The 230,686-nt window shown below is 38.5% G+C and carries 218 protein-coding genes, 17 tRNA genes, 6 rRNA genes, 2 riboswitches and 1 other annotated feature (1 of these 244 only partly in view); of the genes, 223 read left to right on the forward strand and 18 right to left on the reverse strand.

The window, feature by feature from the left end; genetic code table 11:
- Window positions 1-699, reverse strand: partial view of an MBL fold metallo-hydrolase RNA specificity domain-containing protein gene (locus tag AC4PID_RS10565; protein ID WP_492131976.1) — the beginning only. Its footprint begins 705 nt before the window's first position; the window shows 699 of its 1,404 coding nt (coding positions 1-699); it begins with the start codon at window positions 697-699; its stop codon lies off the left edge, out of view.
- 146 nt (window positions 700-845) lie between these two features.
- On the opposite strand from AC4PID_RS10565, the gene AC4PID_RS10570 reads away from it, so the two are divergent.
- From AC4PID_RS10570 to AC4PID_RS10600, 7 genes are all read left to right on the forward strand, one after another.
- On the forward strand, window positions 846-2,396 hold the full coding sequence (locus AC4PID_RS10570; protein ID WP_492131977.1) for a putative glycoside hydrolase: 1,551 nt from the start codon (window positions 846-848) through the stop codon (window positions 2,394-2,396).
- Between the two features lie 55 nt (window positions 2,397-2,451).
- The gene (pyrE, locus tag AC4PID_RS10575) at window positions 2,452-3,081 is read left to right on the forward strand and encodes an orotate phosphoribosyltransferase (protein ID WP_492131978.1); all 630 of its coding nucleotides are present in this window, start codon (window positions 2,452-2,454) and stop codon (window positions 3,079-3,081) included.
- 14 nt (window positions 3,082-3,095) lie between these two features.
- The gene (gene trmB / locus AC4PID_RS10580) at window positions 3,096-3,734 is read left to right on the forward strand and encodes a tRNA (guanosine(46)-N7)-methyltransferase TrmB (RefSeq protein WP_492131979.1); all 639 of its coding nucleotides are present in this window, start codon (window positions 3,096-3,098) and stop codon (window positions 3,732-3,734) included.
- A gap of 57 nt (window positions 3,735-3,791) precedes the next feature.
- The gene (gene cls, locus AC4PID_RS10585; RefSeq protein WP_492131980.1) at window positions 3,792-5,294 is read left to right on the forward strand and encodes a cardiolipin synthase; all 1,503 of its coding nucleotides are present in this window, start codon (window positions 3,792-3,794) and stop codon (window positions 5,292-5,294) included.
- Window positions 5,295-5,303: 9 nt separating this feature from the next.
- A complete protein-coding gene (lspA, locus tag AC4PID_RS10590; RefSeq protein WP_492131981.1) occupies window positions 5,304-5,756 on the forward strand; it encodes a signal peptidase II in 453 nt (150 codons plus the stop codon).
- 20 nt (window positions 5,757-5,776) lie between these two features.
- Window positions 5,777-6,616 (forward strand): 3-hydroxybutyryl-CoA dehydrogenase, encoded by an 840-nt coding sequence (locus tag AC4PID_RS10595; protein ID WP_492131982.1) that lies wholly within the window; start codon window positions 5,777-5,779, stop codon window positions 6,614-6,616.
- A 97-nt stretch (window positions 6,617-6,713) separates the two neighbouring features.
- Window positions 6,714-7,739, forward strand: a complete 1,026-nt coding sequence (locus AC4PID_RS10600) for an LCP family protein (protein WP_492131983.1) — start codon at window positions 6,714-6,716, stop codon at window positions 7,737-7,739.
- Between the two features lie 76 nt (window positions 7,740-7,815).
- Here AC4PID_RS10600 and murC read toward each other — a convergent pair whose 3' ends face one another.
- Window positions 7,816-9,204 (reverse strand): UDP-N-acetylmuramate--L-alanine ligase, encoded by a 1,389-nt coding sequence (gene murC, locus AC4PID_RS10605; protein ID WP_492131984.1) that lies wholly within the window; start codon window positions 9,202-9,204, stop codon window positions 7,816-7,818.
- Window positions 9,205-9,396: 192 nt separating this feature from the next.
- Here murC and purR point away from each other — a divergent pair, with 192 nt between their 5' ends.
- From purR to rrf (AC4PID_RS10800), 39 genes are all read left to right on the forward strand, one after another.
- Complete coding sequence (purR, locus tag AC4PID_RS10610) at window positions 9,397-10,218, forward strand: pur operon repressor (protein WP_492131985.1); 822 nt, start codon at window positions 9,397-9,399, stop codon at window positions 10,216-10,218.
- Window positions 10,219-10,325: 107 nt separating this feature from the next.
- A complete protein-coding gene (spoVG, locus tag AC4PID_RS10615; RefSeq protein WP_492131986.1) occupies window positions 10,326-10,610 on the forward strand; it encodes a septation regulator SpoVG in 285 nt (94 codons plus the stop codon).
- A gap of 180 nt (window positions 10,611-10,790) precedes the next feature.
- A complete protein-coding gene (glmU, locus tag AC4PID_RS10620) occupies window positions 10,791-12,161 on the forward strand; it encodes a bifunctional UDP-N-acetylglucosamine diphosphorylase/glucosamine-1-phosphate N-acetyltransferase GlmU (protein WP_492131987.1) in 1,371 nt (456 codons plus the stop codon).
- Between the two features lie 9 nt (window positions 12,162-12,170).
- A complete protein-coding gene (locus tag AC4PID_RS10625) occupies window positions 12,171-13,127 on the forward strand; it encodes a ribose-phosphate diphosphokinase (RefSeq protein WP_492131988.1) in 957 nt (318 codons plus the stop codon).
- A 98-nt stretch (window positions 13,128-13,225) separates the two neighbouring features.
- On the forward strand, window positions 13,226-13,783 hold the full coding sequence (gene pth, locus AC4PID_RS10630) for an aminoacyl-tRNA hydrolase (RefSeq protein ID WP_492131989.1): 558 nt from the start codon (window positions 13,226-13,228) through the stop codon (window positions 13,781-13,783).
- Window positions 13,784-13,792: 9 nt separating this feature from the next.
- Window positions 13,793-17,263: a transcription-repair coupling factor gene (gene mfd / locus AC4PID_RS10635; protein ID WP_492131990.1), complete on the forward strand. Its 3,471-nt coding sequence runs from the start codon at window positions 13,793-13,795 to the stop codon at window positions 17,261-17,263.
- A 58-nt stretch (window positions 17,264-17,321) separates the two neighbouring features.
- A complete protein-coding gene (locus tag AC4PID_RS10640) occupies window positions 17,322-18,329 on the forward strand; it encodes a peptidylprolyl isomerase (RefSeq protein WP_492131991.1) in 1,008 nt (335 codons plus the stop codon).
- 199 nt (window positions 18,330-18,528) lie between these two features.
- Complete coding sequence (locus tag AC4PID_RS10645; RefSeq protein WP_492131992.1) at window positions 18,529-20,145, forward strand: putative polysaccharide biosynthesis protein; 1,617 nt, start codon at window positions 18,529-18,531, stop codon at window positions 20,143-20,145.
- 9 nt (window positions 20,146-20,154) lie between these two features.
- Window positions 20,155-21,597: a bifunctional methyltransferase/pyrophosphohydrolase YabN gene (gene yabN / locus AC4PID_RS10650; RefSeq protein WP_492131993.1), complete on the forward strand. Its 1,443-nt coding sequence runs from the start codon at window positions 20,155-20,157 to the stop codon at window positions 21,595-21,597.
- Between the two features lie 96 nt (window positions 21,598-21,693).
- Window positions 21,694-21,972, forward strand: coding sequence for an HU family DNA-binding protein (locus AC4PID_RS10655; protein ID WP_492131994.1), 279 nt, complete (start codon window positions 21,694-21,696; stop codon window positions 21,970-21,972).
- Window positions 21,973-22,133: 161 nt separating this feature from the next.
- Window positions 22,134-22,385 carry an RNA-binding S4 domain-containing protein gene (locus AC4PID_RS10660; RefSeq protein ID WP_492131995.1) on the forward strand — a complete coding sequence of 84 codons (252 nt, stop codon included), beginning with the start codon at window positions 22,134-22,136 and terminating at the stop codon, window positions 22,383-22,385.
- A gap of 9 nt (window positions 22,386-22,394) precedes the next feature.
- On the forward strand, window positions 22,395-22,721 hold the full coding sequence (locus AC4PID_RS10665; protein ID WP_492131996.1) for an FtsB family cell division protein: 327 nt from the start codon (window positions 22,395-22,397) through the stop codon (window positions 22,719-22,721).
- A gap of 10 nt (window positions 22,722-22,731) precedes the next feature.
- Complete coding sequence (locus AC4PID_RS10670; protein ID WP_492131997.1) at window positions 22,732-23,655, forward strand: Ppx/GppA phosphatase family protein; 924 nt, start codon at window positions 22,732-22,734, stop codon at window positions 23,653-23,655.
- A gap of 114 nt (window positions 23,656-23,769) precedes the next feature.
- Window positions 23,770-23,846, forward strand: a tRNA-Asp gene (locus tag AC4PID_RS10675).
- 55 nt (window positions 23,847-23,901) lie between these two features.
- Window positions 23,902-23,977: transfer RNA gene (locus AC4PID_RS10680), tRNA-Thr, on the forward strand.
- Between the two features lie 126 nt (window positions 23,978-24,103).
- Entirely contained in the window at window positions 24,104-25,492 is a 1,389-nt protein-coding gene (locus AC4PID_RS10685; protein WP_492131998.1) for a TldD/PmbA family protein, read from the forward strand.
- On the forward strand, window positions 25,492-26,841 hold the full coding sequence (locus AC4PID_RS10690; RefSeq protein WP_492131999.1) for a TldD/PmbA family protein: 1,350 nt from the start codon (window positions 25,492-25,494) through the stop codon (window positions 26,839-26,841). Before AC4PID_RS10685 ends, AC4PID_RS10690 begins: the two co-directional genes overlap by 1 nt.
- Window positions 26,842-26,931: 90 nt before the next feature.
- Window positions 26,932-28,266, forward strand: a complete 1,335-nt coding sequence (tilS, locus tag AC4PID_RS10695) for a tRNA lysidine(34) synthetase TilS (RefSeq protein ID WP_492132000.1) — start codon at window positions 26,932-26,934, stop codon at window positions 28,264-28,266.
- A 62-nt stretch (window positions 28,267-28,328) separates the two neighbouring features.
- Complete coding sequence (gene ftsH / locus AC4PID_RS10700; RefSeq protein ID WP_492132001.1) at window positions 28,329-30,314, forward strand: ATP-dependent zinc metalloprotease FtsH; 1,986 nt, start codon at window positions 28,329-28,331, stop codon at window positions 30,312-30,314.
- A gap of 154 nt (window positions 30,315-30,468) precedes the next feature.
- Window positions 30,469-30,867, forward strand: coding sequence for a thioesterase family protein (locus tag AC4PID_RS10705; protein WP_492132002.1), 399 nt, complete (start codon window positions 30,469-30,471; stop codon window positions 30,865-30,867).
- Between the two features lie 11 nt (window positions 30,868-30,878).
- Window positions 30,879-31,721: a fumarate hydratase gene (locus AC4PID_RS10710; protein WP_492132003.1), complete on the forward strand. Its 843-nt coding sequence runs from the start codon at window positions 30,879-30,881 to the stop codon at window positions 31,719-31,721.
- Between the two features lie 9 nt (window positions 31,722-31,730).
- On the forward strand, window positions 31,731-32,282 hold the full coding sequence (locus AC4PID_RS10715) for a Fe-S-containing hydro-lyase (protein ID WP_492132004.1): 552 nt from the start codon (window positions 31,731-31,733) through the stop codon (window positions 32,280-32,282).
- A 62-nt stretch (window positions 32,283-32,344) separates the two neighbouring features.
- Window positions 32,345-32,926: a class I SAM-dependent methyltransferase gene (locus AC4PID_RS10720; protein ID WP_492132005.1), complete on the forward strand. Its 582-nt coding sequence runs from the start codon at window positions 32,345-32,347 to the stop codon at window positions 32,924-32,926.
- A gap of 347 nt (window positions 32,927-33,273) precedes the next feature.
- Complete coding sequence (locus AC4PID_RS10725) at window positions 33,274-34,950, forward strand: acyl-CoA mutase large subunit family protein (RefSeq protein ID WP_492132006.1); 1,677 nt, start codon at window positions 33,274-33,276, stop codon at window positions 34,948-34,950.
- Between the two features lie 27 nt (window positions 34,951-34,977).
- The gene (locus AC4PID_RS10730) at window positions 34,978-35,373 is read left to right on the forward strand and encodes a cobalamin B12-binding domain-containing protein (RefSeq protein WP_492132007.1); all 396 of its coding nucleotides are present in this window, start codon (window positions 34,978-34,980) and stop codon (window positions 35,371-35,373) included.
- A gap of 141 nt (window positions 35,374-35,514) precedes the next feature.
- Window positions 35,515-36,462, forward strand: a complete 948-nt coding sequence (meaB, locus tag AC4PID_RS10735) for a methylmalonyl Co-A mutase-associated GTPase MeaB (RefSeq protein ID WP_492132008.1) — start codon at window positions 35,515-35,517, stop codon at window positions 36,460-36,462.
- 156 nt (window positions 36,463-36,618) lie between these two features.
- Window positions 36,619-37,020, forward strand: a complete 402-nt coding sequence (gene mce / locus AC4PID_RS10740) for a methylmalonyl-CoA epimerase (RefSeq protein ID WP_492132009.1) — start codon at window positions 36,619-36,621, stop codon at window positions 37,018-37,020.
- A gap of 23 nt (window positions 37,021-37,043) precedes the next feature.
- Window positions 37,044-38,591, forward strand: a complete 1,548-nt coding sequence (gene mmdA, locus AC4PID_RS10745) for a methylmalonyl-CoA decarboxylase subunit alpha (protein ID WP_492132010.1) — start codon at window positions 37,044-37,046, stop codon at window positions 38,589-38,591.
- Window positions 38,592-38,604: 13 nt separating this feature from the next.
- Window positions 38,605-39,018: an OadG family protein gene (locus tag AC4PID_RS10750; protein ID WP_492132011.1), complete on the forward strand. Its 414-nt coding sequence runs from the start codon at window positions 38,605-38,607 to the stop codon at window positions 39,016-39,018.
- A gap of 27 nt (window positions 39,019-39,045) precedes the next feature.
- The gene (locus AC4PID_RS10755) at window positions 39,046-39,441 is read left to right on the forward strand and encodes a biotin/lipoyl-containing protein (protein WP_492132012.1); all 396 of its coding nucleotides are present in this window, start codon (window positions 39,046-39,048) and stop codon (window positions 39,439-39,441) included.
- A gap of 34 nt (window positions 39,442-39,475) precedes the next feature.
- The gene (locus tag AC4PID_RS10760; protein ID WP_492132013.1) at window positions 39,476-40,633 is read left to right on the forward strand and encodes a sodium ion-translocating decarboxylase subunit beta; all 1,158 of its coding nucleotides are present in this window, start codon (window positions 39,476-39,478) and stop codon (window positions 40,631-40,633) included.
- A gap of 147 nt (window positions 40,634-40,780) precedes the next feature.
- Entirely contained in the window at window positions 40,781-41,755 is a 975-nt protein-coding gene (locus tag AC4PID_RS10765) for a biotin--[acetyl-CoA-carboxylase] ligase (RefSeq protein WP_492132014.1), read from the forward strand.
- 12 nt (window positions 41,756-41,767) lie between these two features.
- Entirely contained in the window at window positions 41,768-42,550 is a 783-nt protein-coding gene (locus AC4PID_RS10770; RefSeq protein ID WP_492132015.1) for a type III pantothenate kinase, read from the forward strand.
- A gap of 35 nt (window positions 42,551-42,585) precedes the next feature.
- Window positions 42,586-43,539 (forward strand): tRNA dihydrouridine synthase DusB, encoded by a 954-nt coding sequence (dusB, locus tag AC4PID_RS10775; RefSeq protein ID WP_492132016.1) that lies wholly within the window; start codon window positions 42,586-42,588, stop codon window positions 43,537-43,539.
- 143 nt (window positions 43,540-43,682) lie between these two features.
- Window positions 43,683-45,149 (forward strand): lysine--tRNA ligase, encoded by a 1,467-nt coding sequence (lysS, locus tag AC4PID_RS10780; RefSeq protein ID WP_492132017.1) that lies wholly within the window; start codon window positions 43,683-43,685, stop codon window positions 45,147-45,149.
- A gap of 648 nt (window positions 45,150-45,797) precedes the next feature.
- Window positions 45,798-45,932 carry a hypothetical protein gene (locus AC4PID_RS10785; protein ID WP_492132018.1) on the forward strand — a complete coding sequence of 45 codons (135 nt, stop codon included), beginning with the start codon at window positions 45,798-45,800 and terminating at the stop codon, window positions 45,930-45,932.
- A gap of 33 nt (window positions 45,933-45,965) precedes the next feature.
- Window positions 45,966-47,497 (forward strand): 16S ribosomal RNA (locus tag AC4PID_RS10790).
- A 294-nt stretch (window positions 47,498-47,791) separates the two neighbouring features.
- Window positions 47,792-50,710: ribosomal RNA gene (locus AC4PID_RS10795) — 23S ribosomal RNA — on the forward strand.
- Window positions 50,711-50,864: 154 nt separating this feature from the next.
- Window positions 50,865-50,981: ribosomal RNA gene (gene rrf / locus AC4PID_RS10800) — 5S ribosomal RNA — on the forward strand.
- Together the 16S, 23S and 5S rRNA genes form the textbook arrangement of a ribosomal RNA operon.
- Before the next feature lie 199 nt (window positions 50,982-51,180).
- Here rrf (AC4PID_RS10800) and AC4PID_RS10805 read toward each other — a convergent pair.
- Window positions 51,181-52,260 carry a DNA polymerase IV gene (locus tag AC4PID_RS10805; protein WP_492132019.1) on the reverse strand — a complete coding sequence of 360 codons (1,080 nt, stop codon included), beginning with the start codon at window positions 52,258-52,260 and terminating at the stop codon, window positions 51,181-51,183.
- Window positions 52,261-52,433: 173 nt separating this feature from the next.
- Here AC4PID_RS10805 and AC4PID_RS10810 point away from each other — a divergent pair, with 173 nt between their 5' ends.
- The 9 genes from AC4PID_RS10810 to radA all read left to right on the forward strand — a co-directional run bounded on the left by AC4PID_RS10810 (window position 52,434) and on the right by radA (window position 69,301).
- Window positions 52,434-53,450 carry a LacI family DNA-binding transcriptional regulator gene (locus tag AC4PID_RS10810; RefSeq protein WP_492132020.1) on the forward strand — a complete coding sequence of 339 codons (1,017 nt, stop codon included), beginning with the start codon at window positions 52,434-52,436 and terminating at the stop codon, window positions 53,448-53,450.
- 23 nt (window positions 53,451-53,473) lie between these two features.
- The gene (locus AC4PID_RS10815) at window positions 53,474-55,651 is read left to right on the forward strand and encodes a TIM-barrel domain-containing protein (RefSeq protein WP_492132021.1); all 2,178 of its coding nucleotides are present in this window, start codon (window positions 53,474-53,476) and stop codon (window positions 55,649-55,651) included.
- 53 nt (window positions 55,652-55,704) lie between these two features.
- Window positions 55,705-58,071 (forward strand): glycogen/starch/alpha-glucan phosphorylase, encoded by a 2,367-nt coding sequence (locus AC4PID_RS10820; RefSeq protein WP_492132022.1) that lies wholly within the window; start codon window positions 55,705-55,707, stop codon window positions 58,069-58,071.
- A 32-nt stretch (window positions 58,072-58,103) separates the two neighbouring features.
- Window positions 58,104-59,051 carry an ROK family protein gene (locus AC4PID_RS10825; RefSeq protein ID WP_492132023.1) on the forward strand — a complete coding sequence of 316 codons (948 nt, stop codon included), beginning with the start codon at window positions 58,104-58,106 and terminating at the stop codon, window positions 59,049-59,051.
- Between the two features lie 22 nt (window positions 59,052-59,073).
- Entirely contained in the window at window positions 59,074-60,375 is a 1,302-nt protein-coding gene (locus AC4PID_RS10830) for a glucose-6-phosphate isomerase (RefSeq protein ID WP_492132024.1), read from the forward strand.
- Window positions 60,376-60,634: 259 nt separating this feature from the next.
- Window positions 60,635-62,986, forward strand: a complete 2,352-nt coding sequence (gene nrdJ, locus AC4PID_RS10835; protein WP_492132025.1) for a ribonucleoside-triphosphate reductase, adenosylcobalamin-dependent — start codon at window positions 60,635-60,637, stop codon at window positions 62,984-62,986.
- A gap of 294 nt (window positions 62,987-63,280) precedes the next feature.
- Window positions 63,281-65,362 carry an elongation factor G gene (fusA, locus tag AC4PID_RS10840; protein WP_492132026.1) on the forward strand — a complete coding sequence of 694 codons (2,082 nt, stop codon included), beginning with the start codon at window positions 63,281-63,283 and terminating at the stop codon, window positions 65,360-65,362.
- A 134-nt stretch (window positions 65,363-65,496) separates the two neighbouring features.
- The gene (locus AC4PID_RS10845; RefSeq protein ID WP_492132027.1) at window positions 65,497-67,947 is read left to right on the forward strand and encodes an ATP-dependent Clp protease ATP-binding subunit; all 2,451 of its coding nucleotides are present in this window, start codon (window positions 65,497-65,499) and stop codon (window positions 67,945-67,947) included.
- On the forward strand, window positions 67,940-69,301 hold the full coding sequence (gene radA, locus AC4PID_RS10850; RefSeq protein ID WP_492132028.1) for a DNA repair protein RadA: 1,362 nt from the start codon (window positions 67,940-67,942) through the stop codon (window positions 69,299-69,301). The genes AC4PID_RS10845 and radA overlap by 8 nt, the downstream gene beginning before the upstream one ends.
- Window positions 69,302-69,500: 199 nt before the next feature.
- Here the strand turns inward: radA and AC4PID_RS10855 are convergent, their stop codons facing one another.
- The gene (locus tag AC4PID_RS10855) at window positions 69,501-69,896 is read right to left on the reverse strand and encodes a nucleoside triphosphate pyrophosphohydrolase family protein (RefSeq protein ID WP_492132029.1); all 396 of its coding nucleotides are present in this window, start codon (window positions 69,894-69,896) and stop codon (window positions 69,501-69,503) included.
- A 204-nt stretch (window positions 69,897-70,100) separates the two neighbouring features.
- On the opposite strand from AC4PID_RS10855, the gene AC4PID_RS10860 reads away from it, so the two are divergent.
- The 64 genes from AC4PID_RS10860 (at window position 70,101) to rpsI (ending at window position 115,381) form a co-directional block, all read left to right on the forward strand.
- Complete coding sequence (locus tag AC4PID_RS10860; protein WP_492132030.1) at window positions 70,101-70,583, forward strand: CarD family transcriptional regulator; 483 nt, start codon at window positions 70,101-70,103, stop codon at window positions 70,581-70,583.
- Between the two features lie 95 nt (window positions 70,584-70,678).
- Window positions 70,679-71,788: a PIN/TRAM domain-containing protein gene (locus AC4PID_RS10865; protein WP_492132031.1), complete on the forward strand. Its 1,110-nt coding sequence runs from the start codon at window positions 70,679-70,681 to the stop codon at window positions 71,786-71,788.
- Window positions 71,789-71,948: 160 nt separating this feature from the next.
- Window positions 71,949-72,665, forward strand: a complete 717-nt coding sequence (gene ispD, locus AC4PID_RS10870) for a 2-C-methyl-D-erythritol 4-phosphate cytidylyltransferase (protein ID WP_492132032.1) — start codon at window positions 71,949-71,951, stop codon at window positions 72,663-72,665.
- Window positions 72,662-73,144, forward strand: coding sequence for a 2-C-methyl-D-erythritol 2,4-cyclodiphosphate synthase (gene ispF, locus AC4PID_RS10875; protein ID WP_492132033.1), 483 nt, complete (start codon window positions 72,662-72,664; stop codon window positions 73,142-73,144). Before ispD ends, ispF begins: the two co-directional genes overlap by 4 nt.
- On the forward strand, window positions 73,141-73,398 hold the full coding sequence (locus tag AC4PID_RS10880) for a cysteine-rich small domain-containing protein (RefSeq protein WP_492132034.1): 258 nt from the start codon (window positions 73,141-73,143) through the stop codon (window positions 73,396-73,398). Before ispF ends, AC4PID_RS10880 begins: the two co-directional genes overlap by 4 nt.
- 32 nt (window positions 73,399-73,430) lie before the next feature.
- Window positions 73,431-74,912, forward strand: coding sequence for a glutamate--tRNA ligase (gene gltX, locus AC4PID_RS10885; RefSeq protein WP_492132035.1), 1,482 nt, complete (start codon window positions 73,431-73,433; stop codon window positions 74,910-74,912).
- Window positions 74,913-74,979: 67 nt separating this feature from the next.
- The gene (locus tag AC4PID_RS10890) at window positions 74,980-75,462 is read left to right on the forward strand and encodes a Mini-ribonuclease 3 (RefSeq protein WP_492132036.1); all 483 of its coding nucleotides are present in this window, start codon (window positions 74,980-74,982) and stop codon (window positions 75,460-75,462) included.
- Window positions 75,449-75,754 (forward strand): hypothetical protein, encoded by a 306-nt coding sequence (locus AC4PID_RS10895; protein WP_492132037.1) that lies wholly within the window; start codon window positions 75,449-75,451, stop codon window positions 75,752-75,754. Before AC4PID_RS10890 ends, AC4PID_RS10895 begins: the two co-directional genes overlap by 14 nt.
- 5 nt (window positions 75,755-75,759) lie before the next feature.
- Window positions 75,760-76,533 (forward strand): FAD-dependent thymidylate synthase, encoded by a 774-nt coding sequence (gene thyX, locus AC4PID_RS10900; RefSeq protein ID WP_492132038.1) that lies wholly within the window; start codon window positions 75,760-75,762, stop codon window positions 76,531-76,533.
- Window positions 76,534-76,542: 9 nt separating this feature from the next.
- Window positions 76,543-77,283, forward strand: coding sequence for a 23S rRNA (guanosine(2251)-2'-O)-methyltransferase RlmB (gene rlmB, locus AC4PID_RS10905; RefSeq protein WP_492132039.1), 741 nt, complete (start codon window positions 76,543-76,545; stop codon window positions 77,281-77,283).
- A gap of 119 nt (window positions 77,284-77,402) precedes the next feature.
- Window positions 77,403-78,035 carry an RNA polymerase sporulation sigma factor SigH gene (gene sigH, locus AC4PID_RS10910; protein WP_492132040.1) on the forward strand — a complete coding sequence of 211 codons (633 nt, stop codon included), beginning with the start codon at window positions 77,403-77,405 and terminating at the stop codon, window positions 78,033-78,035.
- Between the two features lie 66 nt (window positions 78,036-78,101).
- On the forward strand, window positions 78,102-79,292 hold the full coding sequence (gene tuf, locus AC4PID_RS10915; RefSeq protein ID WP_492132041.1) for an elongation factor Tu: 1,191 nt from the start codon (window positions 78,102-78,104) through the stop codon (window positions 79,290-79,292).
- A gap of 296 nt (window positions 79,293-79,588) precedes the next feature.
- Entirely contained in the window at window positions 79,589-79,738 is a 150-nt protein-coding gene (gene rpmG / locus AC4PID_RS10920; protein ID WP_492132042.1) for a 50S ribosomal protein L33, read from the forward strand.
- Window positions 79,739-79,768: 30 nt separating this feature from the next.
- Entirely contained in the window at window positions 79,769-79,975 is a 207-nt protein-coding gene (secE, locus tag AC4PID_RS10925) for a preprotein translocase subunit SecE (RefSeq protein WP_492132043.1), read from the forward strand.
- A gap of 41 nt (window positions 79,976-80,016) precedes the next feature.
- Window positions 80,017-80,544: a transcription termination/antitermination protein NusG gene (gene nusG, locus AC4PID_RS10930; protein ID WP_492132044.1), complete on the forward strand. Its 528-nt coding sequence runs from the start codon at window positions 80,017-80,019 to the stop codon at window positions 80,542-80,544.
- A gap of 14 nt (window positions 80,545-80,558) precedes the next feature.
- A complete protein-coding gene (rplK, locus tag AC4PID_RS10935) occupies window positions 80,559-80,984 on the forward strand; it encodes a 50S ribosomal protein L11 (RefSeq protein WP_492132045.1) in 426 nt (141 codons plus the stop codon).
- A 60-nt stretch (window positions 80,985-81,044) separates the two neighbouring features.
- On the forward strand, window positions 81,045-81,737 hold the full coding sequence (gene rplA / locus AC4PID_RS10940; RefSeq protein ID WP_492132046.1) for a 50S ribosomal protein L1: 693 nt from the start codon (window positions 81,045-81,047) through the stop codon (window positions 81,735-81,737).
- A gap of 38 nt (window positions 81,738-81,775) precedes the next feature.
- Window positions 81,776-81,906, forward strand: a sequence feature (ribosomal protein L10 leader region).
- 12 nt (window positions 81,907-81,918) lie between these two features.
- Window positions 81,919-82,419 (forward strand): 50S ribosomal protein L10, encoded by a 501-nt coding sequence (gene rplJ / locus AC4PID_RS10945; protein WP_492132047.1) that lies wholly within the window; start codon window positions 81,919-81,921, stop codon window positions 82,417-82,419.
- Window positions 82,420-82,458: 39 nt separating this feature from the next.
- Window positions 82,459-82,824 carry a 50S ribosomal protein L7/L12 gene (gene rplL / locus AC4PID_RS10950; protein ID WP_492132048.1) on the forward strand — a complete coding sequence of 122 codons (366 nt, stop codon included), beginning with the start codon at window positions 82,459-82,461 and terminating at the stop codon, window positions 82,822-82,824.
- Between the two features lie 253 nt (window positions 82,825-83,077).
- The gene (rpoB, locus tag AC4PID_RS10955) at window positions 83,078-86,767 is read left to right on the forward strand and encodes a DNA-directed RNA polymerase subunit beta (protein ID WP_492132049.1); all 3,690 of its coding nucleotides are present in this window, start codon (window positions 83,078-83,080) and stop codon (window positions 86,765-86,767) included.
- A gap of 31 nt (window positions 86,768-86,798) precedes the next feature.
- Entirely contained in the window at window positions 86,799-90,323 is a 3,525-nt protein-coding gene (gene rpoC / locus AC4PID_RS10960; RefSeq protein ID WP_492132050.1) for a DNA-directed RNA polymerase subunit beta', read from the forward strand.
- 79 nt (window positions 90,324-90,402) lie between these two features.
- Window positions 90,403-90,651 carry a ribosomal L7Ae/L30e/S12e/Gadd45 family protein gene (locus AC4PID_RS10965; RefSeq protein WP_492132051.1) on the forward strand — a complete coding sequence of 83 codons (249 nt, stop codon included), beginning with the start codon at window positions 90,403-90,405 and terminating at the stop codon, window positions 90,649-90,651.
- Between the two features lie 31 nt (window positions 90,652-90,682).
- Window positions 90,683-91,099, forward strand: a complete 417-nt coding sequence (gene rpsL, locus AC4PID_RS10970) for a 30S ribosomal protein S12 (protein WP_492132052.1) — start codon at window positions 90,683-90,685, stop codon at window positions 91,097-91,099.
- Between the two features lie 131 nt (window positions 91,100-91,230).
- Entirely contained in the window at window positions 91,231-91,701 is a 471-nt protein-coding gene (rpsG, locus tag AC4PID_RS10975) for a 30S ribosomal protein S7 (protein ID WP_492132053.1), read from the forward strand.
- Between the two features lie 65 nt (window positions 91,702-91,766).
- Complete coding sequence (gene fusA, locus AC4PID_RS10980; protein WP_492132054.1) at window positions 91,767-93,833, forward strand: elongation factor G; 2,067 nt, start codon at window positions 91,767-91,769, stop codon at window positions 93,831-93,833.
- 22 nt (window positions 93,834-93,855) lie between these two features.
- On the forward strand, window positions 93,856-95,046 hold the full coding sequence (tuf, locus tag AC4PID_RS10985) for an elongation factor Tu (RefSeq protein ID WP_492132041.1): 1,191 nt from the start codon (window positions 93,856-93,858) through the stop codon (window positions 95,044-95,046).
- A 285-nt stretch (window positions 95,047-95,331) separates the two neighbouring features.
- Entirely contained in the window at window positions 95,332-95,643 is a 312-nt protein-coding gene (gene rpsJ, locus AC4PID_RS10990; protein ID WP_492132055.1) for a 30S ribosomal protein S10, read from the forward strand.
- Between the two features lie 104 nt (window positions 95,644-95,747).
- Entirely contained in the window at window positions 95,748-96,380 is a 633-nt protein-coding gene (rplC, locus tag AC4PID_RS10995; RefSeq protein ID WP_492132056.1) for a 50S ribosomal protein L3, read from the forward strand.
- Between the two features lie 24 nt (window positions 96,381-96,404).
- On the forward strand, window positions 96,405-97,031 hold the full coding sequence (rplD, locus tag AC4PID_RS11000; RefSeq protein ID WP_492132057.1) for a 50S ribosomal protein L4: 627 nt from the start codon (window positions 96,405-96,407) through the stop codon (window positions 97,029-97,031).
- Complete coding sequence (rplW, locus tag AC4PID_RS11005) at window positions 97,031-97,321, forward strand: 50S ribosomal protein L23 (RefSeq protein WP_492132058.1); 291 nt, start codon at window positions 97,031-97,033, stop codon at window positions 97,319-97,321. Before rplD ends, rplW begins: the two co-directional genes overlap by 1 nt.
- Before the next feature lie 29 nt (window positions 97,322-97,350).
- Window positions 97,351-98,181: a 50S ribosomal protein L2 gene (gene rplB / locus AC4PID_RS11010; RefSeq protein ID WP_492132059.1), complete on the forward strand. Its 831-nt coding sequence runs from the start codon at window positions 97,351-97,353 to the stop codon at window positions 98,179-98,181.
- Between the two features lie 29 nt (window positions 98,182-98,210).
- Window positions 98,211-98,483, forward strand: a complete 273-nt coding sequence (gene rpsS / locus AC4PID_RS11015) for a 30S ribosomal protein S19 (protein WP_492132060.1) — start codon at window positions 98,211-98,213, stop codon at window positions 98,481-98,483.
- Window positions 98,484-98,513: 30 nt separating this feature from the next.
- Entirely contained in the window at window positions 98,514-98,849 is a 336-nt protein-coding gene (rplV, locus tag AC4PID_RS11020) for a 50S ribosomal protein L22 (protein WP_492132061.1), read from the forward strand.
- A 16-nt stretch (window positions 98,850-98,865) separates the two neighbouring features.
- Entirely contained in the window at window positions 98,866-99,627 is a 762-nt protein-coding gene (gene rpsC, locus AC4PID_RS11025) for a 30S ribosomal protein S3 (protein WP_492132062.1), read from the forward strand.
- Window positions 99,628-99,656: 29 nt separating this feature from the next.
- Window positions 99,657-100,088 carry a 50S ribosomal protein L16 gene (gene rplP / locus AC4PID_RS11030; protein WP_492132063.1) on the forward strand — a complete coding sequence of 144 codons (432 nt, stop codon included), beginning with the start codon at window positions 99,657-99,659 and terminating at the stop codon, window positions 100,086-100,088.
- Window positions 100,089-100,090: 2 nt separating this feature from the next.
- Window positions 100,091-100,285 carry a 50S ribosomal protein L29 gene (gene rpmC / locus AC4PID_RS11035; RefSeq protein WP_492132064.1) on the forward strand — a complete coding sequence of 65 codons (195 nt, stop codon included), beginning with the start codon at window positions 100,091-100,093 and terminating at the stop codon, window positions 100,283-100,285.
- Window positions 100,286-100,302: 17 nt separating this feature from the next.
- Window positions 100,303-100,557 (forward strand): 30S ribosomal protein S17, encoded by a 255-nt coding sequence (gene rpsQ, locus AC4PID_RS11040; protein WP_492132065.1) that lies wholly within the window; start codon window positions 100,303-100,305, stop codon window positions 100,555-100,557.
- A 23-nt stretch (window positions 100,558-100,580) separates the two neighbouring features.
- Window positions 100,581-100,949 carry a 50S ribosomal protein L14 gene (rplN, locus tag AC4PID_RS11045; protein WP_492132066.1) on the forward strand — a complete coding sequence of 123 codons (369 nt, stop codon included), beginning with the start codon at window positions 100,581-100,583 and terminating at the stop codon, window positions 100,947-100,949.
- A 17-nt stretch (window positions 100,950-100,966) separates the two neighbouring features.
- Window positions 100,967-101,278, forward strand: coding sequence for a 50S ribosomal protein L24 (rplX, locus tag AC4PID_RS11050; RefSeq protein ID WP_492132067.1), 312 nt, complete (start codon window positions 100,967-100,969; stop codon window positions 101,276-101,278).
- Window positions 101,279-101,304: 26 nt separating this feature from the next.
- A complete protein-coding gene (gene rplE, locus AC4PID_RS11055) occupies window positions 101,305-101,844 on the forward strand; it encodes a 50S ribosomal protein L5 (RefSeq protein WP_492132068.1) in 540 nt (179 codons plus the stop codon).
- 13 nt (window positions 101,845-101,857) lie between these two features.
- Complete coding sequence (locus AC4PID_RS11060) at window positions 101,858-102,043, forward strand: type Z 30S ribosomal protein S14 (RefSeq protein ID WP_492132069.1); 186 nt, start codon at window positions 101,858-101,860, stop codon at window positions 102,041-102,043.
- A 24-nt stretch (window positions 102,044-102,067) separates the two neighbouring features.
- Window positions 102,068-102,466 carry a 30S ribosomal protein S8 gene (rpsH, locus tag AC4PID_RS11065; protein WP_492132070.1) on the forward strand — a complete coding sequence of 133 codons (399 nt, stop codon included), beginning with the start codon at window positions 102,068-102,070 and terminating at the stop codon, window positions 102,464-102,466.
- A 25-nt stretch (window positions 102,467-102,491) separates the two neighbouring features.
- Window positions 102,492-103,037, forward strand: coding sequence for a 50S ribosomal protein L6 (gene rplF, locus AC4PID_RS11070; protein ID WP_492132071.1), 546 nt, complete (start codon window positions 102,492-102,494; stop codon window positions 103,035-103,037).
- Window positions 103,038-103,054: 17 nt separating this feature from the next.
- Entirely contained in the window at window positions 103,055-103,423 is a 369-nt protein-coding gene (rplR, locus tag AC4PID_RS11075) for a 50S ribosomal protein L18 (RefSeq protein ID WP_492132072.1), read from the forward strand.
- A 16-nt stretch (window positions 103,424-103,439) separates the two neighbouring features.
- Window positions 103,440-103,946, forward strand: coding sequence for a 30S ribosomal protein S5 (gene rpsE, locus AC4PID_RS11080; RefSeq protein ID WP_492132073.1), 507 nt, complete (start codon window positions 103,440-103,442; stop codon window positions 103,944-103,946).
- A 12-nt stretch (window positions 103,947-103,958) separates the two neighbouring features.
- Entirely contained in the window at window positions 103,959-104,135 is a 177-nt protein-coding gene (gene rpmD / locus AC4PID_RS11085; RefSeq protein WP_492132074.1) for a 50S ribosomal protein L30, read from the forward strand.
- Between the two features lie 24 nt (window positions 104,136-104,159).
- The gene (gene rplO, locus AC4PID_RS11090; protein WP_492132075.1) at window positions 104,160-104,600 is read left to right on the forward strand and encodes a 50S ribosomal protein L15; all 441 of its coding nucleotides are present in this window, start codon (window positions 104,160-104,162) and stop codon (window positions 104,598-104,600) included.
- A 39-nt stretch (window positions 104,601-104,639) separates the two neighbouring features.
- The gene (secY, locus tag AC4PID_RS11095) at window positions 104,640-105,866 is read left to right on the forward strand and encodes a preprotein translocase subunit SecY (protein WP_492132076.1); all 1,227 of its coding nucleotides are present in this window, start codon (window positions 104,640-104,642) and stop codon (window positions 105,864-105,866) included.
- Between the two features lie 10 nt (window positions 105,867-105,876).
- On the forward strand, window positions 105,877-106,521 hold the full coding sequence (locus tag AC4PID_RS11100) for an adenylate kinase (protein WP_492132077.1): 645 nt from the start codon (window positions 105,877-105,879) through the stop codon (window positions 106,519-106,521).
- A 3-nt stretch (window positions 106,522-106,524) separates the two neighbouring features.
- Window positions 106,525-107,286 carry a type I methionyl aminopeptidase gene (gene map, locus AC4PID_RS11105; RefSeq protein ID WP_492132078.1) on the forward strand — a complete coding sequence of 254 codons (762 nt, stop codon included), beginning with the start codon at window positions 106,525-106,527 and terminating at the stop codon, window positions 107,284-107,286.
- The gene (locus AC4PID_RS11110) at window positions 107,286-107,576 is read left to right on the forward strand and encodes an RNA-binding protein (RefSeq protein ID WP_492132079.1); all 291 of its coding nucleotides are present in this window, start codon (window positions 107,286-107,288) and stop codon (window positions 107,574-107,576) included. Before map ends, AC4PID_RS11110 begins: the two co-directional genes overlap by 1 nt.
- Before the next feature lie 5 nt (window positions 107,577-107,581).
- The gene (gene infA / locus AC4PID_RS11115) at window positions 107,582-107,803 is read left to right on the forward strand and encodes a translation initiation factor IF-1 (RefSeq protein ID WP_492132080.1); all 222 of its coding nucleotides are present in this window, start codon (window positions 107,582-107,584) and stop codon (window positions 107,801-107,803) included.
- Between the two features lie 12 nt (window positions 107,804-107,815).
- Entirely contained in the window at window positions 107,816-107,929 is a 114-nt protein-coding gene (rpmJ, locus tag AC4PID_RS11120; protein ID WP_492132081.1) for a 50S ribosomal protein L36, read from the forward strand.
- Between the two features lie 110 nt (window positions 107,930-108,039).
- A complete protein-coding gene (gene rpsM / locus AC4PID_RS11125) occupies window positions 108,040-108,411 on the forward strand; it encodes a 30S ribosomal protein S13 (protein WP_492132082.1) in 372 nt (123 codons plus the stop codon).
- Between the two features lie 21 nt (window positions 108,412-108,432).
- Window positions 108,433-108,831, forward strand: coding sequence for a 30S ribosomal protein S11 (gene rpsK / locus AC4PID_RS11130; protein ID WP_492132083.1), 399 nt, complete (start codon window positions 108,433-108,435; stop codon window positions 108,829-108,831).
- 27 nt (window positions 108,832-108,858) lie between these two features.
- Window positions 108,859-109,479 carry a 30S ribosomal protein S4 gene (gene rpsD / locus AC4PID_RS11135; protein WP_492132084.1) on the forward strand — a complete coding sequence of 207 codons (621 nt, stop codon included), beginning with the start codon at window positions 108,859-108,861 and terminating at the stop codon, window positions 109,477-109,479.
- Window positions 109,480-109,543: 64 nt separating this feature from the next.
- Complete coding sequence (locus AC4PID_RS11140) at window positions 109,544-110,494, forward strand: DNA-directed RNA polymerase subunit alpha (RefSeq protein ID WP_492132085.1); 951 nt, start codon at window positions 109,544-109,546, stop codon at window positions 110,492-110,494.
- 18 nt (window positions 110,495-110,512) lie between these two features.
- Complete coding sequence (gene rplQ / locus AC4PID_RS11145; RefSeq protein WP_492132086.1) at window positions 110,513-110,854, forward strand: 50S ribosomal protein L17; 342 nt, start codon at window positions 110,513-110,515, stop codon at window positions 110,852-110,854.
- A gap of 228 nt (window positions 110,855-111,082) precedes the next feature.
- Window positions 111,083-111,913 (forward strand): energy-coupling factor transporter ATPase, encoded by an 831-nt coding sequence (locus AC4PID_RS11150; protein ID WP_492132087.1) that lies wholly within the window; start codon window positions 111,083-111,085, stop codon window positions 111,911-111,913.
- On the forward strand, window positions 111,898-112,803 hold the full coding sequence (locus AC4PID_RS11155; RefSeq protein ID WP_492132088.1) for an energy-coupling factor transporter ATPase: 906 nt from the start codon (window positions 111,898-111,900) through the stop codon (window positions 112,801-112,803). Before AC4PID_RS11150 ends, AC4PID_RS11155 begins: the two co-directional genes overlap by 16 nt.
- A gap of 9 nt (window positions 112,804-112,812) precedes the next feature.
- Entirely contained in the window at window positions 112,813-113,607 is a 795-nt protein-coding gene (locus AC4PID_RS11160) for an energy-coupling factor transporter transmembrane component T family protein (RefSeq protein WP_492132089.1), read from the forward strand.
- 7 nt (window positions 113,608-113,614) lie between these two features.
- The gene (gene truA / locus AC4PID_RS11165) at window positions 113,615-114,388 is read left to right on the forward strand and encodes a tRNA pseudouridine(38-40) synthase TruA (RefSeq protein ID WP_492132090.1); all 774 of its coding nucleotides are present in this window, start codon (window positions 113,615-113,617) and stop codon (window positions 114,386-114,388) included.
- 148 nt (window positions 114,389-114,536) lie between these two features.
- Window positions 114,537-114,971, forward strand: a complete 435-nt coding sequence (gene rplM / locus AC4PID_RS11170) for a 50S ribosomal protein L13 (protein ID WP_492132091.1) — start codon at window positions 114,537-114,539, stop codon at window positions 114,969-114,971.
- Between the two features lie 14 nt (window positions 114,972-114,985).
- On the forward strand, window positions 114,986-115,381 hold the full coding sequence (gene rpsI, locus AC4PID_RS11175; protein WP_492132092.1) for a 30S ribosomal protein S9: 396 nt from the start codon (window positions 114,986-114,988) through the stop codon (window positions 115,379-115,381).
- Between the two features lie 71 nt (window positions 115,382-115,452).
- Here rpsI and AC4PID_RS11180 read toward each other — a convergent pair whose 3' ends face one another.
- The gene (locus AC4PID_RS11180) at window positions 115,453-116,121 is read right to left on the reverse strand and encodes a DsbA family oxidoreductase (RefSeq protein WP_492132093.1); all 669 of its coding nucleotides are present in this window, start codon (window positions 116,119-116,121) and stop codon (window positions 115,453-115,455) included.
- Window positions 116,118-116,516 (reverse strand): pyridoxamine 5'-phosphate oxidase family protein, encoded by a 399-nt coding sequence (locus AC4PID_RS11185; protein ID WP_492132094.1) that lies wholly within the window; start codon window positions 116,514-116,516, stop codon window positions 116,118-116,120. The genes AC4PID_RS11180 and AC4PID_RS11185 overlap by 4 nt, the downstream gene beginning before the upstream one ends.
- A 146-nt stretch (window positions 116,517-116,662) precedes the next feature.
- Between AC4PID_RS11185 and AC4PID_RS11190 the strand changes: the two genes are divergently transcribed.
- The 7 genes from AC4PID_RS11190 to AC4PID_RS11220 all read left to right on the forward strand — a co-directional run bounded on the left by AC4PID_RS11190 (window position 116,663) and on the right by AC4PID_RS11220 (window position 125,545).
- The gene (locus tag AC4PID_RS11190; protein WP_492132095.1) at window positions 116,663-117,199 is read left to right on the forward strand and encodes a TetR/AcrR family transcriptional regulator; all 537 of its coding nucleotides are present in this window, start codon (window positions 116,663-116,665) and stop codon (window positions 117,197-117,199) included.
- A gap of 302 nt (window positions 117,200-117,501) precedes the next feature.
- Window positions 117,502-118,947: an AmmeMemoRadiSam system protein A gene (amrA, locus tag AC4PID_RS11195; protein WP_492132096.1), complete on the forward strand. Its 1,446-nt coding sequence runs from the start codon at window positions 117,502-117,504 to the stop codon at window positions 118,945-118,947.
- A gap of 161 nt (window positions 118,948-119,108) precedes the next feature.
- Window positions 119,109-120,899, forward strand: coding sequence for a glycosyl hydrolase family 18 protein (locus AC4PID_RS11200; RefSeq protein ID WP_492132097.1), 1,791 nt, complete (start codon window positions 119,109-119,111; stop codon window positions 120,897-120,899).
- A gap of 11 nt (window positions 120,900-120,910) precedes the next feature.
- On the forward strand, window positions 120,911-121,171 hold the full coding sequence (locus AC4PID_RS11205; protein WP_492132098.1) for a hypothetical protein: 261 nt from the start codon (window positions 120,911-120,913) through the stop codon (window positions 121,169-121,171).
- Window positions 121,172-122,830: an NAD(P)/FAD-dependent oxidoreductase gene (locus AC4PID_RS11210; RefSeq protein WP_492132099.1), complete on the forward strand. Its 1,659-nt coding sequence runs from the start codon at window positions 121,172-121,174 to the stop codon at window positions 122,828-122,830.
- Between the two features lie 298 nt (window positions 122,831-123,128).
- Window positions 123,129-124,712, forward strand: a complete 1,584-nt coding sequence (locus AC4PID_RS11215; protein WP_492132100.1) for a sodium:neurotransmitter symporter family protein — start codon at window positions 123,129-123,131, stop codon at window positions 124,710-124,712.
- 158 nt (window positions 124,713-124,870) lie between these two features.
- Window positions 124,871-125,545: a hypothetical protein gene (locus AC4PID_RS11220; protein ID WP_492132101.1), complete on the forward strand. Its 675-nt coding sequence runs from the start codon at window positions 124,871-124,873 to the stop codon at window positions 125,543-125,545.
- Between the two features lie 92 nt (window positions 125,546-125,637).
- On the opposite strand, the gene AC4PID_RS11225 is transcribed toward AC4PID_RS11220, so the two are convergent.
- Together AC4PID_RS11225 and pyrB are read right to left on the reverse strand one after the other, a co-directional pair.
- Window positions 125,638-126,066, reverse strand: coding sequence for an aspartate carbamoyltransferase regulatory subunit (locus tag AC4PID_RS11225; RefSeq protein WP_492132102.1), 429 nt, complete (start codon window positions 126,064-126,066; stop codon window positions 125,638-125,640).
- Window positions 126,053-126,982 carry an aspartate carbamoyltransferase gene (pyrB, locus tag AC4PID_RS11230; protein ID WP_492132103.1) on the reverse strand — a complete coding sequence of 310 codons (930 nt, stop codon included), beginning with the start codon at window positions 126,980-126,982 and terminating at the stop codon, window positions 126,053-126,055. The genes AC4PID_RS11225 and pyrB overlap by 14 nt, the downstream gene beginning before the upstream one ends.
- Before the next feature lie 546 nt (window positions 126,983-127,528).
- Between pyrB and AC4PID_RS11235 the strand changes: the two genes are divergently transcribed.
- Genes AC4PID_RS11235 through AC4PID_RS11250 form a run of 4 tightly spaced genes read left to right on the forward strand, consistent with a single transcriptional unit; the run spans window position 127,529 to window position 131,452 of the window.
- On the forward strand, window positions 127,529-128,785 hold the full coding sequence (locus AC4PID_RS11235; RefSeq protein ID WP_492132104.1) for a dihydroorotase: 1,257 nt from the start codon (window positions 127,529-127,531) through the stop codon (window positions 128,783-128,785).
- Window positions 128,786-128,819: 34 nt separating this feature from the next.
- Window positions 128,820-129,755: an orotidine-5'-phosphate decarboxylase gene (pyrF, locus tag AC4PID_RS11240; protein ID WP_492132105.1), complete on the forward strand. Its 936-nt coding sequence runs from the start codon at window positions 128,820-128,822 to the stop codon at window positions 129,753-129,755.
- A gap of 10 nt (window positions 129,756-129,765) precedes the next feature.
- On the forward strand, window positions 129,766-130,539 hold the full coding sequence (locus AC4PID_RS11245; RefSeq protein WP_492132106.1) for a dihydroorotate dehydrogenase electron transfer subunit: 774 nt from the start codon (window positions 129,766-129,768) through the stop codon (window positions 130,537-130,539).
- Window positions 130,532-131,452: a dihydroorotate dehydrogenase gene (locus AC4PID_RS11250; protein ID WP_492132107.1), complete on the forward strand. Its 921-nt coding sequence runs from the start codon at window positions 130,532-130,534 to the stop codon at window positions 131,450-131,452. Before AC4PID_RS11245 ends, AC4PID_RS11250 begins: the two co-directional genes overlap by 8 nt.
- A gap of 163 nt (window positions 131,453-131,615) precedes the next feature.
- Here the strand turns inward: AC4PID_RS11250 and AC4PID_RS11255 are convergent, their stop codons facing one another.
- Entirely contained in the window at window positions 131,616-132,275 is a 660-nt protein-coding gene (locus tag AC4PID_RS11255) for a YczE/YyaS/YitT family protein (RefSeq protein WP_492132108.1), read from the reverse strand.
- A 537-nt stretch (window positions 132,276-132,812) separates the two neighbouring features.
- On the opposite strand from AC4PID_RS11255, the gene AC4PID_RS11260 reads away from it, so the two are divergent.
- The 31 genes from AC4PID_RS11260 to glmM all read left to right on the forward strand — a co-directional run bounded on the left by AC4PID_RS11260 (window position 132,813) and on the right by glmM (window position 153,231).
- Window positions 132,813-134,344, forward strand: a 16S ribosomal RNA gene (locus AC4PID_RS11260).
- 205 nt (window positions 134,345-134,549) lie between these two features.
- Window positions 134,550-134,625 (forward strand) — tRNA-Ala (locus AC4PID_RS11265).
- A 138-nt stretch (window positions 134,626-134,763) separates the two neighbouring features.
- A 23S ribosomal RNA gene (locus AC4PID_RS11270) occupies window positions 134,764-137,681 on the forward strand.
- Between the two features lie 156 nt (window positions 137,682-137,837).
- Window positions 137,838-137,954 (forward strand): 5S ribosomal RNA (rrf, locus tag AC4PID_RS11275).
- Between the two features lie 25 nt (window positions 137,955-137,979).
- Window positions 137,980-138,054, forward strand: a tRNA-Asn gene (locus AC4PID_RS11280).
- Between the two features lie 15 nt (window positions 138,055-138,069).
- Window positions 138,070-138,156, forward strand: a tRNA-Leu gene (locus tag AC4PID_RS11285).
- Window positions 138,157-138,164: 8 nt separating this feature from the next.
- Window positions 138,165-138,239, forward strand: a tRNA-Met gene (locus AC4PID_RS11290).
- A gap of 17 nt (window positions 138,240-138,256) precedes the next feature.
- Window positions 138,257-138,331 (forward strand) — tRNA-Glu (locus AC4PID_RS11295).
- A 3-nt stretch (window positions 138,332-138,334) separates the two neighbouring features.
- Window positions 138,335-138,410, forward strand: a tRNA-Val gene (locus AC4PID_RS11300).
- A 28-nt stretch (window positions 138,411-138,438) separates the two neighbouring features.
- Window positions 138,439-138,515, forward strand: a tRNA-Asp gene (locus AC4PID_RS11305).
- Between the two features lie 7 nt (window positions 138,516-138,522).
- A tRNA-Thr gene (locus tag AC4PID_RS11310) sits at window positions 138,523-138,598 on the forward strand.
- A gap of 11 nt (window positions 138,599-138,609) precedes the next feature.
- Window positions 138,610-138,694 (forward strand) — tRNA-Tyr (locus AC4PID_RS11315).
- A gap of 7 nt (window positions 138,695-138,701) precedes the next feature.
- Window positions 138,702-138,776 (forward strand) — tRNA-Gly (locus AC4PID_RS11320).
- 9 nt (window positions 138,777-138,785) lie between these two features.
- Window positions 138,786-138,862, forward strand: a tRNA-Arg gene (locus AC4PID_RS11325).
- Between the two features lie 5 nt (window positions 138,863-138,867).
- A tRNA-Ser gene (locus AC4PID_RS11330) sits at window positions 138,868-138,956 on the forward strand.
- A 13-nt stretch (window positions 138,957-138,969) separates the two neighbouring features.
- Window positions 138,970-139,046: transfer RNA gene (locus AC4PID_RS11335), tRNA-Ile, on the forward strand.
- Between the two features lie 7 nt (window positions 139,047-139,053).
- Window positions 139,054-139,129, forward strand: a tRNA-Phe gene (locus tag AC4PID_RS11340).
- A 145-nt stretch (window positions 139,130-139,274) separates the two neighbouring features.
- The gene (locus AC4PID_RS11345) at window positions 139,275-139,640 is read left to right on the forward strand and encodes a chorismate mutase (RefSeq protein ID WP_492132109.1); all 366 of its coding nucleotides are present in this window, start codon (window positions 139,275-139,277) and stop codon (window positions 139,638-139,640) included.
- Window positions 139,641-139,740: 100 nt separating this feature from the next.
- Window positions 139,741-140,571 (forward strand): diadenylate cyclase CdaA, encoded by an 831-nt coding sequence (gene cdaA / locus AC4PID_RS11350; protein WP_492132110.1) that lies wholly within the window; start codon window positions 139,741-139,743, stop codon window positions 140,569-140,571.
- Window positions 140,555-141,883 (forward strand): CdaR family protein, encoded by a 1,329-nt coding sequence (locus AC4PID_RS11355; RefSeq protein WP_492132111.1) that lies wholly within the window; start codon window positions 140,555-140,557, stop codon window positions 141,881-141,883. The genes cdaA and AC4PID_RS11355 overlap by 17 nt, the downstream gene beginning before the upstream one ends.
- 299 nt (window positions 141,884-142,182) lie before the next feature.
- Window positions 142,183-143,901, forward strand: a complete 1,719-nt coding sequence (locus AC4PID_RS11360; RefSeq protein WP_492132112.1) for a sigma-54 interaction domain-containing protein — start codon at window positions 142,183-142,185, stop codon at window positions 143,899-143,901.
- A gap of 180 nt (window positions 143,902-144,081) precedes the next feature.
- On the forward strand, window positions 144,082-145,173 hold the full coding sequence (gene buk, locus AC4PID_RS11365) for a butyrate kinase (RefSeq protein WP_492132113.1): 1,092 nt from the start codon (window positions 144,082-144,084) through the stop codon (window positions 145,171-145,173).
- Window positions 145,166-146,068: a phosphate butyryltransferase gene (locus tag AC4PID_RS11370; protein ID WP_492132114.1), complete on the forward strand. Its 903-nt coding sequence runs from the start codon at window positions 145,166-145,168 to the stop codon at window positions 146,066-146,068. Before buk (AC4PID_RS11365) ends, AC4PID_RS11370 begins: the two co-directional genes overlap by 8 nt.
- Window positions 146,069-146,178: 110 nt before the next feature.
- Complete coding sequence (buk, locus tag AC4PID_RS11375) at window positions 146,179-147,252, forward strand: butyrate kinase (RefSeq protein ID WP_492132115.1); 1,074 nt, start codon at window positions 146,179-146,181, stop codon at window positions 147,250-147,252.
- 163 nt (window positions 147,253-147,415) lie between these two features.
- On the forward strand, window positions 147,416-148,102 hold the full coding sequence (locus tag AC4PID_RS11380; protein WP_492132116.1) for an ATP-binding protein: 687 nt from the start codon (window positions 147,416-147,418) through the stop codon (window positions 148,100-148,102).
- A 41-nt stretch (window positions 148,103-148,143) separates the two neighbouring features.
- Window positions 148,144-148,359, forward strand: a complete 216-nt coding sequence (locus tag AC4PID_RS11385) for a 4Fe-4S dicluster domain-containing protein (RefSeq protein ID WP_492132117.1) — start codon at window positions 148,144-148,146, stop codon at window positions 148,357-148,359.
- Between the two features lie 12 nt (window positions 148,360-148,371).
- Window positions 148,372-149,436, forward strand: a complete 1,065-nt coding sequence (locus tag AC4PID_RS11390) for a 3-methyl-2-oxobutanoate dehydrogenase subunit VorB (RefSeq protein WP_492132118.1) — start codon at window positions 148,372-148,374, stop codon at window positions 149,434-149,436.
- Window positions 149,436-150,182, forward strand: a complete 747-nt coding sequence (locus tag AC4PID_RS11395) for a thiamine pyrophosphate-dependent enzyme (protein WP_492132119.1) — start codon at window positions 149,436-149,438, stop codon at window positions 150,180-150,182. The genes AC4PID_RS11390 and AC4PID_RS11395 overlap by 1 nt, the downstream gene beginning before the upstream one ends.
- Window positions 150,183-150,728 (forward strand): 2-oxoacid:ferredoxin oxidoreductase subunit gamma family protein, encoded by a 546-nt coding sequence (locus AC4PID_RS11400; RefSeq protein ID WP_492132120.1) that lies wholly within the window; start codon window positions 150,183-150,185, stop codon window positions 150,726-150,728.
- A gap of 120 nt (window positions 150,729-150,848) precedes the next feature.
- Window positions 150,849-151,871 carry a TMEM165/GDT1 family protein gene (locus AC4PID_RS11405; RefSeq protein WP_492132121.1) on the forward strand — a complete coding sequence of 341 codons (1,023 nt, stop codon included), beginning with the start codon at window positions 150,849-150,851 and terminating at the stop codon, window positions 151,869-151,871.
- A gap of 13 nt (window positions 151,872-151,884) precedes the next feature.
- Complete coding sequence (gene glmM, locus AC4PID_RS11410) at window positions 151,885-153,231, forward strand: phosphoglucosamine mutase (protein WP_492132122.1); 1,347 nt, start codon at window positions 151,885-151,887, stop codon at window positions 153,229-153,231.
- A 148-nt stretch (window positions 153,232-153,379) separates the two neighbouring features.
- Here glmM and mnmH read toward each other — a convergent pair whose 3' ends face one another.
- The gene (mnmH, locus tag AC4PID_RS11415) at window positions 153,380-154,408 is read right to left on the reverse strand and encodes a tRNA 2-selenouridine(34) synthase MnmH (RefSeq protein ID WP_492132123.1); all 1,029 of its coding nucleotides are present in this window, start codon (window positions 154,406-154,408) and stop codon (window positions 153,380-153,382) included.
- 82 nt (window positions 154,409-154,490) lie between these two features.
- Between mnmH and AC4PID_RS11420 the strand changes: the two genes are divergently transcribed.
- The 20 genes from AC4PID_RS11420 to AC4PID_RS11515 all read left to right on the forward strand — a co-directional run bounded on the left by AC4PID_RS11420 (window position 154,491) and on the right by AC4PID_RS11515 (window position 177,681).
- Window positions 154,491-155,561 (forward strand): HD-GYP domain-containing protein, encoded by a 1,071-nt coding sequence (locus tag AC4PID_RS11420; RefSeq protein ID WP_492132124.1) that lies wholly within the window; start codon window positions 154,491-154,493, stop codon window positions 155,559-155,561.
- 55 nt (window positions 155,562-155,616) lie between these two features.
- Window positions 155,617-157,113: a glycerol kinase GlpK gene (glpK, locus tag AC4PID_RS11425; RefSeq protein ID WP_492132125.1), complete on the forward strand. Its 1,497-nt coding sequence runs from the start codon at window positions 155,617-155,619 to the stop codon at window positions 157,111-157,113.
- A gap of 15 nt (window positions 157,114-157,128) precedes the next feature.
- Window positions 157,129-158,577, forward strand: coding sequence for an NAD(P)/FAD-dependent oxidoreductase (locus AC4PID_RS11430; protein WP_492132126.1), 1,449 nt, complete (start codon window positions 157,129-157,131; stop codon window positions 158,575-158,577).
- Complete coding sequence (locus tag AC4PID_RS11435; protein ID WP_492132127.1) at window positions 158,561-159,814, forward strand: NAD(P)/FAD-dependent oxidoreductase; 1,254 nt, start codon at window positions 158,561-158,563, stop codon at window positions 159,812-159,814. Before AC4PID_RS11430 ends, AC4PID_RS11435 begins: the two co-directional genes overlap by 17 nt.
- 14 nt (window positions 159,815-159,828) lie before the next feature.
- Window positions 159,829-160,194, forward strand: a complete 366-nt coding sequence (locus AC4PID_RS11440; protein WP_492132128.1) for a DUF1667 domain-containing protein — start codon at window positions 159,829-159,831, stop codon at window positions 160,192-160,194.
- 318 nt (window positions 160,195-160,512) lie between these two features.
- Entirely contained in the window at window positions 160,513-162,339 is a 1,827-nt protein-coding gene (glmS, locus tag AC4PID_RS11445) for a glutamine--fructose-6-phosphate transaminase (isomerizing) (RefSeq protein ID WP_492132129.1), read from the forward strand.
- A gap of 46 nt (window positions 162,340-162,385) precedes the next feature.
- A complete protein-coding gene (locus AC4PID_RS11450) occupies window positions 162,386-162,568 on the forward strand; it encodes a DUF6199 family natural product biosynthesis protein (protein ID WP_492132130.1) in 183 nt (60 codons plus the stop codon).
- A gap of 771 nt (window positions 162,569-163,339) precedes the next feature.
- Window positions 163,340-165,085, forward strand: coding sequence for an ABC transporter substrate-binding protein (locus tag AC4PID_RS11455; RefSeq protein ID WP_492132131.1), 1,746 nt, complete (start codon window positions 163,340-163,342; stop codon window positions 165,083-165,085).
- A 118-nt stretch (window positions 165,086-165,203) separates the two neighbouring features.
- Window positions 165,204-166,184, forward strand: a complete 981-nt coding sequence (locus tag AC4PID_RS11460; protein WP_492132132.1) for an ABC transporter permease — start codon at window positions 165,204-165,206, stop codon at window positions 166,182-166,184.
- Window positions 166,185-166,211: 27 nt separating this feature from the next.
- Window positions 166,212-167,117 carry an oligopeptide ABC transporter permease gene (gene opp4C / locus AC4PID_RS11465; protein ID WP_492132133.1) on the forward strand — a complete coding sequence of 302 codons (906 nt, stop codon included), beginning with the start codon at window positions 166,212-166,214 and terminating at the stop codon, window positions 167,115-167,117.
- Between the two features lie 7 nt (window positions 167,118-167,124).
- Window positions 167,125-168,099, forward strand: coding sequence for an ABC transporter ATP-binding protein (locus AC4PID_RS11470; protein ID WP_492132134.1), 975 nt, complete (start codon window positions 167,125-167,127; stop codon window positions 168,097-168,099).
- A gap of 2 nt (window positions 168,100-168,101) precedes the next feature.
- Window positions 168,102-169,079 carry an ABC transporter ATP-binding protein gene (locus AC4PID_RS11475; RefSeq protein WP_492132135.1) on the forward strand — a complete coding sequence of 326 codons (978 nt, stop codon included), beginning with the start codon at window positions 168,102-168,104 and terminating at the stop codon, window positions 169,077-169,079.
- Between the two features lie 132 nt (window positions 169,080-169,211).
- Complete coding sequence (locus AC4PID_RS11480; RefSeq protein ID WP_492132136.1) at window positions 169,212-170,030, forward strand: histidinol-phosphatase HisJ family protein; 819 nt, start codon at window positions 169,212-169,214, stop codon at window positions 170,028-170,030.
- Between the two features lie 94 nt (window positions 170,031-170,124).
- Window positions 170,125-170,928, forward strand: a complete 804-nt coding sequence (locus AC4PID_RS11485; RefSeq protein WP_492132137.1) for a mechanosensitive ion channel family protein — start codon at window positions 170,125-170,127, stop codon at window positions 170,926-170,928.
- Window positions 170,929-171,781: 853 nt separating this feature from the next.
- Complete coding sequence (locus AC4PID_RS11490) at window positions 171,782-173,524, forward strand: ABC transporter substrate-binding protein (RefSeq protein WP_492132138.1); 1,743 nt, start codon at window positions 171,782-171,784, stop codon at window positions 173,522-173,524.
- Between the two features lie 81 nt (window positions 173,525-173,605).
- Complete coding sequence (locus tag AC4PID_RS11495; RefSeq protein ID WP_492132139.1) at window positions 173,606-174,586, forward strand: ABC transporter permease; 981 nt, start codon at window positions 173,606-173,608, stop codon at window positions 174,584-174,586.
- A 27-nt stretch (window positions 174,587-174,613) separates the two neighbouring features.
- Window positions 174,614-175,519 carry an oligopeptide ABC transporter permease gene (gene opp4C, locus AC4PID_RS11500; RefSeq protein ID WP_492132140.1) on the forward strand — a complete coding sequence of 302 codons (906 nt, stop codon included), beginning with the start codon at window positions 174,614-174,616 and terminating at the stop codon, window positions 175,517-175,519.
- A 7-nt stretch (window positions 175,520-175,526) separates the two neighbouring features.
- Complete coding sequence (locus AC4PID_RS11505) at window positions 175,527-176,501, forward strand: ABC transporter ATP-binding protein (RefSeq protein ID WP_492132141.1); 975 nt, start codon at window positions 175,527-175,529, stop codon at window positions 176,499-176,501.
- Between the two features lie 2 nt (window positions 176,502-176,503).
- Window positions 176,504-177,481: an ABC transporter ATP-binding protein gene (locus AC4PID_RS11510; RefSeq protein WP_492132142.1), complete on the forward strand. Its 978-nt coding sequence runs from the start codon at window positions 176,504-176,506 to the stop codon at window positions 177,479-177,481.
- 20 nt (window positions 177,482-177,501) lie between these two features.
- Window positions 177,502-177,681 carry a hypothetical protein gene (locus AC4PID_RS11515; RefSeq protein WP_492132143.1) on the forward strand — a complete coding sequence of 60 codons (180 nt, stop codon included), beginning with the start codon at window positions 177,502-177,504 and terminating at the stop codon, window positions 177,679-177,681.
- A 310-nt stretch (window positions 177,682-177,991) separates the two neighbouring features.
- On the opposite strand, the gene AC4PID_RS11520 is transcribed toward AC4PID_RS11515, so the two are convergent.
- Window positions 177,992-178,067: transfer RNA gene (locus AC4PID_RS11520), tRNA-Thr, on the reverse strand.
- Between the two features lie 166 nt (window positions 178,068-178,233).
- Between AC4PID_RS11520 and AC4PID_RS11525 the strand changes: the two genes are divergently transcribed.
- Window positions 178,234-179,985: a hypothetical protein gene (locus AC4PID_RS11525; RefSeq protein ID WP_492132144.1), complete on the forward strand. Its 1,752-nt coding sequence runs from the start codon at window positions 178,234-178,236 to the stop codon at window positions 179,983-179,985.
- A 174-nt stretch (window positions 179,986-180,159) separates the two neighbouring features.
- Here the strand turns inward: AC4PID_RS11525 and AC4PID_RS11530 are convergent, their stop codons facing one another.
- The gene (locus tag AC4PID_RS11530; protein WP_492132145.1) at window positions 180,160-180,999 is read right to left on the reverse strand and encodes a YitT family protein; all 840 of its coding nucleotides are present in this window, start codon (window positions 180,997-180,999) and stop codon (window positions 180,160-180,162) included.
- 72 nt (window positions 181,000-181,071) lie between these two features.
- Here AC4PID_RS11530 and AC4PID_RS11535 point away from each other — a divergent pair, with 72 nt between their 5' ends.
- Together AC4PID_RS11535 and AC4PID_RS11540 are read left to right on the forward strand one after the other, a co-directional pair.
- A complete protein-coding gene (locus tag AC4PID_RS11535; protein ID WP_492132146.1) occupies window positions 181,072-182,013 on the forward strand; it encodes a prenyltransferase in 942 nt (313 codons plus the stop codon).
- Window positions 182,014-182,033: 20 nt separating this feature from the next.
- Window positions 182,034-183,635: a GGDEF domain-containing protein gene (locus AC4PID_RS11540; RefSeq protein ID WP_492132147.1), complete on the forward strand. Its 1,602-nt coding sequence runs from the start codon at window positions 182,034-182,036 to the stop codon at window positions 183,633-183,635.
- Between the two features lie 26 nt (window positions 183,636-183,661).
- Here AC4PID_RS11540 and AC4PID_RS11545 read toward each other — a convergent pair whose 3' ends face one another.
- Window positions 183,662-184,996: a Na+/H+ antiporter NhaC family protein gene (locus AC4PID_RS11545; RefSeq protein ID WP_492132148.1), complete on the reverse strand. Its 1,335-nt coding sequence runs from the start codon at window positions 184,994-184,996 to the stop codon at window positions 183,662-183,664.
- 96 nt (window positions 184,997-185,092) lie between these two features.
- Here AC4PID_RS11545 and AC4PID_RS11550 point away from each other — a divergent pair, with 96 nt between their 5' ends.
- The 6 genes from AC4PID_RS11550 to AC4PID_RS11575 all read left to right on the forward strand — a co-directional run bounded on the left by AC4PID_RS11550 (window position 185,093) and on the right by AC4PID_RS11575 (window position 189,621).
- The gene (locus AC4PID_RS11550) at window positions 185,093-185,671 is read left to right on the forward strand and encodes a GNAT family N-acetyltransferase (RefSeq protein WP_492132149.1); all 579 of its coding nucleotides are present in this window, start codon (window positions 185,093-185,095) and stop codon (window positions 185,669-185,671) included.
- A complete protein-coding gene (locus AC4PID_RS11555; protein ID WP_492132150.1) occupies window positions 185,668-186,351 on the forward strand; it encodes a B3/B4 domain-containing protein in 684 nt (227 codons plus the stop codon). The genes AC4PID_RS11550 and AC4PID_RS11555 overlap by 4 nt, the downstream gene beginning before the upstream one ends.
- Window positions 186,352-186,377: 26 nt before the next feature.
- Window positions 186,378-186,546, forward strand: a riboswitch (cobalamin riboswitch).
- 132 nt (window positions 186,547-186,678) lie between these two features.
- Window positions 186,679-187,074: a DUF4430 domain-containing protein gene (locus tag AC4PID_RS11560; RefSeq protein ID WP_492132151.1), complete on the forward strand. Its 396-nt coding sequence runs from the start codon at window positions 186,679-186,681 to the stop codon at window positions 187,072-187,074.
- Window positions 187,074-187,577, forward strand: a complete 504-nt coding sequence (locus AC4PID_RS11565) for a hypothetical protein (RefSeq protein ID WP_492132152.1) — start codon at window positions 187,074-187,076, stop codon at window positions 187,575-187,577. The genes AC4PID_RS11560 and AC4PID_RS11565 overlap by 1 nt, the downstream gene beginning before the upstream one ends.
- A gap of 169 nt (window positions 187,578-187,746) precedes the next feature.
- Window positions 187,747-188,808: a putative ABC transporter permease gene (locus tag AC4PID_RS11570; RefSeq protein WP_492132153.1), complete on the forward strand. Its 1,062-nt coding sequence runs from the start codon at window positions 187,747-187,749 to the stop codon at window positions 188,806-188,808.
- A 15-nt stretch (window positions 188,809-188,823) separates the two neighbouring features.
- Entirely contained in the window at window positions 188,824-189,621 is a 798-nt protein-coding gene (locus tag AC4PID_RS11575; RefSeq protein WP_492132154.1) for a M55 family metallopeptidase, read from the forward strand.
- Here the strand turns inward: AC4PID_RS11575 and AC4PID_RS11580 are convergent.
- The gene (locus AC4PID_RS11580; protein ID WP_492132155.1) at window positions 189,618-190,412 is read right to left on the reverse strand and encodes a cysteine peptidase family C39 domain-containing protein; all 795 of its coding nucleotides are present in this window, start codon (window positions 190,410-190,412) and stop codon (window positions 189,618-189,620) included. The two genes, AC4PID_RS11575 and AC4PID_RS11580, sit on opposite strands and share 4 nt — an antisense overlap.
- A gap of 99 nt (window positions 190,413-190,511) precedes the next feature.
- Between AC4PID_RS11580 and AC4PID_RS11585 the strand changes: the two genes are divergently transcribed.
- The 7 genes from AC4PID_RS11585 (at window position 190,512) to AC4PID_RS11615 (ending at window position 197,588) form a co-directional block, all read left to right on the forward strand.
- Complete coding sequence (locus tag AC4PID_RS11585; RefSeq protein ID WP_492132156.1) at window positions 190,512-191,459, forward strand: toast rack family protein; 948 nt, start codon at window positions 190,512-190,514, stop codon at window positions 191,457-191,459.
- 238 nt (window positions 191,460-191,697) lie between these two features.
- Window positions 191,698-192,549, forward strand: a complete 852-nt coding sequence (locus AC4PID_RS11590) for a PRD domain-containing protein (protein ID WP_492132157.1) — start codon at window positions 191,698-191,700, stop codon at window positions 192,547-192,549.
- Between the two features lie 148 nt (window positions 192,550-192,697).
- Window positions 192,698-194,095, forward strand: coding sequence for an N-acetylglucosamine-specific PTS transporter subunit IIBC (gene nagE / locus AC4PID_RS11595; protein WP_492132158.1), 1,398 nt, complete (start codon window positions 192,698-192,700; stop codon window positions 194,093-194,095).
- Between the two features lie 259 nt (window positions 194,096-194,354).
- Entirely contained in the window at window positions 194,355-194,840 is a 486-nt protein-coding gene (locus tag AC4PID_RS11600) for a PTS sugar transporter subunit IIA (protein ID WP_492132159.1), read from the forward strand.
- A gap of 9 nt (window positions 194,841-194,849) precedes the next feature.
- The gene (locus AC4PID_RS11605; RefSeq protein WP_492132160.1) at window positions 194,850-195,104 is read left to right on the forward strand and encodes an HPr family phosphocarrier protein; all 255 of its coding nucleotides are present in this window, start codon (window positions 194,850-194,852) and stop codon (window positions 195,102-195,104) included.
- 153 nt (window positions 195,105-195,257) lie between these two features.
- Window positions 195,258-195,875 carry a copper homeostasis protein CutC gene (locus AC4PID_RS11610; RefSeq protein WP_492132161.1) on the forward strand — a complete coding sequence of 206 codons (618 nt, stop codon included), beginning with the start codon at window positions 195,258-195,260 and terminating at the stop codon, window positions 195,873-195,875.
- Between the two features lie 120 nt (window positions 195,876-195,995).
- Complete coding sequence (locus tag AC4PID_RS11615; RefSeq protein WP_492132162.1) at window positions 195,996-197,588, forward strand: MutS-related protein; 1,593 nt, start codon at window positions 195,996-195,998, stop codon at window positions 197,586-197,588.
- A gap of 87 nt (window positions 197,589-197,675) precedes the next feature.
- Here AC4PID_RS11615 and AC4PID_RS11620 read toward each other — a convergent pair whose 3' ends face one another.
- A complete protein-coding gene (locus tag AC4PID_RS11620; RefSeq protein WP_492132163.1) occupies window positions 197,676-198,737 on the reverse strand; it encodes a M42 family metallopeptidase in 1,062 nt (353 codons plus the stop codon).
- Between the two features lie 120 nt (window positions 198,738-198,857).
- Here AC4PID_RS11620 and AC4PID_RS11625 point away from each other — a divergent pair, with 120 nt between their 5' ends.
- From AC4PID_RS11625 to AC4PID_RS11640, 4 genes are all read left to right on the forward strand, one after another.
- The gene (locus AC4PID_RS11625; RefSeq protein ID WP_492132164.1) at window positions 198,858-199,370 is read left to right on the forward strand and encodes a GNAT family N-acetyltransferase; all 513 of its coding nucleotides are present in this window, start codon (window positions 198,858-198,860) and stop codon (window positions 199,368-199,370) included.
- Between the two features lie 7 nt (window positions 199,371-199,377).
- Window positions 199,378-200,655 (forward strand): DUF3810 domain-containing protein, encoded by a 1,278-nt coding sequence (locus AC4PID_RS11630; protein WP_492132165.1) that lies wholly within the window; start codon window positions 199,378-199,380, stop codon window positions 200,653-200,655.
- A gap of 65 nt (window positions 200,656-200,720) precedes the next feature.
- The gene (locus AC4PID_RS11635) at window positions 200,721-201,920 is read left to right on the forward strand and encodes an MFS transporter (RefSeq protein WP_492132166.1); all 1,200 of its coding nucleotides are present in this window, start codon (window positions 200,721-200,723) and stop codon (window positions 201,918-201,920) included.
- 37 nt (window positions 201,921-201,957) lie between these two features.
- A complete protein-coding gene (locus AC4PID_RS11640; protein ID WP_492132167.1) occupies window positions 201,958-202,773 on the forward strand; it encodes an alpha/beta fold hydrolase in 816 nt (271 codons plus the stop codon).
- 87 nt (window positions 202,774-202,860) lie between these two features.
- Here AC4PID_RS11640 and namA read toward each other — a convergent pair whose 3' ends face one another.
- Window positions 202,861-203,892: an NADPH dehydrogenase NamA gene (gene namA, locus AC4PID_RS11645; RefSeq protein WP_492132168.1), complete on the reverse strand. Its 1,032-nt coding sequence runs from the start codon at window positions 203,890-203,892 to the stop codon at window positions 202,861-202,863.
- Window positions 203,893-204,111: 219 nt separating this feature from the next.
- Between namA and AC4PID_RS11650 the strand changes: the two genes are divergently transcribed.
- The 22 genes from AC4PID_RS11650 (at window position 204,112) to AC4PID_RS11755 (ending at window position 228,477) form a co-directional block, all read left to right on the forward strand.
- On the forward strand, window positions 204,112-207,552 hold the full coding sequence (locus AC4PID_RS11650; RefSeq protein ID WP_492132169.1) for a pyruvate carboxylase: 3,441 nt from the start codon (window positions 204,112-204,114) through the stop codon (window positions 207,550-207,552).
- Window positions 207,553-207,734: 182 nt separating this feature from the next.
- On the forward strand, window positions 207,735-208,439 hold the full coding sequence (locus AC4PID_RS11655; RefSeq protein WP_492132170.1) for an SDR family NAD(P)-dependent oxidoreductase: 705 nt from the start codon (window positions 207,735-207,737) through the stop codon (window positions 208,437-208,439).
- A 6-nt stretch (window positions 208,440-208,445) separates the two neighbouring features.
- The gene (locus AC4PID_RS11660) at window positions 208,446-209,288 is read left to right on the forward strand and encodes a mechanosensitive ion channel domain-containing protein (protein WP_492132171.1); all 843 of its coding nucleotides are present in this window, start codon (window positions 208,446-208,448) and stop codon (window positions 209,286-209,288) included.
- A gap of 64 nt (window positions 209,289-209,352) precedes the next feature.
- Window positions 209,353-209,528: riboswitch (cobalamin riboswitch) on the forward strand.
- A 137-nt stretch (window positions 209,529-209,665) separates the two neighbouring features.
- The gene (locus AC4PID_RS11665) at window positions 209,666-210,022 is read left to right on the forward strand and encodes a sirohydrochlorin chelatase (RefSeq protein WP_492132172.1); all 357 of its coding nucleotides are present in this window, start codon (window positions 209,666-209,668) and stop codon (window positions 210,020-210,022) included.
- A 1-nt stretch (window position 210,023) separates the two neighbouring features.
- On the forward strand, window positions 210,024-210,671 hold the full coding sequence (locus AC4PID_RS11670) for a precorrin-8X methylmutase (RefSeq protein ID WP_492132173.1): 648 nt from the start codon (window positions 210,024-210,026) through the stop codon (window positions 210,669-210,671).
- A complete protein-coding gene (cbiD, locus tag AC4PID_RS11675; RefSeq protein ID WP_492132174.1) occupies window positions 210,671-211,792 on the forward strand; it encodes a cobalt-precorrin-5B (C(1))-methyltransferase CbiD in 1,122 nt (373 codons plus the stop codon). Before AC4PID_RS11670 ends, cbiD begins: the two co-directional genes overlap by 1 nt.
- The gene (gene cbiE / locus AC4PID_RS11680) at window positions 211,789-212,397 is read left to right on the forward strand and encodes a precorrin-6y C5,15-methyltransferase (decarboxylating) subunit CbiE (RefSeq protein ID WP_492132175.1); all 609 of its coding nucleotides are present in this window, start codon (window positions 211,789-211,791) and stop codon (window positions 212,395-212,397) included. The genes cbiD and cbiE overlap by 4 nt, the downstream gene beginning before the upstream one ends.
- Before the next feature lie 25 nt (window positions 212,398-212,422).
- Window positions 212,423-212,962 carry a precorrin-6Y C5,15-methyltransferase (decarboxylating) subunit CbiT gene (gene cbiT / locus AC4PID_RS11685; RefSeq protein ID WP_492132176.1) on the forward strand — a complete coding sequence of 180 codons (540 nt, stop codon included), beginning with the start codon at window positions 212,423-212,425 and terminating at the stop codon, window positions 212,960-212,962.
- 48 nt (window positions 212,963-213,010) lie between these two features.
- The gene (cobI, locus tag AC4PID_RS11690; RefSeq protein WP_492132177.1) at window positions 213,011-213,706 is read left to right on the forward strand and encodes a precorrin-2 C(20)-methyltransferase; all 696 of its coding nucleotides are present in this window, start codon (window positions 213,011-213,013) and stop codon (window positions 213,704-213,706) included.
- Between the two features lie 94 nt (window positions 213,707-213,800).
- Complete coding sequence (gene cobM / locus AC4PID_RS11695; protein WP_492132178.1) at window positions 213,801-214,550, forward strand: precorrin-4 C(11)-methyltransferase; 750 nt, start codon at window positions 213,801-213,803, stop codon at window positions 214,548-214,550.
- Complete coding sequence (locus AC4PID_RS11700; protein ID WP_492132179.1) at window positions 214,534-215,580, forward strand: cobalamin biosynthesis protein; 1,047 nt, start codon at window positions 214,534-214,536, stop codon at window positions 215,578-215,580. The genes cobM and AC4PID_RS11700 overlap by 17 nt, the downstream gene beginning before the upstream one ends.
- On the forward strand, window positions 215,577-216,293 hold the full coding sequence (gene cobJ / locus AC4PID_RS11705; RefSeq protein ID WP_492132180.1) for a precorrin-3B C(17)-methyltransferase: 717 nt from the start codon (window positions 215,577-215,579) through the stop codon (window positions 216,291-216,293). Before AC4PID_RS11700 ends, cobJ begins: the two co-directional genes overlap by 4 nt.
- Window positions 216,290-217,117, forward strand: coding sequence for a precorrin-6A/cobalt-precorrin-6A reductase (locus AC4PID_RS11710; protein WP_492132181.1), 828 nt, complete (start codon window positions 216,290-216,292; stop codon window positions 217,115-217,117). The genes cobJ and AC4PID_RS11710 overlap by 4 nt, the downstream gene beginning before the upstream one ends.
- 93 nt (window positions 217,118-217,210) lie before the next feature.
- Window positions 217,211-218,443, forward strand: coding sequence for a glutamyl-tRNA reductase (gene hemA / locus AC4PID_RS11715; protein WP_492132182.1), 1,233 nt, complete (start codon window positions 217,211-217,213; stop codon window positions 218,441-218,443).
- Window positions 218,436-218,918, forward strand: a complete 483-nt coding sequence (locus AC4PID_RS11720; RefSeq protein ID WP_492132183.1) for a precorrin-2 dehydrogenase/sirohydrochlorin ferrochelatase family protein — start codon at window positions 218,436-218,438, stop codon at window positions 218,916-218,918. The genes hemA and AC4PID_RS11720 overlap by 8 nt, the downstream gene beginning before the upstream one ends.
- Window positions 218,915-221,332 (forward strand): hydroxymethylbilane synthase, encoded by a 2,418-nt coding sequence (hemC, locus tag AC4PID_RS11725; protein ID WP_492132184.1) that lies wholly within the window; start codon window positions 218,915-218,917, stop codon window positions 221,330-221,332. The genes AC4PID_RS11720 and hemC overlap by 4 nt, the downstream gene beginning before the upstream one ends.
- Window positions 221,319-222,284: a porphobilinogen synthase gene (hemB, locus tag AC4PID_RS11730; protein ID WP_492132185.1), complete on the forward strand. Its 966-nt coding sequence runs from the start codon at window positions 221,319-221,321 to the stop codon at window positions 222,282-222,284. Before hemC ends, hemB begins: the two co-directional genes overlap by 14 nt.
- A 22-nt stretch (window positions 222,285-222,306) precedes the next feature.
- Window positions 222,307-223,605, forward strand: a complete 1,299-nt coding sequence (gene hemL / locus AC4PID_RS11735) for a glutamate-1-semialdehyde 2,1-aminomutase (RefSeq protein ID WP_492132186.1) — start codon at window positions 222,307-222,309, stop codon at window positions 223,603-223,605.
- Window positions 223,606-223,964: 359 nt separating this feature from the next.
- On the forward strand, window positions 223,965-224,309 hold the full coding sequence (locus AC4PID_RS11740) for a helix-turn-helix domain-containing protein (protein ID WP_492132187.1): 345 nt from the start codon (window positions 223,965-223,967) through the stop codon (window positions 224,307-224,309).
- On the forward strand, window positions 224,306-225,601 hold the full coding sequence (locus AC4PID_RS11745) for a type II toxin-antitoxin system HipA family toxin (protein ID WP_492132188.1): 1,296 nt from the start codon (window positions 224,306-224,308) through the stop codon (window positions 225,599-225,601). The genes AC4PID_RS11740 and AC4PID_RS11745 overlap by 4 nt, the downstream gene beginning before the upstream one ends.
- 308 nt (window positions 225,602-225,909) lie before the next feature.
- Window positions 225,910-227,244, forward strand: a complete 1,335-nt coding sequence (locus AC4PID_RS11750; RefSeq protein ID WP_492132189.1) for a TldD/PmbA family protein — start codon at window positions 225,910-225,912, stop codon at window positions 227,242-227,244.
- A gap of 9 nt (window positions 227,245-227,253) precedes the next feature.
- Complete coding sequence (locus AC4PID_RS11755) at window positions 227,254-228,477, forward strand: metallopeptidase TldD-related protein (RefSeq protein WP_492132190.1); 1,224 nt, start codon at window positions 227,254-227,256, stop codon at window positions 228,475-228,477.
- Between the two features lie 201 nt (window positions 228,478-228,678).
- Here the strand turns inward: AC4PID_RS11755 and AC4PID_RS11760 are convergent, their stop codons facing one another.
- Together AC4PID_RS11760 and AC4PID_RS11765 are read right to left on the reverse strand one after the other, a co-directional pair.
- Window positions 228,679-230,019, reverse strand: coding sequence for an MATE family efflux transporter (locus AC4PID_RS11760; RefSeq protein ID WP_492132191.1), 1,341 nt, complete (start codon window positions 230,017-230,019; stop codon window positions 228,679-228,681).
- A gap of 40 nt (window positions 230,020-230,059) precedes the next feature.
- Window positions 230,060-230,557: a MarR family winged helix-turn-helix transcriptional regulator gene (locus AC4PID_RS11765; protein ID WP_492132192.1), complete on the reverse strand. Its 498-nt coding sequence runs from the start codon at window positions 230,555-230,557 to the stop codon at window positions 230,060-230,062.
- Window positions 230,558-230,686: the final 129 nt, after the last annotated feature.

The raw sequence follows: 230,686 nt of genomic DNA on the forward strand, positions 1-230,686 counted from the left end.
GTCCACCATGTTTTGGATGCGAGTTGTAACGCCGGTATGATGCTTGCCACCATAGGTCGCTTCCATGATGACGGTATCTGCTGAGGTCGGTGGTTCATATGGCGGTTCTAGTGGGTTTGTGCCACCTCCCAAATCGCCTGAGAACACAACGGTTTTGTAATGTTGGTCTTTTTCATCTTTATAGCGCATGACGATAGAAGCTGAGCCGAGTAAGTGACCCGCTCTTGTAAAGTAAAACTCTAGGTCTTCGTCAAGCACCTTCTTTTGCCCATAATCCATCTGGTAGAGGTATGGGAGCGCATTGATTGCGTCCTCTTCTGTATAGAGGGCTTCTACTGGGTCAAGTCCAGCGCGTTTTCTCTTCTTGTTTTCCCAAGCAGTTTCGGTTTCGTGGATCTTGCCGGAGTCTCTTAATAGGATTTCTGATAGCCGACTGGTAGGTGCGGTACAGAAGATTTTTTGAGTAAAACCACGTTTGACCAGTAGCGGAACGCGACCTGAGTGATCGATGTGTGCGTGTGTTAGGATGATTGCGTCGAGATCGGTTGCATTAAAGGGGAGACTTTCGTAATTCAGAGATTCTTCCTTTAATGTGCCTTGGAATTGCCCACAATCGATGAGAAGTTTGAGATGCTTGTAAGTGAGATAAATCATAGAACCAGTTACTTGACCTGCAGCGCCTAAGAATTGAATGTTCATGTGGCCTCCTTGTAAGTGAAATTTAATGAACGTTTTCCCATGAAGCTTTAATTGTCTCAAGAACTTAAATAGAATTTTAATATATTTATGTGGTGATGTTTGTTAAAATGGTTATGTATGAATCTATTTTATCAGAGGAGTTAACAATGTTAAATAAGAAAAACAGGGTCTGGCTAGTTGGTGCCCTGATTATGGTGGTATTGGTCGCTGGTTTCGGCGTTAAGATGATTGGTGAAGCTCAGGAGAGCAATGCGATAAAGAAGGCTGAGGCTGAGCGCCTTGCAGAGATCAAGAGACAGGAAGAGGCCGAGCGATTAAAGCAGGAAGAAGAAGCGAAAAGAATAGAGGAAGAACGTCTTCGCCTTGAAGAAGAAGCGAGAATAAAAGAAGCAGAAGAAAAGGCGAGACTTGAAAACATAAAGGCAAATACGATCTTTACCAGTGCCTCGGGCGCGACACTTTATAAAAGTGCAGAGGAAGGGGCTGAGGTCGTCGAAAAGCTGGCTAAGAAAATGGCGATTTACGCCTCAAATCAGATTAAAAATGATGCCGGCGAGGTTCAGTTTTATGAAGTGAAGGCGGACATCGACTCTGAGGTGCTTGGCTTTGTGAAAGCGGGAGATACGGTTCGTACGCTTGAGGACTATATCGTTAAGAAATACGACGATGTGGACTACTCTTATATCGAAAAAACGACGGGCTATGAAAGCAACCCGAAAATCCCAGTAAAGGCAATCTACGTTACGGGTAAGACTGCGTCGGGTGCTAGACTGGATGAAATGATAAAGATGATTGATGAGACAGAGCTCAATGCCATCGTAGTGGACGTTAAGGACGATGAAGGGTATCTGCTGTTCCACTCTGCAACGGCAGCGACTTTAAATCCTGAGGCCAATGAAAAGGTGTATATCTCAGATATAGATGCGTTTGTAAAAAAAATGAAGGAACATAATATTTATCTCATCGCGAGAATCGTAACGTTTAAGTCGCCGATATATGCGAAAACGCATCCTGAACGTGCCATCGTCTATAAGAGCTCGGGCGAGCTTTATAGCGACTCGGATAAGCTGATCTGGGCATCTGCGCACGATAGGACGCTTTGGCAGTACAATGTGGGCATCGCAAAGGAAGCGGCAGCACTTGGCTTCAATGAAATTCAGTTCGATTATGTGCGTTTTCCGGCGATCGCAAGACAGGACGATATGGACTATCGCAATGATACAGGAGAGTCTAAAACGGCAGCGATTCAGAACTTTTTAAAGTTTGCCTATGAGAACTTAAGCGAGGATGAGGTTTATATCTCTGCTGACGTGTTTGGTTGGGCGGCTTCTGCTCTGGATGATGTGGGGATAGGACAACACTGGGAGTCAGTTGCCAATGCAGTGGACTACATCTGTCCGATGATGTATCCGAGTCATTATGGCCCTGGTAATTACGGCTTATCCGTTCCAGATGCGTTCCCTTATGAGACGATCAATCGCTCGCTAAGAGATGCGATGGCGAGAAATGCGAACCTACAAAGCGCGGCTGGGATCAGACCGTGGATTCAAGATTTTACTGCGACGTGGGTAGAGGGCTATATCCCATATCGCACAAAGGAAGTACATGCGCAGATTCAAGCGCTGAAAGACAACGGGATCGATGAGTATCTCGTTTGGAATGCAGGGAATTATTATCATGAAAATGCGTTCAAATAAGGGCGTGTTTGTGTTAATATAGGTAAGAATAATTATGAATAAAATGGAGGCGTTTATGCTAGCGAAAGAGATTGCAGAATCTTTATTAAAGATTAAAGCTGTAACAATCGTTGATGAAAACAACCTATTTACATGGGTGTCGGGAATCAAATCCCCGGTTTATTGTGACAACCGTATGACCATCAGTTATCCAGAGGTGAGAGATCAAATCGCAGAAGGGTTTGCTCAAATCATTAAGGATAAATATCCGGATGTAGATGTGATCGCAGGTACTGCGACAGCGGGAATTCCGCATGCTGCATGGGTTGCACAAAAATTGAATTTGCCAATGGTTTACGTTAGAAGCAGTGCGAAGGAACACGGTCGTGGTAGACAGACTGAAGGGGTTTTACCTGAAGGCGCTAAGGTCGTTTTAATCGAAGACTTACTTTCTACAGGTGGGAGTTCACTTAAAGCGTGTGAAGCGATTAATGCAGAGGGTGGAAACGTCATTGCAACGCTTGCTATTTTTAGTTATAACTTTAATGAAGTAACAGAGAAATTCAATCAAGCTGAAATTCCGTTTCAAACTTTGACAGACTATCAGACCTTACTACCGATCGCGGTGGAGATGGGCTATATTCCTGAGTCTGCAAAAGAAACGATGTTGGCTTGGAGTCAAAATCCAAGGTTATTTACCAAGTAATTTAGAGGTGTTAATTGAGAGTTAGAAGAGTTCCAGGTGCATTTGAGGCACTAACAGAGTTAAAAACCTATTTTATTGAAAAGCCAGAAGAAAACAAGGGCAAATGGCGTGAAGTCTTTGGCAATGATCATCCGATTCACGCTGAGTTCGGCGGTGGAAAGGGTAAGTTCATCATCGAGATGGCGATGAAGTATCCTGAGATTAACTTTATCATGGTGGATGCAGTGACTGAGGTGGTGCTAAAAGCGGCACAACGTGCTGAAAATCACCAGTTACACAACCTGAAAATCGTCATGTTGGATTTGAGATTTGCGGAGAATTACTTTGCTGAGCACGAGCTAGATCGTATCTATCTCAATTTTTCTGATCCATGGCCAAAGAAGCGTCATTATAAGAGAAGATTGACGCACAGAGAGTTTCTTGAAATCTATAAGAGAATACTGAAAACAGATGGCTGGATTCACTTTAAGACGGATAACAGAGGTCTATTTGAGTTCTCTTTAAATGAGTTTGCAGAAACTGATATGATTATGCGAAACATTACGCTGGATCTCCATGCGCTTGGGTGGGAGGACAACGTAATGACAGAATATGAATCCAAGTTCTCTTCAATGGGACATCCGATTTATCGTATAGAGGTTACCTACAGATAACTAGGGGGTGAGCTTATCGCTAAGAAGACCTTTTATATCATCGTAGCATTATTTGTTTTGTTGCTGACAGTGGCTTATATAGGTGGCGTATTTAATGGCCTTAGCTTTGAGTCGCCTGTTTTGAACACAGTCTATAGCGGATTAACGCTTCTATTTCGAGTGAACATATTATGGATTGGGTTGGTCATCTTTTTAGAAAATGACAATCCTTCAAGAACAGTGGCTTGGCTACTTGTGCTCGTTTTGATACCAGTAGTTGGGTTCTTTCTTTATGTGTTATTTGGAAGAAGCTATAGAAAGCAAAAGAAAGCTGAAGCTAAAATTCTTAGCGATTCTGATCGTATGTCGCATGCGGCAGAGGTTCAGGCAAGTCTTTTAGAGTATATTGAGTTACCCAATACTGAAAATCCAGCAAATCGACGATTGATGCAGCTGTTGTTAAACAATGCAAAGGCACCTTTCTCTATGACCAATGAGGTGACGGTTTTGACCAACGGTCTTAGTAAGTTCAATCGTCTATTTGGTGCCATTCGAAGAGCGACTGATCACATTCATCTGGAGTACTTTATCATAAAAGATGACCGTATCGGCAATGAGCTAAGAGAACTACTGATCGAAAAAGCAAATGAAGGCGTTAAAGTCAGACTGATGTTTGACGATGTTGGCTCGTTGACTTTAGGAAAATCCTATATCAACTCTTTAAAGGATGCTGGTGTGGAGGTTTACTCTTTCTTTAAAGTGCCACTTCCTATTTTTTCTAGAGATTTGAATTATAGAAACCATAGAAAAATCGTCGTCATTGATGGTGTTATCGGTTTCGTAGGTGGTTTAAATGTAGGTGATGAGTATATTTCCAATTCAGATAAGTTTGAGTTCTGGAGAGATACGCATTTAGAAATTAAAGGCGAGGCAGTTTACGCACTTCAAACGATCTTTTTAAATGACTGGAATTATGTTTCAGGGCAGATGGTACAAGGTGCAATTTATTATCCTGAGGTGAATACCACTAAAAATTCACTGGTTCAAATAGCCGCTTCTGGTCCTGATTCTGACTGGAAATGTATTTTACAGGCTTACTATAAAATGATTGCAAATGCAGTGGATAAGATATGGCTTACAACGCCTTATCTCGTACCAGAAGAGAGTATCATGATGGGACTTAAAGCGGCTGCATTAAGTGGTGTAGATGTAAAGATCATCATTCCTTCTCAGCCAGATCATTTTTTTGTCTACTGGGCTTCGCAAGCAAATATACAGCAGCTTCTTGAAGCCGGTGTAAAAATCTATCGTTACAAGAATGGCTTTATTCACTCGAAGATCATGATCGTCGATCGACTGGCAGCGACCGTAGGTACTGCTAATTTAGATATCAGATCTATGGAGATAAATTTTGAAGTCAATGCGTTTTTATATGATGTGGACGTGATCCACAGGTTGGAAGAGGATTTTGTAAAAGATTTAGAAGAGAGTGTTGCTTACGATCTTGAAACCTATAAAGAACGTGGGCTGCATAGAAAGTTTTTAGAAGCGATGGGAAGATTGGTCTCACCATTGCAATAGGAGGGTAATGTGTTATATTTTGTTGGCGTCATCGTTTTAATAGTACTGGATCAAATTACAAAGCAACTAGCAGTGAGTCAGCTGATCGGTAAGGGCCAAGTGGATTTTATTCCAAATTTACTTGGGTTTAGATATACAGAGAATACCGGAGCGGCATTTTCCATTCTAAGAGAAAAGCAACTATTGTTAATTTTACTTACTTCAGTGGTGATTGTTGCATTGATTGGGTATTTTATTAAGGCTTTACGTACGGATGTACACATGGTTGTAAGAATTTCCTACATGATGGTTATCGCAGGTGCGATTGGCAATCTAATCGATCGTGTTCGATTAAACTTTGTTATCGACTTTTTAGAATTTAGATTTATGAGTTTTCCGATTTTTAACATCGCTGATGTTTGTGTGGTTGTAGGGGTCATACTTTTAGCGATTGCTGCATTGTTTTTAAAATATGAATTTTAAATAAATCAATGGAGGGAAAAATGATAGTAGGGATTATTGGTTCAGGAACCATGGGCGCTGGCATCGCTCAAACAATGGCTTTAGGCGGGCATCGAGTTGTGCTTCGAGATTTGAGTGAAGAACAGCTGAACAAAGGTAAAGCGAGTATCGAGAAAAGCTTGATGAGATTGAGAGAGAAAGAGAAAATATCTCAGGAAGCACTTGATAACGCTGTGGAATGTCTGGCTTATACCACTGAAATTGCCGCACTTTCAGACTGTGATATGATTATAGAGGCAGCTTCTGAAAATTTAAAGGTGAAGGGTCTTATCTTTGAAGAACTGGATCGAATTGCAAAACCAGAAGCGATACTGGCTTCAAACACATCATCTTTATCCATTACTGAAATCGCAGCTTTTACTAAACGACCTGATAGGGTCATTGGCATGCATTTTTTCAATCCAGTTCCAGTGATGCAGCTGATTGAGATTATTAAAGGTATTACCACATCGGAAGAAACATTTAATACAGTGTTTCAGCTTTCAGAACAAATCGGTAAGCAACCGATTCGTGTGGAAGAAGCACCGGGTTTTGTGGTGAACCGAATTTTGATTCCAATGATTAATGAAGCAATCTCAATTAAGGCGGAGGGCATTGCATCTGCTGAGGACATCGATAAAGCAATGGTTTTGGGTGCCAATCATCCTATAGGACCATTGGCGTTAGCCGATCTTATCGGTAACGATGTCGTATTAGCAATTATGGAAACGCTTTATAAGGATTTCAGTGATTCCAAGTATCGTCCGCATCCTTTATTAAAGAAGATGGTAGTTGCGGGCTATATGGGTAGAAAAACAGGAAAAGGTTTTTATAATTATTAGTTATTTTTAATAAAATTTTAAATGTTTGAATTTCCAAATTATGATAAAATAGTAGTCTAAGTGTGGTCAATAGGCCTTGAAGTAGGAAGGATATAAGATGAAGTTTTATTTAAAGGTGTTTTTAATATCGTTTATCGGATTTTTGTTGTTGTTTACAGGCATATTGTTTGCTTTTGATGCATTCTACGATAAACCCAATAATCAAAATCAAACAGAGGCGACAACTGAGACCTCAACAGAAGCAGGCGAGCAACCTACGACCGATCTTGTAGGTGAAGACGATGAAAGAACTGAACTTCAAAAAATCGCTGATGCGTCAAATCGTATTAACGTTATCGCATTTGGTCTAAACGACTCACTTGCAGATACGATTATGCTTGTTAGCTATGATCCAGATATTAATCATTTGGATATCCTTTCAATTCCAAGAGACACGTATCACATCATGGAAGGCTTTAATGATCCTGCTCAAAAGAAAATCAATGCCACTTACGGCTTCCCAGAAGTGGGCGGCGTCAATGGTATGAAAAGTGTTCTTTCTGACTTTTTAGGTATTCCTATAGATTATTATGTAAAAGTGGAGTTTAGTACTGTAAAAGCGGTCGTTGATACGCTTGGTGGCTATGAAGTTACGATTCCATACGATATGGACTATGATGATAACTATGATACACCGCCACTTCACATTCACTTAACCAAAGGCTATCAAGTGTTAAACGGGCAACAAACGGTTGAGTTTTTAAGATTTAGAAAAAGTAATGATGGCAAAATTCAAGAAGGCGATGTTCATAGGATTCCAAGACAGCAAGAATTCGTAAAATCGATGATCAACAAGGCGGTAAGCTCAAAGCTTCCATCTGTAATCAACACCATTATCGGCGGCAAATACGTTCAAACGGATATGACGCTTGAAGAAGCGCTTAGTCTAGCGATCCAAGGTGCTACATTAGATCCTGATAATATCACTTTCTATACTCTTGAAGGTGAAGCGAAAATGATGAACGGCTTGTCTTATTGGATTCATGATCCGGCTGCTCTTGAAAAAATGCTTTATAAAATATATGGCTTCGACATCGGAACAGATGAAGAGGAGACAACTGAGGAACCAACGACATCAAACTAATTTAGTATTCGAATTAAAAAAATAATCCTGAACACTTCAATTATGAAGCGGTTCAGGATTTTTATTTTATAATTTGCTACTCTGTCTTTTTAAGCGCTTCAAGTATTTTAGGTGCAAGCTTGTAGACGTCACCTGCGCCAACTGTGAGAATCAAGTCACCAGGAACTGCGTAGTTCACAACGTATTTGACGATTTCATCAAAATCGCTAAAGTGAATAGCTGAGACATTTTCTTTTTTAAGAGCCTTTAATAAATCCAGTGAACTAACCTCGCCATGATCCACTTCTCTAGCAGCATAGATATCGCAAAGAATAACTTCTTCAGCCAAACCAAATGAACTTGCGAACTCATTGAGTAACTCCTTAGTTCTCGAGTAAGTATGTGGCTGAAAAATACAAAGGATACGATTGACATCTTCCATACGCGTTGCCGCTTCTAAAGTCACCTTAATTGCACTTGGATGGTGTGCATAATCATCGATGACGAGTATATCGTTTTGTTTACCAATCCATTCAAAACGACGGTTGGCATTTTTAAAGCTAGAGAGTCTATTCGCTATGACCTGTGTGTCTTTAATATAGATACGGCTAGCTGCAAATGCTGCTAAAGCGTTGTATATATTGTGTTGACCAGGAACCGATAGCGATAATTTGCAAAGTTTTTCATCTTTATTATAGATTTCAAAGGTTGGATAACCGAGACCATTGTAAGTGACATTTCTTGCGATGATATCGCAGTGGTCAGCCAAACCAAAGGTAATGACCTTGCCTTTATAGTATGGGATGATTTTTCTTGAATTGTAATCATCACCATTGAGTACAAGTGTACCATCATCATCTATGTTGTGTGCAAACTTTACGAAAGCACTGACGATCTGATCCAAATTATGAAAATAATCCAAATGATCTTCATCAATGTTAAGTATAATGCCTACTTTAGGATAGAAGGATAAAAAGCTTTCTTTGTATTCACAGGCTTCTGTAATGAAGTAATCACTTTTGCCGATTTTGACATTGCTTTTAATGTCTGTAAAATAACCACCCACAAGTGCAGTCGGATCGAGTGTCGGGTCGTTAAAAATGCGTGTAAGCATTGAAGTTGTGGTTGTTTTACCATGTGTACCAGAAATCGCAATCGACTTACCATAGCCGGCCATAATTTGACCTAACATCTCAGCACGGCTAATACACGGGATGCCAATTCGGCTTGCTTCGATGAGTTCAGGATTATCTTCAGCTACTGCAGCTGTATAAACAACTAATTCCGAACCTTCGACATTTTCAGCCAAGTGAGCATAGGTGATTTTAACCCCTTTTTCAACCAAATGATCGGTGATACTTGTTCGATTTAAATCAGAACCTGATACCTGATATCCTTGCTCAAGAAGGATTTCAGCGATTGCACTATTGCTAATCCCGCCAATACCAACAATGTGTATGTGTTTAACTTGCGATAGGTCTATCATAAAAACTCCTAAATTTGAATTTGACTCATGTTACTAAATTGATAAATCATAATGATTATACCCTATTTTACAAGTGGTTGAAAGCATTTCGTTTTTAAAAAGCTGAAACAAAATCGTTAAAAAGTATTGAAGTCAACCAAAAAAACGAATAAAATTAAAGGAGTATAATAAGAATATTCGGAGTGTGATGTCGTGAGCAAATTAAAACGTAATGAAAGAATCGGCGCAATAGTTAAAATATTATGTGATTCACCTAATAAGGTGTTCACACTCAATTACTTTACGAATCGTTTTGATTCGGCGAAATCGACCATAAGCGAAGATTTGGTCATCGTAAAGAAAATCATGGAAGAAATGTCCTTAGGTAAAGTCGTGACGATTGCCGGTGCATCTGGTGGCGCAAAGTACGTACCGCAAATGGGCAGAGAAGAGAAGCAAGCATTAATCGAACGAATCTGCGAGGACATTAGAAAACCAGAACGCGTAATGCCTGGAAAATACTTATACATGGCAGACATACTCTATAACCCAACATATACAAAAGGCATAGGCGATATTTTTGCAGAGAAGTTTTCTGAAGACCATACGAAAGTAGACTACGTTTTAACGATTGAAACCAAAGGGATTCCTATCGCTATGATGACTGCAAGAGGGCTCAATGTACCCCTAGTAATCGCAAGACATGAAAATAAAGTAACTGAAGGCTCAAAGATTAGCATCAACTATATATCGGGTACCACAGGTAATTTACAAACGATGTACATCTCAAAAAATGCTTTTAAAAAGGATTCGAATGTTTTGATTGTGGATGACTTTATGAAGGCTGGTGGCTCAGCTAAAGGGATGACTCAGCTCGTTCATGAGATGGACTGTCATGTAGCAGGGGTTTGCGTGTTATTTGATACGACGATTCCGTCTCAAAAGCTCGTAGATAAATATATATCTTTGATTAAATACGAGGGAATTGACGCAAATGATGCCATTTTAGTTCATCCCAATTACGAATATCTGTAGTTTTTCCTAGAATGTTAAAAAAAATTAAAATTTTTAATAAAAAAAGAAGGAAAATTAACAAAGATATCGAATATACACTCTTAACAGCATAAGTTAGGGGGATAAAGATGAACATAACAGATGTCAGAATTAGAAAACTTCGTGAAGACGGTAAGATGAAGGCAGTGGTATCATTAACTTTTGATGATGCATTTGTCGTTCACGACATTAAAGTCATCGAAGGACAGAATGGGTTATTTGTTGCAATGCCAAGTCGTAAAGTGGGGGAAGCGGACTATAGAGATATCGCGCATCCAATAAACCAAGAAACAAGAAATATGATTCAAGATATTATCTTTGAAGAATATGAAAAGGCAAAAAATGCCACGGGTGATGAATATTACGAAGAATAAGCATTGTTTTCTTGAGCACGGTGACGTGCTCTTTTTTTTATGTTCAGGGATTGGACAAAAGTTGTTTCCTTTTAGGTACAATTTACGAACTTTTCTCAAATTTTCTTAATAGATGTTTAGTTTTATGTGTAAAAGTGATATAATTTTGCGTGGTGAAATGATAGAGAAAGAGGAAAATCTATGAACCGATTGACGACTGTTATTTTAGCGGCAGGCTATGGAAAGAGAATGAAATCTGAACTCCCAAAGGTGCTCCACAAAGTAAGTGGTGAGCCAATGGTTAGACACGTAGTTGATTTGGCAAATGAAGTTGAGAGCGATCAAGTGGTTTGTGTCGTAGGACACGGTAAAGAACTGGTTGAAAAAGCACTCATGGACAAAAAAGTGAATTTTGCAATACAAGAAGTACAACTTGGCACCGGACATGCAGTAAAATCCGCAAGTGACTATATAAAAGAAGGCGAAGTATTGGTTTTGTTTGGAGATGCTCCGCTGCTCAGTTACAAAACGCTCTCAGAATTTATTGCTTTTCATAGAGCGAACCATTATACCGCAAGCTTAATTTCTACTCTATTTGAAGATCCATCAGGCTATGGCAGAATCGTAAGAGATGCACAGGGTGATTTTTTAAGAATAGTAGAGCACAAGGATGCAACCGCTGAAGAGCTAAGTATAAAAGAAATTAATTCAGGAATTGGTATATTTGAAGCAGAAGTACTAATCAAAGCACTCGATTCGCTTAAGAACGACAACAAACAGGGTGAATATTACTTAACCGATGTTTTTGAATGGGTTAAGCTTTCAGGGAAGCCTGTTGGGGCATTTGTTACATCAGATTCTTATGAAGTAATGGGGATCAATGATCGACTGGCTCTTGCAGAGGCTGAAAAATATCACCAAACTCAAATAAAAAAACAAATCATGCTCAGCGGCGTTACTTTAGTGATGCCAGAGACGATTTTTATAGAAAAAAATGTTCAGATTGGCCAAGATACCATCATAGAACCAGGGACGATTTTAAGAGGTACGACGCAAATCGGCAGTCAATGTGTGATTGGTCCAAACTCTGAAATCGTTGATTCAACCATCCAAAACAAGGTCAAAGTAATGCACTCAAAAGTAACTGAGTCCAGTATCGACGATGCATCAGCTATTGGCCCATTCGCATATTTAAGACCTAAATCAAAAATTGGCAAGAACTGCAAAATCGGCGATTTCGTAGAAGTTAAAAACTGTGAAATTGGCGACGATACCAAGGTTTCTCACCTGACCTATGTGGGAGATGGCGTGGTTGGTAAAAATGTTAATTTGGGCTGTGGTGTGGTTTTCGTTAATTACGATGGCTCAAAAAAGCATTTGACAGAAATTGAGGATAACGTGTTTGTAGGATGCAACACCAATCTCATTGCACCGGTTAAAGTAGGTAAGGGTGCATATATCGCAGCAGGTTCCACTATTACAGACGATGTCCCAGAAAACGCACTTGCGATAGCAAGAGAAAGACAAGTCAATAAGACCAATTGGTCTAATAAATATCAAAAGAACAAGTAGGAGGAAATGATGCAATCAACTGACAGGAGGATTAAGGTTTTTACGGGCAATGCGAATCCTGATTTAACCAGAGCAATCTGCAAAGAGTTAGGATTGCCACTTGGTGACAGCGTAGTTAAAACCTTTAGCGATGGCGAAATCTCAGTAAACATCAACGAGACAGTAAGAGGGATCGATGTTTACGTGGTGCAATCCTTTTCATTGCCAAAAGTAAACGATTATTTAATGGAGCTGTTAATCATGATCGATGCACTGAAACGTGCTTCGGCGGGTAGAATTACAGCAGTAATCCCTTACTACGGTTATGCAAGACAAGACCGTAAAGCTAAGGCGAGAGATCCGATTACGGCAAAATTGGTTGCAAATATCATCGTATCAGCTGGTGCTGACCGCGTATTGACGATGGATTTACATGCGGCTCAGATCCAAGGCTATTTTGATATTCCTCTTGATCACTTAAAAGGTGTTCCGATTTTAGCAGACTACTTCAAAAAGAAAAATCTTGAAGATTTAGTGGTTGTATCACCTGACCTCGGTAGCGTTACGAGAACAAGAGATTTAGCAACTAAGCTTGATGCGCCTATCGCAATCGTTGACAAGAGAAGACCTGAACCAAATGTTTCTGAAATTATGAACATTATCGGTGATGTTAAAGGTAAAAACGTTATCCTAATCGATGATATGATCGATACAGCTGGAACGATTGTCAATGCGGCAAAAGCACTTAAAGAAATGGGTGCAAAGGATGTTTATGCTTGTTGTACACATGGTGTTTTCTCAGGTCCTGCGATCTCAAGAATTAGAGATTCTGCAATTTCAGAACTCGTCGTTCTAGATACGATCAACGTTGCACCAGAAATGAGAGAGCTAGAAAATGTAACGATGCTTTCAGTTGCACCAGCATTTTCTGAAGCCATCAGAAGAATCTTCAACAACGATTCAGTCAGTACGATGTTTGAAGACTAAAATGAATCAACCTTTGAAACGAGAAACGCTTGGCAGATTGTTGTCGAGCGTTTTTTTTGATATAATCGTAAGGTCCATTAAATGAAGAGGTGACAAAAGTGACTATAATTGTTGGCCTAGGAAATCCAGGCAAAAAATACGAACTAACACGACACAATGTCGGGTTTGAAGCAATCGATTTACTTGCTTCAAAGCATAATATCGCAGTCAATAAAGTTAAATATAAAGCATTGATTGGCGAAGGACAAATCGCCGGAGAAAAAGTGATTTTGGTAAAACCACAAACTTATATGAACCTTAGTGGTGAAACGGTAAAAGCGATTTGTCAGTTTTATCAGCTGCCTATAGAAAAGCTCATCGTCATTTATGACGATATTGATACTGATTTTGGTAAGCTGAGAATTAGAATGAAAGGTAGTGCCGGTACACATAACGGTATGCGACATATTATCTATTTAATGCAAAAAGATGAGTTTCCTAGAATTCGCATAGGGATTGGCAAGTCAGATAAAATGGATTTAAAGGACTATGTCCTTCAAAGGTTTAATAAAGCAGAGATGGCGACGTTGGGCGAGGTGCTTGATCGAACTGTTCTAGCTGCAGAGAGTATTATCAGTGAAGGTGTAGAAAAGGCGATGAACCGTTATAACGGTTAGGAGATTAAGATGAATACATTTTTAAGCAACCTTTTTGAACATTCGGTTGAGATCAAAACATTAATCAAAAGTATAGATGAAGGCATTAGTCCGATACTGGTTCATGGAAGTGAACCACAGGTGGTCAAGTGGGTTGCTGCCAAGGTCAATCAATCATTAGAAAGACCTGTTATCGTCTTCTTTGAGGACGAGCACAAGGCGAGAACTGCTGCTGAAGCTTACGAAGAGGCGGTTTATTTACCGAGCCGAGAACTGGTTTGGTTTGATACATTTGCACATTCTAATCAAGTGGCCATCGATCGCGTTGAGGCATTAGCAACTGCTTTGAGCACCAAAGCGCCAATTATTTTTGCTTCTGTGAACAGCTTGGTCTATCGATATCCAACGAAGCTTTCAGAGCGTCTTCTAATTGATCTGTCTACTGAGATTCCTATGGGAGAGCTACAGAAGAAGCTGTATATGTACGGCTATGAACGCGTAGAAATCGTTGAATCCAAAGGGCAATACAGCTTAAGAGGTGGTATCTTTGATGTCTTTTCACCTCTGTATGAGCGACCATTTAGAATAGAGTTCTTTGGAGATGAAGTCGATTCTATTAGAGATTTCGACATTGAGACACAGAAGTCTGTGGATAAATTTGAAAGTGTCTGGCTTTATCCAGCGCGCGAAATGGTACTTTCTGATGAACGGATAGAAACGGCGATAGAAGCGCTTAAAGCAATCAAAGGCAAATATAAGAAGGAAAAAAGAGAGCGTATCGAAGAGATGATCGAGCATCTGACGGAACGCGTTTTTGTCGATGGCATCGAACGCTATTTTCCGTTTTTCTTTGAACACAGCATGTCACTCCTTGATTGGTTTGAAGAGCCTGTAGTTTTCTTAATTGGCAACAATCAATGCGTCAGCAGAATGAATCAGTTTTTACAGGATTATAGAAAACAATTCTCCGATTACTTAGAGCGTGGCGAAGTAATTTCCGAGCAGTATAAGCGCGTTTTTGAGTTTGAAGAAATTAAATCTGAGCTTTCCTTAAGACAGCTTGTCAGCTCAGAGCTTTTAATCAAACATACTGATGGCTTTGAACCTAGCCAAATCATAAAACTGACTTCCCGAGAAATGAACAAATACTTCGGTAAGTTTGATCAAATTGCACTTGATTTGAGAAAGTGGAAGATCAAGGGGTATCACATTCTAATTGCATTTACTAATGAGGACCGTATGACGCGATTCATCGATGCGATGAACAGCTTTGAAGTAACGGTAAATCAAGCCGGGGATGCAGATCGAGTCATGAGTGGTCAAGCCATTGCCATTATGAAGCCTTTTTCTAGTGGCTTCTATTTCGATACGTTTAAAGGCCTACTTTTAACTGAGGCTGAGCTCTATGGTGAAGGCAAGAAGATTTCAAGAAAAAAACCGGCACAGGGAAAAGTTATTAAAGCCTTTAGTGAGCTTTCAGTGGGAGATTATGTCGTTCATGAAAGCCACGGGGTGGGACAGTACCTTGGCATCGAACAGATGAAAATCGATCAAACGCGAAAAGACTTCCTTAAACTGAGATATGCGCAGGATGATTATTTATATATTCCAGTTGAAAGTGCTGGGTTGGTTCAAAAGTATATGGGGACTGACGTTGAAAAGCTGAAGCTCAACCGCTTAGGTGGACAGGAGTGGAAGAAAACCAAGTCGAGAGCCAAAAAGGCCATAGAAGATATGACCGATGAACTGATTGCGCTTTATGCCAGTCGTCGTGAGAAAAAAGGATATGCTTTTTCTGCGGATAATGATTGGCAGCGAGAGTTTGAAGCTTTGTTCCCGTATCAAGAAACCAGAGATCAGCTTAAGTGTATCGATGAAATAAAGGTTGATATGGAAAAGGCAGAGCCTATGGAACGCCTTTTATGTGGCGATGTTGGATACGGTAAAACTGAGGTTGCTATTAGAGCGGCATTTAAAGCCGTTTTAGATTCTAAGCAGGTTGCGATCCTAGTGCCGACCACTATATTGGCACAACAGCACTTTAAAAATATTTCAGAGCGTTTTTCTAAGTACCCAGCCAACATCCAGATGATTTCTAGATTTAGAACCAAGGCAGAGCAAGCTAAAATCATTAAGGATCTAAAAAGTGGCGTTGTAGATGTGGTCGTTGGAACGCATCGTATCCTTTCAAACGATGTGGTATTTAAGGACTTAGGATTACTCGTTATAGATGAAGAACAAAGATTTGGCGTTAAGCACAAAGAGAAGATCAAACAGATGAAAGAAAACATTGACGTATTGACCTTGACGGCGACACCGATACCTAGAACGCTTCATATGTCTATGATCGGTATCAGAGACATGAGTGTAATTGAAGATCCACCAGAAGACAGATACCCAATACAGACGTATGTGGTTGAATTTGATGAAAATTTAGTACGTGAAGCGATAGCGAGAGAGCTTGAACGCGGTGGACAAGTTTACTTTGTTCACAACCGTATCGAGGATATCGATCGCGTTGCGGCTAAGATACAAGAGCTAGTACCAGAGGCGCTCGTGCATTATGCACACGGTCAGATGAACGAGCATCAACTGGAACGACTAATGGTTGACTTTATGAATAACGAGTTTAATGTACTGGTATCGACTACTATCATTGAAACAGGCTTAGATATTTCTAACGTTAACACCATCATTATTAACGATGGCGATCGATTTGGCTTATCTCAGCTATATCAGTTAAGAGGACGTGTTGGCAGAAGCAATCGTCTTGCTTATTGCTATATCTTCTATCAAGAGAACAAAGTTTTAAGTGAAATCGCTGAAAAGCGACTTAAAGCGATTAAGGAATTCACTGAGCTTGGAGCAGGCTTTAAGATTGCCATGCGCGATCTTGAGATCAGAGGTGCAGGTAATGTGTTAGGCACTGAACAGCACGGCTATATGGAAGCCATCGGATACGATCTTTATTGCAAATTACTTGAAGAGAGTGTCTTGCATAAAAAAGGCGAGGTGGTTAAAGAAAAGCCGCAAGCTAAAATTGACTTTGCGGTCAATGCTTTCATTCCAGAAAACTACATCAGTAATCATCAGCTTAAAATTGAGATTTATAAGAAAATTGCTGCGATTGAATCCAGAAAAGATCTTGAACTGGTGTATGAAGAGATTGAGGACCGATTTGGTACCGTTCCAACTTCGGTTGACAATTTGATTAAAATTGCATTCATAAAAGCACTTTGCGAAGCAATCGGTATCGAAGAGGTGACAGAGGATGGCAAAGCATTTACGCTTAAGTTTGCGTCGAACTATGCCATTAGCCCATTATTTATCAGTCAGGTACTCGACTATGATAACAAGAATGTTAGCTTCTTTGGAGGTAATCCAGCCCTTCTAAAGGTCAAAATTACAAACAGATTAAGAAAAAAAGAAGAACAATTAACAATGCTTGAAATGTATCTTGAAAAAATATATAGTTTTCATAGTGAATATTTGAATATATAATTATAATTGATATGAAATTAAGCTAATATCACATTAGCAGAAATTGAGGAGAGGTCTTATGCCAAATTTAAAAAGAGTGACAGCATTGCTATTAGTGGTGTTGATGATTGCCCTAACTGGGTGTAGTACAAAAAGTGGAGATTCTACGACTGAGGGAACGACTGGTGTTTCTAAAGAAAACGCAGTAGCAATCGTTGGTGAAGACGTCGTGGATGTTGATACCTTCAATATTTATTATGCAATGTATGAAACTGCCTACAAACAATACTATGGCGAAGATATTTTGACTCAAGAGGTAGATGGTGTTAAATTTGCTGATGTTTTAAGAGAAGATATCTTACAAATGTTAGTTAATGATTCTTTAATCCGTTCTTATGTGTATTCAACTGGATATACCATTTCAGATGATCTTTTTAAAGAAAAATTTGATGAACTAAAAGGCTTACTTGAAGAAGATGCTGAAACGAAAGCGATGTATGATTCAATTGGCGTAACAGATGCCTTTTTAGAAAAACAAGTTCAAGGCTCAATTCTTATGGATGAGTTCACTAAAGTTGTGAATGGTATGATTGATGCTGAGACTGCTAGACTTGAAGACCTTTATGCAAATGAACCAGTGCAAGTTAGCGCTAGACATATTCTTGTAGATGACGAAGCAACTGCACTTGAAGTGAAAGCTAAATTAGATGCAGGCGAAGATTTCTCTGAACTCGTTACAGCATACTCTAAAGACACAGGCTCAGTAAGCACTGGTGGTGACCTTGGTTACTTCTCAAGAGGACAAATGGTAACAGAATTTGAAAATGCTGCATTTTCTCAACCGATAGGTGAAATTGGTGAACCGGTTCAAACTTCTTACGGTTACCACATCATTAAAGTTGAAGATCGATTAACGGTTAATCAATTGATTGAAAATGGTGAAGAAGAAGCAGTGATCAACGATTTCAAACAACAGCTTAAAGACAGCTTATACAATGAGTTCTATCAAAAGAAATTGGATGAACTTAAAGCGGCTGCAAGTATTGAAACCTTTATAGAAAAAGTAACCCCTAAAACTGAAGGTTAATAATTGAATAAATGCCCAGATAGTGGCTTGAAATCCTGCATTTGTGTATTGCGTAAAATACCCATATGCAGGGTTTTTCTATTTGATTTTTAATTAAAAATAGCATTACTAATGTGTTATAATGAATCGATTAGCATTTTAACTGTGGTTGTGTTAATGAAAAATTCATCTTAAGTGTATGTAAATATAGGAGTATATAATGGAGAAGAAAACGCAGCACCCTGCCAGTGATTCATTTGTAAAAGGGGCTTTCATTTTAGGTATTACAGGTGTATTTGTTAAAATACTTGGCGCATTTTTTAAAATTCCTCTAGCCAATCTGCTTGGTCCTGAGGGGATGAGCTATTATTCAAGTGCTTATCCGATATACAATTTCTTCATCGTTCTAGCAACCGCTGGACTTCCTACCGCGATCGGTAAAATGATCTCAGAGCAGCGTGCACTAGGTGAATACGATAACATCGATCGTACGTTTAAGTCAGGTATGATGCTGATGACTGCAGTCGGTTTATTTGGTACTTTATTTATGTACTTTGGTGCTGACATGATCGTCGAAGGCATTAAAAATCCAAATGCAGCTCTAGCGTTTAAAGCTCTAGCACCTGCAATCGTTATCGTTTCTTTAATGGCAGTGTTTAGAGGCTATTTTCAAGGTTTCCAAAACATGAAACCATTTGCTATGTCTCAAGTATTTGAACAACTTGGTCGAGTCATCGTCGGATATGGATTGGCGATTTATTTTCTAGATCAAAGTTTGGAATTGGCTGCTGCGGGTGCAACATTTGGTGCAACCACAGGCGCAATCGCAGGACTTGGTATTATCTTTCTTACTTATATTAAGTTTAAAAAGAAGCATGCGAAGGAAATTGCGCATCAGTTGACTGGGAAGATTCTTTCTCACAGTGCTTTGATTAAACGCATCAGTATCATCGCAGTTCCTATTACGTTAGGTGCAGCAGTTATGCCTTTGATGAATACGATAGATGTTATGCTGGTTATGAATCGTTTAACAGATATCGGTATGGGAGAAAATGCGAATGATCTTTATGGTATGCTAAGTGGCTATGCTGCAACGTTGGTGAATCTACCTCAAGTTATAACCTCTGCTATTCAGATCAGCATCGTTCCTGCAGTAGCGGCATTATATGTAAGAAATGAAGCAAAGAACTTGAGTAGAACCATTCAAAACGGGATTCGAATGACTTTAATCATCAGTATGCCTGCGACCGCTGGTCTGGTTCTTTTATCACAACCAATTATGGAGCTGTTATATCCAAATCAGATTCAATACGCACAAACAACGGGACAAATTCTATCAATACTTGGATTTGGTGTTATCTTTTTAGGTATGTTCCAAGTAACCACAGGTGTTTTACAAGGAATTAGCATGCAAAATCGTCCAGCGATGAACCTTATGGTAGGTGCGATTATTAAAATCATTTTAACGTATGTTTTAGTTGGGATTCCAAGCATTAATATATATGGTGCGGCGATTTCCACTCTTGCTGCGTACGGAACTGCAACCACACTGAACTTAATCACAATGAAGCGCCATGCTAATATTACCTTTGATCCAAAGGTAGTCGTGCTTAAGCCTTTGATTGCAGTTTTGGTGATGAGCGTCGTCGTCGTTCTCGTTCATATGGGTTCACTTCTGATAATGCCATCTAAGCTTGCGACAGTAGCAGCAATTGGTATTGGAGTGATGGTTTACTTTATTATGCTATTCAAGACAAAGACCATCACAGAAGAAGATTACGCAATGATGCCGGGTGGTAGAAGACTTAAGAAAATCAATGATAAATTTTTTAAATAGAGGTGAGATATGTATCCGATAAAAATAGTAGGTATGGGACCGGGTGGAAAGGATTATTTAACACTTGCAGCGATGTCGGCGTTGACTGGTCAAGGAAAAGTCTATTTGAGAACGGATCGTCATCCAGTAGTAGAAGATTTGGTTCAAAGTGGAATGGTGTATACTTCGTTTGATGATTATTATGATCAGTTTGAAACCTTTGAAGAGGTTTACAGAGCGATTGCAGACGAAGTTAAACGACTCTCAGAGACTGAACCAGTCACATATGCAGTTCCAGGGAATCCCTTTGTTGCAGAAAAAACGGTCAGCTATCTTATGAACGAGGTTGCTGACCAAATCGAAATTGTACATGGTGCTAGTTTCATAGATGCAATCGTCACCGCATTACATTATGACCCTGTAGGGGGACTGGTAATAGCGGATGCCTTAAATATTGAAAACGAACGTATCGACACTTCGAAGGATCATTTATTTATTCAAGTTTATGATCAAACGACTGCGTCTATGCTTAAGCTTGAACTTATGAATTTTTGGCCAGATGAAAAAGGTGTCACTATTATCAAAGGTGCGGGTATTCCCAATGTAGAGATGATAAAAAAAGTGCCTTTATATGAGTTGGACCATCAGCCAGATGATTTTAATCATTTGACGAGCTTGTTTGTCTCTGGTGGTGAAGGCGTTAAGCATGAGCTTTTTGAACTTGAAAGCATAATGAGAAAGTTAAGAGCAGAAGACGGTTGCCCGTGGGATCGTGAGCAAACTCATGAGAGTTTGACACCTTACTTAATTGAAGAAGCGTATGAGGTAAAAGAAGCCATAGATGAGCAAGATGATGAAGCACTCGTCGATGAACTGGGAGATGTGCTTTTGCAAATTGTCTTTCACGCGACGATAGCGTCTGAAGACGGTTACTTTGAGATGAGTGATATCATCAAAGCGGTTTGTGACAAGATGATCAGAAGACATCCACATGTATTTTCGAATGTTGTGGTAAAGGATTCTGATGAGGTTTTGACCAATTGGCAGGCGATTAAAAATCAAGAAAAAGACTCGAAGAACGTCACAGATTCTATGTTGGCGGTTTCCAAAAGCTTACCGGGTCATATCCGCTCTCAAAAGGTTCAGAAAAAAGCTGCAGATGTCGGTTTTGATTGGAAATCCGCAAGTGATGCCGTTTCTAAGATAGAAGAAGAATTAAATGAAGTTAAGGAAGCACTTGTAAATGGCGATGAGGCGGCACTCCATGAAGAAATGGGAGATTTATTACTTATTATAGGTAATGTAGCAAGATTATCGGGCATAGATGCTGAGCAAGCACTAGTGGATGCTACTGAAAAGTTCATTAAAAGGTTCTCCTTTATAGAGGCAGAATTGGAAAAAGAAGGGTTAAGTCCTAGTCCTCAGTTACTAGAACGGATGGAGGCACTTTGGACACTCTCTAAAAAATGGTAGATTTTATAAAAAAATAAACGAAAACTCTTGTAAAAGTTGAAATTTCAACGTATACTAATAATAGTTAAAACAACTTAATATTTTAGGAGGTTTATTGTGAATAAAGCTGAATTAGTAGCTAGCATGGCTGAAAAATCTGGTTTAACAAAAAAAGATGCTGAATTAGCATTAAATGCTTTCATGAAGAGTGTTGAAGAAGAACTTGCTAAAAGCGGTAAAGTTCAATTAGTTGGCTTTGGTACTTTTGATGTTAGAGAAAGAAAAGAAAGAACTGGTAGAAATCCTAGAAATCCTAAAGAAACAATCAACATTCCTGCTTCAAAAGCTCCAGTTTTCAAAGCTGGTAAAGCATTAAAAGAAACTGTAAACGGATAATAAAACTTTTAAGAAAAAGCAGCCTAGCTGCTTTTTCTTGATTTTATAATACTATTTTTTATTTAACTGATTTTAAGACGTAATAATGTTTGAAACAGATACATAAAACGACATTTTATATGATAAAATAGAGTCAATAAATCTATAAAGTAGGTGACATCATGAGAATAGATAAATATTTAAAAAATGCAAGATTGATTAAGAGAAGAACTGTTGCAAAAGAAGCTTGTGACCAAGGTCGTGTACTAGTTGAAGGAAAAGAAGCAAAGCCTGGTACTGAAGTGAAAATCGGCGATCGAGTTGATTTGAAGCTAGGTCAAAAGACCATTTCTATACGGATTACTGCGATGGAAGAACACGTTACAAAAGAAACATCAAAACTGCTTTACGAGGTTATATCACAGGAAGAGTAGGTGACTGACTTGAAAAAAAAGCGTGGTAAGTTTATAAGACGTAATAGATTGACGTTGGTATTGCTGATATTGGTTGGCATCTATTTCGTTTACAATATGGTTCAAGCGGATCAGAAGCTTAAAGAACTAGAAGTTGCAAAAGCAGAATTAAATGAAGATATTACGGTGCTTGAGCATGAAATTAATCGTTTAGAGGATGAATACGCTTACTCAAAGACACCAGAGGCAGTTGAGAAAATAGCAAGAGAAAAGCTCAAAATGGTAAAACCAGATGAAATCATTTATTTGATAAAAGCATTGGAAGATGAAAAGAAGAACCAGGAAAATGGTGATTAAAAGGAGTTTTATGCGAATTGGATGTATTGACATAGGGACTAACTCAATTAGATTACTTTTGGCGAAGTTTGATGAAGGTAAGTTTAGTGAGGTGCATCGTGAGCTTGAGATGACTCGTCTCGGTTATAAAGTAAACGAAACGCGATTGCTAGACTCTGAAAGAATGAGAGCTTCAGTAGAGGTAATCGATGCTTATTATAAAAAGGCACTAGCATTTGGATCAGAATCCATTTTTATGATGGCGACGAGTGCGGTTAGAGATTCAAAAAACGCCAATATGTTTGATGCGATGGTTAAGAACAGAACGGGTCAAAATATTGATATTATACCGGGCGCACTGGAAGCAGAGGTTGGCTTTAAAGGCGTTCTGTTAGGGAGTGAAACGGATGGCAACTTGTTAATCATCGATATCGGTGGCGGTTCTACTGAACTTATTTTGGGTGATAGAACTGGTATAAAGTATGCAATAAGCCTCAATATCGGTGCCGTTCGATTAACGGGTGCTTATGTTTCTCATGATCCGATTACCTGTCAAGAAGTGCAAAAACTAAGAGAAATTGTGTCAGATAACATATCTCAGTCGATAGAAGAATTGCTTAAATTTCCAATTGATAAAGTCGTTGGGATTGGTGGTACAGCAACGACATATGCAACGATGGTGCATGCTGTAGCTGAATACACAAGAGAAAAGGTACACGGCTTGTACGTTGGATTAGATACACTTGCCCTTCAGAATAGCAAGCTGGAGAAAATGAATAATGAAGACAAACTTCATATTACTGGTTTAGACCCTAAACGTGCTGATATTATCTACGCAGGCGGCATCATTCTTGAAGAATTATTGACTACTTTAAAATTAGAAGGGTACTTTGTCAGTGATTACGATAATTTAGAAGGCTATACTGCTTATAAAATCGACCAAATGAAGCCTTAAAAACAACCCAATAAAGATAGTAAAATTTGATTAAATAAAGTGCTTTTAATATAAAAAAATCGGTTGACACACATTGAATTATCGTGTAATATTTAACTTGTCGCATCACACTGCGGTCCAGTAGTTCAGTTGGTTAGAACGCTAGCCTGTCACGCTAGAGGTCGAGGGTTCGAGTCCCTTCTGGATCGCCATTTAATTTTTTGTGACACAAAATATGCCCGATATGATTTGAGGGTATACACATATGCCGGTGTAGCTCAATTGGTAGAGCAACTGACTTGTAATCAGTAGGTCGCGGGTTCGAGTCCCATCACCGGCTCCATTAACAGCATTTGATAATCAAATGCTGTTTTATTTTTACCAAAATTAATGAAAAGTTTACATTGATGCCTTATATTGGCTATCATTAATGCTTAAGATAGATTAAGTAGAAAAAATGGAGGTGCACATGCTCAATAAACAAGTCGTAAAAGATGTATTAGCTGCAGCGATGTCTACAGGTGGCGATTTTGCTGAAGTATACGTTGAAGATCGCTATAACAACGCAATTGAAATGGTAAGTGGTAAAGTTGAGAAGTCACTGTCCGGTAGAGATTATGGCGTTGGTATTCGAATTTTCCAAGGCTTAAATAGTGTTTATACCTATACTTGTGAAAATGGTTCTTCACATTTAATTAGTGTGGCTAAAAAGGCAGCGGCAGCAATAAGTGGTATTCCAAAGTTTGCTGGCGTTGATTTTGCGATTACACAAAATGCAACGAATCATACGGTAAAGATTCTGCCAAGTAAAGTGGCTAAGAAAAATAAGATAGATCTCATGAGAGTTGGCTTTAATGCAGCTAAATCATCAAGTGAGTTGATTGATCAAGTGGTTGTCAATTATATGGATTACACTCAAAACGTTCTTGTGGCAAATACAGAGGGTGTATTCGCAGAGGATCAAAGAACGAGAACGCGATATACGGTGAGTGCAATTGCAAATCACGAAGGTAAAATGCAAGGCGGTAGTATCAATAAAGGTTCTGGTAAAGGCTTTGAGCTTTATGACGAGATTGATGTGGCGTGGATCGGTAAAGAGTCTGCCCGTATCGCGCTCACTATGCTAGATGCAAAGTCATCACCAAGTGGTAAGTTTCCAGTGGTGATGGATAACAAATTTGGCGGTGTTATTTTCCACGAAGCATGTGGACATGGTTTGGAAGCAACCTCTGTTGCAAAGGGGAACAGTGTATTTGCAGATAAGCTCGGACAAAAGATTGCGTCAGAGGTGGTTAATGCTGTGGATGACGGTACCGTTCCAAACGAGTGGGGCTCTGCAAACATCGATGACGAAGGAACGCCAACTCGACGTAATGTGTTGATTGAAAATGGTATATTGAAAGGCTACATGGTCGATCGTTTAAATGCAAGACGAATGAATCACGATGTAACGGGCTCGTCACGTAGACAATCCTACAAGTATGCGCCTACCTCTAGAATGACAAACACATATATCTTAAATGGTAAGGATAAATTTGAAGATATGATTCGTTCCATCGAGTACGGATTATACGCTAAGTATTTAGGTGGTGGTTCTGTAAACACTGCTACTGGAGAGTTTAACTTTGCGGTTGAAGAAGCCTACATCATCAAAAATGGTGAAATTCAAGAACCGGTTAAAGGCGCTACACTGATTGGTACTGGTGCTGAAATTTTAAATAAAATTGAAATGATTAGTGATAATTTTGATTCTGCAGAAGGCATGTGCGGTTCTGTGAGTGGATCGATTCCTGCTGGTCTTGGACAACCGGCGCTTAAAGTATCAGAAATTACTGTTGGCGGAAGGGAGGAGATCTAATGAACGAGAAGTGGATTGACCAATTATTTGAACTAGGTTCTAAAAAGGGATTTTCAGACCAAGAAGTCTATTATATGAAGAACAAAAGCACGGATATCTCCGTCTTTCAAGGCGAGATTGAAAAATTCAATCTGTCAGAGGATGGTGGTTTAAGCTATAGAGCGATTTTGAATGGTAAAGTAGGCTATGCTTATACAGAACTTTTTGATGAAACCTCTATAGAAATGCTTGTTAATGAAGCGTATCAAAATGCTGAAATTATCGAAACTGAGGATGAAATTTATTTCCATGATGGCTCAGGTGTTTATACGGAAATAGATAACTATAATGAAGCAATTGAAAAATCAAGCATCGAATCTAAAATTAATTTCATGAAAAATCTTGAAAAAGAGATTTTAACTAAAGATGAAAGAGTAAAACGATTGGCGCAAAACGGCTATGATGAGGTTTCTGGATCTCGTGTTATAAAAAATACCAGAGGACTGAACGTAACCGATCAATACAATTATTGTTTGGCGTATGCAATGTCGGTTGTTTCTGATGGCACGGATACAAGAACGGGGATTGGTTACGATGTTTCTGATGATTTTGAACAGTTATCAGCAAGTAAGATTGCAGATGAAACGACTTCAGAGGCATTGGCGATGCTGGGAGCAAGCTCAATGCCGTCAGGCATCTATCCGGTTGTTATAAAAAATGAAACCTTTGCGCAACTCATTAGTGCATACATGGGAATTTTCAATGCTGAGCGTGTTCAAAAGAACATGTCAAAATTAAAGGGGCATCTAGGTGAGACGATTGCATCAAAAGCTTTTACTTTGATTGATCATCCGCATCTTCAAGGCGCATTATCATCATCCTCGTTTGATGCTGAAGGCGTTGCGACGATTAAAAAAGCCATCGTAGAAGAAGGTAAATTAAATACGTTTCTCCACAACTTAAAAACAGCTAAAAAAGAGGGCATCACTTCAACAGGTAATGCTAGTAAAGGCTCTTATAAAGGGACGATAGGGATTGCGCCTAGTAACTTGATCATTGAATCTGGCGAACAAAGCTTTGATGAAGTGATTGAGGGGATTGATTCTGGTGTATATATTATTTCATTACAAGGGCTACACGCAGGTATTGACACGATTTCAGGTGATTTTTCACTCCAGTGCTATGGATTTGAAATTCAGTCTGGAAAATTAGGACGACCTGTGAGTCAAATTACACTTTCGGGCAATTTCTTTGATCTGTTAAAAGACATTGAATGCTTTGCAAATGATTTTAGATTTTCTATTTTATCAGGGTACTATACGGGTTCAGCATCAGTAAAAATCAATAATTTAACCATTTCTGGTGAATAGATTCTAATTTGTAACTCCAAACAGCTGATACAATATTTCAAATCAAATGACGTATTCATATTTTAAATAATAAATCATATGGGGCATATAATGGTAGCTAAAGTACTTGAAACAATTAAAACCTATAATATGATTCAAGAGGGTGAAACCTTAATCGTTGGTCTTTCTGGCGGTCCGGATTCATTGGCCTTAATAAATGTCCTTTATGATCTGAAAGATCAGTTGAAGGTAGAACTGGTCGCAGTGCACATTAACCATCTTTTAAGAGGTCATGACGCAGATGAAGATGAAAGGTTTGTAAAAACCTACTGTGATGAGAAGTCTATACCATTGCATATTTTTAGAAAAAACATCACGAAAATTGCTGAGGATCAGAAAAAATCGTTTGAAGAGGCGGGACGAAATGCAAGATATGAAGCCTTTGATTTGGTTGCAAGATCTTTTGACCATTATAAAATAGCGGTGGCGCATAATAAAAATGATATTTCAGAAACTTTTTTCATAAATCTTATGCGCGGTGCTGGCATCGATGGTTTAGCTTCTATTGACTATTGTCGCGAAGGACAGATCATTAGACCATTACTAAGCTGCTCTAGAAATGAAATAGAAGCTTATTGTGCTGCTTGTGAATTGACACCTAGAATTGATTGTACCAACATGGAAAATCACTATTTAAGGAATAAAATTAGAAATCAATTGATGCCAATGCTCAATGATGTTTTCGAACTGGATGCGGTAGAATCTATTTTTCGATCTACTGAGATTCTTAAAAATGAAAAGTCGTTTATTCAAAAGCATATTGAGGCAGTCTTCAATCGGATTGCTGTAAAGGAAACAGATACGATTATTTTAGAACTCTTGCCCTTTAATCAGTTGACGGATGCAGAGAAGTATCATCTTATTCGGATGTGTATTAAAAACTTAAGAGGACATCTTACCAATATTTCATATGATAAAATCTTAAGAATAGCCAACCTTAAAAGAGTTGGGGCAATGATCGAAATTGATTCTTGCTTTTCAGTAAGACTCGGCTCAAATCAACTTTATTTTTATAAGGATTCAAAGCTAAAAAAAGAGAACGAGTTCGAAGAAATTGAAACATTAAGAATAAAAAAAATCGACTTAGAAATGCTCAGCTCATATCAACTGAGTTCGACTCAAGTCGCAATAGATGCTGATAAAATTGTCGGCAATCTATCTGTTAGAAATAGGCAACCTGGCGATGCTTTTATCCCTCTTGGAATGAAGGGGAAAAAGAAGGTGAAATCGTTTTTTATTGATGAAAAGGTGCCATATATAAAACGAGATCAATTAAGGCTTGTATGTGATGAAGAGAAAATCATTTGGATTGAGAATATGCGGATTAGTGATCTTGTAAGGATTACTCCGGATACTAAAAACATCTGTATCTTGTCATTTCAATAACTTGTTGAACTCGATTAATTATGATAAAATAATATGATGTATACTCGATGAAGGAGGATGCTATGAAGAAAGGTTTGAAAGGTGCCTCGATTTATATCATGATTTTCATCGCAATTCTAGTTTTTGTAACAGTTAACGGTGTTAATGCACAAAAAACGGTCGAATTGACGTATGATGAATTTATGCTAAAATTGGGAAACGATCAAATTAAAGAAGTTCAAATAGACGGTAATAAGGTGACCGGTGCATTATTAGACGGTAGCGAATTCTCGACTTATGTTCCAAGCATGTTGGCACTTAAGACGGGAGATGTTATCGTTCAGTACATGGCTGATAATGATAACTTTGAACTCAATGGGATACCACCAGCAACGACACCGTTTCTGCTTGATATCCTACCGACTATTATTATGATTTTACTCCTTGTGGTTTTTTGGTTTGTATTTATGCAAAACTCTCAAGGTGGCGGATCAAAGGTTATGTCCTTTGGCAAAAGCCGTGCTAAAGTTGTAAAGGATAGTGGTAAAAAAATCACTTTTGCAGATGTAGCAGGACTTAAAGAAGAAAAAGAAGAAATGCAAGAAATCGTTGATTTCTTAAAAAATCCAAGAAAATACCTTTCGTTGGGTGCACGTATTCCTAAAGGCATACTTATGGTAGGCCCTCCAGGAACTGGTAAGACGTACTTATCAAAAGCTTGCGCAGGAGAAGCTGGCGTACCATTTTATACAATTTCAGGTTCTGATTTCGTTGAAATGTTTGTCGGTGTTGGTGCATCGCGTGTAAGAGATTTATTTGAAGAAGCTAAAAAGAATTCTCCTTGTATCGTCTTCATAGATGAGATTGATGCAGTAGGTAGAAGAAGAGGCGCTGGTCTTGGTGGTGGTCACGATGAAAGAGAACAAACCTTGAATCAATTGTTAGTTGAAATGGATGGTTTCGGCGACAATCAAGGCGTTATCGTTATAGCGGCTACAAACCGACCTGACATATTAGACCCTGCTTTGCTTAGACCTGGTCGTTTTGACAGACAAGTAATGGTAGGCGTTCCAGATGTTAGAGAGCGTGAACAAATTATAAAAATTCACTCTAAAAATAAACCAGTGGCAAATGATGTTGATTTTGCTAAGCTTGCTCAATCAACGCCAGGTTTTACACCCGCAGATTTAGAGAATGTCATGAATGAAGCAGCATTATTGTCAGCACGTAAAGATGACAAAGTGATTCGTATGGAATCTATTAAAGAAGCAATTACTAAAGTAATTGCTGGTGTTGAGAAGAAAAGCCGAATTGTTAGTGATAAAGAGAGAAAATTAACTGCTTATCACGAAGCAGGTCATGCTGTATTGGCTCAGGTACTTCCAGAATCAGATCCAGTTCATCAAGTGACGATTATTCCAAGGGGAAGAGCAGGTGGATTCACGATGCAGCTTCCTGAAGAGGATAGAAGCTATGCAACTAAAAAGGGAATGGAAAGAGAGTTAATCATTCTTTTAGGTGGTCGTGTGGCAGAAAGCTTGGTGCTCGGTGATATCAGTACTGGCGCGCAAAACGATTTAAGTAGAGTTACTAAAATTGCTAAGGCTATGGTTATGAAATATGCAATGAGTGACAATCTTGGCTCTATGAGCTATGATTCAGAAGATGAGGTGTTCTTAGGTAGAGACTTTACTTCTATGAAAAACTACTCAGAGCATGTTGCAGCTGAAATTGATAGAGAAGTAAGAAACATCGTAGATACAGCTTATGATAAAGCGAAATCTTTATTAGAAGAAAATCTTGATAAACTTCATGTTATAGCTGAAGCGCTTCTTAAATTTGAAACGATTAGTGGTGAAGAATTCTTGTTGGCGTTTAATGAAGGCATTGATGTCCTTGCTGACAAAATCGATACGGTTAAGAGTCAAGTAGAAGAAGAAAGACGTCAAGCACGTGAGCAAGAGGAACTTGAAAGAATTGCTTATGAAAAATTAAAAGCTCAAAAAGAGAAAGAAGAGATGGAACGTAAAAATGACAATCCTTTCTCAGATGTGCCAACAAATTCATAGGAAAGTTAATTGTAAACCCCACACTTTTTTAAAGGTGTGGGGTTTTTAATATCAATACAACATTTTACAAGAAAAGTCTTTTAATGCCATAGCCTGTAATGGTATGATAGTCATAATAATGAGGAAAAAAGGGCTAGCAAAAGAGGAGGGTATTATGCATCAATTAAAAGTAGGTGATCGTTTTACTTCTGAGTTAATAGTAGAAGAAAAACACACTGCAGCAGCATTTGGGAGTGGCAGTATTTTTGTGTTTTCAACACCAATGATGATTGGACTTATGGAAAATGCAGCACTTAATTGTGCGGGTGAAGGTCTATCAGAAGGCTATAGTACTGTCGGTACTTTTGTTAATGTTAAACACAATGCAGCAACACCAATGGGTATGAAAGTAACCGCAACTGCTGAGCTATTAGAAATTGAAGGCAAAAAATTGCTTTTTAAAGTTGAAGCGTTTGATGAGATGGATAAAATAGGCGAAGGGACTCACGGTAGATATATTATTGAGTCAAAACCGTTCCTTGAGAGAGTGAACCAAAAGGCACAATCAAAATAGGGAGGTATAGGATGAGAGGCATAGAAGCAAAAGAGGTAACTCAAAAAGTTAAAGAAGCCTGCATAACGATCAACTATGAAATAGATCCTTTGGTTAGGGGTGCGTTTGAATCTGCTAAAACAGTTGAAGCATCGCAAATTGGGCTGAATATCATCAATGATTTAATAGAGAATTCAGAGATTGCCAAAACCTATAAAGCGCCTATCTGCCAAGATACTGGTATGATTGTGGCATTTGTAAAGCTTGGTCAAGAGATTCAAATAAAAGGTGGCTCCCTTGAACAAGCGATTCATCAAGGTATCCGAGAAGGATATGATGAGGGCTATCTGAGAAAATCAGTTGTGTCAGATCCTTTGCTACGTAAAAATTCGAGTGATAATACGCCAGGCGTTATCTATTATGAAGTGGTTGAAGGAGATGTGTTTGAAATAGAGCTTGCTGCTAAAGGTTTTGGTAGCGAGAATATGTCTAGATCAAAGATGTTAAAGCCTTCAGATGGTATTGAAGGGGTTAAGGCTTTTGTAATTGAGACCGTTGAACAAGCTGGATCAAATCCTTGTCCACCTATTGTCGTCGGTATTGGTATAGGTGGTACTTTGGATAAGGCCGCTTATATCGCTAAAAAAGCTTTACTTAGACCTCTTGGTAGCCATCACAGAGATGAACATATAAAGCAACTAGAAATTGAACTACTAGATAAAATCAACAATTTGGGAATTGGTCCTCAGGGATTAGGTGGAACGACGACTGCGCTTGCAGTACACGCAGACACTTTCCCTACTCATATTGCTGGATTACCTGTCGTTGTTAATATCAATTGTCATGCCTCAAGGCATCAAAAAGTTGTTTTATAGAAGGTGAATATGGATAAAATTAGAATAAACACACCGCTTACTGAAGAGGTTGTAAAATCATTAAAATCAGGAGATCAAGTACTCATAACTGGAGAAATTTTCACTGCAAGAGATGCGGCACATTTGAGACTGGTTAATCTTCTAAATGAAGGTAAAGAATTACCAATGGATTTTAACGGTCAGATTGTTTACTATGCTGGTCCATCACCTGCTAGACCGGGCGAGGTTATCGGGGCATGTGGCCCAACCACTAGCTATAGAATGGACGATTTGACACTACCACTTTTAGAAAAAGGCTTAAAAGGGATGGTAGGAAAAGGAAAGAGAAATAACGTTGTCATCGAGGGTATGAAAAGACATAAAGCGGTTTATTTTGCCGCTATCGGCGGTGCAGGTGCTTTAATTGCAAATAGCATTAAAAGCAATACTGTTGTCGCATTTGAAGATCTAGGTCCAGAAGCGCTTCGATGCTTAAAGGTAGAAGATTTCCCAGCTATAGTCGTAATAGATACAGAAGGTAACAACTTATACGACAGCGAACCTGAGAAATTTAGAAAATAACCTAGCGTCAGGTTGTATGGATGCGATCGCCCTAAAAGAGATAAAAGATCAAGGGGGAAATTATGATAAGAGAATATTATAATGCTAATGCATCAGGTATGATTGAACACACTTTGAAATTAGATCTACAGCCCATTTATGAGAAATTCGAAAAACACCTTAAACCAGGAGCGAAACTTTTAGACGTCGGATTTGGCTCTGGAAGAGATAGCTTGCATTTTGATGCAAAGGGTTACGAGGTGGTTTCTATCGATTTTGCAGCTGAAGTCTATAATAGAGGGAAAATTCTTCTAAATACAGAAGTACTTCTCGTCGATGTTAAAGACATCAAATACAAAAATGAGTTTGATGCTATTTGGGCGAGTGCGGTATTTTTCCATTTTAAAGAAGATGAGCTGAAGGATGTTTTAAAACGATGCTACGAAGCGTTGTTACCTAATGGCGTGATTTATTTATCTTTTAAATATGGTAAAGATGAATTAATCAGACATGGTCGATTCTTTAATGATTTTGATGAGACTAAGTTCAGAGCGCTCTATGATCAATTGGAAGGTTTTGAGTTGACTGAAATGTGGCAAACGCAAGATGCAAGACGTGATCATATTGAACAATATTGGCTAAATGTGATTTTAACTAAAAAGTAAGCAAATGGTACGTATAATATTATTCCCTTTACACATTTTATTCATCATGTGTAGAGGGAATTTTTTATTTAGCCACAATCTCGCTTGTGGTAAAATCTGCTATCAAGTACATGATAAAAATCTGAAGGGTGGATAACTGACGATTTTTACAATTAAAATGAAAGTATAATTGCATGCAAGTTTTCTTGCAAGGGGATTTTAGTAATAAAATCTTCATTTTTTTATAAAAAAGTAATAAAAGTATACAATTATACTTTGTCAAAAACAATGTAATTTGACTGGATTTATGATATTCTAGTAGAGGTAAAACCCCGATGCGGAGAAAAAATGGTGAAGGAGGATTTAGAATGTTTGATAAAGATCAAATTTCTATTCTTAAAGCAGCTGTAGATAAAGAGAATGCTAAAACGCAAGAAAAATTGCAAAAAAGACCAGAACGTAAAAAAGAATTCACAACAGGTTCAGGCGCACCAGTTAACAGATACTACACACCAGTAGATATCGCAGATATCGATTATATGAACGATATCGGCTTGCCAGGACAATATCCATTTACACGTGGTGTACAACCAACGATGTACAGAGGACAATTCTGGACGATGAGAATGTACGCAGGCTTTGCAACAGCAGAAGAGTCAAACAAGCGTTACAAGTTCTTAGTTGAGCAAGGATCAAGCGGATTATCAGTAGCATTCGACTTACCAACCCAAATCGGATATGACTCAGATCATCCACTTTCAGAAGGTGAAGTAGGAAAAGTAGGCGTTGCCATCGACTCATTAGCAGATATGGAAATCCTATTTGACGGTATTCCACTCGATAAAGTAAGTACATCTATGACAATCAACGCACCAGCATCTGTTTTACTTGCAATGTACATCGCAGTAGCAGAAAAACAAGGTGTGTCATCAGAAAAATTAAGAGGAACGATCCAAAACGATATCTTAAAAGAGTACATCGCAAGAGGAACGTACATTTTCCCAACAGAGCCATCTATGCGTTTGATCACAGATATCTTTGAATTCTGTTCAAAAGACGTACCACTTTGGAATACGATCTCAATCTCAGGTTACCACATTAGAGAAGCGGGCTCAACTGCAGCACAAGAAGTGGGCTTTACACTAGCAGATGGTATCGCATACGTAGAAGCAGCAGTAAAAGCAGGCTTAAACGTAGATGACTTTGCACCGAGATTATCGTTCTTCTTCAACGCACACAACGATTTATTAGAAGAAGTATCAAAATATAGAGCAGCAAGAAGATTATGGGCACGCATCATGAAAGACAGATTTGGTGCAACTAACCCAAAATCAATGCAACTTAAATTCCACACACAAACTGGTGGCTCGACATTAACGGCGCAACAACCAGAAAACAACATCGTAAGGGTAGCAATCCAAACGCTTGCAGCTGTACTTGGCGGAACGCAAAGCTTACACACTAACTCAAAAGATGAGGCGCTTGCATTACCAACAGAAGATTCAGTAAGAGTAGCGCTTAGAACACAACAAATCGTCGCAAATGAGAGCGGTGTTGCAGAAGTTGTCGATCCATTAGCAGGTTCGTACTACATTGAAGCAAAAACAAAAGAAATCGAAGATGCAGCAATGGCATATATCCAAAAAATCGATGAAATCGGTGGCGCAACAAAAGCGATTGATATGGGCTATATCCAACAAGAAATCATGGATGCATCATATGATTATCAAAAGAAAGTAGAGTCAGGTGAAATCATCGTCGTAGGTATGAACAAATACCAAATCGAAGAAGAAGCACCAAAAGGTTTATTACGTGTTGACCCATCAGTAGGCCAAATGCAAAAGAATAAGCTGGTTGAACTTAGAAGCAAACGTGACAACGGACAAGTAGAAGCAACACTCAGTGCATTAAGAGCAGCATGTAATGGTACAGACAACGTAATGCCATACATCTTAAATGCAGTAAGAGCATATGCAACACTTGGCGAGATCTGTGGCGTCATGAGAGAAGAGTTTGGCGAATACCAACAATCAGTGAATTTATAAGAGCCGAGAGAATGAGGAGGAACGGACATGGAAAGACCAATTAGAGTATTAGTAGCAAAGCCGGGATTAGACGGTCATGATAGAGGCGCGAAAGTTATCGCAAGAGCACTCAGAGATGCAGGGATGGAAGTTATCTACACAGGTTTAAGACAAACACCAGAGCAAATCGTAAGTGCAGCGATCCAAGAAGACGTAGATTGTGTAGCGATGAGTATCTTATCAGGCGCACACAACACTTTATTACCAAAAGTAGTAGAGCAGTTAAAAGCAGAAGGTGCAGATGATATCTTAGTCATCGGTGGCGGCGTAATTCCACAAGACGATATCCCATTCTTAAAAGAGAATGGCATTAAAGAAATCTTCACACCAGGCACACCAACACAAGTGACAATCGACTTCATCAAAGCAAACGTTAATTTATAGAAGTCTTTAGCGAATGCTTGGTGCAAATGACATCATAAATTAAGATAACCAAATTAATAAGCCTGCTATGTAATACATAGCAGGCTTAGAATAAATAAGCACGTTCAATCAAGAAAAACGGTTGACGAGAAAGAGGTTGAAATGGATATTAAGCAAAAAATTCTCAGCCATGATAAACGTGCAGCAGCAAGACTTATTTCTATGGTAGAGAATAAAGATCCAGAAGGACTCGCAATATTAAAGGACCTTTATTCGCATAGCGGAAACGCATATGTCGTCGGCATAACAGGCCCCCCTGGTGCCGGAAAAAGTACCTTAACCGATAAGCTCACTAAGTTGTTGCGTAAACAGGGAAAAACAGTAGCCATCGTAGCGGTGGATCCGACATCTCCATTTACTGGAGGTGCCATTTTGGGCGATAGAGTCCGAATGAATGACCTTAGTACAGACAAGGGCGTCTTTATTAGAAGCATGGGTGCTCGCGGCCACTTAGGTGGTATTTCAGAGGCAACTTCAGCAGCGATTAAGATCTTAGATATTTATGGCGTAGATGTCATATTTGTTGAGACCGTTGGTGTTGGACAATCTGAAATTGATATTGTTAAAAACTGTGATACAACGTTAATGGTAATGGTTCCAGGTTTAGGTGATGACATTCAAGCCATAAAAGCAGGTGTAATGGAAATCGGTGATGTTTTTGCAGTCAACAAGGCAGATCGTGATGGTGCAAAAAGAACGGCTCGTGAAATCGATATGATGCTCGATTTTAACAAAGGAATCGATTGGCGTCCTCCTGTCAATTTAGTTGTTGCCTATGAAAACCAAGGTGTAGACGTTTTGTTAGAATCGATTATGTCACATCGCGACTACCTCATGAGTTCTGGTAAGTTTATCGAAAGAAGAACGAATAATGCAAAGAGCGAAATTGTCGAAATGATCAAAGAGCGTATCGAAAGATCAATCCTTGATAATTCTAGAAATGAAGAAAAGCTCGACGATTTGTCTCAGCAAATAGTAGAGAGAACCGTAGATCCTTTTAGTGTTGTTGATCAGCTGTTTGAAGCGTACAAAGCAGCACTTGGCGAGTAATTTTAGGACGTCAACTTTATAGACAAAGGGTTTATTAATATTAATCAAAAGTAAAGGAACACTTAATTTATGAAAGTCAACAAGGCTATCAGTTAATTTGTTCCGTTTACAGTTTTTTTTAAGACTGTTAGAATTTAATAGAATTGGAGAGTGTATATGAAAGCGTTAAAAGTAGATCATATTGGTATTGCAGTGAAAGATCTAAATGAAACATTAAGCTTTTACCAAGATGTGCTTGGTCTTGAACTCGCTGGCACAGAAGTTGTAGAAGACCAAAAAGTAAAAGTTGCATTTTTACCTGTAGGAGATACAGAAATTGAGCTTTTAGAGTCAACTTCTGAGGATGGTCCAATTGCAAAGTTTATCGAAAAAAATGGTGAAGGTATTCAGCATATCGCTTTTAAGGTAGATGATATCGAGGAAGCGATCGCTTACATGAAATCCAAAGGGATGATGATGATCGATGAAGTCCCACGCTATGGCGCTGGTGGCGCAAAGATTGCGTTTGTTCATCCTAAGAGCTCAAAAAGAGTTCTTGTAGAATTAAGTCAAAGATAAGAAAAGGGATTTGGAGGTTTAAGATGTCTGTTAACAAACTTGATGATTTGAGACAGAAGAAAGCTAAAATCCTCGCAGGAGGCGGTACAAAGCGTATCGAGAAACAACATGCGAGTGGCAAATTAACGGCTAGAGAGAGACTTGATATTCTCTTTGACGAAGGTTCGTTTGTCGAACTCGATGCTTTCGTAAAACACAGATGTACTAATTTTGGTATGGAAGAAGTGGATGCGCCTGCAGAAGGTGTAGTAATCGGTTATGGTAAAGTTGATGGCAGATTGGTTTATGCTTATTCTCAAGACTTTACAGTAGTTGGTGGTTCTCTTGGTGAGATGCATGCCGCTAAAATAGTGAAAGCTATGGACAATGCACTTAAGATGGGCGCGCCAATCGTTGGTCTCAATGACTCTGGTGGTGCACGTATTCAAGAAGCAGTGGATGCATTATCTGGTTATGGTAAGATCTTTTACAGAAACACTTTAGCATCAGGTGTTATTCCACAAATCACAGCAATCATGGGACCATGTGCTGGTGGTGCGGTTTATTCGCCTGCATTAACTGACTTTATCTTCATGGTGAATCAGACTTCTCAAATGTTTATCACAGGACCACAGGTTATTAAAACGGTTACTGGTGAAGAAGTTACGGCTGAGGCACTTGGTGGTGCTATGACGCACAACTCAGTGAGTGGTGTCGCTCAATTCATGTCAGATAATGATGAAGCGTGTATCCTTGAAATTAGAAGACTTCTTAGCTTCTTACCTTCAAACAATATGGAAACAGCACCTGAATACCTTTGTGAAGGTGATTTAAGTGCACTAGATGAAACACTTAATACGATTATTCCTGAGAATCCTAACAAACCTTATGACATGTTCGATGTTATTAGAGCGTTGGTTGACGAAGGCGATTATATGGAATATCAGCCACATTTTGCTAAGAACATTATTACTTGTCTTGCAAGATTAAATGGCAAAACAGTTGGTATCATTGCAAATCAACCTAAGGTAAACGCAGGTTGTTTAGATGTAAATGCATCTGATAAGTCAGCAAGATTCATCAGAACTTGTGATGCTTTTAATATTCCACTATTAAATCTAGTTGACGTTCCTGGGTTCTTACCTGGTACGACTCAAGAGTACGGTGGTATTATCCGTCACGGCGCGAAAATGCTTTACGCATACAGTGAAGCAACTGTACCTAAGTTAACGATGATTACTCGTAAAGCTTACGGTGGTGCATATCTTGCTATGTGTTCAAAAGACCTTGGTGCAGATATGGTTCTTGCTTGGCCTTCTGCTGAGATCGCAGTAATGGGACCTCAAGGCGCTGCAAACATTATTTTCAGAGGTGAAATTCAATCTTCTGAGAACCCTGTTGAGACAAGAGCTAGAGTGATTCAAGAATATACTGATGAGTTCGCAACGCCATATAAAGCGGCTGAACGCGGATTTGTTGACGATGTTATAGAGCCTGCTCAAACAAGAGCTAGATTAATTGACGCGTTTGATATGTTAGCATCAAAACGTGAAATTAGACCTTCTAAAAAGCACGGCAATATCCCATTATAAGAGAGGTAAATAGATGAGTGCGTTAGAACAATTTAAGCATGCTGATTCCTTTGCGCAAATGTCATTAGGAGATAAGCTTGCTGCAACTGGGCAAGTCATCCTCTTAGGTATGGGCATCACTTTTATCGCTTTAATTTTAATTTGGTTTTTAACAGTTTTAATGTCAAAAGCGATTAGAAGCATTGAAAAAAGCAGCGAAGTAAAGAATGTTAAACAACCGGTAGTTGTAACACAAAAACAACCAGAAGTAGTGATGACTTCAAATGAAGACGATGAAGAGTTGATCGCCGTTATATCCGCAGCGATTGCGGCTAGTTTAAACACTTCAGTTCAAACGATCAGAGTCACCAACATTAGACGTATCCAAGATACGACACCGACTTGGGGACAGTTGGGACGTAGTGATGTCATGAAAGCAAGATTTTAATAATCATTAGATTGGATGGAGGATAACATGAAGAAGTTTAATATAACGGTAAACGGCAAATCATATGAAGTTGAAGTAGAAGAATTAGGTGGCGTAGCATCTGCACCAGTTAGCAGACCAGCTGCACCAGTAGCATCTGCACCAAAAGCAGCTCCAGCACCTGCAGCAGCGCCTAAAGCTGCACCAGCACCAGCTCCAGTAGCAGGCGATGGCGAAGTAGTGGCATCTCCAATGCCTGGAACTATCCTTGATATTAAAGTGAACGTTGGCGATACTGTAGCGAGTGGTGCGGTATTACTCATCCTAGAAGCGATGAAAATGGAAAATGAAATCATGGCACCAGTAGCAGGTACAGTTAAATCAATCACAGTATCAAAAGGTGCATCAGTAAATTCAGGAGACGTTTTAGTTGTAATCGGTTAATCGATCACAGACTAAAATCGAAAGGAGATACAAGATGCTACAAACAATAAATGATTTTTACCTGTCAACTGGTATTGCCAATATGACAGTTGGAAACGGCATCATGATCCTCATCGCGTTTATTCTGATGTTCCTAGCGATTAAGAAGGGTTTTGAACCGTTATTGTTAATCCCAATCTCATTTGGTATGTTCCTTACGAACTTACCACTGGCTGGCCTAATGGCTGAACCTGTAATGGGTGCAGATGGTCACGTCGCTGAGATTGGTGGTTTATTATACTATTTATATCAAGGGGACCACTTGGGCATCTTCCCACCACTTATCTTCTTAGGGGTTGGCGCGATGACAGACTTTGGTCCATTGATTGCAAATCCAAAGTCACTTTTACTAGGTGCAGCAGCACAGTTTGGTATCTTCATAACGTTCTTAGGTGCAATCGCATCAGGTCTGTTTACACCAACTGAGGCAGCATCTATTGGTATCATAGGTGGTGCAGATGGTCCAACAGCGATCTTCTTATCATCGAAATTAGCACCGCACTTACTAGGATCAATCGCAGTAGCGGCATATTCATATATGGCACTGGTACCTGTTATTCAGCCGCCAATTATGAAAGCACTAACAACAAAGGAAGAAAGAAAAATCGTTATGAAACAGCTTAGACCTGTTTCTAAACTTGAGAAAATTGTCTTCCCAATTATGACAACACTGATCGTATCTCTTATCGTACCACCGGCAGCAGCGCTAGTAGGGATGTTGATGCTGGGTAACCTCTTTAAGGAGTCGGGTGCGGTAACACGTTTAAGTGATACAGCGCAAAATGCACTCATGAACATCGTAACGATTTTCCTTGGTGTAACCGTAGGTGCCACTGCTTCAGCAGAAGCATTCTTAAATATAAAGACGATTGCAATCATGGCGTTAGGCGTTATCGCGTTTGCATTTGGTACAGCAGCAGGTGTTATCTTAGCGAAGATTATGAATAAGGTGACAAAAGATCCGGTTAATCCACTCATCGGTTCAGCGGGTGTATCTGCAGTACCAATGGCAGCACGTGTTTCGCAAGTTGTCGGTCAAAAGGAAAATCCAGGGAACTTCCTACTCATGCATGCCATGGGTCCGAACGTTGCTGGTGTAATTGGATCAGCCGTATCAGCAGGTGTGTTGTTATCTCTGTTCCAAGGTTTCTAATAAGGTATACATGCGGATTAAATGATAACTGCCAAAATCTAGACTTAATTTTTTTAAGTCTAGATTTTTTACGTTTACGCCATTTTGTTTTTATTTTTGACAGGTTTTATGTTATGCTATAGGTTGAGTAATTATTAGAAGGTGAATATGAAAACTCAAATTTTAAATTTGTTAAAATCAAATCCAGACAGCTACGTCTCAGGGGAGCAAATCAGTGAACAATTAGGTGTTTCAAGAACTGCGGTTTGGAAACACATTAAAACACTGAAAGCGGAAGGCTATGCGATTGATTCGGTAAACAATAAAGGTTACCGTTTGATTTCTGATACAGATGAAATCAATCGTTCTTCATTAGAGAGTGTTATCAATCAATATTCATTTTTAGATTTTGGAAGATACCATAGTTCAATAGACTCTACTAATTCAGAAGCAAAAAGACTTGCGATTGATGGCGATACTCAAGGGATCGTCGTAGCAGGTGAACAGACAAAAGGCAAGGGACGACTTGGTCGTGATTGGGCATCAGAAAACGGTACAGGATTGTGGATGAGCTTGCTGCTAAGACCAAATCTAAATCCAGAGGTTGTATCGGCAATCACACTTGTTGCCGCTGCAGCGATGACAGAGGCGATTGAATCTCTGGCAGAAGTTAAGGTCGGTATTAAATGGCCCAATGATCTTGTAGTTAATGGGAAAAAAGTTTGTGGTATTTTAACTGAAATGAGTGCTGAAATTAATAGGCTTCATTATATTGTCATCGGTATAGGGGTAAATGTCGCTCAGTTGCATTTTCCTGAAGAGCTATCTGCTAAAGCGACTTCTTTGAAGTTGGAAGGCGTAAGCCTATCACCCAAAAACCTACTTGAAAGATTTTTGGAAACCTTTGCAAGATGCTATGGCGAATTTTTAAATAGTGAGATGTCGCGTATTATCGAGTTCCATAAGAGTCACTCAGTAACTTTGGGAAAAGATGTCAAACTGGTCACCCCAACGAATGAGCGAATGGCATACGCGGTGGATATCAATGAAGATGGTAGTTTAACGGTTCAAAATGAAACCGGGCATTTAGAAAAGATTTTTACGGGCGAAGTTTCAGTCCGAGGAATAGATCAATATGTTTAATTGGGAGGCTTTATGTTATTAACCTTCGACGTAGGTAACTCAAATATAGTAATGGGTGTATTTGAAAATGATCAGTTGATTACAAATTGGCGGATGGCGACGGATTACTCGAAATCTGCTGATGAAATCGGCATTTTTATTCATCAGCTTTTTGCACATGAGAAGCTCGATGTCAATGCGGTGGAAGATATCATTATTTCTTCTGTAGTACCTCATGTTATGTATTCGCTTCAACACATGACTCAAAAGTATTTTAATAGAGAAGCAATCGTAATCGGTCCTGGTATTAAAACAGGTATGAACATTAAGTACGACAATCCTAGACAAGTAGGTGCGGATCGTATCGTTAATGCGGTGGCTGGATTTAAAAAATATGGCGGACCATTGGTCATCGTTGATTTTGGAACCGCAACGACTTTTTGTGCAATCAGTGATAAATGTGAGTATCTCGGTGGCGCAATCCTACCAGGTATTAAGATCTCTGCAGATGCATTGTTTGAAAGAGCGGCGAAATTGACGAGAGTTGAGCTGATTAAGCCGGATCATATTATCTGTAAAAATACGACTCAAAGTATTCAAGCGGGTATGATCTATGGTTATGTAGGTAGTGTCGATTATATCGTTAAGAAAATGGTTGAAGAGCTTGGTGGTGGCGAGGTGAAAGTTATCGCTACTGGTGGTTTGTCTACTTTGATTGCATCTGAGTCAGAACAAATTGAAGTTGTAGATAAATTCTTAACGCTTGATGGTTTGAATTATATTTACCATATGAATCGTCCTAAAAAGACAGTCTAGATCAAATGGTATCATTGAATTGAAGTAGGTAATGAATGAATTTAAGTAAAATGATGGAAGTGGTCGTTGCACCAATGGCTGGTGTAACGGATCTTCCTTATAGAAAAATCATGCGCAAGTTTCACGATGGCCTTATGGTGAGTGAGATGGTGAGCGTAAGTGCTCTCTATTATAAGGATAAGAAAACAGCACAGCTTATGAACTTTGATAGTAGTGAACATCCGGTTGCACTTCAGGTTTTTACCGCTGATGTAGATAAACTCGAAGCAATTATGCCGATTTTAAATGCACATTCAAATGAGATTCTTGATTTTAATATGGGATGCCCTGCTCAGAAAATCGTCAGCAATGGTGAGGGGTCAGCACTTATGAAAACGCCAGATATTGCAGAGGGGATTTTGCGTAAAGCAGTACAGCTATCAACCAAACCGGTTACAGTTAAGTTTAGAAAAGGCTGGGATGATAAGAGCATTAATGCGGTTGAATTTGCACAAATGGCTGAATCCGCAGGTGTTAGTGCGATTGCCTTACATGGTAGAACGCGAGAACAGATGTACAATGGTCATGCGGATTGGGAAATTATTAAACGTGTTAAAGAAGCGGTAAAGATTCCGGTAATCGGGAATGGTGATATTTTTTCAGCTGACGATGCAAAAAGAATGAAGGACACAACTGGTTGTGATGGTGTCATGATTGGTCGAGGTTTACAAGGGAATCCATGGCTATTGAAAGAAGTAGCCACATATCTGGAAACCGGTGAGAAAATCGAACATCCAAGTCGTGATGAAAAAAAGGAAATTGCTATTGAACATTTTAATTTGCTAATTGCTTACAAAGGGCTTCATATTGCTGTACTTGAAATGAGAAAGCATGCAGCATGGTATTTTAAAGGTATTAATCATGCAGCAATTTTCAAGAATGAAATAAATAAAGCCAATACACCTGAGCAAGTGATTCGTATTTTGACGAATGCTTTCTCACAAGAGTAGTTGTCTCGGGCAACTTTAATTAAGATAAAATGCGGCGTTTATGCAGATTGACTTTAAAAGTTGCAACGCATATAATATCACCAACGAGTATTTTTATAAAGTTCGGATGAATAGCCGCTTAAAATAAAGTATGGAGGGAAAGTATGGAGAATTTAAGTGAAGTTTTACAAGTTAGACGTGATAAACTCGCACATTTAAGAGAAATAGGTCAAGATCCATTTAAGATAGAAAAATATGACCGAACAAACTTTACAACTGATATTTTAAACGATTTTGAAGGTTATGAAGGCAAAGCTGTTAGAATAGCAGGTCGTATCATGGCTAAGAGAGATATGGGAAAAGCTTCTTTTATTGATATCCAAGATAGTGAAGGTAAAATTCAATCTTATGTAAGAAAAGATGCTATTGGAGAAGAAGTATACGATATATTTAAAACATATGACATCGGTGACATCATCGGTTTATCTGGTACTGTATTTAGAACTCAAAAAGAAGAAATTTCAATTAAAGCAGATGGCGTAATTTTATTATCTAAGTCTTTACAAGTTCTACCTGAAAAATGGCATGGACTTAAAGACCAAGAAATTAGATATAGACAAAGATACGTTGACTTAATTGTTAATCCAGAAGTAAAAGAAAAATTCTTAATGCGTTCAAAAATCATTAAAACTATGAAAGCTTACTTTGATGAAGAGGGTTTCTTAGAAGTGGATACACCAGTTTTAAGTACTATCGCTGGTGGTGCTTCAGCTAGACCATTTATTACACATCATAATACACTAGATATCGATATGTATATGCGTATCGCAAATGAGCTTTATCTAAAGAGATTAATCGTTGGTGGCTTTGATAGAGTTTATGAAATGGGTAAAATGTTCCGCAATGAAGGTATGAGCATGAAACACAATCCAGAGTATACTGCGGTTGAGTTATACGCTGCATATGAAGATTATGATTATATGATGCGTCTTACTGAAACAGTTGTTGCTAGATGCTGTGAAGCGGTACACGGCACTACTGAAATAGAATTCCAAGGCACAAAGTTAGACTTTACACCACCTTGGAGACGTGCTTCAATGCATGATCTTGTTGAGCAAAAGACAGGTGTTAATTTCTATGCGTTTGAAACAGATGAAGAAGCTAAGAAAGTAGCAAAAGAGAAGTTACATTTAGAGGTAGAAAAACACTATACTAAAGGTCATTTGGTTAACCTTGCGTTTGAAGAGTTCTGTGAAAGTGACTTGGTTCAACCGACATTTGTTTTACACCATCCAGTAGAAGTTTCGCCACTTGCTAAACGTAATCCGGATAATCCAGCGATTACGAACCGCTTCGAAGCTTTCGTTAATACTTGGGAAATTGCAAACGCGTTCTCTGAGTTAAATGACCCTATCGATCAAAAACAAAGATTTGAAGATCAATTAAAGCAACGTGAAGCGGGTGACGATGAAGCTCACATGATGGATGATGACTTCGTAAACGCACTTGAAGTAGGTTTACCTCCAACAGGTGGTTTAGGAATCGGTGTAGATCGACTCATTATGCTCCTTACAGATAGCGTTTCAATTAGAGATGTTATTTTATTCCCGACGATGAAACCAATTAAATAATTAAATATAATTAAGAAATTCATTTTATGATGAGTTTTGATATTAATAGTATCGTAAAAGCTGCTTGGTTTTAATTCCTAAGCAGCTTTTTTTATTAAACTTCGATTGAACTAGTAGTAAAATCTGAAGGAGTGATGTCTAAAGATTTATATTAGGCTAGTGGGTTTAAGTTAAAAAAATGATTTTTTGGAGTGATAAGTGTTAAACTTGAGAAATTTCATAGTTGAGAAAAAAGTAATTAAACTCGAGAACTGACAAAAAGATTGGTTCAGTATCATCTTAATTTATGACAAATAGAGTGCTCAAAAGGTGACATATATTGTTTAAATAATATGTGAATGGGTATATTAATGATTGTCGCCAAATCTTTCTTCATATTATGTGATACTAAAATGAAAATGTTGCATCTTCTTAACAAAATAAATGAGAATTAGTGTTGACTCGTATGATGCTTATGGTGTAAGATAATCAAGTCGCTAAGCGATGGCAACATTAAAAAACGAAAAGTTAAAAATAAGTGTTGACAAAGCTTGTGAGATTTGATAAAGTATAAAAGCTGTCACGTTGAGTTAGTAATAGCGATGATATGTGAAAGCATTTATAAAGATGAAAGCCGAAAGGCCTGAATCAAAACCAGGACCTTGAAAATTGAATAGCGCAAATGAAAAAAACCAAAAAGAATTGAAAAATTCTCGTCAACCTTTTGAGGCTCTAGTAGCAACAAAAGAAGTGATAAAAAACGGAAACGCTTCTTGGGAAATTGAGAAGCAAAAAGCAAGTTAGCTCGTTTTGAGATAACAGGCAAAACTTAAAATTAATTTTAAGAGTTTGATCCTGGCTCAGGATGAACGCTGGCGGCGTGCCTAACACATGCAAGTCGAGCGTGATTAAGTGGAGTGGAGACTTCGGTCAAAGCGAAGCTTATGAAAGCGGCGGACGGGTGAGTAACGCGTGGGCAACCTGCCTCATACAAAGGGATAGCCACTGGAAACGGTGATTAATACCTTATAAGTCGGTAGCATCGCATGATGTAGCCGACAAAGATTTATCGGTATGAGATGGGCCCGCGTCTGATTAGCTAGTTGGTAAGGTAACGGCTTACCAAGGCGACGATCAGTAGCCGACCTGAGAGGGTGATCGGCCACACTGGAACTGAGACACGGTCCAGACTCCTACGGGAGGCAGCAGTGGGGAATATTGCACAATGGGCGCAAGCCTGATGCAGCAACGCCGCGTGAGTGATGAAGGCCTTCGGGTTGTAAAACTCTGTCCTATGGGAAGAAACAAATGACGGTACCATAGGAGGAAGCCCCGGCTAACTACGTGCCAGCAGCCGCGGTAATACGTAGGGGGCAAGCGTTATCCGGAATCACTGGGCGTAAAGGGTGCGTAGGCGGCTTATCAAGCCAGGGGTGAAAGGCATTGGCTCAACCAATGTAAGCCTTTGGAACTGATAGGCTTGAGTGCAGGAGAGGTAAGTGGAATTCCTAGTGTAGAGGTGAAATTCGTAGATATTAGGAGGAACACCAGTGGCGAAGGCGACTTACTGGACTGTAACTGACGCTGAGGCACGAAAGCGTGGGTAGCGAACAGGATTAGATACCCTGGTAGTCCACGCCGTAAACGATGAATACTAGGTGTCGGGCGTCAAAACTCGGTGCCGCAGCAAACGCATTAAGTATTCCGCCTGGGGAGTACGCACGCAAGTGTGAAACTCAAAGGAATTGACGGGGACCCGCACAAGCAGCGGAGCATGTGGTTTAATTCGAAGCAACGCGAAGAACCTTACCAGGTCTTGACATCCCTCTGAAGTAGCCTTAGCCGGCTATGTCTTTCGGGACAGAGGAGACAGGTGGTGCATGGTTGTCGTCAGCTCGTGTCGTGAGATGTTGGGTTAAGTCCCGCAACGAGCGCAACCCTTATGTTTAGTTGTCATCAGGTAATGCTGGACCCTCTAGACAGACTGCCGTGGATAACACGGAGGAAGGTGGGGATGACGTCAAATCATCATGCCCCTTATGATCTGGGCTACACACGTGCTACAATGGTCGGTACAACGGGCAGCGAAGTCGTAAGATGGAGCGAATCCTAAAAAGCCGATCCCAGTTCGGATTGTGGGCTGAAACTCGCCCACATGAAGTTGGAGTTGCTAGTAATCGCGAATCAGAATGTCGCGGTGAATGCGTTCCCGGGTCTTGTACACACCGCCCGTCACACCATGGAAGTTGGGGGCGCCCGAAGCCAGTGGCCTAACCGCAAGGAGGGAGCTGTCGAAGGTGAAACCAATGACTGGGGTGAAGTCGTAACAAGGTAGCCGTATCGGAAGGTGCGGCTGGATCACCTCCTTTCTAAGGAGAAATAGACATTTGCGCTGTTCAATTTTGAGGGTCTTGCAAAAGAACCTTGAAAGAAGAATAGGAACTGAAACGACTCGATAGAGTGTAGATGATTAAGATATTAATCTTAGACAGATACCCTCCTAAGAAAATTCTTTGGATTTCCTCACGTCGGTCGAAAAACATCCTGTTTTTCGTGTGTACCTTGAAAACTGCATATAGAGAAGACATTAAAAAGTGTAGATTTAGATGAGAGTCTAAATCGAAAGAAGTAAAAAACCCGATATTAGTAAAATAATATCAAATGGTCAAGATAATAAGAGCATAGGGCGGATGCCTTGGCACTAGGAGCCGAAGAAGGACGTGGTAAGCTGCGAAAAGCTACGGGGAGCTGCAAGCAAGTGTAGATCCGTAGATATCCGAATGGGGCAACCCGGCTGGAGTAATGTCCAGTCATCCATAACTGAATTCATAGGTTATAGGAAGGGAACTCAGGGAACTGAAACATCTAAGTACCTGAAGGAAGAGAAAACAAAAGTGATTTCCTAAGTAGTGGCGAGCGAACGGGAAATAGCCCAAACCTAAGTCTTCGGACGAAGGGGTGTGGACAGTCGATAAAGTGAAAATGTATCTTAGCAGAACTGCTTGGGAAAGCAGGCCGAAGAGTGTGAGAGCCACGTAAGCGAAAAGAGAAGTATAGCGAGACTGATCCGGAGTACCACGGAGCACGTGAAACTTTGTGGGAAGCAGGCAGGACCATCTGCCAAGGCTAAATACTACCTAGTGACCGATAGTGAATAGTACCGTGAGGGAAAGGTGAAAAGAACCCCGAGAGGGGAGTGAAAAGAACCTGAAACCCTATGTTTACAAGCAATGGAAGTTCGTTAAAGAACGACCATGTACTTTTTGTAGAACGGGCCAACGAGTTACGTTATGCAGCAAGGTTAAGTGCTTCAGGCACGGAGCCGCAGCGAAAGCGAGTCTGAAAAGGGCGAATGAGTTGTATGGCGTAGACCCGAAACCGGGTGACCTATCCATGTGCAGGGTGAAGCGAGGGTAAAACCTCTTGGAGGCCCGAACCCATATCTGTTGAAAAAGGTTGGGATGACATGTGGATAGCGGAGAAATTCCAATCGAACCCGGAGATAGCTGGTTCTCCTCGAAATAGCTTTAGGGCTAGCCTTGAGGTAAAGAGATACGGGGGTAGAGCACTGAATGTCCTAGGGGCTTTCACCGGCTACCGAAGACTATCAAACTCCGAATACCGATATCTTATACTCAGGAGTCAGACTATGTGTGATAAGATTCATAGTCAAAAGGGAAACAGCCCAGACCATCAGCTAAGGTCCCAAAATGTAAGTTAAGTGGAAAAGGATGTGGGATTGCCCAGACAACTAGGATGTTGGCTTAGAAGCAGCCATACATTTAAAGAGTGCGTAATAGCTCACTAGTCGAGTGATCCTGCGCCGAAGATTACCGGGGCTCAAACTTACTACCGAAGCTATGGAATTAGAGTAATCTAATTGGTAGAGGAGCATTGTATACGGGGTGAAGCACGATCGTAAGGACGTGTGGACTGTATAGAAGAGAGAATGTTGGCATGAGTAACGAGAGACGGGTGAGAATCCCGTCCGCCGAAAACCTAAGGTTTCCTGAGGAAGGTTCGTCCGCTCAGGGTAAGTCAGGACCTAAGCCGAGGACGAAAGTCGTAGGCGATGGACAACAGGTAAAGATTCCTGTACCACCGAGAACCGTTTGAGAGAGGGAATGACACAGGAGGTTATGCTAAGCGCACGATTGGTTGAGTGCGTCCAAGCAGCGAGTCTGAGAGGTAGGCAAATCCGCCTCTTATAAAGGGTGAGCTGTGATGGGGAGTGAAAATAGTAGCGAAGTAGCAGATATCACACTGTCGAGAAAAGTTTCTATCGAGGGAGCAGGTGCCTGTACCGTAAACCGACACAGGTAGGAGAGTAGAGAATACTAAGGCGAGCGAGAAAACTATTGTTAAGGAACTCGGCAAAATGACCCCGTAACTTCGGGAGAAGGGGTGCCATCACAGGTTCAGAGCTAGTGGTGGCCGCAGAGGATAGGTCCAAGCGACTGTTTACCAAAAACACAGGTCTCTGCTAAATCGAAAGATGATGTATAGGGGCTGACGCCTGCCCGGTGCTGGAAGGTTAAGGGGAAGTGTTAGAGCAATCGAAGCATAGAACCGAAGCCCCAGTAAACGGCGGCCGTAACTATAACGGTCCTAAGGTAGCGAAATTCCTTGTCGGGTAAGTTCCGACCCGCACGAAAGGCGTAACGATTTGGACGCTGTCTCAACAATAGACTCGGTGAAATTGTAGTACCGGTAAAGATGCCGGTTACCCGCAGCTAGACGGAAAGACCCCGTGGAGCTTTACTGTAGCTTGGCACTGGATAATGGTATATCATGTACAGGATAGGTGGGAGACTTAGAAGTTAGGACGCCAGTCTTAATGGAGTCACCGTTGGGATACCACTCTTGATATAACGTTATTCTAACTGTAATCAGTTACCCTGATTCAGGACAATGTCAGGTGGGCAGTTTGACTGGGGCGGTCGCCTCCTAAAGAGTAACGGAGGCGCCTAAAGGTTCCCTCAGCGCGGTTGGAAATCGCGCGAAGAGTGTAAAGGCAAAAGGGAGCTTGACTGCGAGAGAGACATTTCGAGCAGGTACGAAAGTAGAGCTTAGTGATCCGGTGGCACCGCATGGAAGGGCCATCGCTCAACGGATAAAAGCTACCCCGGGGATAACAGGCTTATCTCCCCCAAGAGTCCACATCGACGGGGAGGTTTGGCACCTCGATGTCGGCTCGTCTCATCCTGGGGCTGAAGTAGGTCCCAAGGGTTGGGCTGTTCGCCCATTAAAGAGGCACGCGAGCTGGGTTCAGAACGTCGTGAGACAGTTCGGTCCCTATCTGCTGTGGGCGTAGGAAATTTGAGAGGAGCTGTCCTTAGTACGAGAGGACCGGGATGGACAAACCTCTGGTGGATCAGTTGTCTTGCCAAAGGCACAGCTGAGTAGCTAAGTTTGGACGGGATAAGCGCTGAAGGCATCTAAGCGCGAAGCCCCCCTTAAGATGAGATTTCCCATCCAGAAATGGAGTAAGACCCCATGAAGATAATGTGGTAATAGGCCTGAGGTGTAAGTGCAGTAATGCATTCAGCTGACAGGTACTAATAGGTCGAGGTCTTGACCAAATTTTACTAAAACTTTTAATGAATGATCTGTATGTAGTTTTTAGGGTATATACCTTAAACTGTTGAAACCATCATTTTATGATGTTTTAATAGAAAGCCTAGTCTATTTACTTTGTAAACAGACCCACGGCTGAATTTGCAAAGCAAATTCATATCTAGTGACGATGGCGGAGGGGCAACACCTGTTCCCATACCGAACACAGAAGTAAAGTCCTCCAGCGTCGATGGTACTTAGCGGGCAGCTGCTTGGGAGAGTAGAACGTTGCTAGTTAGAAAAACTCAGTCTTTTGACTGAGTTTTTTTAGTGTATTCAATATGTTAATTATTAAATCTATAATTATTAAATCTATAATTATTAAACCTATAATTATTAGCATCGCTTTGACTCTAAATCTATTTTAAGCATAAATGGTTATTCAACTTAAAAATCATTTGAAATCACAAAAAACTCGGTCATTAGACCGAGTTTTTTATTTATGCATGCTAGTCGAATACGTTCCTAATCCTTCAAGTATATTAAACTGCTTATAATCGGCATCCTCAAGATTCGAAAAGCTCAGCCCAATCAGACGTACAGGTTTTTCTAGCTTTAATCCTTCAAACATATTAATTAGAGTTGCTTCAAGAATGTTAAAATCATTTGTGTTGTACTCTAAACTATGACTTTTAGTAAACTGCTCAAAGTCATGATATTTAATTTTAATCGTCAGCGTTCGAGGCATTAAACTTTTTTCATCTAAGCGATGTTGTATTTTAACGAGATATTTATAGAGGATTGCGTATAATAACTCGCGATCGTCGCTGTCCTCTTCAAGTGTGGTTTCACGGCCATAGGATTTTCGTTCTGCATATTCCTTGACAGGTCGATCATCAATGCCGTGAATACGATCGATGATTTCTTTAGCCCAAGCCTCACCTAAAATATCATTTAAAAGCTCACTTGGATAAGAGTAAAGATCATCGATCGTAAAAATACCGATTCTATTGAGCTTTTCACATGATTTTTTCCCAAGACCATGGATTTTAATAATAGGTAACGGACGCAATAAATCGGGAATCTGAGAAGGAACAATTTCAAAAATACCATTAGGTTTGTTCCAGTCTGAAGCCAATTTTGCCAAGAATTTATTATACGAAATACCAACGGAAATCGTTAGTCCGGTCAGTTCGTTCACTTCTTTTTTTATACGTTTTGCTATTTCGATAGGATTCTCAAGACCGGTTACATCAATGTAAGCTTCATCAATAGAAACCCTTTGAACAGTATCAAACTCTGACTCTATCAAATCAAAGATTTGACTTGATATATCGGAGTATCGCTGCATGTTTCCATAGACATAAATGCCATTTGGACATAGTTTCTTTGCAACGACGATGCTCATCGCACTGTGGACACCATACGCACGTGCTTCGTATGAACATGTAGATACAACACTTCTATCAGAGTCGCCACCAACGATAAGTGGTTTTCCTCTGTATTCAGGATGGTCTAACTGTTCTACTGACGCAAAAAAAGCATCTATATCAAAATGAATAATTTGTCGATTCATAACGCACTCCAATTCAGAACATATGTACTGTTTTTAGTATACATGATTTTAACTCAGATAGCAATCAGTGTGTCAAATTTCTCTTTTTGATACCAAGAGGATATGATATAATCAATTTATGAAAACGTTACCAGTAACGTTACCATAAACTGCGATTCATTTAGGAGGATAAAGTGAGAAACCTAAATATTAAAGATATTGCCAAGCTTGCAGGGGTTGGTGTAAGTACCGTATCGCGAGTGATCAATCAGCATTCAGACGTCAAAGATGAAACGAGAGAACGCGTACTTGAAGTAATCGCGAAATATAACTATATTCCAAATAATAGCGCTAGAAATCTTAAGAGATCTGAAACGATGGATGTGGGGATTTTGATAAAAGGGATGTACAATCCTTTTTTTGCGCATATGATCGAATCGATAGAAAAGAAACTTTCTTATGCTGGTTACTCTGCAGTGATTCACTATAATATTGAAGCAACAAAGGATATTGATGCAGCATTCGAGTTTATCATGGAAAAAAAGCTAAAGGGAATTATCTGTTTAGGTGGTGATTTTGATCAGCTTACAGATAAGGAAATTGAACGTTTAGGAGTCCCATTGATAATGGCTTCAACAGAAATTCCTGAATTACTGAATAAAAACCTCTTTTCAAGCGTAATAATTGATAATGAAGAGGCTGCAAAGTCAGCTACAGAATTTTTAATCGAGAGTGGACATCGAAAAATAGGTATTATCACTTCTGGTGATCAGGATATGTCCGTCGGCACTATAAGAACAAGGGGCTATATTAAAGCACTTGAAGAAAATAAAATAGAAAAAAACGACAATTACTTTGAAGTTGGCGCATATACATTTGAAACAGGCTATGAAGCGATGAAAAGGTTACTTGAGAAAGCCGACGACCTTACAGCAGTATTTGCAATCTCAGATGTCATGGCCATCGGTGCTGCTAAGGCAATTGGTGAAAAAGGGCTCAATATTCCAAATGACATCAGCATCATTGGATTTGATGATATCGACTATGCTGCTTTTTTTAATCCAGCACTTACGACAATTCATCAACCGGTTGAAGAAATTGCGTTTGCCACTGCAGAAATTATGGTAGGTATATTAGATGAAAGACAATCACATCAACATATGGTCTTTCCAACTGAAATTATTGAAAGGTCTTCTTGTAAAACAATTTAATTAAGCAGCAGAAGGGAGCTAGTATGAAATCCTATATGAATGAGCTTGGAATTAAGAAGTTTTCGTTTGGACATATGATTCCAACGGATACGATTTTAGAAACAACTTTCTCGGAAGTAAAGTCAACTTATAACGGCATTATCAGAAGAGAAAACAATGAGACACTCATTGAACTACCACTTGAAAAAAACGATATTGTCTATGGACTAGGACAAAACGTTCATGGCATCAACAAACGTGGACATATCTATGAAGCATTTTGTTCAGACGACCCTAACCATACTCCAGATAAAAAATCACTTTATGGTGCGCATAATTTCTTTATTATAGCAGGGGTAAGTTCAACAGGCTGGTATATCGATTTCGCAGGAAAAATCACTTATGATATAGGATTTACCTATAGAGATAAGCTCGTGATCACGTTAAGCGGTAGCGATTTTGATCTTTATGAAATAACGGGAACACCTAGTGAAATCGTCAATCAATTTCGCAAGCTCATAGGTCTTAGCTATGTCCCACCTAAATGGGCATTTGGCTATCAGCAGTGCCGATGGAGCTATGAAACAGATGAAAGAGTTAGAGAAATTGCCAAAGGCTTTGAAGAAAATGATATCCCTATTGATGCGATCTACTTAGACATCGATTACATGGAAAGATATAAGGATTTTACTGTAGATGAGGAACGTTTCCCTAATTTTGAAACGTTTGTAAAAGAACTAAAATCAGAAGACATTAAGCTTGTACCTATAATAGATGCAGGTGTGAAAATAGAAGATGGATACGATGTTTATGAAGAAGGCGTTAAAAATGATTTCTTTGTTAGAGATGAAGCAGGTCAACCTTTTGTCGCAGCAGTTTGGCCGGGAAAAGTGCATTTCCCTGATGTCCTCAATGCACCAACACGTCAGTGGTTTGGCGCATACTATCACAAGTTCTTAGAGATGGGAATCGAAGGCTTTTGGAACGATATGAATGAGCCTGCTATTTTTTATTCTGAAAAGGGTTTAAATGAAGGAATCGCCTTTGTAAAAGAACAAGAAGGTAAAAATTTAGATATTGGCACTTTCTTTGCACTTAAGGATAGCATAATGAATCTGTCTAATGCTGAGAAGGATTATAGAAGTATGTACCATAAAATGAATATCGATGGTGGAGAGAAGATCGTTAATCATTATGATGTGCACAACCTTTACGGCTACAACGTTACAAGAGCAGCAGCAGAAGGGTTTGAAAGCTATGATGTCAATCGTAGATTTTTCTTATTAACACGCGCGTCACATATCGGTATGGCAAAACACTCTGGCATTTGGACAGGGGACAATCATTCTTGGTGGGAGCATATCAAGCTCAATATTCAAATGATGCCGTCTTTAAGTATGGCTGGGTTCTTATATGCAGGTGCTGATACGGGTGGTTTTGGACATCATTCAAGTGGGGAACTCCTCTCAAGATGGATGCAATTCAGTTTATTTACACCGCTTCTCAGAAATCATAGTGCTATGGGCACACGACAACAAGAGCCGTGGCAGTTTGATTCAGAAGTCACCAATCATATTAGAAATTTAATTCGTATGCGTTATGCTTTGGTGCCTTATCTGTACTCAGAGTATATGAAAGCGAACTTAAATCAAAGCTTACTTTTTGCACCGCTTGGGTTTACGTATTTAGATGAGCGCTCTAAAGGCGTGGAGGATCAGCTTTTATTTGGTGATGAACTCATGCTTGCACCTATATATGAGTCAAATGCAAGAGGGAGACATGTTTATCTACCAGAGGAAATGGTCAAAATCAACTTAAGTCAGTACGAGAATATCGGTGAGCAAGGTTTTGAATGGCTAAGTAAGGGTGATCACTATATCCCGCAAGAAGTAGATGCGCTTTATGCCTACTTGAGACCAAATCGTTTATTGGTTTTAACTGAACCTAAAAATAGAGTTTCTCAACTCAACTACAATCAGTTAACAGTAATCGGTTTTGTTAAGGATACAGCAACCTATACTCTTTACGATGACGATGGCATCACGCAAAGTTTTAAAGAAGGTGTGTCTACTCAAACCGTATTTACAGTAACAAAATCAGATCAAGGTTTTAAAATTAGCGTTGATACAAATGTACATCCAATAGGTGATGTGACATTTTATCTAATAGATGAATCTGGCAAAACGCATGTCATCAAACAGTCAGGTTCTAAAATGGTATAGATGCAATATACCATTTTAAACACAATTTTGGTAACGTTTCCAAGGAGGATATAATGAAAAAATATACGGATGAAATTAAAGTGTTTTTAAAGTCTGAGTTTGGTAAAACACTTGATAATGCCACTGAGCAAGAAATCTATTTTGCACTTTCTAAAACGATTATGTCAGAAGTTGCTGATAATTGGGAAAACAGCAAAGCCGCTTATGGCAAAGGAAAACAAGCATACTATTTTTCAGCTGAGTTTTTAATGGGTCGTGCACTTGGCAATAACTTAATCAACCTTGGTTTGTATCAAGAGATCAAGGATGAGCTTAAAACACTAGGTGTTAATCTCAATAAGTTAGAAGAGCTTGAAGAAGATGCAGGTTTAGGAAATGGTGGTTTAGGCAGACTTGCAGCATGCTTTTTAGATTCTGCAGCGACTGTAGAAGTGCCACTACACGGTTATGGCATTCGTTATGACTATGGAATTTTTAAACAATATTTCGAAGATGGCTTCCAAAAGGAAACTGCTGATAACTGGTTAAAAAATGGTGATCCATGGTCGATCAGAAGAAGCAGTGAAGCTGTTACGGTTCATTTCGAAGATGGCGATGTTTTAGCGGTACCATATGATACACCTGTTATTGGATATGGCACAAATAACATCAATACACTTAGACTTTGGAAGGCTGAGCCCGTTCAACCATTTGATTTCGATCTTTTTAATGAGCAAGATTACGACGCGTCTGTAAAAGAAAAAAATAGAGCAGAAGACATTTCTAGAGTCCTTTATCCAAATGATTCTACAAATGATGGTAAAATTCTTAGATTAAAACAACAGTACTTCTTCGTGTCTGCATCTTTACAAGAACTTGTTAGAAAGTTCAAAGAGCAACATGGTAAGCACTTTGAGAAGTTCCCAGAGTTCATTGCAGTACAACTCAACGATACACATCCAGTTGTGGCGATTCCTGAGTTAATCCGTATCCTTGTGGATGAAGAGCATGTTTCATTTAAGAAAGCATGGCACATTGCAAATGAAACGTTTGCTTATACCAACCATACCATATTAAACGAAGCGCTTGAAAAATGGTGGGTCGGATTTTACAAAGAATTATTGCCTAGAATTTATGAGATCATCGAAAAATTAGACAAACAATTTGTTCATGATTTAAAAGAATTTGGCGTTGATAAAGAGCACATCAAAAAGATGCGAATCATTCAAGACAATATGATTCACATGGCTTACATGGCAATCTATGGCACAAAAGCGACCAATGGTGTTGCAGCGCTTCATACTGAAATCCTAAAGGACCAAGAATTAAATGATTTTTATAAAATCTATCCAGAAAGATTTCAAAACAAGACAAATGGTATTACGCAAAGAAGATGGATTGCATTAGCAAATCCACAACTAACAAGCTATATTACTGAACTTTTAGGAACGGATTCGTGGATCAAGCAGCTGGATCTCTTAAGAGGACTTGAAAAGTTTTCAAATGATGAAGCGGTATTAAAAGCGCTTATGGCGATTAAAAAAGAAAAGAAAACAGAGCTTGCTGCATTTATTAAAGAAACTGAAGGCATTGAAATTGATCCGAACTCAATCTTTGACATTCAGATTAAAAGACTTCACGAATACAAACGTCAACTTTTGAATGCGTTCCAAATTCTCAACCTCTATTTTGATATTAAAGAAAATCCAAGCATCGACATCGTGCCTAGAACCTTTATATTTGGTGCTAAAGCTGCTCCTGGTTACTTTAGAGCAAAGGGTATTATTAAGTACATCAACGAAATCGCAAAATTAGTCAATGAAGATAAAGATGTCGCTGGTAGAATTAAGGTTGTATTTGTACAAAACTACCGTGTTTCTTATGCGGAAAAATTATTCCCAGCAGCTGACTTATCTGAACAGATTTCAACGGCAGGTAAAGAGGCGTCAGGAACTGGTAATATGAAATTCATGTTAAATGGTACGCCGACTATAGGTACGCTGGATGGCGCAAACGTAGAAATCGTAGAAGAAGCTGGCGTTGAAAACAACTATATCTTTGGCGCAAAAGTAGAAGAAATTGAAGCGATTAAAGACACTTATGACCCAGTTTTAATCTACAAATCACATCCAAGACTTAAGAAAATTATCGATACACTCATCGATGGTACCTTTGACGATGGTGAAACGGGTATGTTTGAAGAACTTTATAATTCTCTATTAAAAGGTGCTTCATGGCATAAGGCAGATAATTATTTCATTCTTAAAGATTTTGACGATTATGTTAAAGCGCAAAAGAGAGTGGATCAGGACTTCAGAAACGAGCTTGAGTGGGCTAAAAAATGTCTCGCTAATATCGCTGGAGCCGGCAAATTTAGTAGTGATAGAACGATTTTAGAATATGCGAAAGATATTTGGAATATTAAGCGCATTGATGTATAATAATGGATGAATTAATCTATTAGGAGGCAGCAATGTACATTGGTATCGATTTGGGTGGTACAAATATAGCTGGCGGTTTAGTCAACGACTTGGGTGAGATTTTGGAAAAGTACTCTGTTCCAACTGACCGTGACAGAGGTAGCGATGCTGTAATTGAAGACATTTATAAGGTTATCGTTCATTTAATAGAAAGTAACCGCACAGGCAAAGCAGTAAAAGGTGTGGGAATAGGTATTCCTGGAATTGCTGATCCGCACACGGGTGAAGTATTAGTAGCAGTTAATTTACTTTGGTATAACGTGCCACTAAAAGAAAAACTTGCAGCGAAAATTGATTTGCCGATTTTTATCGACAATGATGCGACGGTTGCAGGGGTAGCTGAATTTCAGGTTGCGCAAAAAGGGCAATACAAGGATGCTGTTATTTTAACCTTAGGAACCGGTGTTGGCGGTGGTGTTTTAGTAGATGGCAAAGTTGTTTCAGGTCACCATGGTATCGGTTCCGAACTTGGGCATATGCTCATTGGAGAAGGGCTATACACTTGTAACTGTGGTAGAAATGGTTGTTTAGAAACATTTGCATCATCAACTGCAATTATCCACTATGCAAAACACCTGATCGCTGAAGGAAAAGCAACCAGTATGCTAGATGTCGTAAAAGGTGATATGAGTAAAATTTCAGGAGAAATTATTTTTGATGCAGCAAAAGCTGGAGATGCAGTTGCCAATGAGGTAGTCAATCGTTTGGTTAAATATCTCAGCATCGGTATTATGAATATCGTTTGTGCAATCGATCCTGAAGTGATTTTCTTAGGTGGTGGTATCTCTATGGCGGGTGATTTCTTACTCGATAGAATCAATGCGCAATTAGAGGACTTGAAGTATTTTAAAGCATCGCCATGTGCAAAGGTTGAAATTGCTAAGTTTAAAAATGATGCTGGTATTATCGGTGCAGCAATGTACGCGATGATTCAAGGTTAATTGGACTAGAAAGGAACGAATAATGGGTAAATTAGAATTTAATTACGATAGTGCGATGATCAAATCACACGAATATGAAAATCTTAAACCAATGGTACTTGCTGCTCATGAACAACTTCATGCAGGCACAGGTGCTGGAAATGACTATATTGGCTGGTTAGACTATGCAACTACTTATGATAGAGAAGAGTTTGCTAGAATTAAATCGGCAGCAGCGAAAATCAATGAAATGGCAGATGTGTTAATCGTTATCGGTATCGGTGGCTCTTATTTGGGCGCTAAAACGGTCATCGATGCGTTGTCACACAGTTTTTATAATGAACTTCCTAAAGAAAGAAGAAAAACAGCGCGTATTTATTTTGCTGGTCATCAAATCAGTGGCACTTATTTAACGGACTTGCTTGAAATGATTGAGCATGAATCTGTTTGCTTAAACGTCATCTCTAAATCAGGTACAACTACTGAGCCAGCGATTGCGTTTAGAGTGCTTAAAAATGCGCTTGAAAAGAAATACGGTAAGGAAGAGGCCGTTAAGCGTATCTTCGCAACAACAGACGCAAAGAATGGCGCACTAAGACAACTTGCTACTGCAAATGGCTATGAAACGTTTGTTATTCCTGCTAATGTTGGTGGTCGCTATTCAGTAATTACACCTGTTGGTTTACTACCGATCGCAACAGCTGGTATCGACATCGATGCATTTATGGCAGGTGTAACTGAAGGGCAAGCAGAGTATTCAAATCCAAATATCGACGAGAATATTTGTTATCAATATGCACTTCTTAGAAATGTAATGTACAACAAAGGCAAAGCGATCGAAGTGCTCGTTAACTATGAACCATCTATGGCTTTCTTAGCAGAATGGTGGATGCAGTTATACGGAGAGAGCGAAGGTAAAGATGGCAAGGGCTTATTCCCAACGAAGATGAATAACACAACGGATTTACATTCTATGGGTCAAATGATTCAAGATGGTCCAAGACACGTGTTTGAAACGGTTGTCAGAGTTGCATCTGTAGAAAAGGATATTGTTCTTGAGATTGAAGACAACGACTTAGATGGCCTTAATTATTTGGCAGGAAAAACAATGAGTTATGTCAATGAGAATGCCTTTAAAGGTACTTTAGAGGCACACGTGGATGGTAATGTACCAAATCTAGTTGTAACGATGCCTACGAAGGATGCTTTTCATTTAGGTAAGCTCATGTATTTCTTCATGAAGGCATGTGGTGTTAGTGGTTATGTATTAGGCGTTAATCCATTTGATCAACCAGGTGTTGAAGCTTATAAGAAGAACATGTTCAGATTACTAGGCAAAAAATAGTCAATCTCAGGTAGTTCTATATCTTGTAGGACTTCATACCCAACGAAACTAGATGTAGTATCGATAAGTCCAAAATTGGAGAAAAATCAATAGTTTTTCTCCAATTTTTTTATTGTTTTTTTTCTGTATTTTAATAGACACCCTATAAATACGGTGATAAAATATGTCTTGTAACTCTACCATATGTAGACTTTGTTAAAACTATGAACACTAAATATAGTATCATATATAACTACAACGCTAAATGAGGGGTGTGAACATGAAAGTAGTAAAAAGAGACGGTGCTGTCGTAGATTTCGAAGTGAGCAAGATCGTCAGAGCGATTGAAAAAGCAATGCAGGAAACAACACTTGGAATCGATCGTCCACTTAGTCAAGCAATCGGAGAGCAAATTATTGAAATTGCTACAGGGAGAGAAGTCCCTATCTCAGTTGATGAGATTCAAGATCTCGTTGAAGAGATGTTAATGGAAAGTCCAAGAAAGGACGCGGCTAAGAAATACATCATCTACAGAAATGAAAAAGACAGTACGCGTATTGTTAGAAAAAAAGAAGATCATAGACTTTTGACCGATGAATTCATCAGCAAATACAAGCATATGAATTCACCAATGCAACAGTTAGGTGATTTTGTTTACTATAGAACGTATTCTAGATGGTTACCTGAAGAAAAAAGACGTGAATACTGGTGGGAAACGGTAAGACGTGCGGTTGAATACAACTGTGAAATCGTAAAAACCAATCGTTCAGAGGCTGAAGAATTATTTGATAGTATCTTTAACTTAAGACAGTTTTTATCTGGAAGAACTTTCTGGGTAGGCGGTACTTCTGTAGCGAAACACTATCCGATGGCAAACTATAACTGTAGTTTCCAAGTTGTTGATAATTTCAGTGCATTTAAAGATATCTTCTACTTATTAATGATTGGCTCAGGGGTTGGCGTTAGAATCCTTAAAAACGATGTTGCTCAACTTCCAAAAGTTAGAACTGATTTCGAGGTAGTTCATAAAGATTATTCGCCACTCCCTAGAAGTGAAAGAGAAGACAACACTAGCTTAGAGTTCTTCTATAATAATACAGTTAAAATTACAATTGGGGATTCTAAAGAAGGTTGGGTTCAATCGTTAGATTTCTTTATGCAACTCATCCATAGTAACGAGTACAGAAATATTAAAACGATTATTATTGATTATGATCATGTCAGACCAAAAGGTGAGAAATTAAAAACCTTTGGTGGTACAGCAAGTGGCCATACATCACTTAAAAACATGTTCTATAAAATCGACCGAGTTATTAAAAAAGCGGGTATCTTAGCTGAGGCAAAACAAGTTAAGTTAAGACCAATTGATTGTCTTGATATCGCAAACATTATCGGAGAAAACGTTGTCGTTGGTGGCGTTCGTAGAACCGCTGAAATCGTACTCGTTGATGCAGATGACCAAGAATGTATCGAAGCAAAATCAAAACTATATACGATGGAAGATGGCAAATGGGTTGTAAATGAAGACATTTTACACCGTCAAATGAGTAATAACTCTATTTACTATAAAGAAAAACCATCTAGAGAAAAGTTAAGATGGCAATTAGAGCGTATGCGTTATTCAGGAGAACCGGGCTGGGTAAATGAAGTAGCTGGCTCAAAAAGAAGACCAAACTTCAATGGCGTTAATCCATGTGGTGAGATTCTTCTAGATAATAAAGGTTTATGTAACTTAACAACCATTAACGTATTTGCTTTTGTTGATAGCAACAATAAACTGGATGTACAAGGCTTACTAAAAGCACAACGTTTATCTGCAAGAGCAAGCTACCGTATGACCTGTGTTGAGCTTGAGTTACCACTTTGGAATAACGTTCAACAAAGAGACAAGTTGTTGGGTTGCTCGTTAACCGGTTGGATGGATATGATCAATGCGACTAAGATGTCGAAAGACGAGCAAGCAAGCTTACTTAGACTACTTAGAGATGCTGCTAAAAAAGAAGCCGAAATGTATTCTGCTGAACTTGGTGGTAGAGTGCCTGTACTCGTTACAACTGTTAAACCAGAAGGTACATTATCACAGCTTCCTGTTGTATCAAGTGGTGTTCACCATTCACATTCGCCATACTACATTAGACGTGTTCGTATTAATTCACACGATCCATTGGTTAAAGTATGTGAAGAATTAGGCTACCCAGTACTTCCAGAGGTTGGTCAAGAAATGGAAACTTGTACAACCAAAGTTGTTGAGTTCCCAGTTAAAGCGCCAGAAGGCATCACTAAATACGATGTTTCTGCGGTTGAGCAGCTAGAAACTTACAAGATGTTCATGGAAAATTATGTGGATCACAACTGTTCTATTACTGTGTCAGTAAGACCTGATGAATGGGAATTGGTTGAAGAATGGGTATATGAAAACTGGGATGATACGGTTGCGTTATCTTTCTTACCGCTTGAAGACAGCTTCTATCAGTTGATGCCTTATGAAGCAATTGATGAAGAAGAGTATACAAGACGTGCTGCAGAGATGAAGCCTTTCAGACCATCTTTAATTACGAAATACGAAAAAGAAGAGATCACAATTGATATCGGAACTGAAGGCTGTGAAACTGGTGCTTGTCCAGTTAGATAATTTATAAGTATAATGATTAAGACCGAATGAAAGCAAAATTTTCATTCGGTCTTTTTTATTAAGCAGCAAGGAACTTGATGCAAAATCTGAGGACTCGATGTCCGAGGATTTTTATTAAGCTACAATCCCGCTTGTGGTAAAATCTGAAAGCTCGATGCCTGAAGATTTTTATTGTGTCAACACACTGTTTTTTCTTGTTTTTTTAAAAAACAAGAAGGAAAAAGTAAAAGTGTATAGAATATTACAAATAATGCAAATATTCAAATAAATCCAACTTGAGAGGAGAGCTTTCGAATGAAAAACTATGCAGTTGACAAAATTAGGAACGTCGCATTCTTAGGACATGGAGGTAGCGGAAAAACAACTTTAACTGAGGCTTTATTGTATACGACAGGTATTACGACACGTATGGGTCGTGTTGATGATGGGAATACAGTGTCGGATTATGATAAAGAAGAAATCAATAGAAAATTTAGTATAGGAACTTCTCTAATTCCAATCGAGTGGCATGAACATAAATATAATTTTTTAGATACTCCAGGATATTTTGACTTTGTAGGTGATACATTAAGCGCACTAAAAGTAGTTGGTGGTGCTGTAATAATGGTTGACGCTTCATCAGGAATCGAAGTAGGAACTGAGAAAGCTTGGAATTTCACTGAAAAAAGAAATCTCTCCAAAATCATTTTCATAAACAAAATGGATAAAGAAAACGTAAATTACGTGAAATTGATTAAGGATTTAAAAGATACATTTGGCAAAAAAATTGCTCCTTTCTGTATACCAATAGGTGAAGGCGCAGATTTTAAAGGTTTTATCAATGTTGTTGATGAAATCGGTAGGGTATTTGATGGCAAGGAATGCGTGGATGCTCCAGTTCCTGGTGATATGGAAGCGAGAGTTAAGCCGATTCGCGACATGCTGATAGAAGCAGTTGCGGAGAGCGATGAAGAACTCATGATGAAATACTTTGAAGGAGAAATATTCACAAACGAAGAGATTCACGAAGGTCTTAGAAAAGGCGTAATTTCAGGCGAAATCGTTCCAGTACTCGTAGGTGCAGTTGAAAAAAGAATTGGTATTCACACGCTTATGAGCATGATTTACGATTATTTCCCAACACCTAAAGAAATTAATGAGGGGATCTACAAAGGCGTAAATCCAGATACAGATGCGGAGGTAGAACGTAAATCTGATGAAGCAGAGCCTTTTTCAGCTTACATTTTCAAAACAATCGTCGACCCATTTGTGGGTAAAATTTCGATGTTTAAAGTATATTCTGGTACTGCTAAGAAAGATATGGAAATACTCAATGCAAACAAAGATGAGAAGGAAAGAATTTCTTCACTATTCTTATTAAGAGGTAAAGAGCAAATTCAAGTCGATAAAGTAATCGCAGGTGACATCGGTGCAACTGCAAAACTTCAATACACAGAAACAGGTGACACGATCTGTGATAAAGAACATCCAATCCGATTTGAAAGTGTTAATCTACCAAGACCAGCTCTTTTTATGGCGATTGAACCAAAATCAAAGGGCGATGAAGAAAAAATATTCTCTTCATTACATCGTTTAACAGAAGAAGATCCTTCGTTTACAATTGAAAGAAATAAAGAAACCAAACAAACCCTATTGGGTGGTCAAGGCTCGATGCAAGTTCAAGTCATTACTTCTAAGCTCAAAAATTTATTTGGGGTTGAAGTTGTTCTTGAAGATCCTAAAATTGCTTATAGAGAAACGATTAAAGGCGTCGCTACCGTACAAGGCAAGCATAAGAAACAATCTGGTGGTGCGGGACAATACGGCGATGTTCATATTAAGTTTGAACCATCAAATGAGCCATTTATTTTTGAAGAAAAAATATTTGGTGGTTCAGTACCAAGACAGTACATTCCAGCAGTTGAAAAAGGACTTATGGAATCACTCGATCATGGTGTTTTAGCGGGATGTCCTGTTGTAAACTTAAAAGCAACGCTTTTAGATGGTTCATATCATGATGTTGACTCGTCTGAAATGGCATTTAAACTTGCTGCACACCTTGCATTTAAAAAAGGTTTAGAGCAAGCTCAACCAATTCTTCTAGAACCAATTGCACATGTTGAAATTTATATACCAGATGAGTATATGGGCGATATTATGGGCGATATGAATAGACGTCGTGGTAGAATTTTAGGTATGGAACCAAATGAAGAGGGCTATCAAAAGGTAATTGCTGAAGCACCACAAGCTGAAATGTTCACTTATGCAACTGATTTAAGATCAATGACGCAAGCACGCGGTTGGTTTAACATGAGTGTTGAAAGATATGATGAAGTACCTATGCAAATCGCTTTGAAAATTATCGAACAAGTGAAACGCGATAATGAAAATAAGTAGTATATTCACTTTACAGTCGTTTATAGAGAGAACAACTGTGAAATAAGAGGATAGGGGGGAGACCTAGCGTAAACGCTGGGTCTTTTCTTTCGTTGGATATCTTGATACACTATAAGAAAAGTAGTGGAGGGCTTATGCAAGAATATAATTATAGCGAGATCGCAAATGATGTAATTAATTACGCTTTTTCTGAAGCGCGTGATTTAGGACATCAGTTCGTGGGCACAGAACATATCTTATTAGGCCTTTCTTTAATAAAAGGAAGTAAGGTTAGTAATACCTTTTTATATCATCGTATATCTGCCAAAGCCATCCGCCAAGAGATTATAAAGCTAATAGGTGAAACAGGAAGTTCAGAGGGAATCGTTGATTATACCATTAGAGCTAAGGAATGCTTGCAAAGAAGCCATCAATACGCTCTTAAGTCAAATAACGGTGAAATATTACCAGAGCATATGTTTATGTCGATTATAAGTGACAAGCAATCTATCGGTTATAAGGTACTTTCCAAACTAAGCTTCGATTTAAGCCACATTTTAAATGAATACGCTGCCATTGATCAAGAGTTACCAAAACTCATTAAAGCGGACATGAGTGATCAGGTAGATGTGAAATTAGTGACCTTTGAAAATGACTATTCAGATCAGCCGCAGGGTATTTTGGAGCAGTTGGCAGTCAATTTGGTTGAAGCTGTGAAAGATCAAGCAGATGAAATTACTGTAGGTCGAAACGATGAAATAGAGCGTTTGATTCAAATTCTAACACGTAAGCAGAAGAACAATCCATGCCTTATCGGTGAGGCTGGCGTTGGTAAAACACAAATTGTTAGAGGACTAGCACGTAAAATTGCAGTTGGAGATGTGCCGCTTGTGCTTAGAGAGGTTTCTATATATGAGTTAATCGTTAGTCAGCTTATTGCAGGCACCATGTACAGGGGACAGTTTGAAGAACGTGTAAACGAGCTCATTAAATCCCTGCTTAAGAAAAAGAATGCAATACTATTTATAGATGAGCTACACACCCTTGTTGGCATGGGGGCTACAGGAGAAAAATCCTATGATGCACTCAGCTTACTTAAGCCGTATCTATCCAGTGGTCAAATTAGGATTATTGGTGCGACCACTTATCAAGATTATCAGAAATATCTAGAACCAGATGCTGCAATTAGTAGACGGTTAACCACGATTTCAGTGGATGAACCATCGGCAGAAACCACTGTGCTTATTTTGATGCAGATTAGACAGTTTTACGAGCAACATCATCACGTAATTATTACTGAAGAGGCGGTTAAATCTATAGTAGAGCTGTCTGTTAGATATATTAGAGACCGTAAGTTGCCGGACAAGGCAATTGACATATTAGATGAAGCTTGTGCCCGTAAGAGAACGGATAACTTAAAGACCATGGAAATTATTGATGAAATCAAGTATCGATTAAATCAACTTAGAGATGAAAAGGAAGCTTTAATACTTGAAATGAAGTTTGATGCTGCAGCGAGGATACAAAAGGAAGAGATGCGTATTTTAGCAAAAATTGAAAGCAATCAGCAAGCGAAGCAGCTTTTATCCAATCAACCTCTCGTAGTGGATGTTTCAGACGTCGAAAAGGTCGTATCAGATTGGGCAAGAGTACCTATCTCAAAACTTTCTACACATGATAAAATTAGATTAAGACAGCTGGAAGAGCTGCTTGGAGAGCAGATTATAGGACAAGCTGACGCCATTCGCCACGTATCGAGTGCACTCAAACGATTTAGAATGGGAATAAAAGAGGAAAATAAACCTCTGGGGGCTTTCCTGTTTGTTGGACCGACAGGCGTTGGAAAGACAGAACTGTCTAAAGCAATAGCAGACGTTTATTTTGGGAGTGAAAATAATTTAATTAAATTAGATATGTCTGAGTTTATGGAAAGATATTCTGTTTCAAAGTTAATCGGTTCACCTCCAGGCTATGAAGGCACAAAGGAAGGTGGACTGTTAACCAATGCTATAGAAAAACAACCCTATTCTGTTATTTTATTTGACGAGGTCGAAAAAGCACATATAGATGTTCTGAACTTATTACTTCAGTTGATGGACGAAGGGGTTCTAACCGATGCGAGAGGGAAGAAGCACGATTTTAGAAACGCTTTAATTATTATGACCTCAAATATTGGAACTGATGAACCAGATATTAAGCAGGTAGGTTTTGGTAAGAAATCAGAACAGCTTGCGAATGAAACGAAGATTAGAGAAGCGTGTAAGAAGTATTTTAAACCAGAGTTTATCAATCGAATTGATGAAATAATTGTATTTAACAATTTATCTATTGAATCGATTGAAATGATTACAAAGCAACATTTAGAGGCTTTCGCAGCACTTATGAACGGTAAAGGGATACGCATATACTTTGATAATGCTGTAGTCAGTGTTATTGCTAGCGAGAGTTTTTCAACTGAATATGGGGCAAGGCCAATTAAGAGAAGTATAGATCGTCTTATTAAAGATCCTGTCGCGAGTTGGCTGATTGATCATGAGTCACAAATTGAAATTGGCTTAACAGTAGAAAATAATGAAATAAAAGTAAATGGGAGAACGTATGTCTAAACTGAAGACAAAATTTGTCTGTCAAGAATGTGGTGCAGTATCGCCTAAATGGTTAGGTAAATGCTTAGAATGTGGTGCTTGGAACTCTTTTGTGGAGGAGTTAGAACCTAAAATAGAGAAAACAAACACCTTAAACATAGGTGGGGGCGAAGGAAAGCCTAAGAAAATTAAGGAAGTGACATTTGATCTTGAGGAGCGCTATAGTACAAAAATGTCAGAACTTGACATCGTATTAGGAGGTGGACTTGTAAAGGGATCTTTGATATTAGTTGGTGGTGATCCTGGTATTGGCAAGTCCACACTTTTATTACAGGTTGCTTCACATTTGGCGGAACAAGATAAAATCGTTCTCTATGTGTCAGGTGAAGAATCTATAAAGCAAACCAAACTTAGAGCACAGAGGGTTGGTGCTGCAAGTGAAGAGCTTTATGTGATTTCTGAAAATAATATAGAACGCATTAAGCACCATGTAGAGTCTTTAAAACCAGATATATTAATTGTAGATTCCATTCAGACGGTTTATAACTCTGAAGTAACCTCTGCACCAGGAAGCGTCAGTCAGGTTAGAGAAGCGACCAATCAGTTTATGAACATCGCAAAAAAGTTTGGTGTAAGTACATTTTTAGTAGGGCATGTTACCAAACAAGGCGCGATAGCGGGTCCAAAGATTCTAGAACATATGGTAGATACTGTTTTGTATTTTGAAGGTGAAAATCACAATTTATATCGAATCTTGAGAGCAGTCAAAAATCGTTTTGGTTCAACCAATGAAATTGGTGTCTTTGAAATGACCAGCTCTGGCCTTAAAGAAGTAGAAAATCCATCAAAAATCTTCTTATCAGGAAGCTCAAATCAAATGCCTGGCTCTATTATCGTTCCTGCTTTAGAAGGCACTAGGACAGTGCTGGTTGAAATGCAATGTCTGGTTTCTCAGACCAATTATAATATTCCAAGGCGCATGGCGATGGGAATTGACTATAACAAACTCATACTACTAACAGCGGTATTAGAGAAAAAGGTAGGAATGAGTTTGTATCAGCAGGACATTTACCTAAATATCGTTGGAGGCGTTAGTATTGATGAACCCTCTGCGGATTTGGCGATTGTAATGGCAATTGCGTCTAGTCATAGAGATGTGGTTGTGCCAAGCGATATGATTATCTTTGGAGAAGTTGGGTTAACTGGCGAAATAAGAGCGGTTAACCAGGTACAACAGAGAGTTAATGAAGCAGCAAAAATGGGCTTTAAAAAGGCGATTATACCACACAGTAATTTAGAAGGGCTTACCCGTCCCGAAGGATTTACAGTTATAGGGTTAAAGCATATCGATGATATGCTGAAGTATTTTATGTAGTCTAAATCGGATGATCATGATTTGGTGATAAAGATTAGCAGCTTTAGAGCGGTATAGTGAAGTACCGGAGAAGGGTTACAAACCATAGATCAGCTTATATAAAAGCTTTGGGGTTATATACGAAAAATAGGTTATTTAAATAATAAAAAAAGGTTCTGGCATCCAGAACCTTTTTATGCTTTATTATTTGTTCGTAGATTTAGTAGAGACTAAATCTACCTAATGTAGAAATGTTTTTATATTCTTTCAAAATGACATCGTAAAGATTAATGTCCAAAGAATTACAGAGTGCAGCGATATAAAATTCAAGCTTGCCCAGCTCCTCTTCCACTTTTTCTCTACATGTTGGGCAAAGACTACCATTAATGTGCTCAGATTTGAAGTCTTTTAGCGCTTCATAATTTGAGTCATTTGGAACATCTGATTTTGAAACATTTAATTCCAAACAGCCACAGCTAGTAATAGATTTTACGACCGCACGATTGGTTCTTGAGGCAGCGTCTCCCATTTTACTAAGTATATCTAAAAGGTTAGCGTGTCGTATAAGGACTTCGTCTACTTTATTTTGGAATTCATCATAAATAACGTCTTTCATATTGCCTCCTAAACAAGTTATGCTAATATGTGAATTTATATTCACATTCTACCACAAAAGCCTTTAAACGGAAAGTGTTTGCTCTTTATTTAGATTGTGTAAAATATTGTTGACAAGAAATTTAACAAATAGTATAATTTTAAGTTTGTTGAACAAGTTGCAAAATTAAGGTATAATAGTAAAAAAGGCTGCATGGAGGTCAGAATGTTTAAAGTTGGAGATAAAATCGTATACCCTATGCATGGTGCTGGGGTCATAGAATCCATCGAGCACAAGGAATTGTTAGGTACAGACAAAGAGTTTTATATTCTAAAATTACCGATAAAAAACATGAAAGTAATGATTCCTATTGAAAATGCTGAGGAACTAGGGGTACGTAAAGTTGTTGATCAGAAGATGTTTAAGGATGTAATGGATCTTCTCGCTCAACACAAAGAAGTTATGCCAGATAATTGGAATCGAAGATATCGTGCAAATCTTGAGAAAGTTAAATCAGGTGATATTTTTGAGGTGGCAGCTGTAGTTAGAAATTTGGAAATTCTAGACAGAGAGAAAGGTCTTTCCACAGGTGAACGTAAAATGCTCAACAATTCTAAGCAAATTTTAATTAGTGAGCTGACCTTAGTAAGAGATTTAAAAGAGGATGACGTGGTTTCATTGGTCAATGCGACGATTGGAAGTCATTGACAAAAGCTTTATCTTAACGCGATAATGTGCTAAAATCAGTATTAAGTTCATGAGCATCTTTTGGATGCTCAATTTTATGTGAAGGGAGGGGTATGATGGTAGAAAAACTAATCAAGTATATCATCACGTTCATCGGACTCAGCTCTGGGGTTGCCTTAGGTATACGGTTAGCAGATCCGCTACACGATTTACACCTAATCAACTTTGATCGTATTGTTTACTTGGTAGTAACGCCAACCGTGCTAGGTCTTTTAGGCGCATTTGTTTTGTATTTTGCTTCTAAGATTCTCATTAAACTTGGCAAACGACTGGCTCAAATTGTTCAAAATGAATTAGAGAAAATTCCGCAACAAGATTTTTTATTTGGACTTATAGGATTAGTTTTTGGACTAATCATCGCTTTTTTAATTAGTGGCTTGTATGATATTATTCCGATACCAATGGTAGCAAGCGCACTTCAAATTCTTACTTTTATCTTTTTCGGTTATTTGGGAATTTCACTGGCTCAAAAGAACATCAAAGATCAGCCCAAGTTAACAGATTGGGCAAAAAAAATGACACCAGCTAAAACGATCAAAACAGGAGCTGCATCTGTACAATCAAAGCCTAAAATCTTAGACACAAGTGTTATTATTGACGGACGTATCGCCGATATTTGCAAGACTGGATTTATCGAAGGTGAAGTAATCATTCCAGAGTTTGTTCTCAGTGAATTAAGACATATTGCAGATTCTTCTGATGCTTTAAAGAGAAATAGAGGGAGAAGAGGTCTTGATATTTTAAAAATCATTCAAAGAGATTTACCTATTGTGGTAAAGATTGTTGATCAGGATTTTGAAGATGTTGCTGAAGTTGATGTCAAATTAATTAAGTTAGCCCAAAAGATGAATGGCTGTATCGTTACGAATGACTATAATCTCAATAAAGTAGCTTCATTACAGGATATACTTATTCTAAATATCAATGAACTTGCAAATGCTGTAAAACCAGTTGTTTTACCAGGCGAAGAGATGTTTGTTCAGATCATTAAAGAAGGCAAGGAAGCAAATCAAGGTGTATCGTATTTGGATGATGGCACTATGATCGTCGTTGAAGATGGTAGAAAGTTTATGAACGATCATATCACCGTTATCGTTACCAGTGTCCTTCAAACAGCTGCTGGTAAAATGATATTTGCAAAATCAAAACCTAATCAATCGTATTAAAGTCTTTTAAACCAAGGTGGTAAGTTCACCTTGGTTTTTGTTTATTATTATTAGTAAAAAAATGAATCTGTTTAAACTTAAAAGTAATATTTGAATTAATGATAAGGAACCTTTTTCATATGTTATAATGATAACGAAGTAAACAGATGAGGTTAATAAAATGACTGATATGAGAATTAGTGCAATCATTCCTGCTGCTGGATCGGGCACGAGAATTGGCGGTTCTATTAAAAAGCAATTTTTAGAGCTTCAAGGAAAAGAAGTACTTAATTGGACGATTGAAGCATTGTTAGAGATGTATACCTTTGTGGAACTCATTATTGTTGTGCCTCAAAACGAAGTGGATGAAGTTTTAAAGAAAGTTACAAAGTGGTTTCCTTTTGAGAAAAGTATTAAAGTTGTTTGTGGTGGCGCAACACGCCAAGCATCTGTATATAATGGACTCAGTCATCTTGAAAGCATTGTTGATTTGATTTTGATACACGATGGTGTAAGACCTTTTATTCCAAAGTCATCAACCGTCAAGGCCATTTCTGATTTATCTCTTTCCATAGATTTAGAAGGATTAATTGCAGGGATGAAAGTGACCGATACACTTAAAAAGGTAGAGAGTAACCTTACAATTATTGAAACTGTTGACCGAGAAACGATATGGGCAGTGCAGACACCTCAGATTTTTAAGTTTGAAACACTTTTAGAGGCACATAAGTTTGCATTACAAACCCAATTAAGTGCAACAGATGATGCTATGCTGTTAGAAAAGCTTGGTAAGAAGGTTGGTATTTTTGAAGGTTCAGCAGATAATATAAAAATTACAAAACCATTTGATATTAAGTTAGCTGAATGGATGATTGCTTCAAAGGAAGGTGAGTTATGAGGATTGGGATTGGCTATGATGTTCACCAGCTCGTAGAGGAAAGGGATTTAATTCTAGGAGGGGTAAAGATAGAGCACTATTTAGGATTGTTGGGGCATTCGGATGCGGATGTTTTAACACATGCAATAATGGACGCAATGCTCGGCGCATTGGGCAAGGGTGATATTGGGAAGCATTTTCCTGACACTGCTCAAACCTATAAAGATATTTCAAGTCTCATATTACTTGAAAAAGTAACTGAGCTCATGCATTCGGAAGGATATGTCATTGGTAATATTGATGCGACAATAGTGGCTCAAAAGCCCAAATTAGCACCCTATCTTGATGAGATGATTCAAAATTTATCAAGCTGTATTGGATGCGATAAGGCACGCATCAATATTAAAGCAACTACTACAGAAAGACTGGGATTTGAAGGCCTTGAACAAGGTATATCAAGCCAAGCAGTCGTATTATTAGAAAAGAGGGCGTCCATATGAGTGAAAACTATAAATTTAATCAACATAAAGCATGTGAATTTTTTCCTTGTCATAAGGGTGTAGAAAACGAAAAATTTAATTGTTTGTTTTGCTATTGCCCGCTCTATATGTTAAAGGATGAATGCGGCGGTGATTTTAAAATGAATCACGGAATTAAAGATTGCAGCGATTGTACAAAACCACATGATGAAAACAGCTATGCTTATATTATGGCTAGAATGAAGGTCGTCATTGAAAGAGGTTCTGATTTTTAGTATAATGAGTCGAATAGTAGGAGGACGGTATAATGAAACCTAGATTAAGATTTGCGCCAAGTCCAACAGGATATGTTCATATCGGTGGTCTTAGAACGGCGTTATATAATTATTTATATGCAAAGCAAAACGATGGACAATATTTACTTAGAATAGAAGATACAGATCAGACACGTTTGGTAGAGGATGCAGTTGAAGGTATCATCCGCTCTTTATCATGGGCAGGTGTAGTACATGATGAAGGTCCTGTACTAGATGCATCTGGACATATTACACAAACTGGCGATTGTGGCCCATATATTCAATCACAGAGATTAGAGATCTACAAAAAGCATGCTTTAGAATTAGTGGAAAAAGATCATGCTTATTACTGTTTTTGCTCTAAGGAAAGATTGGATGCTGTAAGGGAACATCAAAAATCTGAAGGCTTAACACCGAAATACGATGGTCACTGTAAGCATCTTTCAAAAGAAGAAGTTGATGAAAAGCTTGCAAGTGGTCAAGATCACGTTATAAGATTAAAATTACCAGAAAATCGCGTCATTGAGTTCAACGATGCGATTAAGGGGACTGTAACGGTTAATACAAATGATCTAGATGATCAGGTTCTTATGAAAACAGACGGTTTTCCTACGTATCATATGGCAGTTGTCGTAGATGATCACTACATGGGAATCACCCATGTCGTTCGTGGAGATGAGTGGTTAATATCTACACCAAAGCACGTATTTACTTATGAAGCTTTTGGTTGGGACGCGCCTGAATTCGTTCATTTACCAGTAATACTAAGCCAAAGTAAAAAGAAATTAAGCAAAAGAGAAGGTAGCGTAGCGGTTGAAGACTTTAGATCGAAAGGCTATTTACCAGAGGCTTTAATCAATTACGTTGCATTGGTTGGATGGTCACCTGAGGATGGCCAGGAAATTCTAAGTATGAGTGAAATGATCGAAAAGTTTTCATTTGAAAGAGTGTCTAAATCAGGCGGCGTCTTTGATTTAGACAAACTTAACTGGATGAATAACCACTATATTAAATCAGCTGATCTTGATCGTTTGACTGAACTTAGTAAGGCTTATTTAGTTGAGGCTGGGTTTACAACTGAAGCTACTTTTGAAGCTGATTATAACTGGCTAAAGAGAATGATTGAAGTATTAAGAGAGCGTTTTAATAAACTTGAAGACATAAAAGATTATTATGCCTTTTTCACTAGAAAAGATGTCGTATTAGAAGATGATGAAGCTGGTGAAATGATTAAACTTGAGCATGTACCTGAAATGATGCAAATTTTTGCTGATAAGATGATGGCAACTGAAGTTTTAAATGCGGATGCAGTTAAAACAATCTTAAAAGAAATTCAAAAAGAGACAGGTCATAAAGGAAAGAACTTGTTTATGCCTGTGAGGGTTGCAATTACTGGACAAGTACATGGACCCGACATTGCAATTGTCATTGAACTTTTAGGTAAAGAGTTGACAAAAGAAAGAATCGATTATTGCTTAAAAAATTTATGCTAGCCAATTTAAAACTCGAAGGGTAAACCTTTCGAGTTTTAAGTGTATCTATGCCTGAGGAGAGTAAAGATTGGATAAAATAAGTTTGATGGAGTTATTACAGGTAAAAAAATTAGATAAAACTGATGTAAGAATGTTAAATCCTTTAAAGCTTGCTTATGTTGGAGATGCTGTTTACGAAGTTTATATTAGGCAGTATTTAATTAATTCTATCAACAATTCACCAAGTGAAATGTCAAAAAAAGCGATTAAATACGTTAAAGCATCTGCACAAGCAGAATTGGTTAAAGGCTTACAAAGCTATTTCACTGAAGAAGAGTGGACATTTGTAAAACGAGGCCGCAATCAAAAGTCAAATACGGTTCCTAAAAACGCGGTTTTAAGTGACTATAAATACGCAACCGGATTTGAAACGTTAATTGGCTTTCTTTATTTAATAGGAGAAGAAAATAGAATAGTAGAAATAATTGCAGAAGGGATCTTATATTTAGAAAATCTAAATCAAGTCCAGAAAACTGTTGTTTCTAGCGAGGTAAATGATGAAGAAGAATAAAAGAAAATTAACATTAAAGGAAAAAGTGCTTTTAAGTGTAACTTTGATTTTATTATTGGTTTTGGTAGGTAAATCAGTTTTTTTTGACCCTTATCAGTTTGCAGATGACGCAGAACAAATGAGAGCAGAAGCATTTGTCAGTGATACTTTTGATGGTAAACTATATGAGTTGGGCTTGTTAAAGGCAAAAATTGTTAATATTGAATATAAGGACAATCAAGTCAGATATCATAGTCGTAAATATGTTTTTGGACTTTTGCCTTTTGGGGACGATTTTTCTGAATTTCAATAAGGGGGATGAATATGAATGTAGAGTTGATTGCGCACTCACCAGATCCTGAAAGGGTTGTTGCTGCTGCTGCAAAATTGTGTTATTCAGCAACGGGTGCAAAAGGGTTAATGGATGATTTGACAACAGAAAAGAGTGCTGCTTTTTTAGATAAGTTATTGGATTTTGGGCACTATTCACCACTTGAACATATTAGCTTTACATTTTCTATTGAAGGGGTAAGTCGTGTTTTGACGCATCAATTGGTTAGACATAGAATTGCATCTTATTCTCAACAATCACAAAGATATGTTAAACTCACCCAGTTTGAATACATTGTACCACCAGCAATTGAGAACAATCCTGAGGCAAAAGCAATTTTTATCAGCACAATGAATCAAGATCAAAAAGCATATGAGACAATCGTAGATTTACTAGAAAAAGATTATTTTGAAAGATTTACTAATGATGGCATGAGTGAAGCTTCTGCAAAGAGATCTGCAGAAAAGTCAGCGATTGAGGATGCGCGTTTTGTTTTTCCTAATGCTTGTGAAACAAAAATCGTAGTTACGATGAATGCGAGAAGCTTAATCAACTTTTTCAACCACAGATGCTGTATGCGTGCACAATGGGAAATAAGAAATTTAGCCGATGAGATGCTCAAGCTGGTAACTAATGAAGCGCCGACCTTGTTTAAAGGTATTGGTCCTAAGTGTCTTACAGGACCTTGTCCAGAAGGTAAAATGACTTGTGGTAACATTGTTAATGTTCGCGAGAAGTATAGAAATTTGTTAAATGTATAGAGGTATATTATGGAAGATATGATATATGGAAGAAATCCTGTGTTAGAAGCTGTAGAAGCGGGACATGAGATCAATAAAGCACTTGTATTAGAGGGCTCAAGAGATAAAAATCTTCAAAAGGTAATTGATGCATTAAAGAATAAGAAGATTCAGATCCAGTTTACTGATCGAAAACAACTGGATAAGCTTTCTAATGGTGAAAATCATCAAGGGGTTATCGTTTACGTGGCACCTTATAAATATTACGAAGTCGAAGAGTTGCTAGAAAGAGCGGCTGTGAAAGAAGAAGCGCCATTTTTAATTCTCCTCGATGAAATTACCGATCCACATAATTTAGGAAGTGTAATCCGTACGGCGAATGCCGTCGGTGCACATGGTGTTATCATTCCTAAAAGAAGAAGTGCAGCTGTGAATCAAACTGTGGTTAAAACATCATGTGGTGCAGTAGAATACGTACCTGTTGCAAGAGTTACGAATATGACTCAGACGATTAAAAAACTACAAGATGCTGGTGTTTGGATTGTTGGGACAGATATGGGAGCGCCAACTTATTATGAGACCAATCTTACAGGTGGGATCGGAATCGTTATTGGAAATGAGGGTGACGGCATCAGTAGATTGGTAAAAGAAAGTTGTGATTTGATGGTTTCACTACCCATGAAAGGGGAAGTGAGTTCCTTGAATGCAGCAGTTGCTGGTAGCGTTATCATGTACGAAGTTCTCAGACAGAGAAATACGGCTAAAAAATAATTTGAAGGTTGTAATTTAAAGGGTTTAACGGTACTTGCGTTAAATTTATGAATCATATATAATGTTTTTATGAATTGGCATAGTGATGATTCTTTTCACGCGAACTAGGAGGCAGCTTGATGGCAGTACTTGAAAGATTAGATGATGAACAACTCGATGAAGAGTTAATTGTCGAACGAGCGCGAAAAGGTGACCCAAGAGCACAAGAAATATTGATTAAGCGGTATAAGAACTTCGTCAGATCTAAAGCGAGGTCGTATTTCCTAATTGGTGCAGATCGTGAAGATATAGTTCAGGAAGGTATGATTGGCTTGTTTAAAGCCATGCGTGACTACCAACCGGACAAAGTTACTTCTTTTAGATCGTTTGCTGAACTTTGTATAAAACGGCAAATCATTACAGCTATTAAAACGGCGACACGACAAAAGCACATACCGTTAAATTCATATGTTTCGCTAAACAAACCAATGTTTGATGACGAATCCGATAGGACGCTATTTGATGTCATGTCGACGAGTAGCAAAGAGCTTAATCCGGAGCACTTAATTATCAAACGAGAAGAACTGAGTAATATTGAAGAAAAAATGGGTGAAGTTTTAAGTGATCTTGAATGGAAAGTCCTTAATGCATATCTCGAAGGCAAATCGTATCAAGAAATTTCAGTTGAAATGAACAAACACGTAAAATCCGTTGACAATGCACTTCAACGTGTTAAAAAGAAACTTGAAAAATACTTGATCAATTTAAATTAGTTAATTAACAGTGCGGCAGCGCATCTGTTAAAGTGATATTAATAATCCAAGGGAGGAATTTTATCAATGGCAAAGCAAAAGTTTGAAAGAACGAAACCACATTGTAATATCGGAACAATCGGTCACGTTGACCACGGTAAAACAACTTTAACAGCTGCAATTACGAAAGTATTGTACGAAAAATACGGTTTAGGTCAAAAAGTAGATTTCGAAAACATCGATAAAGCACCAGAAGAGAGAGAAAGAGGTATCACAATCTCTACTGCTCACGTTGAATACGAAACACCAAACAGACACTACGCTCACGTAGACTGTCCAGGCCATGCTGACTACGTTAAAAACATGATCACTGGTGCAGCACAAATGGACGGATCAATCTTAGTTGTATCTGCAGCAGATGGTCCAATGCCACAAACTAGAGAGCACATCCTTCTTTCAAGACAAGTAGGCGTTCCATACATCGTTGTTTTCTTAAACAAATGTGATATGGTAGACGACGAAGAACTTCTTGAGTTAGTAGAAATGGAAGTAAGAGATCTTCTTTCACAATACGAGTTCCCAGGCGATGATACACCAATCATCAGAGGATCTGCATTAAAAGCACTTGAAGGCGATGCAGCATGGGCAGAAAAAATCGTAGAAATGTTCGAAATCATCGACGATTACATTCCACAACCAGAAAGAGCAACAGATAAACCTTTCTTAATGCCAGTAGAAGACGTATTCTCGATCACAGGTCGTGGTACAGTTGCAACAGGTAGAATTGAAAGAGGTATCGTAAAAGTACAAGAAGAAGTAGAAATCGTTGGTTTAGCAGAAGCGCCAAGAAAAGTAGTAGTAACAGGCGTAGAAATGTTCAAAAAGCTTCTTGATGAAGGTCAAGCAGGCGACAACGTAGGTTTATTACTTCGTGGTGTACAAAGAACAGAAATCGAAAGAGGACAAGTTCTTGCGAAACCAGGCACAATCAAACCACACACAAAATTCGATGCACAAGTATACGTTCTTACAAAAGAAGAGGGCGGAAGACATACACCATTCTTCAAAGGTTATAGACCACAGTTCTTCTTCAGAACAACAGACGTAACAGGTTCAATCGAGTTCGAACCAGGTGTTGAAATGTGTATGCCTGGCGATAACATCGAAATGCACATCGAATTGATCTCGCCAATCGCGATCGAAGAGAGCTTAAGATTCTCTATCCGTGAAGGTGGTAGAACAGTTGGTGCTGGTAACGTAATCAAAATTACTGAATAATCCCAAAAAACATTATTGTAATTTTTGATAAGCTGTTATAAAATACTATAGGTAATTAATTTAAGATATAAAATACTGTATTTTCTAATGTTACTTTAGAAGATAAGGACTAGTGGCAACTAGTCCTTATTTAACTTGCTTTGTAAGATGAATAATTGTTAATATTATTACGCGTGTAAACTCACGTGGTTTTGTTGACATGCCTTTTATTTTATGGTAGGTTAGATTAGTAATGTTATAGTGGAGTATAGTGTGCATTGCCAGGCACGGACATTATGGATTTAGGAGGTGTCGAGATGAGAGTTAACATCACGTTAGCATGTACTGAGTGTAAGAACAGAAATTACAACACTACGAAAAACAAGAAGAACAACCCAGACAGAATTGAAATGAAAAAATATTGCAAGTTTTGTAAGAAACACACAGAACATAAAGAAACTAAATAGTTTCAAATATTAGATAAGGGGTTGAGATAAATGGCTTCTAGTAATGTAAAAGAAAACAAGTTTAGTGCAGGCAAGTTTTACAGAAGTGTGAAAAGTGAAATTAAGAAAGTAACTTGGCCAACTCGACAAGATGTATGGAATTACACATTGGTTGTACTAGCTATGTGTGCTTTTTCAGCAATTGTCATTGGTATACTAGATACAATCTTTAAATTTCTCTTCAACTTACTTGCTTAAAACTGATCCGGTAACTATTGGGAGGAGGTTGAATCAGAAACATGGCAGATGCAAACAATGCGAAGTGGTATGTGGTTCATACGTACTCTGGTCATGAAAACAAAGTAAAGGCAAATATCGAGAAAATCGTTGAAAACAGAGGCATGGAAGACGTTATTCTACAAGTTGTAGTGCCGACGGAAACGGTCGTTGAGATCAAAGCCGGTAAGAGAAAAGACAAGTCGAAAAAAATCTTCCCAGGTTATGCATTAGTTAAAATGATTATGACAGATGAGTCTTGGTATGTCGTACGCAACACACGAGGAGTAACAGGATTCGTTGGTCCCGGCTCAAAGCCTATTCCACTAACTGATGAAGAAGTTGAAAATATGGGTCTAGAAAAACGTATGATCCAAGTCGATTTCGAGGTCGGTGACACAATTACTGTTATATCTGGTCCATTTGAGAACTTTATTGGAACAGTAGAGGAAATCCACATGGAAAGACAATCGGTCAAAGCGATGATTTCGATGTTTGGTCGAGAAACCCCAGTGGAACTCGAGTTCGATCAAGTTAAAAAGAATTTTTAAGGAGGTGAATGTCAATGGCTAAAAAAGTAACTGGTTTAGTAAAATTACAAATTCCAGCAGGTAAAGCAACTCCAGCTCCACCAGTTGGTCCAGCATTAGGTCAACAAGGTGTTAACATCATGCAATTCGTTAAAGAATTTAACGCTAAAACTGCTGATCAAGAGGGTATGATTATCCCTGTTGTTATCACTGTTTACCAAGATAGATCTTATACTTTCATCACTAAAACGCCACCAGCTGCAAACTTGTTAATTAAAGCTGCAGGTATCGCAGGCGGTTCAGGTGAACCTAACAAAAAGAAAGTAGCTACAGTTAAAAGATCTAAAGTTAGAGAAATCGCTGAAATCAAAATGCCAGACTTAAATGCTGCAAACATCGAATCTGCAATGAGCATGATCGAAGGTACTGCAAGAAGTATGGGTATTGTAATCGAAGACTAATAAAAGTCTCATGAACTATGTGGGAGGAAAATTTCCGCGTAACCACTAAGGAGGTAAGAAATGCCAAAAAGAGGTAAAGCTTATCAAGAAGCAGAAAAGTTAGTTGAAAGAAACAGACTTTATGATGTTGATGAAGCAATAAAATTAGTTAAGCAAACTGCTAAAGCTAAATTTGATGAGACAGTTGAACTTCACATCAAATTAGGCGTTGACGGTAGACATGCTGACCAACAAGTTAGAGGCGCTATCGTTTTACCACACGGTACTGGTAAAACTAAAAGAGTTCTTGTTATCGCTAAAGGCGAAAAAGCTGCTGAAGCTGAAAAAGCTGGCGCTGATTTCGTAGGCGCAGAGGACATTATTACTAAAATCCAAAACGAAAACTGGTTTGACTATGATGTTATCGTTTCTACACCTGACATGATGGGACAATTAGGTCGTTTAGGTAGAGTTTTAGGTCCTAAAGGTTTGATGCCAAACCCTAAATCTGGTACCGTAACATTCGATCTTGAAAGAGCAGTTAACGAAATCAAAGCTGGTAAAGTAGAGTACAGACTTGACAAAACAAATATTGTACACGTATCTATCGGTAAAGCTTCTTTTGATGAAGTTAAATTGTCTGAAAACTTAAGCGCATTGATTGACGCAGTAGTAAAAGCGAAACCAGCTGCTGCTAAAGGAACTTATTTAAGAAGCGTAACGCTTTCTAGTACAATGGGTCCTGGAATTAAACTCAATGCTGCAAAATTATAATTGACAAGTTATTCAATCTCTGATAGAATTGCTTTGTCTTAAAAAATGCATATAAACCGTAGACAGTAGGTGCTAAGGCTTAATTTCCTACCGAGGTAAGAATAAATAGTTTATGTAACGTAAATTATAACCTCTCTTGTCTACGGAAGAGAGGTTTTATTTTATACAAGGAGGTGGACAAATGTCAAATAATTTTGATGCTAAAAAAGTAGCAGTTGAAGAAATTAAAGAAAAGTTCGCAAGTGCTAAGTCTGCTGTTCTCGTAGATTACAGAGGTTTAACTGTTGAGGAAGTAACTGAACTTAGAACTAAGTTTAGACAAGCTGGCGTTGAGTACAAAGTTTACAAAAATAACTTAGTAAAAATCGCTATTAAAGATACACCTTTTGAGTCATTATCTCAAGATTTGACTGGTCCAAATGCGATCGCTTTCGGTATCGAAGACGCGGTTGTTCCAGCTAAAATCATTAAAGATTTTGCTAAAGGTCACAAAAAGCTTGAACTTAAAGCAGGCGTTGTTGAAGGCGCTTACTGTAATCTTGAACAAATCACAGAAATTGCAGATCTACCATCAAAAGAAGTGTTAATTGGAAGATTCCTTGGAAGTGTCAAGGCTCCAGTTTCAAATTTCGCTTATTTCTTATCAAATCTTATCAAAGAAAAAGAGGGTGCAAATGCTTAATTGCATTGCATAACTGAAAAATAACCGGAGGTGTTTAAAATGACTAAAGAACAAATTATTGAAGCTATCAAAGGCATGAGCATTTTAGAAGTAAAAGAATTAGTAGAAGCATGTGAAGCTGAATTCGGCGTATCTGCATCTGCTCCTGTAGTTGCTGTAGCTGGCGGTGCTGCTGCTGAAGCTGCTGAAGAAAAATCTGAATTTGACGTAGTTTTAGCTAACGCTGGCGCTAAGAAAATTGGCGTTATCAAAGTTGTTAGAGAGTTAACTGGTCTTGGCTTAAAAGAAGCTAAAGATTTAGTTGATGGTGCTCCACAAGTATTAAAAGCTGGTGTATCTAAAGATGAAGCTGACAAAATGAAAGCTGCTTTAGAAGAAGCTGGCGCTGCTATCGAATTAAAATAATTTCGATTAAAATGAATAGCCACCAGAAATGGTGGCTTTTTGCTTCAAATGCTACAAAAATGAAAACTCTATTCTAAACATTCTTTTAAAATGATGTTGACACCCATAGACAAGTGTGATATTATTTTATAATGCTATAAGTATGTTTAGAATGGAGTTTTCTGCGTTTCTAAATGCTAAGCATTGATGGTTAGAAAAGGATTTGTTCCTTTTATAATACAACGACTTTTATTACACAAGGGGTGAAAATTTAATGCCACAACCTGTAATGCTCGGAAAAACAGAAAGAATGAGTTTTGCTAGAATCAATGAGCTACTTGAGAAACCAAACTTAATTGAGATCCAAAGAAAATCCTATGAGTGGTTTCTTGAAGAAGGTCTAAAAGAGGCCTTTAAGGACATTTCGCCAATCGAAGATTACACAGGAAATCTTAGCTTGGAATTCATTGATTATGAACTCGATGAAGAACCAAAGTATGATGTTGAAGAGTGTAAAGAACGAGATGTTAACTTCGCCGTTCCTTTAAGAGTGCAAGTGCGCTTCATTAATAAGGAAACAAGCGAAATCAAAGAACAAAAAGTATTTATGGGTGACTTCCCATTGATGACAGACAAGGGTACTTTTATCATCAATGGTGCTGAGAGAGTTATCGTCAGCCAGTTAGTAAGATCACCAGGGCCATACTACGATGTAAAAATCGATAAAGTTGGTACCAGATTATTTTCAAGTACAATTATACCAAACAGAGGCGCATGGCTTGAATATGAAACTGATTCAAACGATGTTGTATCAGTGAGAATTGACAGAACACGTAAATTGCCTGCTACGACATTAATCAGAGCTTTAGGCTATCACACTAATCAAGAAATCCTATCAATGTTCGGTGAAGATGAAAAATTGATTAAGACATTAGATAAGGATAGCACCGTTAATCAAGAAGAAGGTCTTATTGAAATTTATAAGAAGTTAAGACCAGGTGAACCGCCGACTGTAGAAAGTGCAAGAAACCTAATCTATTCTTTATTCTTTGATGAAAAGCGTTATGACCTTGCAAAAGTGGGTCGTTATAAATTCAATAGAAAACTTGGTGTTTCTAACCGAATTGAAGAGCGTGTTTCTGCAGAGAATATTATCAATCCGCAGACAGGTGAAATCCTTGTTGAAAAAGATACAAAAATTTCAATTGATATGGCAACAGTTATTGAAAACGCAGGTGTTAAACAAGTTGACATCTATGGTGATGATGAGAAAATTATTCGTGTAATCGGTAACCATTTCGTTGATATTAACACTTATATTCAATCTGAAAAACTTAAAATCAAGGAAAAAGTATATTATCCAGTTCTTAAAGAAATCATGGATACACATGATTCTTTAGAAGATCAAGTTAATGCTGTTGAAGAAAGAATGTCTGAACTTATTCCTAGACACATTATTCCGGCAGATATGATCGCATCTTTCAGTTATATTCTTAACTTAAACTGGGGTGTCGGTAATGTGGATGATATCGACCATTTGGGTAACAGAAGAATACGTTCCGTAGGCGAGCTTCTTCAGAATCAATTTAGAATTGGTCTTTCAAGAATGGAAAGAGTTGTTCGTGAACGCATGACGATCCAAGATATGGAAGCGATTACACCACAGGCACTTATAAATATTAAACCTGTTGTATCTGCAATCAAAGAGTTCTTTGGTAGTTCTCAGTTGTCTCAGTTCATGGATCAAACGAATCCACTTGCTGAGTTAACGCATAAGAGAAGACTTTCAGCACTCGGACCTGGCGGTCTTTCAAGAGAAAGAGCAGGCTTCGAGGTTCGAGACGTACATCATTCTCACTATGGTAGAATGTGTCCAATTGAGACACCTGAAGGTCCAAATATCGGTCTTATTGGTTCTTTAAGTACATTTGCTAGAATCAATGAGTATGGCTTTATTGAATCACCTTATAGAAAAGTAGATAAGAAAACTGGTGTTATTACAGATGAAATTATCTATATTACTGCAGATTATGAAGATAAATATACAGTTGCACCAGCAAATGAACCGATATCAGATGACAATCGATTTGTCAGTGATAGGATCGTTGCTCGTCGTAGAGCAGACATTAAAGAATTCCCATCTACTGACATTGATTTAGTAGAGGTTTCAGCTCAACAAATGGTTTCAGTTGCAACTGCAATGATTCCGTTCCTTGAAAATGATGATGCTAACCGTGCCCTAATGGGATCGAACATGCAACGTCAGGCAGTTCCACTCGTAAGAGCAGAAGCGCCAATCATAGGTACAGGAATTGAGCATATAGCAGCAAAAGATTCAGGTTCAGTTGTTAAGTCACCAGTTGACGGCGTAATTGAATATGTTTCAGCTGAAGAAATCGTTGTAAGAGGCGATGCAGATAAGAAAAAATATAGATTTAAGCTATTAAAATTCAAGCGATCAAATCAAGGTACATGTATCAATCAAAAGCCATTGGTTAAAAAAGGTCAACGCGTGATTGCAGATGAAATCATTGCTGATGGTCCTTCTACTGATAATGGTGAAATTGCATTGGGTACAAACCTATTAATCGGTTTCATGACATGGGAAGGCTATAACTATGAGGATGCGATCCTTATTAGCGAAGAACTTGTCATGGAAGATAAACTTTCTTCTATTCATATTGAAGAGTATGAATCAGAAGCAAGAGATACTAAACTTGGACCAGAAGAAATCACAAGAGATATTCCAAACGTCGGTGAAGATGCTCTTAAAAATCTCGATGCTGAAGGTATTATCAGAATCGGTGCTGAAGTTAACTCTGGTGACATTTTAGTAGGTAAAGTTACTCCGAAAGGTGAAACTGAATTAACTGCTGAAGAAAGATTGCTTCGAGCAATTTTCGGCGAAAAAGCTCGTGAAGTTAGAGATACTTCATTAAGAGTACCTCACGGCGAGTCAGGTATAATAGTTGATGTTAAAAAATTCGAAAGAGAAAACGGGGATGAATTGTCTCCTGGCGTTAACAAACTCATTCGTGTATACATCGCTAAGAAAAGAAAGATCAGTATCGGTGATAAAATGGCCGGTCGTCATGGTAATAAAGGGGTTATCTCCAGAATTTCACCAGTAGAAGACATGCCTTTCCTTGAAGACGGAACACCACTACAAATCGTTCTTAACCCACTTGGGGTACCTTCTCGTATGAATATCGGTCAGGTACTTGAAGTCCATCTTGGTTTAGCAGCTAAGAAAAAAGGATGGAAAGTCGCAACCCCAGTATTCGACGGTGCTAGAGAGACTCAAATCAGAGAAATCTTACAAGATGCAGGTTACCCAGGTAACGGTAGACTTTTAATTAGAGATGGTAGAACTGGCGAAGCGTTTGATAACCACGTAACTGTTGGTTACATGTACATGCTGAAACTTCACCATTTGGTTGATGATAAAATCCATGCTAGAAGTACTGGACCTTACTCACTCGTAACGCAACAACCACTTGGTGGTAAAGCTCAATTTGGTGGGCAGCGTTTTGGTGAGATGGAGGTTTGGGCACTTGAAGCATATGGTGCAGCTCATACACTACAAGAGATTTTGACTGTTAAATCAGACGACGTCGTAGGTAGAGTAAAAGCTTATGAAGCAATCGTTAAAGGTGAAAACATTCCTGAACCAGGTATTCCAGAATCATTTAAAGTATTAATCAAAGAACTTCAAGCACTTGCGCTTGACGTAAAAGTTCTTAGAGATGATGCCGGCGAAATCGAAATCGAAGTTGACACTGATGACGATGATGGTTTGGATTACAATACTGCTCTTAGAGAAAATAAGATAACAAATGATATTGAGCGTGGCGGATTTATTGATGATTTATCAGATGAAGAGTCAAATCAAGAAGTTGAGGATGACAATTTTGATTCAGATGATGATTTTTTAATGGAAGACGATGAAGATTTTGATGAGTAACTAACTTTAATAGAGAAGGGAGAGGTAGCCCTTGATCGAATTCAACAATTTTGATTCTATAAGAATTGGATTAGCATCACCAGATAAAATAAGATCGTGGTCAAAAGGTGAAGTTAAAAAACCAGAAACGATCAATTATAGAACTTTAAAACCTGAAAAAGAAGGTCTTTTCTGTGAAAAGATCTTCGGACCTACAAAAGACTGGGAATGTCATTGTGGGAAGTATAAAAAAGTAAGATATAAAGGTGTTGTTTGTGACCGATGTGGCGTTGAAGTCACAAAGTCAAAAGTTCGTCGTGAACGTATGGGTCATATCGAACTCGCAGCACCAGTGTCTCATATTTGGTATTTCAAAGGAATTCCATCTAAGATGGGTATTCTTCTTGATTTATCACCTAGGTCGCTTGAGAAAGTTTTATATTTTGCTTCTTATATTGTGATTGAGCCAGGTGAAACAAGCTTAGAGTATAAGCAACTTCTTACTGAAAGTGAATACGCTCAGTACAGGGAAAAATATGGCAATACATTTAGAGCAATGATGGGTGCTGAAGCGGTAAAAGAAATTTTACAACAAGTCGACTTAGAAGGTCTTGCAGAAGAGCTTAAAACACAGTTAAAAGACAGTTCTGGTCAAAGAAAAATTAGAATTGTAAGAAGACTTGAAGTTGTTGAAGCATTTAGACAATCTGGCAATGATCCTGAATGGATGATTTTGGATGTAGTTCCAGTAATCCCGCCAGATTTAAGACCAATGGTTCAATTAGATGGTGGTCGTTTTGCTACAGCAGATTTAAATGACCTTTATAGAAGAGTTATTAATAGAAACAATCGTCTAAAAAGACTTTTAGAACTTGGTGCACCAGATATTATCGTTAGAAATGAAAAGCGTATGCTTCAAGAAGCGGTTGATGCTTTAATTGATAATGGTAGAAGGGGTCGTCCGGTTACTGGTCCTGGTAACAGACCACTTAAATCACTTTCTGATTTATTAAAAGGTAAACAAGGTCGATTTAGACAAAACTTACTTGGTAAACGTGTTGACTACTCTGGTCGTTCTGTTATCGTAGTAGGTCCTGAACTTAAATTCTATCAATGTGGTCTTCCTAAGAAGATGGCGTTAGAATTATTCAAACCTTTCGTAATGAAACGTTTGGTAAACGATGGTTACGTGCATAATATTAAAAGTGCAAAACGTATGGTTGAAAGAGTGAAGCCAGAAGTTTGGAGTATCGTGGAAGAGGTTATCGCAGAACATCCAGTTCTTCTTAACCGTGCACCGACGCTTCATAGGCTTGGTATTCAAGCTTTTGAACCGGTGTTGGTTGAAGGTAAAGCGATTAGACTACATCCACTTGTATGTACTGCATACAATGCCGATTTCGATGGTGACCAGATGGCGGTCCACGTACCACTTTCAGTCGAAGCACAAGCAGAAGCTAGATTTTTGATGCTTTCTGTTAATAATATTTTAGCACCAAAAGATGGTAGACCGATTACGACACCTACACAGGATATGGTTCTAGGTGCGTACTACTTGACCTACCAAAATGAAGCGCAGCCAACTGAAAAACGTATTTTCAAAGATATGGACGAGTTGAACCTTGCGTACTATAATGAAGCGATTAGTCTTCATGAAAGAGTTCAAATGAGAAGATATCTGCCAGACGAGGATAGAACTATCCTAGTTGAAAGTACAGTTGGTAGATTTATCTTCAATGAAAAAATTCCTCAAAATCTTGGTTTTGTTGATAGAACTGAAAGCCCATATACTCTAGAGATCGATTTCTTATGTAAGAAAAAAGACCTTGAAGAAATCATTGCAAAATGTTTTGCTGAGTATGGCAATACAATCACAGCAGAACTACTTGATCATATGAAAAATATTGGTTTTAGATATTCTACAAGAGCTGCAATTACAGTTGCTGTATCTGATATGGATATTCCTGAAGCTAAAAAAGATCTTATTGCTGGTGCTCGAAATACGGTTGATCAGTATCAAAAAGCATTTAGACGTGGTCTTATTTCTGAAGAAGAAAGATATGAAAAAGTCATCCAAACTTGGACTAAAACAACAGAAGAAGTTACAGATGCACTTATGAAAAATCTTTCTAACTTAAACAACATTAAAATCATGGCGGACTCAGGTGCCCGTGGTTCTAAAAACCAGATTAGACAGTTAGCAGGTATGCGTGGTCTGATGGCCAATGCACTTGGTAAAACAGTTGAGATCCCAATCGTTTCAAACTTCCGTGAAGGCTTATCAGTTCTCGAATATTTTATTTCGACAACAGGTGCTCGTAAAGGTCTTGCCGATACAGCGTTACGTACAGCCGATTCAGGTTATTTAACAAGAAGACTTGTTGACGTCAGCCAGGAAGTAATCGTTCGTGAAATTGATTGTCAAACAACTTCAGGAATTGATGTTGTTGAATTTAGAGAAGGTAATGAATTAATTGAGCCTTTAGCAGAAAGAATTTTGGGTAGATATCCAGTTGAAGACATTTTACATCCAACAACTGGTGAAGTACTTTGTACAGTCAACCAAATTATTTCTGAGAAAATTGCAGATAAAATCATTGCTGCAGGTTTTAAAACTTTAAGAATTAGATCGGTTCTTACTTGTGATACACAATATGGGGTTTGCTCTAAATGTTATGGACTTAACCTTGCAACTGGAAAACCAGTTCACGTCGGTGAAGCAGTTGGTATTATCGCTGCACAATCTATCGGTGAACCAGGTACACAGCTTACAATGAGAACGTTCCATACCGGAGGTGTTGCCGGCGGCGATATCACACAAGGTCTACCTCGTGTTGAGGAACTTTTTGAAGCTAGAAAACCGAAAGGTCTCGCAGTAATCGCTGAAATCGATGGTGTTGTTTCATTTAAAGAAACAAAGAAGAAGAAAGAAGTTGTTATTACTAATGAAGAAACTGGTGAACAACATACTTCGTTAATCGTATTCGGAGCAAGACTTAAAGTTAAAGAAGGCGATCGCGTTATTAAAGGACAATCTATTACAGAAGGTTCAATCAATCCACATGATTTGCTTAGAGTTGTTGGCGTATATGGTGTTAGAGAATACATCATCAAAGAAGTTCAAAAGGTTTATAGACTTCAAGGTGTTGATATCAATGATAAGCATATCGAAATCATCGTTAAGCAAATGCTTTCTAAGATAAAAATTGACGAATCTGGAGATTCATTACTACTTCCAGGTACTGTAATTAGTTTAAAAGAGTTCAATCGTATTAATGAAGCACTTCAAACTGAAGGTGGCGAATTTGCTGAAGGTACTAGAACATTACTAGGTATTACCAAAGCATCGTTAGCTACAGAATCGTTCTTGTCAGCTGCTTCTTTCCAAGAGACGACTCGTGTCTTAACAGAAGCTGCTATTAATGGTAAAGAAGATAGACTCCTTGGTCTTAAAGAAAATGTTATCATTGGTAAACTGATTCCAGCTGGTACAGGTATGCGTTATTACAAAGAAATGTCAGTAAAATCAGACAATGATTTTGATCTTGGAGACGTTGAAACCTTTAATAGTATTTAACATAAAATTTATTGACAGTAAATTTTGATGGTGTTAAAATGATGAAGTGCATATTGGCGACTTCAAGGAGGGACACAGTATGCAACTAAGCGACCTTGCAAAACATTCAAAAATCAACGTTGGCATAAAGCAGTCAATTAAGTCTTTAAGTTTAGATCGAGCTCTTAGCGTATTTGTTGCTGAAGATGCAGATCAAGTGATGATTCAAAAAGTCATCGAACTTGCAAACTCAAAAGCGGTTGAAGTTGTTTATGTCAAGACTATGAAAGAGCTTGGGCGTGCGTGTAATATTGACGTTGGTGCTGCGACAGCGGTTATTGAAAAATAGATATTAAAAGGAAAGGAGGTGCTGAACAGGAATGCCTACTATTAATCAGTTAGTGAGAAAAGGAAGACTTGAAATCGAAGAGAAGTCAACTTCACCTGCATTACAAAGAAGTTTAAATACACTTAAGAGAAAACAAGTTAAAATGAGCTCGCCACAAAAAAGAGGTGTGTGTACTAGTGTTAAGACAGTGACACCTAAGAAACCTAACTCAGCTTTAAGAAAAGTTGCCAGAGTTAGATTAACAAACGGTTTTGAGGTGACTGCATATATCCCAGGTGTTGGCCACAACCTTCAAGAGCACAGTGTTGTTCTTATCAGAGGTGGTAGAGTTAAAGACTTACCAGGTTGTAGATACCACATCGTAAGAGGTGTGCTTGACTCTTCTGGCGTTAACAACAGAATGCAAGCAAGATCTAAATACGGTGCTAAGAGACCAAAGAAAAAATAATGATTTAGCCGGCCTCTTCCGAAAGGAAGGGGCTTTATATAGTAATTTAAATTCAATAGCAAGTTCCGCACAGCGACATTAAATGTCGAGTACCGATGAATGACCAAAACATGTTATAAGGAGGGAAGAAAGTGCCTAGAAAAGGGAATGTTCCTAAAAGAGATGTGTTACCTGATCCGATGTACGGAAGCAAAGTGGTAACAAAATTAATCAATGCCGTTATGTATGACGGTAAAAAAGGCGTTGCTCAAAGCATCGTTTACGGTGCGTTTGACATGATCAAAGAAAAAACTGGTAAAGATCCTGCTGAAGTTTTCGAAACAGCAATGAACAACATTATGCCAGTTCTTGAAGTCAAAGCTCGTAGAGTTGGTGGTTCTAACTACCAAGTACCTATCGAAGTAAGACCAGAAAGAAGACAAACTCTTGGTCTTAGATGGTTAATCACTTACTCTCGCAAAAGAGGCGAGAGAACGATGCAAGAAAAACTTGCTAAAGAGATTATGGATGCTGCTAACAACACTGGTGCATCAGTTAAGAAGAGAGAAGATACTCACAAAATGGCTGATGCGAACAAAGCGTTTGCACATTACAGATTCTAATTTTATCATGTGTGGTATGAGCTTAGCATGCTAAGCTTATGCCTTTTAGCGAAAGGAGGATAAAGATGAGTAGGGGTTATTCACTTGAGAATACCAGAAACATCGGCATCATGGCGCATATCGACGCCGGAAAGACGACTACTACCGAAAGAATCCTCTATTATACAGGTATCAACTATAAGATCGGTGAAGTGCACGACGGTGGCGCGACAATGGACTGGATGGAGCAAGAGCAAGAGAGAGGTATCACAATTACTTCTGCTGCGACTACTTGTGTCTGGAAAGGCAAAAGAATCAACATTATCGACACGCCAGGTCACGTTGACTTTACTGTAGAAGTTGAAAGATCACTACGTGTATTAGATGGTTCCGTAGCAGTTTTCTGTGCTAAGGGTGGGGTTGAGCCTCAATCTGAAGCAGTATGGAGACAAGCAAATAAATATGGCGTACCAAGAATGGCATTTGTAAATAAAATGGACATTACTGGTGCAGATTTCTTCAGAGTTGTTAAAATGATGAAGGACAGATTAAAAGCAAATGCAGTACCAGTTCAATTACCAATTGGTGCTGAAGATAAATTCCAAGGTATTATCGATTTATTAGCTATGAAAGCTTACTTTTATAGAGATGATCTTGGAGAAAATATCGAAGAAACAGAAATTCCAGCAGATATGGTTGAACTTTGCGAAGAGTACAGACATAACATGATGGAATCTATCGCTGAATCAGATGAAACCTTAATGGAAAAATATCTTGAAGGCGAAGAACTTACTGTTGAAGAGTTAAAAGTTGCATTAAGAAAAGCAACTATTGACAACGTAATTGTACCAGTTCTTTGTGGTTCTGCTTATAAAAACAAAGGCGTTCAAAAAATGCTTGACGCTGTATTGGATTATATGCCAGCACCTACAGATGTAGCTGCAATTCAAGGTGTTGATGAAGATGGTAACGAAGTAGCTAGACCTGCTAGTGATGAACTTCCATTCTCTTCTTTAGCTTTCAAAATCATGACTGACCCTTATGTAGGTAAGTTAACATTCTTTAGAGTTTACTCAGGAACATTAGAATCAGGTTCTTATGTTCACAACTCAACTAAAGATAAAAAAGAAAGAGTTGGTCGTATCCTTCAAATGCATGCAAACAAAAGAGAAGAACTTGATAAAGTTTACTCTGGCGATATCGCTGCTGCTGTAGGTTTAAAATATACGACTACTGGAGATACACTATGTGACCCAGATCATATTATTGTTCTTGAGTCAATGGAATTCCCAGAGCCTGTTATTCGCGTAGCTATCGAGCCTAAAACTCGTGCAGGACAAGAAAAAATGGGTATCGCTCTTGCAAAACTTGCAGAAGAAGATCCAACATTCAGAACTTATACAGATGAAGAAACTGGACAGGTAATCATCGCTGGTATGGGTGAACTTCACCTTGAAATCATCGTTGACCGTCTGCTTAGAGAATTCAAAGTAGAAGCGAACATTGGTGCTCCTCAAGTTGCTTACAAAGAAACGATTACTAAACCAGTTGACATTGACTACAAATACTCTAAACAATCAGGTGGTAGAGGACAATACGGTCATGTTAAAATTAAATTTGCTCCAAATGAATCTGGTAAAGGCTACGCGTTTGAATCATCAGTTACTGGTGGTACAGTTCCAAGAGAATACTGGAACGCTATCGATGATGGGGTTCAAGGCGCACTTAAAGCTGGTATCTTAGGCGGCTTCGAAGTTGTCGACGTAACAGCAAATCTTTACGATGGTTCTTACCATGAAGTTGACTCTAATGAAATGGCATTTAAACTTGCTGCATCTATGGCTTTAAAAGAAGCTATGAGAAAAGGTGACGCTGTATTACTAGAGCCTTTCATGAAAGTTGAAGTAACAGTACCTGAAGAGTATTTCGGTGACGTTATGGGTGATATCAACTCAAGACGTGGTAAGCTTGAAGGTATGGAAATGGTTCATGGCGCTCAAATTATTAAAGCACACGTACCATTAGCTGAAATGTTTGGTTATGCTACAGACCTTAGATCTAGTTCTCAAGGTCGTGGTACTTATACAATGATCTTCAGTCATTATGAACCAGTCCCAAGAAGCATCGCTGAAGCGGTTCTTGGTAAAAAATAATCGTGTAGGAGGATAATTAACAATGGCAAAGCAAAAGTTTGAAAGAACGAAACCACATTGTAATATCGGAACAATCGGTCACGTTGACCACGGTAAAACAACTTTAACAGCTGCAATCACAAAAGTATTATACGAAAAATACGGTTTAGGTCAAAAAGTAGATTTCGAAAACATCGATAAAGCACCAGAAGAGAGAGAAAGAGGTATCACAATCTCTACTGCTCACGTTGAATACGAAACACCAAACAGACACTACGCTCACGTAGACTGTCCAGGCCATGCTGACTACGTTAAAAACATGATCACTGGTGCAGCACAAATGGACGGATCAATCTTAGTTGTATCTGCAGCAGATGGTCCAATGCCACAAACTAGAGAGCACATCCTTCTTTCAAGACAAGTAGGCGTTCCATACATCGTTGTTTTCTTAAACAAATGTGATATGGTAGACGACGAAGAACTTCTTGAGTTAGTAGAAATGGAAGTAAGAGATCTTCTTTCACAATACGAGTTCCCAGGCGATGATACACCAATCATCAGAGGATCTGCATTAAAAGCACTTGAAGGCGATGCAGCATGGGCAGAAAAAATCGTAGAAATGTTCGAAATCATCGACGATTACATTCCACAACCAGAAAGAGCAACAGATAAACCTTTCTTAATGCCAGTAGAAGACGTATTCTCGATCACAGGTCGTGGTACAGTTGCAACAGGTAGAATTGAAAGAGGTATCGTAAAAGTACAAGAAGAAGTAGAAATCGTTGGTTTAGCAGAAGCGCCAAGAAAAGTAGTAGTAACAGGCGTAGAAATGTTCAAAAAGCTTCTTGATGAAGGTCAAGCAGGCGACAACGTAGGTTTATTACTTCGTGGTGTACAAAGAACAGAAATCGAAAGAGGACAAGTTCTTGCGAAACCAGGCACAATCAAACCACACACAAAATTCGATGCACAAGTATACGTTCTTACAAAAGAAGAGGGCGGAAGACATACACCATTCTTCAAAGGTTATAGACCACAGTTCTTCTTCAGAACAACAGACGTAACAGGTTCAATCGAGTTCGAACCAGGTGTTGAAATGTGTATGCCTGGCGATAACATCGAAATGCACATCGAATTGATCTCGCCAATCGCGATCGAAGAGAGCTTAAGATTCTCTATCCGTGAAGGTGGTAGAACAGTTGGTGCTGGTAACGTAATCAAAATTACTGAGTAATCATTAATTAGATCTGTTATCACAAAATATTTCGAAAAAGAAATATAAATTCACACAAATAACCCCTTGATAAACTCAAGGGGTTATTATATAATGTTATGGTGCACTAATGCGATGATGCGAAAAGTTACTTAGCTGTGAGAGAATTTTCGCTGAGAATTGTTCATACAAGATATGAGCGACGAGTTTTTGTGCGTATCTAATCGTGAAACACCCGGCAGGGTGGACATTAAAAACTCGATTGCATGATCACGGTAAACATGCGATAAAAAAGGAGGTTTAGCAATGGCTAACAAACAAAAAATCAGAATTAGATTAAAATCATTTGATCACAAAATCCTCGACAATACTGCACTTAAAATTGTCGAAGTGGCAAAAACTACTGGCGCAGATGTAGCTGGTCCAATTCCGTTGCCAACAAAGAAAGAAGTAGTTACAATCTTAAGAGCGGTACACAAGTACAAAGACTCTAGAGAGCAATTTGAAATCAGAACGCACAAAAGATTAATTGACATCTTAAATCCAGGTCAAAAAACGGTTGATGCGCTCATGAAGCTTGAATTACCTGCTGGTGTAGATGTAGAAATCAAGCTTTAATCATTAAGTTAGTCTAAGATTTCGGTTTAAATAGATAAACCTGATTTTTTAGGATGATTGCCCTTGGGCAATCCGCTGTAAGAATATTAGGAGGTGCGAGACGCATGGTAGGAATTATCGGTAAAAAAATCGGTATGACCCAAGTATTCAATGAAGACGGCATCGTTACTGCAGTTACAGTTGTTGAAGTTCAACCTATGGTTGTATCTCAAATCAAAACTGTTGCTACTGACGGTTACAATGCAATCCAAGTTGCTACTGGTGACGTGAAAGACAAACACGTAAACAAACCTATGAAAGGCCACTTTAACAAAGCGGGTATCCCTTTCAAAAAATTATTAAAAGAATTCAGAGTTGAAAATACTGCTGAGTTCACAATCGGCCAAACAATTGGTGCTGATATCTTCGAAAACGGAACAAAAATCGACGTTATCGGTACTTCAAAAGGTAAAGGTACAACTGGTCCGATCAGAAGACACAATCAATCAAGAGGACCAGAAACACACGGTTCTAAATACCACAGAGGTGGCGGATCGATTGGTGCAGCTTCTTACCCAGCAAGAGTATTTAAAGGCATGCCAATGGCTGGAAGAATGGGTAACGAGCAAGTTACTGTACAAAATCTTGAAGTAGTTAAAGTTGATGCTGAAAGAAACCTTATGTTAATTAAGGGTGCAGTGCCAGGACCTAAAAATGGTCGAATCGTAATTAAAAAAGCTATTAAGGCTTCAAAGTAATAGCTGGGGAAAGGAGGAAGCACAGTGCCTAAATTAGAAATATTAAACGTTTCAGGACAAAAAGTAAGCGAAATCGAATTAAACGATAATGTTTTCGGTATAGAGCCAAATATTCCTGTAATGCACGAAGTAGTAAAAAACTACTTGGCTAACCAAAGACAGGGAACACAATCTGCTAAAACAAGAGCAGAAGTAACTGGTGGTGGTAGAAAACCATTCAGACAAAAAGGAACTGGTAATGCGAGACAAGGTTCCATTACAGCGCCTAACCACGTTGGTGGTGGTGTGGTATTCGCACCAAAACCAAGAAGCTATAGATACACATTGCCTAAAAAGGTAAGAAGATTAGCACTTAGATCTGCTTTCAGTGCTAAAGTTATGGAAAACGAAATGATCGTTCTTGATGAATTGACATTAGCGGCTCCAAAAACTAAAGAAATGGTATCTATCTTAAACAACATTAAAGTAGCTGGTAAGAAAGTGCTTATCGTTACGGAAGGTGTTGAGAAAAATGTTGTAAGTGCTACAAACAACATCGAAGGTGTTAAGACTACTTTCGTTGGTGAAATCAACGTATACGACATCTTAAACCACGATTATTTCGTAGTAACTAAAGAAGCCGTTAAGAAATTTGAGGAGGTGTATGCATAATGAGAACCTCTTATGATGTAATCGTTAGACCAATCGTCACTGAGAATTCAATGATGCAAACTTCAGAACGTAAATACACTTTCGAAGTTTTAAAAGATGCTAATAAAACCGAAATCAGAAAAGCTGTTGAAGAAGTATTTGGTGTAAAAGTTGAACAAGTCAACACACTTCATGTACGTGGCAAGCTTAAAAGACAAGGTAGAACTCAAGGATACACAAGAAGCTGGAAAAAAGCGATTGTTAAATTAACTGCTGATAGCAAAACAATCGAGTTCTTTGAAGGCATGTAATCATTTAAGATTCGAAGGAGGTATAAACAATGGGTATCAAAAAATTTAAACCGACTTCACCTGCTATTAGACAGATGACTGTGTCTACTTTCGAAGAAATTACAAAGAAACAACCAGAGAAATCTTTAGTTGTTGCTTTGAAAAAACATTCAGGTAGAAACAACCAAGGTAAAATCACAGTTCGTCATAGAGGTGGCGGTACCACTGTAAAATATAGAATTATCGATTTCAAAAGATTGAAAGATAACGTTCCTGCAAAAGTATCTGCAGTTGAATATGATCCAAACAGAAGCGCAAACATCGCATTATTAGTTTATGCTGATGGTGAAAAAAGATATATCATTCATCCAAATGGCTTAAAAGTAGGCGATACTGTTATTTCTGGTGAACAACAAGATATTAAAGTTGGTAATGCAATGCCGCTTATGAATATGCCTGTTGGTACAATTGTTCACAATATCGAACTTAAACCTGGTAAAGGCGCTCAATTAGTTAGATCTGCAGGTAACTCAGCTCAATTAATGGCAAAAGAAGGCAAATACGCACTTCTTAGATTACCATCTGGCGAAACTAGATATGTAAGAAAAGAATGTAGAGCGACAATCGGTCAAGTTGGTAACATCGATCACGAAAATATCACAATCGGTAAAGCAGGTAGAAAGAGACACATGGGCATCAGACCTACAGTAAGAGGTTCTGTAATGAACCCTAACGATCACCCTCACGGTGGTGGTGAAGGTAGATCGCCAATCGGTAGACCAACACCTGTTACGCCATGGGGTAAACCAGCTCTTGGCTACAAAACTAGAAAGAAAAGCAATCCTAACGATAAATATATCGTTTCTCGTAGAAAGAAATAATTTTCTAAACTGAAAGGAGGACATAAACCATGAGTAGATCTCTTAAAAAAGGTCCTTTTATCCACAAAGGTCTGTTAAGAAAAATCGAAGAGATGAACGCAGCTGGGGAGAAAAAAGTTCTTAAAGTATGGTCTAGATCATCTACAATTTTCCCTCAAATGGTTGGTCACACAATCGCAGTACACGATGGTAAAAAACACGTTCCTGTATATATCACTGAAGACATGATTGGTCACAAACTCGGCGAGTTTGCTCCAACTAGAACTTTCAGAGGACACGCAGGCGATAAGAAAAGCAAATAAGTTCAATAATCCGAAAGGAGGTACTAATTAATGCAAGCAAGAGCAGAAGCTAAGCACATTAGAATTTCTCCTCGTAAAATGAAAGCTATCGCTGATTTAGTAAGAGGAAGAAATGTTAAGGATGCACAAGCAATTCTTAAATTTACACCTAGAAAAGGTGCTGAAATATTCTTGAAAGTTTTAAATTCAGCAGTTGCTAATGCTGAAAACAACCACCATATGGACGTAGATTCTCTGATCGTTAAAGAAATCTATGCAAACCAAGGTCCGACACTTAAGAGATGGAACGCTGGTTCAATGGGTAGAGCTAATCCTGTATTGAGAAGAAGCAGCCATGTCGGCGTTGTCGTAGCTGAAAAAGAGTAGAAGGAGGGTATACTAAATGGGTCAAAAAGTTAGCCCACACGGACTTCGAGTTGGAGTCATTAAAGATTGGGACTCAAAATGGTATGCAAATAAAAAGAACTTCGCTGATCTTTTAATTGAAGATCATGAAATTCGTAAATATGTTAAAAAGAGACTTTTTACTGCTGGTGTTTCTAGAGTGTACATCGATAGAACAGCAAATGATAAAGTCCATGTAAACATCTTTACTGCTAAACCAGGTATGGTTGTAGGTAAAGGTGGCGAAAACATTAAAGTTCTTAGAGAAGAACTTGAAAAAATCACTAAGAAATCTATTCAACTTGATATCTCAGAAGTAGATAACGTTGATGTCGATGCGCAACTCGTTGCTGAAAACGTTGCGTTCTCTCTAGAGAAAAGGGTTTCTTTCAGAAGAGCGATGAAACAAGTTATCGGTAGAGCACTTAAATCTGGCGCTGAAGGTATCAAAGTTCAAACTTCTGGTCGTTTAGGCGGAGCTGAAATGGCAAGAACAGAAGGCTATTCAGAAGGTAACGTGCCACTCTCTACTTTAAGAGCGGATATCGATTACGGATTTGCTGAGGCAGACACAACTTATGGTAAAATTGGTGTTAAAGTTTGGATCAACAAAGGCGAAGTACTTCCTAGCGTAAGCGAAGAAACTAGACTTAGAAGAAAAGAAGCTAGAAAAGTTTCTGATAAACGCCCTCAAAAGCAAAGAAACGCTAGTGCTGGTGCAAACAGAGGCCCAAGAAAGCCTAGAAATAACAATAATTAATTCAGTTTTGTGAAAGGAGGCTATTAACCATGTTGATGCCGAAAAGAGTAAAACGCCGTAGAGTTCATAGAGGAAGAATGAGTGGTTCTGCTCAAAAAGGGAACGCAATCACTTACGGAGATTACGGATTAGTTGCACTTGAGCCAGTATGGCTTACTGCAAATCAAATAGAAGCAGCCAGAATTGCAATCAATAGAAGAATCAAAAGAGGCGGTAAAGTGTGGATCAAAGTTTTCCCACATAAACCAGTTACTCAAAAACCTGCTGAAACTCGTATGGGTGCCGGTAAAGGTTCTCCAGAATATTGGGTTGCAGTTGTTAAACCAGGTAGAGTATTATTTGAACTCGCTGGTGTTGATGAAGAGTTAGCAAGAGAAGCGATGAGACTTGCTGCGAACAAATTACCAATCAAGTGTAAATTTGTTAAAAAGGACGACGCTATCGAAAAGGGTGGTGAATAAAGTTGAAAGCAAATAAAATTAAAGAATTAACTCCACAAGAGTTAAACGAAAAAATGATCGAGTTGAAAAACGAGCTTTTCAACTTAAGATTCCAATTAGCTACAGGGCAATTAGATAACCCAATGAAGATTAAAGCCATTAAAAAGGATATTGCTCGTGTTAATACGATCTTAAGACAAAAAGAGATCCAAGCATAAGCAAAGGAGGTTACGCTGTGGAAAGAGGCAGTAGAAAAGTTAGAGTTGGATTCGTAACTAGTGATAAAATGGACAAGACAATCGTTGTTTCTGTAGAAGAGTTTATCCGTCATCCACTCTACGGTAAAAGAGTAAAAAGAACAAAAAAATTCAAAGCGCATGATGAAGAAAATGCATGTGGCATTGGTGATAGAGTAAGAATTATGGAAACTAGACCACTTAGTAGAGACAAAAGATGGAGACTAGTTGAAATCGTGGAAAAAGCTAAGTAATTTAGCGAGAGGAGGAAAAAAGCATGATCCAAAACGAGACTCGTTTAAAAGTTGCTGATAACTCTGGTGCGAAAGAAATACTTTGTATCCGCGTTTTAGGTGGTTCAAAGAGAAAATATGGCAATATCGGAGATGTTATAGTAGCAAGTGTTAAAAATGCAACACCTGGCGGAGTTGTCAAGAAAGGCGACGTTGTTAAAGCCGTTGTCGTAAGAAGTGTATTCGGTATCAGAAGACCAGATGGTAGCTACCTCAAATTTGATGAAAATGCTGCTGTTATCATAAAAGACGATTTATCTCCAATAGGAACTCGTATCTTCGGACCAGTAGCTAGAGAGTTAAGAGATAAGAAGTTTATGAAGATCGTTTCTCTGGCTCCAGAAGTTCTTTAAACTTAGGAGGTGTAGTAATGCATATTAAAAAAGGCGATACTGTTATCGTAATTGCTGGTAAAGATAAAGGCAAAAAAGGTAAAGTATTAAGCGTAAACCCAAAAACAAATAGAGTTATCGTAGAAAACGTTAACATGGTGACTAAACACCAAAAACCATCAGTTAAAGTTCAACAAGGTGGTATTGTTCATAAAGAATCTGCAATCCATGTATCAAATGTTCTTTTATTCGATGCTAAAGCTAAAGCGGGTACTAGAGTGAGATACAAAGAATTAGAAAACGGGAAAAAAGTCAGAGTATCAGTAAAAACTGGTGAAGTGATCGATTAATCCCACGAAGAAAGGAGGTTTGACTCATGGCGAGATTTAAAGATAAATATCAAAACGACGTAACTAAAGCGTTAATGGAAAAATTCGGATATAGTAACGTTATGGAGATCCCAAAGATTGAGAAAATAGTTATCAATATGGGTCTTGGTGACGGTAAAGATAATCCTAAAGTTATTAAAGCTGCTGTCGATGAGTTAGCTACAATCGCTGGTCAAGCGCCAGTAATTACTAAAGCTAAGAAGTCAGTTGCAAACTTCAAAGTGAGACAAGGCATGAACGTAGGTGCTAAAGTAACACTAAGAGGTGAAAGAATGTATGAATTCATCGATAGATTCATCACTATTGCATTACCTAGAGTTAGAGACTTTAGGGGTGTTAGTGCAAATTCCTTCGATGGTAGAGGTAACTATACTTTAGGTATTAAAGAACAGTTAATTTTCCCTGAAATCAACATCGATAAAGTTGAAACCGTTCGTGGTATGGATATCACTTTCGTTACAACAGCTAAAACAGATGAAGAAGCAAGAGAATTGCTTAGATTGATGGGCATGCCATTTATGAAGTAAGGAGGGATTTACATTGGCTAAAACCAGTCTTAAAGTAAAACAAGCAAGACCACAAAAGTACTCAACAAGAGAATACAATAGATGTAGAATCTGTGGAAGACCACATGCTTACCTTAGAAAATATGGCATTTGCCGTATTTGCTTTAGAGAATTGGCATACAAGGGACAAATTCCAGGTGTCAGAAAAGCAAGCTGGTAGAATAACGGAAGGAGGTAATTACTCATGGCTATGACAGATCCAATTGCTGATCTACTAACGCGTGTAAGAAACGCGAATATGGTGAAACATGCATCAGTAGATGTACCAGCATCGAATGTAAAAAACAAAATCGTTGAAATCCTCTTAGAGGAAGGATATATTAAAGGTTTTGACATCATTGAAGATGGCAAACAAGGCTTAATCAGAATCGAACTTAAATACGGCGAGAACAAAGAAAGAGTTATCACAGGACTTAAGCGTATTTCAAAACCGGGTTTAAGAGTTTATGCTAAGAAAACAGATATTCCTAGAGTTTTAGGAGGTCTTGGATTGGCAATTATTTCTACTTCAAACGGTATCATTACTGATAGAGAAGCTAGAAAACTTGGCGTTGGTGGCGAAGTAATTTGCTACGTTTGGTAATAATGAATAACTAGGAGGTGTGACAATGTCAAGAGTAGGTAAATTGCCTATTACAATACCTCAAGGGGTTGAAGTGAAAATTACAGCTACTAATTTAGTAACTGTAAAAGGACCTCTAGGAGAATTGTCAGAGCAAATAGACAAAGACATTAACATTAACATTGAAGACGGTACATTAACTGTAACTCGTCCATCAGATAATAAAAGACACAGAGCTTTACATGGCTTAACTAGAGCTTTAATCAACAATATGGTTATCGGTGTTACTCAAGGTTTCGAGAGAAAACTTTTAATCGTAGGCGTTGGTTACAAAGCTGCTAAAAATGGTAACAAACTTGATTTATCTTTAGGTCATTCTCATCCAGTAGTGATGGAAGATCCAGAAGGTATCACAACTGTAGTTAATACACCTACTGAGATCGTCGTAAAAGGCATCAATAAGCAACTCGTTGGTAACTACGCTTCTAAAATTAGAGAGTGGAGAAAACCAGAGCCTTATAAAGGTAAAGGTGTACGCTATGCTGATGAACATGTCATCAGAAAAGAAGGAAAAACTGGTAAGAAAAAATAAGAAAGGAGTAGCATAAAATGGCTTCTAACAAAATTAGAAATAAAAATAGAAAAGCGCGTCATGCAAGAGTTCGTAAGAATTTAGCTGGAACTGCTGAGAGACCAAGACTCAACATCTTCAGATCAAATTCTAACATCTACGCTCAAATCATCGACGATGTTACTGGAAACACTTTAATTGCTGCTTCTAGTCTTGAACCTTCAGTTAAAGAGAAAGTTTCACACGCTGGTAATAAAGAAGCTGCTAAATTAGTTGGCGAGCTTGTAGCTAAAAAAGCTCTTGAAAAAGGCATTGAAAATGTCGTTTTCGATAGAGGTGGCTACCTTTACCATGGTAGAGTGAAAGAACTCGCTGAAGGTGCTAGAGAAGCAGGATTAAAATTCTAGATAGGGAGGTATATTGATGAACCGTCAATTGATTGATGCGAGTAAGTTAGACCTCAAAGAACAGGTTATTAATATAAATCGTGTTACTAAGGTTGTTAAAGGTGGTAGAAACTTCAGATTCAGCGCACTAGTTGTTGTTGGTGATGAAAATGGCCACGTAGGCATCGGTACCGGTAAAGCGAAAGAAGTACCGGAAGCAATTTCAAAAGCTGTTGAAGATGCTAAGAAACGCTTAATTTATGTTCCAAGAGTTGGAACTACTGTACCTCACAATATCGAAGGTCACTTCGGTGCAGGTTCTGTAAGAATCATGACTGCTACTGAAGGTACTGGTGTTATCGCTGGTGGTCCTGTTCGTGCGGTACTTGAACTTGCAGGTATTAAAGATGTAAGAGCTAAGTCTTTAGGATCTAACAATCCTAGAAACATGGTAAATGCAACTATCGATGGCCTTACTAATCTTAAGACAGCTGAAAGTGTAGCTAAATTAAGAGGTAAGACTGTAGAGCAAATTTTAGGTTAGGGGGTATGAACCTTGGCTACTATAAAAGTTAAGTTGGTTAAAAGTACAATTGGTGTGCTTCCAAAACACAAGAAAACAATTGAAGCTTTAGGCCTTAAAAAAATCGGTCAAGTAGTTGAAAAACAAGATAATGCACAAATGAGAGGCATGATCGATCAAGTAAACTACTTAGTCAAAATAGTTGAGTAAAAAAATCATAAAGGAGGTGCGACCATGAGACTTCATGATTTAAGACCAGCAGAAGGTTCTACTAAGTCAAAGAAGAGAGTTGGTAGAGGTACAGGTTCTGGTTTAGGAACAACTGCAGGCCGCGGTATGAATGGTCAAAATTCACGTGCAGGTGGTGGTGTAAGACCTGGTTTTGAAGGTGGTCAAATGCCATTATTCAGAAGAATTCCGAAACGTGGATTCAATAATAAATTCAAAAAACAATGGACTGTAATCAACGTTGAATTATTAAACGATTTTGAAGACGGTACAGAAATCACACCAGAAGTTTTGCTACAAACAGGTGTTGTAAGCAAACTCAGTTATGGACTTAAGATCTTAGGCGATGGAGAATTGAATAAAAAGCTAACAGTAAAGGCTAATAAATTCACTCAGTCAGCGATTAACAAGATTGAAGCTGCTGGAGGAAAGGCAGAGGTGATTTAATTGTTGTCTACACTTAGAAACGCTTGGAAAATCCCTGATTTGAGAAAAAGAATTCTCTTTACACTATTGATGATTGTTATTTTCAGATTAGGCTCAGCAGTACCAGTACCAGGAATAGATAGTAAAGCACTTGCAGATGCTTTCTCTAACTCTGAAGATGGACTTCTAGGACTCTTCAACTTAATGAGTGGTGGTAACTTTAAAACGTTTACCATCTTCGCACTTGGGATTAGCCCGTATATTACTGCTTCTATCGTTCTTAACCTTTTACAAATTGCATTTCCAGCATTGGAAGCTCTTGCAAGAGAAGGCGAGACAGGTAGAAAGAAAATTGCACAATATACAAGATATTTGACAGTTGTGCTTGCATTGATTCAAGGCGTTGGATTTAGCTTAGGTTATTTCCAAAGATTCTTTATCACTCCAGGTGCATGGTCAACATTCATTGCTGTACTAACACTCACAGCGGGAACAGCGTTTTTAATGTACTTAGGCGAAAAAATCACAGACAAAGGTATTGGAAATGGTATTTCACTCTTTATCTTTGCAGGGATTATTGGCAGACTTCCATCTGGCGCCTTACAAATGTATAACAACTTGTCTTTAGGACAAATGAATATTATTCAAGCAATCTTCTTTGTTGTATTTGCAGTAGTAATCATTATGGGAATCATCTTTATCCAACAAGGTCAAAGAAAAATCCCTGTTCAGTATGCTAAGCGAGTTGTTGGAAGAAAAATGTACGGTGGACAAACAACGCATATTCCATTAAAAGTTAATCAAGCGGGAGTTATTCCAGTAATTTTCGCAATTTCAATCCTTATGTTCCCAGCGACAATAGGCGCTTTCTTTAGAGATAGTGGTTTCTATGCGTTCGTGAGCAAATGGTTAAGTTCAACTTCAATTTTATATAATGTATTATATGCATTATTAATTGTATTCTTCACTTACTTCTATACGAACATTACTTTCAACCCAGTTGAAGTAGCAGATCGTTTGAAGACAAATGGCGGATTTATCCCAGGTATCAGACCAGGTAGACCAACTGCTGAATATTTAAGCAAATCGCTTAACAAAATCACAATCGTTGGTGCAATTTTCCTTGCTGTTATCGCGATTCTTCCGAACTTCCTCGGAGCAGTTACAAATGCGCAACTTAGCTTCGGCGGAACTTCTATCCTGATTGTTGTCTCAGTATCACTTGAAACGATGAAACAAATCGAAGCTCAAATGTTGATGAGACACTATGAAGGCTTTTTAAACTAGGAGGCGTCTTGTGAGATTAATATTACTTGGGCCTCCTGGAGCAGGAAAAGGAACTCAAGCAGAATTTATCGTCGAGAACTTCGAAGTACCGCATATATCTACAGGTGATATTTTTAGAAAAAATATTAAAGAGGGCACTGAACTCGGTATTAGAGCAAAATCGTTTATCGATAAAGGTGCACTCGTACCTGATTCTTTAGTAGTTGAAATTGTAGAAGCGCGTCTAAAGGAAGCAGATTGTATCAATGGCTTCCTATTAGATGGATTTCCAAGAACGGTTTTCCAAGCTGAAGAGTTAGATAAAGTACTCGAAAAGATGGGCGAAGACTTAACGGCAGTGCTCAACATAAAAGTCAATCCTGAACTTTTAGTTGCAAGAGCTGTTGGAAGAAGAATCTGCAAAAGTTGTGGTGCAACTTACCACGTGACGAATAATCCTTCAGCTGTTGAAGGGGTTTGCGATAAGTGTGGCGGGGAGCTGTATCAACGCAGTGATGATATCGAAGAAACTGTTGCAAATCGTATCAATGTCTATATGAACGAAACATCACCTTTGATCCATTACTATGAAGAGAGAGGGAAACTTGTGAACATTGATGGTGAACAAGACATTAAAATCGTCTCTTCTGATATCGTAAATGCACTAAGGGGCTAAGACATGATCGTCATTAAAACAAAAAAAGAAATTGAGCTTATGCAAGAGTCTGGACGTATTGTTGCATTGGCTCATGAAGAAGTAAAAAAAGCAATCAAGCCTGGCATAACAACAGGCGAACTTGATGCCATAGCTGAAGCAGTAATAAAAGAAAATGGCGCCGTGCCATCCTTCAAAGGCTATCACGGATATCCAGGATCAATTTGCGCTTCAGTTAATGATCAGGTAATTCATGGCATTCCAGGAGAAACCATTCTCAAGGAAGGCGATATTATCAGTATAGATATAGGCGCTTTCAAAAACGGTTATCACGGTGATGCTGCAAGAACACATCCTGTTGGCAAGGTGAGTGATGAAGCTTCTAAACTGATTAAGATTACTGAAGAAAGTTTCTTCGAAGGGCTAAAGTTTTGTCGAATCGGATATCGTCTTTCAGACATATCAAATGCGATTCAAACCTATGCTGAAGAAAATGGATTTAGTGTCGTAAGAGATTTTGTTGGTCATGGTATCGGTAGACAAATGCATGAAGATCCGCCTGTTCCTAATTATGGAGCTGCTGGTCGTGGCCCTCGACTTGAGAGTGGCATGGCACTTGCAATCGAACCGATGATTAATGTAGGTGGTTTTAAGGTAGTTGTATTGGATGATGAATGGACAGTCATCACGAAAGATGGCACTTTGTCTGCACATTATGAAAATACAGTTATTATCACTGAAGATGGTCCAATTATGACCACTTATTCAGATAGTGAGGTGAAGTGATGTTAACTTCATCACATGAGCTTAAAATCGGTCAGTTTGTCAAATCAAAAGCAGGGCGAGATAAAGATAAAATCTTTATAGTTGTTTCAATAGTAGATGAACAGTTTGTTTTGATTATCGATGGTAAACTTAGAACGCTAAGTAATCCTAAAATGAAGAAAGTTAAACATCTTGTTAGACTGGATTTCATTGACGAAGAACTTCAAAACAAAATTGAAAATCAAATGTATTTAAACGATGCAGATTTTAGAAAAAGCTTGTCAAAGCTTACATCCAATAAGGAGGGATAGTTCTTATGGCTAAAGGCGATTCAATCGAAGTTGAAGGCGTAGTATTAGAAGCATTGCCAAATGCAATGTTCAAAGTAAAGTTGGAAAATGGACATGTTGTGTTAGCTCATATTTCAGGTAAATTAAGAATGAATTTCATCCGAATTTTACCGGGAGATAAAGTAACACTAGATTTATCGCCTTACGATCTTACAAGAGGTAGAATCGTATGGCGTGGAAAGTCATAAGGAGGTATAACAATGAAAGTTAGACCATCAGTGAAACCAATGTGCGAAAAGTGTAAAATCATCAGACGTAAAGGTAAAATCATGGTGATCTGTGCAAATCCGAAACACAAGCAAACGCAAGGTTAATCCGGCGTAATGAAATGCATCCAAATATAAAGCGCGGCTGAACATCTTTATATTTGAAATAAATTTATACCGTAACTCATTAATTAATACACATTAGGAGGTGTAATTCAATGGCAAGAATTGCAGGTGTTGACTTGCCTAGAGAGAAGAGAGCTGTTATCGGCTTAACTTACATCTATGGTATTGGAAAGCCTTCTTCTATTGACTTGCTTGCAAAAGCAGGTATCAGTGAAGATACAAGAATTAAAGATCTTACTGAAGAAGAAGTTAGTAAATTAAGACAACTCATAGAAGACGAATATCTTGTTGAGGGTGACCTAAGAAGAGAAATCGCTATGAATATCAAAAGATTAAAAGAAATCGGATGTTACCGAGGCATCAGACATAGAAAAGGCCTTCCTGTTCGTGGTCAAAAAACTAAGACTAACGCAAGAACTCGTAAAGGTCCTAAGAAGACTGTTAGCCGTAAGAAGAAAAAATAGGTGACGAAGGAGGCGTAAAACATGGCTGCTGCTAAAAAAGCACGTAAAGTGAGAAAAAAACGTGAACGCAAAAACGTTGAACGTGGCCAAGCTCACATTCAAGCAACATTTAATAATACAATCGTAACTTTGACGGATAATGACGGCAATGCTATTGCATGGTCGAGCGCAGGTAGCTTAGGTTTTAAAGGATCTAGAAAGTCTACTCCTTATGCAGCTCAAATGGCTGCTGAGGCTGCTTCAAAATCTGCTATGGAACATGGTTTAAGATCTGTAGCGGTATTCGTTAAAGGACCTGGTTCAGGTAGAGAGGCTGCTATTAGAGCACTTCAAGCTACTGGTCTTGAGATTACATCAATCGCTGATGTAACTCCAATCCCACACAATGGATGTAGACCACCAAAAAGAAGAAGAGTGTAGTTTATAAAGTTTTAGGAGGTGTTTTAAGTGGCAAGATATACAGGACCATCTTGTAGAATTTGTCGTAGAGAGGGCACTAAGCTTTATCTTAAAGGTGACAGATGTTACAGCGACAAATGCGCATTAAATAGAAGACAAACTGCTCCTGGCCAACACGGTGCTAAAAAAGGCAAGTTATCTGGCTATGGTACTCAGTTAAGAGAGAAACAAAAAGTTAAAAAATACTACGGTATGCTTGAAGGTCAATTCAGATCTACTTATGAGAGAGCTGAAAAGATGCCAGGTATCACTGGTGAAAACTTACTTCAATTACTTGAAATGAGATTTGACAACGTGGTTTACAGACTTGGATTTGCTAACTCAAGAAAAGAAGCAAGACAATTCGTAACTCACGGTCACTTTACAATCAATGGTCGCAAAGCGGATATTCCTTCAATGAAGCTTAACGTTGGCGATGTGATTCAGCTTAAAGATAAGAGCAAATCATCTGATAAGTTCAAAGCTATCTCAGAAGCTGCAAGAACAGTACCAAACTGGTTAGAAGTTGACCATGAAAAGATGGAAGGGAAAGTTACAGCTACGCCTGTAAGAGGTAATATCGATTTACCAATCGAAGAACACTTAATCGTTGAGTTGTACTCTAGATAAGGTAGACGTATTATTACCCTCATGTTTTGTATCGTGATTTTTAAGAGAAGGAGGGTCTTAAATAGTGATTGAAATAGAAAAACCAACCATTGAGTGCGTTGAAATGGGTAGCGATGGACGCTACGGTAAATTTGTAGTTGAACCACTTGAAAGAGGCTATGCAACCACACTAGGTAACAGTTTAAGACGTATTTTACTTTCTTCTTTGCCGGGAACTGCGGTTCGTTGGATTAAGATCGAGAACGTTCTTCATGAGTTCTCGACTATTCCAGGTGTAAAAGAGGATGTCATTGAAATCATCTTAAACCTGAAAGAATTGTTTGCTAAAATTCATTCAGACGAAGATGTTAAGATTTTGAGAATCGAAGCATCTGAAGCAGGAGAGATTACAGCAGGTGACATCATAGCGGATGCTGACGTAGAGATATTAAATACCGATCTTCACATTTGTACCCTCGAAGAAAACTCGAGAATTTACATGGAGATTGCACTTGGCCAAGGCCGTGGTTACGTCACAGCAGAAAACAACAAAGAAGCAGGTTTACCTATTGGTATTATTCCAGTTGACTCAATTTACACTCCAGTAAGAAAAGTTAACTTTGCAGTGGATAAAACGAGAGTTGGTAAAGTTGCAGATTACGATAGATTAGTTCTCGAAGTTTGGACTGATGGTACCATCAAGCCAGATGAAGCAACTTCTCTAGGTGCTAAAATTATGTCTGAGCATCTCAACCTCTTTATCGATATGACTGATAGCGTTAATGGCGTTGAAATCATGGTTGAAAAAGAAGAAGATATCAAGGAAAAAGTACTTGAAATGACGATTGAAGAGTTAGATCTTTCTGTTCGTTCATACAATTGCTTAAAAAGAGCTGGTATCAACACGGTTGAAGAGTTAACAAACAGAAGCGAAGACGATATGATGAAAGTTCGTAATCTAGGTAAAAAATCACTTGAAGAAGTGAAATTTAAGCTCGCTGAGCTTGATCTGGGCTTACGTTCTGAAGATGAGTAAGTAAAAGGAGGAAAAACGATGGCAAATTACCGTAAGTTAGGACGCCCATCGTCTCATAGACAATTGATGTTGAGAAACTTAACAACATCACTTCTTAAGACTGGACGTATCGAAACGACAGTTACAAGAGCGAAAGAAACTAAAAAATTCGCTGAAAAAATGATTACTCTTGCTAAAAGAGGCGATCTTCATGCGAGAAGACAAGTACTTGCTTTCGTAACTGAAGAAGACGTAGTAAAAAAATTATTTGATGAAATTGCTCCAAATTACAAAGAGCGTAACGGTGGTTATACAAGACTTGTTCAAACAGGTCCTCGTAGAGGCGACGCTGCTCCAATGTGTAAATTAGAGTTAGTATAATCATTAAGGGACTTAAGTGCATACTTACGTCCCTTTTATACATATTGCAGGATAATAAATTCTAGTCAGAGTAATAAATATTTCATAGAATATATATCTTTGTACTGACGTTCTAACGTAAGTACGCATTATATTTATGACATAAATTGAGTGACTTTTCGTTAAATAGTAGCCAATCGCATTAAACCATCATATAATACATATAGACTCAAAGGGTAGGGTGAATATATGATAAAGACAAATAATCTATATTTTAGATATTCTGATGAAAAAGAAGAAGATAAATACGCATTAAAAAATATAAATCTTCATATTAATGATGGTGAGTTTGTAGTAATTATTGGACATAATGGTTCGGGAAAATCTACGTTATCTAAGTTGTTTAATGGTATTTTTTATCCAACAAGTGGTAAGATTTTAATAGATGGCTTAGACACTTCAGACGAAGAATTAATATGGGAAATTCGTAAGCGCGCCGGCATGGTTTTTCAAAATCCGGATAATCAACTGGTCGCAACGATCGTTGAAGAGGATGTCGCTTTCGGCCCAGAAAATTTAGGATTACCACCGGAGATGATTCGACAGAGAGTGGATGAGGCACTTGAAAGTGTAAAGATGAGTGAATTTAAGCGTAAACCGCCACACCACTTATCGGGTGGACAGAAGCAACGTGTTGCCATAGCGGGTATTTTGGCAATGAAGCCTAAATGTATTATTTTTGATGAACCGACAGCTATGTTGGATCCATCAGGACGTAAAGAAGTGATTCAAACGATTCAAAACTTAAATAAAGTGGACAAGATGACTGTTGTTCATGTGACACACTATATGGATGAGGCAGTTAATGCAGATCGTATTATAGTAATGGATGGTGGGCAAGTTGTACTTGAAGGGACACCTAAAGAAGTGTTCTCTCAAGTAGAAACATTACAAAAGCTTGGATTAGACGTTCCTCAGGTTACATTGTTATCACATGAGCTTAAAAAAAGTGGTATTGAGGTATCAACAGAAAATCTTACAGTAGATGAATTGGTGGAAAATTTATGTCAATTAATATAGTTAACTTAACACATATATATGATAAAAACACACCGAATGAAACCATCGCTATTGATAACATCAATCTTGAAATCAATACGGGTGAGTTTATCGGCTTGATTGGACATACAGGCTCAGGAAAGTCAACTTTAATCCAACAAATGAATGGATTATTGAAACCGACGGATGGTGAAATTGTCGTATCTGGATACAATATAACAGATGGACTGGAAGTAAAAAGTAAACGAAAAAAAGTAACAAAGCAAGAAATCAAAGAGCGTAAACGAAGATTGCTTGAGGTCAGAAAAAGAGTTGGACTTGTGTTTCAATATCCGGAGTATCAGTTGTTTGAAGAAACAATAGAAAAAGATATTGCCTTTGGTCCAATTAACCTTGGGCTCGATGAAGCGACGGTTAAAAATAGAGTCAAATCGGCTATGGAAACCGTTGGACTTGATTATGAGACACTGAAAGATCGATCGCCATTTGATTTGAGTGGTGGACAGAAAAGAAGAGTAGCAATTGCTGGTGTGCTTGCAATGAAACCAGAAGTGTTAATTCTTGATGAACCTACAGCTGGCCTTGATCCTAAAGGCAGAGATGAAATTCTTTTTCAAATTAAACAATTGCATGAAAAAGAAAAAATGACAGTGATTATCGTTTCTCATAGTATGGAAGATATGGCTAAAATTTCAGAGCGCTTGATCGTTATGAATAAAGGTGCAGTTGTATTAGACGGACATCCCAAGAAGGTATTTCAACATATTGAATTACTTGAAGAAATTGGACTTGCAGTTCCTCAAATCTCATATCTAATCAGAGCCTTGAATCAAAAAGGATTCGATTTGGGCAATGATATCATAACGGTTGCAGAAGCTAAAGTGGCGTTATCAAAAATTTTAACTAAGTAAAGGAATAATATGTTAAGAGATATTACGATTGGACAATACTACAGTGTACCTTCGGTGATTCATAAAATGGATCCAAGGTTTAAAATAATTGGTTCGATTCTTTATTTGGTTTCACTATTTTTAATCAATCAATTATTTGCCTATACTGCTGTAATCATATTTATTGGTTTGGTGATAAAACTATCAAAAGTACCACTTAATTTTATATTAAAAGGTTTAAAGCCTGTATTTATGCTAATCTTATTTGCTTTTGTAATCAATATCTTTTTTACACCTGGTGAAGGAGAGGCATTAATAAAGGCTGGCTTTGTAAAGATTTATCCTGAAGGAATTGAACGGGCATTTTTTATGGCAATTCGTTTGGTCCTTCTCATAGTAGGGACATCGGTTTTAACCCTAACAACATCACCTATTGAGCTTACAGATGGCATAGAATACCTTTTATCACCTTTTAAAAAAATAGGAATGCCAGCGCATGAACTTGCGATGATGATGACGATTGCTCTGCGATTTATCCCTACTTTATTAGAAGAAACGGATAAAATTATGAAAGCTCAAATGGCACGTGGTGCGGATTTTGAAAGTGGTAACTTAATGAACCGAGCGAAAGCATTAATTCCATTACTAGTGCCACTTTTTATAAGTGCATTTAGACGTGCAGATGAACTTGCTATGGCGATGGAAGCAAGATGCTATAAAGGTGGCGAAGGCAGAACGAGAATGAAAGTTTTAAAATTCACACGACTAGATTTAATCGGTAGTCTTGTTTTGGTTGTCTATTTAGCGACGTGTATCGTATTGTAGGTGGAATATGGAAACAGTTTTAATGACGGTCGCGTATGATGGAAGTCGTTTCTTTGGCTGGCAAAGACAAAACGAACTACGTTCTGTTCAACGTGAACTTGAAAAAGCATTGTCTCACGCATTAAAACAACCTATTAAAGTAGATGCATCTGGTAGAACTGACGCAGGTGTCCATGGTTTAGCACAGACTTTAACTTTCAGATATAATAGAACATTACCAATTGAAAAAATGGTAAAGGTCGTAAATCGTCGATTACCAGATGATATTTTTATACTAAGTGCAGAACAAGTAAGCGATGATTTTCATGCTAGATATTCTGCGATTGCTAAAGCATATGAGTATCATTTTACCTTTGAATGTGATCGCAATCCTTTTAATTCGAACTATCTTTATAATCATCCGTATCATTTAAACATAGATAAGATGCGAATCGCTATGAAGGCATTTGAAGGAACGCATGATTTCACAGCATTTCAAGCGACAGGAAGTGAAAAAGAGAACACGATAAGGACCATCTATAAAGTTCATCTTGAGAAAAAAAATGATGTGTTTGTATTCACTGTAGTTGGAAATGGATTTTTGTATAACATGGTTAGAATTATGATGGGCACATTGTTCAGTATTGGAAATGATCGGCTACCTGAAGATTCAATTCCACAGATTATAAGGAGTCAATTAAGAGCAAACGCTAAAGTTACCGCACCTGCAAATGGTCTATATTTAAAACGTGTTTTTTATGATGAGGAATCTTTAGAAAAGTTCATAAAAAATCTGAATTAATTGATGGTTTCGGTTGACAATGACAGTGATATAGCTTAAAATAGATTGTGGTCTGTGAAATTAGCAGACATTAATTATGGTAATCGAAAAATCCTGCCCCGGGTTTTTTAGATAAAAAACGGTGAAATAATTTTGAAGGAGGATTCACATGAAGTCTTATGTTGCAAAACCACTAGAACTTGAAAGAAAGTGGTATGTTGTTGACGCTGAAGGCAAAACATTGGGTCGTTTAGCGGCTGAAATTGCTAAGATTTTAAGAGGAAAACATAAACCAATATATACACCACACGTAGATTGCGGTGATTTCGTTATCGTAGTAAACGCTGAGAAAGTTAGAGTTACAGGAAAGAAAATGGATGCTAAAATGTACAGATGGCATACAGGTTATGTAGGTAATCTTAAAGAGAGAACTTATAGAGAAATGAACCAAAGAAATCCAGAAAGAATTATCGAACTTGCTGTTAAAGGCATGCTTCCACATAACTCTTTAGGTAGCCAAATGTATGGTAAATTAAAAGTTTATGCTGGTCCAGAGCACAAACATGCAGCTCAAAAACCAGAAGTATTAGAAATTCAAGGATAAGGGGGGAATGACTCATGGCTAAAACAGTTCAATATCAAGGTACTGGAAGAAGAAAAACATCAATCGCTAGAGTTAGAGTTCTTCCTGGCACAGGTAAATTCATCGTTAACGGTAGAAGCGTTGATGAATACTTTAACTTTGAAACATTAAGAAGAGAAGTTCAAAGACCATTATCTCTTACAAGCACAGCAGGTAAATATGATGTTGTTGTTCGTGTAGAAGGTGGCGGTTACACTGGTCAAGCTGGTGCAATCAGACACGGTCTTTCAAGAGCGTTACTTCAAGTAGACGCATCATATAGAAGCATTCTTAAATCAGCTGGTTTCTTAACTAGAGATTCAAGAATGAAAGAAAGAAAAAAATACGGTCTCAAAGCAGCGAGAAGAGCACCTCAGTTCTCAAAACGTTAATATCGTACAAGACATTAAACCCGCAATTCATTGTAATTGCGGGTTTTTTATTTTATAAAATATTAAGTTGACTAACAGTTTTCTTCAAAACCACACATGCCATACGAATGTGTTGGACTGTCATATTTATCTAAAATATTTTGAAAAGCCTCAATAGGTTGAGCACCGTATAGACTTTGATTTCCATTAAACTGAAAATATGGAACGCCTGAAATACCTTTTTTTCTTGCAGACTTAATGTCATTCATAACATCTTCAGCGTATATATCTGAATCGAGTAGGGACATTACATGATTATCTGGAAGTCCAACGCCAAGTGCGAGTTCTTTTAATACTTCTTTGTTGCTAAGATCGCCGCCACTCGTGAATACCATTTCGTAACTCGCCATCATAAAGGCGTCTTGTAAATTGTACTCATGTGCTAGCTTTAGTAACCTATGCGCATTTGTGGTATCTGTCATTTTAACATCGTTCATATTCAGTGAAATACCGGCTTCTTTTCCCATTTTTTCAATTAATGCAGCCTTTTGAATGGCTTGATTAATGTCCATGCCAGATTTCTTTGCAATTTCATAAATTGAGAAAGACTTTCCGTTAGGATAATAGCCTTGTGGTACAGTTTGATAACTGTGATAAATATATTCAGTTTGCATGTTATTTTCTTTTAAGGCTTGATCCAAGGTCGCTTTTGCGATATAGCACCAAGGACAAGTAAAGTCTGACCAGATTTCGATTTTCATGATGCTTTAATCTCCTTTTTTTCTGATGTACCCTCATAAAAAATTGCAGTCCAATTGGATAGTTCAAATAAACAGATTCCTGGGACATCTTTCATAGATGGGTTTAGCTCGTAGTATTTGTTAAGTGTACTTTGAGAGACATTAAAGTCGGCTTTACCACTAACTCTTATACGGTTCATTGGAAGTGATGGGTGTACGGCTGCAAGTTCTAAGAATGAGTTAACATGTAAATCATTGTAAATACTACCGTTAATACCAGTAGATAGATAAAGACAGTTATCATGTTCCATGATAAAACCTATGGGTCTTACATGAGGGCGTTCTCCATCGAAACTTGATAGGAACATGATTCCTGCATTTTCTAAATAAGTGATGACATCTGATAGATTATTCATATACTACTCCTTTTAAATCACTTGTTGTTTTTCCAACAGTTGTTTGATTGTATTATATAAAGCGGTAATCAGCATATCAATCATTAAAATTCAGGATGTGTTGTTTATCCAACACTTTAATGAAAATGTTGGAAAGGTGTTTAATCATGGATAGAAGAGTTAGAAAAACAAAACAAGCTCTAATGGATGTATTCCTTGAAGTGTTAGAGGAAAAAGGTTTTGAGCAAATCACAATCAATGAAGTCGCAGATAGAGCGGACGTCAATCGGAGTACGGTTTACTTTCATTATGCTGATAAATATGATCTGTTTAAAAAGTGTATTGAAATGCATTTAGAAAAAATATTTGTTGGGTGTAGCAATGCTTCACCAGAAGAATTGCTTCTTAACACTTTCTCATATATTAAACAGAATAAGTCTGTCTTTCAACTGTTTTTAAGAGAAAATTACACCGGCCTATTCCACCTGGTACTTGTCGAAAATATACGCAATCAAAGTGTTTATAATTTATCAACAAATGACTTATTGAAAAAAGAAATTCAACAACAATTTCTAATTTCTGCAACGGCAGGTATTTTTGAGTGGTATATTTCAAATGCGGACAAGTATAGCATAGCTGATGTCATAAGCAGTTACAAAGAAATGGTATTAGAATATAATATTGTAAGCCAAGATTATATATAAAATTCTAAAGTGAATAATTGAGTAAATTCAATTGAGCAATCACGTTTGAAATTTACACACTTTTTACACATGGTTCGAGAGAGTTAAATCCATGAATTCTAGAAAATAGCAATATATAGTATTGTATGGATGATAAATAATCTGTATATTGTGTGTTTCAAAACATGCAGTTCACGACCTCAGTTCTCGATCAGTCAATTTGTTTCCAACGACGACTCGAAGAGCCACTTTATGTGGCTCTTTATTTTTTTATTTATTGTTAAATCTGATATAATAGGCTTAAGCAGAAAGGAGTGTATATTATGGCACTGTTAAAGGGATACTTAATGCCTCATGCACCAGCTTTTATAGATTCAATAGGTGGGGATCGATTACATCAAGTCGCAACAACTAGAGACGCAATGTATAAAGTAGCTGAGGAAATTGCACAACTAGAGCCAGATTTGATTATAGTAATATCGCCACATGGTCCTATTTTCTCAGATGCAATTGCTATATATGATCAGAACACTTATTTTGGGAATTTTAAAGCATTTGGAGAATACAACCTACAGTATAACTTTAATAAAGATCATGAGTTTATCAATAGTTTTAATCGATATAATAGCCAAGAACGGGGAGATTTTTACTGTCTAAGTGAGTCACAGTTTAAAAGCTTTAAAATATCGACTGAGCTTGATCATGGGGTTTTGGTGCCACTTCATTTTATAAATGAACGTTATAAAAAATTTAAAATAGTCGCTATGAGCTATGGTAGCTTTTCATATCATCGGCTAATGAAAAATGGAGAACTATTAAGTGACTTTATTCATCAGGTGGATAAAAAGGTTGTCATAATTGCAAGTGGTGACATGTCTCATGCATTAAAAGACAGTGGTCCATATGCGTATCATGAAGATGGTGAAAAGTTTGATCAAGAGCTTAAGTTGAGACTGACTCAAAATAAACCTTATGAGATATTTAAATTTCCTCAAGAAACCATTGAAAATGCGAAAGAGTGTGGTTTAAGATCTTATGCACTTTTGATGGGAGCATTGAACCATTATCGATTAGAAGCAAAAGTTTTTAGTTATGAAGCACCATATGGCGTAGGTTATCTTGTGGCTGCATTTGAAATGGTTGGGAAAAATGATGAAGATGAAGTTGAAGGAATATCAAATTACTTTAAACATCGACTAGATGAAATTCGTAAAAATGAAGATGAGCTTGTAACTTTTGCTAGGCGTGTTATTGAGACCTTTGTGACAACAGGTAAAAGGCCAGTCGTCATTTATAGGGACGAAGACATATTGATTAATGATCATGCATTGATTGGTAACAAATATAAACAAATGAGTCAGATTGAGAGAGGATGCTTCGTTTCATTGCATACGGATGGTAGTCTAAGAGGTTGTATTGGAACGATTGCAGCAACGGAGAGTAATGTTTTATATGAAATATCAAAAAATGCAGTCGCATCTTGTTCCAAAGACAATCGATTTAATCCCGTTGAGTTAGAAGAACTTGATCGTTTAGAGATTAAGGTAGATATACTTTCAGAACTTAGACCAATAGCGAGTTTGGATCAGCTTAATCCGCGTACTTTTGGTGTAGTAGTACGCAAAGGTTATAAACAAGGTGTCTTGCTACCAGATTTAGAAGGAATAAATACAGTAGAACAGCAATTAGATGTCGCATCGCATAAGGGCGGTTTTTCTGTGGATGAAATTGAAGAAATCCTATGTTTTTCTGTTGATAGATATAAATAAAATTGTTGATAGATAAATAAGAAGGTGTGAATACTTTAAGTGTTAAGTGTTGATAAAATGTTGATAATGTGGATAGAATCCTGTAAACTAGGAAAAATAACGTTCTCCAAACTGATTTATCCACAGTATACCAGTTGAAATTGTGAAAAGAGGAGTTTGCCATGAAAAAAACATTGCTTTCAGTCATCAGCATCTTAGTCATTGTGACAATGCTACTCTCCATTTATCTTGCTATAGATGTCGAAAAAAATTTGGCTACAAGACGTAAAATTTTTTCGATTTTAGATCCAACAGAAATAGTTTCACAAAACTCAAAAGTCATTTATGCTATGGGTGAAACAGCGGTATTTGACGAAAATTCAGATTGGCTTTTACAAAAAAAGCAAAGTGAAAATAGAACATTTATCAACATCGAACAGCTGAAAACGGAATGGATAACAAGTCATTTTGATACAGATAACTTTATTTTATCAATCGTAGATGGGAACCATCATATTCAAATCGATCAACTTGGGAATGTAAAAGTCGATTTCAAACTTACTGATCATCGAGTCGAAATTATCCAATATAATGAGGCAATATATATTGATTTAACAGCTCTTAATAAATTGAATGAAGGAGAGTCTCTTGGTTTCTACGAATTTCCTTATCAATTGGAGGGGAGCTTAATTCTTATGAATCGATATTTGCCTTATCGAATTTACTCTTCTGGTGAAGAGATTAAATTGTTTGACTCTGTAGATGGACTTATTGCTTATCAAACAAAAAATTATAGTATTGATTTCCTTTATAAGCTAAAAAACCTATTTAGTAAGACACAAATTGTGGATAATATCAAAAACAAACCTGTATATCTTTTTAATTTAGATGACAATTCTGTCTTAGCGATAACCAATGATAGTGTCTATGGCTTGACTGATAATTCCATATATCCTGAGAGTGCGATTAGTGAAGGTAAAAATAGAGAAACCCTTATAGTTAAAAAAGAGTCACCTAGCACAATCGTAATGACTTGGGAAGCAGTATATAGTTATAATCCGGATACAAGTACGATATCAGATATGCCCAATTTAAATGTCATTTCGCCAACTTGGTATGAGTTATCTGATGCAAATGGTAGTTTTACAGGTAAACCCTCTGATGACTATATAAGCTGGACGAAAGAAAAAGGATTAACCCTATGGCCATTAATCTCTAATGCGTTTGATATTGACCTTACGCATTCGTTTTTGCATAATGCAGTAGCAAGAGAACGCTTTATACAATCACTTGTTCTTGAAGCAAAAACCAAAGGCTATTCAGGTATCAATGTAGATTTTGAAAATGTATATTTAGCTGACCGAGATGCATTGACTCATTTTATATCAGAGCTGTCTATTTATATGAATCAAGAAAATTTAGTTCTCTCAATGGATGTAACCGTAATGGGTGGTAGTGATAATTGGTCGAAATGTTATGATCACAAGAAGCTAGGTAAAATCGTTGACTTTCTTGTAATTATGACCTATGATGAATTTTGGGCTTCAAGTCCTGTGTCAGGTCCTGTTGCTTCATATGATTGGATGCTCAAGCATATGACTGAGTTAACTGAGGTGGTATCTTCTAATAAACTTGTACTGGGAATTCCATTATATACAAGAGTCTGGCGAGAATACCCGAGAGAAGATATTGCGAACCAATATAGAACTAAATCTTCAGCCATAGGAATGGCATCGCAAAATGCATTAATTGAAAAGTACGAGCTTAAGCCAATTTGGGATGAAACTGATCGACTGTATTATGCAACGTTCTTCGAGGAAGATGCACAAGTTAAGATGTGGATTGAGAACGCTGAAACTATTAGTGCGAAGCTGGATATTGTGAACAACTTAAATTTAAAAGGTGCAGCGACTTGGCGACGAGGTTTTGAAACAGAGGACATTTGGCCAATATTTGATAAAATCCTAAATTAGTGGAGGCAACTTTGAAAAACATTGGAATCATCTTTAACATTAGAAAAATGTTTGCATACTTCATATTACTGATTATAGGACTTTCGTTTATGAGCTATGGTGTAATTACCTATTATGAGGACAAAAGAGTATTTGAAACAGATCTATCTGATGATGAGATCATTGAAAGAGCTAAATCATTGGGACTTGTAGAGCTAAAAGAACAAATTTCTACAAATAATATTGAAACTATAGATACCACGGAAACTATAGATACAACAGAAGGTGAATAAATGATAAGAGTACCTGAAATTAAATTTTCTTTAGACGAAGTTTTCTGTGACGATTCAGTTCGTAAGAAAATACTTAAAAAAACAAAATTACAACCAGAACAGTTATTATCTTATGAGATTATTAGAGAGTCAATAGACGCAAGAAAGGAAATTATTTTCTCATATATAGTGGACATAGAAACGACAAAAGAAAAAGTTCTGTTAAAAAATGGCTTTAAATTAGCACCTGAGTCATTTGTCTCAATGGATGAAAACATAAGTGACAAAACGAAAAAGAGTATGAACGCAAATAAGATGAGACCAATTGTTATTGGATTTGGTCCAGCAGGTATCTTCGCCTCACTGGAGCTTGCTCTAGCTGGCTTAAAACCTATCATACTCGAAATGGGTGAACCTGTAGAGGATCGGTTGAACACTGTAGATCGATTTTGGAAAACGGGTGAACTTAATCCAAATTCAAATGTACAGTTTGGTGAAGGCGGTGCAGGTACATTCTCAGATGGCAAGCTAACCACTAGGATAAAAGATCCAAGAATTGAGTGGGTTTTAAAATGGCTTGTAAAAGCTGGTGCTCCGAATGAAATTAAATATAGAAATAAACCACATATTGGAACTGATTTGCTTATGAATGTTGTAAAGAACTTACGGAATGAAATTATCTCACATGGTGGCGAGATTTATTTCAATCATAAGGTCGACCTGCTAAAATCAATATCAGATGATCAAATTTTGTTGAAATGTGAAAATGGCAGTGAGTTTATTTCAGATTCAATAGTTTTAGCCGTGGGTCACAGTGCAAGAAGCTTATTTGAGGAATTAAAGAGAAATAATGTTGCCATGGAGCAAAAACCATTTGCAATGGGGGTTAGAATTGAACACCCTCAAGCACTAATCAATGCAGCACAGTGGGGGAAATATCATAACCATCCAAATTTAGGTGCAGCTGAATATAAGCTTACCTATAGCACCAGTCAACCAAGAAGTGTTTATTCTTTCTGTATGTGTCCTGGGGGTAGAGTTGTGGCATCTGCATCAGAGGAAGGCCATCTCGTTGTTAATGGGATGAGTTATCACAGTAGAGATTTGGACAATGCCAACAGCGCATTGCTTGTTAATGTAATAACGAATGATTTTGAAGATTCTGACGATGTTCTATCTGGGGTAAAGCTTCAACGTAAGTTGGAACACGATGCATTTATCTTGGGGGGAAGTAATTATTATGCACCAAGTGAAACGATCGGTAGTTTCTTAAATAATGATCATTACAATGTGAATGGTGTCGCAGAATATTATAAGGATTTGAATATAAATTATAATAGGTTAATGGAAAAATACCAGGCTAGTTATACACCTGGATTGACTAAATCAAAGCTATCAGAGTGCTTGCCGAAATTTATTGTCGAAGCATTAAAAGAGGCAATTTTAGCATTTGATAAAAAAATCCCAGGGTTTGCTGATCCCAGAATCGTAATGACTGCAGTGGAATCACGAAGTTCATCACCAGTTAGAATCATAAGAAATGCGGATTTTGAGAGTTTAAGCCATCATGGGTTATATCCATGTGGAGAAGGAGCAGGTTATGCTGGTGGTATAACTTCTTCAGCTGTGGATGGTTTAAAAGTTGCTGAAGCCATCATAAAAAAGACATATAACCTTTAATTGTGTTAATATTGTAACAAGTGGAAAAGGGTATATAGGGGCTAATAAAATAAATTTTCCTAGTGATTATTTACAAAAATTTTGTAATGCTTATAAGAAAAATATAAATAGGGTTTGCTGAGATAACTGGAAATACACAATTGTTAAAAACAAGTAACTCGTATGTATAAAAAAAATACATAAAGCTACTTGTTTTTTTTGAACAATGGATAGTAATTTGCCATAAAGATTAATTTTTACTGTTGCGTTTTCGTAACAATTATAATAATATAAAATTACGTTGAAAGGGGGTTATATAATGTCAGAAAAACGTGAAAACTGGGGAAGTAAGTTAGGCTTAGTCCTCGCGATGGCAGGGAATGCCGTTGGTCTGGGTAACTTCTGGAGATATCCATACCAAGCCGCAAAAAATGGGGGCGGCGCATTCATGCTTCCTTATTTTGGTGCACTCATCTTAATGGGTATTCCACTCATGTTAGTTGAATGGAGCTTAGGTAGAATGGGTGGTAAGTACGGTCATGGTACGTTGGGACCAATGGTATATTTACAAGCACGTGAAGGCGTAAAACCAAAAACTGCAATTTTGATAGGTTCTTTTGCAGGCGGTTTGGCACTCGCTGTTACGTTACTTGTAAACTCATATTACAACCACATTATCGGTTGGACTATGGGATACACAGTTCTTTCCTTGACTGGATCTTACATGAACGTTGAAAGCACAGGCCAATTCTTTGTAGATTATATTCAAAATCCAGGATTGGTATTTGGCTTCTGGCTAGTGGCACTCACCACATTGTTGTTTACAGCTATGGGTGGGATCCAAAAAGGCGTTGAGCGTATGGCTAAATTGTTAATGCCAACAATCTACGTATTCGGTATTATTCTTATTATTAGAACACTCACTTTAGGTTCACCAAACCCAGCTCATCCTGACTGGACTCCAATTGCAGGTCTTAACTTCATTTGGTCTCCTAGATGGTCTGATTTGAACTGGCAGGCAACTATGGCAGCTTGTGGACAAATCTTCTTCACATTATCAATTGGTATGGGGATTATTTGTAACTATGCGTCTTATTTGAAACCAGATGACGATATCGTTCTATCAGGATTTACAACAGTCGCTCTTAATGAGTTAGCTGAGGTAATCTTAGGTGGTACGATTGCTATTCCGATTGCATATGCGTTCTTAGGACCAGATGGTGTTGGCGCAAGTATCGGTTTATCATTCATCGCACTTCCAAGCTTGTTCAGAGAAATGGGCTTCGGTCAAGTGATTGGTGCAATGTGGTTCTTATTACTTTCTTTCGCAGGTTTAACATCAGCTGTTGCGATGTATAACTATTTGGTTGCCCTAATTATGGAAAATACAAATGCAATAAGAAAGAAAGCTTCTATCATGGTATTCATCGGTTACATCATCGTTGGTTTACCAGTTGCTTTAGAGCCAATCTTAACTAAAACTGCTGATTTAATGTACTTCACAGAAGTAGATAACTGGGTTGGTAATTTCTTCTTATTCGTATTAGGTATGACAGAAATTATCGTAACTGGTTGGTTGTTCAGAGAAAAAGGATTACCAGAAATCAATCGCGGTGGTTATTGGACAGTGCCCGCTTGGTTCTATAAGTTGTTTATCCAATTCATTACTCCAGCTGCAATGATTTTAGTGTTATTCTTCTACATTAAAGATACTGCTGCACAAGGCTATTATAAAATGGTACCAGATTTCGTTGCAGGTAACGACGTCTTAATTCCTTGGGTAATCGCAGGTCGTATCGTTGTATTTGGTGTTGTTGCTATCGGTTGTGTAGTCACTTACTTGTCAATCAAGCGTTCTTACAAAGAAGAGCTTGAGAAAAATCAAGTATTAGTGAGATTATAAGGAGGTAATCATATGTCTGCAGGTGCATTAACATTTATGTTGTTGGCATGGGGGATTATCCTTACCGCAGTAGCGGTTACTTTAACTCAATTAGTCAAACACAGCAAATAATACTTGTAAGCCCCCACATGTGGTGGGGGCTTATTTTGGAGGTTCTCATGGGTAAGGCGTTGACGGATGTGTTTACACAGCTCCAGGGAAGTTTAAGTAAATACTATTCAGATAAGAAATTGGAAAAGTATGAAACTCAAGTGGTTAAATTAAGTGCAAAATATCAAGTTTTAACAATAGAAGAGAGACATGAACCCACATATGATAGTTTATGTAAACGTGGTGTTGAATTGTTAAAACCAGGTAATTTAAAAGATGAAAACAAGCTCAAGTACTTTTTAAGATATTGTGAAGCTGCTTTATATGATTTTAGAGATGATATGAAACCGCTAACGATGATTATGAGATCATTTATGATGACAACAATGTTCTTTTATTTATTGACACCGCAATATTTTGGTTATATATTGCCATTAATTATGGTAGTTCCTGTTTTTATCGGACTTAGAGGAATGAAAAAGAGAAGCCTTAATGGTTTGATTACAGGATGCACAATTGTACCATTGGCATTAATGGTAGGCGTGGTTCATTTTAAAAGTATTTTTATAGCTTTAAATACAGGGTATGATGCTTATGTTGCAGAATTAGCTGGATCGTATAATTTTTCACTTGCATTTACAAGTGGCTTATTAACAACTATGAATATTCTAGCGGCTGTTATGCTATTAGCAGGAGTAACGACTGCTTATTTAGGCCTCAGACACAATAAAATGTTTTTATAGAGATATTTATGAGGAATTATGATAAAGAGCTCAGCAAACGCTGAGCTCTTATATTTTATAATATTTATATCTAGAGGTACATTTTAGTTTAACTATAATTTATAGATCGTTATCTCTTCACAGAATGAACATTCGTATTCTAACTTACCATTTGCTTTGACTAATGTGAACTCTGGAATGGCATAGTCGTCAGAATGTGTAATGCATCTTGGGTTATGACATTTCATGCCACCCTTGATGGTTGTAGGAATGGTTGCTCTTGTTTTAGAGGATAATTTGCCTTCTTTAATAACGTTAACAGTTATCTTAGGGTCAATTAATCCAAGGAGATCTAAATCGACTTCATAGACGTTCTCAACTTTGATGATATCTTTTGAGCCTAATAATTGACTTTTAACATTCATCAGTAAAACCACTGGATTCTCTGTTGACGCAAAGAGTAAGTTGAAGATTTTTATGCCTTTGCCAGATCCAATGTGATCAATTACAATACCATTATCTATACCTTTAACCTCTAGCATATGGACCCACCTCCAATAATTTAGTAATCAACGCCATTCTGATGTACACACCCATTTCAGATTGTTCAAAATAAACTGCTCTTGAATCGTCGTCAACATCATATGCAATTTCATTAACCCTTGGTAGTGGATGCATAATGATCATATCTGGTCTAGCATCTTTTAGTTTATCTCTATTTAGCATAAATGAGTCTTTAAGCTTTAAATAGTCTGCTTCGTTAAAGAATCTTTCCTTTTGAATACGTGTCATATATAGTATGTCAATCTTATCGATGACTTCTTCTAAATAAAGCACTTCTGTTAATTCAACGCCGTATTTTTCGACTAACTGTCTTTTGAGTGATTCAGGTAATTTTAATTCTTCAGGAGAAACCAATATAAATTCTTTTGTTCCGAATCTTGCAAGTGTGCGAATTAAAGAGTGTACCGTTCTACCATATTTTAGGTCACCACAGAATGCAACGCTATGCTTGCCTATTTCACCTTTAAATCTTTTGATGGTTATTAAATCTGTGAGTGTTTGTGTTGGATGCTGATGACCACCGTCGCCACCATTAATTACTGGAATGCTAGAGTATTGTGATGCAAGCTTAGGTGCACCTTCTTTAGGATGACGCATTACGATAATATCTGAATAATAGCCCATGACTCTAATCGTATCTGCTAAACTCTCGCCTTTTTTAGTAGAACTGGTTTCAGCATCAGCAAAACCAATTACATTTCCACCAAGGCGCATCATTGCACTATCAAAGCTAAATTTTGTTCTGGTACTTGGTTCAAAGAAAAGTGATGCAAGAATTTTTCCTTTACATACTTCTGAATAGTTTGATGGATTATTAAAAATATCCATTCCAGTAGCCACAAGATGCTCGATCTCCTCAAGCGTTAAATCTTCTGGTTCAATTAAGTGTCTCATTTGTTCCTCCTTTTGATTTCACTGAATCTGATTAAAGTGTGGAAATAAATATCATCGGACATCAAGTCCTAAGATTTTACCACAAGCGAGATTGTGGCTAAATAAAAAAATACCTCTACTAGGCGCAAAGGTATTGTAAACACACAAAAGTATGCAATATATATACCTTCTCAACCTCTCGGATCAAGTTAAAGGATATTCTTGTTGGAATCATCATACCATATAAAAAAAGAACAGGTCAATATCAAATTTTTAGTGAAATTTGTAAAAAAGATTCTATGTACTGGAAATGGTGATCTAGAAGAGAAATAAGAATGAAATGTAATACTTATCTATATTTAGACTATTGACTCATAGGAGAACGTTGTGATAAAGTTAATAAAATTAAACCTTTAAACAGGTACGAGAGACCTGCAAGGTGAATGGACTTTTTACGCGACAAATTCGTCTTGGCAGGTGCTGAGACGATTTTTTTTTGTATAAATTTTAAAAAAAGAAAGAAGCATGTTATTGTCATCGGCTTTAAATATAACCTATGGAGGTGTTATGGAAATCGTAATTAAAAACGGAAGAATAATAGACCCTAAATCTGGTAGAGATGAGATTATGGATTTGTTAATTATTGAGGATAAGATTGCAAGTATTGAAACACACATAAGTACAGATCATAGAGATGTGATTGATGCTACTGGTAAAGTCGTATCACCTGGATTTATTGATCTACATGTTCACCTTAGAGAACCTGGATTTGAGTTTAAAGAAACCATATATACTGGATCAAGAGCTTGTGCAAAAGGCGGTTATACTTCTGTATTCTGCATGCCAAACACAAAACCAGCTTTAGATTCAAAAGAAACCCTTCAAGAACTAAAAGAGAGAATTAAAAAGGATAGCGTAATTGGAATATACCCTGTGGGTGCTATAACACAAGGTATAAAAGGCGAAGCCTTAACGAACCATTCGGAATTGTTTTCAAATGGTGCAAAAGCTTTGTCTGATGATGGTAGAACGACGATGAATCCTGAACATATGCGTAAAGCTTTTAAAGCTTCAAAAAAATTGAATATACCTGTAATGACACATTCAGAAGATCATGATTTAACTGAGAGCATGAAGGGGGAAATTTATCCACCAAGAGCTGAGTATGAAATCGTTTATAGAGATATTAAACTTTGTGAGGAAGTTGATGGTAAGCTTCATGTATCACATGTTAGTACAAAGGAAGCCGCTAAGGCAATTTACGAAGCAAGAATAAATCATATCGATGTAACTTGTGAAGTTGCACCCCATCATTTTGCATTAAGCAATAATAAAGTAGATATGACTTCGACTTTAGCAAAGGTTAACCCACCCATTCGATCTGAAGAAGATCGAAAAGCGATGATAGAAGCGATAAAGCTAGGGTGGGTGGACGCGATAGCAACCGATCATGCGCCGCATGAAGCTTCAAGTAAAGAGACTAATTATGAAAATGCAAGCTTTGGAATTAGCGGTATCGAGACTGCATTTGGCGTCACTTACCAAACACTTGTGATAGAAGAACATATACCTTTGATAAAAGTGTTAAGCTTGTTAACCTACCAACCCGCTCAAATCGGTAGATTAGAAAAAGAAGGTGCAATCGAAGTCGGTTACTTTGCAGACTTAGTCATTTTGGATTTGGAATCAAAATGGCAAGTGAAATCTGAGAATTTCATCTCAAAAGGTAAAAACACTCCCTTTGAAGGCATGCAGCTTCAAGGAGAAGTAGTGAGAACGCTCTATCGTGGAAGAACGGTTTATGAAAAAAAGCTAAGTTCATAAAATAGTAAGTTATAAAATGAGTATAGGAGGCAATATGTCATTAGCAAATCGTTTAAAAAACCGTATTATTGAATTAAAAAGTCCTATAGTAGTTGGTCTGGATCCAAATCTTGAGAAATTCCCAAAAGCATTTTTAGAAAATTTTATTCAAGATGGTACATTAACGGAAAAATCAGTAGGAGATTGTATCCTTTCATTTAACAAGCAAATTATTGATGCAATTAAAGATCTTGTACCTGCTGTGAAGCCCCAAATCGCATTTTACGAGCAATATGGTATTGAAGGACTAAAAGCATACAAAGCAACCTGTGATTATGCAAGTGAAAATGGGCTTATCGTAATAGGTGATGTAAAAAGAGGTGACATTGGTTCTACTTCAAGAGCGTACTCGAATGCCTATCTGGGGCAAACAACGTACAGTGAAGATCAGAAATCAGCCTTTTATTCAGATTACGTAACCGTTAATCCATACCTAGGAGAAGATTGTTTGAATGAATTCCTAAGTGATATAAAAACCTATGATAAAGGGATGTTCGTATTGGTTAAGACATCCAATCCTTCGTCAGCGCAATTACAAGATTTGGTTTGCATCGATGGGAAAACCATATATGAGAAAACGGCAGAGATGGTCAATGAAATTTCTGCTAAAGTAGTAGATTCGAATACGTATTCACCAATTGGTGCAGTTGTAGGTGCAACCTATCCAAGTGAGATGAAATTGTTACGTGAAAAGATGCCGAACATTTACTTTTTGGTACCGGGATATGGTGCACAAGGCGGTGGTGCTAAGGATGTTGTAGATGCCTTCAACAAGGATGGTCTAGGTGCAATCGTGAATTCTTCAAGAGGCATTCTCTATGCCTATGAAAAATCAACATTGACTTTTGATCAAGCGGCACGAGAAGCGACGATAGAAATGAGAGAAGCAATCAACTCAGCTTTAGAGGCAGAGGGAAAAAAATACTGGTAGGGAGAAGCAAATGGCATTTAATGGAACTGTAAAAATTCTTAACACAGAGCAACATGATCATGAAAATTTCAGTTTATCAGTTACTATACCTGAAACGATAAAGCCGGGGCAATTCTTTAACTTTCTAGCGACAGATTCTGGAATGCCATTGTTACGTCGACCGATATCTGTAAGTGGCATCGAGGATAATGTAATCACATTTACCATTAAAGTTGTTGGAAAAGGCACTCAATATCTCGCAAATTTAAAGACAGGAGATGAAGTCGCGTTAACTGGACCTTTAGGTAATGGCTTCGATTTAACAACAACTAAAAAACGTGCCTTGTTAATCGGTGGTGGCATCGGCGTTGCACCAATTAAGGGATTAGGTGAAGCACTTAGATCAATGGATATTATAGTAGATTCAGTGATTGGCTTTAGAGAAAATCCAATTTTAGAGGCAGCCTTTTTACAATTCTCAACACAACTGACGGTGGTATCTGAGAAAAACGATACCTATAAAAAAGGTTATGTAACACAATACCTTGAACAGATCTTAGATGAAAATGAATATGACGAAATCTATGCCTGTGGACCTAAAGTGATGCTAAAAGCAGTAACCGATATGCTTAATAGCAGGGGAAAACGTGCTCAGCTTCTAATGGAAGAGAAGATGGCATGTGGCATAGGTGCTTGTTTGGTATGCACTTGCAAACTGAAAGACGGTGAATTTGGTTCCAAAATGGTTAGAATGTGTAAAGAAGGGCCGATGTTTTACTCAGATGAGGTGATTTTCGATGAATAATTTGGATTTAAAAGTAGACTTAAATGGATTGATATTAGACAATCCAGTAACTGTAGCTTCAGGGACTTTTGGATTTGGAAGAGAATTCGAACCTTATCTTGATTTAAATGAAATTGGAGCAATCTCTGTTAAAGGATTGACCATGGAGCCGAGACAAGGAAATGAAGGGGTTAGAATTGTAGAAACACCTATGGGTATGATCAATAGTGTCGGACTACAAAATCCAGGCGTCCATCATTTTATTGAGCATGAAATTCCATATTTGAGGCAGTTTAATACAAAAATCATTGCGAACATCAATGGGAACACAACTCAGGAATATGTGAGAATGGCTGAAATATTGAATTCAGAAGATGTGGATTCAATAGAACTAAACATTTCATGTCCGAACGTAAAAAATGGTGGTTTAGCATTTGGAACCAACCCAAAGGTAGTAGAAGAAGTCGTCAAGGCAGTTAGGAATGCAACTGACAAGCATTTGATTGTCAAATTGACACCAAATGTAACCGATATTAAGGAAATTGCAAAAATTGTAGAAGCAAATGGTGCCAATTGTATATCTTTGATCAATACAGTTACCGGTATGGCAATCGATATCTATCAAAGAAAACCGATACTTAAGAGAAAGAGTGGCGGATTATCGGGGCCAGCAGTAAAACCGATTGCGATAAAGCTCGTTCACGACGTTTATCAAGCTGTGAACATTCCCATCTTAGGAATGGGTGGGATAATGACAGGTGAGGACGCAGTAGAATTTATGTTGGCAGGAGCAGATGCAATTGCAATTGGTACAGGCAATTTTGTAAATCCGACTGCTGCTATAGAGGTAAAAAAGGGAATTGAAAAGTATCTTGAATATATGAAAATTAATAGTGTCTCTAAGTTAAAAGGCTATTTAAATAATGTAGAGTAATTAGAATGTTTAAATATTGCGCAATAATGTATTAAATCGTTTAAGTTGCTACTAAATAAAATCTTCGGACATCGAGTCAGCATATTTTACCACAATCAAAATTGTGGCTATATAAAATCCCCCTTGTGAAGTGTTTCTCACAAGGGGGATTATTACTTGCAATTTAACTAGGTTCTTTTACAGCGAATAAATCGGTTATGACCATTTGTTTAGTTTCCTTTGGGTTAAACTTATGCCATTTGAAAATAGAATTTAAAATGTAACCACCCCCAAAGGCATTCAATAATGTACCGACACCATAGGAACCACCTAGTAGTATACCAATTACTACTATTGTAACCTCAATAATTGGTCGCATAATTGAAACGCTCAAACCGGTTATCTTAACTAAGCCGACGAGTAAACCATCACGTGGACCAGCACCAAGTTCACAACTTAAGTAATAATAAACCCCATAATTAAATAAAAACGTACCGACTAATAAATATATTATTCGAGTTGGCATTGTGTAGCTGTGTGGGATTATGTTTAATTGATCAATCAAGTCCACAAAATAGCCAATAAAATACATATTCAGAATAGTGCCGACACCTGGATAGAGTTTAATAAAAAGAGAGATGATGATAATAACCAATCCAGTTAATTGAGATACAGCTCCAAATTTAATTCCTGTGATTTCAGAAACACCTTGATGAAATGTTCCCCAGGGGTTTAAACCCATATCTGCATATAAGGTAAGTGTGATACCAATCGCAATAATTAAAAAACCAAACATCAATTTAGGGAGTCTGATTAGTGTCTTTATTAAGGCTTCTTTTTGCATAAGACCTCCTGAGTCTGTTGTTTCGATACCCTAATTATACAATAACATAGTTGATTTAAAATCTAAAGCAAAGATTATAATGATGAAAAAATCAACATATAGTAGAAGAAAAAAATTGCACTACTATTTTGAATAAACTGAATATATTTTCTTTTATTTTGGGTGTTGACTTCAAAAATGGAATTTGGTATTATAAACAAGCACTAGACAGTGCGCCTTCAAAATCACATAAAAAGATGTAAAAAGCATGTAAATAAAATGTGAAAAAAACTTGAAAAAGATATTGACAACGAAAACGAACGATGATATCATAATAAAGTCGCCGCAAGACATTGCGGACGTGAAGGTTAACAAATAGGACCTTGAAAATTGAATAGCGCAAATGAAAAAAACCAAAAGAATTGAAAAATTCTCGTCAACCTTTTGAGGCTCTAGTAGCAACAAAAGAAGTGATAAAAAAACGGAAACGCTTCGCAAGAAATTGAGAAGCAAAAAGCAAGTTAGCTCGTTTTGAGATAACAGGCAAAACTTAAAATTAATTTTAAGAGTTTGATCCTGGCTCAGGATGAACGCTGGCGGCGTGCCTAACACATGCAAGTCGAGCGTGATTAAGTGGAGTGGAGACTTCGGTCAAAGTGAAACTTATGAAAGCGGCGGACGGGTGAGTAACGCGTGGGCAACCTGCCTCATACAAAGGGATAGCCACTGGAAACGGTGATTAATACCTTATAAGTCGGTAGCATCGCATGATGTAGCCGACAAAGATTTATCGGTATGAGATGGGCCCGCGTCTGATTAGCTAGTTGGTAAGGTAACGGCTTACCAAGGCGACGATCAGTAGCCGACCTGAGAGGGTGATCGGCCACACTGGAACTGAGACACGGTCCAGACTCCTACGGGAGGCAGCAGTGGGGAATATTGCACAATGGGCGCAAGCCTGATGCAGCAACGCCGCGTGAGTGATGAAGGCCTTCGGGTTGTAAAACTCTGTCCTATGGGAAGAAACAAATGACGGTACCATAGGAGGAAGCCCCGGCTAACTACGTGCCAGCAGCCGCGGTAATACGTAGGGGGCAAGCGTTATCCGGAATCACTGGGCGTAAAGGGTGCGTAGGCGGCTTATCAAGCCAGGGGTGAAAGGCATTGGCTCAACCAATGTAAGCCTTTGGAACTGATAGGCTTGAGTGCAGGAGAGGTAAGTGGAATTCCTAGTGTAGAGGTGAAATTCGTAGATATTAGGAGGAACACCAGTGGCGAAGGCGACTTACTGGACTGTAACTGACGCTGAGGCACGAAAGCGTGGGTAGCGAACAGGATTAGATACCCTGGTAGTCCACGCCGTAAACGATGAATACTAGGTGTCGGGCGTCAAAACTCGGTGCCGCAGCAAACGCATTAAGTATTCCGCCTGGGGAGTACGCACGCAAGTGTGAAACTCAAAGGAATTGACGGGGACCCGCACAAGCAGCGGAGCATGTGGTTTAATTCGAAGCAACGCGAAGAACCTTACCAGGTCTTGACATCCCTCTGAAGTAGCCTTAGCCGGCTATGTCTTTCGGGACAGAGGAGACAGGTGGTGCATGGTTGTCGTCAGCTCGTGTCGTGAGATGTTGGGTTAAGTCCCGCAACGAGCGCAACCCTTATGTTTAGTTGTCATCAGGTAATGCTGGACCCTCTAGACAGACTGCCGTGGATAACACGGAGGAAGGTGGGGATGACGTCAAATCATCATGCCCCTTATGATCTGGGCTACACACGTGCTACAATGGTCGGTACAACGGGCAGCGAAGTCGTAAGATGGAGCGAATCCTAAAAAGCCGATCCCAGTTCGGATTGTGGGCTGAAACTCGCCCACATGAAGTTGGAGTTGCTAGTAATCGCGAATCAGAATGTCGCGGTGAATGCGTTCCCGGGTCTTGTACACACCGCCCGTCACACCATGGAAGTTGGGGGCGCCCGAAGCCAGTGGCCTAACCGCAAGGAGGGAGCTGTCGAAGGTGAAACCAATGACTGGGGTGAAGTCGTAACAAGGTAGCCGTATCGGAAGGTGCGGCTGGATCACCTCCTTTCTAAGGAGAAATAGACATTTGCGCTGTTCAATTTTGAGGGTCTTAGAGATAAGATGCTTAATTGAATAAAAAGTTACCACCCAATTTTCGAACAAGTCGGAAAAGGAAGCTTAAGAACGAGAAAAACGCTTGAACTTATGCCCTCCTAGAAATCCAAAGGATTTCCCACGTCGGGTTCGATAAATTACGGAGTAATTTATCTCATGGGGGTTTAGCTCAGCTGGGAGAGCACCTGCCTTGCACGCAGGGGGTCAAGAGTTCGAATCTCTTAATCTCCACCATGACAAGTAGTTGATACTTGTGAAAAAACCATGTACCTTGAAAACTGCATATAGAGAAGACATTAAAAAGTGTAGATTTAGATGAGAGTCTAAATCGAAAGAAGTAAAAAACCCGATATTAGTAAAATAATATCAAATGGTCAAGATAATAAGAGCATAGGGCGGATGCCTTGGCACTAGGAGCCGAAGAAGGACGTGGTAAGCTGCGAAAAGCTACGGGGAGCTGCAAGCAAGTGTAGATCCGTAGATATCCGAATGGGGCAACCCGGCTGGAGTAATGTCCAGTCATCCATAACTGAATTCATAGGTTATAGGAAGGGAACTCAGGGAACTGAAACATCTAAGTACCTGAAGGAAGAGAAAACAAAAGTGATTTCCTAAGTAGTGGCGAGCGAACGGGAAATAGCCCAAACCTAAGTCTTCGGACGAAGGGGTGTGGACAGTCGATAAAGTGAAAATGTATCTTAGCAGAACTGCTTGGGAAAGCAGGCCGAAGAGTGTGAGAGCCACGTAAGCGAAAAGAGAAGTATAGCGAGACTGATCCGGAGTACCACGGAGCACGTGAAACTTTGTGGGAAGCAGGCAGGACCATCTGCCAAGGCTAAATACTACCTAGTGACCGATAGTGAATAGTACCGTGAGGGAAAGGTGAAAAGAACCCCGAGAGGGGAGTGAAAAGAACCTGAAACCCTATGTTTACAAGCAATGGAAGTTCGTTAAAGAACGACCATGTACTTTTTGTAGAACGGGCCAACGAGTTACGTTATGCAGCAAGGTTAAGTGCTTCAGGCACGGAGCCGCAGCGAAAGCGAGTCTGAAAAGGGCGAATGAGTTGTATGGCGTAGACCCGAAACCGGGTGACCTATCCATGTGCAGGGTGAAGCGAGGGTAAAACCTCTTGGAGGCCCGAACCCATATCTGTTGAAAAAGGTTGGGATGACATGTGGATAGCGGAGAAATTCCAATCGAACCCGGAGATAGCTGGTTCTCCTCGAAATAGCTTTAGGGCTAGCCTTGAGGTAAAGAGATACGGGGGTAGAGCACTGAATGTCCTAGGGGCTTTCACCGGCTACCGAAGACTATCAAACTCCGAATACCGATATCTTATACTCAGGAGTCAGACTATGTGTGATAAGATTCATAGTCAAAAGGGAAACAGCCCAGACCATCAGCTAAGGTCCCAAAATGTAAGTTAAGTGGAAAAGGATGTGGGATTGCCCAGACAACTAGGATGTTGGCTTAGAAGCAGCCATACATTTAAAGAGTGCGTAATAGCTCACTAGTCGAGTGATCCTGCGCCGAAGATTACCGGGGCTCAAACTTACTACCGAAGCTATGGAATTAGAGTAATCTAATTGGTAGAGGAGCATTGTATACGGGGTGAAGCACGATCGTAAGGACGTGTGGACTGTATAGAAGAGAGAATGTTGGCATGAGTAACGAGAGACGGGTGAGAATCCCGTCCGCCGAAAACCTAAGGTTTCCTGAGGAAGGTTCGTCCGCTCAGGGTAAGTCAGGACCTAAGCCGAGGACGAAAGTCGTAGGCGATGGACAACAGGTAAAGATTCCTGTACCACCGAGAACCGTTTGAGAGAGGGAATGACACAGGAGGTTATGCTAAGCGCACGATTGGTTGAGTGCGTCCAAGCAGCGAGTCTGAGAGGTAGGCAAATCCGCCTCTTGTAAGGGTGAGCTGTGATGGGGAGTGAAAATAGTAGCGAAGTAGCAGATATCACACTGTCGAGAAAAGTTTCTATCGAGGGAGCAGGTGCCTGTACCGTAAACCGACACAGGTAGGAGAGTAGAGAATACTAAGGCGAGCGAGAAAACTATTGTTAAGGAACTCGGCAAAATGACCCCGTAACTTCGGGAGAAGGGGTGCCATCACAGGTTCAGAGCTAGTGGTGGCCGCAGAGGATAGGTCCAAGCGACTGTTTACCAAAAACACAGGTCTCTGCTAAATCGAAAGATGATGTATAGGGGCTGACGCCTGCCCGGTGCTGGAAGGTTAAGGGGAAGTGTTAGAGCAATCGAAGCATAGAACCGAAGCCCCAGTAAACGGCGGCCGTAACTATAACGGTCCTAAGGTAGCGAAATTCCTTGTCGGGTAAGTTCCGACCCGCACGAAAGGCGTAACGATTTGGACGCTGTCTCAACAATAGACTCGGTGAAATTGTAGTACCGGTAAAGATGCCGGTTACCCGCAGCTAGACGGAAAGACCCCGTGGAGCTTTACTGTAGCTTGGCACTGGATAATGGTATATCATGTACAGGATAGGTGGGAGACTTAGAAGTTAGGACGCCAGTCTTAATGGAGTCACCGTTGGGATACCACTCTTGATATAACGTTATTCTAACTGTAATCAGTTACCCTGATTCAGGACAATGTCAGGTGGGCAGTTTGACTGGGGCGGTCGCCTCCTAAAGAGTAACGGAGGCGCCTAAAGGTTCCCTCAGCGCGGTTGGAAATCGCGCGAAGAGTGTAAAGGCAAAAGGGAGCTTGACTGCGAGAGAGACATTTCGAGCAGGTACGAAAGTAGAGCTTAGTGATCCGGTGGCACCGCATGGAAGGGCCATCGCTCAACGGATAAAAGCTACCCCGGGGATAACAGGCTTATCTCCCCCAAGAGTCCACATCGACGGGGAGGTTTGGCACCTCGATGTCGGCTCGTCTCATCCTGGGGCTGAAGTAGGTCCCAAGGGTTGGGCTGTTCGCCCATTAAAGAGGCACGCGAGCTGGGTTCAGAACGTCGTGAGACAGTTCGGTCCCTATCTGCTGTGGGCGTAGGAAATTTGAGAGGAGCTGTCCTTAGTACGAGAGGACCGGGATGGACAAACCTCTGGTGGATCAGTTGTCTTGCCAAAGGCACAGCTGAGTAGCTAAGTTTGGACGGGATAAGCGCTGAAGGCATCTAAGCGCGAAGCCCCCCTTAAGATGAGATTTCCCATCCAGAAATGGAGTAAGACCCCATGAAGATAATGTGGTAATAGGCCTGAGGTGTAAGTGCAGTAATGCATTCAGCTGACAGGTACTAATAGGTCGAGGTCTTGACCAAGATTTTTACTAAAACTTTTAATGAATGATCTGTATGTAGTTTTTAGGGTATATACCTTAAACTGTTGAAACCATCATTTTATGATGTTTTAATAGAAAGCCTAGTCTATTTACTTCGTAAACAGACCCACGGCTGAATTTGCAAAGCAAATTCATATCTAGTGACGATGGCGGAGGGGCAACACCTGTTCCCATACCGAACACAGAAGTAAAGTCCTCCAGCGTCGATGGTACTTAGCGGGCAGCTGCTTGGGAGAGTAGAACGTTGCTAGTTAAAAAGTTGTTTTTACAACTTATATTCCAAGGTAGCTCAATGGTGGAGCACTCGGCTGTTAACCGATAGGCTGAGGGTTCGAATCCCTCCCTTGGAGCCATTTTATTTAAAAGTTGCCGTGGTGGCGGAACTGGCAGACGCACAGGACTTAAAATCCTGCGGTGGCGACACCGTACCGGTTCGATTCCGGTCCTCGGCACCAACTTTTATCGCGGAGTGGAGCAGTGGCAGCTCGTTGGGCTCATAACCCAAAGGCCGCAGGTTCGAATCCTGCCTCCGCAACCATGAATATTTTCATCCTAGGCCCCTTGGTCAAGCGGTCAAGACACCGCCCTTTCACGGCGGTAACAGGGGTTCGATTCCCCTAGGGGTCACCATTTGGAAGTTTAGCTCAGCTGGGAGAGCATCTGCCTTACAAGCAGAGGGTCATAGGTTCGATCCCTATAACTTCCACCATTTTTGAACTTAGAAATAAGTTCATCGCGGTCCAGTAGTTCAGTTGGTTAGAACGCTAGCCTGTCACGCTAGAGGTCGAGGGTTCGAGTCCCTTCTGGATCGCCATTTATATGCCGGTGTAGCTCAATTGGTAGAGCAACTGACTTGTAATCAGTAGGTCGCGGGTTCGAGTCCCATCACCGGCTCCATTTTTCAAAGTGGAGGGGTTCCCGAGTGGCCAAAGGGGGCTGACTGTAAATCCGTTATCTGAGATTTCGAAGGTTCGAATCCTTCTCCCTCCACCAAAAATATGCGGAAGTGGCTCAGTGGTAGAGCATCGCCTTGCCAAGGCGAGGGTCGCGAGTTCGAATCTCGTCTTCCGCTCCAATTTAATAGGCGTCCGTAGCTCAACTGGATAGAGCACCGCCCTTCTAAGGCGGGGGTTTGGGGTTCGAGTCCCTACGGACGCGCCATATAAGGAGAGGTACCGAAGCGGTCATAACGGGGCGGTCTTGAAAACCGTTAGGGTGCAAGCCCACGTGGGTTCGAATCCCACCCTCTCCGCCATTTAAATAATTGTGGGCGTATAGCTCAGCTGGTTAGAGCGCACGCCTGATAAGCGTGAGGTCGGTGGTTCGAGTCCACTTATGCCCACCACAATTATGCCCAGATAGCTCAGTCGGTAGAGCAGGGGACTGAAAATCCCCGTGTCGGTGGTTCGATTCCGCCTCTGGGCACCATCTAGATCAATGATTAAGATTTCTTAGTCGTTGGTCTTTTACTTTTTTGTCAAATAAGTTATAGTATTAATATTACAAAGATAATATGGATTATCTCAATATAACCAAAACACTAAATCTGTGTAAGTGCAAAGGAAACATAATTATGAATCAAAATGGATTTAAAGAAGAGGAAAGAGAGAAAAGAGAATTGGGAAATAATACATTAAACGATTCTAATATATTGGATTCTCCGTTAATACAATATAGAAATCAATTAGATGAAATCGATAAGAATCTTATCAGATTACTTTCAGAGAGGTATAGCATCACAGATTTAGTTGGAGAATACAAAAGAGAACAGCAAATTGAAGTTTTAGATTCAGAACGAGAGAATAGATTGCTAGAAAGAGTGAAGAATTTGGCCATAGAGAATAAGATTTTAGTAAATCAAGAGGATTTGAATTTTTTAGTTGAACTGTATGAATCAATAATGAGGCATAGTAGGCTGAGACAAAGCAATAATAGATAAAGAATTACAATTATATTAAGATTCTCAGTTAGCTCATGTAAATTGAACCCATTAATAGTATACTTGAAATGGTATTTATTAAAGAATTTTTGAGGTGTTTATGGAATTTATTAATTCATTGTTTGACACAATGATGGCTTTCTTATCAGAAGTTAAATTAAATTATATTATTGATATTGGAATTATTGCCTTTGTATTTTACAAATTATTAGGATTAATCAGAGAGACAAGAGCTGAACAATTGGTTAAGGGCTTTTTGATCATTTTGATTATCTCAAAATTGAGTGAATGGGCAAAACTATATGCCATAAATTATATTCTGCAAAATACTTTTACAATTGGTCTTATTGCATTGGTAATTATTTTCCAACCTGAGCTTAGAAAAGCGCTTGAACACCTTGGAAGAAGCCAATGGTTATTAACAAATAATAAAAAAGGAACTCTTGAAGAGCAGTCTCGATCCATAAATGAAATTGTTGATGCAGTAAGTGTAATGTCTCGAAAAAAAATTGGTGCATTAATAGTTGTTGAAAGACTAATAGGTATCAATGACATTATTGATACTGGGACAATCATAGATGCACAGATCAGTGCAGACTTGATTATGAATGTATTTTATCCAAAATCGCCATTACATGATGGAGCGGTTATTATTAAAAACAATCGGCTGATGGCTGCGGGCTGTTTGTTACCACTTTCTTCTAATAAATATATTAGCAAGGAGTTAGGAACTCGACATAGAGCAGCAATGGGCATGACAGAGAGTTCGGATGCATTAATTGTCATTGTTTCTGAAGAAACGGGAGCAATTTCAATGGCAGTTGAAGGAAAGCTACAAAGATTTTTAGATACTTCCACTTTGAGAGACTTGATGATTAATACCCTTGAGAATGAGAAAGATGGAGGTGAAAAACGTGCCACAAAAAAATAAAACACCACTCTTTTTCACTAGTATTAAAAATCTGTTTGTAAAAGCAATTAACTGGATTATAAAACTACCAAAAGCGATTTTTGATGTTAAATTATCTCATAATACTGGAACAAAGATTTTATCATTGGCTATGGCTATATTATTTTGGATTTTTGTTATGGATCAAGTTGATCCTGAAATCACTAGAGTGATTGAATCCGTTCCAGTACAATTAACAAACACTCAAGAGCTTGACCAAAACAACCTTAAAATCATGAATCAAACTGATTATTTTGTGAACGTTGAAGTTACCGGACGGCGAAACAATGTTCTTAGTTTAAATGCAAAAAATATATCGTTGTGGGCAGACTTGAGATCGGTAAGAAGTGGAATTAACAATGTTTATATTAACAGTACGATCAATTCTGAATCCGTTTCGATTAAGGCAGTTGTACCTAATGAAATTGTGTTAACTGTGGATCGGGTAGTCTCCTTACCAAAGCCTGTTCAGATTATTATTAGTGATCAATATCAAGATTCATTATATCAACAAAATCTTGAAGTGACACCGCTTGAAATAAAAGTAACAGGGCCGGAAAGTTTGGTTAACTCTGTTTCATATTTAGGTGGAACCATTTCTGTTGGAACGTTAGATAGTGATTATCAAAGAGAAGTTTCGTTGGTCCCTTACTCATTTGACGGTGAAGTAGTTAATGGTGTAACCCTTGAAAGTAGTTATGCGAGCATCGCATTAACAATAGGAAAAAATAAATCTGTTGGGATTGAACCAGTCGTTAATGGCGCACCTGCTGAAGGATATAAAGTTGTTAGCGTTGCTGTAAATCCTCAAAATGTAACCGTTCAAGGTGATATTACTAAAATTGATGAACTGACGACTTTAATGACAAAAGAGATTCAACTTACTGGTGAGGAAACTGGAACAATAATCGTTGAAAAGGAATTAAACCTACCAGAGGGTATTACTGTATCTACTGGTCAACCGACTGTACAAGTAGAAATTCAAATTGAAGAAGTACAAACAAAGGAATTTACTTTTGCGATTAACGAGTTGCCAGTTGTCAATCTAAACCAAGGATTCATCACAGACTTAAATGCCAATGAAGGTGTTGTAGTTGTTAAAGTGACCGATATTGAATCTGTTATTAAAGCATTAAGTAAAAATGATTTGCATCTCGATTTGAATTTTAGTAATGTTACTGAGGTGGGAAATTATAGACTAATCGTCAACTATTCAAGTGAATTAAACCTGGAGAATGTTATTATTGAGCCTGAATATGTCGATGTCAATGTTTCTGAAAGTGCAACACCATAATCAATGAACAAATAAAAGGCATTTCTAAGGATATGCCTTTTTTATTTGCAGCAAATAGATTATAGAGAATATTAAAAATAGAGACAATATAGAAATAAAACAATTTTAAATAGTGACATAATAAAAAAAGATTAGACTATGAAAACAGATACTATATTAATTTTAGTAGTTATTAATAGTTACATTTGCTTTATAGTAAAGGCACATGGTAACGGTTTGATACATTTTATGTTAAAATAGATGTAGGCTTAAATTTTATCAGTTAGAGAGACATTTAATCAAATTAAAATGAGGTATTTATGCGTAGAGACATACAAAAGATTCTCGATTCAACTCATGATGCGATGATTGCAGTTGATTCGGAGGGAATCATTACAATTTTTAACCATTCAGCTGAAATTTTAACTGGTCAAAAGTATGAAGATGTAATCGGTAGAAAAGTTGAAGCTGTAATTGAAAATACCAGATTACCAATCATTTTAAAAACTGGAAAGTCTGAGCTAAATCAACAACAGCCATTGAATAACATTACTATTATTACCAATAGAATGCCTGTATTGGGTGATAATGGTGAAATAGTTGGGGCAATTGCAGTGTTCAGAGATGTATCAGAATTAAAAGAGCTTGCTGAGAAAATTACAAATTTGAGTGAAGTTCGAGAAACACTTGAAGCGACAATTAATGCAACTCAAGATGCTATTTCTGTAGTAGATGAAAATGGGATAGGCACATTAATTAATCCAGCGTATACAAGAATGACTGGTTACACTGAAAACGATGTGATTGGAAAAGACTGTACATTTGATTTAGCAGAAGGAGATAGTGTTCATAAAGAAGTGCTTAAATCTGGAAAGCCAGTAAAGGGAAAAAGGCTTAAAGTAGGCTTGATGAAAAAGGATGTCATCGCAGAAGCTGCACCTATTATTGTCAAAGGTGAACTGAAAGGTTCCGTTGCTATTATCCATGATTTAACTGAAATAAATGATATTTATGAGAGATTGGATCAAGCAAAGCAAATCATTAGAAATCTTGAAGCAAAGTATACATTTGATGATATTATTGGATCAAGTGAAATTATGATAAATGCCATTGAAAAGGCTAAGATAGCAGCAGAAACGCCAGCTACTGTAATTATTAGGGGTGAGAGTGGTACAGGTAAAGAGCTATTTGCTCATGCGATACACAATGCCTCAAATAGACGCTACGCGCAGTTTGTAAGAGTTAACTGTGCTGCTATATCGGAAAACTTACTGGAAAGCGAGCTTTTTGGATATGAAGAAGGGGCATTTACAGGGGCTTCAAAGGGTGGTAAGGTTGGTCTTTTTGAGAAAGCAAATGGGGGAACGATTTTCCTAGACGAAGTTGCTGAGTTAAGCTTGAATACACAAGCCAAATTGCTACGCGTGCTTCAAGAAAAAGAAATACTAAGAGTGGGAAGTAATAAACCACAAGCGATAGACGTGCGTGTTATATCTGCAACGAATGTCGATCTCGAAAGTGCTATTGCAGAAAAGAAATTTAGACAAGATTTGTATTATAGATTAAATGTAGTACCTATCGAAATTCCACCTCTAAGAAGACATAAGACCGATATTCCAGATTTGGTAAAACACTTAATTAATAAATACAATCAAGAATATGGTAGAAATGTATCAGATATTTCTGCTGCTGCAACAGAACGCATATTGGCATATGATTGGCTTGGCAATGTTAGAGAACTGGAGAATTTTGTAGGAAGAGCTATGATTAATATAAAAATGCACGAGCATTTACTAACATTAAAGCATCTTCCAGCAATTCATAATGATCAATTGCCTATTGATACGGATAAACATCCTGTCATTTCAATCGACGGGAATTTTAAATTAGAGGATAATATTAAAAAATTTGAAAGAGAGTTTATCTTAAAAACACTTGATGCACACAGTGGAAATAGAGAAGAAACAGCTTCAGCGTTAGGGGTTTCGCTCAGAACGCTGTATTATAAAATGAAACAATTGAACATTAATGAAAAGTAAGTGCAAAATATTGCACTTAAATTAAATGCGTGCAAATAATTGCATGCATTTTTTTGCGCGAATCAAAAGTTTTATATCGCTTTTTGACTTGATATGTTGAAGTTCCAACGATGTAAAGAATATAAGAAGTTGGCATGAGAATTGCGACTATATAGATGGATAAAAAATTGGAGGTATCAAATGCAACGAGAGCTTGTTTTAGTTTTGAACCCTGGCTCAACTTCTACTAAAATCGCTGTATATAGAGGTACAGAGAGGTTGGCACAAGAGAACTTAAATCACGATACGCATATGTTAGATGGATTTGAGAAGATTACAGATCAATACGATTACCGAAAAGATATGATTATTGGTTGGTTAAAAGAAAATGGATTCAATACCCAAGATTTAAGAGCTGTTGTAGGCCGCGGAGGTTTATTAAGACCAATGCCAAGTGGTGCATACCGCGTAACCGAGCCTATGGTTAAAGATTTAATTATTGGTATTCAAGGTGAGCATGCTTCCAATTTAGGTGGTATGATTGCAGATGCAATTGCAAAAACTGAAGGCATAGATGCTTATATCGTCGATCCTGTTGCAGTGGATGAATTTGAGCCACTTGCAAGAATTTCGGGCATGCCAGAATTGAAACGTAAGTCATTGGTACATGCGCTTAATATTAAAGCAATCGCTCATAGAGTTGCAGGCGAAATGGGGAAGAAAGTTGAAGAGCTTAACCTAATTTTAGCGCATCTCGGTGGTGGCATTTCAATTGTGCCTATGAAAAAAGGAAAAATTATCGATGCAAACAATGCCAATGAAATGGGACCATTTTCACCAGAAAGATGTGGTGGATTACCAGTTGGTGATGTTGCGAAAATGTGTTTTTCAGGAGATTATACACCAGCTGAACTCAAAAAGAAAATGCGTGGCAAAGGTGGAATGACTGCTTATCTCGGTACAAACGATGGCAGAGAAGTTGTTAAACGTATCGAAGCGGGAGATGAGGAAGCGAAGCTTGTTTTCGAAGCGATGGCTTACCAAATCGCAAAAGAAATCGGTGCTATGGCAACGGTAATTGAAGGTAAAGTAGATGCGGTAGTTCTCACAGGAGGCGTCGCATATTCTAAATATTTAACGGATTATGTTACAGAACGCGTTTCATTTATTGCACCAGTTATTATTAAAGCGGGTGAAGATGAAATGGAAGCTTTAAATTTAGGCGTTCTTCGCGTACTTGAGGGCGAAGAGGTTGCTAAAATATACGAGGATGAGGTGAGCTTTAATGATTAAAAATTTTGAAGAGTTGTTATCGAAAGCTAAAGCAAATGGTCCTAAAAAAATATCTGTTGCTTGTGCCCAAGATGACGATGTATTAAAAGCGATAAAGGCTGCTTATGAGCAAGGTATCGTTAATGGCTATTTAGTTGGTAACGAAGCAGAGATTAGAAAAATCGCTGCAGAGATCAATTTAGATTTGTCAGGCTTTGAGGTGATTAACATTGTTGATATGGCAGAAGCCTCATTAAAAGCGGTTGAACTCGTATCAAGCGGTAAAGCTGAAATCGTAATGAAAGGCTTAGTGGATACTTCAATTATCCTCAAAGCAGTTTTAAATAAAGAAGTTGGCTTAAGAACAGGAAATGCACTGAGCCATGTTGCAATCTTCGACGTACCAACGTATCATAAAATCTTACTCGTTACAGATGCAGCTATGAATATTGCCCCAGATCTTTACACGAAAAAACAAATTATTGAAAACTCTTTGGTTGTAACTAAAGCGCTTAATATTGAAACCCCGAATGTAGGCATTATTGCTGCTAAAGAAAAGGTAACGGAATCAATGCCAGCTACGGTTGATGCAGGTGCACTTGTGAAGATGAACCTCGAAGGTGAAATTGCAGGTTGTAAAGTGGGCGGTCCTTTTGCGCTCGACAATGCAGTTTCTAAGGAAGCAGCAGAAATTAAAGGGATTAAAGATCCAATGGCAGGCGATGTTGATGTGTTGCTTTGCCCAACGATTGAAGCTGGAAATGTGCTTTACAAAGCATTGAATTTCTTAGCAAATGCGAAATCTGCGGGTATCATTGTTGGCGCTAAAGCACCGGTAGTTTTAACTTCTAGAGCAGATTCGGACGAATCTAAGCTCAACTCAATTGCACTTGGCGTTTTAATGGCATCTTTATAAAATAAGTTTTATGTAAGCTCATGATAGAGAATCAAGTTTGGTTTGTACTTGAGCGATATTATGTCGTTTAACTTGATTAAAGTTTAAGAGGGTATCATAAGGAGGCGTAAATGGAAGTTTTTAGAATATTGGCGATAAATCCAGGGTCGACGTCGACTAAAATTGCGATTTATGACAATGAGAAAGAAGTGTTTGAGACAACTTTAAGACACTCTAACGAAGAAATTGATAAGTATGAAAAAATTACTGATCAATATGATTTTAGAAAAGATGTTATTTTAGGTGCTTTAAGTGAAAATGACATCAATCTTACGAAGTTAAGTGCAGTAGTTGGTCGTGGTGGTTTATTAAAACCAATCAAAGGCGGCACTTACAGAGTTAACGATTTGATGATTCAAGATTTAATTGCAGCTCAAATGGGCGAGCATGCTTCAAACTTAGGTGGTATGATTGCAAATGAAATCGCAAATCAACTAAATATTCCAGCATTTATTGTAGATCCTGTAGTCGTAGACGAAATGGAAGATGTTGCAAGAATTTCTGGTATGCCTGAAATTCCTAGAAAATCAATTTTTCATGCACTGAACCAAAAGGCTGTTGCTAGAAGATACGCAAAAGAAACTGGTCGACCATATAGTGAACTTAATTTAATTGTAGCACATCTCGGTGGTGGTATTTCAGTTGGTGCACATGAAAAAGGTCGAGTAATCGATGTCAATAATGCACTGGACGGCGAAGGCCCGTTTTCTCCTGAGAGAACTGGTGGTTTACCAGTGGGCGATTTGGCGAAATTATGCTTCTCTGGCAAATATTCACACGCAGATATCAAAAAAATGATCAAGGGTAAAGGCGGTCTAGTGGCTTACCTTGGCACGAACGATGGTCGCGATGTGGTTAAAATGATTGAGTCAGGTGATGAAAATGCGAAGTTGATTTTCGAAGCAATGGCTTATCAAGTTGCTAAAGAAATCGGCAGCTGTGCAGCAGTTCTAAAAGGAAAGGTTGATGCAGTTATATTAACAGGCGGTCTTGCTTATGGCGAGATGCTAACGACTTGGATTAAAAACAGAGTATCATTCATCTCGGATGTCATTATCTATCCTGGCGAAGATGAAATGAGTGCACTTGCTCTTGGTGGCTTACGTGTACTTAGAGAAGAAGAAACACCTCAAGAATACAAATAAATAAGTATAACAAACTAGTATGACAGTTTAGTATAACCATTAAGTATAACCATCTAGTATAACGGTTCAAAATAGTAAGTCATTAAGTTTTCAATGATCAAATTTTCGATAAAGTAGCAACATGACAGACAGTAAATGTGATTAATTAAGGAAAAGGTGAAGTATGACATTAGATTTAATGAAGGATGCAAGAATTAGGATTATTATTGGACATTATGGAAGCGGCAAAACTGAATTTGCAGTGAACTATGCAATGTTACTCAGTCAGCAGACTTCAAACGTGGCAATTTGTGATTTGGATATCGTTAATCCTTATTTTAGATCGAGAGAGAAGGCTTCACTTCTTGAGTCAAACGGCGTTACAGTGATCTCTGGAGCGAGAGGACACAATGCAAACCTCGATGTGCCAATGGTTTCCCCAAGCATATTGGCACCGATTCAAAACGAGGAGATGCAAGTGATCTTAGACGTTGGTGGCGACGCTGTCGGCGCACGAATTTTAGCAAGATTTGCTGCTTACTTTAAACCAGGTGCATACGATATGTTCTTCGTTTTAAATGCGAATAGAGAACAGACTCAGGATGCACAAGGTGTAATCTCACATATCAGAAATATTGAAGATACGGTGGGCTGTAAAGTAACAGGTATTATAAACAATACGCATTTACTGAGAGAAACAGGTTTAGAAGACGTTTTAAAGGGTCAAAAGTTAGCGGACGAGGTTTCAAAACTTCTCAATATCCCAATAAGGTACATCAGCTCACTGGAAAAGGTTACCCGCCAATTACCAAATGATTTAGAGGGACAAGTGTTCCCGATTAAGATGTACATGAGAGAAGATTGGATGTAGTGAACTCAGCTAACAGGATTAAGGTATAGGAGGATTTAAAGGTGGCTAAAGGTAAAGTTACATTTAATGAAGACATTTGTAAAGGCTGTGGGCTATGTACAACTGCCTGCCCAGTGAAAATTGTGACTATGGATACTTCTAAGATCAACATTAAAGGTTTCCATCCAGCGACAGTGTTCGAAATGGATAAGTGTATCGGTTGTGCAAACTGCGCAATGATGTGTCCAGATTCTGTTATCACAGTAGAAAGATTTTAGGGAGGTAAGGTAATGGCTAAGGTATTGATGAAAGGTAATGAAGCAATTGGCGCTGCTGCGATTAAAGCAGGCTGTAAATATTTCTTCGGATACCCAATCACACCACAAAATGAGTTACCAGAGTATATGTCAAAAGAGATGCCTAAAGTAGGCGGCGTCTTTTTACAAGCTGAATCAGAAGTAGCTGCAATTAATATGGTGTATGGTGCTGCAGGTGCAGGCGCACGTGTTATGACATCATCATCTTCTCCAGGGATTGCACTTAAACAAGAGGGAATCACTTATATCGCAGGCGCTGAGTTGCCTTGCGTTATCGTTAATATCGTTAGAGGCGGCCCTGGTTTAGGTGGTATTCAACCTGCTCAATCAGACTACAATCAAGTAACGCGTGGCGGTGGTAATGGCGACTACAAATTATTAGTGTACGCACCAGCGAACTTACAAGAAATGGTTGATTTAATGCAAGAAGCTTTTGATGCTGCTGACTACTATAGAAATCCAGTAATGATGGTTGGCGATGGTATGATCGGACAAATGATGGAGCCAATCGAATTTAAGGAGAGCGTTTCTAGATTCGAATTACCATTAAAAGACTGGGCAACTACAGGTACAAAAGGTCAAAGAAAACCAAATATCATTAACTCATTGGCACTTGATCCAGCTGAACTTGAAAAACACAATATTCACCTTCAAGAAAAGTACAGTGCAATGAAAGAAAATGAAGTGAAATATGAAGCATATAATCTTGAAAATGCTGAAGTTGTTATCGTTGCATACGGCACAACATCACGTATAGTAAGAAATGCGATTATTGATCTTAAAGAACAAGGCATTAACGTTGGTCTTATTAGACCAATCACACTATGGCCATTCCCTGAAAAAGCATTTGACTTAATTCCTTCAGATTGTAAAGCTGTACTTTCGGTTGAAATGTCTATGGGTCAAATGATTGACGATATCAAAATCGCTGTTAATGGCAGATATCCAGTTCATTTCTATGGACGTTCTGGTGGTATGATTCCTACTCCAGAAGGTGTAATGAACAAAGTGAAAGAATTGGTTGGAGGTGCAAAATAATGGCTGTTGTTTATCAAAAATCAAAAGGGTTAACAGATAAAGAAACTCACTACTGTCCTGGTTGTACACATGGTATCATCCATAAGCTTGTGGCAGAAGTTTTAGAAGAATTAGGTGTTTTAGGCGATACGATTGGTGTTGCACCAGTTGGTTGTTCAGTACTTGCTTATGACTACTTTAATTGTGATATGCACGAAGCTTCTCATGGTAGAGCACCTGCAGTTGCAACTGGTATCAAACGCGTATTACCTGATAAAGTTGTATTCACTTACCAAGGTGATGGTGACTTAGCTTCTATCGGTACAGCTGAAATCGTTCACGTTGCACACAGAGGCGAAAAAATCACAACGATCTTCGTTAACAATGCAATCTATGGTATGACAGGTGGTCAAATGGCACCTACGACTTTAATTGGTCAAAGAGCGACAACTGCACCTCTTGGTAGAACCGTTGAACATTCAGGTATGCCGCTTCGTGTATCTGAAATGCTTGCAACCATCGATGGCGCTGCTTTTGTAGAAAGAGTAGCTGTTGATACACCTGCAAACATCAGAAAAGCGAAAAAAGCAATTAAAGAAGCTTTCCAATGCCAATTAGATGGTAAAGGATTCTCAATAGTTGAAGTGTTATCAACTTGTCCTACAAACTGGGGCATGACACCTATTGATGCATTGAAATGGTTAAATGATAATTTAATTCCATACTATCCAATGGGTAACTTCAGAAGACCAGGGGAGGTAAAGTAAATGCTTAACGAAAGAGTAATTTGTGCAGGCTTTGGTGGACAAGGCGTAATGCTTATGGGTCAATTGATTTCATATGCTGGTATGATCGAAGGTAAAGAGGTTTCTTGGCTGCCTTCATATGGTCCTGAAATGCGTGGCGGTACAGCTAACTGTAGCGTTATGGTTTCTGAAAGACCAATCGGATCACCAGTTATCACAGATGATGCAACAGTTGCTATAGTTATGAATTTACCATCTCTTGATAAATTCGAAAGAGATATCATCTCAGGTGGAAAACTATTGATTAATAGTTCTTTAATTGATAAAAAAGCTTCTAGAAGTGATGTTACTGCTTACTATGTTCCTGCAAATGAAATTGCGGTAGAACTTGGTAACCCAAGGGTTGCAAACATGGTAATGTTAGGCGCTTTCCTTGAACTTACTAAAACAGTTGGTGTTGATGCAGTTATGCAAGCACTTAAAAAAGTTTTCGGTGAGTCTAAAGCACATTTAATGGCTATTAATGAAGAAGCAATGCAACGTGGTGCGGATATAATTAAAGGCTAATTGAAAAGAATTGTAGTTAAGCGAGCAGGCTCAATCTGCTCGCTTTTTTGTATACATAGATTGATGAAGTGTTGAAAATATGAGATAATAGAATGCAATGTTACTTTTGGGGGAAAGAAAATGAAGGATTTAATTCAAGCGTTCGCGCTCATATTCATAGCTGAGATGGGAGATAAAACTCAGATTATGGCAATGGCGTTCGCTACGAGATATAAAATAAAAGACATTTTAATTGGGGTTATGATTGGTTCTTTCTTAAATCATGGACTAGCGATATTACTGGGATCGGTGTTAACTCAGTTTATACCTATAGAAGCACTACAGCTAGTGGCTGGGGTTTTATTCATCGCTTTTGGACTTTTATCCTTATCGATAGCAGAAGACGAAGAAGAGAATATGAAAAGCTCTCAATATGGTGCTATTGCAACGGTTGCACTTGCTTTCTTTTTAGGAGAACTTGGAGACAAGACACAGCTAACGGCTTTGACGCTTTCAACACAATCAGCAATACCTGCTTTGACTTTATTAGGTACAGTCACGGGTATGGTTGTTGTTAGTTCTATTGGTATCTTTGTAGGTGCCAAATTAGGCAATAAAATACCAGAGCATATTATTAGAATGGGTGCATTTGTAATCTTTATGGCATTTGGTTTGGGTAAAATTTTTGGTTCTGAATACGTACTAAGTATGGGTACGACATTCCTAGTATTACTTCTTGGAATTATTTTAGCACTGACAGTTTTCAGAGCTTTGATTTTTAGTAGACAATTGAAAGAAATTAAAGTTTCTGCATTAAAGCAGCATGCTGAGGATTTAAGAAATCATAGGCTCATATTGAAGGCAAGTGTGGATCATTTGTGTAAGGGATGTCATGTTTGTGAGGACCATGTTTGTTTGGTAGGATATATGAAATCATTGCTATCGGATCGAGTCACCTCAAGTCGATTTGATACAAAAGTGATTGAAAAGCTTCAAAACAAAGCGTTTGATCGATCTAAAGCAGAACAAATCAAAATATTGCTGGATGAATACTATTTGAAATATCCAATGGATCGTACTAGCAATCCTGAGTTAATGACGATAGAAGCAGCTATCAATAGAATTTTAGAAGAGGAATCTTCAATAGTACAACTAATACATTAAGGGTGAGGTTATTATGGCAAGATTATTTGGAACGGACGGTGTACGAGGTATAGCAAATGAAGAGCTAACAATAGAACTTGCGATGAATCTGGGAAAATATGGTGCCCATGTTATCACACAGGGAAAGCCAAAGGCAAAAATACTGGTTGGTAAAGATACAAGAATTTCAGGTGATATGCTTGAAGCTGCATTATCGTCGGGAATACTTTCTGCTGGATGTGATGTTATCAATGTAGGTGTAATTCCAACACCTGCAATTGCAAAACTTGTGAGAATTTTAGAAGCAGATGCTGGCGTTATGATATCAGCTTCACATAATCCAGTTGCTTTCAATGGAATCAAATTTTTCAATAGTGAAGGGCTGAAACTTTCGGATCAAATCGAAGATGAGATTGAAAATATGATCCTATCAGGGGCAGTCATTGCAAAGCCAACTGGGACGCAAATTGGACATGTTAGACCTTATGAGAACGCTGAAATTGAGTATATGGATTATGTTGTCTCAACATTAGAGGGTATGAATTTTGAAGGCCTTAAGGTTGCTATGGACTGTGCAAATGGGGCAGCTTCATCTGTGGCACCTCAAACTATGAATCGTTTAGATGCAAAGGTCTATAATATTCATCACGAGCCAGATGGCACTAACATTAATGAAAATTGCGGTTCTACACATTTAGGAGATTTGATAAAGTTTGTTAAAGTGGTTGGTGCTGATGTGGGACTAGCATTTGATGGTGATGCGGATCGTCTTTTAGCTATTGATGAAAATGGTATGTTAGTTGATGGTGATAAAATAATGGCCATCTGTGGTAAAGCATTAGCAGAAAAAGGTCATTTGAAGGACAATACCATTGTTTCAACTGTTATGAGTAACTTAGGGTTTGATATTGCATTGAAAGAAAATAATTTAAAAACCTTAAAAACTCAAGTTGGTGATAGATATGTGCTTGAAGAAATGCTAGCGAATGGCTATCAATTAGGCGGAGAACAATCGGGGCATATCATTTTCTTAGAGCACAATACAACTGGTGACGGCCTTTTAACAGCCGTTCAACTTCTTCGCGTTATGAAGGAAACGGGTAAAAAACTTTCTGAACTAGCTGCTATGATGACAGTATACCCTCAAGTATTAAAAAATGCAAAAGTCCCTAATGATAAGAAACATACCTTTAGTGAAAATTTAGTTGTATCTGAAAAGATCAAAGAAATTGAAGATAAATTCCATGGAAAAGGGCGCGTCTTAATTCGACCTTCGGGAACAGAACCATTGGTTAGGGTAATGATTGAAGGTGAAAATCAAGAAGAACTTGAACGCGAAGCAATTGGTTTGGTAGAATTAATTGAAAAAGAGATGAATTAATGACTTGCATGTGTCTATAACAAAGAACCCCAGAAAATCTATTTGATGATCTGGGGTTAATTATTTAGCTATTAAATTACTTTAATTCTGAAAGTTCGATGCATAATAGTTGAATTTGGTTCAGTTTTGTCTTTGATGCAGAAAGCAGTTATTGTGAGGCTAACCACTGGCACACATCTCTAGCAGTTGCTTCATAATTCAATACATCAAAATCACTTAAGTGCGTGTGTGAGGTGATGCTTTTTCTATAGATGGGGTCATAATGCACTTCTAGTATTCTCTTTGTAAAGGTATTATAATCTTTTGAGGCGATAAGGGTGGTAAGTTCTGACATATGCTCTTTTGAAAGATAAGGTTTCAATTTTTCAATCGCGATATCTAGCTGTGAGGTAAAATCATCATCTGCAGTGTAATCTTTAAGTAGCTCACGAACTCGAAAATCCATACTTGCTGATAAAAGTAGAAACTTACCTTCTTGCATTTTCTGAAACATTAACTTAGGGACAAAGACTTTTCCAATTCGTCTCGATTCTGATTCTATGAAGCAATAGGAGTGCTGAATCTTATTCAATTGGTGATAAAGATTATTTTCAAACATTTGAACACTTTGAAAGCCATCGGTTCCAATGGCACCTAAGTGAGATCCTTTATGATTCGCAGCTGCTTCAAGATCAATGACAGGTTGCCCTAATCTTATTAATTCTTCTAAAACATGAGTCTTACCAACGCCAGTTAAACCATTTAATACAATGAAATTTGGATAGTCATCAATGGGTTGATTTAATTTTTTTAGGACTTCAGTACGATATGCCTTATATCCGCCTTGAATCCAATAGACTGGAATATCAATGCTTCGCATTAGTAAGGCGATCGATCGACTTCTATAGCCACCACGTGCACAATAAAAGATTATTTTTTTACAAGGATATTTTTTTTTGAGTTCAAATAGTGTATCATAGAATATATGCAATTTTTCAGATCCATACTTTAGTCCTAATCGTTTGGCTTCTTCTACTGACGCATTCTTATAAATCCAACCGACCTCATGTCGTTCAAGGTCATATAATATTGGAAGATTAATTGCATCGACAATATGTCCGTTTTTATATTCAGATTCGCTTCTAACGTCTATAAAAATTGCTTCGTCATTTGGGTTGTAGGGTATAGCTTGATACATAGTGACTTCCTTTAATTTTGTCTTTAATAGCATCATAACATAAATCGGAAGTTGTGAGAACATTTAGAATGAGAGGTGAACCATGCGTTTAATTAATATCAATGATGTAGAAGTGGGTAGTGTGATTGCAAAGCCTGTATATGATTCTAAGCTGTCGCTTTTAATTAATAGAGGCACTGTACTATCTGAAATACTAATAAAAAAACTAATCCAAGCGGATATAAGACACCTTTATATTGATGATGAACTTTCAAGAGGCGTTGAACTAGATCCAATGATTTCAGATGAAATCAAGCTTCAAGCGATCGTTGTTATGAAAACGATTTATGATTCCCAAACCATTAGAAATGATAAAAATATTGAAGAAGTTCGTGAAGGTACAATTAAGGACTTAAAAGATATAGTCGACGACATCATCACTGAAATTTATGCGAGGAATGAACAAAAGTATTATAGCACTGAGTTAATGGGCGCTGAAATGTATCATTATAATCATGCGGTTGAAGTTATGATTCTTTCTCTACTCATAGGTAGGAGAATGGGACTGGACAGAGAAAAATTACTTAAGCTAGGCATGGGTGCAATTCTTGCTGATATTGGTAAGGTAAAAGTACCCTCTGAGATTCTAAATAAAAAAGGTAAGTTAGACGTTGATGAGTTTGAAGAAATGAAGCGACATGTGGATTATAGCTACCACATCCTTAAGGACCTCGTTAGTTTATCATCACTTTCAAGACAAATTGTACTTCTACATCATGAAAAGCTAGATGGTAGTGGTTATCCTAACGGATTTGTTGGCGATCAAATACCCTTATTGGTTAGAATCGTTACGATGTGTGATATATTTAGTGCCATCGTTTCTGACAGGACCTATAATAATAGAATTTCAGTAGATACAGCTATTGAAATTCTAAGAAGTGCAACCCCTGCCAAACTAGATCAAGACGTATTTTTAGCTTTGATGCAAGTAATCGATGTTTATCCGCCCGGAACTTTGGTTGAACTCAGCAATGGGAAAATGGCAATTGTTATCGGTAATAACCCTAATTCGCCAACTCGTCCAGTTTTAAAGCAAATAGAAGACGGCATGCAGATCGACATGTTACAGGAACTAACCATATTTATTAAGAAAGTACTTTCAAGACTCCCATGAGGAGTTTTTTTTATGCCCACCTTATGATAGTATAAAACTAATGGAGGAGAGATTTATGGATAAGAAGTATATTCTAGCATTAGATCAAGGAACGACAAGTTCTAGAGCCATTTTGTTCGACCATTCAGGTCGAGTTATTAAAACAGCACAAAAGGAATTCACACAGTATTATCCTGTCGCAGGATGGGTAGAGCACGATCCAATGGAGATTTGGGGAACACAGTCAGGCGTTGCCAGAGAAGTGCTTGAAACGGCAGGTGTAAGTACTCAAGAAATCGCTGCGATTGGTATAACAAATCAAAGAGAAACCGTTGTAATCTGGGATAAAAGAACTGGAAAGCCTGTTTATAATGCGATCGTATGGCAGTGTAGAAGAACTGCAGATATCTGTGACGCTTTGATAGAACAAGGATATGAAGCCTATATAAAAGAAAAAACAGGACTTGTTGTAGATGCTTACTTTTCAGGAACTAAAATTAAATGGATTTTAGATCATGTTGAAGGCGCAAAACAACTGGCGAACGAAGGACATCTACTATTTGGGAATATAGATACCTGGCTGATCTGGAATTTGACGCGTGGTAAAGTACATGCAACAGATTATTCAAACGCATCAAGAACCATGTTATTTGATATAAATGAATTGAAATGGGATCAAAAATTGTTGGAAGTCCTTGATATCCCTGTTTCGATGATGCCTGAAGTAAGAAGCACTTCTGGCATATTTGGAGTTACTGATCCGTTTACATTTGGTGGTGCTGAAATCCCAATTGCCAGTGCTGCAGGTGACCAGCAAGCTGCATTGTTTGGACAGATGTGTTTTTTGCCTGGATCGGTTAAAAACACCTATGGTACTGGATGCTTCATGCTGATGAACACTGGAGAAACCAAACATCAATCCAGCAACGGTTTAATAACAACTATCGCATGGGGAATAGATGGAAAAATCACTTATGCGCTTGAAGGATCTATCTTTATTGCAGGTGCAGCAATTCAGTGGTTGAGAGATGAGATGGGATTGATTTCAAATGCAGCTGAAAGTGAAGTATTAGCAAGACAAGTGGAAGATTCAAATGGTGTTTTTGTAGTTCCTGCTTTTGCGGGGCTAGGTGCACCCTATTGGGATATGTATGCAAGAGGAGCGATTATCGGTTTGACGCGAGGTGTCAATAGAAAACACATTGTTAGAGCGACGCTTGAATCGTTGGCTTATCAAACCAGAGATGTCATTGAAGCGATGCAGGAAGATTCCGGACTTAAGCTTAGAAGACTTAAAGTTGATGGCGGTGCAACAGCAAACAACTTTTTAATGCAGTTCCAATCAGATATTTTAGGAAGTCAAGTAATTCGCCCTAAAGTTACTGAAACGACAGCTTTAGGTGCTGCGTATTTAGCTGGACTTGCAGTAGGATTTTGGAACAATTTAGATGAGTTAACAAACCAATTTGAAGTGGATCTTGAGTTTAACCCACAAATGCAACCCTCATATAGAGAAAAGGTATATAGCAACTGGAAAAGAGCAGTGCGAAGAACGATGGAATGGGAAACTTAATTTAAGGAGGCTAGCATGTACGATGTGACAATCATAGGCGCTGGAGTTGTAGGAACACTTATCGCTAGAGAATTTTCAAGATTTAATTTAAGAATTATCATTCTTGAAAAAGAAAATGATATTGCTTGTGGTGCAACAAAGGCAAATACGGCACTTATACATGCTGGCTATGATGCCCATTATGATTCTTTAAAAGGATTACTCAATGCAAGGGGAAATGAACTCTATACTGAGTTGTCAAAGGAACTCAACTTTCCTTTGAAAAGAATAGGTTCATTAGTCTTGGGACAATTACCGGAAGATCGTGAAACTATTAAAAAACTTTATGATAATGGCAACAAACTTGGCATTCAAGGATTACGTGTAATAGGTAAAGAAGAAATTAAAAGCCTGGAGCCTAACGTCAATGAGGGGTTTGACATTGCCTTATATGCACCTTCAGCGGGAATCACTGAGCCTTGGGAAGTTGCAATTGCAGCCTGTGAAAATGCTATGAACAATGGTATTGAGCTAAAACTCAATTATGAGGTCTTAAGGATAGAGAAATATGATTCGGGTTTTCTGATTAATAAAGAAATTAGAACCAAGTGGATTATCAATTGTGCTGGCGTTCATTCGGATGAAATCTATTCTCTGATTGAACCTTTACAGAAAGAGATCTTTATAAAGCCAAGAAAAGGGGAATATTATCTTTTAGATAAAAAAGCGGGTGGAATAGCCAATCATATTTTATTCACCTGTCCTACTTCAGTTGGAAAAGGGGTTGTTATATCTCCAACAGCACATGGTAATATCATCGTAGGTCCAAATTCAGAATGGACAGAGAGGGATGATACAAAAACAACTTTTCAAGGTTTAGAAGAGGTGCTTTTAAAGGCTAAGTCGGTCATAAAGAACATTCCAACAGATCTCAATATTGCAAATTTTGCAGGAATAAGAGCTGAGCCAGAGTCCGGTGATTTTATTATATCTAAAGTGCATCAATATAACTTCATAAATGTGGCGGGAATAAAATCACCTGGCCTCTCTGCTGCACCAGCTATAGCAGAATACGTGATGGACATATTTAAAATTGCCTACGAAAGTGAGTGCGGTCCGTTGCTGCTTAATGATTGTTTTGATCCAGTTCGACCAGCAAGAGTAAAGTTTATAAGTTTATCAGAAGATGAACAGATGAGATTGATCAATGAAAATCCAATGTATGCGCATATCGTATGTAGATGTGAGCAGATTTCAGAAGCTGAAATAGTAGACGCAATCCGACGAAATTGTGGTGCTAAAACCATTAACGGTGTTAAAAGAAGAGTTCGGCCTGGAGCAGGGAGATGCCAAGGTGGTTTTTGTGGACCTAAAGTGATCGAGATTATTGCTAGAGAGCTGGGCGTAGCATTAGAAGTAGTCGATTTTGAGAAAAAGAACTCAAACGTTCTAATGGGGGACAATCGAGATGGAAAACAAATATGATGTCGTTGTTATAGGTGGTGGTCCAGCTGGAATTGCTGCAGCAACTGAATCAAAATTAAATGATGCAAAGACACTCATCATTGAACGTGATGCTTTCCTAGGAGGTATTTTAAATCAATGCATCCATAATGGGTTTGGTTTAACGCGCTTTGAAGAAGAACTTACAGGTCCTGAGTACGCTGAGCGGGAAATTTTACACCTTGAAACATCAGGTGTAGAAGTTTTGTTAAATACAATTGTTGTTGAAATCGCAGCAAATGAACGAAAAATAAAGGTAGTGAGCAAATCATATGGAGTGGTTTGGATTAATTATACTTCTTTAGTACTTGCTATGGGCTGTAGAGAACGTGCAAGGGGTTCTGTCATAATTCCGGGTAAAAGACCAGCAGGGGTATTTACGGCAGGTACTGCACAGCATTATATCAATATAATGGGACAAAAGATTGGTAATACTGTATTTATTCTTGGTTCTGGTGATATTGGGTTAATTATGGCGCGACGATTATCATTAGAGGGATGTAAGGTACTAGGTGTTGCTGAGATTAAACCTTTTTCAAGCGGACTAAATCGTAACATTGCCCAGTGTTTAGAGGACTATGATATTCCATTGATGTTGGAACATACTGTAGTAGAAGTACATGGTGATTCAAGGGTCACTGGGGTTACAGTTGCAAAAGTCAATGACCGTTATGAACCAATTGAATCAACAAAGGTGTTTTATGCGTGTGATACGCTTTTGCTGTCCGTAGGATTAATACCTGAAAATGAACTCTCTGTAAATGCGGGTTTGCTATTAGATGACTTTACCAAAGGTCCAATTATTAATCAAGAACTTGAAACTGAAGTTGAGGGGATTTTTGCCTGTGGGAATGTAACATTTGTTCATGATTTGGTTGACTATGTGAGTGAATCTGGTGAAAAGGCGGGGCAATTTGCAGCGCTTTATGCGTTGGGCAAAGCAATCAAAACAAAAAAATCAGCCATTGAACTGAGCAAAGGTAGTAACTTAGCTATGCTCATGCCTCAAAGATTAGTCCAACAGAATAAATCTGATACTTTTGAAGTCATGCTTCGCGTTTCAAAGAGAATTGAAAAGGGTAAAATTAAAGTATCAAATGAAAAAGAAATACTTCTTAGTTTGATTCAGAATTATCTTTCTCCAGGTGAATCGATTCACCTTTCAGTCAAGTATCCCGAAGTGGATTTGCCTATAAAGGTTGAAGTTGTTGAGCTTTAATATGCGAGGTCGCTATGGAACTTAATAAAATTTGCATCATCTGCCCGAGGGGCTGTCATTTAAAGATTATAACAGATGAGGAAAATGCTTTTTTATCAGTATCGGGCAACCGATGTCAAAGAGGGGAAAAATATGCCATAGAAGAGGTAAATCATCCGAGTAGAATAATAACAACAACTGTAAAACTAAGTGGCGGAAATATAAATAGAGTGCCTATTAAAACCTTGGAGGCGATTCCGCTCAACTTGGTGGCAGACTTTATTGAACACGTTAAAAATGTATCGCTTTTCGCACCGGTCTCATTAGGCGATCATCTAATTGTGGAAGGCGCTCAGGGGTGTTATGAGTGTGTCGTTGGACGATCGGTTTTGAACCTATGACACAAAATTGTCATATATTCTTTTGGTAGAATATGTTATAATGAACGTGCAAGGAGGTGAGTCCATTGGTTTATAACAACTGAATACAAGCGCCAGAACTGCTTAGCAGTTGACGAGGGTGGGGTTAATCGAAAATTCGGCGGGTGCCCCACGGTGTGATCAACACCGGAAATGTCATACAAACCCATGAAGTGATTCGTGGAACAAAGTTGACAGGTTGATTCAACGCTATAAGTGCGTCCTACGGAACACCTAGATAGGTGTTCTTTTTATTTTTTTGTAAATTGCGAAAATGAATATATTAAAAGGAGAATTAATATGTGTGGAATAGTTGGTTATATTGGGACTCAAAATGCAGTTCCATATTTAATTGAAGGATTATCAAAATTAGAATATAGAGGTTATGATTCTGCAGGAATCGCAATTAACATTGACAATCAGCTTAAGATTTTCAAGACAAAAGGCAGACTTAAGAACTTAGAGGAGATTTTAGATCCAAATGCGACAAGCATAATTGGGATTGGACATACAAGATGGGCAACACATGGTGCGCCATCAAATTTAAATGCTCATCCACATCTCAATCAAAGTGAAACAATTGCAGTTATCCATAATGGTATTATTGAAAACTATATGGAAATTAAGGAATGGTTGATTCAAGATAAAAATGTGACTTTTAAATCAGAGACTGATTCTGAAGTAATCGCACATTTAGTGGATTACTATTATGAGGGTGATTTGCTAGATGCAGTCTATAAGGCTGTTGATCGTATGGAAGGGGCTTATGCAATTGGCGTTATTTCCAAAGATGAGCCAAATCGTTTGGTAGCAGTAAGAAAAGACAGTCCATTAATCGTTGGACTAGGAGAAAATGAAAACTTCATTGCATCAGATATTCCAGCTTTGTTGAAATACACGAGAAATATGCTCTTAATCGAAAATGATGAGTTTGTAGACTTAACAAAGGATAAAGTGACGATATACAATAGTCTTAGACAACCCGTTCAAAGAGATATATTCGAGGTTACCTGGGATATTGATTCTGCAGAAAAAGAAGGATTCGAGCATTTCACCTTAAAGGAAATTTTTGAACAACCAAAAGGCGTTAAAGAAACCGTCTTAAGAAGATTAAACAGTAAGGATGAAATCGTTCTTGAAGGCGTTAATTTAGATGCAAATATTCTCAGCAATATTAATAAGATCTACATCGTAGCTTGTGGAACTGCCTATCATGCTGGTTTAATTGGTAGAAGAGCCATTGAACAGTTTGCAAAAATTCCTGTTGAGTGCGATGTTGCGTCAGAGTTTAGATATCGTGATCCTTTCGTTGACGACAAAACATTGTTTATCGCAGTATCACAATCAGGCGAAACATTAGACACCTTGCAATCGCTTCGTGAAGCGAAAAGAAAGGGTGCTCGTGTTCTGAGCATTGTTAATGTTGTTGGGAGCTCTGTAGCAAGAGAATCAGATGATTTACTCTATACTTGGGCTGGTCCTGAAATCGGCGTAGCTTCAACTAAAGCGTATACAACACAATTAACTGCTTTTTATTTACTTGCACTCTATATGGGGAAACTAAAAGGAGTGATCAGTGATGAGCAATACAAAGCGGTTGTCAAAGGACTTAAAGCAATGCCTGAGCTAATTCAAGAGGTTTTGGATAAAAGCCATGAGATTCAAAAATTGGCTGCTGGTCAGTTCAACAATGAGAAGGTATTCTTTATGGGCAGAGGTGTGGATTGTGATTTAGCTTACGAAGGATCATTAAAGCTTAAAGAAATTTCATATATTAATAGTTTTGCTATTGCAGCGGGTGAGCTGAAGCATGGAACAATTGCATTAATAGAAGATGAAACGTTTGTAGTGGCACTTGCAACACAAGAGAAGCTTTATGATAAGATGCTATCTAATATTAAAGAAGTTAAAGCGCGTGGTGCACATGTTTTTGCTATCGCACAAGCAGGAAACGATCAGATTTTAAAAACTTCTGATGAGGTATTCTTCATCCCAAGAACCATGGATGAGTTGGCTCCTATTTTAGCAGTAGTACCTACACAGCTATTGGCTTATTATGTTTCTGCTTTAAGGGGAAATGATGTGGATAAACCAAGAAACTTAGCAAAATCAGTAACGGTAGAATAATTACCTCTTTAATGTTACAATGGAGATATTACAACTGGAGGTAAGCATGTTAGCGAAGATTCTTTTTACTTTAATTCTACTTATTGGTGTCATTAATCCAATGTTATCGATCAAGATATTTGAATTTTGGAAGTTGGGTAGAAAGCCAATTACTGATTCTGCACTAAAGGCAACTCGAATATTCTCAATTGTAGCCATAATTATTGTATGGGTATTTTTACCTTCATAATTGAATGATAATTTGTTTTTATAACCAGCTATTCAAGTAACTTGGGTAGCTGGTTTTGTTTAGCCTCAATGTCACATGTTGAAAACCAGAAAGCTTGATACACGAAGATTTGTATTGAGCAACAAATTTTATCTTTACCAGTACATATTTCACACTGCGGACATGCATTTTTATTGAATCATAGCGAAAAAAAAGGACTAAGAAGTACAAAGTTAGTTGAAATTTCAATTATTTAGGGCATCTAAAAGTTTCGAAGAATATATTAACATTCTGTAATAATTGAAAGGAATTTTTTGAGTGTCCGCCTATTGAGGACAATTGAAGTTTGTTTTCAAAGATTATGAACTGAAAATTCTGACAAATTATTTTGTTGAATTGATTAGTGACTGTTGAAATTAGAATAATTACGTGATTGATGTAAATTATATACATTTTCAATTCATTAAATATACCCGGAGAATACAGTGTCGATAATAATTGTTACAGCAATGTAATATTTATCTTTTTAACAAGCCGTATAAATTTTTCTATTCCATTTTATTCGAAATTGTTATATATTAAATATGGATATTACATCTACGTTACATTAATTTGAACAAAATTAAATAATTATTATTGATTTATTAAGAAACCTAGTGTAAGATGTATAAATAATTATATATGGGTCTTTTAATGACTTAATAATAATAAGAGAGAGTATAAACCTTTAGGTTTATATAGATTGGTTTACAATTAATGTAACCAACCCAATTAAGAAGGAGGATTATTTAAATGAAGAAATCGCTAGTATTATTACTTTGCTTAGTAATGGTAGCTTCTGCATTTCTTGCTGGTTGTAGTCCAAAAGAAGATGCTCAAGAGCAAACTACAACAGCTGCAGCTGGTGAAACTACTGCGGCAGCAACTGAAGCACCTGCAGAAGAACCAAGTGGTACATTAATCGTTGGTATCACAGAAGCATCTGGTAACTTTAACCCACTTTATTATTCATCAGCTTATGATGGATACGTGGTAGATACAGTATTCGAAGGTTTAGTAGCAAGAAACTTTGATGGGGAATATGAAGGCGTTGTTGCTGATAGCTGGGAATACTCAGAAGATGGCAAATCAATCACTTTCAATATGAAAAAAGATCTTGTTTTCTCTGATGGAGAACCTTTAACAGCTCAAGACGTTGTATTTACTTACTTAGTACTTGCTGATCCATCTTACACTGGCCGTTATAGCTCAGTAGTAAAAGATATGGTTGGCTACGATGAGTACTACGCAGGTGAATCAGATTCATTCACTGGCGTTGAAGCTTTAGATGATTACACAGTAAGATTCAATTTCAAAGAAGCACTTCGTGTTAACTTTGCAAACTGTACTTTCGCAATCTTACCTGAGCACTACTATGGTAAAGACTTTACTCCAGGTAACACTGCTTCTGTAGAAGCAATTACAACTGAAGCTATGGGTTCTGGTCCATATGTAATTTCACAATTTAAAGAAAAAGAGTTAGTTTATCTTGAAAGAAATCCTCTTTATGTTGGCGAAGGCTACATGATTAAAGAGATTATCCTTAAATTCGTAGACCAAACTACTGATATCGTTGAATTAACAAGCGGTGGTGTAGATTTATTAGCTGGCGTTATCGATCCTAAGAAAATTTCTGAAGCTAGAAACGCTGGATTCCAAATCAACCAATACAACAGAAGTGGTTACGGCTATGTTAAAACAAATTGTGAATACGGCCCAACTGCTGACGTTAAAGTTCGTCAAGCACTTTACTATTCATTTAACGTTAAAGAATTCGTAAACAGCTACTACTATGATGCAGATACAGATCAAGTTCTTGCTGTTACACAATATCACCCATTCTCTCAAATTTCTTGGGCGATTGATGATAACCTTGTAAACTCAATGATCCAATACGATTTCGATCTTGAAAAAGCTAAATCTTTACTTGATGAAGCTGGTTGGAAAGTTGGCGCATCAGGATTTAGAGAAAAAGATGGTGAAATTTTAGAACTTAAAATCGCAGCTATGCCTGATCATGACATCTTAGCAACTCTTATCCCAATGTGGGAAAGAGACTGGGGTCAAGGCTTAAACATCAAATTAACAGTTGCATACCTTGAATTCAACACAATTCTTGACTATGTTATCTACAATTCAGATGCAAACGTTGAAAACTGGAGCTTATTCTTCCTTGCAACTTCAATCACAACTCCAGATCCAGATACACTTTATTCTTCATTCCATTCAGACTACATCGGAAGCGGTATGGACAACACAAGCCGTTACAACAATCCTGAAGTTGACAGATTGTTAGACGAAGGTAAAGCAATCATGGATATCGAAGAAGCGAAACCAGTTTACCAACAAATCGCTAAGATTCTTAACGAAGAAGCTGTTATGATGCCAGTTTATGCAAACACTTATTTTGATATCTATGCTGCTAAATTAGTAGACTTCAAAACAAGCTCACTTTACAACTGGGTATCAGCTCTTAAAGATGCTAAGATTGTAGAATAAGAAAACATTAACAACCACACATATTTATTTATTGTGGCATGAAGGCAGTCTCTAACCAGACTGCCTTTAATTTAATCTATAGGTTTTGTTTTATAGTCTTTTAAGAAGGAGTAAAGGGATGCTAAAGTATATTGCTAGGAGAATTCTGCACTTAATCCCAGTGCTTTTGGTCATTACGATTATATTATTCGCAATGCTTCAAATCATGCCTGGAGATCCTGTTAATGCGTATTTGGGGATTGGATCTAACGCAACAGTAGAGCAACAACAACAAATTAGAGAATTATTAGGACTTGACGAACCACTACCAGTACAATATTTCAACTGGTTAAAGAGAAGTTTATCTGGTGATTTTGGAACTTCATATAAGTTCAGAAAGCCAGTAGCTGAAGTAATAGGAAAATATATTTGGAACTCATTCTACTTAAATGTCGTTGCAATGATATTCGCATTTGCAATAGCAATACCAGTAGGTATCAAATCAGCAGTTAAAAAGTACGGACTCTTTGATAACTTCTGGACGGTGTTCTCACTAACCGGTGTATCGATGCCATCGTTTTTCTTTGCACTTATACTCATATTTTTCGTAGCGATCCCATCGAAGTGGTTGCCACTGAACGGGATGCGAACCACCATTTACCTTGCAAAGGGTTATGATAGTTTTGGACAGGAAGTACTAGATGTACTTAAACATATGATCTTACCAGTAACCGTAGTTACTATTTCGTCTCTTGCAAGCTTAACACGTTATGTAAGAAACTCTGTAATCGAAGTCATCAATCAAGACTATATCAGAACTGCAAGATCGAAAGGTCTTTCTGAGAAAGTCGTTATCTATAAACATGCATTTAGAAATGCACTTTTACCGATCGTTACATTATTAGGCCTTTATATTCCTGGATTATTCGGAGGATCGATCTTACTAGAAACCGTCTTTATCTGGCCAGGGATTGGACACGTTCTGTTCACTTCAATCGGTGACAGGGATTACTCGATGCTAATGGCAGCCAACACATTCTATGCAATCCTTATGTTAGCAGGTAACTTACTTGCAGACGTAAGCTATGCACTTGTTGACCCACGTATTCGCGTGAAGTAACCCTAAAATCGAAAGAGGAGGCAGAAAATGGCTGAAAAGAAAGCAAAAACGGCTCGTAAAAAAAGAGCAGTTGGCCCATGGCAGATTGCGTTTGAACGCTTTAGAAAAAATAGAGTAGCAGTAGTTGGCGCATCTTTATTTATCATTATCGTATTATCGGTAATCTTTGTGCCAATGCTCTCACCATATGAAATATCAGAATTCAACTTAGCAGATAAAGAACAAGCACCTTCATCGACACACTGGCTAGGCACAGATGAACAAGGTCGTGACGTTTTACTTAGACTATTTGTCGGTGGTAGAATCTCTATCCTCGTTGGTCTCATGGCAGCGAGTGTATCTGTAGTCATCGGCTCGCTAGTAGGTGGTATTGCGGGTTACTACGGTGGTGCAATCGATAACTTCCTCATGCGTATTGCAGAGATTATCTATTCGATTCCATTTACACCAACGGTTATCTCACTCTCAGCGGCACTCATGTGGCGCGTGAGCTCAGAGCAAAAGATGTACTTTGTAATGCTCTTAATCGGTATCTTAAGTTGGCCAGGACTAGCACGTTTGGTAAGAGGTCAGATCTTATCGTTAAGAGAACAAGAATTTATGCAAGCAACTGAGATACTAGGTATATCAGATAGATCAAAAATCGTCAGACACTTACTACCAAATACGTTAGCATTTATCATTGTTAGTGCAACACTCGGTATGGCAGGGGCAATCTTAACAGAAGCAGGTTTATCCTTCTTAGGTTTAGGTGTAACGCCACCGACACCAACATGGGGAAACATGGTAGAGCGTGCGAGAAATACGAATGTATTTAGAAACATGCAATGGTTATGGATTCCACCTGGTGTAATGATTATGTTGACAGTTGTAAGTATCAACTTACTAGGTGAAGGTCTTAGAGATGCCTTCGATCCAAAAGAGATAAGGTAGGTGTAAGATGAAAGATATATTAGTAGTAGAAGATTTGACGACGCATTTCTTTACAGAAAAAGGCGTAGTTAAAGCAGTAGATGGCAACTCATTTGTATTAAAAGAGGGTCAAACCTTAGGTGTCGTAGGCGAGTCAGGCTGTGGTAAAAGTATTACAGCGATGAGTATCCTCAACCTAATCGAAAAACCAGGCAGAATTGTAAAAGGCTCAATCAAATTCAATGGCGAAGAATTAGTCGGCATTGATGAGAAAAAGCTAAGAACGTATAGAGGCAATGAAATATCAATGATCTTCCAAGAACCAATGACTTCTTTAAACCCAGTGTTTAGAATAGGTGATCAGATTGGTGAGTCGTTAAAGCTACACCAAAAGATGAACAAGCATCAGGCGACAGAGAAGGCAGTTGAGTTACTTAAACTCGTTGGTATTCCAAGAGCAGAAAAAGTTGTCAGAGATTATCCTCACCAATTATCAGGTGGTATGCGACAAAGAGCGATGATTGCAATGGCACTTGCTTGTAATCCAAAGATCTTAATTGCAGATGAACCAACAACTGCACTAGATGTAACGATTCAAGCACAGATCTTATCGCTTATGAACGATCTTCAAAAGAAGACAAACACAGCGATTATGTTGATTACGCATGACCTTGGTGTTGTAGCACAGATGGCACACCATGTACTGGTTATGTATTCAGGAAAAATCGTAGAATCAGCGTCAGCTGTAGATATCTTTAAATCACCAAAACATCCGTACACAATTGGTCTTTTAGAGTCAATACCAAATCTAGAAGAAGAGAAAGAGCGTCTTAACAGTATTGAAGGGGTTGTACCAAACCCATTCGAATTACCACAAGGCTGCTACTTTGAACCAAGATGTAAATTTGCGATGGAAAGATGTAAGACAGAGCAACCGGGTACTTACCAAGTTGGTGAAAACCACACTACTGCTTGCTTCTTACACTGCAATACGGAGGGTTAGAGATGAAAGAGAAAATATTAGAAGTCAGAGACATCAAAAAGTACTTCCCAATCAAGGGTGGCTTTTTACAAAAGACTGTCAATCATGTAAAAGCGGTTGATGGCGTATCTTTCGACGTATTGCGTGGAGAGACAATCGGTCTAGTAGGCGAGTCAGGCTGTGGTAAATCAACACTTGGCCGTACGATAGTAAGATTATATGAGCCAACTGAAGGTGAGATTATTTTCAATGGAAAAGACATTTCGGGCTTCAGAGGTCAAGAGCTCAAGCACTTAAGAAAGCAAATGCAATTAATTTTCCAAGATCCATACAGCTCACTAAACCCAAGAATGAACGTTAGTACAATCGTAGGTGAAGCGATGCTTGCACATGGTCTTGTAAAAAAAGGTCCAGAGTTCACAGAAAAAGTAACAGAAATTATTGAAATGTGTGGTTTATCGGCGTATCATATCAACAGATACCCACATCAGTTTTCAGGTGGACAAAGACAAAGAATCGGTATTGCAAGAGCACTTGCGTTAAATCCAGAGTTTGTGGTATGTGATGAGCCAGTATCGGCACTAGATGTATCAATCCAATCACAAGTACTCAACTTAATGATGGATTTACAAGAGAAGATGGGCTTATCTTACCTCTTTATCTCACATGACCTTAGTGTTGTAAAGCATATCAGCGATAGAATCGGTGTAATGTACTTAGGTTCATTGGTAGAGATGGCAGATAAGAACGATTTATATGCAAGCCCAATGCATCCGTATACAAGAGCATTACTTGCAGCTATTCCAGTAGCAGACCCGACAAACATTAGAAAAATGGAACCAATCATGGGAGAGATACCATCGAATGTTAATACACCATCAGGTTGTAAGTTCCATACAAGATGTCCATATGCTAAGGATATTTGCAAAGAAATGATCCCACCTGCAAAAGAAGTTGGTCCAAGACACATTGTTAACTGCCACTTCGCTGGTGAAATATAACAACATATAAATAATAGGTTATCTAAATGGGCGGTTTTGAATTGTTTTCACAGTCTGTTTATGATAACCTATTTTTGTAATTTGAAGACATTAACACTTTTTGACTAGAAGTACTTTGCAGAAGAGGTAATTATGGCAAATCAGAACTTTAAAATGGACTTTCATACACATACCAACTATTCACCAGATTCAAAGACAGAAATGAATCAATCAATTCTAACCGCAATTGATAATGATATAACTGATCTTGCATTCACAGATCATGTGGATTTTGATGCGGATATAGAAAGTGGTATTGGTGATTGGGATTTTGATCGGGATAAATATGCAGAAGAGATTAAAGTACATCAATCGAATTTTAAAGGTAAAATCAACTTGTATCATGGGCTTGAAATAGGGGTACAACCTCATTTGACAGATAGAAATAGTGACGTCGTAAAAATGAATCAATACGATTTTATTATAGCGTCACTCCACTCAGTTGAGAGGAGAGACCTCTATCATAGGAAGTATTTCGAAAACCACACGGATCTAGATGCTATTAGGATTTATTTTGAATCCTATTATGAGAGTGTCAAATCCTTTAAAGACTATAGTGTATTAGGACATTTAGATTTATACGTTAGATACAAAGAAGAGCTCGAAAAGGTAGACTTTAATAAGTACAGTGATCATGTAGAGGCTTTACTTAAAATGGTAATTGAAGATGGAAAAGGGATTGAAATAAATACTGGTGGCTTTAGATATGGGCTCAATTATGCAAATCCGAATCCCCAATTTTTAAAACTCTATAAAGCATTAAATGGTGAAATAATTACCATTGGTTCAGACGCACATACACTAGACTATTTAGGACATAAATACGATGAGACAGTAGCCTTATTAAAAGAGATTGGGTTTAAATACGTGAGTGTATTTAATAAACAGGTACCAAAATTTATTAAGCTTTAAACGAATTATAGATTTACAGAAGTAAAAGAATCAAAAGCGTACATGATCGAAGCACTAAACAATATGAATCTATAAATTTTAACGGAGGCATAATATGGAGTGGATCTCACAATTGAAGATGATTGGATTGAGTTTTGGCATAAAACTCATTACAGTACTTGCAGTGTTAATTATAGGATTTAAAATCGTTTCAATAATTGAACATCGGATGATGAAAATGAAATCATATTTAAAAATTGATCCAACTTTACAGTCGTTCTTAAAGTCATTTTCAAAAATGGGACTTAAGTTGCTTGTAATTGTTACGGCGATTTATACAGCTGGAGTTGAAATGACAACTTTTGTTGCCGTTATTGGTGCAGCTGGAATTGCTATCGGTTTGGCTTTGCAAGGTAGTTTATCCAATCTTGCAGGTGGGGTACTAATCATTGCACTCAGACCGTTTAAGGTTGGAGATTATATTGAAGGTGCAGGCAAGGCAGGAACTGTAACAGAAATTGGTTTGTTCTATACACACCTTACGACACCAGACAATATCGCAATCATTATTCCAAACGCAAATATGGCAAATAGTGCACTTGTAAATTATGGAGTGTTTCCAACTCGAAGAGTTGATTTAGAATTTTCCGTGGCATACCAGACGTCAATATCTGATGTAAAGAATGTGATCACTGGGGTAACGGATCAACATCCTTTAATATTAAAAGACCCTGAGCCATTTGTTAGATTAGCAAAGCACGGTGCAAGCTCACTTGATTTTAAGGTTAGAGTATGGGTTAATGCCAGTGATTATTGGGAGGTTTACTTTAGTTTATTGGAAGAAGTTAAGGAAGCATTTGATCAAGCAGGTGTAGAGATTCCTTATCCTCATTTGGCGATTATCAATCAAGAAAAGTAATGCAGAAAAGTAAAGCAGATAAAGACCTCTCATTAATAAGTGAGAGGTCTTACTTTGTGTAAAAATAGAAATGCAAATCGAATAAGTGGACACGGTCAGGTAATTTGGTGTAATTTCTACGGTCTAATGAATTTCTAATATTTCTCTGTCAAACTGACAACTTGTATCTAGATATTAAGATTTCTTAAGGAAATTAATACTTCAGATAATTGAAATCAGAATTTAAACTAGCGTCAAGAATGAAATTTGGGAATGTGTTGTAATTTGAACTATATAAAATAAATTGTATGGATTCTTGCAAGCGTTAGAATAAGTGGTGTTCAAATTTCTGAAAAAATACTTCGAATAACGTAATATTCTCACATCAATTATACTTATAGCATTACTGATAAATTTTATGTGCATTTCCAAAATGTTTCGGGATTTTAACATTCAAAATGTGACAGATTTTTATATTTTATTTTCAAGATTTTTGGTGTAGAATGAAAAATATCTTGAAACAAGATGTGAATAAACTTAAAACAGCTGGTAGTAAAAATCTTCTATATTTATAGGGAATACTTCGTTTTAAGTTTTTTATTATATGTTTTTTAATCTATTAAATTATGCTTACAATAATTTGAACAAACTGTGAATGAGCATTTTGATAATGACGTTAACTTGTCCTTTTGGGTTCAAATTTTTCTTTAATGCGAATTGTCGAACTATTTGAACAATTAAAAAATAATTCCAAGCACGCAATTATTTTTTTAACGTCAACGATTTTTCTTTGATATAGACCTTTGGGTTTATATAGAGCAGCAATGAAATCTTAGGATTTCAAGTTTAGCATTAGTAGAAGGAGGATTATTAAATGAAGAAGTCGTTAGTATTACTGCTTTGTCTAGTAATGGTAGCTTCAGCTTTCTTAGCTGGATGTAGCCCTAAAGAAGACAGCACAGTAACAGAGACAACTGCAGCAGGAGAATCTACAACTGCAACTGCAGGAGAAGCTACTACTGAACCAAGTGGTACATTAATCGTTGGTATTACAGAAGCATCGGGTAACTTTAACCCACTTTATTATTCATCATCATATGATGGATATGTTGTTAACATGGTATTTGAAGGTTTAGTATCAAGAAATATTGATGGTGAATACGAAGGCACTGTTGCTGAGAGCTGGGAATACTCAGAAGATGGCAAATCAATCACTTTCCACCTCAAAAAAGATCAAGTTTTCTCTGATGGACAACCTTTAACAGCTCAAGACGTTGTATTTACTTACTTAGTACTTGCTGACCCATCTTACACTGGCCGTTATAGCTCAGCTGTAAAAGATATGGTTGGATACGATGAGTACTATGCTGGTGAAACTGATACATTTGGCGGCGTTGAAGCTTTAGATGATTACACTGTAAGATTCAACTTCAAAGAAGCGCTTCGTGTTAACTTTGAAAACTGTACTTACGCAGTATTGCCACAACATTACTATGGTAAAGACTTTACACCAGGTAACACTGCTTCTGTAGAAGCAATTACAACTGATGCAATGGGTTCTGGTCCATATGTAATTTCTCAATTCAAAGAAAAAGAATTGGTATACCTTGAAAGAAATCCTCTTTATGTTGGCGAAGGCTACATGATTAAAGAGATTATCCTTAAATTCGTAGACCAAACTACTGATATCGTTGAATTAACAAGCGGTGGTGTAGATTTATTAGCTGGCGTTATCGATCCTAAGAAAATTTCTGAAGCTAGAAATTCAGGTTTTGCATTAAACCAATACAATAGAAGCGGTTACGGCTATATTAAAACAAACTGTGAATACGGCCCAACTGCTGATGCAAAAGTCCGTCAAGCACTTTACTATGCATTCAACGTAAAAGAATTCGTAAACAGCTACTACTATGATGCAGATACAGATCAAGTTCTTGCTGTTACTCAATATCACCCATTCTCTCAAATTTCTTGGGCGATTGATGATAACCTTGTAAACTCAATGATCCAATATGATTTCGACCTTGAAAAAGCTAAATCTTTACTTGATGAAGCTGGTTGGAAAGTTGGCGCATCAGGATTCAGAGAAAAAGATGGACAAGTTTTAGAACTTAAAATTGCAGCAATGCCTGATCATGATATCTTAGCAACTCTTATCCCAATGTGGGAAAGAGACTGGGGTCAAGGCTTAAACATCAAATTAACTGTTGCATACCTTGAGTTCAACACAATTCTTGACTATGTCATCTACAACTCAGATGCAAACGTTGAAAACTGGAGCTTATTCTTCCTTGCAACTTCTATCACAACTCCAGATCCTCATACACTTTACACTTCATTCCATTCAGACTACATCGGAAGCGGTATGGACAACACAAGCCGTTACAGCAACCCTGAAGTAGACAGATTGTTAGATGAAGGTAAAGCAATCATGGATATCGAAGAAGCGAAACCTGTTTACCAAGAAGTAGCTAAAATCCTTAATGAAGATGCTGTTATGATGCCAGTTTATGCAAATATCTACTTTGATATTTATGCACCTAAATTGGTTGATTTCAAAACAAGTTCTTTATATGATTGGGTAGCAGCACTTAAAGATGCTAAAATCGTAGAATAATTTAGATTTTAATCAAATGATAGGCGGTCGTCTAGACCGCCTTTATCATAAAAGAAAAGAGAGTGCTTAAGGAGTGAAGGGATGCTAAAGTATATTGCTAGGAGATTGTTACACTTAATCCCAGTGCTTTTGATCATTACGATTATATTATTCGCAATGCTTCAAATCATGCCTGGGGATCCTGTTAATGCGTATTTGGGGATTGGATCTAACGCAACAGTAGAGCAACAACAACAAATTAGAGAATTATTAGGACTTGACGAACCACTACCAGTACAATATTTCAACTGGTTAAAGAGAAGTTTATCTGGTGACTTTGGAACTTCATATAAGTTCAGAAAACCAGTAGCAGATGTAATAGGAAAATATATTTGGAACTCATTCTACTTAAATGTCGTTGCAATGATATTCGCATTTTTGATCGCGATACCAGTAGGTATCAAATCAGCAGTTAAAAAGTACGGTTTCTTTGATAACTTCTGGACGGTGTTCTCACTAACCGGTGTATCGATGCCATCGTTTTTCTTTGCACTTATACTCATATTTTTCGTAGCGATCCCATCGAAGTGGTTGCCACTCAACGGGATGCGAACTACCATTTACCTTGCAAAGGGGTATGATAGTTTTGGACAGGAAGTACTAGATGTACTTAAACATATGATCTTACCAGTAACCGTAGTTACTATTTCGTCTCTTGCAAGCTTAACACGTTATGTAAGAAACTCTGTAATCGAAGTCATCAATCAAGACTATATCAGAACTGCAAGATCGAAAGGTCTTTCTGAGAAAGTCGTTATCTATAAACATGCATTTAGAAATGCACTTTTACCGATCGTTACATTATTAGGTATGTATATCCCAGGATTATTCGGCGGATCGATCTTACTAGAAACCGTCTTTATCTGGCCAGGGATTGGACACGTTCTGTTCACTTCAATCGGTGACAGGGATTACTCGATGCTAATGGCAGCCAACACATTCTATGCAATCCTTATGTTAGCAGGTAACTTACTTGCAGACGTAAGCTATGCACTTGTTGACCCACGTGTTCGCGTGAAGTAACCCTAAAATCGAAAGAGGAGGCAGAAAATGGCTGAAAAGAAAGCAAAAACGGCTCGTAAAAAAAGAGCAGTTGGCCCATGGCAGATTGCGTTTGAACGCTTTAAAAAGAACAGAGTAGCAGTAGTTGGCGCATCTTTATTTATCATTATCGTATTATCGGTAATCTTTGTGCCAATGCTCTCACCATATGAAATATCAGAATTCAACTTAGCAGATAAAGAACAAGCGCCTTCTGCAGCGCACTGGTTAGGCACTGATGAACAGGGTCGTGACGTTTTACTTAGACTATTTGTCGGCGGTAGAATCTCTATCCTCGTTGGTCTTATGGCAGCGAGTGTATCTGTAATCATTGGTTCGCTAGTAGGTGGTATTGCGGGTTACTACGGTGGTGCAATCGATAACTTCCTCATGCGTATTGCAGAGATTATCTATTCGATTCCATTTACACCAACGGTTATCTCACTCTCAGCGGCACTCATGTGGCGCGTGAGCTCAGAGCAAAAGATGTACTTTGTAATGCTCTTAATCGGTATCTTAAGTTGGCCAGGACTAGCACGTTTGGTAAGAGGTCAGATCTTATCGTTAAGAGAACAAGAATTTATGCAAGCAACTGAGATACTAGGTATATCAGATAGATCAAAAATCGTCAGACACTTACTACCAAATACGTTAGCATTTATCATTGTTAGTGCAACACTCGGTATGGCAGGGGCAATCTTAACAGAAGCAGGTTTATCCTTCTTAGGTTTAGGTGTAACGCCACCGACACCAACATGGGGAAACATGGTAGAGCGTGCGAGAAATACGAATGTATTTAGAAACATGCAATGGTTATGGATTCCACCTGGTGTAATGATTATGTTGACAGTTGTAAGTATCAACTTACTAGGTGAAGGTCTTAGAGATGCCTTCGATCCAAAAGAGATAAGGTAGGTGTAAGATGAAAGATATATTAGTAGTAGAAGATTTGACGACGCATTTCTTTACAGAAAAAGGCGTAGTTAAAGCAGTAGATGGCAACTCATTTGTATTAAAAGAGGGTCAAACCTTAGGTGTCGTAGGCGAGTCAGGCTGTGGTAAAAGTATTACAGCGATGAGTATCCTCAACCTAATCGAAAAACCAGGCAAGATTGTAAAAGGCTCAATCAAATTCAATGGCGAAGAATTAGTCGGCATTGATGAGAAAAAGCTAAGAACGTATAGAGGCAATGAAATATCAATGATTTTCCAAGAGCCAATGACTTCTTTAAACCCAGTGTTTAGAATAGGTGATCAGATTGGTGAGTCGTTAAAGCTGCACCAAAAGATGAACAAGCATGAAGCGACAGAGAAGGCAGTTGAGTTACTTAAACTCGTTGGTATTCCAAGAGCAGAAAAAGTTGTCAGAGATTATCCTCACCAATTATCAGGTGGTATGCGACAAAGAGCGATGATCGCAATGGCACTTGCTTGTAATCCAAAGATCTTAATTGCAGATGAACCAACAACTGCACTAGATGTAACGATTCAAGCGCAGATCTTATCGCTTATGAACGATCTTCAAAAGAAGACAAACACAGCGATTATGTTGATTACGCATGACCTTGGTGTTGTAGCACAGATGGCACACCATGTACTGGTTATGTATTCAGGAAAAATCGTAGAATCAGCGTCAGCTGTAGATATCTTTAAATCACCAAAACATCCGTACACAATTGGTCTTTTAGAGTCAATACCAAATCTAGAAGAAGAGAAAGAGCGTCTTAACAGTATTGAAGGGGTTGTACCAAACCCATTCGAATTACCGCAAGGCTGCTATTTTGCACCAAGATGTAAATTTGCGATGGAAAGATGTAAGACAGAGCAACCGGGTACTTACCAAGTTGGTGAAAACCACACTGCTGCTTGCTTCTTACACTGCAATACGGAGGGTTAGAGATGAAAGAGAAAATATTAGAAGTCAGAGACGTCAAAAAGTACTTCCCAATCAAGGGTGGCTTTATGCAAAAAACCATCAACAATGTAAAAGCGGTTGATGGCGTATCTTTCGACGTATTGCGTGGAGAGACAATCGGTCTAGTAGGCGAGTCAGGCTGTGGTAAATCAACACTTGGCCGTACGATAGTAAGATTATATGAGCCAACTGAAGGTGAGATTATTTTCAATGGAAAAGACATTTCGGGCTTCAGAGGTCAAGAGCTCAAACACTTAAGAAAGCAAATGCAATTAATTTTCCAAGATCCATACAGCTCACTAAACCCAAGAATGAACGTTAGTACAATCGTAGGTGAAGCGATGCTTGCACATGGTCTTGTAAAAAAAGGTCCAGAGTTCACAGAAAAAGTAACAGAAATTATTGAAATGTGTGGTTTATCGGCGTATCATATCAACAGATACCCACATCAGTTTTCAGGTGGACAAAGACAAAGAATCGGTATTGCAAGAGCGCTTGCGTTAAATCCAGAGTTTGTGGTATGCGATGAGCCAGTATCGGCACTAGATGTATCGATCCAATCACAAGTACTCAACTTAATGATGGATTTACAAGAGAAGATGGGCTTATCTTACCTCTTTATCTCACATGACCTTAGTGTTGTAAAACATATCAGCGATAGAATCGGTGTAATGTACTTAGGTTCATTGGTAGAGATGGCAGATAAGAATGACTTATATGCAAGCCCAATGCATCCGTATACAAGAGCATTACTTGCAGCTATTCCAATAGCAGACCCGACAAATTTAAAGAAAATGCAACCAATCATGGGAGAGATTCCATCGAATGTTAATACACCATCAGGTTGTAAGTTCCATACAAGATGTCCATATGCTAAGGATATTTGTAAAGAAATGATCCCACCAGCAAAAGAAGTTGGTCCAAGACACATCGTTAACTGCCACTTTGCTGGTGAAATTTAAGAGTAAAGAAAGGAACCAATATGTTTAAGAGATTTAAAGAAGTGATGAAAAAAAAGGAAATTGATCCTGATAAAAGAGATGTCGAGTTTGAAAAGGGAGATTTTCTCGCACTTACAATCGCAGCTGCGATCACTATGTTTCCAGTTCTAATCGGAATCTTTGCACTCTTTGGTCTCATAGCATGGCTTATGTTTAAGTAGGTTCTCGTATAAAAAACAGCCCTTATCGTTGATTTAAGGGCTGTTTTCATATCTATAAGGGAAAATATTAAATAAAGTAAAAACCATTTAATACAGAGATTTCTGGGGCTTTTCTAATGCAGTTTTAATGACGATTTCACGATTTACTGCTAAAATTGACAAGTATATAAAAAAATTCAGATGGATTTGGGAACTTAATTTAATGTTAAGTCATTTTTAATAAATTGTATTTGCTTTTGTGATAAGCTTACAAGGAGTTAGATACATAAAAAAAACACCTTCAGTGATCAGCTGAAAGTGTTCCTTTTACTGGAGCCGACGGAGAGATTCGAACTCTTGACCTACGCCTTACCATGGCGTTGCTCTACCTGCTGAGCTACGACGGCACATCATTAGTAATTATAATTGAAATGAGAGGAAATTTCAAGAGCATATTAAATAGTTCGAATAGTCAGACATAAGTAGTTGTAGAAGACAAGCGCATCACAAATAAAGAGTATTGAAATTAGTTTTGTTGATTGTTTTGGAGTAAACATTTAAGGGGGAAGCAGCATGTCAGAACGAGAGAGCCTAAGTCGGGCGGCTAAAAAGAAACGTAAAGCCTCAAAGAATAAAACCGTATTTTATAAAAGATGGTCGTTTTATTTTGTATTGCTAATCGTGTTTGTTTTGTTGATGCATGGTACAACAGAATGGTTGATTACAATTGAACAGCCTTCTGATGACTGGTCAATTGGTTATAAAGCTTTGGAAGGTTTACCAACTGATGAACGATTGATTGGTATCTCTGAAAGTACAGATGGGGAAAATTATATTGTTGCGTATAAAACGTCAACTAGTATTGTTATCGCCTCATTGAATCATTTTGGTGTGTTACAATCAGAAGCGAAGGTGTCACTTGGTAGTGGACCAATATTGGCAAGTAAAGTAAAGCTTGTCAAAGTGACAGAAAGTAAGGATACAAATTACCTTTACTTCGGTGATCGTGTTAGCCTTTATCAAGTTGCATTTGATGCGAGTCTAAATCATGTTTCAGAGCCAATATTGGTATCAGAGCATGCTGAGCAGTTTGATATAGATGGTGCTTACGTTATCGCTGGAGATGATACAATCACTCAAATTTTCATGGAAGATCAAATCATCAGAGAAATTGATGGATATGAGAATTTAAAAAGTCTTGTCATCTGCTCTGATGGCGATATGGTCTACGCTGGTGTCAATACAGAAAAAAATGGGATCCTTTATCAAGTTGATTCAAAGTCAGGTGAGTATCATGATAGTGTTGTTATGAATCAAAATGACCAAAGATTCTACGGCTATTTTAAGGACATTATGCCAACAGAAAACAGCGTAACCATCATGTCGAGTCTGTTTGATCATTTAAGTCCCGGTGCACCTAGTGTGCTTGGTGTATGGCAATATGATAGAGCAAATCTGGCACAAGAGGACTTTACATTGTTTTATCATGTTAGAACCAGCCTGGAACCAATTTTGACTCATATAGAGGGTGATCAGGTCAGTTATATTCTTGGTGTGCAGCAAACGCTAGATAACGTAAGTAAGGGCTTGTCTAGATATCCACAAGTAAAGGGTGGCATCTATACCAATATTTCTTATTTTACACGACAAGGCGATATTTTAATTGAGAACACACGTTTAACATTAACTAGAAAGTACCCAATTGCATATTATTATTTTGAAAATGAAATGTCGGATCAGTTAATTTGGATTGATAAGGAAAACAATGCTGGTGTCCTCATGATGGCTGGAAATACGCCTGAGTGGATTCAATACGCAAAAACAAATCAACCGATAGACTTAGTTCAACTTTCTGGATATACACTCGTTGCGTTAGCAAATACTTTGTTTCTTGGTCTTGTTTCCTTTTTAATATCACTCTCAGACTATAATATATGGCTACTTGTTGTTCTAGTGGCGATTATCTTGTTTAGAAAATTAGCAAGATTTAAGCAAGAACAAAAGGACAATATCACCCAATATATACTGATGGGAACTGTTCTTGTTATAGGAGTTATAATGGTAGCTGCCCCGGATTCAGCATTTAGGTTATATCAACAAATATACCCTTGGTTCTTTGGCAGTACGGTTGCTTTGATTGCTATTCCATCGGCAATTGGGCTAATTGCACTTAGCCTATATTATCTTTGGAAAAAAGAGCACTATTACTATGTAAACTGGTTTTTACATTTTTCATTCTTTTTAGGCATGTATTTATTCTTCTACATGTTCGTCATCATGAGCTTTTTCGTGTCTGCCATGATGAAGAGTCATTTAATGATGTAAGGTAAGAATGTGACTAAAATAAAAGGCGATATTGTAAATCTGATTTGTTGATTTACAATATCGCCTTTATTTGTAAGAATATAAGCGTTAAAACGTGATAGGTTCAAAAGTTTTGGGTATGAATAAATGTAAGTTAGTTTAAGTTGCAGATAAATTATCATTGAGCGGGGATAACTATCTATGAAAACCTTCGCCAAGAACTTCGCGAACGTTTGAGACCGTTACAAACGCATCTGGATCAACGGCTTTTACGAAACCTCTTAATCTTATAAATTGCTTTTTATCCATGATTGAGTTAACGATTTCTTTGTCTTTCATGGTGTATGCCCCTTTAGCACTATAAATGGTGGCGCCTCTTTCAAGTTGTTCGACAATAAACTTTTGAATCGTATCGCTTTGAGTGGAGACCACAGATACACTTAGCTTTTGATTAAAGCCCTCAATTACAGTATCAATAATCAATCCATTCATGAGAATACCAAGGAATGCGTAGATGGCTAAGTCTATACCGAAGCTATATGCTGCTAAGGTGACCACTGCGAAATCGGCGATTAATAAGGATTTACCAATGTCGAGATGGAAAAATTTGTTGAGAATCTTTGCGATAATATCAGTGCCCCCAGTGGATGCCTCCTGATTAAATACAATTCCTAAGCCAACACCTTGTATCAAGATACCTACGATTAAGTTCACCAGCAGATCATCTACAACTGGATCTGTAACTTTATAGAATGTATCAAACAGATAGATCGTACCTGTTAATAAAAAGCTAGCATAGATGGTTTTAGCGCCGAATTCTTTTCCAATTGATAAGAAGCCTACGACAAAAAGGATTACATTTAAAATGAGAAGGATTTGTCCAATGCTGATACTAGGCACCAAATCGTGTATAATCATAGAAAGCCCCGTTATACCACCGGTTGCTAGATTTGCTGGAATTAAGAAAAAACAGATACCGAGTGCTACGATTAAAACACCGATTGAAATTAAGATATAACTTTTGATTGTTGACATAAGGCCTCCTGTTAAATTTCATACTACATAATTACCCAATAAATCATACGACTCACAAGGAGATAGATTCATATGAAAGCATTTATTTCATTTATAGAACTCAGAACAAAGGTTGCAAGTTTACTCCCACTATTATTGGGCACAGCACTGGCATATTATACACTTGAAACGCTTTATTTGGAAAGATTTTTTTTAATGTTCATAGCATTACTGTGTATTGATATGGCAACAACTGGTTTAAATCATTACTTTGATGCGAAAAGAGCAATTGTTACGACTGGATATCACTACGATGAACACAATCCAATAACATCTAAGCAATTAACGACGAATAGAGCAAAGCGGTATTTAGTAGAGCTTCTCATCGTTGGCAGCTGTGCTGGAATTGGCTTAACTTTACTCACGGATACTTTCGTATTAGTCTTGGGTGCTATTTCTTTTTTTATAGGGATTATTTACTCTGCTGGTCCACTGCCACTTTCAAGGACAATTTTAGGTGAACTGTTTTCCGGTCTATTTATGGGTCTTTTGATTACATTTATTGCTTTTTATATACAGATGCCAATGGGGTATTTAGGTGAAATAAGCTTATCGTTAAATTTTGTTTATATATCGATAAGGCTAACGACGATTATGCCTGCTATTTTATTGGGTCTTCAGCTTAGCTTAATGATTGGCAACATAATGCTGGCAAATAACATTTGTGATAGAGAAGAGGATATTTTAAATAATCGATTTACTTTACCTGTTGTAATAGGAATTAAAAAGAGTGCTGTTTTATTTAAGACAAATACAATTATCGCATATGGAATCTTGGGTTTAAGTATTTTATTAAAGCAACTACCTTTGCCGATGGTTATTGTTTATATCACACTTCCTTTTATTTACAAAAGAGCACGCATATTTTGTGCAAATCCAGTCAAATCAAAAACATTCAAATTAGCTGTAGGTAATTTTTTTGCTTATGCAAGTGCACTATTGTTGACACTTTTAGTTGCAATCTTTATAAATTAACCATTTCATTGGGGGTTTCTATGAAAGAATGGATGACGCTAAAGTTTCAAGATCAAGACATGGAACATGCCTTTTTAAAACAAAGAGATAAGAAAAACATCTTATTTCATAGAGTCCTTTATTCTGTGAGTATTCCTTTTTACTTGGTATTTGCCTTTGTAGATATAAAGGCTGTACCAAGCGCTTTGCCAACTTTTTGGGGCGTGAGATTTGGTATATTTACACCACTTGCTTTTATTGCACTTTACCTTACTTTCACCAAGTACTATACAAAAATGAGCGACTGGATGATGGTAACTGTTGCTAACTTTGGCGCGTATGGTATGCTGTATCTCACCTTTGTTGGCGCAAGGTACCAATTTTACTCTTATCGGTTTGGATTGTTGTTTGGGTTGATTTTTTTAACTGTACTTAGCAGAATTAATTGGATAAAATTGCTTTTTTCAACATTTGTTTTAAATGTGGTTTATTTTACAGCTTCTATGCTTAATACAAATGTCCCCAATGATATTAAGATGGATACTGATATCTTAGTCATTGCGGTTTCTCTTATGGGATTATTTAGTGCCTATACGTTTGAACAGTCAGAGCGCAGACAATTTCGGTTGAGTCAACTCCTTAAAGAGGAAAAAGATAAAATCACTACCTTTAATGAAGAACTTGAGGAAAAAGTTTCTCAAAGAACGAAGCTACTGTATGATGCGAACAAAAAGTTGAAAATGACCAATGATCGGTTAATAGAGAGTGAAGCGACATTCAAAAAACTCTTTGATGAATCCGCTGATGCAATCCTACTGATGCAGGATTGGATGATTGTCAATTGCAACAAAAGTATGGTTGAGCTATTGGGGTATTCTTCATTTGAAGACTTAATAGGAAAACCTATTAAATCGTTAATCAGCAAAGAGGTTGAAGAAACTTTTGGCTTACTAAAAGATGCTTTAGTGCTTTCAAATCATCAGAGACATAAAATTCATCAATGGTGGATGCAAAAAAAATCAGGAGAATCAATTCTAACTGAAGTTAAAATGACTCAAATCGAAATAGATGAAAAGCAAGTGGTACATTTTTTAATTAGGGATATAACTGAGCGATATCAGCTTGAGCAAAACTTAGAGTACCTTAGCTATCACGATTCATTAACGAATCTCTATAACCGTAGATTTTTTGAAGAAGAGTTAAAAAGGTTAGATGTTCCAAGAAATCTTCCGATTTCTATTATTTTTGCCGATGTAAATGGTCTTAAGCTCATCAATGACTATTTCGGACATCAGTCTGGTGATGAACTTTTGATTAAGATTTCTGATTCGTTTAAAGAAGTCTGTCGATCAGATGAAATCATTGCTAGATTAGGTGGGGATGAATTTGTTATATTACTTACACACACTGATACTTCTGAAGCCTTGCATCTAATTGAAAGGCTTAGAGCCAACGTTTCAATGAAACAGATAAAAGGCATTCATCTGTCCGTTGCGTTTGGTGTGGATACAAAACTACTTCAAGGAATGGATATGGCAACCATTATCCAAAGTGCTGAGCGGAATATGTATTACAATAAAAATAAAGAGTCACCTGCTTTTAGAAGTCTAATGGAAACTAAAAAAAACGTCCACTCAGAATAATGAGATGGACGTTTAATATTATCAATTTAATCAAGTCGGTTTTTTTCCTTCAACAAAGCCAAAATAATTGGATAAAGTAGGAGTGAAAATAGGGTTAAAATCAAAATGAAGAAGGAATAGGGTAAATAATCAAGAGGCGAGACGCTAGTAAGCTGCTTAATCATAATACCATTAACATTCCAAGGAATCAAAGCGACGATGTTTAGCCCTAGATTTGCTGTAAGCATCACTAGAAACTCGCGTTTGACACCTTGGGCATCAAAGTGTGGTGCCATATATTTTCCCGTGACCATAGAGGTCATCGCTTGGCTGCAAGTCACCATGCTTAAAACGATGCTCAATAAACCGGTGTTAAACATCAATTTTATTTTTGAAGGTTTTTTAGGAACAAAGGGATCAATGATAGGCTTCATTAAGCTGTCAGCTTCAAGTAAGCTATTAAAAATACCTGAGAAAAATATGACTAGAATAACGTTTAGCATCTGTTTGAAGCCAGATGTCTTTAAATAAGCAACCGTTGCAGAAGTCGAAGAAAATCCATGATATAAGGTCTTTATAATCTCTGTTACTGAACCTAAAGTTTGAATGGATAATATTAGACTGATCGCAAAAACGATTGTAAGCACCCTTGTAATAGGTTGGTTTAAAAGTAAGAGTAAAATCAATACCCCTAAAGGGATGAGCCTGAAAATAGAGATGTTAAAAATTTGCTTTAAGTTCTCATTGGCTGCAATTAAATCACTTGTAATCACAGCGCTTTGGCCTTTAAAGAAAAAGAAAATTGTCGTTATGACGAATGGAACCAGTGCACTAACGAGTAATACCCACATATTTTTTTTATAGTCGGTTTCAGTGACATTTGAGAGTAAATGTAGACCAGAGGAAAGTGGTGAACATCGATCGCCAATATATACTCCTGAAAGTAGTGCGCCGATCATTAATGGGTAAAAGACACCTTCCTGTAATGCAATAGATGAAAATAGCGGTAGTGTTATGGTTAATGTTCCAATCGCTGAACCTAAAATCATTGATAAAATAAAGGATATGATAAAACCTGCTAGAAGTAAATTTTGTCCAACCATCCATTGTGTCGCGTAATAGATGGCGGTAGGGAGTGCGCCTGAAGCCATAAGCACTGGAAGCGTAATACTGATGAGAAACATTAAGAGCATTGTCTTCGAAACCGACTTAGTGTTATGTATGATTAGCTTTGGCAATATGCGTTTGCGACTTAAAAAAAGATAACCAACCGCACAAGTTGTCGCCATACCAAGATACATGGGAACACCTAATACAATTGATACTGCAACGAAAAATAAAAGTAAACCAATATAGCTGTAGGATTTTATAGTCGTGTTCATATTTGAGCTCCATTTGTAGTTTCTTCGTCCGATTTTGTTTAAGATGTGATATATTTATTATATCGTTACTCATACTTGTTTTCAATGGAGGTTATAATGGCGATTCGTGTAGAATTTATGAACCCTTCCCAAAGTCATATTTTTGTTGACTATATTGATCATTTAAAGTTTGGACATGCACCTGAATGGTCAACCTGCTACTGCAGATACTATCATACAAAAGCAGACCAAGATGAATGGATGATGCGCAGTGGTAACTTAAATAGAAGTGAAGCGATTATGTCCATTAAAGAAGGCTCAATGCAAGGCTTCTTAGCGTATGATGAAGACAAATGTGTTGGATGGCTCAATGCTAATGATTCAAGCGCTTATATCAGAATTGAAGAGGACATAAAACCTATCGTAAAGGATCAAAAAGTCGCTTGTACCATGTGCTTTATTATTCATCCAGATTATCGTAATAAAGGAATTGCCAGACAGCTCTTGTCTGCAGCTGTAGCGCATTATAAAGCGCTTGGATATGACGGGATGTTAGGCATGCCATTTGTATCTAACGAGTTTCAAAAGCAGTATAGAGGCACATTAAACATGTATAAGGAGCAAGGGTATAAGGAAATCGAGGTACATGAAAGTGTTCACGTTATGTGGAACGACTTCAAAGGAGGATTTCAATGAAAACCCTAAAAATAGATCCATCTTACACTGAGAAGATTACTGGATTCAAACTCGGGATTTTAGTAGCTGATGTGATAACGACAAGCGATGATGAGCGACTTAAGACATACATGTTTACGGCGTTTGAAGCTTTACAGAAATCTATGAAAGTGGATCAAATCAGTCAACTTGAGCCAATCAAAGCTGGTAGAGCTGCTTATCGAGCTTTCGGTAAAGACCCTACTCGTTATCGATTATCATGTGAAAAGCTATTACGAAGAATACTTAAAGGTGAAGGACTTGATTTTATTAATAATATAGTCGATCTATCAAATTTGATTTCAATGACACAGGTTTGCCCAGTGGGCACCTTTGATTACGACAAACTAGGCGAAGATATCACTCTTAGAGCAGGACGAGAGGGAGAGAGCTATCTAAGCCTTGGTAATCAAGAATTAAATTTAGCAGGATTACCCATATTTTCCGATGAAAATGGCCCATTTGGCTCTACAACTTCTGATTCGTCTAAAACCAATGTAGAACTCAAAACAAAAAAAATTGTCATGAGTCTCTTTGGCTTTGATGAAACGTTTGATCTGAGTGGCGCGTTAAATGATGCTGAGCAATTATTGATAGACTATGCGAGTGCCAAGATTTACTGTAAGGAAATTATGGATGCTAAAAAAGAGTTGCAATTTTAGTGGTATTTTTTTATAATGTTCATGATATACAATGTAAATTTATGCGGTGTCGAAAGACTTAATAGGGAATCGAGAATGCTCGAGCTGTCCCAGCAACCGTGATGCTGACAAGACTCATATTACCACTGCGCAAGCGGGAAGGGTGAGTTGCGAATGAAGCTAAGCCGGTAGACCTGCCCATAGATCGCTTTATTCCCCTGGGGGTGGGATGGAAAGAGTCGAATTTCAACTCATTTCCTATCTCAAGGAAGTGAGTTTTTTATTTAGCCACAATCTTGCTTGTGGTAAAATCAAGGCGAAAACGCTTTGAAATTAAAGGAGAAGGATATGAATAAGAAGGTAGTATTAATTGGTTTAGTTGTTTTACTAGCAGTAGTTGCATTGTTTGGTTACAATCAATTTTTCGGTCCAGATGCTAAAGCTGGCGAAAAATCAGTTACAGTTGAAATTTATGTAGAATCACAAGGCATAGATAAAACATACAACTTCGATACGGATGCAGCATTCTTATACGACTTATTAAATGAAGTGAAGGATCAAGTTAAATTTGAGTCAGAAGATTCATCATTTGGTCCAATGGTTGTTGGTTTTGAAGGTTATAAGGCTGATAGTACAAGCGAGTATTACCATGTATTAATCAATGGTGAAGACGCTATGGTGGGTGTCAAGGATGTACCTGTAACCGATGGCGATGTCTATAGATTTGAGTTACGTAACTTCTAATGAGAGCAAAAGATATTACACTAATTGCTATTTTATCCGCTTCCTTGACAGCGGGGAAATTTGTTCTTAGTGTTGTACCAAATGTTGAAATTGTAACCTTTTTAATGATACTTTACACAGTGTTATTTGGCTATAAGAGAACCCTAATGGTCGTAGCTGTTTTTGTTACCACAGAAATTCTCATCTATGGGTTTGGAACGTGGCTTTTAGGCTATTACATTTTGTGGCCGACTTTAGTGATATTAACACATATTATCAGTCGTACACTGAAGTCAGAGTATGGCTATGCGATTTTATCGGCTATTTATGGTTTTACATTTGGATTATTTTTTGCGTTGTTTGAATCGCTGTTTTATGGTATCAGTTATGCTATTCCATATTGGATTTCAGGTATTCCATTTGATATCGTTCATGGCACTTCAAATTTTATCATTATGCTCGTATTGTATAAGCCAATGGTGAAAACGATAGGTTTTGCAAAAGAGAAAATGCATGTTGCATAAGAAGAAACCCCTACGGGTTTCTTTTTTTATGATTTATACTCGCAAAAATTTTAGTTGCTGATTGAATGCTAGTAGAGAGATGCTTTTAAGTTTGTATCTAGACTATTCTGATAGTGTCATAAGTATGTTATATTAGAGTTAATAGTGAACAGTAATGGAGTGTGATAATTTGCAAAGAATAGCTTTCTTATTTTTAGCGTATTCATTGATTGGATGGATTTGGGAAACATCTTATGTTTCGATAAAGAATAAAAAAATAGTCAATCGAGGTTTTTTGAGGGGACCAATTATTCCGATCTATGGATTTGCAGTGGTAACGATCATACTTTCTATAGATTGGGTTATCCCGTATATTGAGGCGTTTTCAAAGTTTGAAACCGGTTTGACAATGATTTACATAGCTCTTGTAGCATCTGTATGGGAATATGTGACATCTTATGGTATGGAAGTGCTTTTCAAGACGAGATGGTGGAATTATACGGAGCATCGATTTAATATTAAAGGTCGAGTTGCACTTGATGTTTCTATCTTTTGGGGAATCGGTGGATTTATATTATGGCGCTTTGTCAATCCACTTGTCATGATGATTTACGATCAGTTTAAAGCTCAGAGTATGAACACTTTCTTGGTAATTGCCTACTTGGTCATTTCCATAGACACGATAACGACCTTAATTGAGTTAATCAATCTTAGAAATGTTGTTATCAGATTACAGCAAGCTTCTGAAGAAATCGTTGATCAAATCACAGAGACTCTGGATAAGGTGGGTGAGGGATTAGATAAGTTAACTGAAACGGTGCCAAAGATTGGTGAAAAAATAAGTGAGAGAATTAGTGATAATCTTGAAGACGTTAAATCAATCGTTACAGAGGTTATTCCAGAATCTGTTTTTGAACAGCGATTGAAATTAAAAGAGGCTATTGAAGAAGCTAAATTAAAAGTAAAATCGGGTGCGTTTTATAAAAAATATGGCAACTTTAATATATATTCTGAATTTCTAAATGAAATGAAAGAACGCAATAAGGACCAAAATACAAGTGGCTTAACACGATTCGGAGAGGCACTTGAGAAGGTTAAGAATACGAGAGGTAAACGTTTCTTTAAAAACTATCCAAATGCAGCGACCAGTCAGTTTGGCTTAATGCATACCCTGCACGATAAATTAAAAGAAAAGCAAATCAGTGTAATGGCTCGAATGGACAAAGACAACAAAAGTGAAGACAATAAGTAATTTGTGGAGGCACATATGAAAGTGTTTATTAGTATTGATATGGAAGGCATAACAGGCACAACATTATGGCAAGAATGCCAGTCGGATCACCCTAGTTATCAGGCACACGTCAAACAAATGACCAATGAATGTCTTGCAGCATGTGAAGGGGCTATAGAGGCTGGTGCCACTGAAATCGTCGTAAGAGATGCGCATAATACAGCCACCAATATAGATATGAGTTTGCTACCCAAAGAAGTGAAAATTATTAGACAGTGGAGTGGACATCCTTATTCTATGGTGGATGGTATTGATTCAAGCTTTGATGCGGTATTGTTTGTAGGGTATCATGGAGCAGCGGGAAGTCCTTTGAATCCACTTTCTCATACGATGACGGGTCGTTCTCAAAAAATCTCACTAAATGGTTTACCAGCCAGCGAGTTTTTACTTTACAGTTATGCCGCTGCACTTGAAGGCGTACCTACAGTTTTTGCATCTGGTGATGAAGGACTTTGTGAACAAGCCAATGCGCTTTACCCCAATATTAAAACCGTATCCGTTAAATCAGGAAAAGGTGGCAGCGTCACACATCTTTCGCCAAACTTAGCCCTTGATAAAATAAGAAATACCGCTAGAGTTGCTCTTAGCGGTAATTTAAAAAATCAAGTAGTTGCGTTGCCAAAACACTTTGAGGTAAGCATCACCTTTAAAGAGCATGTAGATGCAAAAAGGCGATCCTATTATCCAGGAATGATACAACTTGATGCAAACACTATACAATTTAGTACGGATGATTATTTTGAAGTGTTAAGAATGATTGCTTTTGTGCTTTAAGGTTCTGAGATAACGACCGCAAAAGGATACCAGTTTAAAATGGAAGACATTAAGACGCTGGATTCATAGAAGCGGTCTTTTCCTTTTGGTTCACCGTCATCGTAGCTTTCGTTCCAATTGTTAGGATCGTAAACTTCAAAGTAAAGTTTACCGTCAGCGACGACATAACCTTTGACGATGAGGTAGTGTCCGCTGTCAAAAGTATAAAATCGATTAATTCTTTCATTGGCATTGCCATTAAATGGGATGTATCCCATGCTGTTATTAATAATGGCGATACTGCCTTGGTCGAGTATGTTTCTTAAGTCAAAGTCAGATTCCAGCGCAATTATTTTATAGGGAATATCATAAAGATCAAGTGCATTGTTAATGTCATCGCTATACCACCAACCGCCACTTGAACGGAATTTTTTTCGAGCTTTTTCAGCGGTTGCTTTTGTATCTTCATCATACCATTTGGCAGCCATTTCAATAGAACTGGGCCCACAATTGTTTCCAGCGTGTAAACCAGTGGTAGCTTGATCGACATACCAATCATATTCTCTGCCGTTATTTACATAGACAGATATATTGTCTCCCAATCCCCAATCTTGTGATACCGCATCGATTGCTTCAAGCTCGAGTTCTTGTGGATCAACGGTTGTAGCGTCTGAAGATGTGATAATGGCAATTGTCGTTTCGAGCGTCAAAGGCTGTGTCGTATCAATTGATTTTGGTGAACAAGCTGTTAAAAGCGCAATGAATACTAAAAGATAGATGTAATAACTGCGTTTTAGTTTAATAGAACCCATTATTGCAACCTCCAATTGTAAATAAACATTAAGATGACTTTAACCTAATATTAAGAAAACTATATCATAATGTAAGAAATAAATAAATGAGGTGGAGATATGAAGTTATTTGTAAAAGGTGCTCTTGTTGCAATCCTTGCACTATCGATGACTGCATGTTCTTTGATAAATGATGATGATCAACCGTTTAATGTATTTGATACGAAAATGGATGAATCTGTTCATTATGATAAAAGCGTCAAAGGATTCAGTCAAATCGAACTTGAAATGGACATAACTGTTTCAGATGTTGAAGTCATAAGTACAAATGGAACCGATATTGTTTTTGATCAAGAAGCTAACCTAAAAGAATTACTTGCAACTGCGAAGTATGAAGAACATGGGGATACACTTAAGGTCATCTATAGTAATAAAGATTCCTATAAGCTTAAAGCACAATCGCAAAATAGTAAAATCACCATAAAAGTACCTGAAGAGATTAAAATAAAAATCGACTCTAACTTAAATGTAGGCGATTATAAAATTGATGCAAACAAGTTAGTACTAACAGAAGTTAATCTAGAAACCAACGTTGGCGACACCACTTTATCAAGTAATGCAGATCAATCTAGCTTAAGCTATATCAAAATGACATCAGATGTTGGTGATTTGTTCCTCGATATAGAGAATGCAGAATCATTAGATACAGTCAAAATGGATACCAATACAGGTGAAATTAGAAGCTACTTTGACGGTAATTATGAACAAAGACTTGAACTAGTTGCGGATACAGATGTGGGCGATATGCATTTGTCTTTTAATGGTGATTTCAAAGAAGCCGTTAACTTAGATTTGGATGCAAATGTCGGCGATATTAAGCTTGAACTCCCTAAAGGGCATGAGATGGTATTTGATATAAAATCACCTGAATTTACTTCCAGTTTGGATTGGGCAAACATTGAGTATAGCAAGTCAAGAGATCAATATAAAGTGGATGGTGATGAAAGCCAGATTAACATCAAGATTAACCTCAACGTAGGGGATGGCAAATTTAGCTATAGCAATTAATAAAATTATTTAATTATGTACTATTTTTTGTACTTGACAGCAATTTTACACTCTGTTAACATATTGGTATAAGAAATGGTATGTTACTGTTTAATCAGGCATGAACCAAAAGCGTCGCTTTTTGTTCGTGTCTTTTTTGTTTTAAGAATGCCTGTCTCATTTAAATTTTGTAAGGATACCTTGTTCGTAGGGTATAAGATGTCTGTAGCTCAGACAAATTTATTTAATGGTGGTACTAGTGAAAAATAAGTATAAAATTGTAAGAATTTATAATAACAACGCCATTTTAGTCCAAGGCAACGATTCTAAGGGAGAGGCAGTTTTAGTAGGTAAAGGCATCGGATTTGGGAAAAAAACTGGCATGGAGGAGGAAATTTCTTCTTCTGAGATTGAAAAGTATTTCATCACCTACGATGATAAACTGAAAAGAGATTATCTAAATTTGGTGGAGCAATTGGACGAGCAAATTTTGGCTGTCTGTTCTGAAATCATACAAGTTGCAAACGAGAGCATAGGTCCTTTAAGTGACCGCGTTCATATCGTATTGACGGACCATATTGGATTTGCACTTGAAAGAATGAAACTTGGAATGGAGATTCACAATCCATTTTTGGATGAAATCAAGCTTTTATATCCTAAAGAGTATGAGATGGGGTTAAAGGCGCAACAAATGATATTATCTCAATTGGGTGTCGCTATTGTTGAAGACGAGGTTGCATTTATAGCACTTCATTTAAGTGCAGCAAGGAGTCAGAAAGACGTGAAAGAATCTGTGAAAAATACACGGATTTTAAAAGAGCTTGTCAAATTGATTGAGACACAAATCGGAATTTCAATTCCTAAGGATTTAACTTATAGCCGATTGATTCATCATCTGAGAGGGGCAATCGACCGTATCGAAACAGGTTATCAAGTCGTTAATCCATTGCTTGAGACATTAAAAAAAGATTTAAAAGATAGCTTTGAAATCGCAATATTACTAAAAAAGAAAATTGAAACAGAGTATGGTATCACTGTACCTGAGGATGAGGTTGGCTTTATGGCCATCCATATAGATCGCTTGAAAAGAAATATGAAATTTATTGAATAACCATTGACGTGTTACTAATACGATTAGGCATGAGTCAGAAGGGGAGCCTTTTGATCATGCCTTTTTTGATGCAATGGTAAACTAATTTGATTCAAACAGTCATGCGCGCGACTGTTGAATATACAATGAAAAAATCAGGAGGGAATTTATGGGTAACTTTTTTGGTAAGTTGCAAAAAGTTGGTAAAGCTTTAATGCTTCCAATCGCAGTCATGCCTGCAGCAGCGATACTCCTTCGTTTGGGAGCGGGAGTACCTGGAATCGAAGGCATAGCAGCTGACGTTATGCTCAAAGCAGGAGCAGCAATTTTCGACAATTTATTCTTGTTATTTGGTATTGGTATCGCACTTGGACTTGCTAAAGACAATCATGGTGCAGCAGCGCTTGCTGGTGCAATTGGCGTTTTAGTTACTAAAAACGTTTATGAAGTCATCAATCCTGACATTAACACAGGGGTCATGGTTGGTATCATCATGGGTGTTATCGCAGGGGTTCTTTATAACAAATTCCACAACATCAAACTACCTGAGTTTTTAGGTTTCTTTGGTGGTAAACGTTTCGTTCCAATTATCACTTCATTTGCTGGTGTTGGTATGGGTATTGTTTTCGGTATCTTCTGGCCTTATGCACAAAATGCAATCGATGCAGTTGGTAACGCAGCTATAGAAGCTGGTCCACTTGGTACTTTCTTCTTTGGTTTTGGTAACAGATTATTATTACCACTTGGTTTACACCACGTATTAAACTCAATTTTCTGGTTTACATTTGGTTCATTCACAAATGCAGCTGGCGAAATCGTAAATGGCGACTTATGGCGCTACTTTGCAGGCGATCCAACAGCAGGCGTATATATGGCGGGTTGGTTCCCAATGATGATGTTTGGTTTACCTGCTGCATGTTTGGCGATGTACCATGCCGCTAAAAAAGAAAACAGAAAAGCTGTAGCAGGTATGTTTATCTCTATCGCATTTACATCATTCTTAACCGGAATCACAGAACCAATCGAGTTTTTATTTGCTTATATCGCACCTGGTTTATACTTGGTTCACGCCATTTTATCAGGTTTATCACTTGCAATTACACAGCTTCTCGGTGTGCTTCACGGATTTGGTTTCTCAGCAGGTCTTATTGACTACTTACTCAATATGCACCTTGCTACCAAAGGTCTATTAATCATTCCAATCGGCTTAGTCTTTGCTGCAATCTACTATGTGGTATTTAGATTTATGATTACAAAGTTCAATATTCCTACTCCAGGAAGAATCGATGAAGTTTCTGAAGAAGGCGATGCAATCGTTAGCGAACTTGGCATTTCAGAAGTTGCTCGTGGCTATTACAATGCCATCGGCGGACGCGAAAATATCGTTGAAATTGACTCTTGTATTACAAGATTAAGATTAACACTTAAAGACACGGCTATCGTCGATGAGGCAGCTTGTAAACGCCTTGGTGCAGCTGGTTTAATAAAACCAAACAGCAAAAACATGCAAATCGTTGTCGGTACACATGCAGAGTTAATCGCAGAAGAAATGAAGAAATTTAAGTAAATTAAGTAGTTTAAGGATTTAGGTAATGAAATCTTAATAAATTGCTCATAATTAAAAAACATTTATCTTATAAACTGTAACAAGTTAGAGTGTAAAACTCTAAAAACAACTACTAATTTAATCCCCCACAACTTAGTATAGAAGATCTGCTTAGCAGATTCTTCTATCAAATCTCAGAACAACGGATTGCTGAGGTTTGATAGAGGAATTTGAAGCATTTGATGCGTTTCCTAGTATGGTATAGGTTTGAGGAGGAACTATGTTTGGATTATTTAAGAAAAAAGAAGAGAAAGGATCTATTGAAAAGCTAATCCCTGTTATGGCAGGCGAAGTGGTATCAATCGATCAAGTACCTGATGCAGTATTTTCACAGAAAATGCTCGGTGACGGCTTTGCTGTGAAACCCACAAATGGAACTGTCGTTTCACCGGTTGATGGCACAATCGTTCAGATATTTCCAACAAATCATGCATTTGGCATCTTAACTGAAAGTGGTTTAGAAATATTAGTCCATATCGGAATTGATACAGTAGAACTCAAGGGAGAAGGGTTTAAGAGACTTGTTGAAGTGGATACTAAGGTTAAAGCAGGTGAACCAATCATAGAAGTTGATTTGACATTTGTCGGTGAAAGAGCAAAATCGTTAATTACTCCCGTTGTAATTACAAATAAAGAAAAAGTAAAACAAATGACGACACACTATGGTACAAATCTACCCGTTGCGGCTGAAATCGAAATTAACTAGGAGGCAGACATGCAAGAAGCAATTGTAAAAAGTAAAAATGGCATTCACGCTAGACCAGCGAGTATGATCGCAAGCTTAGCGAATCAATATAGCGGTGAAATCGCACTTATCAAAGGTGAAAAATCATACAATGCGAAATCGATTATGAGCATTATGAGCATGGGACTTCAAGAGAATGACCTTGTTAAGGTAGAAGCTAAGGGAGATGGTGCAGAAGCCATTGAGCTAGAAATTCAAAAAATAATCAACGATATTCAAGAATAAGATCAATATAAAAATAATCAATAGCCTGTTTATTGGGATTGTCCATGAAACAGGCTATCGTTATAATGTATTAAGAACAATGAATCGATCATAGATTCTGAAATGGTATAGGAACAGTCTATACATTGAGATAAATTCCTGGAGGAGAAAAAAATGATTAGAGAAGCTTGTGTTGGCAGTTTTACTGAAGGAAAAAAAGCGGAAGCATTGGGCGCGAATCGACTTGAACTGTGTGATAACTTAGCAGTTGGGGGGACGACGCCGAGCTACGGGACAATATTAGCTGCAAAAAATCACCTCAGTATCCCGTCTTTAGTTATGATTCGTCCAAGGGGTGGCGACTTTGTTTATGATGAGATTGAGATGGAAATGATGTTAGAGGATATAAAGGTATGCAAGGAAATTGGCATTGCAGGGGTTGTATTTGGTGTGTTAACGCCAGATAGCGAGCTGGACATGTCAAAGATGAAAAAGCTCGTTGAGTTGTCTAAACCATTGGAAATCACCTGTCATATGGCGTTTGATGAAACTTCAAATCTCAACCATACGCTTGAGCAGCTTATCGAGCTCGGGATTGATCGCGTCTTGACGAAGGGATCAAAAACAAATGCTCTAGATGGGATTGAAACTTTAAAGCAACTCGTTGTGCAAGCGAAGGGTAGAATAAAAATCGTCGCAGGCGGTGGTGTGAATGAAGGTAATTATGAGGCTGTTGCAATGCAGACTTTAGTTGAAGAACTTCATGGAACTAAAATTGTTGGTGCATTATAGGCGCTTGTTGACGATGTAACGGCATTGAATGGACAGTGACTATTTATATACGCATAAACTTTAAAATGCTATAATGGAATGTACTCCGTTTACGGAGTAATACATATATAGGAGACGACGATGAGTGACAGAAAGCTAAAAAAGCACTTGAAATCAAACTTCGGTCAACCTTCAAAAATCAAATATGCCGAGGATGATTTTGGACGTATTAAAGAATACCTTAACTATCGTAGAAAATTAGAAGTTGACCCTTTTCTAATCGATGAAACCACTTCAAGAGATCTTGATCTTGATACACTTTTTAAAAGGATCAATCTCGGATACTCCACATCTGGAGAACAGATGCTTTACTATTATTTGCATAGCCCGTCTCCAGATGAGAAGACCTTTAAGCATAGAAAGCATCTGATTCATTTAATGATGAATGAACCCGATACGCGGCTGAACCTATCACTTGCACTTTCAAAGCTTGGGAGAAACCGTTATGCGAAAGTGACTGATAATTTTGAAGCAACTGAACGCAATCCACTCTACTTAATTGGCTATCTGGCGCTTGTGATAGGACTGATTGCTTCAATAGTGAATTTCGTCATGACCTTTTCTCAGCTTTCAGTGTTTATCATGCTGTTCTTTGTCATTATCAACCCGTTGGTAAGAGAATGGCGCAGACGGCCGATGATGCAGGATGTCGCTTCAGTTAACTACGCGGTCTCTATGATTATCACCTTTTCAAGAATTAAAAAAATGCGTGTGGACAAGCTAACGCCATTGATAGAGGATTGTGAGGCTGACTTTTTAAAACTAAAACCGGCCATCAAAATTGGTAATGTATCCGCCGTCTCTGGAAATGAGTATATAGAAATGATGCTGGGATGGTTTTTATTGGATTTAATTTCATATGAGCTTTTAAAAGGATTTATCGCCAAACACGGTAAAGAACTTTTTAACATTCATCAAAAACTAGGCGAGATTGAAGCGGCCATTGCAGTTGCTTCGTTGAGAGCCAGTGCTAAATATGCAACCGACCCTGAGATCGATTATAACGCGAATACGTTACCTTATATTCGGGGGGAAGGGATTGTCCACCCACTTGTCGATCAGTGCGTCCCCAACACGATGAATAGCAATCAAGCGATGATTATCACGGGGTCAAACGCTTCAGGAAAGTCCACATTTCTCAAAACGGTTGCCATCAACCATCTGATGTCACAATGTATTTGTACCGCTTTTGCAGAATCCTTTAGTGCGAGTGCCATGAATCTATATAGCTCTATGGCCATCTCAGATAAGCTTTTGGCAGGTGAGAGCTATTATATCTCTGAAATCAAGTCCATTAAGCGGATTCTTGAAGCCATTGCAAGAGGCGAACGTGTGCTGTGCGTCATAGATGAAGTTCTGAGAGGCACGAATACCATTGAGCGCATTTCTGCATCCAGTGAAATCCTCAGAGCACTTAATGTACCATCGACGATGTCAATCGTTGCGACACATGACCTTGAACTCTGCCAGTTACTCAAAGACAGCTATGTACCCTATCATTTCCAAGAGGAAGTCACCGAAACAGAAATGACCTTTGATTATAAGATGAAAGAGGGTCAAGCGCTGAGCAGAAATGCCATCAAATTACTACATCTCATGGGTTTTGAAGCAGATATGGTAAAACGTGCTGACGCTACAGCGAAGCAATACGTAGAAAGTGGCAAATGGCTATAAACCTAAAAAGTCCAGTTCGTACATTTAAAAGCATCTTTTTTCATAAAGTTTGCTAAATGTGAGAACTGGACTTTATTATATTAAAGATTAATCAATACTTAATTTTGGCACTGGAGCGGTTGCCACCTTAACGGCTAAATCCATGGTCGCTTTGACGTCCTTAAGAGAAGCATAGTTGTAATGCGTGTGGACATATCGCGATGGGACACCTAAAACGAGTACAGGAACGGCCTTTCCAGACGTGTGGAGACGACCAGCATTGGTGCCGCCCTTACGCCTTACAGCCGACTGATAGGGAATCTCATGCGCATCTGCAAGTGATTTCGCAAAGTTGATTAGGCGTCTATGGCTGACATAGCTTGAGTCCATATGTCTAATTTGTACGCCGCCTCCAAGAACACATTGAGCGGTTTGTGCATCGTAATAAAGGTCATCTGCAGGTGAGCCCTCAAAAACGATGGCCATATCAGGTGCGGTTACCTGACCTGTCACATGGGCACCTCTGGTTCCAACCTCTTCTTGACTTGCTAAAGCACCGATGATGTCATAAGGCAAATCCTCTATTTCAGATAACCTTCTTAAGGTTTCGATAACGGCAAAACACCCCATTCGGTTATCAAATGCCTTTCCGAAGACAAAGTCACTTTTAATGTTTTCGTTAAAAATAACATGTGGTGCAATTGGATCGCCAACCTGAATGCCAAAAACATTCATAACCGTTTCCCTATCAGAAGCGCCAATATCGATTTGAAGGGATTCAAGCTCGAGTGGTGTACTTTTTTCTTTTTCACTCATAAAATGAGGCGGCTTAGAAGCGATAATTCCTTGAATCAACTCACCGGACTCGGTTTTAATATAAACCGTATGCGCAGGAACGTTGGTAGGTACCCAACCGCCCAGTGGCACAAATGATATGAGTCCATTCTTTGCAACACTTTGTACCATGAATCCAACTTCGTCTAAGTGGGCATCTAAAAGTAATTTTGGCTTATTACCGGTATTGCTTTTAAGACTTAAATAGACGTTATTCATCGCATCGATTTCAATATCACAAAACGGAACATTGTCTTTCACAATTTTCACGACATCTTCTTCAAATCCAGATGGACCAAAAGCTTCGCTAAGTGCTTTTAATAGCTTTAAATTCATTTCGCCCTCCATAGTTTTTAAGTTGTTTTATGTTATAATAGGTCTGACAGTATGATTATATCATGAAAAGTAACGATTTAAATCCATGAATTTCGGATGCCGAAATAATAGGAGAAACAGATGCAGTCAAAGCGACTTAAAATCAGAACGGTTGAAAAAACAGATGAAGCATTTATTTATAAGCTAAAATCCGATCCGCTTACCTATCGTTTTGTCGATATGAAGCCTTATCGAACGCTTGCTGACGCAAAAAAATTTATCAAGTCCGTCTTAAAAGATATCGATCATAAAGAAGCCTATTATTGGTGCTTAGAGTCACTTGAGACGCGTCATTGTGTTGGGACGATTTGTCTTTGGAATTTCGATGATGAACGTCGGCATGCTGAAATAGGATATGAGATATTGCCAGAGCATTATCAAAAAGGGTATGCAACGGAAGCGGTTACTCAGATTATTGCGTTTGCAGAATCGCTTGAACAATTGGACTCGGTTATTGCGATAACGCATGAAGCCAATATCGCTTCGATTCGCATGCTGGAAAGGTTAAATTTTAAATGTAGGGGCATTGCTTCAAAAGTCTATCCGGACATTAAAGAAAGTGATGCGATGCAACTTTATGAATTGATATTTTGAGGTAGATATGACTGAAAAAAATAACAACGCTGACAGTCAAAGCGGTATTGAGTTGAAAAAAAAGACAAACTCAAAGAAAAGTGCCAAGGATCAGAAAGATATTGAAAATAAGAAGCAAGCTAGAAGTCAGTTTCGAACTGAAAGTCAGAAACGTAATGGCAGTCAGAAAAGCACTGATGGTCAGAATCGGACTGAAATAGTTAGGACACCTCATAGCGGTCGATTTTGGGTAATGAACTTACTGCCATTTATGCTTTTGTTAATCGTATATGGCATTCGACTGAGTATTCCCAACAACCTTTCTTCTTTTGAATTGACCTACGCCACAAACATAAATAAGTGGACCATTGAGCTTTTAAGTATGGCAACGGGTCTGTTTAAATTTTCGTTAGGTGAACTTATTTTATATGGGCACGTGGCAGCTGGTGCTGGTATTTCTGTCTTGTTACTCGTCAGAATTTTTAAAGGTGGTCTATTAAAGAGTCTGTTTAGAATTGCACAGTACGTTACAATATTATACGTTCTGTTTATGTTCCTATGGGGATTTAATTATCAACGTGAGTCTGTAGCAGGTGTCATGGGCTTTGAAGTATCAAAATACACGGAATCAGAGTTGGTTACTCTAACTGAAAAGCTGATTGCAGATGCCAATCGATTAAGAGCCTATCAATCGGAGGATTCAAATGGTGTGATGACTATTTCTGGAGGCTATCAGCAGATTTTTGCCAGAGCAAGAGATGGTTACTTTGAACTCTCAAAAAACTATGATGTATTTTCAGGCTTATACGGAAAGCCTAAGCCTGTACTGGCATCAGAAGCGATGCTTTATACTGGAATAACGGGTGTTTATTTTCCTTATACTGCTGAGGCAAACGTAAACATAGCCGTTCCAGATCTTTTACTGCCAGCGACTACCTTGCATGAGATGGCGCATCAAAGAGGCTTTGCACCTGAAGATGAGGCAAACTTTATCGCCTATATTGCTGCAATGGCACATCCGGATAAGGATTTTCAATACTCGGGAACGATACTTGCATTGATTCATACGATGAACGCACTTTATAGTGAGAATGCAGATGACGCTATGAAATTGAGAGCAACCTACTCAGAGGGTGTGGATCGAGATGTGATTGCGTATAGTGCGTTTTGGAAAAGCTACGAAGGTAAAGCCAATGAAGTTGCCGATACCGTAAACGATACCTATTTAAAATCCAACCAGCAAGAGGATGGCGTTAAAAGCTATGGTAAAATGGTAGATTTACTTTTAGGGTATTTTCATCAGTAGATGTTTATTGGAAAAGGTAAGTTTCATACGTGTTAAATATAATTTTATTAATGAAAGAGGCAAAAATGATTACTACCATATTATTAATCGTCATCTATTTGGCATTTATCAGTTTAGGTTTACCAGATGCTCTTCTTGGGGTTGCTTGGCCTCAGATACGATTGGATTGGGGCTTGGGACTTGATGCTGCAGGCATTATATCTATTGTTATCACTGGAGGAACAATTGCAAGTAGCCTTTTGAGTGGGAAGCTAATCAAGCGCTTTGGTGAAGGGAAGATTACATTGCTTAGCGGACTTATGACTGGTTTTGCGCTTCTGGGTTATGGTTTTGCACCTTCCTTTTTATGGTTTATACTTTTGGCCTTGCCTTTAGGGTTTGGCGCTGGCTCAGTGGATACAGCGCTCAATCACTACGTGGCAACGCATTTTAAAGCACATCATATGAACTGGCTACATTCATTTTGGGGCGTTGGTGCCACTGCAGGTCCAGTTCTTATGGGGGCTGTGCTTGCCACATCAGGTTCATGGCGAAACGGTTATTTTTTAGTTGCTGGTATACAATTGGTTTTAGCGACGATTATATTTATTTCCTTGCCACTTTGGCGATTACAGGATCAAAAGTCAGAGGCACAGCATTCGGATGATGATGAACCGACGGAAGCTCATGGGAAAGATTTGGTTAAACCTTTGGTTAAACCTTTGAAAAAGCCAGGCGTTATCTATGCACTTTTAGTGTTTATGGCATACTGCTCAGGCGAGTACACCATGGGGCTTTGGGGGGCAAGCTATCTCGTTCAGATAAGAGGCATCGCCGTTGAATCGGCAGCGAATTGGGTGGCTTCTTATTATGCAGGGATTACACTTGGCAGATTTTTGGCTGGATTTTTATCCTTTAAGCTAAATAATCGACAAATGATTAATCTAGGCTTGTCTCTTGCTACATTAGGTGGATTTGCAATGTTTTTATTGCCATCAAGTGGTCTGTTAATGATCGCCTTTGTACTCGTGGGATTAGGATTTGCGCCTATCTTCCCAGCGATGGTGCACGAGACGCCAAAGCGATTTGGCAAGCAGGTCGCTCAAAGCGTCATAGGTTATCAAATGGCATCAGCGTATGTTGGCATTGCAGTATTTCCACCATTATTTGGCGTGGTGATGAAGCACTTGAATTTAGGGATGTTTCCACTATTTATCATACTTTGTGTCAGCTTTCAAATATGGGCTGTTTATCGTTTAAATCGCATCACTCACTCTTATGTCTAGGGAGACGACTATAGGAAAAAAGACATGAGGAGGATTTATGGCAACAAAAAAAGTAAACGGTGTTAATTTGTACTATGAAATTCATGGTGCAGCTGGAGATAAAGGCGATATCGTCTTTCTCAATGGCGTCATGGCTTCTGCGTCCAGTTGGTTAGAACAAGCGAAGCCATTTGTGAAGTTGGGTTATCGAGTTCTTTTACACGATTTTAGAGGTCAGCTCAAATCAGAAAAGCCCGAGGGTCCATACAGTTTTAAATTACATGCTGAAGATACCACGATGCTTATGAAAGAGCTAGGCTTTAATCAGGCGCATTTTATCGGCACTTCCTATGGTGGTGAAGTCGCTATGAAAACAGCGATGCTATTTCCAGAGAAGGTACTGAGTCTATCCATCATTGATTCAGTAAGTGAACTGGATGAAGTTTTAACTGGCTTCGTTTTGGGGTGGAAAGCGATAGCGAGTTTGAAGCAAGGAGAGCTTTTCTTCAATACCATGCTACCAAGTTTGTATTATCAGGATTACTTAGTGGCAAATAAAGCACTACTTGAAAAGAGAGCCAAAGGGTTCAATGAAATTCCTGAGGATTATCTTGAAGGGCAGATCACTTTATACGATACGTTTATTGCAGATGTGACCATGACCGAGGAACTGCATAAAATCAAATGTCCAGCGCTTGTGGTCTGTGGCGTCAATGATATTTTAAAGCCATTAAAGTTTTCTGAGATTATCGCAAGAGGCATCGAAAATGCAGAGTACATTACGATTCCCAATTGTGGACACGTCACCTTTTATGAAAAACCGGATGCACTGAATAGCGCACTGATTGGGTTTGTGTTAAAGCAAAGTCTTTAGTCACTGTCATAATCAAAAAAAATAAGCCTATGTCACGATAAATGACGTAGGCTTGTTTTGATTTTTAGAATATTTATTTGACGCCTCTTATCTTGACGTTTTCCATCTTTCGTATTGGACAGGCGCGTAATCGATCTCTTGCTTTAGAGTCGCCGCAGCATGTAGTGGGAAATACGGATCAATCAAGAGCTGACGGCCTAAGAAGACCAAATCGGCGCGATTATTTCTTAGTATTTCCTCTGCCATTTCTGCGGTTTTTATACGACCGCCAGACATAACCGGTAGTTCGGTGAGATGCTTAATGGTTTCTGCGAACTTGGTTTGATAACCGTCATAGGTTTTGATACCTGCAGGTACGACACCACCTGAGCTGACATTGACCACATCAATGCCTAGATCTTTTACTTTATTTAAAAGATGACTAATCGACTCTGAGGTATTGCCACCGCTGACGTAATCCTCAGCGGAGACACGGACAAAAATCGACTTTTCTATCGGCCATTTCGACTGGATCGCTTTAAGGATGTTACCTAGTAAAAGCTCTGGCTGTTTGCCATAGGCATCCGTACGATGATTGGTGAGCGGGGATAAAAACTCGTTAATCAGATAGCCATGCGCCGCATGGATTTCTATCACATCAAAGCCAGCCTTTAAAGCACGTTCAGCAGCTAAGGCAAAGGCGTCAATGACTTCATCAATATCTGCAACCGTCATCTCGCGAGGCGTTTTCAACTGTGCGTCGTTTTCATCAAATGGAATCGCTGAAGGTGCAAAGACATCTTCAGACAGCACGGTACATTTTCTTCCTGCATGTGCAAGCTGGATACCAGCGAGTGCGCCATGTCTATGAATCCCTTGAACGATTTTTTCAAGACCTTCTATATGTGCATCGGACCAGATACCGAGATCGTTTGCTGAAATTCTACCACGGGGTTGAACAGCGGTAGCTTCTAATATAACGAGAGAAGTGCCGCCGAGTGCTCTTGTTTCGTAATGATTGAGATGAAATGGCGTCGGATTACCAGTTTCATCAGCGCTGTACATGCACATCGGTGCCATGACGATACGATTTCTAAGAGTGAGATTTTTAATGGTGAGTGGTTCAAATAAATGGGACATAAAACCTCCTAAATACAAACATTAGTCTATCAAAAATTATTTTGGTATACGAAGGAGTATACCCACGGCAGACAGTTTAAAGCAAATCTCATGAAAATAATAACAAATTAATTAAATCCGTAATATAAATTAATTTATATCCAAAAAGTTCGTGACTTTTCTCCCTCATCTGTCATAATAGAATATAAAAAAGTGAGTCAAACAAGGTTGGAGGTAGTTATGCAAAAGTTCAAACGCGTTCTCGTTGCCAATAGAGGCGAGATCGCTATTCGTGTTTTTAGAGCTTGTCACGAGCTGGGCATCAGAACCGTGGCAATCTACTCAGAAGAAGATAAGGGGTCATTGTTTAGAACAAAGGCAGATGAATCTTATCAAGTAGGAAAAGGAAAGAGTCCAATTGAAGCGTATCTTAATATAGATGAAATCATTCAATTAGCGATAAAAAAAGGGGTTGATGCGATTCACCCCGGCTATGGTTTTTTATCAGAAAACCCAGAATTTGCTAGAAAGTGTGAGGAAGCAGGCATCGTCTTTATCGGCCCAAACGCTGAGATGATGAACTCACTGGGAGATAAAATCAAATCAAAGCAAGTGGCGATCAAGGTTGGCGTTCCTGTTATTCCTGGAATAGAAAAACCCATTCAGACAGATGAGGAGGCTTTAGAGGCTGCAAAAATTTGTGGTTATCCTGTGATATTAAAGGCATCTGCTGGTGGTGGCGGTCGTGGTATGCGAATCGTTCGTCATGAAGTTGATTTGATTCGCGAATACCAAAGTGCAAAAAGCGAAGCAAAAAAGGCATTTGGTATAGATGATGTCTTTATTGAAAAATATCTTGAAAATCCAAAGCACATCGAAGTACAAGTTTTGGGCGATAATTACTGTAACCTCGTTCATTTGTATGAGCGCGATTGTTCGATTCAAAGAAGACATCAAAAGGTAATCGAATTTTCACCAGCATTTACATTAACGGAAGAAAAGAGAAATGCAATCTGCGAGGACGCTCTAAAAATTGCAGGTGCGGTTCAATATAGAAATGCAGGGACATGTGAGTTTTTAGTTGATAAAACCGGTCAACATTATTTTATAGAAATGAACCCTAGAATCCAAGTAGAGCATACGGTTACTGAGATGGTTACCGGCATTGACCTCGTTCAAAGTCAAATTTTACTCGCCCAAGGCTTACCGCTTAACTCTGATGAGGTCGGCATTGTTGATCAGACCAGTGTCATCCCTAGGGGATTTGCGATTCAGTGTCGTATCACGACAGAAGATCCTGCGAACAATTTTGCACCTGATACAGGAAGAATTGACGTTTACCGATCTGGTTCAGGTTTTGGGATTCGTCTAGACGGAGGTAACGGCTTTACAGGTGCTGTTATCAGCCCTTACTACGATAGCTTACTGGTAAAGGCAACGTCATTGGGACGCACATGGAATGATGCAATTAGTAAATCCCTCAGAGCTTTAAGTGAAATGAAGATTCAGGGGGTTAAAACCAACATCGCCTTCTTAATCAATGTTCTTAAACATGAGACGTTTATGGCAGGGGCATGTGATACCAACTTTATCGCAGAAAATCCTTCATTGTTTGACATTGCACCTAAGGCAGATGTTGAGTATAAGGTTTTGTCTTTTATCGGTGAAAAAGTCGTCAATCAGACAAAAGGCTTTAAAGCAGAGTTCGACGTTCCAAGAGTACCACATTACGATAAAGAAATCGATAAAAAAGGTTATTTTGGAACGAAACAGATCTTAGATCAGCAAGGACCAAAAGGAGTTGTGGATTGGATTCACAATCAAAAGAAATTACTCATTTCAGATACGACCATGCGTGATGCACAGCAGTCTTTAATTGCTACGCGTATGAGAACGGTGGATATAAAGAAAATTGGTTCTTCTTATTCACACTTAGCAAACGATTTATTTTCTCTTGAAATGTGGGGCGGTGCGACTTTTGATGTGGCATATCGCTTCCTAAATGAATCGCCATGGGAAAGATTAGATCTCGTAAGAGAGAAAATACCGAACATCATGCTTCAAATGTTGATCAGAGGGGCGAATGCAGTTGGTTATAAAAACTATCCAGATAATGTCGTTAGAGAATTTATCAAGGAATCTGCAAAGCGAGGCATCGATGTCTTTAGAATTTTCGACTCGTTGAACTGGCAGAAGGGGATGGAAATCGCTATAGATGAAGTCCTCAATACAGGAAAAATTGCAGAAGCATGTATTTGTTATACAGGTGATATCTTAGATACCTATAGAGATAAATATTCTCTTGAGTACTATGTGGAAAAAGCAAAAGCGATTGAAAAATCAGGCGCACATATCTTGTGTATTAAAGATATGTCAGCTTTATTAAAGCCTTATGCAGCGACTAAACTGATTAAAGCACTTAAAAACGAAGTAGGTCTACCGATTCATCTGCATACACATGATACAACTGGTAATGGGGTTTCAACATTATTAATGGCAGCTGAAGCTGGGGTAGATATCGTCGATACCGCTATGTCCAGTATGTCGGGATTAACGTCTCAGCCAGCGATGAATGCGGTTGTTGCAGCGCTTGAAAATACTGAAAGAGAAACAGGACTAGATTTAACAAATTTACAATCGATCAGCGATTATTGGTTAGATGTAAGACCCGTTTACAGCCAGTTTGAGTCCGATCTTAAATCGACTTCTGCTGAAATTTACAAGTATGAGATACCTGGTGGTCAATATTCGAATCTTAAACCACAGGTAGAAAGCTTTGGACTTGGCCACAGATTTGGAGAAGTCAAAGAAATGTTCAAAGAGGTCAATGATTTATTTGGTGATATCGTTAAAGTAACTCCATCGTCAAAAGCAGTAGGTGATATGGCGATTTTCATGGTTCAAAATGAGCTTAATTCAAGGAATATACTTGAAAAGGGTGCGGATTTGGCTTTTCCTGATTCGGTTGTCGCATACTTCCAAGGTATGATGGGACAACCTGATGGCGGTTTCCCAATAGAGCTTCAGAAGTTAGTCTTAAAAGGCGAAGAACCAGTGACCTGTCGTCCAGGTGAGCTTTTGCCAGATGAGGATTTTGAAGCAATTGGCAGTTATCTTGAAAGCACTTACCAAAGACAATTTAGTATGGACGAAAAATTAAGCTATGCCCTTTATCCAAAAGTATTTGAGGACTATCTAAAATACAAAGGTGAGCACGGCGACTTCTCAAGAGTGGGTTCAGACGTGTTCTTCCACGGGATGTACGAAGGTGAAACGTGTGAGGTTGAGATTGCTTCGGGTAAGAAATTAATCGTTAAGCTGCTTGAAATAGGCAAGGTCAGCAATGTGGGTCAAGTTAGATTGATTTTCGAGGTCAATGGCAATCGTAGAGAAGTCTACATCAAAGACAAGGGCTCTAAGTTTGAAACGGTTGTACAAGAGTCGATTATGGCGGACCCAGATAACCAATTTGAAGTGGGCTCATCTATTCCTGGAAAAGTTGTAAAAATACTTGTAAAGCCAGGAGATAAAGTCAAAGAAAATCAAGTTGTCGCCATCGTAGAAGCGATGAAGATGGAAACCAGTGTCGTCGTATTAACGGAGGGTGTTGTAAAAGATATTTTTGTTAAGGAAGGGACTCAGGTTAAGTCGGGAGAACTTCTTATGAAGCTAGAAAAATAAACCTTTAATCGCCAATTGCGACATCAATCGATGCAGTTGGCGATTTTTACTTTAGGATGTTAGTCAGAGTAATGGCTAAGAAGAATGCCCTTAAATAAATCATGTGGCTAAATGATTTAAGCGGGTATAATATAAATATGTTAAAATAACATATGAAGTATTGGGTGAATAAGGAGGGTGACATGTATCATTTGATAACGGGCGGTAGCTCTGGGCTAGGTTATGAAATTGCAAAGTTATTGGTTCTTATGGATGAGCCGGTTATTTTAATTGGCAGACAGGTTGAAAAATTAAAAAAAGCGACGGATTCATTAAAGGCCTTATCGAAGCATGCAGACGTTCTTTCTTATAGTTTGGATATCGCGATAGAAGAAGATATAGATGCTTTCATAGAGACTTTAATGACCTCAGGTAAGACGATTAAGAATCTTTATAATGTTGCAGGGACGACGTTTTTTGGGCCGGTTACAGAGATTAGCAGAGAGGATATCGACAAGGTTTTAAATAGCAATATGATTGGACTGATGCTTTTCACATCAAAAATGGTTAAAGTGATGTTATCTCAGACACACGAACCGAAGCGGATCGTTAGTGTTCTTTCCACTGCAGCACTGAAGGGTAAAAAGAATGAGACCATTTACAATGCTGCTAAATGGGGGGCAAGAGGCTATCTTGAATCACTCAGGGATGAATTAAGCGACAAACCGATTGAAGTGATTAATGTCTTTCCTGGTGGCATGAACACTGCCTTTTGGTCAGAATCTAAATCGGGATACAAAACGGAGTCATTCATGGACCCTGAGGATGTGGCGAGACACATCGTAAAAAGCATTATCGATACAAAAGTAACGGTTTCAGATATTACCATCAGCAGACCGAAGGAGTAAGCCTACATGAGCGAAATCATCGCAGAAATCACCGGAAACAGTACGTGGGTTAAGTTAATCATTACGTTGGTTTTAATCGTAATTAATATAATAGCCGTACAGCTGACCAGTAAGGTGTTGTTTAAAACCATTAGAAACACATCGACCTATTACAATCTTAGAAAACGCTTTTACTATACGTTTACTTTAATCCTAATCCTGTTGATTATACTGGTATGGTCAGGGTCATCGCTTGACCTGTCAACCTACATGGGCTTTATATCTGCAGGGATTGCCATTGCATTAAGAGAGATTTTTACCAATATCGCTGCATGGTTCATCATTATCTTTCAAAAGCCATTTGAGGTTGGTGATCGCATTAGCGTGGATGGTAGAAGTGGTGATATTATTGATATCAAACTATTTCAAATCGTGTTGCTTGAAGTGTCATCTGCACAGTACGGCGAACAAAGTACAGGGCGGATCGTTCATATCCCGAACAACTATCTTTTTCTACACGCCATAAGCAATGCCAACAAAGGCTTTGATTATATTTGGAATGAGATTGATGTCGCCATTTCGCTAGACAGTGACTGGGAGAGTTTTAAGTCCATGCTTGAGACGGTGGCTAACAAGCAATCGCTTCATATAACTTCAGATGTAAAAGAGAGCTTACATGAAGCTTCAAAAAGGTATATGCTCTACTATAAGAACATTACGCCAATCGTCTATGTCAAGGTGAGAGAAGGTGCGATCGTTTTAACCGTAAGGTATCTCTGTGAAACGAGAAGAGCAAGAGTGACGGAAGATGCCATGTGGCAAGAAATTCTAAAAGGGGTAAAAGAGCTTGAGGCTGTCAAATTAATATAATGAAATACTGAAGTCTAAGAAAAAAAACTTTGATAATTAATAGACACATGTTATGATGATATAGAACTGAATAACCGTTTTCGGTCCTTTATATAAGGATAATAGGGAATGAGGTTAAAATCCTCAGCAGCCCCCGCTACTGTAAAGACGTACGAAATCTCAAATGCCACTGTTTCATGGGAAGGCGAGAAATTAGGATGATGTCTAAGCCAGGAGACCTGCCAAAACGTATTTTACAATGCAATCTCGGTGGGAGGTTTACTTGATACTACTTTACGTATTGAAAACACGCCCATTGGCGTGTTTTTTTATTTTTGCTACAAAGATTTTTTATGAATACACGCCATAAACGGATTATATAACTGATGGAGGAAAGAATGAAAGCGATATTAATCATTGCGCACGGCAGTAAGGTAAAAGAAACGGATTTGATCATGGAAAGCTATATGAACGCACTCAAACAGCGTCATCCAGAAGTGAAATTTGAAAAGTGCTATCTACAATTGATGGCGCCGTTATTATTGGATGCAGTGGAGAAGTTATATAACGAGGGTGTAACAGAAATTAAGGCGTTTCCTTTCTTCCTATTTAATGGCAATCATATAAAGGAAGATATTCCAGCGGAACTGGACAGTCTTAAAGAAAGATTTTCTGACCTTAAAATTGAGTTTTTAGAGAATATTGGCTTTGATGAGAAGCTTGTGGATGTCATCTGTGAAAGAGTAGGTCTATAGGATGTCTTATATAAAAAAACCAATGATGATTGAAAGTACGAGCTTTGATATCATCGATGACATTATAAAAGAAGAAGGTAGAGTCTATCCAAGTGATTCTGAGATACATCGCCTTATTTTCAGACGCGTCATTCACACCTCAGCAGATTTTGATTATTTGGATAATCTAAAAATAGATCCTGAATTTATCGATGTGTTTGAAAGCGTAATCAACACACCGCTTACAGTTTATACCGATACACAAATGGCACTTTCTGGCATTAACAAGGCAGCTTTTGGTAAGTTACCATGGGAATTAAAATGCCTTGTGGGTGATGAAACTGTAAGAGCGCTTGCAAAAGAGGAAGGCATCACAAGATCTATGGCGGCGGTAAGTGTTGCTCTTCAGAGCGAAGGTAAGAAACTTTTCGTTATTGGCAATGCGCCCACTGCAATATTCAGATTGTTAGAAGCAGATGAAAAAACACTTTCTGACGTGGTGGGTGTGATCGGTGTACCGGTGGGCTTCGTCGGTGCAGCAGAATCCAAGGAAATGCTCTATGAACATGTGATACCAAGTATCGCTGCGCTGGGGAGAAAAGGTGGCAGTAACGTTGCTGCAGCTATCGTCAATGCACTGATGTACTATTTTGTTGGGAGAAATGAGTAATGATAATACTGGGTGAGGATGGCAAGGAACTTAAAACAGGATATACCACAGGTAGTTGTGCAACCGCAGGTGCACTTGCAGCGATGCTACTCTTGACAGAACAAATGGATGTGCCTGCTGTTGCCATAACTTTACCTTCAGGAGACGCATTACAAATTCCTGTTGAAGAAACAAGACAGCTATCGCAAAACTCTGCGATGGCAAGAATTATAAAGGATGCTGGAGAAGATGCTGACGTCACACATGGACTCGACATTATTGTTACAGTTACACTGGACCCTGCAAATCAAATGCCTCCCTATGAAGAAGTCGTTATAAAAGGTGGCTTAGGGGTTGGCATCGTCACGAAGACAGGGCTGCAAATTTCACCTGGCGAAGCAGCGATTAATCCAGTTCCTAGACAGATGATCAGTGCTCATGTTAGACGACATTTGCCAGATGGGATGGTGGCTACGGTTACAGTATCTGTTCCAGAAGGGGAAAAGGTGGCAAAGAAAACCTTTAATCCACGACTGGGGATAGAAGGTGGCATATCCATTATCGGGACTTCAGGGATCGTTCGACCAATGAGCGATGACGCCTATAAAGCAACGATTCACACAGAGTTGAAACAAAAGAAAGCATTGGGTGAAACCACTGCGATTTTGGTACCGGGCTTACATGGTGAAAAATATGCGCAAGGCTTGGGCTATGAATCTAGACAAGTGGTGCATATGGGGAACTTCGTTGGCTTCAGCATACAGTCTGCTGAGAAATTGGGCTTTGAACGAATGCTCATAATTGGACACTCAGGTAAGCTGATGAAGGTCGCAGGTGGCATTTTTAATACACACAGTCGCGTGGCAGACGCAAAAGCAGAAATATTAATTACTGAACTCGCACTTATGTCAGCCCCACTCAGTTTAATTGAGACAGTTTTGATGGCGAATACAACGGATGAGATGAGTGCTTTGCTTGAGGCGACAGCCTATTTTTCAGCATTTCAAAAACTGACGGAAAAAGCGAAAGCAAAGGTTAAAAATCAGCTCTTAGAAGAGACTCAGGTTGATATCGTCATCTATAGTATGGCGGGTAAAATACTGGGCGATACACGTGAAAAGAATTGTGAGAAAAATTTATGATAGAGATAATTGGAATTGGTCCAGGTGATGCACGCTATCACACGATAGAGGTCAATGAGCGAATAAAAGCTTCAGAGTATGTCATCGGTACAGAAAGACAACTGGAGAGTGTTCATGTCTTAGAAAAAGGGATTCGTTACGATGGCAAACTTGCAACTTTAAAGGCACTTATTGAAACTGGACTTACGCAGTACGGAAGTGTTAGTGTATTAGCCTCTGGCGATCCTAGCTTTTATGGCATTTCAACGTGGATACAAAAGAACTATGAATCCGAGCAGATCGAAATCGTCACCGGAATCAGCAGCCTTCAAATCCTGTTTGGTAAGCTAGGGCTACCAATGCACGACGTATTTTTAACCAGCTTACATGGTCGAGAACCGAATTGGGAACTTTGGACAAAACTACCTAAAGTGGGTCTTTTAACCGATAGAGTTCAGACGCCAGCTGTGATTGCAAGGACTTTGCTAGACAGAGGGCTCAATCCCAAAATGGTAGTAGGTGAGTGGTTGACCTATCCAGAGGAAAAAATTGAGATAGGTTTAGCGAATGATTTTTTACAGCGTCAATACGAATTTTGTGTGGTGGTGATCAATTTTGAAGGATGAAGCATTTATTAGAGGAAAAAACCCTATGACGAAAATGGAAGTCAGAGGGACGATTATTAGCTATCTTGAGCTTGAAAGTGCGCATTCGGTACTTGAAGTTGGCGCTGGAACTGGTTCGGTTACCATTCAGATGCTAAAGACCAATCCCACTTTGTCCGTGGTGGCAATTGAAAAAACGTCAGAGGGAACAGAGCTCATTCGCTTAAATGCAGAAAAGCATGGCGTTTTTCTAGAGATTCTGGAAGGCGAGGCGAGTACTTTACTAAAAACCGTATCTAAAAAGTTTGATCGCGTGTATCTCGGTGGCACAGGGCGTTATCTTTCAGAAATTATGGCTGAGATTACCCCAAAGCTTGAAAAAGGGGCCATCATCGTGTTTTCTGTGATTACACTAGAGAGCTTAAATGAGATATTTGCTTACGTAAAGGACAACGAGGACTTCAAGGAGCTAGAGGCGAGCCAAATACAGGCGAGTCGATTGGAAATGTTGGGGAGCTATCATTATTTTAAACCGCTCAACCCGTGTTATGTAATCAAGGTTACGTACTGTAATGAGTACATTTGATATAATTGTGATAGATTTAACCATTAAATTGAGTTAAGGGAGATAAATATGGCAAAATTGATCGGTATTGGTGTCGGCCCAGGAGATCCTGAGCTTTTGACCCTCAAAGCGATTAAAGCTTTAAAAGAAATAGATATTTTACTTTTACCTACTGGACGAGCTGGTGGTGAAAGTGAAGCATACGGGATCGCTTGTAGCTATATACCTGAGCAGGTCGCACAGATTAAGAGACATTTTCCGATGACCTCAAATACGGTTGAAATGCTTGGGGCTATACAAGAAATTGCGGAAGAGATCATTCCGATGATTCAGGCTGGTAAAACCATAGGGTTTATTACCTTGGGCGATCCTATGTTGTATAGTACCTATGGCTACTTGAAAAAGTTTGTAGAGTTAGAATGCGAAGTAGCTACCATACCGGGGATTATGTCGTTTGGCGCAATCGCCTCTGGTACCAACCATATTTTATGTGAAGGGGATACGCCGCTGGTGGTTTACCCTTGTACGGATGATTTATCGAGATTGGATGCGCTCTTAGCCAGTGGCAGTGCGCTGGTTTTGATGAAGGTGTTTAGACAGTTTGAAGGGGTGAAGGCGAAGCTAATCGCAAATGGTTTAGCAGATAGCTGCGTCATCGCATCTAATTACGGCAAGCCAAATGAAGTGCTTTATCGATCACTTGAGGATGTAAATCCTGAAAACTTGAGCTATTTTACGACGATATTAGTCAACCCGAAAGCTTAGTGAATCGAAAGCATTTTAAATCGAAGCATAGTGAATCGAAAGCATTGTAATCGAAAGTATAATCATCGACAACGTTTAAATAAAGGAGAATAAGATGAAGGTTAAATTTGTAGGTGCAGGTCCTGGGGATCCAGAGTTGTTGACGATTAAAGGACATCGTGCGTTAAGTGAAGCGGATACAGTGATCTATGCTGGGTCATTGGTAAATCCAGAGCTTTTAAAATATTGTAAATCAGGTTGTGAGATCTATAACAGTGCAGTTATGAATCTAGAAGAAATCATAGAGGTCTGCCATAGAGATACAAAAGCTGGGCTATCCGTCGTACGCTTGCATACCGGTGATTTCTCAATTTACGGTTCTTTAAGAGAGCAAATTGAAGCGCTCAACGCTCTCGACATCTCATATGAACTGATTCCTGGTGTAAGCAGTTTTCTTGGTGCGGCATCGGCTCTAGAAATCGAGTATACGGTACCAGAGATTTCTCAAAGCTTAATCATTACGCGTATGGAAGGAAGAACGCCAGTGCCTGAGCTTGAAAAGCTGTCGTCATTTGCGTCACATCAAACGTCTATGGCCATCTTTTTATCCTCTGGAATGGTATCGGATGTAATGGCTGAGTTGGTCAAAGGTGGCTATACTGAGGACACACCGGTTGCAGTGATCTACAAAGCGACTTGGCCAGATGAGAAAATCGTTAGAGGGTCAATCGCCGATATCGCAGAGAAGGTCGCTGAGGCTGGCATCTCAAAAACGGCACTCATCATCGTCGGCAGATGCTTAGGCTATGAGTTCAATGCATCGAAATTATACGATAAGGCATTTAGCCATGAATTTAGAGCATAAATGGTATATGATTGCCTACACGACAGATGGCAATCGTCTTTTGGATCAGTTGACAGGATTACTGGAACCAGCCGTCATCGTTAGGTACGATAAAGCGGCAACCACGACCTCTGCCTTTTACAAACGCGCTTTTTCTGAAAAGTGTCAAGTGAGTCTCGTTGCAGTTGGCGCATTAGGGATCGCAATAAGGTCGATGTCTCCTTATGTTAAGGACAAGCTAACTGACCCGGCGGTGATCGTTATCGACGATCAAGGTAAGTTCGTCATCTCTGCTTTATCTGGGCACGCAGGCGGTGCAAATCATCTTTGTGAGGCACTGTCTGTAAAGCTGAAGGGTATTGGCTACCAAGCCACAGCGGTAATTACTACTGCTACTGATATCAGAGGCGTTGAAGGCATTGAATCGGTCTTAACAGAATTCTATGTGCCATTAAATAATTATCGAAAAGTGTTGAAGACGGTTAATATGCATATTGCCGAAGGTGGTCAGGTGGAAATCCTGTTTGATCCTTGGCTTTGCGAAAATAAAAGCAATCAAAGAATTCTAGGCACTTCCACTGCTACGTCAAAGCTTAGGCTGGCGATCGCACTTAGAAACCCAAGCTACTGGCTTGATGAGAAGACAAATAATGCGTTAGATCATGTATTTTATAGCCGCTCTTTAGTGGTGGGTACAGGAAGTAAAAGGGATTTAGATGAAACGCTTTATGAAAATGCTTTTCTAGAAGTTCTTGGCGGTCTTGGCGTTGCGATAGAATCCGTGAAGACGCTATCTTCTATCACTTTAAAAGCTGAAGAGGCATGTATGCTGAAGGTTGCTTCAAAATATGCAGATCAGTTTATCTGTCATGGCGTGGATCAGCTTTCAAAACTAGAAGGCTTATTCGAAGGATCTACGTTTGTAAAGGCAAATGTGGGTGTCACAGCGGTGGCAGGTCCTTCTGCCTATATTTTGACACAAGATGAAATGAGTTTTACCAGATATAAAAAAACAGGGTGCACTTTTGCACTAGGGAGGCTAATTAGATGATAAAAGTAGTGGGGATTGGCCCTGGCGCACGTGAGCATATGACCTATGCAGCTGTAGAAGCAATTAAAAGTTGTGATGTGGTCGTTGGTTATAAAACCTATATTGACTTAATAAAAGAATTTATCGGCGAACAAGAGGTAATCGTCAATGGCATGAGAGGCGAGGTTGAGCGCTGTAAGGAAGCCGTTGCACAGTCCTTAAAGGGTAAAACTGTTTGCGTCATCTCAAGCGGAGATGCTGGTGTTTATGGTATGGCGGGTTTGATCTATGAGCTCGTTCCTGAAGGTCATGCGGTTGAGGTCATCCCAGGCGTCACTGCTTCAACTGCTGGCGCAGCAATCTTAGGCGCACCTTTGATGCACGATTTTTGCCATATTAGCTTAAGCGATTTGATGACGCCACTTGAAACGATTTATAACCGTGTTAAAGCAGCGGCGGCTTCTGATTTTGTGATCTGTCTGTATAATCCAAAGAGTCATGGCAGACCAGATTATATCAATGAAGCGCTTTCGATGATAATGAGCTATCAAGGGACGAACCTATGGGTTGGACTTGCGAAGGATGTTGGACGTGAGGGCGAACGCACCATCGTTAGTAAGATTGATGAAGTGGATTACGATTTAATCGATATGACGACAGTGGTAATCGTCGGCAATTCAAATACGAGGAACATCGGTGGTAAAATGATCACGCCAAGAGGCTACACCTTATGATTCTCATCTTAGGTGGGACTCATGAAGGTGCAATTTTGTGTAAACGACTAGATGATGCGGGTATCGCATATCACCTCTCTGTTGCCACTGAGCTTGGTCGCTCGGTGTATGGCGACCTGAAAGGCATCGTCACTCAGCAGAGATTTACGGATGAGGGCTTGGCGGATTATATCAAAGTTAATCAGATAGAAATGGTGCTCGATCTAACACATCCACATGCCAAAGTAGTGACCGAAATGGCGAGAAGGGTTTGTGCGTCTTTAGATACGAATTACTTGAGATATGAAAGACCGATGAACACCTCTGTTGATGCACTTCCAGAAAACGTGTGGGTCGTCTCATCTGTTGAGGCTGCGATCCAGCAGATTCTCAGGTCAGAATCTGGCAGTATCCTTATGACAGGTACAAAACACATCGCAGATTTTATAAAGGTATTTGGTAAAGCACCCTGTTATTTTAGGGTGATGCCAAGTCTTTACTCTATGACCGTTTGCGATCAAGAGGGTGTCGATCTCGATCATATATTTGGCATAAAAGCACCTTGTCCAGTGGCGGTGACAAGAGAGTTAATCGCATCCTATGGGATTAAGTACTTTGTATTTAAAGAAAGCGGATTGGGCAGTGCTACTGAAAGTAACATAGAAGCGGTTAAAGGCTCAGATGTGATCGGGATTTTAATCAGAAGTGATGAAGCTGTAGCTGTTAATACGGCTCAATCAGAAACGGAAATTTCAATACCATCCTTAGAATTAGCACCGAAAAAAACACAACGAGATGTACAGTCTGACCTAGAGGCAATCTTCCAAGCGATCATCTCTCGATAGATTAGTACATCTTTTATAGGTATTCAAGTAGACATTTCAGTCGTTTATAGTTTTGGTAACGAAAGCGTTATATAGAGCGGTTAAGGGGTAATTATGAAAATCAACGTAGTGGGTATCAATCATGAAACAGCAAGTGTTAGCCAAAGAGAAATAATGAGTTCGCTTGCGCTGACGCCCGTGGAAGTTAAAATGGGCACTACAGTAAGTGAAGTCAGTATTTTGGCAACGTGTGGGCGATTCGAAATCTATTTTATCGCACCTTCTGAAAGCTATAAAGAAGCACATCGTGCAATAGTTGAGTTGCTTGAAGCACCTTTTAATGGATGTCCGCCAGAATTTTATTGGCATACGCAGGAGTTTGCGATTGCACATTTGATGCGCGTGGCTTGTGGCTTAGATTCTGCTGTTTTAGGTGAGGATCAAATTCTTGGACAGGTGAAAAATGCGATATCAGATGCATCTGAATGTGGTGCAGCTGGGAAAATACTAAACAAGGTTTTTCGTGATGCGGTCTCGTTTGCAAAGGCGATTAAAACAGAGCTTAAACTTTCCGAAAATCCACTTTCTTTAAGTTATATCGCGGTTAAGAAAGCAAGTGAATGTGGCTTTTTAAAGGAATCGGCATCGGTTACCATGGTGGGACTAGGTAAAATGGGTGGATTGGCCATCCAATATCTTTTAGACTCTCCCGTACAACTCATCTATGTATCCGTTAGACACCCTGAGCGTTTACCAGATTGGGTATTGGTGCACCCTAAAGTGAGAATTGCTACCTTTGAAGAGCGCTATGCCTGCATCTCTAAAAGTCAGATTGTGGTTGCCTCAACGGGTGCGCCGCATACCGTTATTCGCGAAGAGAGCTTTGAAAAAATGAAAGGTGAGCTACTGTTAATTGACCTTGCAATGCCAAGGGATATCGAAGAAAGCTTAGGCAATCATGATGACGTTACCCTTTGGAATGTCGATAATCTAAAGGACATCTCCGATGCAAACCTTCAGAGAAGATACGAACTCACGCAAAAAATCGTTACGCGGTTAGATGAACAAGCGCTAAAAACGAAAGCTTGGATCGACGGGCTCGACGTGGATGACATTATTAAAAAATGGCATGAAAGTATTGCCAACATCACGGGTGAAGCGATGAAAAGCATCGGGCGTAAAAACATCGCCTATACACCGAGAGAAACGGAACTTTTACAAACACTGTTTGAATCTTCTTTGAAACAAATGATCAAAGCGCCTCTTGAGAGTCTGAAAAAGATGGAAGATAAGTCTCAAAGAGAAGCGTACATCGGTATGTTGAAGGAGCTATATAACTATGAGTAATTTTGTGCCTGTGCTACTAAAAGCAGAGCAACTGAACATACTGATTGTCGGATATGGTCGAATCGGCAGACGTAAAGCTGAAAAGTATCTTGAGGCAGGGGCAAGCGTGTGCAGCATCGACCCTGACCCTAATCAGAATGCGGATTTTGTCATGACATTTGAAACGTATATAAAAGCGCATGAAGCGCATTTTAGCGAGCAGCATATGGTCTATATCTGTACGTCAAGTACAGAAGCAAACGAAACCGTTATGGCGAGTTGCCAAGCAGTCGCCAAATTATACAACCGAACAGACGCGGGCAATTTGGGTCAGTTTTCTGATATGGCCTATCTTGAAGCTGATGATTATCTCATCGCAACGTCGGGTAAAGCCGCTTCGCCACATATGGCTAAATTTCTACGATCATCGTTAAAAGAGTGGCTGAGTAGTCTTTCTTTTGAAGCAGCTTATAAAGAGTGGAGGAACAGAAAATGATCAATAAACTCATCGTAGGCACGAGAGGTTCTAAGCTTGCAGTTACCCAAACGCAATGGGTAATGGATGCAATTTCTGAGAAGTTCCCTAACCTAGCATTAGAAATGAAAATAATCGTCACAAAAGGCGATCAAATACAAGATAAACCACTGGATAAAATCGGCGACAAAGGCTTGTTCACTAAAGCACTTGAAGAGCAGCTATTAGATGGACGTATCGATTTTGCAGTTCATAGCCTTAAAGATATGCCAAGCGATCAGCCAGAAGGTCTGAGTTTGGCAAAGGTACCGAAACGTGAGGATGCCAGAGATGTTTTGGTACTCAGAGAGGGGTTAACTGGACTTAAGGACTTACCAGTAGGCGCTAAAATAGGTACAGGTAGCAAACGAAGATTGTTTCAAATCCTAAAGACTCGGCCTGATATAGAAGCAGTACCTATTCGTGGTAACGTTGAAACTAGAATCGGAAAGATCTTAACCGAAAATTTAGATGGCGTCATTTTAGCAGCAGCTGGCATTCATCGCTTGGGACTTGAAAAGCAAATCACTGAGTACCTTGACGTCGATGTCTTACTCCCTTCTCCAGCACAAGGTGCATTGGGTCTTCAATACAAAACCGAAAGAGAAGAAATCAAAGCGATCTTAAATGCCATCCGCTCAGAATCCGATGACCTCTGTGTTAGAGCAGAGCGTGCCTTCCTAAAAGCCATAGAAGGGGGGTGTCATGTACCAGTAGGTGCCTATGCCACTCTTTTAGGTGAGAGTCAACTGGAACTAAAAGCCATCTTTGGGGATGCAGAAGGTGAAGCGTTAATGCTGGTTAAGCTAGTAGGCGATCGTCAGTCACCAGAAGCCTTGGGAATCAGAGCTGCGAATGCCATTAAGAAAAAAGGAATCGTCTATCTCGTCGGTGCAGGTCCAGGGGATGAAGGTTTAATCACTGTAAAAGGCAAAGAAAAAATTGAAGCCTGCGAGGCAATTGTATACGATCGATTGGCAAGTCCGAAGCTGGTCGCTTTGGCACCAGCAGATGCTGAGCGAATCTATGTTGGAAAAGCGGCTGCCAATCACGCAATGACACAGGAAGAGATCAATCAACTGCTTGTGAAATTAGGCTTACAAGGTAAAAATGTCGTCAGATTAAAGGGCGGTGACCCATATGTCTTTGGACGTGGTGGCGAAGAAGCGCTAGCGCTTAAAGCGGCTGGAGTAAACTTCGAAGTTGTCCCGGGCATCACATCCCCTATTGCAGGTCTTGGATATGCGGGCATACCGATAACACATCGAGGCATTACAACCTCATTCCACGTCTTTACAGGTCAGTTTAAGGACGATGAAACCGAGCTGGATTTTGACAGCATCGCCACCATAAAAGGCACTTTGGTATTTTTAATGAGCATCGCAAGCTTTAAAAAGATTGCCAAAGCGCTCATCGTTCGAGGGTATCATCCAAAAACCCCAGCTGCGATCGTTTCAAACGCAACAACGGTCAAACAAAATGTTACGGCGACGACTTTAGAGGGACTAGATGACATAGAAGATGTTTTATCCCCAGCTTTTTTAGTGATTGGGGAAGTAGTTGCACTTAGAGAGGAACTCAATTGGTTTGAGTCACTCCCACTCTTTGGCAAGCGCATACTGGTCACAAGAGCGACCAGTCAAGTGGGGATACTTTCAGATCGATTGACGGCTTTGGGCGCTGAGGTTACTGCGATGCCAATGCTTGCCTTTGAAGCACTGCAGCTATCAAATGAAAAGAATCGAGCGCTAATTTCTAGTGACTATACACAGGTTTGGTTTACCAGTGAAAACGCAGTACACTTTTATTTTAAAGCACTAAAATCTGCTGGACTGGATACAAGACATCTCGGAGGCATGAAGGTACTCGCAATTGGCCCAACGACGAATCGTGTCGTAATGTCGTATGGCATCACGCCTGATTTTATTCCGGCCGTCTATACCCAAGAGGGAATCGTTGAATTAATGCAGCCCCAGCTTTCAAAGGCGGATCGCGTATTACTACCTGTATCTGAGGATGCGAGAGAAACCTTGGAACAACTACTTTCGAAGACTTGTGAAATCGTCAAGGTGCCTTTATATCGTCCTGTGAATCCAGCGTTAGGCGCACCGTTTCACATGTTAGACGATTCGCCACAAGGAACATTTCTCGGTAGATCGCTTGACGCTTTTGATTATGTAACGTTTACCAGTGCTTCTACGGCTGAGCATTTCCATCAAATGCTGATGGCAAATACACCTGAACGACTCGCTCAAATTAAGTGCTTGTCCATAGGACCGATTACCACAGCAAAATTAAAAGAGCTTGGCTTCAGGCAGATACGCACAGCTGAGACGCATACCATCGACGGCATGTTAGATGCTTTGATTACAGGAGCTGAATATGAAACGATTTAGAAGATTAAGAATGCAAGATGAACTTAGAAATAGCATCAAAGAGAATCATCTCTTAAAAAGCGATTTAATTACACCAATTTTCGTGATAGAAGGCGAAAATATAAAAAATGCAACAGCCGCAATGCCTGATCTTTATCGATACTCACTGGATCGACTAGAAGAAGAACTCACTGAGCTCAGGGACAGAGGCCTATTCAAAATTTTATTATTTGGCGTACCCGATCACAAGGATGCAAGAGGCACCATGGCATACGCTGCTGAAGGCATCGTTCAAAAGGCAATCAAGCAAATTAAAGCGTTTGATGCGCGTTTCTATATCATTACTGATATCTGCCTCTGTCAATATACCGACCACGGTCATTGTGGCATCCTAGACGATCTTGGGGAAGTGGTGAACGACGAAAGTGCGAAGCTTATGGCAGCCATCGCTCTTAGTCATGTGCATGCTGGCGCAGATATGGTGGCACCATCCGATATGATGGATGGCAGAATCGCTGCGATCAGAGAGCGTTTGGACGTAGAGGGATTCACATACATCCCGATTTTATCGTATTCGCTGAAGTACTGTTCGAATTACTATGGCCCATTTAGAGCCATCGCAGATTCTAAGCCACAGTTCGGCTCTAGAGACCACTATCAGATGGACTATCACAACAGCAGACAAGCACTTGAAATCGCAAATGAAGATTTAGCACAAGGAGCGGATTTGATAATGGTAAAACCTGCGATGCTTTACCTTGACATTGTGAAAACCATTCGTCAGTCACTTTCAGCACCCGTTGTCGTCTATAATGTCAGTGGCGAATACGCCCTTTTATTAAAGGGGATTGAACAAGGCTTAGTCAATGAATCCATTGTTTATGAAACGATGATTGGTTTTAAAAGAGCAGGTGCAGACCTCATTATCACCTATTTTTCAAAATGGCTTGTAGATAGAAATTTAGTATCCTAAATCAGGACACCTTGGAGGAAAAATGAAAAATTATAATCGATCAAATCAATTGTTTGAAAGGGCTCAAAAGGTGATTCCTGGAGGTGTCAACAGCCCCGTTAGAGCTTTTCGCTCGGTGGGAAGAGCGCCTATTTTTATAGAAAGCGCAAAAGCGGCGACGTTAACCGATGTGGATGAAAACACCTACATCGATTTTATCGGTTCTTGGGGTCCGATGATTTTAGGACATTCACCGAGCTTTGTGGATCAAAATCTATTGTCGGTGATTCAAAAGGGGATGAGCTATGGTGTACCGAGTCCGCTTGAAGTGGAAATGGCGGAATGCTTAGTAGATGCTTATCAAGGACTTGAGATGGTGCGTATGGTCAACTCGGGCACAGAGGCGACGATGAGCGCCATTAGAGCGGCTAGAGGTTACACCGGGAGAACAAAGATTGTAAAGTTCGAAGGCTGCTACCATGGCCACTCAGATGCCTTATTGGTAAAGTCCGGTTCTGGAACCCTTACGTATGGCGTCCCAACTTCACTGGGTGTACCGGCAGATACAGTTAAAGACACACTGGTTGCGGTTTATAACGACGTAGTGGGCATAGAGCAGCTTTTTAAAAGTAATGGGAATGAGATTGCCTGTGTGATCTTAGAGCCGATAGCGGGCAATATGGGCGTTGTACCTGTAACAGATGAGTTCGTAAAAACCTTAAGAAAGCTTTGCGATATCTATGGTGCCGTTTTAATTTTTGATGAAGTCATTACTGGCTTTAGACTTGCCTACGGTGGCGCTGCATCCCTTTTAAACGTCACACCAGATATGGTCTGCTTTGGCAAAATCATCGGTGGTGGTCTACCCGTAGGTGCTTACGGCGGTAAAAAAGAAATCATGAGCGTGATTTCACCGCTGGGTGGTGTCTATCAAGCTGGCACCCTGTCAGGCAATCCAATTGCGATGTATTGTGGGCTTGAGGTGCTTAAAACGCTTAGAGAAAATCCAGAAATCTATACGCGCTTAGAAGAAAAAGCAGCTTACCTAGAGTCGGGGATGAACCGTATCATCGAGGAATATCAATTTCCGGTTACGTTTGTAAGATACAAGTCAATGCCGTGTTTGTTCTTTAAGACAGGTAGCTTGAGCAGCTACGATGAAGTAAAGGGCTGTGATACAGAAGCCTATGCGACTTACTTTAAGGCCATGTTAGAAAGAGGGATTCTTTTACCACCGGCGCAGTTTGAAGGGCTCTTTTTATCGACAGTGCATACGACTGAAGATTTAGAAGCTTATCTTACTGCTAGCGAAGCAGTACTAAAAGAGATGTATTTGAAATAGATGTATTTAAAACACTAGAATCTAGACTAACAAACATCATGGCAATTACTTGAAGATAATATAAAAAGGATTAAGAAAAAAATTAAGAAGAAAAATAGTTAAAAACGAGTGGCTGCAGATCTAGTTTAGATGCAGAGCCACTCGTTTTTTCATTAGGATAAAGGAGAAACTTAAAAAATTTCTTCTTTATGTTTATAAAGGTTTGACGCGTTTGATAAAAGCTCGTTTTTTAAACAGCAATATTATACGTGTTAACTATGTAAATTAAGATTAATCTGCAACATATTGCGTTTTAAAAAACGGAGTTGTATAATATAAGTGAAAGCTGTTAGTATACTTTAATCAATCGAGGTGGAACCGTGAATAAATATTTAACTTCAAAAAGTGCTTTGATGGATATCGGTGCGAGATTAAAAGCTTACAGAATTGATTTTCCATTATCTCAAGAGGCACTATCTGAGAAATCTGGGATATCGATTCGGAGCATATCACGTTTGGAGAATGGTGAGGATATTCAGTTCGGTAATTTGATTAAAATTTTAATCGCTCTAAATTTAGATGCTAATCTTGATCTATTAGTACCGGATCCCAAAAGGCGACCATCCAATTACCTGAATAATAAAGTGAAACAACGACAACGTGTAAGAATAAAATCGACAAATATTAATAAAAAGCAAATTAAATGGGGAGATGAAAAGGTATGAGACATACTGCAACCGTATCGCTATGGGGAACTATTGTTGGCTATTTTCATTTAGATGAAGAGAAAAAGTATGTCTCCTTTGAATACGATAAGGAATTTATCTCAATGGGTGTTGAACTTTCTCCTATTATGATGCCTTTGTCAAATCGAGTTTATGAATTCCCTGAGTTAGCTAACTCTGCATTTAGAGGCGTCCCGGGATTATTGGCAGATTCTTTACCTGATAAATTTGGAAACGCGGTTATTGATCAATGGCTTGCTTCGTCTGGTCGAACACCAGAATCATTTAATGTCGTCGAACGACTTTGTTATACTGGGAAGCGAGGTATGGGTGCATTGGAATATGCCCCTGCGCTTATTGATTTAATGAGTAAAGATGAAATAATAAGTGCAAATCAACTGGCAGATTTTGCTTCAGCGGTTCTAGAAGAGAGAAAAGATATCATTCTGTCTTCTAACTTTGAATCGGATTATAAACAATTGCTTCAATTAGGAACATCTGCAGGCGGCGCAAGAGCAAAAGCAGTCGTAGCCTATAATAGCGTTAAGAATGAAATACGGTCTGGTCAAATTGACTTAGGAGAAGGCTACGAATATTGGTTGATTAAATTCGACGGGGTTAAAAAGAATGGAGATCATCAGTTAGAAGATGTTCCAGAGTATACATTGATAGAATATGCTTATTACCTTATGGCTCTAGAGGCAGGCATTGTTATGAGCGAATGCAAGTTGCTAAGTCAGGGGGGGCGTAACCATTTTATGACCAAACGCTTTGATCGTGTTTTGGGGAAAAAACTGCATATGCAATCCCTCGGTGCGATAATGCATATTGATTATAATGAGCCTGGATTATGTAGCTATGAGCTTGCAGCCTTAACCGCTAGAAGAATGGGGTTGTCTTATAATGATGTCGAACAATTTTATAGGAGAATGGTCTTTAACGTACTAGCAGTTAACCAGGATGATCATGTGAAAAATATTTCATTTCTTATGGATAGAAATGGTAAGTGGCAGCTTTCGCCAGCTTATGATATAACTTTTGCTTGCGATTCAAATAATAAGTGGCTTCAGGCACATCAAATGACGATAAATGGGAAGAAAATGAACCTTACTTATGAGGATCTCTTAGCATGTGGTCAAAACATGGATATTAAACCCAATAAATGTAAGCAGATTATTACTGAAGTAAAAATCGTAATACAGGAGTGGCGTAAGTTAGCGCGTTCAGTTGGCATCAGAGAAAAAACGATTCAATTGATTGAATTAAAGCTAAAAGAAAATGATTGTAATTAGTATTACGCGCCGTATTTGGCGGGTTGTTGTTAAAATAGAGGATAATTTGTCAAATTCGGCTTGATAAGTGATGTAGGAATTTAGAGTAAATAAATATGTAATAATATTGAGGACATAAAAGGCCTCATTTTATTTTTTTGAAATCAGATCCTATAAAAATTGTCAGACAATGCTTCTATGTTGTTTGTTTGTATCAAATTGATAACGAAAAAAAAATTTATATATCTGATAGAATTCTAACACAATTTTAATTTAATTCGTGTATAATAGGTTTAAGTTCGATAAGAATCTAACATAAGGAGGCGTCTATGTATCATTTTCCAAAAGGGCTCTACACTGATTTGAGAATTGAAACCTTATTTGATACGAAAATTACGTTTAAAAAAGAAAAATTGCAAGAACAGAAAGTAAGAACGAATAAAGGTGCTTTTATTCGCGTGTTTGATGGTAATCGCTGGTATTATAGCGCAACCACTGAACTTGAAGCTCTACAGGAGAAAATCGATGAACTGGCTTCATTGGCGACGCCAAATGCTTCGATACTAGATCATCCTATCGTTAAGAAATTCGAAGTCAATGTAGACACTTGCCTTAAGTTTGAAGAGGGTGATCTCTCTAAAATCGATGTTATGGCAAAACAAGAATTACTTAGAGGTTACTTAGATTTATTAGAACGTGAAGAGATTGTACATCATTCTTCATTCTATGTAGACAATAGAATCACAAAAGAAATCATTTCGTCAAAGGGAACACATGTCATCTACGACAGACAAACTTGTGGCATCAGGCTGAATATGGAGCTGGTTAGTGGTGATAAAAAAGATTCAAGCCGCGCATCAAAGGCTGGTATCTACTTTGAGGATTTAAAAGCCATCCGTAGTGAATTGCAGGAGGAAGTCGATAAAAGCATCGCGTTTGTAAAAGAAGCGGTACCTGTAGTACCTGGGGATTATGTGGTACTAATGAGTCCATTGACCACAGGTGTTTTCACACATGAAAGCTTTGGCCATAAAAGTGAGTCTGACTTTATGTTAGGTGATCCAAACATGAAAAAGGAATGGGCAATTGGCAAGCAGGTAGGAAGTCCTGGATTGACGATTATAGATGATGGTCATGTTTTAGGCAATGGCTATACGCCATATGACGACGAGGGCAATGAAGCTGAGAAAACGTATATCGTTACCGATGGTAAACTAACGGGGCGTCTGCAAAGCACAGTGACTGGTACACATCTTGAAGAGGGACTTACAGGTAATGCTAGAGCAATGAACTTTGAATTTGAACCGATCGTCAGAATGACGACGACTTATATAGAAAAGGGCAATCGCCCTCTTAAAGAGATTGTTGCAGAGATTGAAAAGGGGATCTATATTGAGGACATCAAGCATGGCTCAGGTATGTCGACCTTTACGATTGCACCGTCTCGTGCATATATGATAGAAAATGGCAAGATTACAACACCAGTAAAAATTTCGGTTGTGACTGGAAATGTGTTTGAAACGTTGGGCGAAGTGGATGCTTTAAGTGAAGAATTTGAGCTCCTAAGCTTCGTTGGAGGCGGCTGCGGAAAAATGGAGCAATGGCCATTACCGGTTGGTTTTGGTGGTCCATATACACGTGTTAAGAAGCTTACGGTTCAATAGGGGGAGCATATGAAAAAAGAATGGCTTGTAATTAAGGAAAAAGAAACAACCGTTAAAGTTAAAACGGCTAAGGTTGAAGCGGTACGTTCTAAAGACATCGTCAAAAAGGGCTATCGCGTTTATAAGGATGGGAAAATAGGTATCTCCGGAGCAATCGGGGATGTACCAATGGCGCAGCTTGAAAAAGATGCAACTGAGAATTTGATGACAGATATCGCCTATCCTTATGCTTTGACAGGGGATAAAAAGGATCATAGAAGCTACAATGCATCGCCAATGGATGCGAAAACCCTCCTTGAAGAAACAGAAGCGATTTTGGCCTTCTTTAGAGAGAGCTATCCAGAGTTTGACTATTCTGAGCACCTATCTGTAATCGAGCATTCGGCTTGGATGCAAAATACAGAGGGACTTGATCTAAAGTATGAGGATGCGTATTTTGAGCTGGCTTTGATTTTAAAGGAAATTGGTGGACCCAATGTGTTTGATGGCTTCTTAAGTTACTTTGGCAGATCGTTTGATCGAGCGAAGTTTATTGAACAATCAAAAGCATTTATGAAAGGCTATTTGGGAAAAGCGGATCTCCCAGAAGGGGATAAGCTACCTGTTTTCTTTATAGGTGAAGATAGCTTCAATGGCATATTTTCAAGGTCGTTAAATGGCGAAATCTATGCGACAGGTTCCTCTCTTTTCAAAGGAAAGTTGGGAGAAACCTTATTTAATGAAAAGTTGACTTTATCGATCTGGAAAAATCCAGTGCAAAATTTCGCACCTTTCTTTGATAGAGAAGGTATGACTTATGAGAATGACAAGCTACCTTTAATTCAAAAAGGTAAGTTCGTCAGTGTCTTTGCTGATAAGAGAACGTCTGACCTTTATTCATTGCCTTATACTGGCGGTGCAACTGGAGACTATGACGGGCTACCCGTTCTAACTGCACCTACACTTGGTTTTGACGTCGACACAGAAGACATTACGCAAGTCCTTGAAGGGCAAAAATCAATTCTCGTGGTCATTAGTTCGGGCGGAGATTTTACGACTGACGGTGACTACGCAACACCTGTACAGGTCAGCTTCCTTCTTGAGGGCACTGAGATTATTGGCAAACTACCAGAGTTTAACATGCGTTCAAATCTATACGATATGTTTGGTAAGGATTATATCGGAACCTTTGAAAGTCCTTATTACATCGGAGAAGGGGCACAGCTTCATGGCATGTGGATGAAAATTAACTAGTTTTACTCAAAAGATATACAAGCGTGATAGATAGCAAAAATAAAAGTTCTATTACTCAGTCTGTGACTTTAACCCTCACAAGACTGTGCAATAGAACTTTTTTTCTGAAACAACTTTACCACAACCTTACATGTGGCAAAACGGTGGATTCAATGTTCGAAGAGATCAAATATTAGCTAAGTTTTCAATACAAATGAAAAGCTAAGCTTGTACTTCATCCAAATGGCGCATTTCATGGAATAAGAAGATCGCCGTAACCACTGAAGCTGTAAAGTCAGCAGATGGACCAGCATACCAAACGCCTGATAAGCCAAAGAATTTTGGTAAAATGATCAATAGAGGGATGAGTACGATAACCTGTCTGAGTAGGCTAAGGAAAATAGCCTTTGGTGCTTTTCCAACTGCTTGGAAGTAGTTGGCGCTGATAATTTGAAACCCAATAACAGGTAGCATCGATAGGAATATTTTCATACCCTTTGTAGCAACGCTGACGAGCTCTGGATCACTGTTAAAAATGTGAATCAGTTGTTCCGTAAAGAACTGAGTGAGTAAAAAGCCAGTCGTCGAAACACAGGTGCCTGCTAATATGGCAAGCTTAAGCGTTTTCTTAACGCGATCATACTGCTTCGCACCGTAGTTGTATCCAACGATGGGCTGAGTCCCCTGATTAAGACCGAAGATCGGCATTAAGAAAAAGATGGCGATGGCATTGATTACGGTCATTGCACCGATAGCGATGTCGCCACCAGTAGATTTTAGTGCATTATTTGAAACGACGGTTACGATACTTGCTGCGACTTGCATAAAGAACGGCGACATCCCAATTGAAAGGATGCTTGCGATAATCCCAGTATTCAGTTTAAAGTTCTTTCGGTGGATTCGAAGATGCCCTTTACCAAGGCCGAAGTGTCTGAGCACTAACGTCATTGTTACAAACTGTGAGATGATCGTTGCTACTGCCGCGCCTCTGATCCCCATACCAAGAGCAAAGATAAAGATTGGGTCGAGGATAATATTTGTTATAGCCCCTGCAAGTGTGGTTAACATCGCTTGTTTAGGGCTACCTTCAGAACGCATAACGCCAGTCAAACCAAAACCAAGGCCTTGGAAGACAGCTCCCATAAGGATAACGGTTAGGTATTGATCTGCATAGCCTATGGTTGCATCACTGGCACCAAAAAGGTAGAGCAACGGTGTTTTGAAAATCAATCCTAATACTGAAGCTGAGAGCATGATGAGGATTAAAAGTACAAATGCATTGCCTAAAATATGTTCTGCATCGTCTTTTCTGTTTTGACCAAGGCGGATGGAAATTCTTGCACCTGAACCGATACCGACGAGCATGGAAAGTCCCATGAGTAGCGTCATAAGTGGTAAAGATAATCCGATGCCAGTCATAGCCAGTGGTCCTAGCCACCCGATGTACATACGGTCGACGACGTTATAAAGTGCATTGACGAGCATACCCACGATTGCAGGTAAAGAAAATTTAAATAATAATTTACCGATTTTTTCAGTTCTAAGTAATTCGTTGTTGGACATAATTTCACCTTAATTTCTAATCTGTGTTTTGTAATAGTGTCTAAAGTTTGCTTTGAGCGGATTTATATTGTCTTGCGTTTTGCAATAGTTTTCCAAAGAGGATTTCTAACTGTTGCGCTTCATCGGTCGTAAAACCTTCGAGTAAGACATCATGCCATTCACGGGCGATGCCTTTTAGGTTATCGTGTACGTTTCTTCCAGCTTCAGTAAGTCTAATTCTATTGATGCGATGATCCTGTGCATCTCTAATCCTTTCTACATGACCACATTTCTCAAGCTTGTTTACAGAACGGGTAATGGTTGCTTTATCCACCTCAAGTGCCTTTGTAAGTTCATCTTGACTGGAAAGATCATGCTTGTAAAGATAAAAGATGAGCGATAACTGCCCACCACCTATATCAAAATCACTCGCTTTTTGTGCGAAGAATGACTGACCTGCTCTCGATAGTATAGAGATTAATTTGCCTATTTGTGAGAAATCCGTTAGCCTACCATCTGGCTTCACGTCGATTTCTGGACAAACTTTTGTCTCGTTCATAATTGTCCTTTCTAAAAATTAGTTGCATTGTCAACTTATATTAGCGAAAATTAGTTGCATTGTCAACTAAAATAAAACATTAACAATCTTGATTAACAAATATTGGAATGGGTAATTAATTAACAAATT

Source organism: Fusibacter sp. QWL-12, assembly GCF_058683495.1.

Coding starts and splice junctions, on each gene's coding strand:
- AC4PID_RS11200 (WP_492132097.1), top strand. CDS start 119,109: ATGAAAAAAACATTGCTTTCAGTCATCAGCATCTTAGTCATTGTGACA.
- AC4PID_RS11760 (WP_492132191.1), bottom strand. CDS start 230,019: ATGTCCAACAACGAATTACTTAGAACTGAAAAAATCGGTAAATTATTA.
- opp4C (WP_492132133.1), top strand. CDS start 166,212: ATGGCTGAAAAGAAAGCAAAAACGGCTCGTAAAAAAAGAGCAGTTGGC.
- rplP (WP_492132063.1), top strand. CDS start 99,657: ATGTTGATGCCGAAAAGAGTAAAACGCCGTAGAGTTCATAGAGGAAGA.
- AC4PID_RS10625 (WP_492131988.1), top strand. CDS start 12,171: ATGCAATCAACTGACAGGAGGATTAAGGTTTTTACGGGCAATGCGAAT.
- AC4PID_RS11395 (WP_492132119.1), top strand. CDS start 149,436: ATGGCTGTTGTTTATCAAAAATCAAAAGGGTTAACAGATAAAGAAACT.
- AC4PID_RS11235 (WP_492132104.1), top strand. CDS start 127,529: ATGGAAATCGTAATTAAAAACGGAAGAATAATAGACCCTAAATCTGGT.
- rplC (WP_492132056.1), top strand. CDS start 95,748: ATGGTAGGAATTATCGGTAAAAAAATCGGTATGACCCAAGTATTCAAT.
- rplW (WP_492132058.1), top strand. CDS start 97,031: ATGAGAACCTCTTATGATGTAATCGTTAGACCAATCGTCACTGAGAAT.
- map (WP_492132078.1), top strand. CDS start 106,525: ATGATCGTCATTAAAACAAAAAAAGAAATTGAGCTTATGCAAGAGTCT.
- AC4PID_RS10765 (WP_492132014.1), top strand. CDS start 40,781: ATGAAAACTCAAATTTTAAATTTGTTAAAATCAAATCCAGACAGCTAC.
- AC4PID_RS11505 (WP_492132141.1), top strand. CDS start 175,527: ATGAAAGATATATTAGTAGTAGAAGATTTGACGACGCATTTCTTTACA.
- AC4PID_RS11485 (WP_492132137.1), top strand. CDS start 170,125: ATGGAGTGGATCTCACAATTGAAGATGATTGGATTGAGTTTTGGCATA.
- AC4PID_RS10855 (WP_492132029.1), bottom strand. CDS start 69,896: ATGAAAGACGTTATTTATGATGAATTCCAAAATAAAGTAGACGAAGTC.
- AC4PID_RS10750 (WP_492132011.1), top strand. CDS start 38,605: ATGAGTGCGTTAGAACAATTTAAGCATGCTGATTCCTTTGCGCAAATG.
- AC4PID_RS11440 (WP_492132128.1), top strand. CDS start 159,829: ATGGAACTTAATAAAATTTGCATCATCTGCCCGAGGGGCTGTCATTTA.
- meaB (WP_492132008.1), top strand. CDS start 35,515: ATGGATATTAAGCAAAAAATTCTCAGCCATGATAAACGTGCAGCAGCA.
- AC4PID_RS11710 (WP_492132181.1), top strand. CDS start 216,290: ATGATTCTCATCTTAGGTGGGACTCATGAAGGTGCAATTTTGTGTAAA.
- AC4PID_RS10600 (WP_492131983.1), top strand. CDS start 6,714: ATGAAGTTTTATTTAAAGGTGTTTTTAATATCGTTTATCGGATTTTTG.
- gltX (WP_492132035.1), top strand. CDS start 73,431: ATGAAACCTAGATTAAGATTTGCGCCAAGTCCAACAGGATATGTTCAT.
- AC4PID_RS11255 (WP_492132108.1), bottom strand. CDS start 132,275: ATGCAAAAAGAAGCCTTAATAAAGACACTAATCAGACTCCCTAAATTG.
- AC4PID_RS10670 (WP_492131997.1), top strand. CDS start 22,732: ATGCGAATTGGATGTATTGACATAGGGACTAACTCAATTAGATTACTT.
- AC4PID_RS11540 (WP_492132147.1), top strand. CDS start 182,034: ATGAAAGAATGGATGACGCTAAAGTTTCAAGATCAAGACATGGAACAT.
- rpsS (WP_492132060.1), top strand. CDS start 98,211: ATGAGTAGATCTCTTAAAAAAGGTCCTTTTATCCACAAAGGTCTGTTA.
- AC4PID_RS10760 (WP_492132013.1), top strand. CDS start 39,476: ATGCTACAAACAATAAATGATTTTTACCTGTCAACTGGTATTGCCAAT.
- glmM (WP_492132122.1), top strand. CDS start 151,885: ATGGCAAGATTATTTGGAACGGACGGTGTACGAGGTATAGCAAATGAA.
- AC4PID_RS11245 (WP_492132106.1), top strand. CDS start 129,766: ATGGCATTTAATGGAACTGTAAAAATTCTTAACACAGAGCAACATGAT.
- AC4PID_RS11545 (WP_492132148.1), bottom strand. CDS start 184,996: ATGAACACGACTATAAAATCCTACAGCTATATTGGTTTACTTTTATTT.
- AC4PID_RS11580 (WP_492132155.1), bottom strand. CDS start 190,412: ATGGGTTCTATTAAACTAAAACGCAGTTATTACATCTATCTTTTAGTA.
- AC4PID_RS11635 (WP_492132166.1), top strand. CDS start 200,721: ATGATTACTACCATATTATTAATCGTCATCTATTTGGCATTTATCAGT.
- rlmB (WP_492132039.1), top strand. CDS start 76,543: ATGGAAGATATGATATATGGAAGAAATCCTGTGTTAGAAGCTGTAGAA.
- AC4PID_RS11475 (WP_492132135.1), top strand. CDS start 168,102: ATGAAAGAGAAAATATTAGAAGTCAGAGACATCAAAAAGTACTTCCCA.
- AC4PID_RS11450 (WP_492132130.1), top strand. CDS start 162,386: ATGTTAGCGAAGATTCTTTTTACTTTAATTCTACTTATTGGTGTCATT.
- rpsM (WP_492132082.1), top strand. CDS start 108,040: ATGGCAAGAATTGCAGGTGTTGACTTGCCTAGAGAGAAGAGAGCTGTT.
- amrA (WP_492132096.1), top strand. CDS start 117,502: ATGGCACTGTTAAAGGGATACTTAATGCCTCATGCACCAGCTTTTATA.
- AC4PID_RS11560 (WP_492132151.1), top strand. CDS start 186,679: ATGAATAAGAAGGTAGTATTAATTGGTTTAGTTGTTTTACTAGCAGTA.
- AC4PID_RS11655 (WP_492132170.1), top strand. CDS start 207,735: ATGTATCATTTGATAACGGGCGGTAGCTCTGGGCTAGGTTATGAAATT.
- AC4PID_RS11750 (WP_492132189.1), top strand. CDS start 225,910: ATGTATCATTTTCCAAAAGGGCTCTACACTGATTTGAGAATTGAAACC.
- rplF (WP_492132071.1), top strand. CDS start 102,492: ATGTCAAGAGTAGGTAAATTGCCTATTACAATACCTCAAGGGGTTGAA.
- hemA (WP_492132182.1), top strand. CDS start 217,211: ATGAAAATCAACGTAGTGGGTATCAATCATGAAACAGCAAGTGTTAGC.
- AC4PID_RS11765 (WP_492132192.1), bottom strand. CDS start 230,557: ATGAACGAGACAAAAGTTTGTCCAGAAATCGACGTGAAGCCAGATGGT.
- mmdA (WP_492132010.1), top strand. CDS start 37,044: ATGTCTGTTAACAAACTTGATGATTTGAGACAGAAGAAAGCTAAAATC.
- AC4PID_RS11585 (WP_492132156.1), top strand. CDS start 190,512: ATGAAGTTATTTGTAAAAGGTGCTCTTGTTGCAATCCTTGCACTATCG.
- AC4PID_RS11625 (WP_492132164.1), top strand. CDS start 198,858: ATGCAGTCAAAGCGACTTAAAATCAGAACGGTTGAAAAAACAGATGAA.
- AC4PID_RS11210 (WP_492132099.1), top strand. CDS start 121,172: ATGATAAGAGTACCTGAAATTAAATTTTCTTTAGACGAAGTTTTCTGT.
- buk (WP_492132115.1), top strand. CDS start 146,179: ATGGAAGTTTTTAGAATATTGGCGATAAATCCAGGGTCGACGTCGACT.
- AC4PID_RS11215 (WP_492132100.1), top strand. CDS start 123,129: ATGTCAGAAAAACGTGAAAACTGGGGAAGTAAGTTAGGCTTAGTCCTC.
- AC4PID_RS10660 (WP_492131995.1), top strand. CDS start 22,134: ATGAGAATAGATAAATATTTAAAAAATGCAAGATTGATTAAGAGAAGA.
- AC4PID_RS11670 (WP_492132173.1), top strand. CDS start 210,024: ATGTCTTATATAAAAAAACCAATGATGATTGAAAGTACGAGCTTTGAT.
- dusB (WP_492132016.1), top strand. CDS start 42,586: ATGAATTTAAGTAAAATGATGGAAGTGGTCGTTGCACCAATGGCTGGT.
- cobM (WP_492132178.1), top strand. CDS start 213,801: ATGAAGGTTAAATTTGTAGGTGCAGGTCCTGGGGATCCAGAGTTGTTG.
- tilS (WP_492132000.1), top strand. CDS start 26,932: ATGGTAGCTAAAGTACTTGAAACAATTAAAACCTATAATATGATTCAA.
- AC4PID_RS10570 (WP_492131977.1), top strand. CDS start 846: ATGTTAAATAAGAAAAACAGGGTCTGGCTAGTTGGTGCCCTGATTATG.
- AC4PID_RS10730 (WP_492132007.1), top strand. CDS start 34,978: ATGGAAAGACCAATTAGAGTATTAGTAGCAAAGCCGGGATTAGACGGT.
- cbiT (WP_492132176.1), top strand. CDS start 212,423: ATGACGAAAATGGAAGTCAGAGGGACGATTATTAGCTATCTTGAGCTT.
- secE (WP_492132043.1), top strand. CDS start 79,769: ATGGCTTCTAGTAATGTAAAAGAAAACAAGTTTAGTGCAGGCAAGTTT.
- tuf (WP_492132041.1), top strand. CDS start 78,102: ATGGCAAAGCAAAAGTTTGAAAGAACGAAACCACATTGTAATATCGGA.
- rplO (WP_492132075.1), top strand. CDS start 104,160: ATGAGACTTCATGATTTAAGACCAGCAGAAGGTTCTACTAAGTCAAAG.
- AC4PID_RS10705 (WP_492132002.1), top strand. CDS start 30,469: ATGCATCAATTAAAAGTAGGTGATCGTTTTACTTCTGAGTTAATAGTA.
- nusG (WP_492132044.1), top strand. CDS start 80,017: ATGGCAGATGCAAACAATGCGAAGTGGTATGTGGTTCATACGTACTCT.
- AC4PID_RS11405 (WP_492132121.1), top strand. CDS start 150,849: ATGAAGGATTTAATTCAAGCGTTCGCGCTCATATTCATAGCTGAGATG.
- AC4PID_RS10965 (WP_492132051.1), top strand. CDS start 90,403: ATGCAACTAAGCGACCTTGCAAAACATTCAAAAATCAACGTTGGCATA.
- cbiD (WP_492132174.1), top strand. CDS start 210,671: ATGATAATACTGGGTGAGGATGGCAAGGAACTTAAAACAGGATATACC.
- ispF (WP_492132033.1), top strand. CDS start 72,662: ATGAGGATTGGGATTGGCTATGATGTTCACCAGCTCGTAGAGGAAAGG.
- lysS (WP_492132017.1), top strand. CDS start 43,683: ATGGAGAATTTAAGTGAAGTTTTACAAGTTAGACGTGATAAACTCGCA.
- glmS (WP_492132129.1), top strand. CDS start 160,513: ATGTGTGGAATAGTTGGTTATATTGGGACTCAAAATGCAGTTCCATAT.
- infA (WP_492132080.1), top strand. CDS start 107,582: ATGGCTAAAGGCGATTCAATCGAAGTTGAAGGCGTAGTATTAGAAGCA.
- AC4PID_RS11665 (WP_492132172.1), top strand. CDS start 209,666: ATGAAAGCGATATTAATCATTGCGCACGGCAGTAAGGTAAAAGAAACG.
- AC4PID_RS11550 (WP_492132149.1), top strand. CDS start 185,093: ATGGCGATTCGTGTAGAATTTATGAACCCTTCCCAAAGTCATATTTTT.
- AC4PID_RS11510 (WP_492132142.1), top strand. CDS start 176,504: ATGAAAGAGAAAATATTAGAAGTCAGAGACGTCAAAAAGTACTTCCCA.
- AC4PID_RS11360 (WP_492132112.1), top strand. CDS start 142,183: ATGCGTAGAGACATACAAAAGATTCTCGATTCAACTCATGATGCGATG.
- rpmG (WP_492132042.1), top strand. CDS start 79,589: ATGAGAGTTAACATCACGTTAGCATGTACTGAGTGTAAGAACAGAAAT.
- fusA (WP_492132026.1), top strand. CDS start 63,281: ATGAAAAACTATGCAGTTGACAAAATTAGGAACGTCGCATTCTTAGGA.
- AC4PID_RS11370 (WP_492132114.1), top strand. CDS start 145,166: ATGATTAAAAATTTTGAAGAGTTGTTATCGAAAGCTAAAGCAAATGGT.
- AC4PID_RS11345 (WP_492132109.1), top strand. CDS start 139,275: ATGAATCAAAATGGATTTAAAGAAGAGGAAAGAGAGAAAAGAGAATTG.
- AC4PID_RS10725 (WP_492132006.1), top strand. CDS start 33,274: ATGTTTGATAAAGATCAAATTTCTATTCTTAAAGCAGCTGTAGATAAA.
- rplE (WP_492132068.1), top strand. CDS start 101,305: ATGGCGAGATTTAAAGATAAATATCAAAACGACGTAACTAAAGCGTTA.
- opp4C (WP_492132140.1), top strand. CDS start 174,614: ATGGCTGAAAAGAAAGCAAAAACGGCTCGTAAAAAAAGAGCAGTTGGC.
- AC4PID_RS10770 (WP_492132015.1), top strand. CDS start 41,768: ATGTTATTAACCTTCGACGTAGGTAACTCAAATATAGTAATGGGTGTA.
- rplL (WP_492132048.1), top strand. CDS start 82,459: ATGACTAAAGAACAAATTATTGAAGCTATCAAAGGCATGAGCATTTTA.
- AC4PID_RS10720 (WP_492132005.1), top strand. CDS start 32,345: ATGATAAGAGAATATTATAATGCTAATGCATCAGGTATGATTGAACAC.
- ispD (WP_492132032.1), top strand. CDS start 71,949: ATGACTGATATGAGAATTAGTGCAATCATTCCTGCTGCTGGATCGGGC.
- AC4PID_RS11720 (WP_492132183.1), top strand. CDS start 218,436: ATGAGTAATTTTGTGCCTGTGCTACTAAAAGCAGAGCAACTGAACATA.
- rplB (WP_492132059.1), top strand. CDS start 97,351: ATGGGTATCAAAAAATTTAAACCGACTTCACCTGCTATTAGACAGATG.
- AC4PID_RS11455 (WP_492132131.1), top strand. CDS start 163,340: ATGAAGAAATCGCTAGTATTATTACTTTGCTTAGTAATGGTAGCTTCT.
- AC4PID_RS10895 (WP_492132037.1), top strand. CDS start 75,449: ATGAAGAAGAATAAAAGAAAATTAACATTAAAGGAAAAAGTGCTTTTA.
- AC4PID_RS10860 (WP_492132030.1), top strand. CDS start 70,101: ATGTTTAAAGTTGGAGATAAAATCGTATACCCTATGCATGGTGCTGGG.
- pyrE (WP_492131978.1), top strand. CDS start 2,452: ATGCTAGCGAAAGAGATTGCAGAATCTTTATTAAAGATTAAAGCTGTA.
- cobJ (WP_492132180.1), top strand. CDS start 215,577: ATGATAAAAGTAGTGGGGATTGGCCCTGGCGCACGTGAGCATATGACC.
- hemC (WP_492132184.1), top strand. CDS start 218,915: ATGATCAATAAACTCATCGTAGGCACGAGAGGTTCTAAGCTTGCAGTT.
- AC4PID_RS11110 (WP_492132079.1), top strand. CDS start 107,286: ATGTTAACTTCATCACATGAGCTTAAAATCGGTCAGTTTGTCAAATCA.
- pyrB (WP_492132103.1), bottom strand. CDS start 126,982: ATGAGACACTTAATTGAACCAGAAGATTTAACGCTTGAGGAGATCGAG.
- AC4PID_RS10645 (WP_492131992.1), top strand. CDS start 18,529: ATGGAGAAGAAAACGCAGCACCCTGCCAGTGATTCATTTGTAAAAGGG.
- tuf (WP_492132041.1), top strand. CDS start 93,856: ATGGCAAAGCAAAAGTTTGAAAGAACGAAACCACATTGTAATATCGGA.
- AC4PID_RS10820 (WP_492132022.1), top strand. CDS start 55,705: ATGAAAAAATATACGGATGAAATTAAAGTGTTTTTAAAGTCTGAGTTT.
- AC4PID_RS10685 (WP_492131998.1), top strand. CDS start 24,104: ATGCTCAATAAACAAGTCGTAAAAGATGTATTAGCTGCAGCGATGTCT.
- AC4PID_RS10805 (WP_492132019.1), bottom strand. CDS start 52,260: ATGAATCGACAAATTATTCATTTTGATATAGATGCTTTTTTTGCGTCA.
- rpsE (WP_492132073.1), top strand. CDS start 103,440: ATGAACCGTCAATTGATTGATGCGAGTAAGTTAGACCTCAAAGAACAG.
- rplM (WP_492132091.1), top strand. CDS start 114,537: ATGAAGTCTTATGTTGCAAAACCACTAGAACTTGAAAGAAAGTGGTAT.
- AC4PID_RS11755 (WP_492132190.1), top strand. CDS start 227,254: ATGAAAAAAGAATGGCTTGTAATTAAGGAAAAAGAAACAACCGTTAAA.
- rpmJ (WP_492132081.1), top strand. CDS start 107,816: ATGAAAGTTAGACCATCAGTGAAACCAATGTGCGAAAAGTGTAAAATC.
- thyX (WP_492132038.1), top strand. CDS start 75,760: ATGAATATGAATGTAGAGTTGATTGCGCACTCACCAGATCCTGAAAGG.
- AC4PID_RS11495 (WP_492132139.1), top strand. CDS start 173,606: ATGCTAAAGTATATTGCTAGGAGATTGTTACACTTAATCCCAGTGCTT.
- AC4PID_RS11620 (WP_492132163.1), bottom strand. CDS start 198,737: ATGAATTTAAAGCTATTAAAAGCACTTAGCGAAGCTTTTGGTCCATCT.
- pyrF (WP_492132105.1), top strand. CDS start 128,820: ATGTCATTAGCAAATCGTTTAAAAAACCGTATTATTGAATTAAAAAGT.
- rplJ (WP_492132047.1), top strand. CDS start 81,919: ATGTCAAATAATTTTGATGCTAAAAAAGTAGCAGTTGAAGAAATTAAA.
- radA (WP_492132028.1), top strand. CDS start 67,940: ATGTCTAAACTGAAGACAAAATTTGTCTGTCAAGAATGTGGTGCAGTA.
- AC4PID_RS11400 (WP_492132120.1), top strand. CDS start 150,183: ATGCTTAACGAAAGAGTAATTTGTGCAGGCTTTGGTGGACAAGGCGTA.
- AC4PID_RS11565 (WP_492132152.1), top strand. CDS start 187,074: ATGAGAGCAAAAGATATTACACTAATTGCTATTTTATCCGCTTCCTTG.
- AC4PID_RS10755 (WP_492132012.1), top strand. CDS start 39,046: ATGAAGAAGTTTAATATAACGGTAAACGGCAAATCATATGAAGTTGAA.
- rplX (WP_492132067.1), top strand. CDS start 100,967: ATGCATATTAAAAAAGGCGATACTGTTATCGTAATTGCTGGTAAAGAT.
- AC4PID_RS11555 (WP_492132150.1), top strand. CDS start 185,668: ATGAAAACCCTAAAAATAGATCCATCTTACACTGAGAAGATTACTGGA.
- hemB (WP_492132185.1), top strand. CDS start 221,319: ATGAAACGATTTAGAAGATTAAGAATGCAAGATGAACTTAGAAATAGC.
- AC4PID_RS10815 (WP_492132021.1), top strand. CDS start 53,474: ATGAAATCCTATATGAATGAGCTTGGAATTAAGAAGTTTTCGTTTGGA.
- rplV (WP_492132061.1), top strand. CDS start 98,514: ATGCAAGCAAGAGCAGAAGCTAAGCACATTAGAATTTCTCCTCGTAAA.
- AC4PID_RS11615 (WP_492132162.1), top strand. CDS start 195,996: ATGAGTGACAGAAAGCTAAAAAAGCACTTGAAATCAAACTTCGGTCAA.
- rpoB (WP_492132049.1), top strand. CDS start 83,078: ATGCCACAACCTGTAATGCTCGGAAAAACAGAAAGAATGAGTTTTGCT.
- AC4PID_RS11470 (WP_492132134.1), top strand. CDS start 167,125: ATGAAAGATATATTAGTAGTAGAAGATTTGACGACGCATTTCTTTACA.
- rplN (WP_492132066.1), top strand. CDS start 100,581: ATGATCCAAAACGAGACTCGTTTAAAAGTTGCTGATAACTCTGGTGCG.
- AC4PID_RS11575 (WP_492132154.1), top strand. CDS start 188,824: ATGAAAGTGTTTATTAGTATTGATATGGAAGGCATAACAGGCACAACA.
- AC4PID_RS10690 (WP_492131999.1), top strand. CDS start 25,492: ATGAACGAGAAGTGGATTGACCAATTATTTGAACTAGGTTCTAAAAAG.
- AC4PID_RS11185 (WP_492132094.1), bottom strand. CDS start 116,516: ATGAATAATCTATCAGATGTCATCACTTATTTAGAAAATGCAGGAATC.
- AC4PID_RS11155 (WP_492132088.1), top strand. CDS start 111,898: ATGTCAATTAATATAGTTAACTTAACACATATATATGATAAAAACACA.
- mnmH (WP_492132123.1), bottom strand. CDS start 154,408: ATGTATCAAGCTATACCCTACAACCCAAATGACGAAGCAATTTTTATA.
- AC4PID_RS11525 (WP_492132144.1), top strand. CDS start 178,234: ATGTCAGAACGAGAGAGCCTAAGTCGGGCGGCTAAAAAGAAACGTAAA.
- buk (WP_492132113.1), top strand. CDS start 144,082: ATGCAACGAGAGCTTGTTTTAGTTTTGAACCCTGGCTCAACTTCTACT.
- AC4PID_RS11640 (WP_492132167.1), top strand. CDS start 201,958: ATGGCAACAAAAAAAGTAAACGGTGTTAATTTGTACTATGAAATTCAT.
- cdaA (WP_492132110.1), top strand. CDS start 139,741: ATGGAATTTATTAATTCATTGTTTGACACAATGATGGCTTTCTTATCA.
- AC4PID_RS11180 (WP_492132093.1), bottom strand. CDS start 116,121: ATGAAAATCGAAATCTGGTCAGACTTTACTTGTCCTTGGTGCTATATC.
- truA (WP_492132090.1), top strand. CDS start 113,615: ATGGAAACAGTTTTAATGACGGTCGCGTATGATGGAAGTCGTTTCTTT.
- AC4PID_RS11700 (WP_492132179.1), top strand. CDS start 214,534: ATGAATTTAGAGCATAAATGGTATATGATTGCCTACACGACAGATGGC.
- AC4PID_RS11600 (WP_492132159.1), top strand. CDS start 194,355: ATGTTTGGATTATTTAAGAAAAAAGAAGAGAAAGGATCTATTGAAAAG.
- rpsC (WP_492132062.1), top strand. CDS start 98,866: ATGGGTCAAAAAGTTAGCCCACACGGACTTCGAGTTGGAGTCATTAAA.
- AC4PID_RS10640 (WP_492131991.1), top strand. CDS start 17,322: ATGCCAAATTTAAAAAGAGTGACAGCATTGCTATTAGTGGTGTTGATG.
- AC4PID_RS11380 (WP_492132116.1), top strand. CDS start 147,416: ATGACATTAGATTTAATGAAGGATGCAAGAATTAGGATTATTATTGGA.
- rpsL (WP_492132052.1), top strand. CDS start 90,683: ATGCCTACTATTAATCAGTTAGTGAGAAAAGGAAGACTTGAAATCGAA.
- AC4PID_RS11535 (WP_492132146.1), top strand. CDS start 181,072: ATGAAAGCATTTATTTCATTTATAGAACTCAGAACAAAGGTTGCAAGT.
- AC4PID_RS11250 (WP_492132107.1), top strand. CDS start 130,532: ATGAATAATTTGGATTTAAAAGTAGACTTAAATGGATTGATATTAGAC.
- AC4PID_RS11420 (WP_492132124.1), top strand. CDS start 154,491: ATGCGTTTAATTAATATCAATGATGTAGAAGTGGGTAGTGTGATTGCA.
- AC4PID_RS11150 (WP_492132087.1), top strand. CDS start 111,083: ATGATAAAGACAAATAATCTATATTTTAGATATTCTGATGAAAAAGAA.
- AC4PID_RS11435 (WP_492132127.1), top strand. CDS start 158,561: ATGGAAAACAAATATGATGTCGTTGTTATAGGTGGTGGTCCAGCTGGA.
- cbiE (WP_492132175.1), top strand. CDS start 211,789: ATGATAGAGATAATTGGAATTGGTCCAGGTGATGCACGCTATCACACG.
- AC4PID_RS10865 (WP_492132031.1), top strand. CDS start 70,679: ATGGTAGAAAAACTAATCAAGTATATCATCACGTTCATCGGACTCAGC.
- AC4PID_RS11630 (WP_492132165.1), top strand. CDS start 199,378: ATGACTGAAAAAAATAACAACGCTGACAGTCAAAGCGGTATTGAGTTG.
- AC4PID_RS10845 (WP_492132027.1), top strand. CDS start 65,497: ATGCAAGAATATAATTATAGCGAGATCGCAAATGATGTAATTAATTAC.
- AC4PID_RS10715 (WP_492132004.1), top strand. CDS start 31,731: ATGGATAAAATTAGAATAAACACACCGCTTACTGAAGAGGTTGTAAAA.
- AC4PID_RS10710 (WP_492132003.1), top strand. CDS start 30,879: ATGAGAGGCATAGAAGCAAAAGAGGTAACTCAAAAAGTTAAAGAAGCC.
- nrdJ (WP_492132025.1), top strand. CDS start 60,635: ATGAAAGTAGTAAAAAGAGACGGTGCTGTCGTAGATTTCGAAGTGAGC.
- rpsK (WP_492132083.1), top strand. CDS start 108,433: ATGGCTGCTGCTAAAAAAGCACGTAAAGTGAGAAAAAAACGTGAACGC.
- AC4PID_RS11430 (WP_492132126.1), top strand. CDS start 157,129: ATGTACGATGTGACAATCATAGGCGCTGGAGTTGTAGGAACACTTATC.
- nagE (WP_492132158.1), top strand. CDS start 192,698: ATGGGTAACTTTTTTGGTAAGTTGCAAAAAGTTGGTAAAGCTTTAATG.
- AC4PID_RS11160 (WP_492132089.1), top strand. CDS start 112,813: ATGTTAAGAGATATTACGATTGGACAATACTACAGTGTACCTTCGGTG.
- AC4PID_RS11610 (WP_492132161.1), top strand. CDS start 195,258: ATGATTAGAGAAGCTTGTGTTGGCAGTTTTACTGAAGGAAAAAAAGCG.
- glpK (WP_492132125.1), top strand. CDS start 155,617: ATGGATAAGAAGTATATTCTAGCATTAGATCAAGGAACGACAAGTTCT.
- ftsH (WP_492132001.1), top strand. CDS start 28,329: ATGAAGAAAGGTTTGAAAGGTGCCTCGATTTATATCATGATTTTCATC.
- AC4PID_RS11660 (WP_492132171.1), top strand. CDS start 208,446: ATGAGCGAAATCATCGCAGAAATCACCGGAAACAGTACGTGGGTTAAG.
- yabN (WP_492131993.1), top strand. CDS start 20,155: ATGTATCCGATAAAAATAGTAGGTATGGGACCGGGTGGAAAGGATTAT.
- AC4PID_RS11225 (WP_492132102.1), bottom strand. CDS start 126,066: ATGCTAGAGGTTAAAGGTATAGATAATGGTATTGTAATTGATCACATT.
- AC4PID_RS11745 (WP_492132188.1), top strand. CDS start 224,306: ATGAGACATACTGCAACCGTATCGCTATGGGGAACTATTGTTGGCTAT.
- murC (WP_492131984.1), bottom strand. CDS start 9,204: ATGATAGACCTATCGCAAGTTAAACACATACACATTGTTGGTATTGGC.
- mce (WP_492132009.1), top strand. CDS start 36,619: ATGAAAGCGTTAAAAGTAGATCATATTGGTATTGCAGTGAAAGATCTA.
- AC4PID_RS11390 (WP_492132118.1), top strand. CDS start 148,372: ATGGCTAAGGTATTGATGAAAGGTAATGAAGCAATTGGCGCTGCTGCG.
- AC4PID_RS10825 (WP_492132023.1), top strand. CDS start 58,104: ATGTACATTGGTATCGATTTGGGTGGTACAAATATAGCTGGCGGTTTA.
- AC4PID_RS11490 (WP_492132138.1), top strand. CDS start 171,782: ATGAAGAAGTCGTTAGTATTACTGCTTTGTCTAGTAATGGTAGCTTCA.
- AC4PID_RS11190 (WP_492132095.1), top strand. CDS start 116,663: ATGGATAGAAGAGTTAGAAAAACAAAACAAGCTCTAATGGATGTATTC.
- spoVG (WP_492131986.1), top strand. CDS start 10,326: ATGAACATAACAGATGTCAGAATTAGAAAACTTCGTGAAGACGGTAAG.
- mfd (WP_492131990.1), top strand. CDS start 13,793: ATGAATACATTTTTAAGCAACCTTTTTGAACATTCGGTTGAGATCAAA.
- rplK (WP_492132045.1), top strand. CDS start 80,559: ATGGCTAAAAAAGTAACTGGTTTAGTAAAATTACAAATTCCAGCAGGT.
- AC4PID_RS11650 (WP_492132169.1), top strand. CDS start 204,112: ATGCAAAAGTTCAAACGCGTTCTCGTTGCCAATAGAGGCGAGATCGCT.
- AC4PID_RS10830 (WP_492132024.1), top strand. CDS start 59,074: ATGGGTAAATTAGAATTTAATTACGATAGTGCGATGATCAAATCACAC.
- namA (WP_492132168.1), bottom strand. CDS start 203,892: ATGTCCCATTTATTTGAACCACTCACCATTAAAAATCTCACTCTTAGA.
- hemL (WP_492132186.1), top strand. CDS start 222,307: ATGAAAAATTATAATCGATCAAATCAATTGTTTGAAAGGGCTCAAAAG.
- AC4PID_RS11460 (WP_492132132.1), top strand. CDS start 165,204: ATGCTAAAGTATATTGCTAGGAGAATTCTGCACTTAATCCCAGTGCTT.
- rplR (WP_492132072.1), top strand. CDS start 103,055: ATGGCTTCTAACAAAATTAGAAATAAAAATAGAAAAGCGCGTCATGCA.
- rpsH (WP_492132070.1), top strand. CDS start 102,068: ATGGCTATGACAGATCCAATTGCTGATCTACTAACGCGTGTAAGAAAC.
- AC4PID_RS11515 (WP_492132143.1), top strand. CDS start 177,502: ATGTTTAAGAGATTTAAAGAAGTGATGAAAAAAAAGGAAATTGATCCT.
- AC4PID_RS11220 (WP_492132101.1), top strand. CDS start 124,871: ATGGGTAAGGCGTTGACGGATGTGTTTACACAGCTCCAGGGAAGTTTA.
- AC4PID_RS10880 (WP_492132034.1), top strand. CDS start 73,141: ATGAGTGAAAACTATAAATTTAATCAACATAAAGCATGTGAATTTTTT.
- rpsJ (WP_492132055.1), top strand. CDS start 95,332: ATGGCTAACAAACAAAAAATCAGAATTAGATTAAAATCATTTGATCAC.
- AC4PID_RS11530 (WP_492132145.1), bottom strand. CDS start 180,999: ATGTCAACAATCAAAAGTTATATCTTAATTTCAATCGGTGTTTTAATC.
- rplA (WP_492132046.1), top strand. CDS start 81,045: ATGCCAAAAAGAGGTAAAGCTTATCAAGAAGCAGAAAAGTTAGTTGAA.
- AC4PID_RS11605 (WP_492132160.1), top strand. CDS start 194,850: ATGCAAGAAGCAATTGTAAAAAGTAAAAATGGCATTCACGCTAGACCA.
- AC4PID_RS10595 (WP_492131982.1), top strand. CDS start 5,777: ATGATAGTAGGGATTATTGGTTCAGGAACCATGGGCGCTGGCATCGCT.
- AC4PID_RS11480 (WP_492132136.1), top strand. CDS start 169,212: ATGGCAAATCAGAACTTTAAAATGGACTTTCATACACATACCAACTAT.
- fusA (WP_492132054.1), top strand. CDS start 91,767: ATGAGTAGGGGTTATTCACTTGAGAATACCAGAAACATCGGCATCATG.
- rpsI (WP_492132092.1), top strand. CDS start 114,986: ATGGCTAAAACAGTTCAATATCAAGGTACTGGAAGAAGAAAAACATCA.
- sigH (WP_492132040.1), top strand. CDS start 77,403: ATGGCAGTACTTGAAAGATTAGATGATGAACAACTCGATGAAGAGTTA.
- glmU (WP_492131987.1), top strand. CDS start 10,791: ATGAACCGATTGACGACTGTTATTTTAGCGGCAGGCTATGGAAAGAGA.
- cobI (WP_492132177.1), top strand. CDS start 213,011: ATGGCAAAATTGATCGGTATTGGTGTCGGCCCAGGAGATCCTGAGCTT.
- rplQ (WP_492132086.1), top strand. CDS start 110,513: ATGGCAAATTACCGTAAGTTAGGACGCCCATCGTCTCATAGACAATTG.